Below are 230,686 nucleotides of genomic sequence, written 5' to 3'. Positions count from 1 at the left end.
TGTATTGGTCCGCAACCCTTCTTACGCTCAGAATGGTGATGGTCTTGACCTGGAGAGCTGCAAGAATGCACTCATCGTCAACTCTACTTTCGATGTAGGCGATGATGGTATCTGCATCAAGAGTGGTAAGGATGCTGACGGAAGAAAGCGCGGCATTCCTTGCGAGAATGTCATCGTAAACGGCTGTACCGTATTCAAGGGTCATGGCGGTTTCGTTGTTGGCAGTGAGATGAGCGGTGGCGTAAAGAATATCAAGGTGAGCGACTGCCAGTTCCTCGGCACCGATGTAGGTCTCCGTTTCAAGAGTACCCGCGGTCGTGGTGGTGTAGTAGAGAATATCTACATCGACAACATGTCAATGTTTGATATTCAGACAGATGTCATCACCTTCGACCTTTACTACGGTGGCAAGTCTGCCGTTGAGGTTCTCAACGATGGCGATGAGGCTAAGAGCCAGAAGGTACAGAAGTTCAAGGTAGACGAGACAACACCTTGCTTCCGCAATATCGACATCAACCATGTCATCTGCCGCACAGCCCGTCGTGCTGCTTACTTCAACGGTCTCCCAGAGATGCCGGTAAGCAACATCCACATCAGGGATATGGAGGTAAACAATGCTGAGTATGGTATCGTCATCAACCGTACTGACGGCGTGAAGCTCGAAAACATCAAGGTTAGTGCAAAGAATCACACCTTCGATGCAAAGAACTCGAAGAATGTGACTGTCAACGACAAGACATACAAGAAGATTGATGAAAAGGGCATCACTCTCGACTTCTAATCAAAATTAAAAGCCGCTCAACAGGCAAATCTGTTGAGCGGCTTTTTTATATGGAAATCATAGCACTACAGCTATGATGCCTAGTCTTTAAAATCAAGTGAGAGTTCACCTGTGCCTAGAAGATTGTAACTCATGCGATGATATGGAGTGACTCCAAATTCCCTGATGGCAGCACGATGCTTCTTGGTAGGATAACCCTTGTTGCTTTTCCAGTCGTACTGCGGATATTCTTCTGCCAGCGCATCCATGTAATCATCACGATAGGTCTTGGCAAGGATGCTGGCAGCTGCAATAGACAGATACTTGCCGTCACCCTTTACGATGGTTGTATAAGGCAAATCCTTGTAGGGTTTGAAGCGGTTACCATCCACGATAACTGCTTCCGGACGAACCTTAAGCTGGTCCAGGGCACGGTGCATAGCCAGAAAACTGGCGTTGAGGATATTGATTTTATCGATTTCTTCGGGAGTAACAATGCCCACAGCCCAAGCTACAGCATCACGCTCTATCTGCTCGCGGAGCGCCTTGCGCTTCTTATCTGTGAGCTTCTTACTGTCGTTCAATTCGGCATTCTGATAACCGGGCGGAAGGATAACAGCTGCTGCATATACGCTGCCTGCCAGACATCCTCTGCCAGCCTCATCGCAGCCAGCCTCTACCATATCCTTATAATAATGACTTTCTAACATAATTATGATGAATTTTACGTTTATCTCTTCACTCTTCACCTCTATTTTGTAACCGCCTCATTATAGGGCAGTTACAAAGACAAGAGCATTTCAACTCTTCACCAACTCTTCACCCACTCTTCACCTACTCTTCACCCTCATAGCACCAGGCGGTGAAGAGAGGGTGAAGAGTGGGTGAAGAGTCAGAGCGCCTCTTCAGCGCGTAAGTATCAGTATAACAATACGTTACGACAAAAGGGTGAAGAGTGAAGAGTATTTGGGCGTTCCAACCTCAACTTTCTGATAACTGCCAAACGCAAACAGCCAACTGTCCGCAGTAGCGCCAGTTGGCTGTTCTTTGCTTGCCAGTGGGTTGTCTTTCGCTCGCCAGTTGGCTAAATAAGGCTTTTACGTGCGCTGTATGCGGCTAAAAAGTCTTTATCTTTAGAACATCATAGCCACGCGTTTTACGCCCGCTACAAGCGCATCTATTTCTTCCTTTGTATTATAAAGGGCAAAGCTGGCACGAACGGTGCCGAGAATGCCGTAGCGGTCCATCAAAGGCTGAGCGCAATGATGACCGGTACGTACAGCGATGCCCAGACGGTCGAGCAAGGTGCCCATATCCATGTGATGAATATCACCAACCAAGAAGCTGACAACGGCATCCTTGCCCTCCTGTTCACCAAAAAGTCTGATTCCATCGATGGTTCGCATCTGCTCCATACAGTAGCGGGTGAGTTTCTGCTCGTGCTTGGCAATGTTATCCATGCCGAGCGCAGAAACATAATCGATGGCTTTTGCCAGACCGTGGGTAGCTACATAATCAGGAGTACCAGCCTCGAACTTGAAAGGTAACTTCTCGAAAGTAGTCTTCTCGAAACTTACGCTCTCAATCATTTCGCCACCGCCCTGATAAGGAGGCAACTTGTCGAGCCATTCTTCCTTGCCGTAAAGCACACCGATACCGGTAGGACCATAAATCTTATGTCCGCTGAAAGCGAAGAAATCGCAATCCATATCCTGTACATCCACAGCAAAATGAGGAGTACTCTGAGCGCCATCCACCATGACAGGCACATTGTGCTCATGAGCTATCTTAATCATTTCTTTTACCGGATTCACCGTACCGAGCACGTTGCTCACCTGGGCAATGCTCACGATTTTGGTGCGTTCGGTAAATAAATTGGCGAATTCATCGAGGTTAATCTCACCTTTATCGTTAATAGGGATTACACGAATAGCGATTCCCTTCTTGGCAGCCTGCAACTGCCAAGGCACGATATTGGAGTGATGCTCCATGGTAGAGATAATCACCTCGTCGCCCTCGCTCATAAAGGCATCGCAGAACGATGAAACCACGAGATTCAGACTCTCTGTAGTGCCACGGGTAAAGACGACTTCCTCAACCTTAGGCGCATTGATAAACTTGCGCACGGTTTCGCGGGCTGCCTCATGAAGGTCGGTAGCCTGCTGAGAGAGATAGTGAACGCCACGATGCACATTGGCATTTACGTTGAGATACTCATCGCGCATGGCATCGAGCACGCACAATGGCTTCTGCGTGGTTGCCGCATTATCCAGATACACCAATGGCTTATCGTATACCGTTCTCGATAAAATCGGGAAATCTGCTCTTACTTGATTGATATCATACATAGCAAAATAGTTTATTTACAGAGTTTACAGCCCTCGCACTTATTGAGTTCACCACGGAATCGCTTCTCTACGAGATGATGCAGGCGATCGCGCAATGGCTCCAGCTCCATCTTGTCGATGACTTCGTTGATAAATGCAAACTGAAGGAGCAACTTAGCCTCCTCGCGGCTCACACCACGCTGCTGCATATAGAACAATGCGGCATCGTTGAGCTGACCTACAGTACTTCCATGCGCACACTTCACATCATCGGCATAAATCTCCAGCATCGGCTGGGTGAACATGCGGGCTGTCTTCGTAGCACAGAGGTTCTGGTTGGTTTCCTGAGAAATAGTCTTCTGGGCACCATGACGAACCAGTACTCTGCCGGCAAAAGCACCACGTGCCTCACCATCGAGTACATACTTATAAAGTTCGTTGCTGGTACAATGACCTACCTGATGATCGATGAGCGTATTGTTGTCAACCACCTGGTTCTTGTCGGCAATCACACAACCATTGCAGAAGCACTCAGCTCCCTCGCCCTTGAATACGAGGTCAAGACGGTTGCGGGTGATACCGTTATGAAGAGTGATGACGTTATGGTTCACACGGCTGTTTGCCTGCTGCTCGATATACACGTTGCTGACACGGCGGTTCTTGTAATGAGTCTCCTCCAGGCAATAGAGGTCGAGACTGGCATTCTCGCCAACATAAGCCTCGATTACCTGAGTAGCGAGGAAGTTCTTGTCATCGGCTGCATGGTCGCAGAAGAGGAACTTAGCCTCAGCACCCTGTTCCATCACGATGAGTACACGCCGGTTCACCATCAAATCTACATCCGAACGGAGAATATTGATGACCTGAATGGTTCGCTCTACCTTTACATTCTTTGGAACATAAATCAGCAAGCCATCCTGTGCCAGGAATGTATTCAATGCGGTGATGCCATCTTCGTCGGTTTTGGCAATCTTAGCGTAGTATTTCCCGATGAATTCAGGGTTTTCTGCAGCAATCTTGTTCAAAGAGTCCACAATTACGCCCTCCGGAAGCTCTACTTTAGGCAATGCTTTGTTATAAAAAGCATCGTTTACAACGAAGTAGAGCGAAGTGCTCAGGTTAGGCACATCGCAGCGGAAAGCTTCGTATGGATCTACCGGAATTTCCAGACGGTTCAAGTTCAAGCCATAGTCTGGCTCGAAGATGGCGCTCATATCTGTGTACTTGTATCTTTCTACCTTTCGGGAAGGGAAGCCCAGACGATGGAAGTCCTCAAACGCAGCATCGCGCACCGCATTGAGCACCTCAGCACTGTTCTTCTTGATTATTCTCGAAGAAGACTGATACAAGTCTAAATATTGTTTTTCTGAATGCATAGCCATCCTCCCTATTATTTCTCATCTACTTCTGCCTTGATCCAGTCATAGCCACGAGCCTCAATCTCCTTGGCAAGTTCAGGACCGGCTGTCTTCACGATTCTACCCTTATAGAGTACGTGAACCACACTTGGCTTAATCATATCAAGCAGACGCTCGTAGTGAGTGATGACGATGGCAGATGTCTTGTCAGTATGCATCTTGTTCACACCGTCAGCCACGATACGCATCGCATCCACATCGAGCCCAGAGTCGGTTTCATCGAGGATAGAGAGCTTTGGCTCCAGCATAGCCATCTGGAAAATCTCGTTGCGCTTCTTCTCACCACCCGAGAAACCTTCGTTTACAGAACGGCGAGCCAACTTGCTGTCCAATTCCACCAACTCGCGTTTCTCACGCATCAGCTTCATGAATTCACTTGTGTTCAATGGTTCCAAACCCTGATACTCACGCTTGGCATTGATAGCCGCACGCATGAAGTTGGTCATGGATACACCAGGAATCTCTACCGGATACTGGAAAGAGAGGAACAAGCCTTCACGGGCACGGTCCTCTGGCTTCATATCCAGGAGGTTCTTGCCGTTGAAGATAGCCTCACCCTCGGTTACGGTATAGAGAGGGTTACCCGTGAGCACAGCGCTCAAGGTTGACTTACCGGAACCGTTAGGTCCCATGATAGCATGTATCTCACCATCGTTGATAGTCAGGTTGATACCTTTCAATATTTCTTTGCCTGCAATAGTAGCATGCAGATTCTTTACCTCTAACATAATTTTAGTCAATTTTTATCGATTTCATCGAGAATTATGATAACTATCCTACGGTTCCTTCGAGTGAAACACTCAGGAGTTTCTGTGCCTCTACGGCAAACTCCATAGGCAACTTGTTGAGCACATCCTTGGCATAACCGTTTACGATCAAGCCGACAGCCTCCTCGGTAGGAATGCCTCGCTGATTGCAATAGAAGAGCTGGTCTTCTGAAATCTTCGAGGTAGTTGCCTCATGCTCGAACACGGCTGTGTCGTTATGGGCATCCATATATGGGAAGGTATGCGCTCCACAATCGCTGCCCAGCAACAAGGAGTCGCAGGAACTGTAGTTGCGGGCATTATCGGCATTGGATGTGGCACGAACCAGACCTCGATAGGAGTTCTGGCTATGACCTGCCGAGATACCTTTAGAGATGATGGTACTCTTGGTGTTCTTACCCATGTGAATCATCTTGGTACCTGTATCGGCCTCCTGATAGTTGTTGGTAACAGCTACGCTGTAGAACTCAGCTACAGAGTTGTCGCCACGCAAGATACAGGAAGGATACTTCCAGGTAATCGCAGAACCCGTCTCTACCTGAGTCCAGCTCAACTTAGAGTTCACACCACGCAAATCGCCTCGCTTGGTTACCAGGTTCAGCACACCACCCATACCATGCTCATCACCAGGATACCAGTTCTGAACGGTAGAGTATTTCACCTCAGCATTATCCTTGACGATAATCTCTACGATAGCCGCATGGAGCTGGTTCTCATCACGCATTGGCGCTGTACATCCCTCCAGGTAAGAAACGTAAGCATCATCATCAGCGATAATCAATGTACGCTCAAACTGACCGGTGTTACGGGCATTGATGCGGAAGTAACTGCTCAACTCCATCGGACAGCGGACGCCCTTAGGAATATAAACGAATGAGCCATCACTGAATACGCAACTGTTCAAGGCTGCATAAAAGTTATCACGATAAGGAACTACGGTTCCCAGATACTCTCTTACCAGATCAGGATGCTCCTTCACAGCCTCACCAATACTGCAGAAGATGACGCCCTTCTCACGGAGTTTCTCCTTGAAAGTAGTCTTTACCGACACAGAGTCCATGATGGCATCTACGGCGGTACCGCTCAAAGCCAGACGTTCCTCCAGAGGAATACCGAGTTTGTCGAATGTTTTCTCCAACTCAGGATCAATCTCCTTGTTTTTTGGCTTCTTTGCCAAAGGGTCGGCATAGTATGAAATCTCCTGGTAGTCAATAGGTGGCACGTGAACGTGTCCCCACTTTGGCTCCTTGAGCGTCTTCCAGTAATTGTAGGCTTTCAGACGAAATTCGAGCATCCAGTCTGGCTCTCCCTTCTTCTGCGAGATCAGGCGCACAACATCCTCGTTGAGACCCTTTTCTATGATTTCAGTATGTACATCAGTGGTAAAGCCGAATTCATACTTCTGCTCAGCCACCAGCTTGACAAACTGATTCTTTTCTTGTTCTTTCTCTGCCATTTTATTTAGAATAACCTTTCGTTATTTTAACCCTAAATAGGGATAAGCCGCTGAGGACTCATCCCTACCTTATTATATATAATATATGCTATATTACAATTTCTGCTCTACCTCGATCTCAGTGAAGGTCTCGATAACGTCGCCCTCCTGGATATCGTTGTAGTTGACGAGGCTCAAACCGCATTCCATACCGGTAACCACCTCCTTAACATCGTCCTTGTAACGCTTCAAGGCACCGATTTCTGCAGTACGGATCACTATACCGTCACGGATGACGCGAGCCTTATCCTTAGCGTGTACCTTACCCTCGGTAACGAGACCACCGGCAATAGTACCCACCTTAGAAATCTTGAAGGTCTGCTTAACCTCAACCTGACCGGTAACGATTTCCTTCTTCACCTTGTCGAGCATACCTACCATCGCGCTCTTGATATCGTCGATAGCATCGTAGATGATAGAGTATGTGTTGATTTCAACACCCTCACGGTCGGCAGCCTTACGAGCATCGGCAGATGGACGAACCTGGAAACCAACGATGACTGCATCTGAAGCAGATGCCAGCATCACGTCGTTCTCTGAAATCTGACCCACAGCCTTGTTCACCACGTTCACCTGAACCTTCTCGGTAGAAAGCTTGATGAATGAGTCGCTCAAAGCCTCAACAGAACCGTCGGTATCACCCTTCACGATGACGTTCAACTCATGGAACTCACCACGTGCGATACGGTGAGAGATATCACCCAGGGTCAAGCGCTTCTGAGTACGCAAGCCCTGCTCACGCTGCAGTTGCTCACGCTTGTTGGCGATTTCGCGAGCCTCCTGCTCTGTCTCGATTACGTGGAACTGGTCACCTGCAGTAGGAGCACCATTCAAACCGAGGATGATAGCTGGCTCTGCAGGAGCAGCTGACTTGATGTTGGCATTACGCTCATTGAACATCGCCTTGACACGACCCCAAGAAGTACCGGCGAGTACGATGTCGCCTACCTTCAAGGTACCATTGGCAACCAATACGGTAGAAACATATCCACGACCCTTGTCGAGAGAAGACTCGATGATAGTACCTGTAGCACGGCGGTTAGGGTTAGCCTTCAAGTCGAGCATGTCAGCCTCGAGGAGCACCTTGTCGAGCAGATCGTGAACACCGATACCCTTCTTGGCACTGATTTCCTGGCACTGATACTTACCACCCCACTCCTCAACTAGCAGGTTCATGTTAGCCAAGTCCTCACGGATACGGTCTGGGTTAGCACCTGGCTTATCAATCTTGTTGATTGCGAATACCATAGGCACACCGGCAGCCTGAGCATGAGCGATAGCCTCCTTGGTAGTAGGCATCACAGAGTCATCGGCTGCGATGATGATGATGGCGATATCGGTAGCCTGGGCACCACGGGCACGCATGGCGGTAAACGCCTCGTGACCTGGAGTATCAAGGAAGGTTACCTTGCGACCGCTTTTCAGGGTCACACTATAGGCACCGATATGCTGGGTAATACCACCTGCCTCACCGGCAATCACATTGGTATTGCGAATATAGTCGAGCAAAGAGGTCTTACCGTGGTCAACGTGACCCATGACGGTTACGATTGGAGCACGTGGAACCAAGTCGTTCTCATCATCCACTTCCTCGCTCACGGCCTCCTGAACCTCGGCACTCACGTATTCGGTCTTGAAACCGAACTCCTCAGCTACCATGTTGATGGTCTCTGCATCCAGGCGCTGGTTGATAGAAACCATGATACCTACACCCATCAGGGTAGAGATAACCTGAGTAACGCTGATATCCATCATCGTAGCCAACTCGCTAACGGTAACGAACTCAGTAAGTTTCAGGGTCTTGCTTTCCTTCTGCTCCTGACGAGCCTGATCCTGCAACTTCTCCTGAACAGCCTCACGCTTCTCCTTACGGTACTTAGCACCCTTCTTGTTCTGACTCTTGCTGGTCAAACGTGCAAGAGTCTCCTTAACCTGGCGTGCTACAGCCTCGTCATCAACCTCAATCTGGCGCTGGTTGCCGCGGTTGTTGTTATTGCCGCGATTATTATTGTTATTATTTCTGTTGCGGTTTTTGTTCTTCTTGTTATTACCGCCGTTGTTGCCATTACCTCCGCCATTATTCTTAGCTTCGGCATTGATGTCAACACGTTCTTTGTTGATACGAACACGCTTTTTGCGCTCATTGTGCTGTTGAGCCATTTTCTCCTCACGTTCCTTGCGGCGCTCCTCCTTGGTTTTCTTCTTAGGACGAGTGCTCTGGTTGAGGGAAGACAAATCTATCTTGCCCAACACCTTAGGCTCATTAGCAGTAAACTTCTTCTCACTCTTGAGAGTAAACACGCTGTTGTCTGCTGCGCCAGCAGAATGCTGTGCAGTTTCATTCTTAGCATGATGATGCTCTTTCTTTCCCTGAGGAGCATTCTGCTTATTCATCTGAGCGTTTGACTGCTGTGATTTCTGATGATTTTCCTGTTTCATTTGCTGTTTATGCTGAGAAGCCTGTTGTGGCTTCTGTTCCTTCTTTTGCTCAGCCTTAGGAGCGTCTTTTTTCTGCTCAGGACTGACGGCAGCAGTCTCAGGCTTTTCCGCAACAGACTCTGCAGCAGGCTTCTTACCGATATTGTCCAAGTCAATCTTTCCCAGCGGCTTATACTGCTGCTGTCCATTAGACTCCAACAAGCTTTCAGCGCGATTGTCCTTCTGCTCTGGCGCACGCTTCTTATCTTTTGCTTTTTTGGTAAAGAGTTTCTCAGCCTGATCACGAACCTCTCTGTCCTGACTGAAGGCATCATTCAATGCCTTGTATTGCTGGTCGGTGAGTTTGAAGCTCGGTTCTGCCTTGACATCTCCCAGGTCTTTTCTTTTCTCTAGGAATTCAACTGCCGTCTGAAGTCCTATATTTAATTCACGTAGTGCTTTATTTAATCTGATGCTCATAAATTATTTATTCTCCTATTTTTAAAGTTAGATTCCCTGCAAGCACTCGCTGGCAAGGGAATTATTGTTCGAATTCGGCGCGCAACACGCTGAGTACATGATCAACGGTCTCCTCTTCGAGGTCGGCCTTCTCAATCAGCAAGTTGCGAGGTGCATTGAGTACCTGCTTGGCAGTATCAAGACCGATGCCCTTGATAGCATCGATAACCCACTGGTCAATCTCATCAGAGAACTCATCCAAGTAGATATCCTCATCGGCCTCATTCTCGTCTACCTCACGGAATACGTCGATGGTATATTCTGTAAGCATAGAAGCCAGTTTGATGTTCATACCGCCACGGCCGATAGCCAAACTAACTTCCTCAGGCTGCAAGTAAACCTCTGCTTTCTTGTTCTCATCATCAACATTGATTGAAGAAACCTTGGCTGGAGCCAACGCACGCTGAATGAAGAGTTTGGTATTGCTTGAGTAGTTGATGACATCGAGATTCTCGTTGCAAAGTTCGCGAACGATACCGTGAACGCGGCTACCCTTAACACCTACACATGCGCCAACCGGGTCGATACGCTCATCGAATGTTTCAACAGCAATCTTAGCACGCTCTCCCGGAAGACGGGCGATACGGCGGATTGCAATCAGACCGTCTGCAATCTCAGGAACCTCAGCCTCCAACAGACGCTGCAGGAAGATTGGAGCAGTACGGCTCAAGATAATCTTTGGATTATTGTTCTCGTTGTCTACACGAAGGATGACCGCACGAACAGTTTCACCCTTGCGGTAAGTATCACCAGGAATCTGCTCAGTCTTAGGCAACATGAGCTCGTTGTTCTCATCATCTACAATCAGAACCTCGCGCTTCCAAACCTGATAAACCTCACCAGAGATAACCTGACCTACACGATCCTTGTATTTGTTGTAGAGTGAATCATGCTCCAACTCAAGAATCTTGGAAGCCAAAGTCTGACGAAGAGTCAAGATGGCACGACGACCAAACTTATTGAAGTCAACCGTCTCACTTACATCCTCACCAACCTCGTAATCCGGCTCAATCTTACGAGCCTCAGAAAGTGTAATTTCCTTATTTTCATCTTCAACTTCGCCATCAGCAACAACTATACGGTTGCGATAAATTTCGAAGTCACCCTTGTCAGGGTTCACGATGACATCAAAGTTTTCGTCACTACCAAAAATCTTGGCAAGTACATTACGGAAGCTCTCCTCCAATACACTTACCAATGTAGTACGGTCGATATTCTTTGTTTCTTTAAACTCGCGGAATGTATCAATCATACTCGCTGTCAATTCTTGCTCTTTTTTAGCCATAACTTAATTGAAACTAATTATGTATTTTGTATATTTTACTTTATCCATCTGGTAAACGTGATCAACCTCCTGCTTAACCGGACGTTTTTTACCTTCAACCTTTACCTTTTCTTCAACGCCAACTGTGAAGTCATTTCCTTCAACAGCTTTCAAGATACCCTTCACCTTCTTGCCGTCGGCATCAAGCACCTCTACCTCCTTGCCAATGAAATTGATATACTGCTGCGGAACTTTGAACGGTTGACCCAAGCCTGCAGAGCCAACTTCGAGCTCATAGTCTTCCTCGTCACGGTTCAAATGATCCTCAATATACTTACTCAAGGCAACACAATCCTCAATCCATACTCCATCGGCATGGTCAATCTCAACAACGATTCTATCGTCGGGACTGATTTCAATGCTTACCAAGAAATATTCCTTATCTTGGAGCCATTCTTCAACTAATTTTTTTACGACGTTTTTATCAATCATATATACCTTATTAAAATAAAATGAGGAACTCTTGTGAGCCCCTCATTCCACTGAACGTTGCAAAATTACAAATATTTTTGTGATTAGCCAAAAAAAATGCAACTTTTTATTCGCAACGTGCACATTTTTAATCGATTGTGCACGTTTTTGTACTTATTTCTTCACAGGATGCAGTATTTTTTCGTATTCTGATGGAGAATTCAGCAATTTTACTGCTTCCTTAATCTGCTTGTCATAGCGCATGGAATTCTGGATGGCACCGCGCTGGAAATAATAGGCAGAAACGATGTCATTTTCCAACAGATGCTTGATGTAATCCTTGTTATAATCCAGATCCTTTGCCACATTATGGCTCAGCTTTTTCTTCAAAGCCTCAAACTCTGCCTTGGCATCATCGTAGTAGCCTTCAAACTTAGCGAGTTTTTCCAAGTCCTTGAGATACTTTTCTGTTTCACGGTCGTACTGGAAGTTAGCCTTCAACACGCGTGTCTTGAATTCATCATAGTCGGCATCGGTCAGCGAGAATTCCTTCGCAGGAGCAATAGCAGGATGCTTGGCGATATAATCAACCTCATAATTAAGCATCACCTCATTACTGTCGCGGGCACCAGCCAGATAGAAGGCGATGTTTGGCAAAGAATCAGGCTTTACTTCTACATCCGGCTTCACGCCACCTCCATCTCTCACTTCTCTGCTACCTGCGGTATAGAACACCTTGGTAAGAGAGTCGGGAACATGCTCCACATAACCACCCTTATCGTGCTTATAGTTGAGTGCCTGAACGCACCGACCGCTAGGAATGAAATATTTAGCAGTAGTAAGTTTCACCTGTCCGTTATAAGGCAAATCCATGGTAGTCTGCACCAATCCCTTTCCATACGTGCGCGTACCTAATATTACAGCACGGTCATAATCCTGCAGACTGCCGCTCATGATTTCACTGGCACTGGCAGAATTCTCGTTCACCAATACCACCATCGGCATAACGGAATCTATCGGTTCAACCGTGGTCTTATAAACATGATTAGAACGCTGCAACTTTCCCTTCATCTCCAAGACTGTCTTACCTTTAGGCAAGAACATATTGATGATGCTGACCGCTTCGGTAACAGAACCACCACCATTATTACGCAGATCGAAGACAAGACTCTTGGCTCCTTGCTTTCTCAAATCGATGAAAGCACGACGCACTTCCTTGGCTGACTGCTCGGTAAAGGAATTGAAGTTGATGTAACCGATGCTACCCTCCAACATACCATAATAAGGCAAGAACGGCAACTGGATGGTACGGCGTGTTACCTTCACCTTCATCGTCTTGCCTGTACTTGGACGCTTAACTTTCAGCATGAAAGAAGAACCCGGGTCACCACGAAGATGATCGCTGACATAGCTCACCTCCTTATTGGTCATATCCTCATCATCAATACTCAGGATGATGTCACCCTTCTTCAGTCCCACTTCTGCAGCAGGCATATTCTCGTAAGGCTCGCTGATACAGACGCGCTGCAACTGAAAATTGTAGCGTATCACCGCACCTACACCCGCATACTTGCCGGTGAGCAGGTTCTTGAGTTCCTTCATCTTCTGCTCAGGATAATAGGTAGTATAAGGGTCGAGACTACGCAACATGGCATTGATACCATTTCCGACCACAACTTCAGCATCGAGCGTATCAACATACATCAAATCGAGATTTTTGTAGATGGCATTGAATATTTCCATATTCTTTGCGGCTTTGAAGTCATGATCTTTGTCAACCTGGGCAAAAGTAGGAACTGCCAGGAGCACCATAAGCAAGGAGAACAGTATTCTTTTCATTGTTACCTTATTTAATTGTATATGATTCAACTTATTGGTTATTTCCTCCCCCTCTTCACGGCATTCGCCCTCGGGAGAAGATTTCGACCACAAAAGTACTCATTTCTTTGCGAAAAACACCATAAAATAGGCAAAAAGTGGCACAAAGATAAGAAAAAATACACTTTTTTAGGGAAAAAGCGAAAAAAGTCAGCAAAAAATTTGGCAGAATGAAGAAAAGTTAGTACTTTTGCACACGCAAATAAGGAACGTCATGTTCTTTACAGAAAAAATGCTTCAATAGCTCAGTTGGTTAGAGCACCTGACTGTTAATCAGGGGGTCGTTGGTTCAAGCCCATCTTGAAGCGCAAGAGAGTTTCAGGTTAGCCTCGTAACTCATCTTCTTTCATAGCAAATTGCTTCAATAGCTCAGTTGGTTAGAGCACCTGACTGTTAATCAGGGGGTCGTTGGTTCAAGCCCATCTTGAAGCGCAGAAAAGAGTCACAAGTTTTACTTGTGACTCTTTTTGTTTATCCACATTTTATCCCACTTTGCATTCTCCATTCCCATTTACAAATACTACATCCGGCAATAACCAGAGAAAGCAATATCAAAAAAGGCACATTCCTATGCGGAATGTGCCTTTATATATAATAATGTGTCTAATACGCAGATTATTCTACATCATTGTTGTGATCCAAAGAGTCGTTGAACTCCTTAGGAGCCTGCTCATCATTACGATGCTCGTAACGACGTGGCTGACGAGCTGGACGCTCACCACGACCTTCATGACGATCATCACGACGACCGCGACGCTCACCGCGCTCAGGACGTGGACGACGCTCACGCTCTACATAACCCTCTGGCTTCTCCATCAATACACGATGAGAAAGTTTGTACTTGCCAGTCTTAGGATCAATCTCCATCAACTTCACCTTGATCTTGTCGCCTTCCTTGATGCCAGCCTCTTCAACTGTCTCAAGACGCTTCCAATCAATCTCAGAGATGTGGAGCAAACCATCTTTACCAGGGAGAATCTCTACGAAGCAACCGTAAGGCATGATAGAGCGAACAGTACCCTCGTAAACCTCACCAACCTCAGGAACAGCTACGATAGCCTTGATCTTAGCCAAAGCTGCATCGATAGAATCCTTGTTAGGAGCAGATACCTGGACGTGACCCTTACCATCAGTCTCCTCGATAGTGATAGTAGCACCAGTATCCTCCTGCATCTGCTGGATAATCTTACCACCAGGGCCGATAACAGCACCGATGAACTCCTTAGGGATATCGAATGCTACGATACGTGGAACCTGTGGCTTCATCTCAGCACGTGGCTCAGAGATTGTCTCCATCATGCAGTTGAGGATGTGCTCACGACCAGCCTTAGCCTGCATCAAAGCCTCCTCAAGAATCTCGAAGCTCAAACCGTCGCACTTGATATCCATCTGTGTAGCAGTCAAGCCATCGCGGGTACCAGTGGTCTTGAAGTCCATATCACCCAAGTGGTCCTCATCACCAAGGATATCACTGAGGATAGCGTACTTGTCCTCACCTGGGTTCTTGATAAGACCCATAGCGATACCAGAAACTGGCTTCTTCATAGGAACACCTGCATCCATCAGGGCGAGAGTACCGGCACAAACAGTAGCCATAGAAGAAGAACCGTTAGACTCCAAGATCTGGCTTACCAAACGTACTGTGTAAGGGAAGTCTGTAGGAATCTGGCCCTTCAAACCACGCCATGCCAAGTGACCGTGACCAATCTCACGACGGCCTACGCCGCGCTGAGCCTTAGCCTCACCTGTTGAGAATGGAGGGAAGTTATAGTGAAGGAGGAAGCGCTGGTAGCTCTTCTCGAGCACACCGTCGATAAGCTTCTCGTCCATCTTGGTACCGAGCGTACATGTAGAGAGAGACATTGTCTCACCACGCTGGAAGATAGCGCTTCCGTGAGGCATTGGGAGTGGAGATACCTCGCACCAGATAGGGCGGATTTCTGTAGTAGCACGGCCATCAAGGCGCAAGCCCTCATCGAGGATGCAACGGCGCATAGCATCGCGCATTACGTCATCATAGTAACGGGTAGCCTCAGCGTGCTTCTCCTCCAAGTCCTCCTCAGAAAGATCGGTATGAGCAGCGTCATACTTCTCGAGGAAATCAGCCAAAACCTTGTCGAAAGCATCCTGACGTGCATGCTTCTCCAAAGCCTGGTGGTTGATATCATAAGCTGGCTTGTAAAGCTCAGACTTAATCTGCTCACGGAGTTCCTCATCGTTGATCTCATGGTCGTACTCACGCTTCACGTCAGTACCCTTCTCCTTAGCCAACTCATACTGGAGCTCGCACATAGGCTTGATAGCCTCGGCAGCCACCTTGAGGGCACCAATGAGATCCTGCTCAGAAACTTCCTTCATCTCACCTTCTACCATCATGATATTGTCCTTGGTAGCACCAACCATGATATCCATGTCTGCCTCTTCCATCTGCTGGAATGTAGGGTTAACAACATACTCACCATTGATACGAGCTACACGAACCTCAGAGATATAGTACTCGAAAGGAATATCTGAACAAGCCATGGCAGCTGAAGCAGCGAAACCTGCGAGGGCATCTGGCTGGTCAACACCATCGGCTGAGAGCAACATTACCTGTACGTAAACTTCTGCATGGTAGTTAGAAGGGAAAAGTGGACGCAAAGCACGGTCCACAAGACGAGAGGTAAGGATTTCCTCATCGCTGGCTTTGCCTTCGCGCTTGGTGAAACCACCAGGGAAACGACCTGCAGCACTGTACTGCTCACGATAATCTACTTGCAAAGGCATGAAATCTGTACCCGGAACTGCATCCTTTGCTGCACAAACAGTTGCGAGAAGCACTGTGTTACCCATGCGGAGAACCGCAGCACCATCAGCCTGTTTTGCAACTTTTCCGGTCTCAATTGTGATGGTTCTTCCATCAGGCAACTGAACACTTTTTGTAATTACGTTCATCTAAATTAAAAAACTTATTGTTTTGTCTAACATCTAAAATATCTAAAACGCTGCAAAGATACCTCTTTAATTATTAATAAACAAATAAATCAGCAATTATTTTCCACTTTTTTAAATAATTTATCTATAGAAGGTGCATTATTCGCAATTTTATTACTATCTTTGCACTCGATAATTTTGCAAAATAATAAAATTCATGAAGATAACTAGACTCTTTTCAGTGGCAGCGATTATGGTAGCTGCACTGGCTTTGACTTCTTGTAACAACAAGAAATTCCACATCAACGGCAATATCACAGAGGCTCAGGACTCTATGCTCTATCTGGAGAACATCAGCCTGAACGGTCCTGTGAAAATCGACTCTGTGAAACTGGGCGAGGATGGCGCCTTTGCCTTCGACGAGGCTGCCATGGACTCTGTTACCCCAGAGTTCTACCGCTTACGCATCGCCAACCAAACCATCAATCTTTCCATCGATTCTACAGAAACCGTCAAGGTAAAGGCGGCTTATCCGCAGATGAGCTTCAAATACGAAGTGGAAGGTTCTGAAAACTGCAACAAGATCAAGGAGTTGTCTCTTAAGCAGATGACTCTCCAGAGCAATATCAACGGGCTCGTGAAAGATCCTAACATCGGCAACGATTCTATCGAATCCATCGTAGGCCGCATGCTCCAGGCTTACAAACAGGACATCAAGACCAACTACATCTTCAAGGAGCCAATGAAGGCATACGCTTACTATGCGCTCTTCCAAACGGTACAGTTGGGCAATGTGAATACACTTATCTTCAACCCTCGCAACAACAAAGACGACGTGAAGGTATTTGCTGCCGTAGCAACCAGTTGGGATACCTACTATCCTGGCGCTGAGCGTGGCAAGAACCTCCACAATATCGCCATCGAGGGAATGAAAGACATCCGCATCATCGAGAACCAGATGGCACAGCAGCAGATTGAGGCCAGCAAGGTGAGCGTAAACGGATGCATCGAACTTGCACTTCAGGACAACAAGGGGCAGGTACGCCGTCTCTCCGACCTCAAGGGCAAGGTGGTACTGCTCGACTTCCATCTCTTCGCCAGCAAAGAGAGCACCAAGCGCATCATGATGTTGCGTGAACTCTACAACAAGTATCATGCTGCCGGACTGGAGATTTATCAGGTATCAGTAGACCCTGACGAGCACTTCTGGAAGACCTCTACCGCTGCCATCCCTTGGATTTGCGTACGCGATGAAGATGGCATTCAGGGCAAGAGTCTGGCTCTCTACAATGTCCAGAGCATTCCTACCTTCTTCCTGATCGACCGCACCAACACCCTGCAGGCACGTGATGCACAGATTAAGGACATAGAGGCAGCCATCAAGAACCTTCTTTAAGATAACCAGAAGATAACCAGGAGTTAGAAGTTTGGAGAGAACAGTTTCGGCTTTTCATCTTCCAGCTTCTAACTCTTATTCTTTAACGTCAGTTCTGTATCTGCTTTCATGATAACATAGATGGCAATATCAGAATACGAACCATACAAGGAACTTAAGAACAAAAAAACAATAAACTTTTAAACCCTAAAAAATGAATAAGAAATTTTTAGCAATGGCAGCCTTGGCGCTTATCACAACTGGAGCACAGGCTAAAGTAAAGTTGCCACACATCTTGGGTGACAACATGATTTTACAGCAAAACACAGAGGCTAGCCTCTGGGGATGGGACAAACCAGGAACCACAATAGAGGTAACCACCTCATGGTCTGGGCAGAAATATTCTGCCAAGACCGGAAAGGATGGCAAATGGGCTATCAAAGTACAAACCCCGAAGGCGAGCTACACCCCACTCTCCATCACTTTCGATGATGGCGAAAAGACCACTCTCAACAATGTGCTGGCAGGAGAAGTATGGGTTTGTGCAGGTCAGAGCAACATGGAGATGCCTGTAAAAGGATTCGGCAACTGCCCTGTAGAAGGTTACAACAAGGCGGTGCTCGAAGCAAACCAGTACAAAGGCGTACATTACGTAAAGATTCCTAGCGTAATGAGCAGTAAGCCGTTAGATGATGCCAACTGCGAATGGAAGGAGGTTAACCCGGAAACCGTAGGCGATGCATCTGCTACAGGATACTTCTTTGCACAGGTAATAAACAAGACTCTTGATATTCCGGTAGGTCTGGTCATGGCAAACAAGGGTGGAAGCCGTGTAGAAAGCTGGCTCGACCGCGACTACCTGAAGAAGAACACCAAGGAAGATCTCGACTCTGTAAAGATGACCAAGAACCCTAAGTTTAAGTGGGATTTCCTCTACCCTCTTCTCTGGGGTAACGGAACTTTCCACCCTATCCTCAACTATAGCGTAAAGGGTATTCTCTTCTATCAGGGATGTTCTAACGTGGGCGACCCGGACGGCCAGTATACCAAACGTCTTGCCGACCTCGTTGCCCAGTGGCGCAGAGACTTCAAGCAGGGCGAACTGCCATTCTATTTCGTACAGATTGCACCTTATCATAATGGCGACGTAAATGGCGATTGGGGACCTAAGCTCCGTGAACAGCAGTTCAATGCAGCCAAGGTGATTCCAAACAGCGGCATCGTCTGTACCGAAGACCTGGTTTACCCATACGAGGTTGAGCAGATTCATCCATGTCAGAAACAGCCTGTAGGCGAACGACTTGCACTCCAGGCACTCAGCAAGACCTATGGCATGAAGGGACTCTTCAGCGAGAGCATGACCTTCAAGGAGATGAAGATTGTAGGTGATACTGTAAAGGTACATTTCGACAACACCTACGGAGCCTACAACCGCTTTGAAGGTATCGAAGGTTTCGAAGTTGCAGGCGAAGATAAGGTATTCCATAAGGCTACAGCCAAGCACTTCTGGCAGGAAGGCAACGATCCTTGGAATGAGTGCGTCATCGTAACCAGTCCTGAGGTAAAGAAACCAGTAGCCCTTCGCTACTGTTTCCGCAACTTCCAGCTCGGCAATATGGCAAATGCAGGCAACCTGCCTCTCTTCCCATTCCGTACAGATAATTGGTAAATATCAGATAACCAGCGGCCGATCTTTGTTCAGCAGTCAAAGACCGGCCGCTTTTCGATTATAACATGATGATAAATCCTTTTCCATTAAACATCAATCATTATACATTAATCATAATATGAGTCACGTATTAGATAAATTTCAGTTTTGCCCGGTTTGCGGCTCTAACCATTTCGAAATCAACAACATCAAGAGCAAGAAGTGTAAGGACTGCGGATTCTCTTATTACCTCAATCCAAGCAGTGCTACGGTAGCTCTCATACTCAACAGTAAGGAAGAGCTTCTGGCAGTAAGGCGCAAGAAAGACCCAGCCAAGGGGGCACTCGATTTGCCAGGCGGTTTTGTTGACATGGATGAAACAGGTGAAGAAGGTATGGCAAGAGAGGTAAAAGAGGAAACCGGACTGGATGCAACTGAGGTTAAGTATCAGTTCAGCTACCCAAATCTCTACCTTTACTCAGGTTTCATGGTTCATACCCTCGATATGTTCTATGAAGTGAAGGTGAAAGACGACACTCATATAGAAGCAATGGACGATGCAGAAGAATCATTCTGGATACCATTGAGCAGACTCAATCCTGATGAGTTTGCATTCGATTCCATACGCAAGGGGCTCCATCGTTATTTGGAAACAAAATTGGGGTAAAAAGGGTTCAATACAGCCAAATATGGCTCCCAAACATTAAAAAAAACAAAAAAAACACCATATAATAAGGTATAAGCAAAAAGTTTACTTACTTTTGCCAACCGAAAAAAATTGTGTATAAGCTTATGCAAGAGAATTTAGTAATCGTCGAGAGCCCTGCGAAGGCTAAAAAGATCGAAGAGTTTTTAGGTAAGGACTATAAGGTTATGTCTTCTTACGGTCATATCCGTGACCTGAAGAAGAAGGAACTTAGTATAAACGAGAAAACCATGGAACCTGATTATGAGATTCCAGAGGAAAAGAAAAAACTCGTTACAGAATTGAAAACGAATGCGAAGAAAGCCAAAAAAATCTGGTTAGCATCCGATGAGGACCGCGAGGGAGAAGCCATCAGCTGGCACCTTTGCGAAGTACTGGGATTGGATGAGGAGAAGACAAACCGTATTGTCTTCCACGAGATTACCAAACAGGCTATTCTTGACGCAATCAAGAACCCACGCCATCTGGACATGAACCTGGTGAATGCCCAGCAGGCACGTCGTGTACTCGACCGACTGGTAGGTTTCAAGCTTTCTCCTATCTTGTGGAGAAAGGTTAAGCCAGCCCTTTCTGCAGGTCGTGTACAGAGTGTTGCTGTCCGTCTGATAGTAGAACGTGAGCGTGAAATCCAGAAGTTCCAGAGTGTTCCATACTATCGCGTTACCGCTATTTTCGCCCTGATCAGCGACAGCGGCAATGCAACAGAGGTAAAGGCAGAACTGGACCAGCGTTTCAATACCCACGAAGAGGTTGAAGCTTTCCTTGAGAAGTGTAAAGACGCTAAGTTTATGGTTGAATCTGTAACCAAAAAGCCTTTAAAGCGTTCTCCTGCACCACCTTTCACTACTTCTACTCTGCAACAGGAGGCAGCACGCAAGCTTGGTTTCACCGTTGTACAGACCATGATGATAGCCCAGAAACTTTACGAAAGCGGACGCATCACTTACATGCGAACCGATAGCGTAAACCTCTCTACGCTCTGTTCCAATGCCAGCAAAGATGAGATTATCAGAGAATATGGCAAGGAATACAGCCAGACTCGTGCCTACCACACCAGTTCAAAGGGTGCACAGGAAGCGCACGAGGCTATCCGTCCTACATATATGAATGAACCAACCATCGAAGGAACCGCTCAGGAGAAGCGCCTTTACGAACTCATCTGGAAGCGTACCATCGCATCTCAGATGGCTGACGCACAACTTGAAAAGACAACCATCAACATCAATATCGGCAACACAAGCGAAAAGTTTGTTGCTACCGGCGAGGTTGTTTCATTCGATGGTTTCCTCAAGGTTTATCTTGAGTCAACCGACGATGAAGAGCATGCTGAGGATTCTTCCCACATTCTTCCTGCCCTGAAAGAAGGCGATGAATTGCAGCGCAGAGAAATCCTTGCTACAGAGAAGTATTCTCTGGCTCCTGCAAGATACACAGAGGCCAGTCTGGTGAAGAAACTGGAAGATCTCGGCATCGGCCGTCCATCTACCTATGCTCCAACCATCAGTACCATCCAGCAGCGTCAATACGTGGTAAAGGGTGACAAGACGGGTGAAGAGCGCACATTTACCATAGATTCCCTGAAGGGCATCAAGATAACCCAGAAGTTGAAGAAAGAGATGGCAGGCTCTGAAAAGGGCAAGCTTCTGCCTACTGATATTGGCATCGTAGTAAACGATTTCCTGATGGAGAACTTCCCGAACATCATGAACTACAACTTTACGGCAGACGTAGAGAAGAAGTTTGATGATATTGCAGAAGGAAAGACCGAATGGACCAACTGGATGAAGGATTTCGACAAGGGCTTTGAGCCTGAAGTGAAGGAAGTCCTGGAAGCCCGCAACCAGCACAAAGCCGGCGAGCGCAATCTCGGAAATGATCCAAAGACAGGAAAGCCAGTATTCGTCAAGATTGGCCGTTTTGGACCAGTGGTACAAATTGGTTCTGCTGAGGATAAGGACAAGCCTCAGTTTGCCCAGTTGCCATCAGACAAGAGCATAGAAACCATCACCCTGGAAGAGGCTTTGGAACTCTTCAAGCTGCCAAGAGAACTCGGTGATTATGAAGGCATTACTGTAACAGTTGGCTCTGGTCGCTACGGCCCTTACATTCTCCATAACCGCAAGTATGTTTCTATTCCTAAGGAGGATGATCCGCTGACCATCACCCTGGATAGAGCCATCGAACTGATCAAGGAAAAGCGCGAAGCTGAAGAGAAGCGCCATCTCAAAGTTTTCGATGAGGACGATAAGATGGAAATTCTCAATGGCAAGTATGGTCCATACATTGCTTACGACGGCAAAAATTACCGCATTCCAAAGGCAAAACATGAGAGTGCAGAGGAGCTTACATACGAGGAGTGTATGGAAATTATCAAAGCTGCTCCAGAACCAAAGGCTAGAGGCAGAAAGAAATCATAAACATGCCTCATTGACATAGAAACAGAAGAAAATGAAGTCAATCATCATCATAGGATACATGGGCGCCGGCAAGACAACGGTCGGCAAAGCCCTCGCCAAAGACCTTGGCGTTATGTTCTACGATCTCGACTGGTATATCGAGAGCCGAATGCGCAAGACCGTTAAACAGATCTTCGACGAAGTTGGAGAAGAGGGATTTCGCAAGATAGAGCACAATATGCTACACGAAGTGGCAGAGTTTGAAAATGTAGTGGTAAGTTGCGGAGGAGGAACACCATGTTTCTTCGACAACATGGACTACATGAACCAACTTGGCGAAACGTTTTACCTGAAGGCATCTCCAGAAACCCTTCACGCTCATCTGAAGATGGGCAAAGGCGTACGCCCTCTGCTGCTCAACAAAACACCGGAAGAGGTAGACAAGTTTATCCATGAGCAGCTGAAACTTCGCGAGCCTTACTACGAGAAGGCAAAACACATCATCGATATCAACGTGATGGACAATTATGATAAAATCAACGCTATTGTTCAGCAGATCAGAGACCTGCTGAACATATAGCCGTATCTAATAAAATAATAAAGGTAACAAACAAAACTGATTTCCAGCAAGCAAGATTAGAAAATGAAGAAATGGACTATTGAAGACTCGAAGGAGCTCTACAACATCTGTGGTTGGGGTACTTCTTACTTTGGCATCAACGACAAGGGTGATGTCTATGTAACTCCATGCAAGGACAACACACAGATAGACCTGCGCGACATCATGGACGAGTTGGCATTACGCGACATCAACGCTCCCGTACTGCTCCGTTTCCCAGACATCCTCGACAACCGCATCGAGAAGACAGCCAGCTGTTTTCAAAAGGCAAAGGAAGAGTATGGATACAAGGGAGAAAACTTTGTCATCTATCCTATTAAGGTGAACCAGATGCAGCCGGTCGTTGAGGAGATTATCTCTCACGGCAAGAAGTTCAACCTCGGACTGGAGGCTGGCTCTAAGCCTGAACTCCACGCCGTTATCGCCGTACAGGCACAGAGCGACTCGCTCATCATCTGTAACGGCTACAAGGACGAGAGCTACATCGAACTTGCCTTGCTGGCTCAGAAGATGGGCAAGCGCATCTTTATCGTAGTAGAAAAGCTCAATGAGCTGGATATCATCGAAAAGGTAGCCAAAAAGCTCAACGTAAAGCCAAACATCGGTATCCGCATCAAACTGGCTTCTTCAGGTTCAGGCAAATGGGCTGAAAGCGGCGGCGATGCATCTAAGTTCGGCTTGACCAGCGCAGAACTGCTCACAGCCCTCAAGAAGATAGACGAGATGGGATTCCACGACTGTCTGCGCCTTATCCACTTCCATATCGGAAGTCAGATTACCAAGATTCGCCGCATTCAGACTGCTCTCCGTGAGGCAGCCCAGTTCTATATTAGCCTCCACAAGATGGGCTACAATGTAGATTTCGTAGATTGCGGCGGCGGACTCGGTGTAGATTACGACGGCACCCGCTCTTCAAGCAGCGAGAGCTCCGTAAACTACTCTATCCAGGAGTATGTAAACGACTGTGTCTATACATTCGTAGATGCGGCCAACAAGAGCAATATCGAGCACCCTAACCTCATCACCGAGAGCGGCCGTTCGCTCTCTGCCCATCACTCAGTCTTGGTTATCGATGTCTTGGAGACAGCTTCCCTGCCAGAGATGCCTGAGGAGTTTGAGGCGAAGGAGACTGACCACCAGCTGGTGAAGGATCTTTATGAGATATGGGACAATCTGAATCCTCGCAACATGCTGGAAGACTGGCATGATGCCGAGCAGATTCGCGAAGAGGCCTTGCAGCTCTTCTCTCACGGCATCGTAGATCTGAAGACCCGTGCAGAGATTGAGGCAATGTACTGGAGCGTGTGCCACGAGATCAACAATCTTGCAAAGCACATGAAGCATGTACCTGAGGAGCTCAGAGGATTGGATAAGATTCTTGCCGACAAGTATTTCTGCAACTTCTCTCTGTTCCAGAGCCTGCCAGACAGTTGGGCTATCGACCAGCTCTTCCCTATCATGCCTATCCAGCGTCTGAACGAGCGTCCTACCCGCAACGCCACCTTGCAGGACATCACCTGCGACAGCGATGGAAAGATTGCCAACTTCGTTACCGACGGACATATCGGCAACGTTCTTCCTCTTCATCCATTGAAGAAGAACGAGCCATATTATCTCGGTGTATTCCTCGTTGGTGCCTACCAGGAGATTCTGGGCGACATGCACAATCTCTTCGGCGACACTAATGCTGCCCACATCTCAGTAAAGGACGGCAAATATTGCATCGACCAGATATTCGATGGCGAGACCGTAGAGGAGGTATTGGATTACGTACAGTACAATCCGAAGAAGCTCGTCCGCCAGTTGGAGCAGTGGGTAACCAAGAGTGTGAAGGAAGGTAAGATTTCGCTCGATGAGGGCAAGGAATTCCTGGGCACCTATAGAAATGGTCTCTTCGGATACACATATCTTCAGTAAGAATTAACAGTTGATAGTTAATAGTTTACAGCAAGATTGCCCTATAAACTATTAACTATTAACTATAAACTAAACTTAAAGATGGAAAAAGTAACAGTAGTAAAGGTAGGCGGTGCCATCGTTGAAGACAGCGAGCAGCTGGCACAGCTCTTGAAGGATTTTGCAGCCATTCCCGGCAAGAAAGTATTGGTACATGGCGGTGGCCGCCGTGCCACTAAAGTAGCCTCAGCCCTCGGCATAGAGAGCAAGATGGTAAACGGTCGCCGCATCACTGATGCAGACATGCTGGAAGTGGTAACAATGGTTTATGGCGGTCTGGTCAACAAGAGCCTGGTTGCCAAGCTCCAGGCTAACGGCGTGAATGCTCTCGGTCTGACCGGTGCTGATATGGACGTAATCCACAGTCACAAGCGTCCGTTGAAGGACGGTATCGACTTCGGATTCGTGGGCGATGTAGAGCGTGCCAACGGCAAGATGCTCCAAACCCTGATTAATGAAGGTATTACTCCAGTGATGGCTCCATTGACCCATGACGGCAAGGGCAATATTCTCAACACCAATGCCGACACCATAGCCAGCGAGACTGCCAAGGCTTTGGCGCCTTACTACGATGTGACATTGATATATAGTTTTGAAAAGAAAGGCGTGCTCAGTAATCCTGAGGATGACGACAGCGTGATTCCAGTGATCACCCATGCCGATTTTGAGAGATATAAAGCAGATGGTACCGTGGCAGGCGGCATGATTCCTAAGTTGGAGAATGCCCTTGCAGCCATAGATGCTGGTGTGAAAGAGGTGATTATCACCCTTGCTACCGCCATCGACGGAAAGCACGGAACGGTGATTAAGTGAAGAACGAAGAGTGAAGAATCCATCACCTTTTTTCTTAACAAGAGTTAAAAATAGAAATAAATCAAGATTGGTTGTAACTTTCTTATAACATAGTCGTCATTAATTATAGAGGGATGAAAGAAATCAGTTTCCAAAACGATGTTTTGCCGCTGAAGAACAAACTCTTCAGGCTGGCCCTTCGCATTACTCTCAACCGGGAGGAAGCGGAAGACGTTGTGCAGGATACGCTGATTAAAGTCTGGAACGCCCGCGACAGATGGCAGGAACTTGACTCCATCGAGGCATACAGCCTCACCATCGCCCGCAACCTCTCGCTCGACCGCATCAAGAAGATGGAAAATCAGAATGATTCGCTGGAAGAGCAGAATACAGAAAGGTTAGACGAAAACACTTCTACCCCCTCCGAAAGGATGATTCAGAAAGACAAACTGGACATCGTAAGGAATATTATCGACGAGTTGCCTGAAAAGCAGCGCAGCTGTCTGCAACTTCGAGACATCGAAGGAAAATCCTACAAGGAAATAGCAGACATCCTCTGCATCACGGAAGACCAGGTCAAGGTGAACATCTTCAGGGCTCGTCAAACAGTCAAACAAAGATTTCAACAATTCGACAGATATGGATTATAAGTACATCAACCAACTTTTGGATCGCTACTGGAAGGGCGAGACTTCTCTCGAAGAAGAGGAGATTCTCCGCGCATTCTTCAGCCAGGACGAGTTGCCTGCCGAGCTGAAGCCATACCAAGCGCTCTTCTCTTACGAGATGGGCGAGGCTAAGCAAGAGGCGCTGGGTGATGACTTCGACCAGAAGATGATGGCGATGATTGAGGACGAATACACCAAGAAGCCTAACAAGGCAAAGGTGATTTCTTTGACAGAGCGCCTGAAGCCTCTCTTCAAGGCTGCTGCCGTGGTAGCAATCATCCTGACATTGGGCAATGCAGTTCAGGTTCCTTTCCAGAGCAATGACATTGATTCTGTTGAAAACGTAGGATACATCAAGAGTGGCAAGGGCGTGTCCGTAGCCATGGGAGATTCTGCTTCGGTTGATTCTATGCAACGCACAGGCATCGATCAGGTAAGCACTCCAACAACGTCTCCAACGTTATTAAAGTAGATTATTTCTATGCTTTCTCTATAAAAAAATCATGTTTAGTAAAACAATTCTGAAGCTGTGAAGTTTCAATTCTCTCAAATTTTTCATAACATACTAACGTAATAGGGCTGCCAGGATGTACTGGCAGCCCTTACTTATTTAATATATTTTGCACGCAAGCGTATGATAAAGGATACACAAGTGGCTCAATTTATCGCCACTGCGAGGCTTCATTTAAGCCTCCTTCCGGTCATCATTGATGACACTTGCCTGCCTTCATATAAGGCTCCTGGCTAGCTTAAGAAGGAGGACTTGAAAGGGTGGTTTTCCTGATGGGGGTTAACAGAGTTAACAGTTAACAGCCCAAAATGCCTACTTTCCCCCCACTCACATATAATAATAAGTATATATATTTATATATAATATTAAGGTATAGGAGAGGGGGAGGATGCAAAAAACAGCTGTTAACTGTTAACCTGTTAACCCTTTGCCCCTTTTGTTAAAAAAACTAACTCGCTCTAAATTGGACTTTGATTGAAAATCAAGAAGTTGGGCGTTTGCCTATATTATTTAGGTAACAATATGGAAACGAGCGGACTTCTGCTCGTTTCTGTATTTTGCAATATGCAAAGAACGCTTCAATTCGGGGACAAAGATACGATATTTTTCTTAATATCCCATTATTTGCAAGAAGAGAAACATAGAAATTAGGACTTTTTTACATGAAATCTCAAATTTGTAAACATAACCCCATCATAAAAAATGAATAGCAAGTATTCCTGCTGATTTTATCACATCAGGGGTCAGTGTTGTTGATGACGACTCTACCATCAGCTCATATATACCTTTCCGACACAAGCATATCTTGTTTTCATTTGTACTCCGAGTGTGTACAGTTTCAAACCATGATTTACATTCTTATTATAAGAAAGTGAAGCCGTGACCATTTGTGTATTTTTGCCAAACTAACTCCAGTACATACAACAGATGTAAAAGATTTCTGCAAAATCGACCAAAATCATAAGAAAAAAACACCAAATCAGCAAATTTCTTAAAGATTATATCCGTTTATTAAGATTATTTTTTGTATATTTGCAGCATTAGTTTGGTGGTAAAGCCTATTGGCCTGCCACGTGACAATAGGACTTTACGGAGCAAGCCTATATCACAATTCTTCTCCGTAGTAACAGTCCGTTCTCTCTCACTGGTCTCTCCCTGCGCGGCAGAGGCATACGTTTTTATATTTTTCAAACACTCCAAATTGACAGCGCATGATAGATCAAAGTCGCCAACTTAAAATCTCTGGAGCTGAAAAAATCACCGATAAGGTAATAGAAGAAAAGGACTCTAAAAATAATAATACAAAAGATAATAAATAATGGATACGATACCTCTATGGTGCATAATATTTATTAATTGCATAACGCTCTTGAGTAGTGTATGGATACTTATATATTTATACAGAAATAGGAGTAAAAAAAGTTTTTCCACATATATATATGGAATAGCTTCATTGATAGGACTGTTCTTAGGTGTGATAAGTTTTTTTTATTACATCTGTCATGCATTTTGTGCAATATTATTTGGTATAGAAATATTTATTGATACATATATGGAACAGAAAAAGAGTCCTGTTAATAGGACTTATTTCAAAATAACAATTCCTCATCCTTCAGTTCTTAAGGGATACTATGGCGGTATTGGTTTTATGTTCTATGGGATAATGGTGATATTATATTACATGATATAATGCATGTTTTAAAGTAAACAGTTGAGCAGAAGGGAATACAGAAATTACAGGTATCTTCCTTCTGCTCTATAAATAAAAGACTCGTTTATCACATAAATACGATTCAAAAATCTGATGTTTTTTAGCATAATGCTATAAAAAGGAATCGTTTGAGTTGTTATAAGATAGCAAACCTGATTATGAAATATTGAAAGTCTTACGGCTATGACTACGTGAACCGTATCGGCTATGACAAATTCGAGCAGCGCACCAACCTGAAGTACTGCAACGGTGCAGAGACTTTCTACACCTACGAACCCGCACACTGCAGGCTGCAGAACCTGACGGTCAACGCAGGCGGCAAGTCCATCATGGACAATGCCTATGCCTACGATGCCGTAAGCAACGTGCTCAGCGTTGCCAACAAGGCCGCACTTCCCGAAAGCGGAAAGGCGGGCGGACAGATGAGATTTGTATGAAACCCTGTTATAGACACCTCAAATTGGGCGGTTTCACAATTGGTGAATACCGCCCAATATAAAAAATGTCTTAACAAACAAGTTTAACAAGAATGGTCAAGATTTGGCTATTCACAATAGATTTTGAGAATGAAATATATAATAGAAATTTTCATGTGTTTATTTTTGATTTGTTCATGTGACAATCATGATGTAGAATTCAATGAAAAGGAACAGACTTTTTATATTTACAATCTGTTGCATTTTTCTATTGAGCCATTAGATAGCTTTAGCAAATCTTATACATATGACTTCTTTTTGCGGACAAAGGGAACATGTAGAGAGGTGGATACTATTTGTTTAAAAAAAAGAATATCAAAGAAATTTAAAGCGATAGAATCGTCTTCTTATAAGCAAGAATTTCGGTATAATCCTTCCTATATAAGGCTATTACCAAACACTCAATATGTAATAAGACATAACGGGATGGGAGCTAAAGTAAATATAATAAAGTATTTTTATACAGATTCTTCTGGAAATTTACATTATAAGTGTGATGAAAAGTCTAGTAGGAAATTACAAGAGCCTTAATTATAAAGATTTTTATTAAAAAGAATATATAATTAGTTAGGAGAAAATATCAATAAAATCCGTGAGTGAGACACAACAACCCACGGGTTTTATTTTTATTATTTTTTCTTCAGTACACCGGTCTTTGCGCTTCTTGGCTCATTCCCAAATGAATCTATTAGATAATGCAACTATCATTCTTTACCTTGTAAAATATATTATAACCACTTGACAAATGTTCTAACATCAGAATACTGCCGTCAAGCAATTTGAAGATTCCGTTCAACACTTCACAGCTATCCGATTCGTTTAGATATTTCTTCTTCAAACTATAGGTACCATCAGCATTTAATATGAGTGTTGTTTCCACATTCGGCGGTAATACACCGCAATAAGTTCCCGCAATAGAATCCAAATCAATCTTGTTGCTTAAAGCAGCCGTATATTCTTCTATTTTAATTGAGTCAATCCATGTATCATTTTTGTCAGTACCGCAGAATATATAAGATGTAACCAAAGCGATAACCAAAACAGTTATTATTATCAATTTCTTTTTCACAACCGTCATAAAAGAAAATGTGACCGCAATGTCAAACGAGTGGCATCACGGACACGGATGAATAGTTGAGAGTTGAATGAAAGTTAGTATGCTGAAACATTGTTGATGCACGGACAAGCCCTTGCGCTATCGAATACGATGCGAAGACCGTTAGTCTTAATCTTGTCGAAACGAAGGATGCGCTACCAGATGGTCGTTGTCTATTATTTCAGATTAATTTCCTGTTTAATTTCATTCGCCTCTTTAAATAGGCTATTAGCAATGCTATCTTTAATTGCTGCCATCTGTATCATTTCGTTATGGTAGCGAATTGAGTCCTCGTAAATATTTACACGAGTTCTCACTTTCTCAATAACTTCTTTATTTGGGCATACAGAAAAATTCTTTTCGATGTATCGAACATTGGGGTCATCGGATGGAAGCACCATCTTCAAAGCCCGATACTTCAAATCTGCCTCCTCCCAATCTTGATGCTCTCGCCATTGGGTGAGATTGCCCCAAATGGAGAGAACAAGAGATAGAGCCAAGCCACCAATGAAAAGAAGAACAGACTTTGAAGTTGGCTCGAAGCGATGAGTCACTACTTTCTTCAGAGGTGTGTTATCCATTGCGTGAAGTTTGTCCTGCACAATTTTTGATGTGGCATTCTGCTCTTGTTTCACCTGATTAACAGTATCAAACAAGAGTTTACTTCGCTGTTCATCTTTGCTTGCTTCTTTTTTGGTAAGGTCGGTAAAAGTGCAGATAGCTTCTCTTAATCTTACCAATTTGTCAATAGCTTCCCCTTCTTTTACAGCCATAGCAAGAATAGCTTTTTCAAGTTTGCTAGTATCAACACTTACAGAGGCCGGAGTGCTTTCCGCCTCTGTATTCTTTGGTGAGGCAGAAAGTTCATCGACTTTTTGCTCCAATCTCTCAACTGTGCCGTAGATGGCTTCTAACATTTCTTCTTTCATCTTTCTTATGTTGTTTGAATGGTTTGTAACTTGCATCAAAGGCTAAAGCCTCTTCTGCATTTCTTCTTTTTCTTCTTGACTGATTCATCCCCTGGGAATGGCTCAAAGGTCTGAGCATTGGCAGGAGCAAAAAGCCCAATGGAAGAAATGCCGTTCCAAGGGTCTTGACTGCTCTCCGATATGGATGGCTCCTGGTTGTTCTTGTTATTGCCTTGCTCGTATTGCTGAGCAGATTTGGCTCTTGCTGATAAAAGGTTCTCCGTTCCCTCTAATCTCGCATTCAGTTTGCCAAAGCTGCATTCTCTGCAAATCTGCGTACCCTTGAAACTATATCCGTCCTTGCAGAATCGGATGCCTTGTACCTTGGTTCTCTCCTTGTCCTTATAGACAAGCTCCAAGCGAACACCTCGTTTTGCAAGTTCGCTTCTGAGCTTTTCCCAACTATCTGCCATTTTCAATGCGTCCTTAACAGCATTGTGAATCTCATATTTGGCACGCTCAGCATTGCGTAACTTGCGAGTATTAGTATTGCTCTTGTCCGTTCCGTAGGTAAATCCATACTTGGATTTAAGAGCCTTGGTCACTTGCTCATTACGCCTGTAATCATTCCTGTCTGATATGAGCTTGCCCTCATTATTGATGCGGTTGTACACAATATGGCAATGTGGATTGTGCGTATTGTGATGCCTTACGATGATGAATTGAGTATCTTTTATCCCCATCATCTGCATGTATTCAAGGGCTATCTTAGCCATGAATTCATCCGTCAAACGTAGCTTGTCCTCGGGCTTGAAGCTCAAAGCTATGTGCCCCACAGGCTTCTTAATCCTTGGATTTAGTTGCCTTTGTAGCTCGAAACTTTGCGTCATCTCGGCATTCGTGCCGAGTAACACACCATCAGAGGCAAGGATTTTCGCCTCGTCCTTGCCTGTCACATAGCGGATGCAACCACCAAATGAGCTGCCCTTCTTTAGCTTGCCTATCATGTGGTATCCTCCTTTCTGCCCATACTGCTTGGCTTCGGTTTATAACTTGCTTGGCGATACTCGCCAAGGATTGCTTTCAATCTTCTCAACAAGTCCACCACATACACATGAGTTTCATGGAAACCTCTCTGATGCGACAGCTTGGTAAGTTGGTTGAGATTGTTCGCCATGCCAATGAGATTCTTGGCGATGGCTATCGTCTCAGTGTTGTGTCCACTGACCACCTCGCCGTTCAAGGCGGACTCACGAATGTACTCCGCCAACTTGCGGTTAGCTTTTCTTGCCCTCAGTTTCAATGCCTTATAGCTTGGCTTTGAGAACTTCACCGTGACAGACTTCGACAGCTTGCGAACCCTGCCTGTGGGTGGTCTTCCGCCCTTTCTCTTGTCTTGTTCCTGTATGTTTGTCATTCTATATACTGATTACAGTTGGTACACTCACTTTCTGCGACCGTTGGGAGCAAAATCCCTCCGCCCTCATGGTGGAGCGAGGCGTTTTGGGATTCCCAAAACATAACCTCGCTCCCTCTCAGAACACGTTAGTTGGAACTACAGCCTTTCAGCTATCCACGTCCAAGGTCGCAGACCTTAATTCTCACAATTTGCGCCAAGCCTCGAAGTCCTCTTCATAAAGGCTTAGGTGGTGGCGCACGATGTTCTCGATGATGCCCGATACGCTCATGCGTCTCCCTCCGAGGATGCGGACGACACGATCAAGACGGTCTCGTACATCGGAACTGACGAAGACTGGCTTGCGGTCGTCAATCCTTGGAACTTGGAGGAAGGTCTGCTGATATTCCTCTAATGTCGCCTTGCGCTGCTTGCCGCTGATGCGCTTCTGCGGATTCGGTGGCGATTGAGCCTCATTCGTTGATGTTTCCTCTCTATAGGGAGTTGTTGCAGCAACTTTCTCAACAATTGCTCTCAACTCTGGGTTCTCTACATCATCATAGAGAGAATTACAACTATTTCCTGACTTTGACAAAATGTGTACCTATAAAATAACATATCCTAATTTTCAGGCATTTAGCAAAAATAATCTCTGTAAATGGGTGACGCAACGACTATTTTTTGTATCTTTGCACCATGTTTGTACGTAAGAAGAAGCACCGCAGTGGGCATATCGGAGTGCTTGTGGTGGACAAGAGCAATGGCAAGTTCCGTGAAATCAAGAGTTTCGGTGTTGCGAAGACAGATGCCGAAGCGGATGCTCTGTGCCTAGAAGCGAACAAATGGATAAGAACTTATGGTGGACAGCAAGAGATTAACTTCACAGAACCAGACATCAAGCAAAACGAAGAGGAAGAGACAGAACGAGTACTGTCTAACATAGACTCCCTGCTTCTAAATGGACACCAAATTATCCTAAACCAAGTATATGACAGCATAGGTTTCAACCAAATTCAAGATTCCATACTTCGCCATTTGGTTATCGCTCGCATCTCTCAACCCATGAGCAAACACGCAACAGTAGATTACCTGAAGTCATACTTTGATGAAGATGTCGAGTTGTATAAGCTTTATCGCTACATGGACAAGTTGTACTATACCCAAAAAGAAGAGGTACAACGCATCAGTGTAGAGCACACCAAGCGCATACTCGGTGGACATGTAGGTCTGATGTTCTATGATGTGACCACACTGTATTTTGAGACCAGTAGAACAGATGTGCTGCGAGAGTCTGGTTTTTCAAAGGATGGCAAGACATCAGAGTCGCAGATAGTGCTAGGCCTCTTGGTCAGCCGTGATGGCTATCCTCTGTCGTATTGTATTTTCAATGGAAGCCAATACGAGGGATACACCATGCTACCTATCATAGATGATTTCATACAACGCTTCTTTCTGGACGATTTTGTAGTGGTGGCTGATGCAGGGCTCATGAGTAAGCGCAATGTAAAGTTACTGGAGGATGCAGGATACAAATATATAATAGGTGCTCGTATTCATACAGAGTCTGAGCAGATAAAAGAATGGATCTTGCAGCAAGACAAGATGCCTGGAAAATTTCACGAATACAGATATGGTGACAATGCAAGATTGATCCTCGGCTATTCCGAAGAACGAGCAAAGAAGGATGCACATAATCGTGATAAGGGAGTGGCAAGGCTCAAGAAGGCATATGCAAATGGAAAAATCACAAAAGCCTCCGTAAATAAGCGTGGCTATAATAAATTCTTGGAAATCAGCAAAGACATAGATGTAGTTATCAGCGAAGACAAAATCAAGGAAGATTCACAGTGGGATGGCTTGAAAGGTTATATAACCAATACTTCCATCACACCAAAGGAAGTTGTCGAACAATACCACGGTCTATGGGTCGTGGAACGAGCCTTTCGTGTAACCAAAGGGAACTTGGAGGCACGCCCCATCTTTCATTTCACAGAGAAAAGAATAGAGGCACATATCTGCATATGCTTCATTGCATACAAGGTGTATAAAGAACTGGAGCGTATCTTAAAAATTGCCAAGATAAACAAAAGTGTAGATTCAGTTTTGAAAATTGCTAAGACCATAGCTACTATCAGAATCAACATGCCGAATAATGGGAAGGTCAGGCAAGAAACATTGCTGCTGACTCCTGCCCAACACTCTATCAAGCCCTTGTTTGATGTTCAAAAGATACTAGACGGGGGCAAAAGTGACGATTCTGCCCCCGAAAAATAGAAAAATCCAAGATGGGTGACGCATAGTCAAAGTCAGGTCATTCGTTGATGGGAGTTGTTGCAGCAACTTTCTCAACAATTGCTCTCAACTCTGGGTTCTCTACATCATCATAGAGAGAATTACAACTATTTGGATTGGCTTTGTTGCCATACGTAGATGGTTTAACATAATCCAAATACTCTTTTTCCATCAGCTCCTTTTGCCCAGGAGTCAAGACTGCATCTTTTGTTTTTGCTATAACTTACATTGTTTAAATTGTTGGTATAGTGGTCACGGTTTGCACCATTGACCGATTGTCGGGTGCAAAGTAAGTGTACTGAGTGCAGCCATGCAACTGATTGGGTGTAACGTGGCAATTTAGTTGTGGCTTGCTTATTTGCATACCGAGATAGTTGTGAGAACTTCAACGTATTTCTCAACTCATCATTGTTCATGTATTCGTTGCAGTCGTGCAAGTTTTTCTTGTTGTTTTTGGCGTTGAAGTCGGCAAACCCCGGCAACATACTGCCACAGAAATTGAAAACGCTTGTTTTTAGATTGCCGTGCCTTATCTTTGCACTCACAAACGTGGAGCACTGCATATGCGTGGAGCTTTGCGACATACAACATAGTATTAACTTAGAAAAAAGAAAAGTATGGGATTCATCGTATTCGAGGAAGAGGCATTCAACTATCTTGATGCCCAGTTGGAGAACTTCGTGAAGCGCATGGACAGAATCCGTGAGCGCAGTGAGGACAAGACCATGAACAAGTGGCTCGACACGCAGGACGTGTGTCAGACGCTCAACATCTGCCCACGGACAGTGCAGACGCTTCGGGACAACGGAACTTTGGCTTATACGCAAATCAGCCACAAGACCTACTACAAGCCGGAGGACGTGATGGCTATCGTAGCAGTAGTGGAGGACAAGAAAAAGGACATGCGCTTTCGCAAGCGCACAGGTTAGGCTGTCAATATACAACAGCCACTTAATCCAAAGCAGCAAGTAAACCGAGTAACGTAAGTATCAACAATAAAACGAGACAACTATGAGCAATGAAGTAATGACAAGAAACAGCGAGTGGATGAACCACATCGTGAACCACCTCAACCGAATGGTTGACAATTTTGAACGTGCCGTGATGAACTACCGCCCCATGCTTGGCGGTGAGCGGTTCATGACGGACAAGGAGCTTTGCGCCAGGCTGCAACTGAGCCGAAGAACCCTGCAGGACTACCGAAACAACGGTGTCATCCCGTATATCCAGCTTGGCGGAAAGATACTCTACCGCGAGTCCGACATTCAGAAGATTCTGATGGCTAACTATCGTGAAGCGTACAGAATGAAAGGTGTGTAGGAGAATGTCCTTGATGAGTGTGTGAAATGAACAAGGCGACAACGTATAACTTACCGAGCGTGGTTGTTATAGGTTGTCGCCTCGTTTTATTGGCTATACCGAGTTGGTCGTGTTTGCCCGGGTATCATTTGTGTTACCTGTATAAATCTAATACCATGCTAAAACACACTGCGGAGGTTCGCCCAAGTGGCTGGAGGCGCAAAGCCTCCAAGGAACGTTGCTTTATGGCAGGTCTATGCCATTGTATTCTCTGTAAAGATACAGACCAGTTTAGTGCGGCTTGTCTGTCTGCCGATGACGGACTGCATGATGAACTCCCGAAAGGCTCTGCTCTCAATGCTGTCAATACGGAAGGCTACCGCAATGACGAGTTCAAGGCTATACACATCATAGCTGATGCGGTCGTTCTTCCTGACATGACGGCGTACACCCTGCTCTTTCAGAATGCCATCCTTGAATACAGCCTTGACAGCCTTGCGCACATAGCAGCCGAATACATTATACATGTCGGCAATCTCCTGCATGGTCATCCATACAGTATCGGTCGGCATGGATACCTTTCCGTTCTCGCTGATAGTTATAACTCCTCTGTTCATTTTCCAATAGTTTTTTCGTTCGATAATCTGTTCCTTTCTCGCTTGGCAATAAGATTATCCATGTCATTTGAAATCTTCTGCTCCGTCACCTGCGCATAGACCTGTGTGCTTGTAATGTCTGCGTGTCCCATCATCTTGGCTATGCTGCCGATGGGAATGTCCTCGTTGAGCATCAAGACTCCGAATGTATGGCGGCTGGCGTGGAATCCCAACTTATTACTTATGCCAAGCACCATTCCAAGGGTATGCACATCAAGATAGATGTCTTTCTTCTCACCCAGTGGAAAAACAGGCTTGCTGTCGTCCGTGGTATTGTAGAGCGAAAGAATCTTCTCGGCTATCGGATGGAGCGGCACGAAGAACTCCACGCCTGTCTTCTCTCTTTCCTTGCGGATGAACTTCCTGCCATCGGAGTTCTCACTGATATGGTGAGGGTACAGTTTCTTTACATCTATATAGGATAAGGAGGTGAGCGAGGCAAAAATGAAACATCTGCGTGCAAGCTCCGTTCGCTCGTCAGCCATCGGGGTAGAGAGCATCTTGATGAAGTCTGCCTTGCTGATATGGGTCATCTTCGGGGCTGCCTTCTTCTCATACCCTATCTTGGCTATGGGATTGAAGCGGATAATGCTCCTGTCCACTGCCTTGTACATCAACATGTTCAGCCAGAGAAGGCAATGGTTCACGTAGCTGTCGATACGTCCCTGGTCTCGCTTCAAGAACAGTTTGTATCCCTCCCCGAAGTTCTCGTCAATGTCCTCGAAGGCTATGTCTTCCTTATCCAAAGTATGAACAAAGTCCCTCAGGTTCTTCTGCCATGTTCGCTTGTGCAGAAAGGTTTGTCTGGCTTTTGAAGTTCGATACCATTCCACGATGGTATCACCAAAGTTCAGCAAGAACCTTCCTGTCGTGTCCTTGTCCTTCAACACAGCCTTCAGCATTTCCACGGTGATGATGCCATTGGCGGTAAGAAGTGAGTTGTATTTATCCTTGACCTCAGCAAGGAAACTTGCCAATCGTCCGTTGTCCCTTGCGTTCCGTACCTCTCCCTTCTTGGCGTTCCACTCCTGTGGGGTACAGGATATGCCTGTGGAAATGGCTGCACTTTTGCCGTCAACGGTGATGCGGCAAAGTATGTTGGCTGTTCCATCTGCCTTCACCTTCTGTCTGTTGATGTAAGGCAAAATTGAAAATGTACTTCTGCTCATAGTTGTTGTCCTTATAATATAATAATGTAGTTGAAACTGTAAAAAGAAAAGTTGAAAGCCTTGTTCATAATGCGAGAACGAAGTCCTTCTCGGTTGCAGCGATGAACTTGTCCATGTCCTCAAACAGCTTCTTTTGGGTTACTCTCGCATACCGCTGCGTCATCTTCACATCCTTGTGACCGAGCATCTTGCAGATGGTCTCCATCGGCACACCAGCCTCCAGCGTAATGAGGCTGGCGAACGAGTGTCGTCCCGAATGGTAGGAATAGGTCTTGCTCGTTTCCGCCAACTTGCAGATGGTGATGAGATCGATACGAACACGATTCGTGCTCAGCAATGGGAAAAGGGTATCTCTTGCCCCATCCTCGTATTTCGCCATCAGCTCCAACGCCTCGGGCAGGAGTTTCACCCTGGCAAGTGTTCCGGTCTTCTTGCGGTTATAGACGAGCCATTTGTCGCCATCCTCCAACACCTTGACATTGGCTTTCGTGATGGAAACGGTGTCTATGAAGGCTGTTCCTGCATAGCAGGCGAAAAGAAACAGGTCACGGCTAACGGATAGTCTCGGCTTGTCTTCGGGCAGTTCCACATCACGGATTTTTATGAAATCAGACATGCTGAGAGACTTGGGTGTCGTAACCCTTGGAGTGCCAACCCGATAATGGGCGAACAGCAGGTTCTTGCACAAGCCTCGCTCAAAGGCAATGCGGCACATCTTCTTGAAGAGCGACACATAGATGGTGATGGTTCCTGATGAAAAGCCTTTCTCGTCAAGCAAGTAATGGTGAAAGTCACTGATGAAAGGCTCGGTCAGCTGTCCGAAAGCCAAATCAGTCAACCTATACTTCTCCCCGATGAACTCAGCGAGATTCTTGCGAATCTTTCTGTAAGTCCAGACACTGCTCTTCGACATATCGATGCCCTCATGGGTGCTGAGTTCGCTGATATGCTCGTCCACGAAGGAGAGAAGGGTGGTCTGTGTCTTGACGCTGCCCTGCAAAGCCTCCTTGACATCCTTAGCCTCGAAGTCCGTTCTCTTTTCCACAAGCACATCGAAAGCCTTTTGGATGGAAAGCAACAACTGCTCGATGTCCTTGTTGGTCTCCACGGCTTCCTTGCTCTTGCCCTCCAATCGGCTGGCACGAGGATTCCAAAGCGATGGAGTGCAAGACAACTTGCAGGAGAACTGCGCCATAGTCCTGTTCACCGTGATGCGTCCCATGACGGGAGCTTTTCCATTCTTGTCCATTCCGCTCTTTTTTAGGTAGAGCAACACCTTGAATTTTTCGATTTTCATAACGCTTACATTTTGAGTGTGCAAATATAATCATTTTGTAAGCGTTCCTTGATACGCAAATCATTGAGAATCAGTGCAATAAAATCCGTTGATGCACAAAGTTGCCTTTCCGCATTGTTACCTGCTTTGCATAGGTAACTGTGGCTCACGATTTAGTAACTGAACTACTTCAATATTCCTCACTCGCTTGCTTTATGCCGATTTGGCAACTTTGTGCAAATCTGCTCATTCCCAACTGTTTACGTTCCAACCTCTCTTATTCTCCTTTGACTGCTTTAGAGCTTTATGTTAAAAATACTAACTCATAGTTTTCTCCTCCAGAACTCACCGTTTCTCGGGGCAGAAGTCATCGTTTTCTTCTTGGGAATACATCGCCTACCGGATGGAAATCCTTGCTTTTCTTTACAAATTCATGCTAAAAAAATAACACGGACAAATTGAATTTGTCCGGACAAATTGTCCGAAGGCTTATAAAGATTTGATTATTTGATAGTTACAAGCCGCCAGACAAGCGAGCCGGACAAATTCAATTTGTCCGTGTTTTATTTTTCTGGCGAAAATCGGATATAAGTTCTATCATCAAAGCTTTTATTGCCCTCTACGATGCCCTTGGTGGCGATAAAGGAATGGATGTTCTGAGGGTCGTTGGCAATCTGCTCTGCCAATGCCGCCTCGCTCGCTGCCAAGGTTGGCTTCAGGAACGGATAGCCATCGCTCGCCAAGACTATCTCGGAGGAAGAAGATGGAATTGTATCTGATGCAGAAGCGGAGTCAGAGCAAGGGACAGAATCTGATGCTGGAACAGAATCTTGAACAGAACAAGAATCTGAAACAGAGACAACCTTCACTCCCTCCCGATAGATAGGAAATCCATCAATAACCGTATAGGTCTGGTTCTGACCCGAAAGCATCGCCTTGATCAATAATGGCTCTATCTGCTTTCTAGCCTCAGCAGGCGAAAGACCCTGCTCTATCAACTCTACCCTTTTTCTGGCAATCTCCTGCTCATAAGGCTTGCCGTTCTCATAGAGCTTTCCGGCGATGATTGCCTGGCAATCGCCCACCATCCATACTTCATTCCTTATCCGGCTATAAAGGATAGCCGAGGCGGTAAGCCGCTCTTCGGGATGTTCCTTCAACCGCTCTTCCACCCCAAGCTTTTCATACACCTTATTATATATATACGCCGTTACGCCTTGGCAGAATTCATCTACCGAGGCATCCGCCTTCAGTTTCTCCCGGATATATTCCGAGATAAGCATCATGGCGTATCTTCCGTTCTTCATATCAGGATTGAGATGCTTCGGCGTCTTGCTCGTACTGCCATCAATCACTGCAATGAAATCATCGGTAACTACCATTCCATCCTCACAAGCCTCCTGGCTCTTCTTTCCTATGATACTGCTTTCTATAATCTTCATAAAATCTACTTATCTATCCGGTTATATATCTGAAAAAAGGCTACCCATCCAGGTAACCTTTTTACTCGTTTATTTATCTCTTAAGCCTTCACCTTCTTTAATCTGATAACCAGCTGTATGAAACTTGGAATCATGATGCAGAGAGAGAAGCCTACGGCATAATACATGGTCTTCTCATCGCCATGGAAGAGGTCGATGAGTTTGCCATCGCTCTGAGGCATGATATTGGACAGGACATACGCCATCGTATTATTCACCCAATGGAGCAGGATGCCCGGAACAAGACTCTTGGTGCGATAATACATCCAACCCAGGAGTAAGCCCAGCAGGAGAGCATTGACAAACTGCGCTACGTTGGCGTGAGCCAGACCGAAGATGGCAGCCGAAATCATGATGGCTACCCAATGGTTCTTCTTGCTCATAAGACCCAGCAGGGTGCGGAGAATGGCTCCACGGAACACAACCTCCTCAGCAAAAGGCGCCAGAACGCCGATAGCCACATAACCCCAAGGCTCCTTCATGAGCGATGCGAGTATCTGCTCGGCATTCTCGTCCATCTCGATGCCTATCTGCTCATATATGAACTCCAGAGGAATGATGGTTCCCAGGGCGAACAATGCCACCCAGAGAAGCGTTGCCCAAGGCTTGGAAAGCAGATAATCGCGGGTCAGAGGTGTCCACTTCGTCTTCAGGAAGATGACGAGGGTGATAACGTTGCTGAACGCTGAGGTAAGCGCCATCAGGATAGGATTGCTGCCCGAACTGATAGCCAGGAGCGTTGCCTGGTAACCTTCGCCCTTAATGCCCGCCCAGATTCCTGCACCAGCATACATCACGATAATCTGTACTACTATAAATATAATCAGGTAGAGGACGATATCCGTCAAACCTCTCTTTAAATTAATCTTTGCCATTGCTTTTACTGTTTATAATTAATCGTTTATAGTTAATAGCATTCTCGCTATCATTCCGCTTCCTTTTCAAAGAGATCCAGCACAGTCTGCTCATCCTCTTTCAGCTGCGCTGCCAACTCCTCGGGACTGTCAAACTTCTGTTCGCCCCTTATTCGCTTCACGAAGCTTACGAGCAAGAGCTGGTCATAAATATCCCCGTCGAAATTGAAGATGTGCGTCTCTAGCGTCAGTTGTCTGCCATTGAAGGTTGGGCGATTGCCCACATTCATCATTCCCCGTTTCCATACCACCGTATTCTCCAGTCTTACCCTTACGGCATAGACACCAGGGGCAGGAATCAACTGTCCGAAGTGAGAGATGTCGAGATTGGCTGTAGGGAAACCGAGTTTTCTGCCTTCGTGGAATCCATTCACCACCTTTCCGATGAGGGTATAAGGGAAACCGAGGCACCGGGCTGCCATCTCCACTTCTCCCTCTTTCAGGAAAGAGCGGATTACAGAAGAAGAGATGTTGATGCCATCTATCTGGAAGGCTTCGTTCCTGATTACCTCGATGCCCATCTCCCTGCCGTAGCGCACGTAATCTTCGAAAGTCTCCTCGCGGTTGTGACCGAAGCGATGGTCGTAGCCGATGAAGAGCTTCCTTACGTTGAGATGGTCGTGGAGCACCTGCTGCATAAACTCTCTTGCCGACATGGCAGCCATCGCCTTGTCGAAATGCAGCACCACAGCATTATCCACTTCCGTCTTCGAAAGCAGCAGCAGCTTGGAATCGAGCGTGCTCAGCATCTCTGGCTGATAATCTGCCTGCAATACCTTGCGGGGATGCGCATCGAAGGTGATGACGGTAGATTGCAAGCCATCCTTTCGTGCCGTCTCTACGAGATGATGAATCAGGAACTGATGTCCCCGATGCACCCCGTCGAAGAAACCGATGGTTGCCACACAAGGCGGCAACTGCACGATATCATTATAATGTATTGTATTCATAAGGACTGTCTTTAACATTCATATCAGAAGAAGAACTCCGATGGATTATCTTCTCTTTGCTATCATTCTCTTAAAAGTTCTCCACAGCTCGCCCGCCCAAAGTACAACGGAGGTTGAGCCGATGATGAGCAGCCACTCGTGGAGCGACAATGGTGTGGTGCGGAACATTTCGCCACCAAAGGTTACAATAATCCACTGACCCACCAATACCAGTACAAGCACCAGCATCATTCCCTTATCCTTCAGGAAATGGCGGAAAGCAGTATGATGGCTCATCAGCGCCTTGGCATTGAAGAGGTTCCAGAACTGGATCATCACGAAGGTGGTGAAGAACATGGTCAGTTCATGTACATCTACTCCCCCCTTGCCTCTGCGCTCGCAGTAAACCAGCAGGGCAAACATCACGAGGAAGAAGACGATGCCGCAGAACAGAATGCCGAAACCGATGCTCTTGTTGATGATGAAATCGGATGCCTTGCGTGGTTTATCCTTCATCACCTCGTGAGATGGAGGCAATGAGGCAAGTGCCAAGGCTGCAAAGGTATCCATGATAAGGTTCACCCAGAGAATCTGAGTAACCGTCAGAGGCATCTCGGTTCCGATAACTGAGCCGCCAAGCACCAGCAGGAGGGCTGCCACGTTTACTACCAACTGGAAGAAGAGGAAGCGCTGCAGGTTGCGATAGAGCGAGCGTCCCCACATCACGGCGTTGGCGATAGACTTGAAGGAATCATCGAGCAGGGTCATATCCGAAGCCTCCTTAGCCACGGAAGTTCCCGAACCCAGCGACAAGCCCACGTGAGCATAGTGAAGCGCCGGAGCATCGTTGGTACCGTCGCCTGTTACGGCAACCACCTCGCCACGCTTCTGGAGCATGGCCACCAGTCGCTGCTTATCGGTAGGACGGGCACGGCTCATCACACGGATATCCTTTGCCCGTTCGTAAGCCTCTTCATCAGAAAGAGCCTCCCACTGTTCACCCGTAATCATCTGCTGGTCGAGCGAGGTCAGAGAGCCATCTGCTCCGATATTCTCAGGCTCATCTTCGAAGACACCTATCTGCTTACCTATCTCCAAGGCGGTGGCAGCCGTATCACCCGTAACCACCTTCACCTCGATACCCGCATGGCGGCACTCCTGCACGGCGGCAGGAACATCCGGACGGATAGGATCGGCAATGGCTGCAATGGCCTGCAACTGAAGATCGTTGGCATCGAGAAGTGCTACCACTTCGGCAGTAGAGGTTCTGGAAGTTCTCATGATAGAAGCTTCTATCTTCTTATAGGCGAACGCCAGGGTTCTCATCGCCTTATGCTGCCACTCATCGAGTTCTTCGGCTGACTGTCTCAGCATTCTATCTTCGATGATGCATTTCTTCATCACGATTTCAGGCGCACCCTTCACGAAGAGATAGGTCTCGCCATCAACTTCTGCCAAGGTTGCCATCATCTTTCTCTCGGTAGAGAAAGGCAACTGCTTGAGCACGTTCACCTGCTTGCGGAGTTCTTCATAATCCTTGCCCTGGGCATCGAGCCAGAGCAGGAGAGCCGACTCGGTAGGGTTTCCGATAGGTTTGCCGTCATTCAACTCGGCTGTAGAGTTGAGGGCAATGGCAGTATCAAGCAGCGCCTCATCGCCCTGCTTGAGTTCCAAGGCACTCACCTGCATCTTGTTCTGGGTAAGCGTACCGGTTTTATCGGTACAGATTACGGTAACGGCACCCATGGTTTCGCAGGCATGGAGCTTGCGCACCAGATTGTTCGACTTCAGCATTCTTCGCATGTTGAGCGCCAGAGAAAGGGTAATCGCCATCGGCAATCCCTCCGGCACCGCCATCACAATCAGGGTAACAGCCATCATGAAGTATTTCAACACGATTTCTGCCAGATAAAAATAATCCTTGCCGCCCCATGCCGGATTGGTGAGGATATCGTGAATCAGGAAGATGAAGAAGGCTGCCACAGATACTACAGAGCCTACCTTGGAAATCATCTTAGCCAACTTGTCGAGCTGCATGTGAAGCGGTGTCTCCACCGAAGTCTGCTCGGTAGATTTCTTCGCCACCTTACCAATCTCGGTAGCATCGCCCACGGCAGTAACCACGAACTCGCCCCTGCCATTCATCACCATGGTAGAACGGAGGATGACGTTGCGAGGATAGGCACCATCGCCACCGCCTTCCAGAGATTTCTCGGCAACAGGTTCGCCCGTAAGGGCAGATTCGTTAATCTGCAGGTCGTTGCAGACGATGAGTTCTCCATCGGCAGGCACCTCGTCGCCCACTTCTACGAGCACTACATCTCCCACCACCACATCGTGGCGCGGAATCTCCATCACCTTACCATTGCGGCGCACCTTAACCGGCTGCTCTTCGCTGAGCGCCGTAAGCAGATTAAACTTCTTGGCAGCATCGCGCTCAAAGTAGAAGCCCACGGTAGTAGCAAGGAAAACTGCCACGAAGATACCGATGGTCTCCATGAAATTCTTTTCGATAAAAGCAAGGATGAGGGATACGAAAGCCGCCACAAGAAGTATCTGGATAATCGGGTCGCGATATTTATCCAAATACAGTTTCCATAATGAAGTACGTTGAGGAGGGGTAAGCACGTTCTTGCCATGCTGTTCCCTACTCTGTTTAACTTGTTCATCGGTAAGACCGATTCTTTTATTTTTGTCTATGTCCATTTCTGAATAGAAATTCTTTTTCTTTTTTGTACGATTAATAAGTACATACGCACGTGTGCGCACATAATTTGGTGCAAAGATACGCTATTTTTCTGATTCTAAGAAAATTTTTAAGATTTTATTTGGTTATTTGCCCAAAATCTAGTATCTTTGCACTCGAATTTGATAAAAATTCAACGGACTTGTAGCTCAGTTGGTTAGAGCAACAGACTCATAATCTGGAGGTCCTAGGTTCAAGCCCTAGCTGGTCCACGCTTCTATTACAGCGACTTACGAGCAATCGTAGGCCGCTGTTTTTCTTTTTTCACAAAACGTATCCGACAGAAAAAAAAGAGGCCAACTGGAGCTTTTGCAACCAAGTTGCAGAAACCTTTTCGTAATTTTGCAACCGAAATAGAAAAAGGAACTGAATGTTCCTGGTTATATAGAACTAAAAGTATTGCAAAATTATGGAAGAAATGAAACTTTCTCACGAACATCATCATGAATGCCATTGTGAACATTCTCACGAACATCATCATGACTGCTCATGCGGCACAGAAGAACATGAGCACCAGGGGTGCGGTTGCCACCACCATCATCACCATGAAGAAGGCGGTTTGAAATCCAAACTCTTTCTGATAGGAGCAACCATCATCCTCCTGATTATCGCTGTTTTCATCGAAAAGGAATACAGTCTGGCTACCTGGCAGTTGCTCCTCGTCTATCTCATTCCTTATTTATTGATAGGACATGAGACGCTGGGCGAAGCTGCAGAAGGTATTGCCAAGGGCGATATGTTTAACGAAAACTTTCTGATGGCTATTGCAACCATCGGAGCCCTTTGCATCGGATTCTTCCCAGGATCAGATACAGAATTCCCAGAGGCAGTCTTTGTGATGCTCTTCTTTCAGGTGGGCGAACTCTTCGAAGGATATGCGGAAGGAAAGAGTCGCGACAGTATTTCGCATCTGATGAATATCCGACCGGATGTAGCGAATGTTGAAAGAAACGGAAAGGTAGAGTCGGTTTCGCCGGAAGACGTCAAGATAGGAGAAACTATCGTAATCCGTCCGGGAGAGAAAGTGCCTTTGGATGGTGTTGTTGTAGAGGGCAATTCAGCCTTGAATACTATTGCCCTGACAGGTGAGAGTATGCCACGGGATTTGAATGAAGGCGATACTATCATGTCCGGTTGCATCAACCTTTCAGGAGTAGTTCGTGTACGCACCACCAAGAGTTTTGGCGAGAGTACCGTATCCAAGATTATCTCTCTGGTAGAGAGTGCAGACAAGCACAAGTCGAAGAGCGAGGCTTTCATCACCCGTTTCGCCCGAGTCTATACTCCTATCGTTGTTTTCGCAGCCATTGCCCTGACGGTTATTCCTCCATTTCTGGCAGCTACGGGAATCGTCGGCGAAGGAACCTTTGGCGAGAACTTCCCATTATGGCTCAACCGCGCCTTGATATTCCTGGTAGTTTCCTGTCCATGCGCCCTGGTCATCAGCGTGCCCCTCACCTTCTTTGGCGGCATCGGCGGAGCATCCCGGAATGGTATTCTCATCAAGGGCAGCAACTATATGGATGCTTTGGCCAAGGTGGGAACCGTTGTGTTCGACAAGACCGGAACTCTGACCCATGGAGAGTTTGCCGTGGCAGCTGTTCATGCTGATGATTCCTGCCCAGACCATTCATCCCACGATGCAGATAATGTGCATATTGGCGAATATTCTGACAAGGAGAAAATCCTGCTTCATCTGGCAGCTCATGCTGAACATTTCACTACCCACCCTATCGGCGCAGCCCTGCGGACTGCCTTCCCGCAAGAAGCAACGGATGGCTGTGAGGTGACCGATGTAGAGGAAATTGCAGGACAGGGTATCCGTGCCAAAGTGAACGGCAAGGTGGTTTGCGTGGGCAACAAGAAGATGATGGAAAGCATCGGTGCAAAATGGCACGACTGCAACCAGGTGGGAACCATCATCCACGTCGCCATTGATGGCAAGTATGCGGGACATATTGTGATCAACGACACCCTTAAGGGAGGAAGCGCCCATGCCATCAGAGAGCTGAAAGAACTGGGAGTAGAGAAAACGGTAATGCTGACGGGCGACCGCAGAGAAGTGGGAGAAGATGTTGCCCACAAACTGGGACTGGACGAGTGCCGCGCAGAACTGCTGCCAACCGACAAGGTTTCGCATGTAGAACAACTGCTGAAGACAAAACCGGCAGGCAAGACGCTCGCTTATGTAGGCGATGGCATCAACGATGCCCCTGTATTGAAGCGTGCCGATGTGGGCATTGCCATGGGTGGACTGGGTAGCGATGCAGCCATCGAAGCTGCCGATGTAGTACTGATGGATGATGACCCTAGAAAGATTGCCCTTGCCGTGAAGATAGCCAGGAGAACCATTCATATCGCTCACGAGAACGTGGTATTTGCCATCGGAGTGAAGGTTGCCGTACTGATTCTCGCCACCATTGGTCTCGGCACCATGTGGATGGCTGTCTTTGCCGATGTAGGTGTTACGGTACTGGCTGTATTGAACGCCATGAGAAGTTTGGGTAAAAATCGTCTTTTTTATCGTTAAATACCAAAATAAGTTGTATCTTTGCAACCGAATAGCAATATACAATACTGAATGGTTATGTATAAAAAAGACATTTTGACTATGAATAAGATTATCAAACTCATCTTCGTGCTCTGCTGCTTCTGCGGCATTGCACAGGCTCAGCCTCAACGCCCTAAGCTCGTTGTAGGCATCGTTATCGACCAGATGCGATGGGATTATCTCTATCGCTACTACGCCCGCTACGGCGAAGGCGGATTTAAGAGAATGCTCGGAGAAGGATTCAGCGTAGAAAATTGCAAGATTCCTTATATCCCTTCGGTTACAGCCATCGGGCACTCTTCTATCTGGACCGGTTCCGTTCCTTCCATCCACGGAATTGCAGGAAACAACTTCGTGAAAGATGGAAAGGTAGTGTATTGTACTGCCGACGATACCGTCAACCCGGTAGGTTCAGACAGCAAGGCTGGCAAGATGTCGCCTCGCAATCTGTGGGTAACCACCATCGGTGATGAACTCCGTCTGGCTACCAACAACCGCTCTAAGGTGATTGGTGTAGCCTTGAAAGACAGAGCATCCATCCTCCCTGCGGGCCATCACGCCAATGGCGCTTTCTGGTTTGATGACAAGTCGGGCAAGTTCATCACCAGTACTTTCTATATGGATAAGTTGCCTGAGTGGGTGAACAAGTTCAACAAGCAGAAACTCCCTAACAAGTATCTTTCCAAGAAATGGGAGACGCTCTACCCTATCGATTCCTACAAGGAGAGCACCAGCGATGACAACAACTACGAGAATGGAATTGTTGAAGGCGAAAAGGCAGTATTGCCACTCGATCTGCCTACCTTATATAAGAAGCATGGTTACAAGATTCTCCGCAGTACCCCATTCGGCTGCAACCTGACTTTCGATATTGCCAAGGCTGCCATTGAGGGAGAAAATCTGGGTAGAAACACAGATACTGACCTGCTGACCATCAGCTGCTCCAGCACCGATTACATCGGTCATCAGGTGGGCGTAAACGCTATCGAAACAGAGGATTGCTATCTTAGATTAGATAAGGCTCTGGCAGATTTCTTCGCTTATCTCGACCAAACCGTGGGCAAGGGAAATTATCTCACCTTCCTCACCGCCGACCATGGAGGCGTAAACAACGCCACCTTCCTGCAAGACCAGCGAATCCCTGCCGGCATCTGGAACAAGAAGGGACTGGTAGATGAATTGAACAAGAGTCTGAAGACAAAGTTCAACACCGACAAGGACCTCGTGAAGACCATTATGAACTATCAGGTATTCTTCAATACAGACATCATCGAGGAACTCGGTCTGGATTACGCAGCCATCAAGCAGGTGGTAGTAGACAGACTGAAGAAAGACAAGGACGTGCACTATGCCTTCGACATGGAGAAGACCTCTATCGAGAGCATCCCTGAAGAGCTGAAGTTCCGCGCCATTAACGGTTATAACCGCGAGCGCAGCGGAGGTGTTCAGATTGTACTGAAACCAGGTCACTACGATTATTACAGCAGCAAGGGAACTACCCACGGAGCATGGAATCCATACGATATCCATATTCCTTGCCTGTTTATGGGTTGGGGCATCCAGCACGGCGAGAGTGCCCAGCCTCACTATATGACAGATATTGCCGCTACCGTTTGTGCGATGCTGCATATTCAGGCACCTAACGGCTGCATCGGCACACCGATATTCTAATAAAAAGCAAAAAGCCAGATAATAACAAAGGCTAGGTTCACGATTCTGGGAACCTAGCCTTTATTTTTTATTCAAAAGAAGATGTTCTTCTATTCCGAGAAGAACATCTCTTATTCTTCGTTCATAATCTTCATATATTCCTCGTAAGAAATATATCTGCCACCCATCGATTTGAGATGAGGAGTCTCCAACTGACAATCTATCATCTTGCCACCGTGCTCCTGCAAGTATCTGGCAAGGAAGATGAGGGCAATCTTAGAAGCTGACGGAACCCTGGAGAACATGCTTTCTCCTATAAAAACCTTGCCGATGGTGACACCATAAAGTCCACCCACCAGTTCATCAGTTTCATTATCCCATACCTCTACGCTCGCCGCAAAGCCCTGCTTATGGAGGGCAGTAAATGCCTGGATGATGTTCTCGCCCAGCCATGCGCCATCTTCCCAATACCGTCCGTTGGTCTTGCTGCATCCCCGTATTACGCCATCGAAATCTTCGTTGATTCCTACGCTGTATCGGTTCTTTCTCATCAGGGTACGCATAGAATGACTGATGTGGATTTCATCAGGGAAGATGACGAAACGCTTCATCGGACAGAACCAGAGTATTTCAGGCTGGTCACGGAAACTATACCAGGGGAAAATGCCATTGCTATAAGCCAGCAACAGGCGGTCGATACTCAAATCGCCACCAATCGCAAAGCATCCATCCTCATCGCCATAATGCGGATCGGGAAAGTAAATCTCGTCCGCAGTATCATCTATCTGTAATATCATACGCTTATCTTTTATCAAGAATATTCTTGACTAGACTTTCATTCTAATAATTAATCACCAGTTCCTTTCCGTCAAAGTCGACATGCGCCTTGCCACTCTTCTTGAGTTTGCCGAAGAGCAGCGCCTTCATCAGGATCGGTTTCAGGCGGTTACCGATGACACGGTCCATCTCGCGGGCACCATATTCCTTGGTAAAGCCCCATTTCAGCAACTGTTCACGCGCAGCATCGGTTAACGTTACGGTAACTCCCTTTGCTGCCAGTTTCGCATCGAGTTGACGAAGTTTCTTGGCAAGAATCAGCTCTGCCATGTGCTTATCCATATCGTTGAACACCACCATGTCGGAAAGTCGGTTGATAAACTCAGGCTTGAAAGTCTTCTTCACCTGTGCCAGCATCGCTTCGCCACGACTTACGTTTCCATTGAAACCTACGCTAGCCCGTGAAGCATATTGTGCTCCGGCATTTGAGGTCATGATGAGAATCACGTTACGGAAATCAGCCTTCTGGCCCTTGTTATCAGTCAGACGGGCATAGTCCATTACCTGGAGCAGGATGTTATAGATATCGCTATGCGCCTTCTCTATCTCATCGAGCAGGAGTACACAGTTTGGCGTCTTGCGGATGGCATCGGTCAGAAGTCCTCCATCCTCATAACCCACGTATCCGGCTGGCGAACCGATGAGTTTTGCCACGGTATGCTTCTCGGTATATTCACTCATATCGAAGCGTACCAGTTCGATGCCGAGTTCCTTGGCCAACTGCCGTGCCACCTCGGTTTTTCCTACTCCGGTAGGTCCCACGAAGAGGAGCGAAGCCAATGGTTTGTCATCATCTGTCAATCCCGCCTTTGCCATCATCACAGCCTCAACCACCTTGTCTACAGCCTTGTCCTGACCGTAAATCTTGTCGAGTATGCGCTGGCGGAGCGTAGCCAAAGCATCGTTATTCTCATCTTTCATCGCAGCTGCATCAATCTTGCAGACTTTAATCAGAATCTGCTGGATGATAGACTTGGTAACATAAGAGCGCTGGCGAGATTCTACCGGATGCACCTCCAGATAAGCACCCGCCTCATCCATCAGGTCGATGGCCTTGTCTGGCAGACAGCGGTTGCTGATATATTTGGCGCTGGCACGGACGGCATATTCCAGGGCGTCCTTGCGATAGGTTACATTGTGGAACTTGTTGTATTTATACTGCAAGCCCTCCAATATTTTGATAGCCTCCTCCTCGGTAGGTTCCTTGATATCTATCTGCTGGAACCGGCGCACGATGCCCTTACTCTGAGCCATGTAACGGTTATATTCCTCGTAGGTGGTAGAGCCGATGAAACGGATATCGCCTGCCTCCAGATATTGCTTCAGCATATTGGATGCATCAGGTCCGCCATCTGAGCCACGACCGGCACCTATCATATTATGGATCTCATCGATGTAGATAATGGTATTGCCTTCCTTCACGGCTCCCTCCATCACCATCTTGATGCGTTTCTCGAAGTCGCCGCGATATTGGGCACCGGCAAGCATCTGTCCCATATCCATGCCGTAGATGCGAGCCCCCTTGAGGCGTTCAGGAACCTGGTTTTCGTTGATGAGTTTGGCGAGACCATAGACCAGAGCTGTCTTGCCGACTCCGGCTTCTCCGATGTGGAGCGGATTGTTCTTCTCGGCACGGCAGAGCACCTGGATGGTTCTGTCCAGTTCCTGTTCTCTTCCGATGAGCGGATTGTGCTCTTCTACCTTGTCAGAAATACAGGTAACCAGCTGATGCCAATCCTGTACAACCTGTCTTCTGCCTTCTTCCTCGTCGTCATCATACTCGTTGGCATAATCGTCATCATCAAAGTCTGCTCCCATGCCCATGCCAGCCTCTCCAGTATCATCTCCAATAGGATAATAACTGTCAACGCTCGCCAGGAACTCGCCCTGCCGGTCGCCCACATTCTTGCACAGCAGGAAGGCGGCTTCTGAATTCTGCAAGCCAAACATCGCCTGCACAAAATGAGGTACATTCACCAGCTGTCTGTCGGCAGCAGCAGCCAGGGCGCACGCCGTTCCAAACATGGTTTTGAAGAGCGATGACGGCTCTGGCAGATACTTGATGGTTTCAGGCACACGCTCCTGCTTGGCGAGCCATTCCACCAAGTCTTCGTGCATCTTGAGGCTGTCTACACCTTCTTCCTGCAGCGCCTGACAGAATGCATACTGCCTGAGCAACGCCAGCAGCATGTGCTCGGGCATCACGAACTCGTGGTCGAAGAACCGGGCTTGCTTCATGGCATCGTCCATCAGAACACTCATATATCGGGTCAATCCCATACTGTCCATTCTATTTTTTCCTTTCTTTTTCTTAGCATATATTGGGGATATTTCCCCGAAATCAACGCCTATTCCGGCATATAAGTGAGTTTAAGCGGAAACTTCTGCGTACGGGCTTTCTCCATCGCTTTCTCCACTTTACTCTTGGCGATGTCGTAGCTGTAGGTGCCCACCACGGCTTTCTCTTCGTGATGAACCTTGAGCATGATTGCTTCAGCCTCAGCCTGCGACTTGAAGAAGATGGATTCGAGGATTTCTACCACGAAGTCCATCGGTGTGAAGTCGTCGTTGAACATCATTACCACGTAACGCCCCGGCTCCTTGAGCCTGGTTTTCTGGCGTTCACGAATTGCTGTTTGTTCTTGAGCCATATTTTAATTCTTACTTTTTATACGCATTGGTAATCTCCACAACATAAACATCGTGGAATCCGCCCTTGGCACCATACCACTGGAGCAGGTCCTTGTCAAGGAACTTCTCGGCGGTCATACTGTCTTTATAAAGTTTGCGGCATTCCAGGGTGAGTCGTGACTGCTCGAAGCCAATGCAGCCGTTATCAGTTTCTACAGGAATCAGTCCTGTTTCCTTCGCCTTATCCAAATCGCGTCCGCTCTTAGAGCCGCAGAAGTTATAAATCTTACGAGCCTCCTCGCTGTTGCCGAGGAAAGAGAGAGTCATGAATTCATTCTCCTCGATGATGCCGTGGGTGAAACGCTCCGGACGGATAAAGACCACAGCCACCGGCTTGTTCCAAAGCCATCCCAAACAGCCCCAAGAGGCGGTCATCATATTGAAATGATCCTTGTTGCCGGCACATACCAGCATCCACTCCTTACCAATAGTCTCGAAGACGTTGTCATTCAGTTCTTTTACGTTGATCTTTTCCATCTTATCTGTTCCTTTCTTTTTAATTTCTAATTACCATAAAATTGCGACAGCAGTATTCTGATTGCAGAATGCTGCCCATATCAACTGCAAAGATACAAGAATAATCTGAAAAAGCGAATGTTTCTTTAAGAAAATCGCATCACCCTATTGAGGATTATGCCTAATTAATACTTTTTTATGCCACAAGAAGGCTGAATTGAATACGATTTGTGAGGTAGGAAACCGACCTTGATTTACATTAACTTTGCATCGGCAGTTGAAAAAATAATTCACATTTTATTTTGTCAGTTGCCCAAAAGGCAGTACCTTTGCACCCCGAATGCCGAAAGCCGGGAAGGCGGAAGGCTTCGATTTATTATTCATTTATAAACATTTAATTTAATGTACAAAACAATTTTCAACAAGCGCAACAGCTTGAAGTTCAACCGATTCTCTAACAAGAACTACTCACTCTTCGCAGTTTTGGGAAGAGAGGTACTTGTTGGTGCACTCAGCGTTGCTACCCTGAGCCATGCTAAGGCAGCAGGCGTAAGCACAGAGGGAGCCAAGGTTGATTCTACCCTCTACAAGGGCGGAAAGGCTTACGAGCTGGATGCGGTGAGCGTTACCGGATCTCGTGCGCCGATGACTGTAGAGCAGTCACCTAAGATTGTGTCTGTCATTACCCGCGACGATATTCATCGTGCGGCTGCGCAGACTATCAACGATGTATTGAAATTAGCTACCGGCGTGGATGTCCGTCAGCGTGGTGGCTTTGGTGTTCAGACGGATATCTCCATCAATGGTGGAACCTTTGACCAGATTACCATTCTCTTGAATGGCGTCAACATTTCCAATCCTCAGACTGGTCACAATGCTTCTGATTTTCCTGTAGCTCTTGCTGACATCGACCACATCGAAGTGCTCGAGGGGGCAGCATCGCGCTTATTCGGAACTTCAGCCTTCAATGGTGCCATCAACATCGTAACCAAGAAGGCTAAGAGTGAGGGGGTATCTGCAAGTGTAGAAGGCGGAAGCTTTGGAAGCTTCGGAGCACAGGGACGCATTCAAACAGCTTTTGAAACGGGCAAGTGGACCCAGGCTTATTCCGTAAGCGGAGGCTACAAGCGCTCGGATGGCGGCACAGACAACAGCGACTTCGAGAAAGGACAGGGCTACGGCAATCTCTCTTTCTCTTACGACCAGCGTTTCGACATCATCGCCCAGTTGGGTATTGCTACCCAGAGCTATGGTGCCAATACTTTCTACAGCGCCAAAAACAACAACCAATATGAGAAGACAGACCACGGTATGGCTTCTCTCAACCTGAGTCTGCATAACCAGGAGAAGACCTGGGAGATTGCGCCTCAATTCTATTATAACAAATTCAAGGATCACTACCAGCTGAAACGCGGTATAGCTGGAGCTGCAGCAGGCGAGAACTATCACGACCTAGATGTTTATGGTGGTGGACTGAATGCCAACGTGGCTTGGGCTTTGGGTAAGACCGCAGTAGGTTTCGACATCAGTAAGGAGTGCATCTACTCTACTGCATTGGGCGAGGAACTCGCAGAGAAAGACTATAAAGATATCTCGGGTTCTGATCGTCAATATACCCGAAAGGGCGAGCGCACCAATACCAACATCATGCTGGAGCACAACTTCATCTTCGGCGGCTTCACCTTGTCGGCTGGTGTCTTGGCTAACAAGAACACCGGTTTGGACAACGACTTCCGCTTCTACCCTGGTGTGGATATGAGTTATCGTCCTAACGACAACTGGAAGTTCTACGCTTCCTGGAACAAGGCATTGAGAATGCCTACCTATACCGACTTATACATGAGTAATGCGGTGCAGCAGGGCGACCTCACCCTGAACCCGGAGAAGAACTCAACCTTCAAGGTAGGAACACAATATCGCCAGACAGGATTTGCAGCAACCGTTAGCGGATTCTACGCACACGGCACCAGCATGATTGACTGGGTTCAGACATCCGTGACCGAGCAGAAAGACAGCAAGTATCACGTGATGAACATCGGAAAGCTCAACAACATGGGCTACAACGTAGATGCTACCATCTACATGAGAGAGTTGGTACCAAACAGTTTCATTACCCGCATCAAGTTGGGTTATGCTTACATCTATCAGGATCATAAGACCGAGACAAACATTCTGAAATCACTCTATGCATTGGAGTATCTGAAGCACAAGGCTGTATTCGGTCTGGATCATCAGATTTGGAACAAGCTTTCAGCTTCGTGGAGCGTAAGATGGCAGCAGAGAATGAATGGCTATCATCCATATACCAAGGTAGATTGCAAACTGATGTGGGACGAGAAGAAATACAATATCTTCGTGAAAGCCGACAACATCACTTGCCACCGCTACTACGACCTCACAGCTGTTAAGCAGCCAGGTTTGTGGATTATGGCAGGAGCCAGCGTAAATCTCGGCCGATAATATAATCAGATAATAATCATCCCAAAAGATGATAAATATCCGAAACACGATTCGGATATCAAATAAAAAACGAGCCTTGATGGAGGTTTCTTCCTTCCGTCAAGGCTCGTTTCCTTTTATTCCGGCTATTTCCTTTTATTTCAATTATTCCGGTTTCTGATATTTTCCGTTCACTTTTATCGGTTCGAGATGGATTCCCACATGGGTATCTGCACCGAAGTGCTGCTTCAGTTTTGTTTCTATATGAGTAGCATGCTCATGCGCCTCATAAAGCGAAAGAGAACCCGGCATGCGGACATGCATTTCTATCGCAATCTTGTTTCCGATGCGACGGGTACGCAGGTTATGAATCTCTCCCACTCCCTCTTCTTCATTTGCAATCTTCAGGATTTCATCTTCCTCCATTTCTGGAAGACTGGCATCCGTCAGTTCTTTCACAGACTGCATCACCAGTCCCCAGGCGGCCTTGATGATGAAGACACTCACGATGATGGCAGCCAGCGGATCGAGCACCGCCCACTTTTCTCCCAGGATGATGGCGCCACCAATACCGAACATCGTTCCGATACTCGATAAAGCATCGCTGCGATGATGCCAGGCATTCGCCACTACAGCCTCGGAATGATATTTCTTTCCGGCTTTAACCGTAAACTGATAAGCCCATTCCTTCATCACGATACTTACGATGGCAGCAATCAAGGCTACAACGCCCGGCTGCTGCAATGTCTCGCCGCAGATGGCACGATAAGTCTTGGTTACGCCAGAATAACAGATCATCACACCCACCACGAAGAGCGAAATACCGATGATGGCTGTGGCAAGCGTCTCGTATTTGCCATGCCCATAATCATGGTCCTTGTCCTTCGGCTTATTGCCCAGTTTAACGAATACCAGTACCACCACATCGGTGGCGAAATCGGTAAGCGAATGGATAGCATCAGCTATCATGGCCGCAGAATGTCCGAGGATACCTGCAGCAAACTTCAGTACGAGCAGCACCACATTGATGATGCTTCCCGCTATCGTCACCTTATATACTTCCTTTACTCTATCCGCATCAGCGGAATGATTCTTTTTCGTTTCTGTGGGCATCTCTTGCTCGTTATTTATTCTCTCATTCTTGTCCATACTATAAAATATTACAGAAGTCCTTTGCTTCCTTAATAATGTTTTTGTATAACCAAATTCCTGTCTTTCATGAATTGAGCGGCAAAAGTACATTTTTTTTCTGAAATCGGATAAAAAGAGAGATTAAAAAAGTATAACGAATAGGGAATAATGTGATAGCGAAGAGAGAAAAGCATGGAATTTTGTGATAAAACGACTTAAAACAATAGGAATTTTGTGATTTTCAGTCCGAATTCCTTTGGAATTTTGTGATAAAGTTGTATCTTTGCACTCGAATAAGAACTATAAACATATTGATTATGAAGCTTTTGCGCAGAAAGATTGATAATTATCTCAAGGAATGGAAAAGCGATAAGGAGAGAATGCCCCTCATCGTGAAGGGAGCCCGACAAGTAGGAAAGACCGCTTCCATCCTACAATTCGCCCATGACAACTATCAAAATGTGGTTGCCATCAACTTCGTATTGCAACAAAAATACAAGGCAATCTTCGAAGAAGGTTACGAGGTAGACAGCATTATCCGGAACCTCACCCTCATCAATCCTTCTCTCAAGATAGAAGCAGGTAACACACTCATCTTCTTCGACGAGATGCAGGATTGTCCTGCCTGCGCCACCAGTCTGAAAGCCTTCAAGATAGATGGCAGGTACGATGTTATCTGCTCTGGTTCGCTTATGGGTATCAATTATCGCGAGATAGAATCGAACAGCGTGGGATATAAGGAAGACTACACGATGCACTCAATGGATTTCGAGGAATTCCTATGGGCAAAAGGTTATGATTCTGCCTTTATAGAACGCCTTTACGAAAAGATGGTCTCCATCACACCACTTTCTAATATGGAAATGGATATTTTAGAGAGGCTATTCCGTGAATACATGACCATCGGAGGAATGCCTGCCGTAGTCAATATGTTCGTGAGCAACGGAAACTTCAGCGGCACGCTCAAGATACAGCGCCAGCTTCTTCTTGACTATGAGGAAGACATTACGAAATATGCGCAAGGACTCGACAAAGGAAAAATCAAGAACGTGTACGACCATATTTCTGTCTTCCTGGGACAAGACAACAAGAAATTTCAGATAAGCAAGATTGCCCATGGAGCAAGAAACAGAGAATACGTTGGCACCATCGAATGGCTTCGTGATGCAGGTATCATCAACGTTTGCTATTGTCTCGCCCAAGTATCCTTACCTCTGAAAGGCAACTACGACCCGAAATCGTACAAACTCTATTATAAGGACACGGGCTTGCTGGTTGCCTCGCTAGATGAGGAATCGCAAGAAGACATCAGAGTGAACAAGAACTATGGTACCTACAAGGGCGCCATCTACGAAAACATCGTTGGAGACATGCTGGTAAAGCAAGGCTATAATCTTTACTTCTATCGCAACGAGAAATCTACCCTAGAGATGGATTTCTTCATTCGTGATGCCCAGTCGCTCATCCCCGTTGAAGTAAAAGCCACGGATAATGCCACCAAGTCGCTCGCCAAGCTAACAGCACAAGATGGTAAATATCCCGACATCAGATACGGCATCAAGCTCTGCAATAAGAACATCGGTTTCAATGGTAAGTTTTACACCTTCCCCTACTTCCTCACCTTCCTGCTCAAACGATTTGTGAGAAGAGAAAGATAGAAATGCAGAAAAATCCCTCAGAGAGGGATGATTCTGTATTTACCATTATAAGTTAACGAACTTAAAATATCAAGCCGTAATCGTTAATTCTGCGAAAGAAAACTGCGGAAATCCGCAAAAATTCCACATAGAATTAATAAAAGTATTATTTTTGCAAAAGAAAAATGCGGAAATCCGCAAAAATCTTTCCTGTTATGATTGTAAATAGAGACAAATATCTACAAGAGTTGGTTAGTTCACGCCATAATGGACTGGTAAAAATCATTACCGGTATGCGCCGTTGCGGAAAATCCTTTCTGCTGTTTCGTCTCTTCAAGCGTTTCCTTGAAGACGATGGAGTCATGCCCGACCACATCATAGAAATGGCATTCGATGACTATGCATTCAAGGAGTTTCGCAATCCTGACAAGTTTTATAAGTATGTAAAAGAGAAGATTGCTGACGACCAACCTTATTACATTCTGCTTGATGAGGTACAGATGCTTGGCGAGTTTGAAGATGTACTAAATGGATTATTGCATATTCCCAATGCTGATGTTTATGTGACGGGAAGCAATGCACGCTTCCTATCCAAGGATATAATAACCGAATTTCGTGGACGAGGATACCAAATACACGTTTCACCACTCAGCTTTGCTGAATTTATGACCGTATATGATGGCGACAAGCAGGATGGTTGGAACGAATATTTGCTTTATGGTGGTCTTCCGCCTGTTGTTCTACAAAAGACAGAAGAAGAAAAAGTGAGACTTCTGAACAGCCTCTTGACTGAGACTTACATGATAGATGTCATCAACAGAAACAAGATAAAGAACGATGCAGAACTCAACGATTTATTCAAGATTCTCGCATCGGGAATTGGCGGACTTACCAATCCACAACGACTTGCCAATACTTTCCAATCTGTAAAGAATGTCTCTATAAGCTCTGCAACCATCAAGAAATACATCGAATATCTTGCAGATGCGTTCTTGCTTGAGCCATGCAATCGCTATGACGTAAAAGGTCGTAAGTATATCGGAACGCCATTGAAATATTATTTTTCTGACTTAGGCATTCGCAATGCACTTCTCGGCTTTCGCCAACAAGAGAAAACCCATCTGATGGAGAATGCCATCTATAATGAACTTCGCTACCGTGGATATAGTGTGGACATTGGCAACGTAGAAATCAACGGCGTGGACGAAAAAGGAACCAAAGTGAGACGGATGCTTGAAGTTGACTTTGTTTGCAACCAAGGCTACAAACGCTGCTACATCCAGTCGGCTCTCAGTTTGCCAGACAAGGAGAAGACGAAACAAGAACTTGCTTCTTTGCTACGTATAGACGATAGTTTTATGAAGTATGTGATAACAGGCGACCTCATCAAGAAATACCAAAACGATGACGGCATCGTATTTATGGACGTATTTGATTTCTTGTTGGATAAAGATTCTATATGATAATTTATAAGGAAAAGGCTAATGGCAATCTTGGATATTTCCCCTCCAAGATTGCCATTTATCCCTAAGTAAATCGAGAGTTATAAACTCGAATATTTTATGAAAGTCCAAAGACTATCGGGATAGTATATTTCACCCTAACACAGTTTCCCTTAAGCTTCCCTGGTTTCCATTTAGGCATAGCCTTGACTATTCGCATAGCCTCTTTATCCAAAGTAGGATCAACACTTCTTGTAATCTCAACATCTGTAATTCTTCCATCTTTTTCGACAACAAATTTTACTATCACCCTACCTTGGATTCCATTTTCTTGTAAAACTACAGGATATTTGAGATTAGCCGCAATGAAGGATAATAAGGCATTAGAGCCACCAGGGAATGAAGGCATTTCTTCTACTTGTTCGTAAATTTTATCTGTATCAACCAATTCCGAATTGCCATCTATAGGCATCATAATCGACTTGACATGTTCCTCTTTTTTAAAGACATAGACATAATTTGTAAGATACTTGTTTTTTATCCCCAAATCATTAAATTTTACGACCAAAGGCTTGGCATCTTTATACGTTACCTTTGCCGTATCTGCATTTATGAAAAAATCTTCATTTATCTCACCATAATACCCATCATAGCTATGACGCCAAATCCAATAAGGCTTTCGATTTACAAGTATCGAGGTCGGGCATATCATATTCTGAACATAAACGAATTTGTCAAAACGACGCAGTAGCTTTGCTGTCTGATATCCCCTATTAAAATCCTCTTGAAATTGTGGAGCTTCCGCTATAGGCACAGATACATATATGGTAGCTCTTATTTCATTAAAATTACATGTAATAGGAAAATATTCTTTGTCGGCATTATACTTTTCCAAATCCAAGCTCCAATTTTCCCCCATTCTATCCTTAATTGCGTCATAGCAAATGGAGTCAAACACAAACTTTGAAGATTGCTGTAAACGCAGTTCGTAAGCTGTAGTCTTCTCGAATTCTCTTATCTCATTCCATGCACTAAATTTTTCCTTCACATTTTTCATGACTCGTCCTCTGTCGGTCATTTCATATCGTTCCCGTTCTGAATTTTTTGCTGCATTCTCAATAAGTCTTTGCCAAAACAGTGTATTTGAATCCACCGACTTTTTATTTCTTGCACCTCTATTGTTCTTACCCATAGAAGTGGTCTTACCCTTAACCGTTTGAGACGTTTGCCCCATTTTTCTCATTTGAGGCTTTCTCGTTTGAGCATTGCTACCAACCATACATAGCAAAGCTACTATAAGTAAAATAATATGTTTCATAATTTTCCTTTTTTATAGAAAAGCATTAGTACTATTTATTTCCATCTTTATCCCATCATTTTCTCCTTGCGAAAATCTTACGAACCTTTGTCCATCCCACTCTTGAGATTTTCTGACGCAATAAGTTTGGAAGCCATATCCCTTATCTACGATTCTTACCTGAAAAGGATTCCAATCGTAATATGCTTTGTTTATCACTTCTGTTATATCCACGCCATCCAATTCCTTCCGTTCTTTCATCGGGAGTTCCATCACGCAGCTTCCATATTGGTTAAAAGCATCAACGGTATGACGTTCACACTCTGCAGAATGCCAAAACGTTTTACTAGGATACTTCATCTCCATTATCAGAAGCAATCTTCTTTTCAACTCGCCTGATACAATTGCAGGAAAGACAAAATCCTCGTATGATGTTTCATCGTCATAAACGTACACATTATCACCTCCATCCGTCAAATACCAGAAATAGTCATCACCCTCTTTCAGCATTTTAAATGCATATACTTCTTGTGCTTCGTCAGATAAAGTATCACCTTTTGTAGTTTGTGCTTTTGCTGCTTCTTTCACAAGCTCTCTGCCCCCTTCTTTCAGTCCTACTTTTATCCCAACAAACAGAATTACCACAAGTATAGCAAAAAGCACCTTCCAAGACTTTCGCCAGAAAGATGTTTTCTCCTCACGATCAACAGTGGTGCTTGCCTCTTCAGGCTCTATACTATCTACTTTTTGAGTCATAGACTTTTCTGTGTCAGCATCAAGCCATTCACCGCAATATCTACATTTTTTTGCCACGGCAAGGATTTCCTCCCCACAATAGGGGCAACGTTTATGCTTTGTATCCATACATTTCTATTTGTCAAACAAATCTTGATAAACCTTAGCCCATTCTCGCCAAGAATATCCACGAGAAGGATGACGCTGGCGAATCATAAGAGCCTTATCTTCGCCGCCAGTGCTAAACCAACGAGTATTAACCTCATCACCATTAGCCAGAAACAGTTTCTCACCATCTTTCTCGCCAAGAGGATAAAGTCTATTGAAGAGACCATAACCCCAAGTTATGATAACATCAGGTTTCAACTCTTCAAGAATTTCCTTGAATGCCGAAACAGAGCTATTAAACTCGTCAGAAGTATCCTTTACACCTGGTCTTGCTATATTGAACTGAATAAAATTGTAAAAAGCAAGTTGATTCCAAACGCATTCTCTATCATCTACAGATATTTCCCTGTTCAACAAAGCCTTTGTTTGGCTAGTATAGCCTCTATAGAAAGAGGCATCTTCACCACTTACAAAACCGTCCACAATTTCTTGAGTAAATGTATGGTGACAAGGAGCACCAGCATTTTCTTCATTATAATGGCTATGCCCTAATATCAAGACTTTCTTACCACTATTCAAGAATCCTTTCTCGTAATCCTTACCAACAAAAGGATAAGCATTTACATGTTTCATACGCTATTCTATTTTAAAGTTATTAAATGTCGGGGACAAAGATAGTGTTTCTACTTGACACTATCAAGTCCATAATGGTTCATAAGCGAAATTTCTTGATTTCGGCTTAACAAAAGTAGTAAAAATCATTCTGTTTCATTGGTATATTATCATTTTGCCAGGTGTTCCCGAGACTTGGCGGGTTAAGATTTCGGTTTCGGCAAAATAAAAAAGCGTGGGAACTTACCTGTCACTCGTCCCACTCTCTGAGGCCTTCGCATTGCCCTGCATTGTTGAACGAGCAACGTCGAAGCCCACGCCGATATGTATACACTTTTCCCCATACGGATATAGACCTATCGCCTTGACGCAATAAGCCATACCAGTAAAGGGATGTGAATTAACACATCCCGAGAGCACCTACCGTTGCTATGTTCTGACAATGCATGAAGTTTGCGAAGTTTCAATCCGTCAAGAACAAAGCGCTAAGTATGCGCCTTTTCCATTATGTCGTGATTCTTACTCAGAATCATCGGCAAATATACGAATAATGTTTGAAAGAACAAAAGTTTTTTGCAAAAAATCCTCATTGAGGGATAAAATTCATCAAAATCCTCCCTCTCTGAGGGATTTTTCTGTATTTAACCACGCTATGCGAAATTTTTATTGTACTTTTGCACCCGTGCTTGGAAAAGCAACAAATAAAACAGAAGAGTAAACGATATGACAGAAAAGAATAGCATACCCCAATTCGTGAATAGTGAATCTATTATGTCGGATAGCAACTATGTGAAGTGGCTCTCCGATTTGAAAGAGCAATCCGCAAAGAATTCCACTAGCAATAACAACGATTAAGAAAGCATAAACAGAATATGGTTTTAAATTACATTTGGATAGCATTTTTCGTGATTGCGTTCATCTTCGCACTCATCGGATTGGCAATGGGAGATACGACTATCTTCCAGAAGATTGTAGATTCCACCTTCGATTCTTCCAAGAATGCCTTCGAGATTTCTCTCGGACTGACGGGCGTGCTCGCCCTCTGGCTTGGCATCATGAAGATTGGAGAGAAGGCGGGAGTTGTGAATGTGTTGGCAAGAGCACTCAGCCCGGTCTTCACCCGTCTCTTCCCCGATATTCCGAAAAACCATCCGGTGATGGGAAGCATCTTCATGAACATCGCTTCGAATATGCTGGGACTCGATAATGCGGCAACGCCTACCGGATTGAAGGCGATGCAGCAGATGCAGGAACTCAACACGAAGAAGGATACGGCAACGAACCCGATGATTATGTTCCTGGTTCTGAACACCTCAGGACTCACCATCATCCCTACCACCATCCTCGCCTTCCGTGCTTCCTATGGTGCAGCCCAGCCTACGGATGTCTTCATCCCTATTCTGATGGCTACGCTCGTGGCTACGCTTGCCGGAATCATCATCACTTCGCTCTGGCAGCGCATCAACATCCTGCAGCCGGTATTGCTCGCTACTCTGTTGGGAATGTGCGCCTTCGTAGGCATCATCATTTGGGGATTCGGACAGATGGACAAGGATACGATGAACACGGTTACCACCTTGGCTTCTAACATGATTCTCCTGGGCATCATCCTCAGCTTCATCCTGGCTGGTTTCTGGAAGAAGGTGAATGTTTATGATGCATTTATCGAGGGAGCGAAGGAAGGTTTTACTACGGCGGTGAAGATTATCCCTTATCTCGTAGCTATCCTTGTGGGCATCGGCGTGTTCCGTGCTTCGGGAGCGATGGATATGGTGATTCAGGGCATTTCGTGGTCGGTAGAACAATGCGGCTTGAATGCCGATTTCGTAGGCGCCCTACCTACCGCCATCATGAAACCGCTGTCTGGAAGTGGTGCACGAGGCATGATGCTGGAGGCGATGAAGAACTATGGTCCTGATTCGTTTGTGGGCAGATTGAGCTGCATCTTCCAGGGTTCCACCGATACCACCTTCTATATATTGGCAGTATATTTCGGAAGCGTAAGTATCAGGAATACCCGCCACGCCGTGGCTTGCGGCTTGCTTGCCGATTTGGCAGGAGTCATCGCAGCAATCGCTATAGCATATTTATTCTTCGGATAAGAGTCTCCCACAGATTTCACAGATTTACACAGATAATCTTTGAATGACGGCGCAAGCCCAATTTAACATTTAATACTTAACATTCAACATTAAGAAAGATAATGGCAAGTTTAAAATCACTCGCAAAGGATACCGCCATCTATGGTTTGAGCAGTATCATCGGCAGATTCCTCAACTATCTGCTTGTACCACTCTATACGGCAAAGATCAGCGCCGCAAGTGGTGGTTATGGTGTCATCACCAACATGTACGCCTATACGGCGTTACTCCTCGTTATCCTGACCTACGGAATGGAGACCACCTTCTTCCGTTTTGTCAACAAGGAGGGAGAAAACTCGGAAAAGGTTTATCACACGGTATTGAGCATGGTGGGCTTCACTTCCCTACTCTTCATCGCCCTGGTATTCCTCTTCATCACGCCTTTGAGCGATGCGATGGGCTACGCCGACCATCCGGCTTATGTATGGACCATGTTCGTAACCGTGGCTATTGATGCCTTCCAGTGCATTCCATTCGCTTACCTCAGATACAAGAAGCGCCCATTGAAGTTTGCTGCCTTCAAGTTGCTCTTCATCGGTCTGAACATTGCGCTCAACCTGGTTTACTACGTCATCATGGATGGTCACGATGTGGGTTATGCTTTCTACATCAACCTGGTTTGTACCGCCTCCATCACCTTCTGTTTCTACAAGGAACTGAAGGAAGGATTCATGGGCGAGAAATGCTCCTGGAGCGAGTGCAAGGTACTCGTCAGGAAGATGATGGGCTACAGCTGGCCTATTCTCGTACTCGGTATTGCCGGTATTCTGAACCAGACAGCCGACAAGATTCTCTTCCCTTACATCTATGAGAAGGGCGATGCGCATGCGCAGCTCGGAATCTACGGAGCAGCCAGCAAGATTGCGATGATCATGGCGATGATTACCCAGGCTTTCCGCTATGCTTACGAGCCGTTCGTTTTCGGCAAGGCGAAGGATAAGGACAACCGACAGACTTACGCTTCGGCGATGAAATATTTCGTCATCTTCACCCTGCTCGCCTTCCTGGTGGTAGTAGGTTATCTGGATGTATTGCGCCACATCATCGGTCGCGACTACTGGGATGGTTTGAAGGTAGTGCCTATCGTAATGGCTGCCGAAATCATGATGGGAGTTTACTTCAACCTCAGTTTCTGGTACAAGCTCATCGACAAGACCATCTGGGGTGCTTACTTCTCAGGCATCGGTTGTGCGGTATTGATTGCCATCAACGTTATCTTCGTACCTGTTTATGGTTACATCGCCTGTGCCTGGGCTGGTTTTGCTGGATATGGAACAGCCATGCTTCTCTCCTACTTTGTGGGTCAGAAGAAGTATCCAATCAACTATCCGGTGAAGGAGATTATGATTTATGTGGTTCTCGCCCTCATCCTCTTCGCAGGAATGACCGAGGCTAACAGATACTTCTCCAGTGGAATTGCCTGCCTCATCAACACGGTGCTCATCCTCATCTTCGCCGCTTATCTCGTGAAGAAGGATTTCCCATTGAAGAGTCTGCCAGTGGTGGGAAAATACTTTAGAAAGTAAGAGATTCCAATCATTGAGATTATATTCCAAGAAGTCCGTGGACAATGTGTAAGTCCACGGACTTCTTTTGTTTATATTATACAGAACCTTCACATGCGGTTCAAGAATAGACAAAAGGACCCAATGTTCCTGGTCCCGAGCAATACTCAGGATATAATAGCAGCCAGCAAGGCGCCCTATAAGAGCTAAAGCAAACGGCTGAGTGAACGAAACGAGACGACTGAGTATTTTGAAGGATACGGCTCCGTTAACCGAAGGATACGGCTCCGTAAGCTGAAGAATATGACTGCGCAAGTGAAAGAAGACGTCTGATCAGGTTCAAAGAGATAGAATATGGAGTTCAAGGAGACTGCTTCTGGAAAGTTGCCACTAGGCTCAGCAGCTCTGCTGAGCCTAGTCAGCAGGTCTGCTCACTGCAGTCAGCAGGTCTGCCGAGCCTAGTGACAACACCTTTTAATCGTACAACAATACCCCCTTTAGTTGTACGACTGTACACCTTTTAGTTGTACAACTACACACCCTTCAGTTGTACAACTATAAACCTTTAGACGTACAACAATGAATCCATCGATTGTTCAACTTGACTTTTTCTCCCATTCTATACCTCAAAAACAAGAAATAGTCCGAGAATTCTCAAAAAAAGTAATCTTCCTTTTCGTTATTCCCTCATAAAAGTATATCTTTGCAACGATTATTCCCTCATAAAAAATAAAGAGCATGAGAAAGATACTACAAGACAAGATCAATATGAACGATATCAACAAGATATGCATCATGACACAAGGTAAGGAGAACGACCACCGGAAGGAAGAGCTTTACCAACTCACCTTCGATGAAAACGACCGCGTATCGTTCAATGCGCTTTGGGCTTTAAGCCATTTCGATGAAGCCAACAACCCTTGGCTCTTTCAGAAATATGACGAACTGATAGATAGGGTTCTCGTAGAGAAGAATGAGACCAAGCGCCGCCTGATGCTCAATCTTCTTCTCCGTCAGCCTTTCGAGGAAGAATCACTCCGTTCTGATTTCATCGATTTCTGCATCGCCAAGATTACCGCCTGTTCCCAGCCCTACGCCATCCGCTGCTACTGCATGAAGCTCGCCTACGAGCAGATGAAATACTATCCCGAACTCCTCGAAGAGTTAAGAATGGCTCTGGATATGCTGGAACAGGAGGTTCTATCACCAGGAATGTTATCGGCAAAAAGGCAAATTATGAAGAAAATCAAGCGAAGCCTTGGAAAATTCGGGAAATAGTCGTAACTTTGCAAACGTAATATTCTAACAATATAATACATAAATGGATGGAGATACAACTGAACGATTATCACAAGAAAGTCAATGCCCAGAAGATGGCTTCCATGGCTTATTGGCGAGAGCATCCGCTTTCGCTGGAGGAGTGCTTAGCTCAATTCAAGCGCTTGCGGGAACAACGGCTTGCAAGGGAGTCCAAATTGCAAGGTTAAAAGACTGGGCTAAGGAGAATGATTGCTGGATTGAAAATCCGGAGTCATTAGGTGTGTTCTCTGACCGAGGTTCAGAGAACGAGGTTTATATGGCCTATGATGGAATACACGTTTATAAACTTAACGACTTCCGTTATTCTGACGACAACCTTACTCCATTCTTTGAACGAATTCCTGCCCATAACCAATACTTTCCAGATTGCGCCTACGATTTCATCGGTTTCTCACAGAATCGAGATGGAAAAGTTTGTGCTGTCCTTCGCCAACAGCTTGTTGTTAATGCGAGGGAAGCTACTCCCGAAGAAATCAAGGCTGAGTTTGAGCGCATCGGTTTTCACGCAGAAGACAATGGAGAATATTTCACCAATGGCATTCACGACATCTTCGATGCCGTACCAAACAATGTTTTGGTTGGTGATGATTGCAACTTCTACTTCATCGACACCATCATCTTCAAATCAGATACGGATGGATTAGATACCTACAAGAAATACTCTCCGAACTATTCAAAAAAAGAGTGAAGCTCATGCCTCACTCATTGTCTCTTCTACGTAAGTTATCAAAACTTTGCTCAACTAATTGCAGAGCAAGTTATTCGGGAACTAATGCAGATGTTGGAATTATCATATTAAAAGCTTCACCCTCTATATGAACAACAGCATTTCCCCGTATAATTTTAATAAATCTTGCCCGACGTCCAGCAGGAATCATTTTTGCCCTACCATCAAGTAACATCTGGGTAACGCCCATATCATTCTGATCCACAGAATATTGTGTTAAAAGCGCATTGTTTTCCTTATCATAAGTAGCTATTGTGTTCTGTTGTATGACATATTCTTTGTTGGGAATTAATTCATCCATACAACCTATTGCATCAAGACTCGGTTTACTTGAAAACTTTATCAACAGTCCCAAGACAATACATAGTAAAACTATCACATAAAACTTTTTATTGTTACTTTTGCTTTTACCTTTTGTTGAGTTTTCGTTATCAACTATAGGCTTTATTAATTCTCCTTTTTCTCTATCATTTAACACAAAATCATCCGACGCAGGAGTCTTAACCAGATTTGCTTCCACCAATATAGCTAGTGCTGGAGATTGCACACCACCAACATAAGGCTTGAGAGTCGTTGTATTGATAATAGGTAAATCTATATAGGCATTATATAGTTTTGCCAATTTAATTTGAAAAGAGGTTCCGATTCCTCTTTTGCCGCATATCAAATTATCAATGACATGAATATCATAATATTTCTGACCAGTCACACTTGTCGCACTAGTAACCTTAGATAATGTGCAGACAAATTCGTTATAAGATAAATACATTATTACCAACTATTTTGCCAACTGTTTCCCAGAAGTATAGCGGTTAATAAATAGGAAAAGCGTGGGAACTATTGCTTATATGCCAGGACTGAGGTTGTGGAAGGACCTGCTTGTTGGCAATGAAACAATAGCCCACGCTAGAAGATATATCATGCCCTTTAGAAAAGGGTATAATTATCCTATGCGTGAGCTGAATTGCCATTATCCAAACAAGTATTGAAACTTCCACATTTCAGTCCTTGGATAATATCAAAACGCTCTATATTAAATTGAGTCTTCATCACAACAAGTCTTTTCATGCCGCTCCAACTCGAATGCAAAGGTAGTTATTATTTCTGAAAATCGTATCATTTTAAATAAGTTTTTTCTAAGAAAAATAATGTTTAGGCACACAAGTAAGCTATAAATGGGCAATTCTTTAATATTTTACCCTAAATCATTGGTAATCTCGGGAAATAGTCGTAACTTTGCAAAGTTAAATATCAAGCATTACATCTATGAATAAAGATAATATCAACGAGTTCGCATCCTTCGATGAGTATCTTCGACAAGGAGAGCCTTCGCAGAAGGAAAGCGCAGAGAACTGGAAGACGGCTATCGGATTGCAGGCTGTAGATGGGCTGCAACCATCGGCGTATCTCATAGATGTGGCTAAACGAAACATCGAAGGGGAAATCTCTCTGGATGAAACCAGGAAACTGATTGACTCTTACTATCAGAGCAAGACGGTCCGTACACCTAAGGATGAAGACGAGGAAGAGGCAGATAAGGTTTCGGTCAACATCGCGAAGATTCTCGCCAGCAAGACCTTTGCCTTCAATACCAACGGATATGTTTCCCTGCACCGAAGAATTTTCGAGGGAGTATTCAAGCACGCAGGAGAAATCCGCCAATACGATATTTCCAAGAAAGAATGGGTGCTCGAAGGAGATTCCGTAAACTACCTGAATTGGGAAGACTTGCGAAGAGCCTTGGATTGGGATATTGAACAGGAGAAGAACTTCTCATATAAAGGTCTGACGGATGATGAGAAGATTGAGCATATTGCCAAATTCATTTCAGGCATCTGGCAAATCCATGCTTTCAGAGAGGGAAACACCCGAACCACGGCAATTTTCACCATCCAATACCTCCGCTCGTTAGGATATGAAGTGAACAATGAAATGTTTGCCAAACACTCCTGGTATTTCCGCAATGCCCTGGTTCGTGCCAACTATCGAAACATTCAGAAAGGCATAGATTATTCTCCTATCTACCTGGTTCGTTTCTTCAGGAACTTACTCCTAAAAGATAGTTGGGTTCTCAAGAACAGATATTTGCATATCCGGCCGACTGATGAATGGAAAGAGCAGCCAAGAATAGGTACCCCACAAGTACCCCGCAAGCTATCCTCAAGTACCCCACAAGTACCCCACAAGTTCAGTCAACATGTGGAGACTCTTATTCTATCCTTTAACGATGAATATATGACATCTGCGGAAATTATGGGTGCAATCGGACTAAAGGACAGAAAAAGTTTTAGTGAACTATATTTAAACGCTGCCCTCTTAGAAAAAGCTATTGAAAGGAAATATCCAAACACCCCAAGACATCCACGCCAGCAATATCGAATGACAGAACAGGCAAAGACTTGGAAAGAATGGTATGAGAAAAAGAATAAATAACATCATAATAAAAATAGAAAACAAAAACAAGTAATGAAGAAAAAAGCAACGGTCCTTATCGCCTCTATCATGGCGTTCTGCGGAATCAATACCGCTCACGCTGACGAGGGAATGTGGACGATTTACAACTTGCCTAACGCTGTGTATGAGATGATGCAGCGCGAAGGCTTCAGTATGACTTACGACCAGCTCTACAACGGCGAGAACGCCTTGAAGAATGCTGTGGTTAACTTCTCGGGCTATTGCTCGGGCGTAGTCGTTTCTCCAGACGGTTTGGTCTTTACCAACCACCATTGCGGTTTCGAGGCTATCAGAAGCCACTCTACCGTGGAGCACGACTATATGCTCAACGGTTTCTTTGCTAAATCTTACGCAGAGGAATTGCCTAACGAGAATATGTTCGTCAGCTTTATGGTTGAACAGAAGGATGTAACCGATAAGGTGATGAGCCTCGGATACGAGAAACTCGACAACAAGAAGCGCGATGAACTCATCGATTCTCTGGAGAACGAGATGACTAAGGAGGTGAAGAAGAACGATTCTACCCTCCATATCACCGTTCAGCCTTTCTACGAGGGCAACAAATGGTACGCTACTACTTACCGCGACTTCACCGACCTACGTCTGGTTTTCACCGTACCAAAGTCTATGGGTAAGTTTGGTGGCGATACAGACAACTGGATGTGGCCTCGCCAGACCTGCGACTTCTCTGTATTCCGCATCTATGCCGACCCTAAGACCAATGGTCCTGCTGCCTACAGCAAGGATAATGTGCCTTATCATCCAAAGCGTTGGGCACAGGTTTCTCTCCAGGGTTACAAGGATGGCGACTATGCGATGACCATGGGTTACCCAGGCAGCACAGAGCGCTATCTCTCAAGCTACGGAATCCAGACCATGCGCGATGCTGAGAATGCGCCTCGTGCCCAGGTTCGTGGCGTAAAGCAGGAGGTGATGCAGAAGCACATGCGTGCCGACGAGGCTGTGCGCATCAAGTATGACAGCAAGTACGCCCAGAGCTCCAACTACTGGAAGAATGCCATCGGTATGAACAAGTGTATCGACTCTATCGGCATCGTGAATCTGAAGCGTGAGTACGAAACCCGTCTCCGTGCTTGGCAGGATACAGCCAAGGCAGCCAACGACCTCGCCCACAAGGTAGATTTCGACAAGCTCGCCAAGCTCTACAAGGAGAGCGCAGACGTGAAGTATGCCTGGACCAACTTCGCTGAATCTTTCACAAGAAGAAGCAACATCGAGTTCTCTACCCGTGCCATCAAGCTCCAGACCAACATGGAGGTGAAGGGTCCTGAGAAGAACAAGAAGAAGCAGTATCATGAGTTTGAAGATAACTCTGCAGAATGGGATATGGCGCTCGATAAGGAGGTGCTCGCTACCCTCTTGAAGAATTACAAGGAGCACGTAGACAGCAAGTGGTTGCCTAAGTTCTACAAGACCATCGACGCTGAGTTTGGCGGTAACTACGCCAAATATGTGGATTATCTCTGGGAGAAGTCGCTCATCATGAAGAAGGGTGCCAAGCTCTATTTCAACAAGAAGGGATATGAGAAGGATCCAGGCGTAAGCTTCGGTATGGATTTGAACGATGTATTTGCAGATTTCGCTGCTCAGATGGGCAGCATCAACGATAGCATCGCCGAGCAGGAGAAGTATCTCTGTGCTGCCAAGCTCCGTATGGAGGAGGACATGCCTCACTACAGCGACGCCAACTTCACCATGCGATTGAGCTACGGTCAGGTAGGCGGTTTCGACCTCGGTGGCAAGCCATCAGGCTATTATACCACAGCCGAGAGCCTCGTTGAGAAGATGAAGCAGGGCGATAAGTTCATCGATTACTACGCTGAGCCTATCATGCACGAGCTCCTCTCTGAGAAGGATTTCGGCAAGTATCAGGATAAGACGACTGGCAAGATGCAGCTCTGCTTCCTCACCAACAACGATATTACCGGTGGTAACTCTGGTAGCCCTATGTTCAACGGCAAGGGAGAGTTGATTGGTCTTGCCTTCGATGGCAACTGGGACAGCCTCAGCTCTGACATCAACTTCGACAAGCGCCTGGCTCGCTGCATTGGTGTGGACATCCGCTATGTGCTCTACCTGATGGATAAGTGGGGACACGCAGACCGCCTCTTGAAGGAGATCAATGCAAAGTAAATTCTATCTCTGAATCAACAGAGATGATATAAAAAGAGCGGAAAATCAGCTGTTAACTGTTAACCTGTTAACTTCTGGCTTTCCGCTCTTGTTTTATTTTGTTTTTCTATTCTTGCTATCTTACTGATTTTCAACTTGTTTTATCTAAAAGATTCGCAACTTACAGGTTTCCGATTAATATTGCGAGATATTATTCAGCTCCTTCAATGAAACCTGACGAGGCTTTTCGGCAAGTTTCTTTTTCAATTCATCCACCGTTATTTCTGCAGATGGATTGAAATCGGCAGAGCGCATATAGTTCAGTACACTCTGATAGAAAGCCTTGCCTTCCGGGTATTTGGCAGCCTTCTCCAAATCGCTCATGCAGACGAGGAGCTTTCCGGCTCCCACCTTCCATTCCATCACCAAACCCAACTTATGATTTCGCTCGATATTATCTATCACCTGAACAATCGGGCGATAATCCTTGGCGAAGTTGTCAAGCACCAGTGGATGCGATTCCTTGATAACCGGGAACCATTGCCAGTTGGTGTGCATTTCCGTAGGGAAACTCTTGAATATCGGATGATTTGGATTCGTAAGAATGCCCAGAGTTCCTGGAGAAACCTTCTTTTTGTTGTTCTCGCAGATGGTCTTGAACATACGATAGTTCCAGTAATCGGTCTGGAAGAGTCCGCCCACTGTATAAGGAGTAGCATTACCTGCCTGCGAAAGCGTATCATCGGCAGCCACGAAATGGCTGGAAGCCGTAGGCATCCAAAGCACCTTTCCGCCCTTTTCCAAGACTTTCACCACTTCATCATTCAAATCCTTGGCTATGATAACACCCTTCTTTTCCAAAGCCTTCTTCGGATAAATCCAAAGTTCGTAGGAGTTTCTCGCCTCTGTTCCTTCAATGTTTAATGTAAGAAGCAGCTTGGTAGGTTTCTGCACGTGGAAAACACCATTCAGTTCACCCACATCCACCAAACCTTCATCGTATGAAAAGATGTTCAATACTCCCTCATCCTCAGCCATCAAGTCGCTCACATTCTTTCTCACTTCACCATCCTTGGTGCTGAAAGTTCCATCATCCATACAGAACAATCCGTTCTCGGCAGCCAGATGCCATTTCAGTTTCTTGCCCTTCAGCGAAGAACCGCCATAATTGGCTACCTTTACCTTAGCCTGAATCTTCTCGCCATCCACGAAGCAGAACTTCTTCATTTCCAGCAGAGGAACCACAGGCGAACACCACTGGCGCCATTCCTCGGGCGTAGTGATTCCCTTGCTCTCCATAAACGCATCCAGGATGCCTACGAAAGCACTTCCCTGACCGGGATAATCCTGAATATCGAGCAGTTGGAAGCCCGCCATATTCCGGGTTCTCAAATCCATCTCTATATCGGCTTTATAGAGTTTCACGCTCCATAAGCCCGAAGCCTTGTGGAAATCATCAGCCTGCGAAAGCATTCCGGCAGCAGCCAGCCTGCGGCGGAACACTTCAAAGTTATAAGGATGAAGCACTCCGGTGTATTTCTTCATCTCCCGATAATCAGGATAGGTCTGAAACTGGCCTGTTTCGTGAGAGATGATTGGGATTCCTGCCTTATCGCAAGCCTCATCAAAATTCATCGTAGAATTAGGATGGAAATGATTGATCATTCCTCCATCGTAGGCATCGGCAAACGAGAAAGAACCACGGGTATGAGTATTGTATTTGCCCCATCCCTCGCCTCCGATGCGGCAAGTGGTGAAGTAATCCATTCCCTCTTTTATCCCCTGATAACCGAGATAGTAATTGCTGCCGAAGGTATAGTATTTATCTGGCGCAATCTTGCGGAAATCATCCACAAACTCCTTCATCTTGTCAATGTCGCCCCAGAGTTCATTACCCAGCGCCATCATTCTGAAAGATGGATGATGACCGTATTCTCTGAGGATGTTCTCGCCTTCCTGATACAGGAACGCCATCAGCCTTTCATCCTTCTTGTCAAAAGAACCCCAGAAAGGAAGCTCCGGCTGGAGATAGATTCCCAGACTGTCCGCTGCCACGAAAGCTGCCTCCGGTGGGCACCAGGAATGAAAGCGCACATGGTTGATTCCATACTCCTTGCAGGTTCCGAGATACTTCATCCAGCCTTCCACGCTCATCTCTACATGTCCCGTCAGCGGCCAGACAGCCGCATCGTGCTTGCCACGGAGGAATATCCTATGACCATTGGCGTAAAAGTGAGCGCCCTCAATATGGAAATTCTTAGCGAAATCGGGCATCTGAAGGGCGGTAGGAGAAGCTACAGAACGGCTAGGGATTGCTCCTGTTAGAGTTTCTGCAGATTTGCTCTCTACAGAGCTGGCTAGCTGGAGTTCTATCCTTCCGATAATTCCATTCCAGTTGGTTTGCGTATCTTCTGTATAAGCATGGCTGGAGCCGTAAACCTGCTCTGGCACACCTCTTCCATTATCCACGACGATTTCCAGGAGATGCTTGCCCGGCTTCACCTTCTTTGGCAGAAGATAGCGCTGGGGAGTAGAAATGAAGTTGCAGGAATCCACCAGTTCTCCATCCACATACACCCATGTCGGTCGGGTACGCTCCAGGAAGAGTTCTACCGGCTTCTTCCAGTCCTTCGGGATATTGATGGTTCTGGAATATCTTGCTGCTCCTTTATAGGCATAGAGTCTCGTAAGATGCGTAGTCTCCATCGTATCTTTCGGAGCGAATCCCAGATGGTTCGTATCGATGGTACCGGGAAGAATGGCACGCTTCACCTCACCCTGCGAGGCACGCTTACTCTTGGCGAAAGCGCTACCGCTCTTTCCCAACTCCACATTCCATTCACCCGCGAGCGAAATGCTCTGTGCTTGCAAGCCCAGACTTACCAGTCCCAGACAAGCGATAAGAATAGTTTTCTTCATTAACTTATTACAGAATATCTTTTAGGGTTAAAATTGCGTATAAAGATACAATAAATTTGATGTTTACGGCTGCAAATATACAAAAATTGCGGTAAAAACACCGCAATTTACCAAAGAAATTGCTGTATTTTTACCGCAAAATATGGATATTGCATCAAAACATCCCCTTTGATGCAGGCTTTCATCTTATTAAAATCGCTGCCGAAACTACTTTTTCTTAGGTCTGCGACGAGCCCAGCCTTCTTCCTCGAAGTTTGGTTCCTCACCCTTGAACTTCACGTTGTCGTTGTTCTGGAAGAACTGGCGCCAATCGCCTGTATCCTCCTGAGGGCGAGACTTTCTGCCGCCACGAGATTCACCACGGCTTCCACGTCCTCCCTTTCCACGAGCATCTCGAGAGTCTCTTGCATCATCAGAAGAACCTCTGCGGCCACGACCTTCCGAACCGCGACCTCCTCTTTCTGAAGAACGACCGCCTCTGCCCTCAGAACTGCGGCCGCCACGGGCTGCTCTGCCATGACCTTCCTCATCAGCATCGTTACATCTTACGGTTCTGCCCTTGTACTCAGTACCGTTCAATGCCTTCATCACGCGCTTCGCATCCTCCTCAGGCACCTCGATGTAGGCAAACTTACTCAGCAGGTCGATGTGACCCACCTCCTGGCGACCCTTCACGTGCTTGTTCAGATACTGCATGATTTCGCCCGGATAGAAACCATCAGCCTTACCCAGGTTGATGAACAGTCTCTTGAAACCTGCCTCAGTCTCATGCTTTCTGCGGCCGTTAGAAACCTTGCCACGGCCCTCGCCACGGCTTCCACGACCTTCGCCGCCACGGGAGCCCTTGCCTGTTTCTGGCTTGATAATCTCAGGAGCATTCTTATAGTAATCGAGGAACTTACCGAAGGTGATGGTTACCATCTTCTTGATGATGTCCTCCTTGTCGATGTACTCAAACTGGCGGTTGATTTCAGCCATGTATGGTTCAATCTGATCCTCATCCACATCCGTCTTCATGATATCGTCCATGGTCTTAAAGAGCTGCTTCTTGCAGATTTCCTCTGGAGTTGGCAAAACGCCGTCCACGAACTCCTTGCCAATCTGCTTCTCAATCTGGCGAACCTTGAACTTCTCTCTGGTATGGATGATAGAGATGGATGTTCCCTTCTTTCCGGCACGACCCGTACGGCCGCTTCGGTGGGTGTAACTTGCCACATCATCAGGCAAACCATAGTTGATAACGTGAGTCAGATCATCTACGTCCAGACCACGGGCAGCCACATCGGTAGCCACCAGGAACTGAACGGTATGGTTGCGGAACTTCTGCATGGTGAGGTCACGCTGCTGCTGACTCAAGTCGCCGTGCAGCGCCTCAGCATTATAACCATCCTTAATCAGCTTATCTGCAATATCCTGAGTCTCCAGCTTGGTGCGGCAGAAGATAATCGCAAAGATGCGTGGATAGAAATCCACCACGCGCTTCAGGGCGAGATACTTGTCCTTGGCATTTACCAGATAGTAGATGTGGTTTACATGCTCAGCACCCTCGTTGCGCGAACCCACTACGATTTCCTTGTGGTCGTGCAGGTAGTTGAGGGCAATCTTCTCGATGTCCTTGCTCATGGTAGCCGAGAAGAGCAGAGTGTTTCTATCTTCCGGAACGTTCTCGAAGATGGCATTGATGCTCTCAGAGAAGCCCATGTTCAGCATCTCGTCAGCCTCATCAAGCACCACGTTGTTCACGTTCTCCAACTGAGCCACGCCACGATTAATCAAATCGAGCAGACGGCCAGGGGTAGCCACGATAATCTGCACACCATGTTTCAGGGTGCGAATCTGGCTTCCGATGTCAGTACCGCCATAAACAGCGGCAATATGCAAACCGTCGATGTACTTGGCAAAACTGTTCAAATCGTCTGCTATTTGGAGGCAGAGCTCACGTGTAGGACTGAGGATGATAGCCTGTGTCTGCTTGCTGCTGGCATCAGTTTTCTGGATAACCGGAATACCGTAAGATGCAGTCTTACCCGTACCGGTCTGCGCCAACGCAATTACGTCGTTCTTATTACCAAGCAAATATGGGATTACTTCTTCCTGAACTGGCATTGGATTCTCAAATCCAAGCTCTTCGATGGCACGGCGAATCTCCTCGCTCACGCCTAATTCTTCAAATGTCTTCAAATCTTTTTAACCTTAATTCATTATAATCAAAATGGAAGGCCGAATTCACCCTCCCAGCCATGAATTAGGGTGCAAAATCCTTCCGAAACGCTTGCGGCAATCCCACGCATTTATTAAGATTGCCTAAATTCGGGTGCAAAGATACGAAAAAAATGTGAGTTTCTTGCAGATTTCTGCAATATTTTATTACCTTTGCATGAAAGTTACAACAAGCAGATAACCAAGAAAACTTGAAATATATGAAAAAAGTTATTTTCACCCAAGAATGGATTGCTTTGCATCCATACGAAAAAGCAGACGAAACAGATCTGTATTATACAGAACTCGCCAACGAAATATACCACGCTCTTGACGAGGCGTGCTACACCCATAACTTCAAGAATATGGATGACACCAAGCAGCTAGCACTCAGCATTGCCGGTTATTTCGAAGATGTGATTTCGGGCACAGGCATTTGGAAGACTTTCACGGAAGAATGCAAGCAGCGCTACGGCACCTACATTCCTTTCTATGAGAAAGAAAGCGAATTCATCAAGAGTACGCTCAACGAAGATGACCCGGCTTACGACCCTGAGGAAATCAACATCGCTGATGTCAAGTTCCTGCTCTGGCACCATTACCAGCAGAGCAGTTTCGTACAGGAAGCCGTTCCTTTCCTCTTCGGAACCCTGGAACTGGCTGCCAAACTTGCCTACAACATTCTCGACAGAGAGTATGAAACGGCTCCGGAAAACGAGCGTCTTCTGACTTATCTCAGCGAAATGCCTGAGATAGAGGGCAACGCTGAAACGACCGAAGAGGAAATCGAGAAGAACAAGGAGTTGGATGAGATTCACCGTCGCGACACCTTGGCATGGTTCCATTATGGCTGCTATTTCAACGTGGGCAACCAAAAGCGCCTGCAGTTTACCCTCCAGCAAATAGCAAACTCGCCTCAGGGTCTCACCGAACCGCTCGCTTATTCTGTGCAGATGGAAATGACCATCGCCGGCAGAAACAATCTCTTGGCGTTCACTTCTTACGAATGGCTCCGCAAGATTTGCAGGAACATGCCTACCCACAAGCTCTGGGAGGATGAGGAGTTCAGGAAGAAGGCTATAGAGCTACATGAAAAGGTGGATCATGAGAAGGCGATTCACGACTACAATCTGCTCAAGGCGAAGGGATACGAAGACAAGTTCATCTTCCTGGAAGATGTGAAGACGCTGAAGGAATTCCTCAAGGAGATTGAATTCGAGTTGCCAAAGGACATCCGATTCCCTCAGAAATACGAGAAAGGCATCATCTTAAGCGGAAGTCCATATACAGGCATCAACATCAGTTTCGGCCTGGCTCATTGCATCGCATCTCCTGAGAACCCATACTATGTTCAGGAGCGTGCAGAGACCGACAGCTTTGGCATTATCAGCGGCAATGGTCTCCCATTCCCTTACGAAATTGTCTGCAAACTGATAGAAAACAACCTGATTCCTGACGCAAACATCTTTACGAGCCAGTATGTAAAGGAAGAAGGCTTGAAGATTACGCAGGCAAACCTCCAGTTCCTTGCCGATTACTACTTGATGGGCAGAAAGGACAAAGACCTGTCGCCTAAGGAGTTGTGGTAAAGACGCATTCAGCATACTCAAAAAGTTCACTACGCTAACTCCATTTTTTAGGGGGTTAGCGTAGTAGACTTTTAAAGATTTATAAAAGAAAGAGCGGAAAATCAGCTGTTAACTCTGTTAACCTCAAGCTGTTCTTCCGCTCTTTATTTATTTCTTATTTCAAATTCTTATCCAGAAACTCCAGCATTTTCTCCTGTGCCTTCAAACCGCAGGAATGAGGGATTTCCCAAAGCTTCGTATCCAGCAGATTATCTGCTCCCTGACTCTTCCAAACCTTGTGCATTTCGGCGAAAGCATCTTTTACACCGGGCACAGGGAAGAGCTTGTCTTTTGTGCCGTTGATGAAGAGCATCGGCTTCGGACAGGCGAGAGAGGCGATGTGTGGATAATCGAGATATTGGCGAAGACCGGGGATGCAATTCGCAAAACCGCCATTCTCCTTTCTTCCAAATCTCCGGGTAAGCTGCGCATCTGTGGTAATCATCCAGCAGATGGAAGCACCCGCCTTGATTCTATCCGATAATGCAGAGAGCATCCACGAGCGATAGGCTCCCATCGAACAACCCACGCATCCTATACGCTTCGCATCTACCATCGGCAGCGAAGCCAGGAACTCGGTGCTGGCGATATCATCGTAAGTCATGAAGGCAGAGAGGTCTCTACCCAGCATCATCATGTTGCCGGCAATGAGATCGTATTTGTTTCTATCCACGCCCTCCTTTCGTCCTCGCTCTCCCCACATCGGAGCATCTGCCGAAAAGACCACGTAACCATGTTTCGCCAGATAATCGCCCACGTATTGATTATCGTAAAGTTGCCTTACCCACGCATCCGCATCATCCAGAATCTCCTGACAGAGCGCCTGCTTCGTAGGGGAATCTTTTTCTTCCGGAGTAAAGAAAGGACGAATCATCTTCTCCTTTCCGATAAAGAGATGGGCACCATGATCATGAAGCGCATTGACTGTTGGGAATGGTCCCTTGCCATCCGGAATCAGGAGATAAGCCGTAATTCGGGAATAGGCGTTGATATTAAAGGCGATTTTCTGCGCCTTATATCCGTCTCTCTGCTCCTCACCGAGCACTTCCATATCCCAAGCCGCAGCCGCTTTCGGAGGCGTCATCATGCATTCAAACACCTTCGCCCTTGCCGCCTTCTTCCACTTCTTGAAATTCTTAATCGGACTGTTTCCCCAAGCCATCGGATAGGTCAGTTCCTTCTTCAGCGTTTCTACATAGGTAGGAATCTCTCCCTGCCATTCATACTTCTCCCGCTTCTGAAGCTTCGGCTTCGGAGAGGTCTGAGCAAGCACCACCGACGCCTGCAACAATGCGATGATACTATATGTGATAATCCTTTTCATTCTGTTGTATCGTTTATAAGATTAGTTATTGTTTGCAAAATTAAGAAATTATCCGCAAAAAGAGCCCAATTATCTCGATATTTTTGCGTACCTTTGCCTAAAACATTCATAAACAACAGATAAACATCAATCAAATAGAAGATAAAGACATGAAAATAGCAGTTTTTTGTTCGGCAAATAAGAATATCGACCCCGACTTCTTCACTTTGACTGAAGAGATGGGAAAGTGGATGGCAGAGAACGGCCACGACCTGGTTTTCGGCGGCTGCAACTCCGGTCTGATGGATTGCATCGGCAAGGCAGTGAAGGCGAATGGCGGCAGAACCATCGGTGTGGTTCCTACGCTTGTAGAGCGAGGCGGCAGAACCTTCCCTGACCTCGACATCGAGATTCCGTGTGATAATCTCAGCGACCGCAAGGACCTGATGCTTACCCAGAGCGACCTCTTCGTAGCCCTTCCTGGCGGCATCGGCACCCTGGATGAAATCTTCACCATCGCTGCAGCCCACACCATCGGCTACCATCACAAAATGGTGATTCTCTACAACATGAAAGGCTTCTGGAACTCCACCATCGCCCTATTGGATGACATGGCAGAGAAAAGCATGATTCGTGGCGATTGGCGAGATGTAATTGAAGTGGCAGATAACCTGGAAGAGTTAAAGGCGATAGTTGAAAATTCCCATTAATATGATTTTTCGGCAAACTTGCACATTTCTCATATCAAAAAGTGGCAAACTTGCACATTTTTGATATTAAGGAAGGAATAGAAACCTATAAACGAAATACTCAGAAACAAAAGAAAGAGCGGAAAAACAACTGTTAACTGTTAACTCTGTTAACCCCAGTTGCCATTCCGCTCTTTTATAATAATCTCTAACAAGAAATCTTTTATTCTGCCAGCAGCTTCTCTGCCATAGCCTTACCTAGAGCCTCGCACTGCGCCTTTACCTCTGGAGTAATCGCCTGCTTCATATCTACAGGCTCGCCTACAGCCTCGTAGTGGAGCTTGGTTTCGTTCCACTCCTGAATCTTTGCTACTGCCTTGCTTGCCCAGCAATGAGAACCATACCAACCGAGGAGGTGGTTCTTGACGTCCTTATTGGCAAGCTCGGAGAGGAGAACCTCCATCTCGTGATAAAGACCGGCATTGTAGGTTGGAGCACCCACGATAAGGCCCTTGTAGCGGAAGATGTCGCGCAGGATGTAGCTGTGGTGAGTCTTCGAGATGTTGTACATTACGATGTTCTTCACGCCAGCCTTGCTTGCTGCACGGGCGATGATTTCTGCCATACGCTCGGTGTTGCCGTACATGGTGCCGTAGCAGATAACCAAACCCGGCTCCGTCTCGTACTTCGACATCTTATCATACATGCCGATCACCTTCTCAATATGCTCGTGCCAAACCGGGCCATGGGTTGAGCAGATGTAATCCAGCTCCACGCCAGCCAACTTCTTCAAGGCATTCTGAACAGGGATTCCATACTTACCCACAATGTTTGAGTAGTAGCGAACCATCTCCAGCCAGAAAGTCTCGCAGTTGATTTCCGTATCGATGATTCCGCCGTTCAGCGCACCGAAGCAACCGAACGCATCACCTGAGAAGAGCACCTTGTTCTTTGCATCGAGCGTTACCATGGTCTCTGGCCAGTGAACCATAGGGATGAGAACAAAGCTCAGCTCGTGGTTGCCCAATGAAAGGGTTTCGCCATTCTTCACCTCTACCACGTCATCTGTTACGCCGTAGAAGCCTTCGAGCATTCCCAGGGTCTTCTTGTTGCCCACAATCTTGATGTTAGGGTAATATTTCTTGATGAGGGCGATGGAGCCGCTGTGGTCAGGTTCCATGTGGTTGATGATAAGATAATCGATTTCTCGGTCGCCAATCACCTCGTGGATATTCTCGAGGAACTGGGTGAAGAAATCAACCTCTACAGTATCTACCAGCGCTACCTTCTCATCGTCAATGATATAAGAGTTGTAGCTCACTCCGTTAGGCAAAGGCCAGAGGCCCTCAAAACGATGCTTGTTGCGGTCGTTTACGCCTACGTAATAAATCTTGTCTGTAATTTCTGTCATATCTTTTCTTTATTTTACAATGTTCTATAATAATATTTAAAGCTTTTGCCCTTACAGGGCGACAGGGTGAAATGCTATTTATACCCAGGGTGTTGCCCTGGGCTAGGAGCTTCTGCCCTTTCAGGGCGTATTGCTAGAATTACAATTCCTTCTTCTTTTCTTCTCCGAATTTCTTGGAAACATAATTGTAGATGTCCTTGCAGCATTCGGTGGAGAATTCTTGAGCCGAAACAAGGAGACTGTCCCATTGCGCCTCAGATAAGCCGCGGTCGATGTCCTCGCGGGTGATTCCATCCTTGATCAGTCCGAACACGAAGCCTGCGTTGAAATTATCGCCGGCTCCGATAGTGCTCACCGGTTTCATCTTCTCCGAAGGATAACTCTTGGCAAAGCCGTTCTCGGCACGAACCTCTACAGGCTCAGCGCCCTGGGTGCAGATAAACTTCTTGCAGTAGAAACTGATTTCGGCATTATAAACCTTATCCGCCTCCGGTTTCTTGTAGAGGATTCCGAAGTCCTCGTGGCTTCCGCGTACGAAATCAGCCATCTCCAGGTTCTCTATCAGATTAGGTGTAATCTTCATGATTTCGTTCTGATGAGAAGCACGGAAGTTGATGTCGTAATAAAGAATGGCGCCGTGCTCCTTCGCATACTCCAGGAAGCCGGCAACCTGAGGACGGACCACAGGATTCAGAGCGAAGAACGAACCGAAGAGCACGATGTCGCCAGGATTGATTTCCGGTGTGGCAAACTCCAGCTGGTCGTGAGGATGATCCTTGTAGAAGATGTAGTCGGCATTGTTGTTCTCGTCGAGGAAAGCCAGCGAGAGCGGCGACTTCGATTCCGGGAAGATGCTCACATTGTCAGCATTCACCCCATTATCTCTCAAAAACTGAATCACATACTCTCCTATGCGGTCGTTGCCCGCCTCGCTGATAAACGAAGCATTTACGCCCGCACGGCCCAACGAGATGACTGCATTGAATGATGAGCCACCCGGTACTGCCTCTATTGGCTTGCCGCCCTTGAAGATGATGTCAAGCACGGTTTCTCCTATTCCTATTACTTTGCGCATTGTTTTTTGATGTCTATATTTATTTTTTGGGAGCAAAGATAAGTCTTTTTGGCGATAATGCAAAATAAATGACTATTTTTTTGGATAAATTACATTTTCAGTGTAACTTTGCACCTTGAAATGAAATACAATACTTATACACTCGATAATGGACTCCGCATCATCCACCTGCCTTCAGACAGCAAGGTGGTGTATTGCGGTTACCAGATTAACGCCGGCACCCGAAACGAGGAGCCGGGCGAAGAAGGACTTGCCCACTTCTGCGAGCACGTTACTTTCAAGGGCACAGAGCGCCGCAAGGCGTGGCACATTCTCAACTGTCTGGAGAGCGTGGGAGGCGACCTGAACGCCTACACCAACAAGGAGGGCACGGTTTATTACTCCGCCATCCTCAAGGAGCACATCGCAAGAGCCGTAGATCTGCTCACCGACATCGTTTTCCATTCGGTTTATCCGCAAGCGGAAATCGACAAGGAGGTAGAGGTAATCTGCGATGAGATAGAGAGTTACAACGATTCTCCTGCCGAACTGATTTATGATGAATTCGAAAACATCATCTTCAAGGGTTCGCCGCTGGGCCACAATATTCTGGGCACAGCCGAGCAGGTTCGCTCGTTCAAGACAGAAGATGCGCTGCGCTTTACAAGAAAGCTTTACCGGCCGGATAATGCGATATTCTTCGCTTACGGAGACATTGACTTCAAGAAGCTGGTGAAGCTTATCAGGAAGGCGCTCGCAGATGATGATTCGGGCAAGGTTGCTGAAAATGCAGCGAATTCAGTGGGCAAGCTTGCTGAGGAAAAGCTCCCACAGATTTCACAGATTACACAGATTTCAGGGGATGAGAATTCTATTACTACAGAAAAATCTGTGTCATCTGTGAAATCTGTGGGACCTGAAAAATATCCATCTGTGGGACCTGAAAATTATCCATCTGTGGGGAAAGAGATTGCCGGGCAGACGATTGTGATGCAGAAGAATACGCATCAGGCTCATGTGATGATTGGAACCCGCGCCTACGATGTGAACGACAGCCGCAGAATGCCGCTCTATCTGCTCAACAATATGCTGGGCGGACCGGGAATGAACGCCAAGCTGAACCTAGCCCTGCGCGAGCACAACGGACTGGTTTACACCGTAGAGAGCACAATGGTGGCTTATGGCGATACGGGCATTTGGAGCATTTATTTCGGCTGCGATGAGCACGACGTGAAGCGCTGCCTCCGCCTGGTTCGCAAGGAACTGGATAAGTTCATGCAGAAACCGCTGAGCGAGGCGCAGCTCAAGGCCGCCAAGAAGCAGATAAAGGGACAGGTAGGCGTGGCTTGCGACAACCGCGAGAACTTTGCCCTCGACTTCGGCAAGAGCTTCCTTCACTATGGCTGGGAGAAAAATGTAGACCGACTCTACGAGCAGGTGGATGAAATTACTGCCGAACAGATACAGGCCGTGGCTCAGGAGTTGTTTGATAAAGACAGGCTCACCACGCTGATTTTCAGATAATGTTGATTTTCAGACAAATAGCTCAAATAATAAGAAAATAAAGAAGGCAACAACTTGGGTCGTCATGCGACTTCCCTCGTTGTTGCCTTCGTAATTTAATGAATTAAAAACTGCTTTTTTCTTAAAAACAACTAACAATTAACCTAAAAACTTAAACCTAAAAACCTAAAATGAAAATCTATAAAACCTAAAACGAATTCTTAACAATCTATATATGAAATCCCCAATCAGAATTTATCACGAAAACTCTCAGGGGACAGTATGAATTTCAAATGAAAAGGAGTTTTTACTCTCCTCTCTGATTTCGGAAGCCCTTTTGGCTCCCTACTGTTTTTTACTCAGCTGTGCATTGCTGCCAGCCATTTTTTAATCTCGGCTCTTTTGGAGCCCTTCGCATGGCTAATCTCCGATTAAGCCAACTTGTTGCTAATAGCACCAACTTCAGCTACACATGCAACAACTACTGCGAAAATCATTCCTAATACTAACATAATCTTTTCCTTTCTTAAATTTGTTATCTTAAATATACAATCTTGTTGTTTTACCTAACAAAATCTTAACTCTCTTTATTTCTTACCTCCCGAAGGAGGATTTCTATGCTCTCTTAGCTTCGTAGCTTATTTGCCGCAGTTCATTCCGAGGTTCATACCTGCGCAAGCAACTACTGCGAATGCTACTACTGCTACTGTCATTATCCCGAACATTGCCATAATCTTTTTCCTTTCTTTTAACCTCTTAATCAGTCTCTTCGAGATTTTCCAGAAGTCTTCGTCCGAATCTCAGAACCTGGTTCCGAACCGGCCTCAAACTTGTCTCGAATCGATTTCATAAGTTATCCTTACTGAATCAATCTTTTATCCTTTTTTCTTTTTCTGGTGCAAAGGTACAACTTTTTGTGTGCGCACACAAATATTTTAGGAGAAATGTTTCAAAAAGCCCTTTTTTCTTGATTAAGGTCAAGAACATTTACATTCTCATTACAAAAACGGGCTATTTTAAAGCTTTTGCCCTTTCAGGGCGACAGGCGTGCTGCTAAAACGTGAGGGGCGTGGCATTTCACCACGCCCACTCCATTATCACCGCTACGCAGCCACTCCTGGCGTTCCATAGTGCCCATACTTGGCGATGAAACGGGCGGTCTTGGTGAAGGTGCCGTCCTCGTTCTTCATGATGAAGCCACGCTTCTTCCAGTTGCACAGCAGGATGGCAAGCTTCGTCTTGGTGCCATGAACCTGACAGATGTTCTGAATCTCAGTCTTGCCAAAGGTGTCATGAACGTAGAGAAGAAGATTGCTCACACCGGGAGTATGGCACACAGAGCGGCTGTCTGCATCTATCGCCTCCTGCATCTGATTGCCGAAGAAACGCATCTTGCACCACAAATCATACTTCACGCTCCATACGATGAAATCCTCTATCGTCTTCTCCCACTTCTCGCCATTCGCCAGATAAAGCACCATCGCGCGGCGGAAACCATTCGCCAGGCCACGCTTGGCAAACTCGGCGTAAGGCTTGTTGTAAGCCAGCTGAGCCATCTCCATAATCTCATTCTCCAGGCGCTCGATAAGCTGGCGAGCCTTACGGCACTCCTTGAAACCGCTGGCTGCGTTCAGCTGCTGGATGTAAGGAGAAAGCTGCGACTTAAACTGCGCATCATAACTGCCCACCTCCGGACGCGGAGCGAAATCGGGACGGATGATGGTGGCGAGCGACAGGCGGCTCACGGCTCCATCAGCCACCTCACGAACCGAGAAGAACTTCTGCGTAACGGCAATGGTGCTCGAAGCATTCCAGTTGAAACGGGTCTTTACGCGGGCTGTAACGCTCTTGGTTCCTACTCGCTCCTGGCCGTCCTCTGAATTGTCCCAGCAGAGGCGAATCAGCTGGCTAGGGTCGTTAAACTTCCTGAGCATGTCTACCTCGTCCATCTTGCAGTAGAGATAAGCATCGCCAGCCTTCTGTACATCGTCGAGACGCTGGATGTAGGCAGCGCGGGTAAGGTCGGGCGAAACGATGCGGATGCAGATGTCTTCCGGGCGCACAGGCTTCTTCTTGTTGTCGCCCATGGTGTTCACCTCGTCCTTCCAGTCCTGCTCCTTCTGGCGGTTCACCTTATCCATCTGAACCAGGTCTTCGATGATGCAGTCGATGGGTCCGTTGACAAGCGATTTGCCTGACGACATGGCTGCAATGAGCAGATTCATCATCGCCGCCTCGTGCACCTGATTATCCGTGTAGCGGAAGGTTACGCCCTTAAGATGAGCGGCAAGCGGAGGCGCTGCAGTTCCTCATCGTCTATCTGCTCCAGCTTATGAAGAATGCGGTTTCTGGCCTGCGTCATTTCGCGGGAATAATCGCTGCGCTGGATTTCGAGGAAACTGCTGAGCCGCTCTCTTGCCTCAGAAAGGCAATCAGAAAGTTCCTCGCGCAGCATCGCCTCAGTTTCTGCATCAAGAGAGCCTTCAGAGAGCGTATTCTGGAGACGGATGATGCTGTTGATGACGCCTTCGAGCATCATGGTGCAGTCGCTGAAGCGGGTGAGTTGTTCGATGGGCAGCACAGGACCGGAATATTGCCAGTCATCATAAATCTTATCATCATATATTTCGCGGCGCGCCTGCTCCATCTCCTCATCAGAAACATCAGAGAGTGCCCTCACCATGAGCTGCAATCCAGCCTTATCGCCCTCGTTCTTGCTGTTGCAGCCTATGCACCGGGTGCGCAGGTTCCGCTCCTTACGGGCGATGATGAGGGCGCGTACGTCCTCGCCTTCCAGGGCTGAAACATAGCCTATGAGCTGCTTTTTGCATGGTCCCCCTCGCGTACCTTATTATATAATAATATATATAAGTAAGTGATCTAAATTATTTATATATATCAGTACTAATATGGTTCATTTTCCGTTTTATAGAAAAAGTAGAATTATGAAACCAATAAAAGTACTTGAATTATCAGAGGTTGATCGCCTCAAATTAGAGAAAGGCTATCATAATGGCCCTACTCATAGTTTTCGTATCAGATGCAAATCCATATTGCTGAAGTCAGAAGGTAAATCAGCTCCCAAAATAGCAGAAATGCTTGAGGTGACTGTACCTACTGTCTACGCATGGGTAAAACGTTATGAAGAAAATGGCATCAAAGGCTTGGAGACACGTCCTGGTCAGGGTCGAAAGCCTATTATGGATTGTTCTGATGAAGAAGCAGTCCGCAAGGCAATTGAGGAAGACCGTCAAAGCGTGTCTAAAGCACGTGAGGCATGGCAGAATGCGACTGGTAAAGAAGCCAGTGACATTACCTTCAAACGTTTTTTAGAAACATTGGTGCAAGATATAAGCGTATAAGAAAACGCCCAAGGGGCAAACCCTCACCGCAGCTCTACGCATACAAGAAAGAGAAGTTGCAAGAACTTGAAGAACTTGATTCCAAAGGGGAACTTGTGCTATATTATGCCGACGAAAGCCATGTCTGTACAAATGGATATGTTCCATATGGCTGGCAATTCAAGAATGAGGATGTTTACATCCCATCCGAGAAAGCTGCCCGGCTTAATATCTTTGGTATGATTACCAAAAGGAACCAATATAAAGGCTTTACCACAAAAGAGTCCATCAACGCAGACAAGATTGTGGACTATCTTGACAGATTCTCTTTCAATGTCACGAAGAAGACTGTAATTGTCTTGGACAATGCTTCTGTTCATAGAAATCGGAAGGTGAAAGAACTGAGGAAAATTTGGGAGAATAGAGGATTGTTCCTCGTCTATCTTCCACCTTATTCTCCAGAACTTAATCCTGCCGAGATTCTTTGGCGTATACTTAAGGGCAAATGGATAAGACCGATAGATTACGAGACTACGGACTCGCTTTTCTATTGTACGAACAGGGCCTTGGCCTCTGTGGGTACGAACTTATTCGTGAATTATTCATATTTGTAAAATTAATTTTGAACAGTTACTTATATACTTATTTTTATATAAGTGTGTGGATGGAAGTATGCATTTTTGGGGTGTTAACTGTTAACCTGTTAACCTTTTGCTCTCAGAGCGCCCCTCTCCCATTAGAAAATGCGCTCTCTCCCGATGCCTGCTAAAGATGGCTGGCTGAGCCTTGGCAGAAAAAGCTCAAACGTCCTGCTACAGCCCGTTTTACGGCTTATATGATGGCTAGCACGAGGCATAAATGATGACTGATACGAGGCTTAAATGATGGCAGGAAAGGGGGCTAAATGATGCCTCACGAGGGGGATGGATCATGCATCGCGAGGGAAGAAATATTGCATCGCGAGGGAAGAAATGTTGCGTCGCGACGGAACGGGGAATGCATCGCGATGCAGAAAAAAGGGCTTTTTAGAACGGAAAACTATGAGCTTCGGGGCAGAAAGCTATGAGTAAGTTTTGTTAACTAAAGAAAAGCAACAAGGCGATACTCTTCTCTTATAGGAAGAATATCGCCTCGTTGCCTTCATTAAAAAGGAGGTCAAGGATGCTCATATTGGGCTGAAAACCGTATTTCTGCTCGTAAACCTGGTAATAGCGCTTCGACTCGAATTCGGGGTCAGGGAGCGGTTTCTTGGGGCGAATTGCATCGCGGAAATCACTTATCTGAGTGTTGAATGTTGAGTGTTGAATGTTGAATTGGGCTTGCGCCTCAGGGCTATCGAATTGGCTTTCCCTTCGGTCGCCGAACGTTGTTTCTTCACTCTTCACTCTTCGTTCTTCACTTTCTATGCTCTTCACTTTTCGTTCTTCACTTAAAACGTATTCGTCAGTAACGCTTATCTTCGGACGGATGTCGAGGAGCTCTATCATCTTCGCGGTTGTCTCCATGTTGAAATCGAAGAGGAACTCGTATTTCTTCTCGTAGAAGGGGCGGATGTCGTCCTGATAATACTCGAAGAAAGGGCTCTCGCCATAGGCGGAAAGGAGCGCATTCCAGTGGACGTGGCGCCAGTTGGCGTGGTCGGAGATGCGGATGTCCTTCATCGACAGGGAGATGTCGTGATTGGTGGGGATAGTGAGCGAGAGGGGGCCGTTGGTGGTAGGGATGAGCATGCGGTTACGATAGGTTTGCTTGATAAAGCTCTCGTGGCGCTCTATCAGGCATTCATCGTAGCGGTTCAGCTTCTGGTACCACTGGATGGGGCCGAAATATGTGGAAGAAAGAAGGGCTTTCAATTTCTGCTTTGTTATGAAGGGTTAATGATGAAGAGGGGGACGAGCGATGGAATCGCTCGGAACGGGGGCAGATGGGGGACAAGCTTCCGGCGGGGCTCCAGGATGCGCAAGCTGAAGCGAGGGGCAGCGGGGCTCTAAGCAGCGGCGAGGAGCACGAGAGAGCGAGGAGCGGCAGCGCGAGGGAGCTAGAACAGCTTATGGGCTTTGCCTATCATCTGGTGCTTATGAACGAGCTGCTGGCCGGTTGGCGTCTTCAAGAGATAGAAGCGGCAATCCTTGCAGCCGCAGCGCTTGCAGCATACGGTAGGAATGACGAACTGCACGGTGTCGATGCGCAGCGTATCGCCCGGAAGCTTCTCTATCCTGCCTATGAAATGAGACTCGAAGACGCGCTTGCGGCGCTGGTTCTTGGGCTGGTAAACCACCGTATCGGTGAAAACAACCACATCGCCACGCCCGAAATTTTCGCAGTCAATCCTGTTCACTATCACCCGGTTGCCTGCCTTCAGCTGGGGCGGAAGCCCACCCTGAGGCACCGAGAAGATAGTGAAAACATAGGTGCGCACTGCCCAAGCCAGGAGCAGCGACAACACCAATGCTATTAGGAATTTGACGGCAGTCTTCAATTCTTATTTCTTTTTTCTTACTTAATATTGTCTACAAAAGTGAAGAGGCGGTTCCAACGGATGCCTGAGAAGCCCGGATGATCTGGGCTGTGGCTCCACCAGATGAAGATAGGCTTGCCCACAATGTGGTCCTCAGGCACGAAACCCCAGTAGCGGCTGTCGGCTGAGTTGTGGCGGTTGTCACCCATCATCCAGTAGTAGTCGAGCTTGAAGGTGTAGCTCTTCGCCTGCTTGCCGTTGATGAAGATGCGGCCAGCGTTGTCTACCTTCAGGTCGTTGCCCTCGTAAACCTTGATGCAGCGCTCGTATACAGGCAGATTCTTCAGCGTAAGAGCGATGCTCTCGCCCTTCTTCGGAATCCAAACCGGGCCGTAATTATCTCTTGTCCAGCCGGTATAGGCGTTGAGCGGATAGAGGTCGCCATAGGTTGCATCCGTATTGATAGAGATGCTCTCTACGAGGTTTCTGTTCGCCTTCAGCGCCAGATAAGCCTTCTTGGTGAGCGGAATCACGCCACTCTGATTATACATCAGCAGGTCTTCGTTGGTGATTCCCAACTCATCGGCAAGGTCGATAGGGAACTCGCCCTTGAGCTTCATCTTATAAGTATACTGCACGTTATCAGGCTCCTTATTCGCCTTTCCGTTCAGATAAACGATGCGGTTCTTGATCTGCAGGGTCTGTCCAGGCAAGCCCACACAGCGCTTTACATAGTTCTCGCGGCGGTCGGTAGGACGGCTGATGATGTCGCCATATTCGCCCGGCATACTGCTGATGTAGTTGCGGCCTGTAGCATAAACCTGCTCGAAATAGTGGCGCTGCTGCAATGGGTTCATCGCACGCACATCCTTTTCCTGTCCGTTCTGCTGCATCAGCTGGTCGCCGATGCTGTAAACCATCTGATAGTAATCATTCGCCTGATAGCGCTCCTCATTGACGAGCGTATCGCCTGCAGGATAATTGAACACCACGATGTCGTTGAGCTTCACGTTGCCCAAACCCTTTACGCGGCGGTAATCCCAGTGAGGCCACTCTATGTAGCTCTTCACGTTGACCAGCGGCATGGTGTGCTGGGTGAGCGGCATGGTGAGCGGAGTTTCAGGAATGCGAGGTCCGTAGCTTACCTTGCTCACGAAGAGATAATCGCCCGTAAGGAGACTCTTTTCGAGAGAGGAAGACGGAATGACGTAGTTCTGGAAGAAGAAGAGGTTGATGAAATAAACCGCTACGAGTGCGAACACGAGCGCATCTACCCAGCTCATGATGAAACGGATAGGACCTTCCTCATCCTTCCACCACTGCCAGTGAATCTTCTTGGTGATGTAAACATCGAAGATGAACGGAACCACGATGAGTCCCAGCCAGCTTTCTACCCAAACCAGAAAGAGAAGATAGAGGGCGAGAACCACTGCGAACTTCGCCCACTGTACCTTCATATTGAGTTTTTGTTTCTGCTTGTCTATCATAACTTCTGCTTAGAACTTAAATAAATCTGATGTGGTGAGCAAGCCGGAATGGTTGGCTGTGAACTCAGCTGCGAGAACGGCTCCCAGGGCGAAGCCCTTGCGTGAGTGGGCACTGTGCTCGATGGTAATCATATCAGCATCGCTGTCGTACATTACGGCGTGGATTCCAGGAACCTCACCATCGCGTACGCAGTTAATAACCAAATCCTCATCGGTGATGTTTGCATCGCCCTCATCGTGATGACCATCCTCAGTCCAGTAAGTAACGCCACGCTTCCAGTCCTTCTTTCTGTCGATATTGTCGATGATTTCCTCGGCAAGGGTGATGGCTGTGCCTGATGGCGCATCGAGCTTATGCACGTGGTGGGTTTCCTGCATGCATACAGAGTACTGTGGGAAACCATTCATGATCTTAGCCAGATAGCGGTTTACGGCAGAGAAGATAGCCACACCGATGCTGAAGTTAGACGCCCAGAAGAGGGTCTGCTTACCGTCGGCGCAGAGTTTCTCCACGTCTTCCTTATGGTCTTTCATCCAACCTGTAGAACCTGAAACCACCTTCACGTTGTGAGAGAAAGCCTTCAGATAGTTGCCGTAGGCGGCAGTAGGGTTGGTAAACTCAATGGCAACATCGGCAGAGCAGAACTCCGGGCTGTCGATGTCTTGAGGGTTATTCACGTCAATCTTACAAACGATTTCGTGGCCACGCTGCAGGGCGATCTCCTCGATCATGTGTCCCATCTTTCCGTAGCCGATCAAAGCAATTTTCATCTTTATCTATTTTTTATTTGTTCTTACTTTTTGTTCTATTCGGCAAAAATACACATTTTTCTTCGAAAAACCTTGAAAAATCCTTGTTATTATAATAATAAATAGAAAATTTTGGTTATTTTTGCAGTGATTTAAGGCTTTTAGCCTCATTTAGTAACTAAAAAAGAGAAAATTATGAGCAGATATATTTTTGAGACGAAGATGGAAGTAAGAGATTATGAGTGCGATATTGAGGGCATCGTGAACAATGCCAACTATCTGCACTACATGGAACATACCCGCCATCTCTTTCTGAAGGAATGCGGCCTCAGCTTTGCCGAAATGCACAACAAAGGCGTGGATGCTGTGGTGGCGAGAATGAACCTGCAGTACAAGGTTCCGCTGCAATGCGATGATGAATTCTTCTCGCGTCTGTGGCTGGAGAAGCAGGGCGTGAGATATGTTTTCCATCAGGACATCTTCCGTGCCAAGGACGAGAAACTCTGCCTCAAAGCAACCGTAGAACTCGTCTGCCTCATCAACGGAAAGCTGGGCAACAGCGAGGACTACGACAAGGCATTCGAGAAATACTTCTCTCCTCAGAGTTAACAGGTTAACAGTTAACAGCTGATTTTTCAATACCCCTTCCGCACACGAGCGAAGAACTTGCGTTCCGAAAGAGGCAATCCTATAAACCATAAAAGCCGAAACAATATGGAGCAACTTCTTCATTATGTGTGGAAGCACAAGCTCTTCCCACTCTCTCCACTCACCACCACCTGGCACCAGGCTGTGGAAGTAATTGACCCCGGACTGCACAACCGCAATGCAGGGCCCGATTTCTTCAATGCCAAAATCAAACTCAACGGAACCCTATGGGTGGGAAACGTGGAGATTCATGACAAGGCAAGCGACTGGTATGTGCACGGACATGATAAGGATGAACGCTACGACAACGTTATCCTGCACGTTTGCGGAACCATCGATGTAGAGGCAAAGAACTCGAAAGGCGAGCCCCTCGTGCAGTTACAGCTCGACATCCCCGAAAACGTATCGAAACATTATCAGGAGCTGCTGAACATCGACCAGTATCCTCCCTGCTACCAGATTATCCCATCGCTCACCCGCCTCACCGTGCACAGTTGGATGAGCGCCCTGCAAACCGAGCGCTTATCGCAGAAAACCGATGCGATAGAGGCGCGCGTAAAGCAATGTAACGGCGATTGGGAAAACGCCTACTTCGTGACCCTGGCGCGCAACTACGGGTTCGGAATCAACGGCGACGCCTTCGAGCAGTGGGCTTACCATCTGCCACTGAGGGCCGTAGACCATCACCGCGACGACCTCTTCCAGATAGAAGCCATCTTCCTGGGGCAAGCCGGACTGCTGGAACTGAACACCATTCCCGAAAGATATCAGAAAGACGCGCTGAACGACGGCTATTTCTCCCGATTGAGGAACGAATATATCTATCTCTCGCATAAATTCTCGCTGCAGCCGATGGATTACAAGCAGTGGCGCTTCCTGCGCCTGCGTCCGCAGAACTTCCCTCACATCCGCATCTCGCAGTTAGCCAATCTTTATTATAACCGCCGTGCGGGGCTGAGCCAGCTGCTCGAGGCAAGCACGGTGAAGGAGGCGAAGCAGGTGCTCTCAACCAGCGTTACGGAGTATTGGGAAACCCATTATACCTTCGGCAGCACGAGCATCCGGAACGAGAAGCACCTCTCCCCTTTCTCGCTCAATCTGCTCATCATCAACACCGTAGTTCCCATCCTCTTTGCCTACGGCAGGCACCGGGGCGAGGAGAAATACTGCGACCGCGCCTTCGACTTTCTGGAGGAGCTGAAGGCCGAGAATAACCACATAGTAAGGATGTGGAAGGAATGCGGTCTGCCGGTAGAGAACGCCGGGGATAGCCAGGCGCTCATACAGCTGAAGAAGGAATACTGCGACAGGAAGGAATGCCTGAGGTGCAGGATAGGTTACGAATACTTGAAGAGATAAAAGATAAAGATTATGGCTGATCAACAGGAAATACTGAACACCATCCTCCTGACAAGGCTCAATTACTTCAGCCTGGCAGGAATGCTGGAGCTATACAGAAAGGTAGGCTCCGCCACGCTCATCCTGGAGCATAAGAACAACCTCAGAGACATCCTCCCCGATGCCTCGGATAAACTCGTGAGCGCTATCCAGAACTGCGAAGAAGCCCGAAAACGCGCTGAGGAAGAACTGGAGTACGACATACGCTACGGAATAGAACCCATTCCGATGAACGACGACCGCTATCCGCAACGCCTCAAAGATTGCGATGACGCACCCCTCATCCTCTTCTATAAAGGCAACGCCAACCTCAACCAGCAGCGCGTCATCAACATCGTGGGAACCCGCCACTGCACGCCTTACGGCGAAGACCTCATCCGCCGCTTCATCACCGACCTGAAGCAGCTCTCGCCCAACGTGCTCATCATAAGCGGACTTGCCTACGGAGTGGACATCGTGGCGCACCGCCAGGCACTCGCCAGCGGCTACGAAACCATAGGCGTGCTGGCTCACGGTCTCGATGATCTCTATCCCCGTCAGCACCGGGAAACGGCGGCAAGAATGATAGAACAGGGCGGACTGCTCACCGAATTCCTTACCCGTACAAACGCTGATAAGATAAACTTCGTGCGCCGCAACCGCATCGTAGCGGGAATGTCGGATGCCTGCATTCTGATAGAGAGCGCAGCTCATGGCGGCGGCCTCATCACCTGCGATATTTCGCAATCCTACGGCAGAGACGTCTTCACCTTCCCGGGCAGGATAGGCGACCACTACAGCGAGGGCTGCAACAACCTGATACGCAACAACGGCGCCACGCTCATCACCAGTGCCGAGGACTTTGTGAAGGACATGCGCTGGCAGGATGACGCCACCCTGATGCGAGCCAAGCAGCAAGGCATCGAGCGCAGCCTCTTCCCCGAATTATCGCCCGAGGAGCAACTCATCGTAGAAGTCCTCTCCAAGACCAACGACCTGCAAGTGAATCTCATCTCCGTAAAGACGAATATCGACATTTCTCGCCTCACTTCCCTCCTCTTCACATTGGAGATGAAGGGAGTCATCAAGACCTTTGCAGGGGGAATGTATCATCTTTTGAAGTAGTATTTTCTTTATTTTCAGAAAAAAGCAGTAACTTTGCAGCCGCAAAAAAGAAGATATACATCATAGGAATAAGAAGATTTCACTCGAAACTCATGAAAATAGGTAATATAGAATTTGGGCCACAGCCCCTCTTCCTCGCTCCGATGGAAGACGTAACAGATATTGGTTTTCGCATGCTCTGCAAGCGATTCGGAGCCGCCATGGTTTATACTGAGTTCGTATCGGCGGAAGCCTTGGTGAGAAGCATCAAGAGCACCGTCAGCAAACTTACGATAAGCGATGAAGAGCGCCCTGTAGGCATTCAGATTTATGGTCGCACCACCGAGGATATGGTGGAAGCTGCCAAAATCGTAGAACAGGCGAAGCCGGATGTGATTGATATTAACTTCGGTTGCCCGGTAAAGAAGGTTGCCGGAAAAGGTGCAGGAGCCGGAATGCTCCGAAATATCCCATTGATGCTGGATATTACAAGAGAAGTGGTAAAGGCGGTAAACGTGCCCGTAACCGTGAAGACCCGACTGGGTTGGGATTGCGAGAACCTCATCATCACCGACCTTGCCGAACAGCTACAGGATTGCGGAATCCAGGCGCTCACCATCCACGGAAGAACCCGTAGCCAGATGTACACCGGAGAAGCCGACTGGAGCCTCATCGGAGAGGTGAAGAACAATCCCCGCATCCATATTCCTATCATCGGCAACGGCGATATTACGACCCCAGAGGAAGCCAAGCTTGCCTTCGAAAGATACGGCGTAGATGCGGTGATGATTGGCCGCGCCACCTTCGGCAGACCATGGATTTTCAAGGAAATACGTGATTACCTGGATAATACGGGCGCTGCCCCATTAACCGTAGATGAGAAAATTGACCTCCTGGAGGAGCAGCTCCGCATCAACGTAGAGCGCATCGACGAGTACAGAGGCATTCTCCACACCCGTCGCCACCTTGCCGCCTCCCCTATCTTCAAGGGCATTCCCGATTTTCGCCAGACGAGAATCGCCATGCTGAGAGCCACGACCGTGGAGGAACTGAAAGAGATATTGAAAGAATGCCGCGAGAGAATCAAGGCAATAGAATAAAGCAAACCGCCCTGTAGGAGCAAAAGCCTCGTATATGAAAGCTTTTGCCCTTACAGGGCGAATCCTTTATATCTTCCTTATACCCAGGGTGTTGCCATGGGCTAAGAGCTTGCTGGGCTTTCAGCCCGCTACATTAACCACATTAAGGAGTTAACTGTTCATCTTAACTGCCAAGAGTTAACAGGTTAACAGTTAACAGCTGGTTTTCTATACTTCGACCGAGAAATTCGAAGGGAATCGCTTCTCTTAATATCGAAAACTTAATTCCAATATCGAAGAATTTACTCCTTCAATATCGAAGCACCTTCGAGCAGGGCGAGTGCCTTGTTCTCGTTCTCCTCCATGATTTCACGCTCTCCCGGACCCTTGTCGTTGATTCCGCAGAGGTGCAGGATGCCATGGATGATGACGCGATGGAGCTCATCATCGTAGGTCTTGCCAAACTGCTCGGCATTGGTGCGGACTGTATCGAGCGAAATCACGATGTCGCCGTTAATCACATCATCCTCATCATAATCGAAGGTGATGACATCGGTATAGTAATCATGACCCAGATACTCGTTGTTCACTTCGAGAATCTTCTCGTCATCCACAAACATATAGCCAATCTCACCCACCTTGCGGCCATGAGTGGCAGCTACCTTGCGAATCCAGGCACTCGTATCACGCTTCTTGATCTTTGGCATTTTCACGCCGTCTACATTGTATGTTATCATACGCTTCTTCCTCCTATTTTTATTTTATTTTTGGTAAAAATTCATCTACTTCTCTTCCGAAGAATCTCAGTTCCCTGACCAGCGTTGAGCTGATGCTGCTGTATCTTGGGTCAGAAAACAGCAGGATGGTTTCTACGCCGCCCAACTGCTTATTGATGTCAGCCTGCTCTCTTTCGTACTCGAAATCCTTGGCAGAACGGACGCCACGAACCAGGAACCTGGCTCCCATACGATGCGCCAAATCGATGGTGAGATCATCGTAAGAAACCACCTCCAGGCGATAACCCTTAGATGCATCCTCCGCATCCACCAGTTCCGAACATTCCTTCGGGAAAACAGCCTTGATATCCTCCACACGCTTCGAGATTTCCTCGCTGGCGTGCTTCAGCTTGCTCACCGCCACTGCAATCACGAGCTTGTCGAACATCGGCAAGGCACGCTCGGCAATGTTCTGATGTCCTATCGTAAATGGGTCGAATGTACCCGTAAAAATCCCAATCTTCATAAATGTTTATCCTTTTACGGCGCTAGCCCTAATTCAACATTCAACATTTAACATTCAACATTACTCAAACAAGTCTCCCTGCATAATATTGCTTGTATACGGATTTCTGCCGAGATGCTCGTAGGCAAGCGGCGTTGCCATTCTTCCTCGCGGCGTACGCTTGATGAAACCCTCCATGATAAGGAACGGCTCGTAAACCTCCTCTACGGTGCCGCCATCCTCGCCTATTGCCGTGGCAATGGTGCTTACGCCTACCGGACCGCCACGGAACTTGTCGATGATGGTGGTGAGAATCTTATTATCAATCTCATCCAAGCCATACTGGTCGATGTTGAGCGCCTTGAGCGCCATTTGGGCAATATCGTAAGTGATGGTTCCGTTGCCCTTTACCTGGGCAAAATCACGCACTCTTCTGAGCAGAGAATTGGCGATACGAGGGGTTCCGCGCGAACGGCGGGAGATTTCCACTGCCGCCTCATCCTCTATCGGCACCTTCAGGAGCATCGCACTTCGCTTGATAATCTTCTGAAGCGTAGCCGGGTCGTAATATTCCAGATGCAGATTGATTCCGAAACGGGCACGCAATGGGGCTGTAAGCAGACCGCTTCTCGTTGTCGCTCCCACGAGGGTAAACGGATTCAGATCTATCTGTATGCTGCGAGCCGAAGGACCCTTATCTATCATGATGTCGATGCGGTAATCCTCCATCGCCGAATAGAGATACTCCTCTACGACAGGCGAAAGACGGTGGATTTCATCGATGAAGAGCACATCGTTGGGCTCCAGCGAGGTAAGGATTCCCGCCAGATCGCCCGGCTTATCAAGCACAGGACCCGATGTAATCTTGAATCCTACGCCCAGTTCGTTGGCGATGATGTTGCTCAGCGTGGTCTTACCCAATCCCGGCGGACCGTGGAGGAGCGTATGGTCGAGCGGTTCGCCACGATATTTGGCAGCCTCAACAAAGACCTCGAGATTTTCTACCACGCCATTCTGTCCGCTGAAATCAGAAAACTTCAACGGGCGCAGCGCCTTCTCGAATTCCTTTTCGGCAGGCGAAACCATTTCTTGTCTTATATCAAAATCTTCGTTCATTCTATGACTATTATCGATAATATGGGTGCAAAGTTACACATTTGTTGCGGAATTAAAGAAGAAAAGCCGAATTATTTTGCCCATGATTTTGCACAATCCCAAAAGATTCGTGCAGATTTGCAAGCGCTACCCTATAAAAATGTTATAATTTATCATTTTCTTGCGGAATAATTTGTTTATCCGATAGAAAAGACGTACTTTTGCACTCGATATTGAAAGCGAGGAAAGAAATAAATAAGAGAGAAATATCAGGATTTTAAAAGAAATAGAATTATGCTTAAGTTATTCCAAGGGCTCAGCAAGCTGCTGGCCAATTACACATCTATCTTCGTGATAGGTGTTGCAGTGTTCACATTCTTCTTCCCACATACCTTCGACTGGGTGCGCGGAACTACTCAAACCGTCATTCTCGGCATCATCATGCTCACCATGGGTCTGACCTTGACCACCAACGACTTCAAGATTCTGGCCCAACGCCCGCTGGATGTCTTTATCGGAGCCTGTGCCCAGTTTATCATCATGCCGGGTGTGGCTTATACCCTGGTTCATGTGTGGCATCTTGACCCAGCCCTGGCACTCGGAATCCTGCTGGTAGGTTGCTGTCCGGGCGGCGTTTCGAGCAACATCATGAGTTATCTGTGTCATGGCGACGTAGCTTTCTCCGTAGGAATGACCTGCGCCTCTACCATTCTTGCACCAGTGATGACTCCGCTGCTGATGAAGATTACGGCAGGCGAGATTATCCATGTAGATGCTGTGGGAATGTTCATCAACATCCTCATCGTAACGATTATTCCTGTGGCCATCGGCTGCGCCCTCAACTATATTTACGGCAAGAAAGACTGCTTCCCTACCATACAGAGTCTGATGCCGGGCATCAGCGTTACGTGTCTGGCAATCATCGTAGGCGGCGTGATTTCTACGGTTCATGATGATCTCGTAGCCCGCGGCTTATCGCTCTTCCTCTGGACTTTCGCCGTGGTTTTCTGCCACAATACGCTGGGTTATCTTCTCGGTTGGCTTGCCGGCAAATGTGCCGGATTCAATACAGCCAAGAAGCGTACCATCAGTATTGAGGTAGGAATGCAGAACGCCGGTCTTGCCACGGTCCTTGCCGGCAACTTCTTCGCAGCCCAGCCTCTCGCCGTATTGCCTTGCGCCATCAGCTGCGCCTGGCACAGCATTTCGGGCACCATCCTTGCCGGAATCTATCTGAAATGGGACCATCTGCATGAGAAGAAGTAAATGAATTCGGAAAAGGATTTATGAATTCTAACAGAAGCAAAGATTGAGCAGCACGCCCTGAAAGGGCAGAAGCTCCTAGCCCAGGGTAACACCCTGGGTATAATGGGGATATAACGAAGTCGCCCTGTAAGGGCAAAAGCTTTCAAATACGAAGCTTTTGCCCTTACAGGGCGTTTTGTTGGTTGTATGTTTAACCCAGGGTGTTACCCTGGGCTAGGAGCTTCTGCCCTTTCAGGGCGTATTGCTTAAAACTCACCTCACGGGGTTAACAGGTTAACAGTTAACAGCCGATTTTTGGATAATTACTTCCCCGTAGTCAGCAGCTGCACGGCGCGCTGAACTATCTCATTGGTCTCGTTCCAAACCTGGAAGTATTGGCTCATATCCCAGATATCTCGCGCTACAAGGGCTTTCAGCTGCAGGGCGAGGTATTTCTTCGTCTGAATTAATTCAGCCTCATCCTTCGGCTCTATCTTCTCCTTCTTGCCCTCAGCGATAATGCCATCTATCAGCGAAGAAGGAACCTCGTAGGTGGCGAGGAACTTATCGAAATCCTTATACTGGCTCTTCAGCTCCTTACGATGCGCATCGATGAACTTCAGACTCTGGTTGATGACGATACTCTTGGCTGCCAACTGACGGTGCATCTTGGTGTACTTGGTTGTATCCAGCGGAACGAAATAATCTGGCATGATTCCACCACCACCATAAACTACACGATGCTTGCGCAAGGTGTAATACTTCAGACTGTCTGAAAGATGGATGCTGTCCTGATTGGTGAACTCGCCATGCTTGTAACGCTTGTCCAGATCCATCGCATAATCCAACCTGTCACCTTTCTTATAAGGCTTCTGGATGCATCTGCCGCTAGGCGTATAGTAATGGGCGATGGTGAGACGAATCTCGCTGCCATCATCGAAGGTCAGCGGACGCTGCACCAATCCCTTGCCGAAGGTTCTGCGACCAACCACTACGCCACGGTCCTGATCCTGGATGGCTCCGGAAACAATCTCGGCGGCAGAAGCGGTAAACTCATTGGTGAGCACCACCACCTTGCCCTTGCGCCATCTGCCGTTAGCCTGCGCCTTGTATTCCTGACGAGGCGCTGCACGACCGCTGGTATAAACGATGAGATCGCCCTTCTGCAGGAACTCGTTGGCAATCTGAGCCGCAGCCTGAAGATAGCCTCCACCATTATCCTCAAGGTCGAAGATAAGGTCCTTCATACCCTTCTTTTTCAGCGAATCCATCGCTATTGTTACCTCTTTATGACTGGTAAGACCGAAGCTTCCCAATCGGATGTACCCGATGCCCGGACGAATCATATAAGCCGCATCCATCGTAGTTACCGGAATTTTATCGCGCTTTACCTTGAAGATGAGTTTATCCTTGATGCCACGGCGCACGATGGTAAGGTTCACCGTTGTTCCCTTAGGACCACGAAGGCGCTTCATGATTTCCTCCTTGCTCATCTTGACGCCCGAAATGGCAGTATCGTTTACAGCCACAATGCGGTCGCCGGCAATGATTCCCACCTTCTCAGAAGGTCCGTTCGTAACCGGCTGGATAACGAGCAGCGTATCATCTACCATGTTAAACTGCACGCCAATGCCATCAAAACTGCCGTTCAGCGGCTCGTTCATCGCCTTGGTTTCCTTGGCTGTAGCGTAAGAAGAATGAGGGTCGAGCTTTTCGAGCATGCCTCGGATGGCGTCCTCTACGAGCTTATTCTCATCCACACTATCCACATAAAGGTTAGTAATGGCGATTTCAGCCCTTCCCAACTTCTCTATCGGGCTGTTCTTGCCCATCTTGATACGCAACTGGGCACTGGCAGAAGTTACTGCCAGGAATGCTACCAGTGCTATGAATAGATATTTCTTCATTTTTTTAAACTTCGTTCTTCACTCTTCACTTCATTTAATCCAGCGGTGCTGAGTCTTCCTCCGGAATATCCTCTTCTATCACCAGATTTTCGATGATGAAGTTTTGGCGCTCCATCGTGTTCTTACCCATATAATATTCCAGCAGCTTCTGCACCTGATCGGTTTTATGCAGCGTAACCTGCTCCAACCGCATGTCGGGACCGATGAAATGGGCGAATTCATCAGGCGAAATCTCTCCCAATCCTTTGAATCGGGTGATTTCAGGATCAGGGCCCAAATCGCGAATCGCCTGCTGGCGCTCCTCATCGCTGTAACAGTAATGCGTGATGAAATCGCTCTTTTTCTCCTTGCTTCCCAGTTTTGCATCCGCATCAGCCACTGCCTGCTTGTTCTTGATCTTGGTTCGCTTGTTGCGCACTCGGAACAATGGGGTTTGAAGCACGTAGACGTGACCCTTCTTGATGAGATCAGGGAAGAACTGTAGGAAGAAGGTAATGATGAGCAGTCGGATATGCATTCCGTCGACATCCGCATCGGTTGCCACAATCACCTTGTTGTAACGCAATGAATCCAAGCCGTCCTCTATATCGAGAGCCGCCTGAAGCAGATTGAACTCCTCGTTCTCATAAACCACCTTCTTGGTAAGACCGAAGCTGTTGAGCGGTTTACCACGCAGAGAGAACACCGCCTGGGTATTCACATCGCGGCTCTTGGTGATGCTTCCGCTGGCAGAATCGCCCTCGGTGATGAAGATGGAACTCTCCTCCTTGCGCTCGTTCTTGGCGTCGCTGAAATGGATGCGGCAGTCGCGGAGCTTGCGGTTGTGGAGATTCGCCTTCTTGGCACGCTCACGGGCGAGTTTGGTAACGCCCGCCATCGCCTTGCGCTCGCGCTCGCTCTCCTTAATCTTATTCTCCAGAATCTCAGCCACATCCTTGTGGATATGGAGATAGTTGTCTACTTCCTTCTTCAGGAAATCGCCCACATACTTATTGATGGTTTCGCCACCATTCGGCGTCATCGTAGTACTTCCGAGCTTAATCTTGGTCTGACTCTCGAAGACCGGTTCTTCTACGTTGATGGCAATGGCAGCCACCAGTCCGTTTCGGATGTCAGCATACTCATACTTGCCGTAGAACTCCTTGATAGTCTTGGCAATATGCTCCTTGAAGGCACTCTGATGCGTACCTCCCTGGGTGGTGTGCTGACCGTTGACGAAGGAATAATACTCCTCGCCATACTGGTTGGTATGGGTGAAGGCAATCTCGATGTCCTCGCCCTTCATGTGGACGATGTCGTAGAGACCTTCGTTGGTCATATTATCGCTCAGCAAATCCTGCAGACCATGGCGGCTCAAGATGCGGCGGCCATTGTGCATGATGGTGAGTCCGGTGTTCAGATAAGTATAGTTGCGGAGCATCGTTTCCACGAAATCATCGTGGAAGGAATAGTTCTTGAAGAGTGTATTATCCGGCTCGAAGAAGATAAAGGTACCGTTCTCGTCCTCAGTATCTTCCATCGTGTCGCTCTTCAGAATACCTTTCTCAAACTTCAGATGGCGCACCTTTCCGTCGCGGTACGACTTTACTTCGAAGTGGGAACTGAGGGCATTGACCGCCTTCACACCCACACCGTTCAGACCTACGCTCTTCTTGAACGCCTTGCTGTCGTACTTACCGCCGGTATTCAGCACACTTACAGCCTCAACGAGCTTGCCCTGAGGAATACCACGGCCATAGTCGCGCACGCTGACACGCAGATTGTCCTCGATATCGATTTCCAGACGGGCACCTGCACCCATCTTGAATTCATCGATAGAGTTGTCTACCACCTCCTTCAAGAGTACATAAATACCATCTTCCGGCAGATTTCCATCTCCCAAACGGCCAATGTACATACCCGGACGGGTACGTACATGCTCCATATCGCTCAAGTGGCGGATGTTATCATCGGTATATTCTACCGGCTGCTGCTCCTGAGGGGCATTGGTAAGCTCATCAGCGGCATTCAATTCGCTGTTACCTAAGTTTTTATCTTCAGACATGATTTCCTCCTTAGTTATTCTTATTTATTTTCTTATAACATAGCAAATGATGTTGCAATATTCTGTTTATCAGATCATTGCCAACACAACAATTACTATTTACCTGATACTCTTAATATAGCAGTTGCGACGCTTGTGAAGGACTGGATCCAAGACGCCCCATTGTCCCTGCACGGCAGCATTATCTTCCATTTCCACCTGTGTTTCTCCCCACTCGATTCCATACTTCTGATAGATAGGAATCAGGTCGGCAAAGAGCAGCGCATTGGCACCCTTAGCACGGTATTCCGGCTGGATACCGATGAGCAGAAGGTCGACAATCTTGGTTTTATGGAACTTGATGGCGCGCAGCAGATGCCACCAGCCAAAAGGAAGCAGCCTGCCCCTATGACACTTCTGGAGAGCTCTGGAAAGGGAAGGCATCGTAATACCGATACCTATCATCTTATGATCCTCAGTAGTCCAGTCTTCTATGGCTGTTACAAAGTTCAGGTCGAGCAAAGACAGATACATCTTGATGTACTGGTCTATCTGCTTCTGTGAAAGTTCGGAATAACCATAGAGATGCTTGTATGTATCATTGATGAGATCGAAAATCTTCTGTCCGTATCCGCCCTGATAAACATCCTTACGGGTAAGTTTACGGACATGGAGATTGTATCTTTTCTCTATCATCGCCGCTATCTTGGAATATTTCTCCGGGATGGTATCTGGCACCATCAGTTTATACTCTACATACTTATTATCTACGGCAAAACCCTCCAGAGCCTCAATGTGCTCCGGATAATATGAATAATTATAAATGGTAGGCATGGTGCCTAGCTGGTCAAAGCCCCAGGTAAGCATGCCTTCTGGATCCATATCGGTAAAACCCAGCGGACCTACAATATCTTCCATTCCCTTCTCCTTACCGTATTTCTCTACAGCATCGAGAAGAGCCTTGGAAACCTCGCGGTCGTCAATGAAATCAATCCAGCCGAAACGGACCGATTTCCTGCCCCATTTATTGTTTGCCTTATGATTGATAATGGCAGCGACGCGACCTGCCAGCTTGCCGTCCTTATAGGCAAGAAAATACTCTGCCTCGCAGAACTCGAACGCTGCGTTCTTGTCCTTGCTCAGAGTATTCATGTCGTCGCTGAAAAGATTAGGCACATCATATTCGTTGCCTTCGTAGAGGTCGTAATGGAAGTCGATGAACGTCTTCAAGTCCTTCTTTGTTTCGACCTTTTTAATTTCTATTAATGACATGATTTTCAAACTAGTTTGCAATATTATAAATGCAAAAGTAGCAATATTTTGGCAAATTACCAAATATTGCTACTTTTTTTGCAGTTTTTTAGGGGTTAAAATTTAATTACAGCCCTCAAACTAGCCTATATCACCCATTTAGTGGTGGTTTTGGCGGAATATCTTTACCTGATAATTTTAAGCACTGGCGGAAAACTAACACTCTCCAAGGAATCACAATAAGAAAAAGCTCGATCATCTATTCTCCCCAACACTGGCGAGAAGTGCGAAGTGTCGGATGAAGCGAAAGATGGTTCATCCAATGAGTAGTGAAATTATGAGGGTGGAGTCGATTACAGAAGACAATATGGAGTCAAATTGCTCCATGACCCGAAAATATTCCTCCAAAAGGAGTGAATTTCTCAGATTTAATTTGTATCTTTGCCATGTCATATCAGAGTTTTGCTTGTTTTCTTTTCGCAACATTAAGATAAGTGAAAATTCTGACATAGCAAAATCCAGAGTAACTTTTTGTTGCTCAGGCGCTTAAAATATTTAATTGATAATAGTGTTGCGGAATTAATGGAATAACCAGAAATGAAATTGAAAAGACATCTACTGACAGCTGCCCTGACACTCTTTTGCCTATCGGCAGCTAACGCCCAACTGCTAAGAACAACAGTGGAGCAAGGGGAAATTGAAGGTGTGGAACATGAAGGATTCGCCCTATACAAGGGAATCCCATACGCTGAAGCACCAGTGGGCAACCTCAGATGGAAAGCCCCAGTGAGCAAGAAGCCTTGGAAGGGAGTATTCAAAGCAGATAAATGGGGAGACCGTCCACCACAGCCCATTGACCCTAACCAAAATGGTGGAGAGCTGGGCATGAGCGAGGACTGCCTATACCTCAGTGTGGAAACGCCAGCCAAGAGTAAGAATGACAAACTCCCTGTTTTTGTGATGATTCATGGAGGAGCCTTTCTTACTGGCTCCTACAGTGGAACTCAGGAAAGCTTTGTCAAGGAAGGCATCATCTATTGCAGCATAGAATACCGCTTAGGAGCCTTGGGATTCATGGCACATCCAAAGCTGAGTAAGGAATCAGGCAAGAACATATCTGGTAACTATGGCATCCTTGATCAAGTGATGGCCTTAAAATGGATTCACGACAATATCGCTGCCTTCGGTGGAGACCCAGACAAGATTACCATTGCTGGAGAATCTGCCGGTGGTATCTCGGTAAGTATACTATGCGCCTCTCCCCTTGCCAAGGGACTCTTCCGAGGAGCCATCAGCGAAAGTGGTAGCTCCTTCTGGCCTGTGGGTGAAAGCAGAAATGGTAACACAGCCATGCTCACCTCCAAAGCGGCAGAAGCAGGTGGACTTCTCCTTCAAAAGAAACTCAAGGCTAAGAACTTGAAGCAGCTAAGAAAAGTTCCGGCTATGGACATCGTGAAGAATACCGCCTTTGAGTCTTTTTGGCCGAACGTTGACGGCTACTCCATCACCGATGACCAGTATAAGCTCTATGAAAAGGGAAGCTACAATGATGTAAATGTCATCATAGGAACCAACAGCGACGAAGGAAGTATGTTTAGCCGCCCTGTCAGTGTAAGTGACTATGAGAAAAGAATCCATGAGATATATGGAAGTTGGGCAGACCAGGTTCTCAGTCTCTATCCTGCCAAGACAGAGGAAGAAACCTACTTCGCTCAATCCGACATTTTCCGTGATGGCTCCTTTGCATGGGGAACGTATGCCTGGGCTAACCTGCAGAGCAAGACCGGCAAGGGCAAGGTGTATATGTATTACTTTGACCAAGACTCTGAGAACACCATCGTGAAAAGCCGCAAGGGAGGAGCGAGCCATGTGGCAGAGATGCCATTCATCTATGGCTATAAGTTTGGCTCTGGAAAGATGACCGAGACGGAGCAGCACATGGAACAAATCATGTCACGCTACTGGATCAACTTTACCAAGACTGGCAATCCAAATGGGGATAGCCTTCCTTTCTGGACTAGCTACCAGGAAGGTAAACCAACGGTGATGATTATGAAGGAAGGACTGCATTTGGGTCCTGTTCAAAATCAAAAGCAAATGGACTTCTTCGAGAAGTTCTTCAAGGAAAAAAGAAAATAATACGTCAAGTTCCAAGTGGCATTTCTCCCACTTGGAACTTTTTCATTAAAGAGATAAAACGCCCCTGTGGCAGCACACCTCACCTATTTTTTCTCTATCAAGCTGTTGCTGATATATTTTTCTTTTCAGACCTTTACATTTTACACATTTTCGAGGTTTTCTAAGCTTTCTCCGTTATCATCAGCACATGACTTTCGTCGCTCAATGTGGTGGCGAAGATATAGGTTTCGCCACCATCCTTCAGCTTCAATCGCTTGCGCAATTCTGCTACGGAGAGAGGGAAGTTGCGGGTAGCGATGTTTGCCTTAGTGATTCCTGACAGATGACGCTTCAACTCCTTCTTATTAAAGGAAGAGATGGCGATGATGCGGAAACTTCTGCCGGGGAAGGCTTCGATAGGCGCCTGGCTCACGAAGAGATGGCTGTTCTTGGAAAGCATCCTTGCATCATAGCGCTCGGAAAGAACACCGAAACAGCCGGCTTTCATCAACGAGGCATTCGGCTCGTAAAGATACTGCATCTCTTCAAGCGTGGATGGGGCTATCTTCACCGAAGAAGCCTCCATATCCGACTCTTCGCAGACGAAGGACTGGGCATCATTGACACAATAAATGCGGAGATTGCCCATATTTCGAGCAGAGAGCACTAAAAGGAGTTCCTTGCACTCATTGTTCACGGAGATAACATGAACCTCTTGTACGCAGTTTAATTCGCTTACCGCACGGTGCCAATCGAGCATCGGAGAGAGTTTGATGATGACGTAATCTGCCTTCGAAAGCATTTCTTCCTGCAAAAGGGTTACATCGGGCGTGCAATCTTTCAAAGATACAACCTTGTTGCCAGCATCGTCTCTACGGGCAGGATCTATGAAGATCAGCTTAAGACCAAGGTTGGTCTTAAGTAATGACTGAGACTGGTCTTCAGTTATGCCTAAAGAATCTGATGCAGCAGCCTCTTTCTTTGAAGCAAAAGAATGCAGAACCTCTATTCCGTCTCCATTCTTCACGATGGCATTCTTCAAACCCAACCGCCCAAAGTTTTCCTTTGCTACTTCACAGAGATGAGCCTGACGCTCCACATACATCGACTTTACACCCAATCGGGAAGCGATGTAAGAGAAGTCTACTCCGAAGCCGCCGGTCAGGTCAACAAACCCGGTTTCTTCAGAAAAATCTCCTTTATGAGGTTCTTCTTTTATTTCATTAACATTCTCTGCTGATTCTGTTAATATCTGTTGCTTTTTGCAAGTGGCTTCATTTTTGGCGAATTCTGAATCAACTGCCCCTTTGCCCGCAAATTCGCAAATTTCAGAAAGATGAAGATTTGAGGCGTTTTCGCTCTCCATCTCCTTTTCTTCTCCGTTTTCGGATGATGAAGGAGACAAACCGAGCAGTCGAGCAGCGAGTTCAGCCTTATAAAGTGCAGTTTGCTCTGACGAACATTGCTCCATCGAAATATGAGGGGGATAGATGATGCCATCGATGCTTGCCCAACGGGGCAGTTTCACACGAGCCATCTTTCGCCCACGAATCTGGTCGAGAGCGAAAGGCATATCTACCTCAGGATACTTGCTGCCGAGGAAAGCCAGCTGGCGAACGTCATCGTCCTGATGCTGGCGGATAAAATCGAGCGTTGCTTGGTTCATTATTTCTGTTGAGTGATTCGTCATTACATTACTTATTCTTAATAACCGCAAATTTACGATATTCTGATGAGATTACAAAATATTTCTCAGAATATCTGATAATTTACTCAAATTTCGCATGTAAACTCCCACGCCCTGAACCAACGGTCACCGGTGCGTAGCGGAAAGGTAAAGGGCAAAAGCTTTAAAAGACCGGGCAATATACAAAGCTTTTGCCCTTACAGGGCGCCTTGCTGATTGCCATTATACCCAGGGCGATGCCCTGGGAGGGCACTGAAAAAGTCCCTTCATGGGTTATGTTAGTTTAACATTCGATCTTTGAAATAGTGTACCCAAAAGTTGCATATGTGCAATATTTTTTGTATCTTTGTAGAAAAATACAAGGATTATGCTAGAGCAACAACAGACCATATCATTCAGTGATTATTCAAGTTTGTATGACTTGATTATCCCAAAAGACAACCTGCTCCGCCAGATTACTGACCTGGTGGACTTTAGTTTCGTATACCAGGAATTGCAGGACAAGTATTGTCATGACAATGGTCGTACAGCAGAGAGTCCTATCCGTATGTTTAAGTATCTTCTTTTAAAGGTAATCTATGACATATCGGATGTTGATGTTGTTGAACGTACTCGCTATGATATGTCGTTTAAGTACTTCTTGGGATTAACTCCTGAGGAGACTAATCTGATTAATCCTAGTTCCTTGACCAAATTCCGTCGACTTCGCCTGAAGAATATGGACCTGTTGGATCTTCTTATCAAGAAGACTGTTTCTATTGCTATAGAAGCAGGTGTCCTCAAGTCTAGAACCATCATTGTTGATGCAACCCATACGCATTCTCGTTCCAACCCTATCAGTGCAGCAAAGAGTTTGGAGTATTATTGCAAGGCCGTAATCAAGGTCGTTAATTCTGTAGATGACAGCATGGAATTGCCTGAGCTTCCAAAAGAAAAGAAGTATTCTTCTATCATGACTGCAGCCAAAACGATAGTTGCTACGGTGGAAGCTGATGCTGCAACTGCCAATATGCCTGCAGTCAAGGAGCGTCTCAATATGCTGAAAGAAACCATTTCAGACGCAGAGACCCGAGGCGTAATATCAAAGGATGAGGATGCCCGTACAGGACATAAAACAGCGCATTCTTCATTCTTTGGCTATAAGACGCATATAGCTATGAGCGATGAGAGAATTATCACCGCAGCTACCGTCACCTCCGGCGAGAAGGGTGATGGACAGCAATTGCCAGAATTGATAAAAAAGACAGAGGAAGCAGGAATGGAAGTTGATTCCATAGTAGCAGATAAGGCATATTCCAGCAAGGAGAATCTCAAAATGGCAAAGGAAAACAATATGCGCCTCTCTGCTCGTTTAAGCTCTGTAATTGACGGTAATCGAACAAACAAACTCCCTTTTGAATACAACAAGGATGCAGATCTGTACGTCTGCCCAGCAGGGCATCTGGCGAAATGGAAAGAGATGAATTATCGCAAAAATGACAAGCGTCACAGAAACTCCAGCATTACCTATTATTTTGATGTGGACAAATGCAAGGTCTGTCCATTACGTGAAGGTTGCTACAAGGAAGGAGCCAAGACAAAAACATATGCGATTACCATCAAATCGGATGAACAGTTGGAGCAAATCGAATATCAAAAAACAGAAGAGTTTATAAATCTTCAGAGGAAACGATACAAGATAGAAGCCAAAAACTCCGAACTTAAGAATGTCTTAGGATATGACAGAGCCCTGTCATACGGTTTGTCGTGCATGGAAATGCAGGGAGCTTTGACTATTTTCGCTGCAAATGTGAAGAGAATCATCAAATTGATGCAAAATGCATAAGGGGGGAAGTAGATTTCTCTATATATTGCCGAATTAAACGCCAGAAACGCTATAGAAAGCTATTTGGGGCTATATTCCTGTCCAAAAAAGTATTCCACTTTTAAAAGATGAAATGCTTCTTGGACAAGAATTAAAGTTCAAAAACAAGCTATGCAACTTAAAATTGGGTACCTTTTTCAGTGCCCTCCCTGGGCTAGGAGCTTCTGCCCTTACAGGGCGTATGGGGCAAAACTTGCGAAAGCTCAGTACATAACTATCGGAGATAGAACAACTGACTAGGAAAAACAGAAGGCTGGCAGAAGAAAAACAGCATACTGGCAAAAGGCAAACAGCCGACTAGCGCAACAGAGGCTAGTCGGCTGTTCCTGTATAACAGTTTGCCAAACATCCTTTCTCTTATTTCAAGAGAAGCATGGTTGGCAGGAATATCGCAATCAGCTCTTCACTCTTCACCTTTCCAACATAAAGAACTGAAACACAACACATTACATAGGTGAAGAGTTTTTCGGCACTCTTCACCCACTCTTCACCACTCTTCACCTTTTACGATTTTAGGAAAGGTATAAACGCAGAGCCGCTTAGCTGTCAACAGCCTAAAAAGGTGAAGGGCGGGTGAAGAGTAAAAAAACACTCTTCACCCGCCCAACTTCCTATCCTTCAACCACTTACACCCAAAAGGTGAAGAGTGAAGAGTTGTTGGGAAAATTCTCTCGCATCCGTAAAGATGCAGAGAGAAAATTCCGGTGTCTCAAAAGAAACGATGGATTAGTCAGCCAACTTAGCCTTCAAGAACTCACGGTTCAAGCGGGCGATGTTAGCGATAGACTCGTTCTTAGGACAAACAGCCTCGCAAGCACGAGTGTTTGTACAGTTACCGAATCCGAGCTCATCCATGCGTGCAATCATCTTCTTAGCACGGGTAGCAGCCTCTACACGACCCTGTGGGAGAAGTGCCAGCTGGCTAACCTTTGAGCTAACGAAGAGCATAGCAGAACCATTCTTACATGCAGCAACACAAGCACCGCAACCGATACATGTAGCGCAATCCATTGCCTCGTCTGCATTCTCCTTAGGAATCAGAATAGCGTTGGCATCCTGAGCCTGACCTGTACGAATGCTGGTGTAACCACCTGCCTGGATGATCTTGTCGAATGCTGAACGGTCTACCATACAGTCCTTGATGATAGGGAAACCAGCAGAACGCCAAGGCTCAACGGTGATAACATCGCCATCGTTGAAACGACGCATGTAGAGCTGACATGTTGTAGCACCACGCTCAGTCTTACCGTGAGGTGTACCATTAATATAGAGAGAGCACATACCGCAGATACCCTCGCGGCAGTCGTGGTCGAAGACGAAAGGCTCCTGACCTGACTCGATGAGCTCCTCGTTCAAGATGTCGAGCATCTCGAGGAATGAAGTATCATCTGGGATGTTCTTCATCTCATGTGTATCGAAGTGACCCTGTGCTGTAGGACCGTCCTGCTTCCAATACTTAACTGTGAAACTTATATTTCTTGCCATTGTCTTGTTCGCTTTTTAATTCTTGTAATTTCTTGTCTGTACCTTAATTGCCTCATACTCGAGAGGTTCCTTGTTGAGCACTGGAGCAGTTGTATCATTGCCCTGATACTCCCAGCAGCCTACGTAGAAGAAGTGCTCATCATCACGCTTAGCCTCGCCTTCCTCTGTCTGGTACTCCTCACGGAAGTGACCACCACAGCTCTCGTTGCGGTGCAATGCATCGTAAGCGATCAACTCGCCCATCAAGATGAAGTCACGCAAGTGGATAGCCTTATCCAACTCTACGTTCAAGCCTTCCTTCTTGCCAGGGATGAAGAGGTTCTTATTGAATTCCTCGCGGAGAGCCTTCATCTTCTTCAAGCCTTCCTCAAGACCTTCCTTGGTACGACCCATACCTACGTGCTCCCAAAGGATGTGACCCAACTCCTTGTGGATAGAATCTACAGAGCGCTTGCCCTGGATACCCATCAGGCGGTCGATTTCCTTCTGAACACCTGCCTCTGCCTCTGCGAACTCTGGGAGATCGGTAGAGAGCTTTGGCCACAATGCCTGGTCGGCCAAGTAGTTCTGGATGGTGTATGGCAATACGAAATAACCGTCAGCCAAACCCTGCATCAAAGCAGATGCACCAAGACGGTTAGCACCGTGGTCAGAGAAGTTACACTCACCAATAGCGAAGAGACCTGGGATAGTGGTCATCAACTCGTAGTCAACCCAGATACCACCCATTGTATAGTGGATAGCAGGGAAGATCATCATTGGATTGTAGTACTTCACGCCGTTAATCTCGTTAGCCAACTCACCTGGGTTAACATCAGTAATCTCCTCATACATATCGAAGAGGTTGCCATAACGCTGCAGGATAACGTCGATACCGAGACGGTTGATAGACTCAGAGAAGTCGAGGAATACGGCAAGACCTGTGTTGTTGACACCGAAGCCCTTGTCGCAACGCTCCTTAGCTGCACGAGAAGCCACGTCACGAGGAACCAGGTTACCGAATGCTGGGTAACGGCGCTCCAAGTAGTAGTCGCGGTCTTCCTCAGGAATATCAGAACCCTTCTTTGTACCAGCCTGCAATGCCTTAGCATCCTCAATCTTCTTAGGAACCCAGATACGACCATCGTTACGGAGTGACTCTGACATCAAAGTCAACTTACTCTGGTTTGTACCGTGAACAGGGATACATGTAGGGTGAATCTGAACGTAAGATGGGTTAGCGAAGTCAGCACCCTTGCGGTAGCACTGGATAGCTGCTGTACAGTTACAACCCATAGCGTTTGTAGAGAGGAAGTAAGCGTTACCATAACCACCGGTAGCGATAACTACGGCGTTGGCAGAGAAACGCTCCAACTTACCTGTAATCAAATTCTTAGCGATGATACCACGAGCGTGACCGTCAACGATCACAAGATCCTCCATCTCGTAACGGGTGAAGAGCTTAACCTTACCTGCCTCAATCATGCGGCTCAAAGAAGAGTAAGCACCGAGGAGGAGCTGCTGACCTGTCTGACCCTTAGCATAGAATGTACGAGATACCTGAGCACCACCGAAAGAACGGTTAGCCAGCATACCACCATACTCACGAGCGAAAGGAACGCCCTGAGCTACGCACTGGTCGATGATGTCGTTGCTCACCTCAGCCAAACGGTAAACGTTAGCCTCACGAGCACGGTAGTCACCACCCTTTACAGTATCGTAGAACAGACGGTAAACAGAGTCACCATCATTCTGATAATTCTTAGCTGCATTGATACCACCCTGTGCTGCGATAGAGTGAGCACGACGTGGAGAGTCCTGGATGCAGAAGTTCAAGATATTGAAGCCCATCTCGCCGAGAGATGCAGCAGCAGAAGCACCTGCCAAACCTGTACCTACAACGATAACGTCGAGCTTTAACTTATTCTTTGGGTTAACCAAACGCTGGTGAGCCTTATAGTTGGTCCACTTCTCAGCAACTGGTCCTTCAGGTATTCTAGAATTTAATGTTTTTGCCATAATCTTTTTTAATACTTAAATGATTACACGAATTATGCGCAGCACAAAGATGGAGCGCAACCGAAAGCGAATGCCAATACAACTACGATGAAGAGGAGAAGCAGGATGGTAGAGTAAATCATACCGATCATCTTCCAACGGCAGAACCAAGTCTTACCGCTCCAACCGAGAGTCTGAATAGCACTCCAGAAACCGTGAGTGAGGTGGAACCAAAGAGCTACCAACCAGATGATGTAGAGAACTACGAACACTGGGTTAGCGAAGGTGTCCTGAATGAATGCGAAGCCGTCTGATGGGCAGTGGCCGAAGCTTGTACCCAAAAGCTCTGCAAACATCATGTTGTACCAGAAATTAAAGAGGTGAAGCAACAAACCGAGAACGATGATGATACCGAGCACCAACATGTTCTGACTAGCCCACTCTACTTTCTCTGGCTTTGCTGTTACCTCGTAACGCTGGTTACCGCGAGCACGACGGTTCTGTGCTGTCAGGATGAAAGCGTAAACGATGTGACAAACTGCCAAAGCTGCCAAACCCAAAGTTGCAACTACGGCGTACCAGTTAGCACCCAACAACTCGCAAATCATGTTGTAAGCATCTCCTGAGAAGAGAGCAACAACATTCATGCAACCGTGGAATGTCAAGAATAGAATAAGAGCGATACCAGTTACTGACATCACTACCTTTCTACCAATAGATGAATTGATTAACCACATAAATGATTGAAATTTAATTATTTAACTGTTTGAAACTAATTTATATTCCACACTTTTCGTCCCTGCAATACCTATTTTTTGGCATTCTGCAATCCTCATTTCTAGGTATATTTTCGCAAGTCTGCTGCAAAATTACTATATTTTAATGATTTATCAAAGTATTTTTGCTAAAATTTCGATTTTATTTCTTACTTTTGCCGAAAATTAGAAAAAATATAGATTAAACGAAGTATGAAATTCAATTATGACGTGCTCGTTATCGGTGGAGGACATGCCGGATGCGAGGCTGCTGCAGCCTCTGCAAACATGGGTGCCAAAACCTGTTTGATAACGATGGATATGAACAAGATTGGTCAGATGAGTTGCAACCCCGCCATCGGAGGTATTGCCAAGGGACAGATTGTGCGCGAAATCGATGCTTTGGGCGGACAGATGGGTATCGTAACGGATAAAACCGCCATCCAGTTCCGAATGCTCAACATCGGCAAGGGTCCTGCCGTATGGAGCCCCCGTGCCCAATGCGACAGAGGAAAGTTTATCTGGGAATGGAGAACCATCCTCGACCATACCGACAACCTCGACATCTGGCAAGACCAGGCTGACGAACTGCTCGTAGCTAACGGAGAAGCCATCGGCGTAAAAACCATCTGGGGAGCCGAATTCTATGCCAAGAGCATCATCATCACCGCTGGAACATTCCTCAACGGACTGATGCATATAGGAAGAAAGATGGTAGAAGGCGGAAGATGCGCCGAACCTGCCGTACACAACTTTACGGAGAGCATCACCCGATGGGGTATCACTACAGCCAGAATGAAAACCGGAACTCCGGTCAGAATTGACAAGAGAAGTGTTCATTTCGAAGATATGGAAGAACAGCCGGGTGACAGCGATTTCCACCAGTTCTCTTACATGGGAGAACATCGGGTTCTGAAACAATTGCCTTGCTGGACTTGCTACACCAACAAGAAGGTACACGAAACTTTAAAAAGCGGTCTCGCTGATTCACCTTTATATAATGGACAGATTCAGAGTACCGGTCCACGTTACTGTCCAAGCATCGAAACCAAGCTCGTTACCTTCCCCGACAAGGATCAGCATCCGCTCTTCCTGGAACCGGAAGGCGAAGATACGAACGAGATGTATCTGAACGGTTTTTCTTCGAGCATGCCGATGGATATCCAGCTGAATGCACTTCACGAGATTCCTGCTTTGAGAGATGCCAAGATTTACAGACCGGGATACGCCATTGAATACGATTACTTCGACCCTACCCAACTCAAACATTCACTGGAGTCGAAAATCATCAAAGGTCTCTTCTTTGCCGGACAGGTGAACGGAACCACCGGTTATGAGGAAGCAGGAGGACAGGGAACCGTGGCCGGAATCAACGCAGCCTTGCATTGCGTTGGCGACAAAACATTCGAGATGAACCGCGATGAGAGTTATATCGGCGTACTCATCGATGATCTCACCACAAAGGGAGTTGACGAGCCATACCGTATGTTTACCTCCAGAGCCGAATACCGCATCCTGCTCCGTCAGGACGATGCCGATGCCCGACTCACCGAAAAAGCATACGAACTCGGAATTGCCAAGCGCGACCGTTACGACTGGTGGATAGAGAAAAAAGAAGCCATCGGAAGAATCATCGAATTTTGCGCCAACTATCCTATCAAGAAGGATGAGATAAATCCAAAACTGGAGGCGCTCGGCACTACTCCACTTCGCGCCGGCTGCAAGCTCATCGACCTCATCGCTCGTCCGCATCTGAATCTCACGAATCTTTCGGAGATTATTCCGGACTTGAAGGCTGCGCTGGATGCACCAGCTAACCGAAAGGAAGAGATAGCGGAAGCTGCAGAAATCAAGATGAAGTACAAAGGTTACATCGAACGAGAGCGTCTCATTGCCGACAAGATGCACCGTTTGGAAGATATCAAAATCAAGGGCCGTTTCAACTATTCCGAGCTCCACGAAATCTCCACAGAAGGACGCCAGAAACTCGAGCGCATCGACCCGGAAACTTTGGCACAGGCAAGCCGAATTCCGGGCGTATCACCAAGCGATATCAACGTGATGCTTGTATTACTCGGAAGATAAGCCGTTTCACAGCGAGACACAAGGGAATTCCTAATGTTTCACGTGAAACAGACTATCAACAAAACATTTGATGCTCAACCGCTTAAGAAAGGTTGCATCAAGTGTTTTGCGGTTAAAGTAAAACTTCAGCAATTCGTGAAACAAAAGCGGATAAAATCGAGCAAAAGGCAAAAATAAACGGGCAAAAAGCCCATAAAAAGGAACAAGAAAAAAGAACAAAATAAGTATCAATTTAAAGCATAAAAAGTAATGAACAATCAGCTATTATTAGACAATCTGCGTTGCATTCCAGATTGGCCAATCAAGGGTGTAAACTTCCGCGACGTTTCAACCCTTTTCAAGAATCCTGCATCTTTAAAAGAGATCAGCGATGAGATGTATGAACTCTACAAAGACAAAGGAATCACCAAGATTGTAGGCATCGAATCACGCGGTTTCGTAATGTCTTCTGCCCTTGCTATTCGTCTCGGAGCCGGCGTAGTTTTATGCCGCAAACCGGGCAAACTTCCATGCAAAACCGTACAGGAAAGTTATGCTAAGGAATATGGCATGGATACCATCGAAATCCACGAAGATGCCATCAATGAGAACGACATCGTACTCCTCCACGACGACCTCCTTGCCACCGGTGGAACCATGAAAGCAGCATGCGACCTGGTAAAGAAATTCCATCCGAAAAAGGTATATGCCAACTTCATCATCGAACTCGTAAACGAGAATTTCGAAGGCAGAAACTCCTTTGATCCAGACGTTGAAGTAACTACTTTATTACAGTTATAAGCAGCAAAAATACTGCGAGAAATACTGCGAGAATGCAGCAAGAAAGCAGCAAGGAAGCAGTAAAAGACACTAGAGCGTTGCCGTTTCACGTGAAACAGTAACGCTCATTTTCCCTTTAAAAACAAGTAAAAATATGACGAAACAAGAGAATGAGGAGCGCTTGGCAAGGCTTAAAAACATCGTTTTAAGTATGCCGGAAAAGCCAGGAAGCTACCAATATTACGACGAAAATCATACGATTATATATGTGGGAAAGGCAAAAAATCTGAAGAGAAGAGTATCTTCCTACTTCCATAAAGAGGTAGACAGATACAAGACAAAGGTGCTTGTTTCTAAGATCCACGACATATCTTATACGGTCGTAAACACAGAAGAAGACGCACTTTTGCTCGAAAACAGCCTGATCAAAAAGTATAATCCAAGATACAATGTCCTGCTGAAAGACGGCAAGACATACCCCTCTATATGCGTAACAAACGAGTATTTTCCACGCATTTTCAAGACTCGTCATATCAATAAAAAAGTGGGAACCTTCTTCGGTCCTTACCCTCATATCGGCAGCATGTATGCCGTTTTAGAGGTCATCAAGAAGCTTTATAAGCCCCGCACCTGCAGAATGCCTATCACCAGAGAAGGCGTTGCTGAAGGCAGATACAAGCCGTGTCTGGAGTATCATATCCACAACTGCGGAGCACCCTGCATCAACAAGCAGAGCTATGAAGAATATCAGGAAAACATGCGCCAGGCACGTGAAATTCTGAAGGGAAACACGCGGGAAGTAAGCAAATATCTCTACGATTTGATGATGAAAAATGCCGAACTTCTACGTTTTGAAATAGCCGAAGAATATAAGAAAAAGTACCAATTACTGGATGAATTTGAGGCAAAAAGCGAGGTGGTAAGCCATACAATTACGGATGTAGATGTCTTCACCATCGTAAATGATGATGCCAACAAAAACGCCTTCATCAACTATATTCACGTAAAAAACGGCACCATCAACCAGAGCTTCACCTACGAATATAAACGTAAACTGGAGGAGAGCGACGAGGAACTTCTGATTACTGCCATTCCGGAAATCAGAGAGCGTTTCCACTCCACATCGAAGGAAATAATCGTGCCCTTCGAAATGGAATGGAAGCTGAAAGATGCCACCTTCTTCGTACCCCAGAGAGGTGACAAAAAGCACCTTCTGGAGCTGTCGGAAATGAACTGCAAGCAGTATAAATTCGACCGTCTGAAGCAGGCAGAAAAGCTCAATCCGGAGCAGAAACAGACCCGATTGATGAAGGAATTACAAGCAAAACTGAAGCTTCAAAAGCTGCCTTATCAGATAGAATGTTTCGATAATTCCAACATATCCGGTACTGATGCCGTGGCAGGTTGCATCGTATATAAAGGTATGAAACCATCCAGAAAAGACTATAGGAAATACAACATTAAGACGGTAGAAGGGCCGGATGATTACGCATCCATGCAAGAGGTGGTAAGACGCCGGTACAGTCGCATGATAGAGGAAGAAACTGCACTTCCAGACCTCATTATTACCGATGGCGGAAAGGGGCAGATGGACGTAGTAAGAGAGGTTATTGTTGACGAATTACACCTGGATATTCCTATCGCAGGACTGGCCAAAGACGACCGGCACAGAACCAACGAACTCCTCTTCGGATTCCCTCCTCAAACCATCGCCCTACCACCAGAAAGTGAGCTGTTCAAGGTTCTGACGCAGATACAGGATGAGGTGCACAGATACGCCATCACCTTCCATCGCGACAAGCGCAGCAAGCATGCTCTTCACTCAGAATTAGACGATATCAAAGGCATCGGTCCGAAGGCTAAAGAAGCCCTGCTGAGCAAGTTTAAGAGCGTGAAAAAGATGAAAGAAGCATCCTTGGAACAACTTTCAGAAGTATTAGGTCCTCATAAGGCAGAAATTCTTTCAAAATATTTCGGAGAAAAAGGCGAGAATATGAAATAAAAGTTGTATATTTGCAGTTCAAACTATACTATATATATTAATAATAAGAAGAAGAACAGAACCGAAGCAAGCATTCCACAAATGCTAATCATAAAGTTCAATGTTCAACATTCAAAGTTCAAAGTAGTAATATGAGAATCGTAATACAGCGTGTCTCTCACGCCTCAGTTACCATCGAAGGAGAGGTTAAATCTGCCATCAGGCAAGGCTACCTGATCCTTCTGGGAATAGAGGAAAGCGACACTTCAGAAGATGTAGACTGGCTGGTCAGAAAGGTAATCGGACTCCGTGTTTTCGACGACGAAAACCATGTTATGAACCGCTCTATCATGGATATAAATGGTGAGATTCTGGTCATCAGCCAGTTCACCCTATTCGCCAGCTACAAGAAAGGAAACCGCCCAAGCTGGCTCAGAGCAGCCAAGCACGAAATCAGCGTTCCACTCTATGAGGAGTTCTGCAAAAAGCTATCCGATGCACTCGGAAAGCCAGTAGGAACAGGCGAATTTGGTGCCGATATGAAGGTAGATTTACGGAACGATGGACCGGTAACCATCATGATGGATACTCACAACAAGGAATAATGCCCTACCCTGAAAGAAAGGCATCTTTCCCCATAAAAGAATTAGGAAGATGACAATAAAAGAAGCACAAGAAGCTGTAGATCAGTGGATTAAAGAATATGGCGTACGCTATTTCAGCGAACTTACCAATATGGCTTGCCTCACAGAAGAAGTGGGCGAACTGGCACGCGTCATTGCCCGAACATACGGCGAACAGAGTTTTAAGAAAGGCGAGAAACCTAACTTAGGCGAAGAAATGGCCGATGTTCTTTGGGTGCTTATCTGCCTGGCAAATCAGACAGGGGTTGACTTGACAGAAGAACTCCAGAAGAGTTTTGACAAGAAGACCAAAAGGGATTCTGAAAGGCATAAAAACAATCCGAAACTATCTGAGCATCAGGAAGATAAAGAACAAGATAATAAGAATTAAAATTGCTATTCATATAAAAACTTAACTTTAATAATTATATAAATAACATTAAGTATGAGCAGTATTAAAGAACAGGTTCTTGCACAGCAGGGACAGTATAAAGAGTCAGACGACAAGTATTTATCAGTTTTGAAGCAGTACAACTGCGACCTCAATGACGAGGAAGTAGCTGCTGCAGTAAAGAAGATTCTCGATGAAAAGGTAGCAGAGAATGAGACCATGGAGGTCAAGAAGTTCCTCTTCGGTAGCATCGAGTTGACTTCTCTCCATACAGAAGATACAGAAGAAAGCATCCTGAAGATGATTGAAAAGGTGAACCAGTTTGCCAAGGATTATCCTCAGCTTCCTCACGTAGCAACCGTATGTACCTACCCTAACTTTGCCGGCCTTATCAGCCAGAGTCTGGAGGTTGACGGCGTAGAAATCGCTGTAGTAAGTGGCAATTTCCCATCCTCTCAGACCTTTATCGAGGTAAAGATTGCAGAAACCGCTATGGCTATCAAGGATGGTGCTACAGAGGTGGATATCGTAATGCCTGTTGGCAAGTTCTTCAGCGAAGATTACGAGGGTCTCTGCGATGATATTCAGGAACTTAAGGAGACATGCGGTGAGCATAAGATGAAGTGCATTCTGGAGACAGGCGACCTGAAGAATTGCAGCAACATCATGAAGGCTTCTATCCTCGCAATGTACTCAGGTTCTGACTATATCAAAACCTCAACAGGCAAGGAGAAGGTCTCAGCTACCCCTGAGGCAGCATACGTTATGTGCCAGGCTATCAAGGCATATTACGAAAAGACTGGCATTCAGATTGGTTTCAAGCCTGCAGGTGGTATCAATACCGTTCATGATGCCGTGGTTTACTACACCATCGTGAAGGAAGTTTTGGGCGAGAAATGGCTGACCAACCAGTGGTTGCGCCTCGGCACATCACGCCTGGCTAACCTCCTCTTGAGCGAAATTCTTGGCAAGGAGATTAAATACTTCTAAAGAAAAGTAACTGATTATCAACAGAATACAAAAAATGCAAAGGGTTGATTCTCTCTGAGAACCAACCCTTTTTATATTATGTTTTCTCTTCAATTTTTATATTAAGCTTTTCTTTCAATCACAAAATCCAAGTAAGCCTTCAAGGCATTGTAAATATCCTTATCCTCCACATAAGTATCGAGGAAATTCATGGCTTCGGCATGGAAATCCCACATGCGCTTATCCGCATATTCAATACCTCCGTTTTCCTTTGTAAATGCCACTAACTGAGCTATTTCATCAGCCGTCACAGTATGAGCCTTTACCTTTCTGGCAAGCTTCATCATCTCCTCATCACCGGTAGACTTCAAAGCATATATTACAGGCAAAGTCAGTTTTCCTTCAACCATATCATTACCAGTAGGTTTACCTATCTCCTTGGAATCATAATAATCAAAGATATCATCACGGATCTGGAAGATGATGCCCAAGTTCTGTCCGAAACGCTTCGCCTCTTCAATCTGCAGTTCTGAAGCATTGGCAGAGATCGCTCCGATACCGGCGCAAGCCTCAAAGAGAGCAGCCGTTTTCTGCTTAATCACCTGATAATAAATATCTTCCGATATCTCTTCATTACTGATACTATTGAGCTGAAGAATCTCACCATTAGACAGGATACGTCCCAACTCAGCAAGATAACGCACGATTTCCTCTGAATGCGAATAAGATACATGAAGCAAGGCGGTGGAAAGAATGAAATCGCCCACAAGCACAGCCACCTTATTATTATAAGTAGCATTCACGCTAGCCTGTCCGCGGCGCTCTCCACTCTCATCAACCACATCATCATGTACCAGCGAAGCGGTATGAAGAAGCTCCAGACCTACCGCAGAATGCTGGGTAACACTGGAAACCTTTCCAAAATTACGTGCCATCAACAAGATGAGTATAGGGCGCATACGTTTTCCAGCGCGCTGACGGATGTGGTCGAGCACCTGGGAAAGGAGGCCATCGCTATGCATAAGAGACTTGTTGAACAAATCTATAAAATCTGCTAATTCTGCCTCTATAGGCAGCTTAATAAGTGATAAATAGTCCATTATATGTGAGTAAATCTACTTAATTTCTGAAATTTGTTACAAAATTAATCAATTCTTCTTGAAATATCGCATTTTTTTAGTAATTTTACACCACAAAAATGAATATTATGGATAAATTGTTCCTTTTAGACGCGTATGCGCTCATTTATAGGTCGTATTACGCCTTTATGAAAGCCCCTCGAATCAATTCGAAGGGACTCAATACTTCGTGTGTAATGGGTTTCTGCAATACCCTCAACGAGATACTTACCAAGGAGAAACCTACCCATATTGCGGTGGCTTTCGACCATGGCAAGACCTTCCGTCATGAGGCTTTCCCTGCATATAAAGCTCAACGAGAAGAGACACCGGAAGACATCAAACTCTCTGTGCCTATCATCAAAAATATCCTGGAGGCATATCATATCCCTATCCTTCAGGTAGATGGTTTCGAGGCGGATGATATCATTGGAACAGTTGCCTTGAAGGCAGGTGAAAAGGGGATGGAAACCTACATGCTCACACCCGACAAGGATTACGCACAACTGGTTCGTAACAATGTTTTCATGTTCCGTCCTCGTCATGGCGGTGGATACGAAAAGTTGGGCGTACAGGAAATTGAAGAGAAATACAGCATCACTTCCCCACTCCAGGTTATCGACCTCCTTGCTCTGATGGGCGACTCAGCTGATAACTTCCCAGGCTGTCCGGGCGTGGGAGAAAAGACAGCCATCAAACTTATCAACGAGTTCGGTAGTGTAGAAGGTCTTATCGAGAACTCTTCTCAAGTGAAAGGCAAGCTCCGCGAAAAAGTGGAGGGTGCTGTAGAAGATATCAGGATGTCAAAGTTCCTGGCAACCATACGAACCGATGTTCCGGTAGAGATCAAGATGGAAGATTTGAAACGGGTAGAGCCAGACAATACAAAATTGGATGAAATCTTCACCGAGTTGGAGTTTAAGTCGTTTGCCAACCGAGTTCTTAACAAACCTAAAAAGGTGCAAACAAAACCTACAGGAGAACTCGATTTATTTGGCGCACAGCAAGCCGACGGGCAGGAAGAGTCAAAAAACGCGAGTTTTGAGACCCTTAAAACGACACCTCATTCATATAAACTCATTGATACAGAAGGAGTTGCAAAGAAACTTTGTGACTATTTATTGACATTCAATATTCTCAGTCTAGACACAGAGACCACATCTACCGCTGCTATTGATGCAGAATTGGTGGGTTTGAGCTTTGCCGTAAAGGAAAAAGAGGCTTTCTACGTAGCAATTCCGGCAAATCGTGAAGAAGCCTTAAAAATCGTAAACATCTTCAAACCTCTCTACGAGAACCCGGAAATCCTGAAAGTGGGGCAGAACATCAAATACGATTACGAGGTGTTGATGAACTACGGCATAGAAATTCAGGGCAAGATGTTCGATACGATGCTCGCCCACTATCTCATCCAGCCAGAACTTTACCACAACATGGATTACTTGGCAGAAGTATTCCTCAACTATCAGACCATTCACATCGAAGAACTGATTGGTCCGAAGGGAAAGAACCAGAAATCGATGCGCGATCTCGCCCCATCAGACATTTACGAATATGCTGCCGAAGATGCCGACATCACCTTGAGATTGAAAAATGTGCTCGAACCAAAACTCAAAGAGATAGATTGTGAAGATCTGTTCTGGAATGTAGAAATGCCGCTTGTACCTGTTTTAGCCCACATGGAGATGACGGGAGTATGCATCGACACCGATACCCTGAAGGAAACATCCGAGAAACTCACCAACCGCCTCAATGAGATAGAACATCATATCTATGAGTTGGCAGGCGAATCGTTCAATATCGCTTCCCCACGCCAGGTTGGAGAAATACTCTTCGGAAAGATGAAGATTGTGGAGAAGCCTAAGAAGACGAAGACGGGCCAGTACGTAACAAGCGAAGAAGTTCTTCAGCAGCTGCGCAGCAAGAGTCCAATCATCGATGAGATACTGAACTACAGAGGTTTAAAGAAACTTTTGGGAACCTATATAGATGCCCTTCCAAAGCTTATCAACTCTCGCACCGGTCACATTCATGCCTCTTTCAACCAAGCCATCACAGCCACAGGACGTCTTTCTTCAAGTGATCCAAACCTGCAGAATATTCCTGTACGCGATGACGATGGCAAGGAGATACGCAGATGCTTCATCCCAGAACCAGGCTGCCTGTTCTTCTCTGCCGACTATTCACAGATAGAACTTCGCATCATGGCACACCTGAGCCAGGATCCAAACATGGTAGAAGCATTCCGTGAAGGCTCTGATATTCATGCAGCTACAGCTGCCAAGATTTGGCACGAAGACATCAAAGAAGTAACAGATGCACAGCGCAAGAAGGCAAAAACTGCCAACTTCGGCATCATCTACGGCATCACGACCTTCGGTCTTGCCCAACGCATGAACATCGAAAACCGAGAGGCAAAGCAGATCATAGAAGACTACTTCCGCACCTTCCCTGGTGTTCAGGCTTACATGGAGAAGGCAAAGGAAATGGCAAGAGAGAAAGGCTATGCCGAAACCCTCTTCCACCGCCGTCGCTACCTGCCAGACATCAACAGCAAGAATGGTACTGTAAGAGGATTTGCCGAGCGCAATGCCATCAATGCCCCTATCCAGGGCTCTGAGGCAGACATCATCAAAGTGGCTATGATCCGCATCTTCAACCGATTCAGAGCAGAAGGCATCAGGAGCAAGATGATTATCCAGGTGCATGACGAACTCAATTTCTCCGTATATCCGGAAGAGAAGGAAAAGGTAGAGAAGATTGTGGTAGAAGAGATGCAGAACGCCTACCAGCTCAGTGTGCCTCTGGTTGCTGATGCCGGATGGGGAAACAACTGGCTAGAAGCACATTAGAAAAACCAGAAAGCGGCCGCAGAAACCGCAAGGCAACTTAAATAAAAAGAAGCTCGCAAGATACCAAACAATCATCTTGCGAGCTTTTCTTTTTCGAGATGTTTCACATGAAACAATCAAATCTTCTATCAAAACACCACTAAAAAGACAAATAACTCCTTTATTCACAAGTACATCTAGAAATCTTTGTTTATTTAGATTAAAAAGGATAATAAAATTATAATATTTTCAAATTTATTTGGTTCTTACAGAAATAAAGTGTATATTTGCATTATAAATCAGAAAGATATGCAAACGCACCTGTCTGATTAAAAGTGAATAGATAACACTAATCAATCAAATTAAGAAAGAAAGGAACATTATGAAGAAATATGTTTGCGACGTGTGTGGTTGGATTTATGATCCAGAAGTAGGTGATCCAGAGGGCGGCATCGCTCCAGGTACAGCATTCGAAGACATCCCAGATGATTGGGTTTGCCCTCTTTGCGGAGTAGGCAAGGAAGATTTCAGCCCTGTAGAGGAATAAGGCTCTTTTGGAGGAATCACCCGAAGGAAATCCTCACAAAGGAATCATCTGAATGAAATGCCTGATATTCAGGCAACACATTCATAAAATAATAGGAGGAACCATTATGACAAAAGTTAGAGAAATCTACCGCTGCCAGATTTGTGGCAATGTAGTAGAAGTTGTAAACCCAGGAGCCGTGCTCAGTTGCTGTGGCGAGCCGATGAAGCTGATGAAGGAAAACACCAGTGATGGCGCAAAAGAGAAGCACGTGCCTGTGATAGAACCTATTGAGGGCGGCTATCGCGTAACAGTAGGAAGTGTGGAGCATCCGATGCTTCCAGAGCATTACATCCAATGGATAGAATTGCTCACCCCTACCGATGTGCTTCGTCACGAGTTGAAGCCAGGCGAAAAGCCTGAAGCTATCTTCCTGACCAACGCAGAAGCCAAGGATGTTACGGCTCGAGAATACTGCAATCTCCACGGATTGTGGAAGGGGGTAATTGAAGGATAAAAACCATCATACCAACAAAAGGTCTCATGTTGTTTTCCCAATGTAGGGAATATGACATGAGACCTTTTTAACTTTATTTGCATCTTGTTTCTACCACAGTAACTACTCATGCCCATAGGGGTGCTGAGCAAAATGATCACCATAATTCTAAGAAATTCATCGCACAACAACTGAACTACGCCCGCACATCAGCTGTTATGCATGCGCACAACAGGTGATGTGCGGTTGCAGAAGGTATCTTTTCCAGCAACTTATCCTATCTCTTCCAGCATCTTATCCTATATATCCCAAAGACTTATGTAATATTTTCCAAACACCTCTCCCGTATATTCCAGCGTCTTCACCTATATCGTTGCACTTCCTCAAGCGTTTCTGTCGGTTTACCATCGTTGATTCTTCCCTCATCTATGATTTTTAGTTAATTTCCCACGATTTCTTCGTATCTTTCATTTATAATGTGTAACTTTGCATCAAATATATTTAAACGTTTTAAATAAAGCAACATAACAATGGCAAAGAACAATAAGCAGACAGTTGGTCAAAACGGCAACAGCGCCAAGAAGACCACCAGGAAAAAAAAGAAGAGATTTCCATCCAGCAGCAAACGAATTCATCTTCGAACAGAGAATCCGTCACTAATCGCTCAAATCAGCCAAAGGATTTGGTAGCCCAAGGAATATCTTTCCTCTCAGGCTTAGCAGAGACCTTGAAGTCGCCAGAAGCCACTGCCCAACTGGTTGATTCCATCGTTGAGAAAGACGAGCAGACAGGCGAAACCTCCATCAAGATTCCTATAGAGAGCAAAGAGACTGTCTCTAATCTCTTGAATCTCATCGGCAAGTTGTTTGCAAAATAAGTCATGGGTAAAAAGAAACATAAGCATCAAGGACATTATTGCAAGATGTGTGGAGAGTATAAATCCAACGAGTCGTTCAGTGGTAAAGGACACAGACTGCACATCTGCAAGAAATGTATATCAATAAGAAATAAGGCTAAAAAAGAAAAGAAACGTTTAGAACATGATAGAATTAACGAAGTCTCAGAAGAAAACAGCTCGCAAGCTCATTAATTTGGGCTTGCAGCGAGAGTGTGCCAAGTTCATGCAATCCACCAAAAATTTCATGAACAAGAACGCATCAGCAGAGGATGCACACGATGCATACCTCAAACTATATGATAAGGTATACCAATTCGACAAGCATATCGCTCGCCGATACGATGGGATGTCAGGAGGTAGATATTACATCACCGTATGTTACCTATACTATGACGGAGTATTGACTGACGAAGACATCCGAGAGTTTGACGATGAGCTATATAACAGTTTGAAAGAAGCCAAGAAGTCTTTTCAAAATTAAACGATATGAGTTACACAGAATATTCTTGTAGCAGACTAACTTTTAAAGCTTGCATAATAGAATCCTTAAAAGAAAACGACGTTTTCTGTATAAAGACACCTGTTGGGAGTTTTCAAATGACGAAAGGAGATTTTTACAAATCTTTTCCAAATGTTATCCAAACAAAAAGTTACAGAGAACAAGGAGTGTATAGTTACACGAAGACTCCCCAAAAAGCCAATAAATACTTGTTTGAACGAAATGAGACGAAAAACATTGGTTTAAAATCAAAACAAACAACTCCAGATTTGGTCGGTGATAATATACGAAGAAAAATCAAGGAAATTGGTCAACTATGGCGTTCTTCAGAATTCAACCCTAAAATATCAAAAGAAACATTAGATTATTGGAACAAAATCATTAATGACTGGGTGGATGCCAAAGACATGCCATTAATTGTTCGAAAAGACATTAAATTCCGAGGTCAATCTTTCATACATCCTACAGGAAGAGAAATTATAGTTTCTGACAATACATTTGCAATCTGGGTATATGGTCAAGTTATGAAACAACATACCCCAACATTGAAAGAAATTAAAGAAATGCTTCAAAACAATATGATTCCTATGCTGTTTATGCAAACTAAAGATAGCAAACAAAAAGCAAAGTATTCCAAGCCTTTAGGAACAGATGCTTTACAAGGATGGAAGCTATGTCACATTGAACCTATCGGTTTTAACAGTTCAAAAAGCATAAATGAAATAGATATACATTCTATAGAAGAGCATTTCCGTAAATATGCGAACCCATACAATATGTTTGTTCTACCAAAAGAAATTGGAGATTTAGGAGAGATACAAGTATTTATTGATGAGCAAAGAAGGAAATAAATAACCTTTTCCTTGCTACAACCAAATAAAAAGCGTAACTTTACCGAAATATCATAAAAATAAGCAATTATGAAGGAAGAAGATATCAAAGAATTGTTCGAGCAATTCGAAGCTATCGCCAACGAATACGAAGGCGTAGAGTGTTGGAGTGCAAGAGAACTTGCACAAGTGTTGGGTTATAGCCAATGGCGTAATTTCGAAGGAATTATCGAAAAAGCAAAAGCATCATGTACCAATGCAGGGCAAGAGGTATCATACCATTTTGCTGATGTCAGCAAAATGGTCACCCTTGGTTCTGGATCTCAGCGTGAAGTCAAAGACTACATGCTGACTCGTTATGCTTGCTATCTCATTGCCCAAAACGGTGATCCACGCAAGCCACAAATCTCTTTTGCCCAAAACTACTTTGCCGTACAAACTCGCCGAGCAGAATTGGTGCAAAAGCGTTTGCTGGAATACGAACGTGTACAAGCACGTGCAAAACTTGCAGAAACAGAGAAGCGTCTCTCTGGTGTGCTGTATGAAAGAGGGGTGGACAGCAAAGGCTTTGCCATCATTCGCTCACTAGGTGACAAGGCGTTGTTTAATCTCGACACGGCTCTTCTCAAACGTAAATTGGGTGCTCCTAACAGCCGACCTCTCGCCGATTTCCTTCCAACACTAAATATTAAAGCTAAAGATTTTGCTGCAGAAATGACTTCTGTCAACGTTCAGCAAAAGGATTTACATGGTCAGCAATCTATCTGTCAAGAGCATGTCGATAATAATAAGGCTGTTCGTAATATGATGCTCCAACGTGGCATTGTGCCAGAAAATCTTCCTGCAGGTGAAGACGTCAAGAAAGTAGAACGCAGATTAAAATCTGACGAAAAGACATTGACCAAAAAGAATAGCAAAAAGAAATAATATCTATCATAATTCTATAACTAGAGAAGATGTAAGGATTTCACTCGTCATCTATGATTTTTAGTTAATTTTCCACGATTTCTTCGTATCTTTCATTTATAATGTGTAACTTTGCACCGGAAATTTAAACGTTTAAAGATAAAATGGCATTAAAATGTGGTATTGTAGGCCTCCCTAACGTGGGTAAGTCTACACTGTTCAACTGTCTGTCTAGTGCAAAGGCACAGGCAGCTAACTTCCCTTTCTGTACTATCGAACCAAACTTAGGCGTCATCACCGTACCAGATGAGCGACTCAACAAATTGGCAGAGATTGTTCACCCAGGACGCATCGTCCCAGCTACTTGCGAAATCGTGGATATCGCAGGTCTCGTAAAGGGTGCCAGCAAGGGCGAAGGTCTTGGTAATAAATTCTTGGGAAATATCCGTGAGTGCGATGCTATCATCCACGTAATCCGCTGTTTCGACGATGACAACATCGTTCGCGAGGGTGGCGCTAAGGTTGATCCTTTGGAGGATAAGAGCGTCATCGATACAGAGTTGCAGCTCAAGGACCTGGAAACTATCGAATCTCAGCTCACCAAGCAGAAGAAGACTGCTGCAGCAGGCAACAAGGATGCTAAGACGATGGTTACCGTTCTGGAGGCTTACAAGGCTGTTCTGGAGCAGGGAAAGAATGCTCGTGGCGTTACTTTCGAAACCAAGGAAGAGCAGAAGGTGGCTCACGACCTCTTCCTCCTCACTACCAAGCCTGTGCTCTACGTAGCCAATGTTGACGAAGCTTCTGCCAAGACCGGCAACGAGTATAGCAAGAAGGTAGAGGAAATCGCCAAGGAAGAAGGTGCTGAGTGCATGGTCATCGCTGCTAAAACAGAGGAAGACATAGCATCGCTCGAAACCTACGAGGACAAACTGATGTTCCTTGAAGAACTCGGACTGGAAGAGAGCGGCGTAAACCGACTCATCAAAAAGGCATACGCCCTGTTGAACCTCGAAACATTCATCACCGCAGGTGAGATGGAGGTCAAGGCATGGACCTATCACAAGGGCTGGAAGGCTCCTCAGTGTGCCGGCGTCATCCACACCGACTTCGAGAAAGGATTCATCCGTGCAGAGGTTATCAAGTATGATGACTATATCAAGTATGGCTCTGAGGCAGCTGTACGCGAGGCTGGCAAGCTCGGCATCGAGGGCAAGGAGTACGTCGTACAGGATGGTGACATCATGCACTTCCGGTTCAATGTATAATCCTATTCTTCTACGGTTATGATAGCAAATCTGCTTAACTATATCGTATGGGACCCAGATCCTATTCTGGCTCATCTGGGTCCTATGACCATCCGCTACTACTCCACCTGCTGGATGATTGGTCTGCTGCTGGGCTATCTGCTCATGAGCAAGCTTTACAAGCAGCAGGGGCTCTCAGATGAGAAGTTCTCCCCACTGTTTCTCTACATCTTCTTAGGTGTACTGATAGGTGGCCGTTTGGGACATTGCATCTTCTATCAGCCGGAATATTTCCTCACCCAGTGGGATCACTTCATCGAGATGCTGATACCTGTTCATCACATGCCAGACGGCAGTTGGAAGTTTACGGGTTATGAGGGACTGGCGAGCCACGGAGGCGTATTCGGCATGTTCGTCGGCATCTGGCTCTATTGCCGCAACATGAAGGTGAGTGGCTGGGTAGTGCTCGACAATATGGGTATCTGCTCAGGCATTACAGCCACTTTCATCCGTTTGGGCAATCTGATGAATTCAGAGATTATCGGCAAGGTTACCGATGTGCCTTGGGCATTTATCTTCGTTCGCGAAGACCAGTATCCACGCCATCCGGGTCAGCTCTACGAGGCTTTGGCATACTTCTGCTTTTTCCTCCTCATCCTCTTCATCTACAAGAAGAGAGGACCTAAGAGCGTAGGCACCGGTTTCTATTTCGGTCTTTGCCTTACTCTCATCTTCACCTTCCGTTTCTTCATCGAATATACCAAGGAGATTCAGGTAGCATTCGAGGCAGGTCTGCCTATGGATATGGGACAGATATTGAGCATTCCGCTCATCATCGCCGGTGTATGGAGCATCGCTTCCAGCACAAAGAGAGCGAAAGAAAAGAACGTAGAGGCAAAATAATATTAGACGACTTATTTTCAGATTATAAAAATCCCTCCTCGTGCAACAGCATCTGCTGCCACGGGGAGGGATTTATATTTTTATCTTCCCAGTAGAATCTTCTTGATGTCATTGAGCTTGTTCAATGCCTCTACCGGAGTGAGATTGTTCACATCCAGCCCGAGTATTTCATCACGTATCTGCGTCAATACAGGATCATCGAGCTGGAAGAAACTGAGCTGCACACCATCCTTAGGTTCATCGATGTGCTGTACGTTCGGTTTACCGGCACCGCCTACCCCGGCATTGTCATCCTCCAACTGTTTGAGAATCACATTGGCACGGTTCACGATGCTGCGGGGCATACCGGCAATCTCTGCCACATGGATACCGAAAGAGTGCTCACTGCCTCCCGGTTCCAGTTTGCGCAGGAAGATTACCTTTCCGTCCACCTCTCTCACACTCACATTGAAGTTCTTGATGCGAGGGAAGTTCTTCTCCATCTCGTTGAGCTCATGATAGTGGGTAGCAAAGAGCGTACGTGCCTGTGCCTTCTTATGTTCGTGCAGATATTCCACGATAGCCCAGGCAATGGAAATACCATCGTAGGTAGAAGTACCTCTTCCCAGCTCATCAAAGAGCACCAGCGAGCGCGGAGAAACGTTGTTCAGGATGTTTGCTGCCTCGGTCATCTCTACCATGAAGGTCGATTCGCCGAGCGATATATTGTCGCTTGCACCTACACGTGTAAAGATTTTATCCACCAGTCCCACTCGGGCGCTCTCTGCGGGCACAAAACAGCCTACCTGTGCCAGCAGCACGATAAGGGCAGTCTGGCGCAGCAGAGCCGATTTACCAGCCATGTTAGGACCGGTAATCATCATGATCTGCTGTTTCTCGGTATCGAGCTGCACATCGTTAGGTACATAGCGTTCGCCCAGCGGCAGTTGGGTTTCAATCACCGGATGCCTGCCCTGCTTGATGTCGAGCACCTCAGAATCATCGACGATAGGGCGCACGTAGCGGTTCTCGTCAGATGTCTTTGCAAATGACAAAAGACAGTCCATACGGGCGATAAGGTTGGCATTGATCTGTATCTGCGGAATATACTCCTGCATGGCAGCTATCAGTTCGTTGAAGAGCTGTGCTTCCAATACCAGAATCTTCTCATCAGCACCGAGAATCTTTTCCTCATATTCCTTCAGTTCCTGGGTGATATAACGCTCTGCCTGAGCCAGCGTCTGCTTGCGTATCCACTCCTCAGGCACCTTATCCTTAAAGGTATTTCTCACCTCCAGATAGTATCCGAAAACATTATTGTAACCTACCTTCAGACTCGAAATTCCTGTCTTTTCTATCTCCCTTTCCTGTATCTTGAGCAGATAATCCTTGCCGTGGCGGCTGATGGCACGAAGGTCGTCGAGTTCGGCATTGAATCCGTCGGCTATCACGTCACCCTTGTTGACTAGCTGTGGCGGATCGGGCTGTATTTCCCTGGCTATGCGGTCTTTCAGGGTCTCGCATACGTTCAGCTGCTCGCCTACCCGCTTCAGAGCCTCGTTCGTAGCATGCTGACATGCCACCTTGATAGGCTTGATGGCTTCAAGTGCATTCTTCAGCTGAACCACTTCGCGAGGCGAAACTCTACCCACGGCTACTTTGGAAATGATACGCTCCAGGTCGCTGATGCGATGCAGCTGGTCATCGAGAAGCTGTCGGAATTCCGGTTCCTTGAAGAAATATTCCACGATGTCGAGACGCTCGTTGATTGGTTTAACGTCCTTCAACGGGAAGACCAGCCAGCGTCTGAGCATACGTCCGCCCATCGCCGTTACCGTACGGTCGATGACATTCAGGAGAGAAGAACCGTCTTCCTGCATAGGGGCAACCAGCTCCAGACTGCGGATGGTAAACCTATCCATACGTACGAACTTATCTTCTTCGATACGTGAAAGGGCGGTGATATGATTAATCTGTGTATGCTGGGTAATCTCGAGATACTGCATGATGGCACCACTGGCTATCACGCCGTTCTTGAGATGCTCTACACCGAAACCTTTCAGAGATTTTGTCTTGAAATGTCCCAGGAGTTTCTGCAGGGCTGTCTGTTCGGTGAAAACCCAGTCATCCAGTTCGAAGGTACAGTATTTGCTGCCGAAATATTTCTCAAAGTCATTCTTTCGGGCGCGGTCGTAGAGCACCTCTTTCGGCATGAAGTTGCCCATCAGTTTTTCTACATAGTCGTAGGTTCCCTCGCCGGTAAGAAACTCTCCGGTCGAGATATCCAGAAAGCTCACACCGCAGGCGGTCTTGCCGAAATGTACGGCTGCCAGGAAGTTGTTTTCCTTGTAGTTCAGCACGTTATCTCCCATCGCCACACCCGGTGTAACGAGTTCAGTAATACCTCGCTTCACCATCTTGTCCATCTGGCTCAGTCCCTTCTTACCTTTTATTTCGAGTCGTTTCTTCTTCGGGTCTTCCAGCTGGTCGCATACCGCTACGCGCTTACCCGCCCTGATGAGTTTAGGCAGATAGGTATCCAGAGCATGATGAGGGAATCCTGCCATCTCGGTCGTGCCCGTAGAACCGCCATTGTTGCGTCGTGTCAGCGTAATGCCGAGTATACGGGATGCCTCCACCGCATCTTCGCAGTAAGTTTCGTAGAAGTCACCGCAACGGAAGAGCAGCAGCGCTTCGGGATGTTTCGATTTCATCTCGAAAAACTGTCTCATCATCGGTGTAAGACCTTTATTATCGTTTGCCATTATCTTTCTTCTCCTTATATTATTTCTTTAAATTTACATAGTTTCTATCTACAATACTCCTCCTTAAACCACAGCCGGTATATCGGGTCAACAAAGACAAAAGCATCGTTTTGCTTTTCGATAATATCTTTGTTCTGGAGCGTTTTCCTGTTCTTGACAATCGTATTCGGATTACCAAGATTATAGATTTGTTTCACGGCTTGCGAAGAGAAATGCTGTTCGCCATTGGCTATAGCCTTAAGCATCTCTATCTGGGTAGAACTGAGATTCTCCGTATCATTCTGAAACATCGGGGTATTGATGTTGAGTACCTGTTTCAATCCCAGATGATATATATCTTCCGTCACTTCCGAAACCGTGAAACTCCAGATAAAATAGCACAACTGCTGGAGATACCAGGAATGGCAAGCCACGGCATCACAGATCCGCTCTGCCATCTCTGCAGAGATTGACTTTCCTGTCTTCTCGAAAGATGACAGAATGAATGGAATCCAATGCTCCTTAGCTATCTTCTGCATGAAAATCACTTGTCCGAAGCGATAAAAAGGACTATTGGAATTGTTGAAGATATTGAGCATCATGTTTCGCTTGCTGCCGTAGAGACAGTAAGAGGTAAGCTGCTGTTGCTGCCATACCGAACGCATCTTTCCCTCCATATCCTTATACTCAGGAAGATTAGCCAACTGCTGGAACTCGTCGATGCAGACGATAATCCTGATGCCCTTTTCCTTTGCCAGCAACTCAGGCAGTTGGAGAATCGTCATCTTATCACGCTCTTGTGGCACAAACTTCAGGTCGAAAGCCATGAAGTCGGTCACCTGGTCGTTGATTACAACCTGCGGTATCACACCTGTCAGGAATTTCTTTGCATCCTCTATCCATCGTTCCATTTTAGAGGAAGCACAAGCTATAACCTGACTGGCAAAAGTGCGATAAAATTCAGATTCAGAGCCGATGCTGAAGGCATCAATATAACAGATTCTTACGTTATTATCCTCACCAGCCAATTCGCTCATCGCCCTTTTCACCAGCGATGATTTACCCCATCGGCGTGGTGAAATCAGCATCACGTTGATATGGGAGGACAGTAATTGCTTGAGCAAAGCCCTGTCTTCCTGTCTGTCGATAAAATTCTCATTGGTGGCTAATGTACCAAATTGAAATGGTGATAGATATTTTGCCATATTCCTAGTAATTTGGTACAAAGTTACGAAATATTACCCTAAGGTAAGTTACCCTAAGGTAATATTTAGAGTTTTTTAAATGAATATATGCTGCATTACCATAATAAAGCCGTACTTTTGTACTCATGAAAAAGAAACAATTATACATAGGGGTTCTGTCGGTTGCTTGCTGCGCGCTCGTAGCAATAGGCATCACCTTGCACCTGCTCTACCCCAAGAAACAGATACAGAACCTGGTGAAAACCCCACCGGTTCTCCGGCTCAAGCCACAGCCTGCAGATACACTGAAGAAGAAACCTGTGAAGAAGATGGATTTCAATATCTCCGGAACTTTAAGAGATAAGGAGGGAAAGGGAGTGGCTGGCGTCATCGTGAGCGATGGATTCAACTGTGTAAAAACCGATGCACAGGGCAGATATAAGATGAAGCGAGACAGCCTGGCAAGATTCATATACTATTCTGTTCCAGCCGATTGCGAGGTTCCTACCCATTCTAAGACCGATCGCACGGCTTTCTTCTACCAGAAGGTTTCCAAAGGGAAGAAAACCTATAACTTCACCCTCACCCGACTGCCGGGCGGCAAGGAGATTCACTATAAGATGATTGTCATCGGCGACCCGCAGGTTACCAATGCCTACAGCCCTTACTATACTTCTCCGGATGATAATCCCATCAAGAAGAGCGATGTAGAAAGATTCACTACCCAGACGATGGCGGACATCAGGCAGACCATCCAGAGTCTTCCAGCCGGAACACCGGTCTACGGACTCAGCATGGGCGATGATGTACAGTATTATGGCGGTTACAACGCCAAACTGGAGCGTCAGATACGCCAGGCATTGGGCTCTTCAGAGATGCGTCTCTTCTCCGTCATCGGCAATCACGACCAGGATGGTAAAGCGCTCTACCGCAGGAAATGGGAGGAGAATTTCGGTCCTACCGATTTTTCCTTCAACCGTGGCGATGTGCATTATGTCTGCATCAACAACTGCTTCTTCCACCGCGGCATGTCCTATTATTCGCCGGGCGAACTGCGTGAACGCCAGGTGCGCTGGCTGAAGCAGGATCTCGCCCTTACGCCAAAGGATATGAAGGTGGTACTCTGCTATCATATCCCTTTTACCTTTGGTAATGCGCCTTTCAGCAAGGCGAAGCCGCTGACCAATGCCAATGAGGAGGGACATTATTCTTCTTCCCGTCTCTCGCTCCTGCTTTCTTTGCTGAAACAGTTTAAGGGCGGTTACGAACTCTTCTGCGGACATACTCATTTTGCCTGCAACCACGAGATCAATTATCAGGGCGAGGATGTGATGGAGCATTGTCATGCTGCCGCCTGTGGCAATATCTGGCAGTCGAACATCAACATCTGCGGCACCCCGAACGGATATTATGTCTATAGCTTTGTGGGTACCAGCATCAGCAACTGCTATTACAAGGGAACCTTCTGGGATAAGAGCAAGCAGATGACCTTGTTCCGTGCGCAGACCGATTTCAACGGCGAGAAATACTCTAGGGATTGGCAGTTGGCAAACAACAGGAATATCCTGGTAGCCAATGTCTTCAATGCTACCAGTCATTGGCGTGTTGTAGCCGTAGAGGATGGCAAAGAATATCTGATGGGACGCCTCAGCGGAAAGGGGCAGGATGCCTTTGCCGCAGGCTATCATCATAAATATAGCGAGAGTGTATCTTACCGGTTCGTGAGCAAGGGCAACGGTTATCTCATCATGAACCACCTTTATTATTATACTCCTAGGAATCCGAATGCCAGAATCATCATCAAGGCATCCGATCCATACGGAAATACCTATACGGCATCGAGCGATGAGGTAACGACAGAGCCTTTCGCCAACTTTGCCCATTATTACGAAAAAGAGTATAAGGAATATAAGAATAAGAAAGACAAGATGTTGCGGGATTCTATATCTGGCAGACAGAAAGATTCACTTGCTGCAAGGAAGAAAGATTCTGCAGCAGTACAAAAATAAAAAGAGAGGGTGCGTCATAAGTTGATGATGCACCCTCTTTTTAAATATTACTTGTTCAGTTTCCAGGTAACACCATCTTTGGTGTCCTTTACCTCGAAGCCGGCTTCAGCCAGGGCATCGCGAATCTGGTCGCTGGTAGCCCAGTCCTTATCAGCCTTTGCCTTGGCACGCAGGTTGAGAACCATATCTACTACCTTGCCGTAAGCCTCTTCACGGGCATCATTGTTGGCACCCTTCTCGCTCTTCAGACCGAGCAGGTCGAAGGTAAAGAGATGCATGGTGTCTGAAAGCTCCTTCAGGTCTTCGGCAGAGATGTTTGCCTTGTGGTCGAGGGCTGTGTTGATTACGTGGCAAGCCTCGAAGAGATAGCTGATAACGAGCTGAGTCTGGAAGTCATCGTTCATCGCATCGTAGCAGCGCTGGCGCAATTCGCTTACGAACTTCTTCACCTGATCATCGCTCTGCTTAGCCACAGGCACACGCTCCAGATCGTTCAAACCATTCATCAGGCGCTCCAATCCCTTCTGGCTAGCCTTCAAGGCATCGTTAGAGAAATCTACGGTGCTGCGGTAGTGAGCGGAGAGGATGAAGAAGCGGATGGTCATTGGCGAATAAGCCTGCTCCAAACTGTCGTGATTGCCAGTGAAGAACTGCTCCAGGGTAATGAAGTTACCCAAGCTCTTACCCATCTTCTGACCGTTGATGGTAATCATATTGTTGTGCATCCAGTAATGAACCATCTGGTCGCCCTGAGAAGCCACGGCCTGAGCAATCTCGCACTCGTGGTGAGGGAAAATCAAATCCATGCCGCCACCGTGAATATCGAAGTGGCTGCCCAAGTACTTGCGTCCCATCGCAGTACACTCGCAGTGCCAGCCAGGGAAACCATCACTCCAAGGACTAGGCCAGCGCATGATATGCTCTGGTGAAGCCTTCTTCCAGAGAGCAAAGTCAGCCTGGTTCTTCTTCTCGCCGATACCAGCCAGCTCGCGGCTCTCGTTGATAACGTTCTTCAGGTTACGTCCGGAGAGGATACCGTACTTATGATCCTTGTTATACTTCTCGATGTCGAAGTAGATAGAGCCGTTGCTCTCGTAGGCATAGCCATTGTCCAGGATTTCCTGAACCAGTTTCTCCTGTTCGATGATATGGCCTGTGGCATGAGGCTCAATGCTAGGAGGAAGTACGTTCAGCGCCTCCATGGCATCGTGGTAGCGGTTGGTGTAGTACTGCGCAATCTCCATTGGCTCCAACTGCTCCAGGCGAGCCTTCTTCTCAATCTTGTCATCGCCTTCATCTGCATCGTGCTCCAGGTGGCCCACGTCGGTAATGTTTCTAACGTAGCGAACCTTATAGCCCAGGTGCTTGAGATAGCGGAAGAGTATATCGAATGTGATGGCTGGTCGTGCATGACCGAGATGCGGATCGCCATACACGGTAGGGCCACAAACATACATGCCCACGTTAGGAGCGTGGAGCGGAGTGAATCTCTCTTTCGTACGTGTGAGAGTGTTGTAAATCAGTAATTTCTGTTCCATCTTGTATGAACCTTTCTTTTATATTATTTATATTTTGAGTGCAAAGTTAACTCATTTTTCTGATATATCCGACAAATCATTCGCAAAATGTTATTAAAATCCTCGAAAATATCAATGGAACAGATCTTCCATGGTCAATTCTCTCTGTATGATGCTGCTTGTTTTGGCTACAAATATATAAAAAATACCACTTAAAGCCAAACGAATGGGTAAGAAAGTGGCTCTAAGTGGTAATTTTAACATACTTAAAGCCAAAAAGGTATTGCAAGAGTACAACTTTTATTCGAAAGTAGAGCCATTTAAGATGATATTTTTTAGGTAGGCTTACACTTTTAGGCAAGAATGTTTGGAGATAAAAAATAAAAGGTGTATATTTGCAGCGTGATTACTATTTAAAAAGAGGAGGTAAATATGGATAGATTTCAAATTATACGTATAATTCATGACTATATGTCAAGGAAGCCTGTGTTGAAGGCATGGATCTTTGGGTCTTTTGCTCGTGGTGAAGAAAAGGCTCAGAGCGATATAGATATTCTCTTTGTCCCCGATTTTGAGCATGGTTCGTTTACTTTGCTTACCCATGGAGGAATGTATGAGGATTTGAAGCAACTGCTAGGTCGTGAAGTTGACTTGGTAGTTGATGGCTCTTTGCGTCCGTATGCTCAGGAGAGTGTGGAACGAGATAAAATCTTGGTATATGAGAGAGCTAGTTAGGGATAAAGGAAGATTGGAAGACATTGTGGAGTATTCTTCCAACGTACTCAAAATCATTGATGGGATAGATTTTGAGGAGTTTTCCTCAAATATTTTAGTCTATTTTGCAACGATGAAAAATGTAGAGATAGTAGGCGAGGCTGCTTATATGCTGACCAAGGAATTCAAGGCAAGTCACCCAGAGATTCCTTGGAAACAGGTGGAAGGTATGCGCCATGTTTTGGTGCATGGTTATTCGCAGGTGTTGCCTCGTATTCTTTGGGCAACAGCAAAGGAGAATATTCCCGAAATCAAGGCTCAAGTGGAGAAATACCTGAACGAGATAGATTGGGAACATTATTGTGGGGAATGATGAACTTGTTCTTCTATACTCTTGGGGCCTTAATCGCAACAAGGGCATTTGCAGATTATGTCGGCAAATGCCCTTGTTGGCTTATATTGCAAATTCTTTATTCAACCATTTCCGCATACCTTTTGAACAGCTCAGCTACGCACTCGCTCTCCGTCATCTTGGTGGAGAAGCCGTAGGCTGCCATCACGGCTCGGTCGTTCTGGCGATGGGCTTGTAAAAGCTCCTTCGGCATGAGCGTAGGGTCGTAGAGGTCGGCGAGCGAGGAGTCGGGGTATAGGGCGCGGGCATCGAGTATAGCCTGGGCACTCTGCTCTATCTTTTCCTTTTGCCCGGCAGTGGGCGATGGCCAAGGGAAGCTGTTATACACCACGTCCTTGCTGTAGCGATAGTCGCTCTTCAGGCGACCGCACACCGCTCGCATCCATGCCATGTGGACGTTCGACTCCAAGATGCCGAAGTGGTAGAGGGTGGCGGAAGGGATGAGAAGTACAATCAGGCTTTTTGATTCGGCTATCTTTTTGCATAAAATAAGTAGTTTTTGTATATCTATTCACTATTTGTAAGTTTTTTGCCTAATATATGCATAAAATTATCAAAACATTAGCGTATATCGAAAATAATGTGTAACTTTGCAGCCGCAAACTGTTATCAATTATCAAGAAGGCGGCTATAAGTTCCGCTAATGAGTATTAAGTTAGAAGAAAATGGCATATACAAGATTGAGTGCTGCCGAAGCGGCAGCGATGATTAACGATCAAGATACAATCGGATTGAGTGGTTTCACACCAAACGGCGTGCCTAAGGCAACCTTCCGCGAACTCTCCAAGAGAGCCGTGGCTGAGCACGAGGCGGGCAGACCTTTCCAGGTGGGCATCCTCACGGGTGCTTCTACCTCGCAGAGTATCGAAGGTGACATGGCAGCAGCCCATGCCATCAAGTTCCGTGCGCCATTTTCTACCAACAAGGACTTTAGAACTCATACCAACCTGGGCGAGATTGATTATGAGGATATGCACCTCGGCCACATGGCTGAGCGCCTGCGCCGTGGCTTCTATGGCGAAATAGACCTTGCCATCATCGAAGTTTCTGATTTGGAAGAAGGCGAAACTACCTGCAAGGCATTCCTAACCTCTGCCGGCGGCATTGTTCCTACCATCGTCCGCCTTGCCAAGAAGGTGCTCATCGAGAAGAATACCTTCCACAGTCCAGCTTCCCGTTATCTTCACGATGTATACGAGATAGCCAAATGCCCATTCCGCACACCTATCCCTATCATGAACGTAGGCGATAGAATAGGTAAGGAGTATGTGGAGATTGATGCACATAAGATTGTGGGTGTGATAGAATGCAACATTCCGGAGGAGGCGCGTGCCTTCAAACCGCTCGACCCTGTGACCGAACAGATGGGACATAATGTGGCTGATTTTCTGGTCAGCGACTTGAAGAAGGGACATATTCCTCCTCAGTTCCTGCCTTTGCAGAGCGGAGTGGGCGTAACTTCCAATGCCGTTCTTGAGGCATTGGGACAGAACCCTAACGTGCCGGTATTCAGCGTTTATACCGAGGTGGTTCAGGATGCCGTGGTGAAATACATGCGCGAGGGAAGAATCAAGGATGCTTCCTGCTCTTCGCTCACCGTAACCAATGATACATTGAAAGAGGTGTATGATGATATTGATTACTTCAAGAAGCATCTCACCATCCGCCAGAGTGAGATTTCAAACTCTCCTGAGGTCATCCGCCGTCTGGGTGTCATCGCCATGAACACCGCCATTGAGTGCGATATCTACGGCAATGAGAACTCCAGCCATATCTGCGGCAGCAAGCTGATGAATGGTATAGGCGGTTCCTGCGATTACGAGCGCAATGGTTACATCTCTATCTTCACCACGCAGAGTACCACCAAGAACGGTTGCATCTCTGCCATCGTTCCGATGTGCAGTCATGTGGACAGCACCGAGCACGATGTGGATGTGATTGTTACCGAACAGGGAGTTGCCGATCTCCGTGGCAAAGGCCCATTGCGCCGTGCCAAAGAGATTATCGAAAACTGTGCCCATCCGGATTACCGCCCTATGCTCCGTGAGTATCTGAAGTTTGCCGAGAAGGGCCACGAGCCACAGAGCATGCGTGCTGCCCTCGCCATGCACGATACCTTCCTGAAGAAGGGCGATATGAGATTGACAGATTTCGGAGAATATCTGAAATAAGAGAAGGCCGAAAGATTGTGAAAACCGAGAAGACAAATCTTTCATAGATGACTCAGAAAAATATTGAATTATATGATAAGCGGCATTCATATCCAAGGAATGCCGCTTATTATATGTTATCAGTATAAGTCAATCTATCGCAAGTGCTTCAACAATGATATGCAGTATCTGGTAATGTGTAGTAAGAATATCGTGAGTGATAACCCCAAATCGTGATGGATGATAGATGATTACATAAAACTTATTCACGAATACGGCTGCATCGGGTTACAAATATGGCTGCATCGGGTTACGAATATGACTGCATCGGGTCACGAATATGACTGCATCGGGTTACGAATATGACTGCGTAGGCTAACGGAGACGTATCTGTAAGCTTATCGAGACGTCTGCATCAGCTAACAGAGACGTCTGCATCAGCTAACAGAGACGTCTGAACTCGCTGACTGAACTACTTGAGTAGCTTGATTGAACCACTTGAGTATTCTTCTTCATGTGCTTGCATGCAACCATAAAACTTTTTCAGCAACTTTTCCCGGAAATCTCTTGCGGGTTTGAAAATAAAACCGTAACTTTGCGGCATGGATTTTTAATACAGTTGATTATGAAGCAGGTAGAAGAAAGATATATCAGCTTGCTGACCGACTTCGGTTTCAAGCGAATTTTTGGAACAGCAATAAACAAGGATTTGCTCATTTGCTTCCTTAACAGCTTGTTTAATGGCAGACAGGTTGTGAAGGACGTGAAGTATCTGAATCCAGAGCACGTCGGAGATGTCTATACCGACCGCAGAGCCATCTTTGATGTATATTGCGAAGGCGAAAACGGCGAGAAGTTCATCGTAGAAATGCAGAATGCGTACCAGACGTATTTCAAGGATCGCGCCCTTTTCTACTCTACTTTCCCGATTCGCGAACAGGCACCCAAGGGAAATGAATGGGATTTCAAACTCAATCATATCTATACCGTTGCCCTGCTCAACTTCAACATGAACGAGGATGCTTTCGACAAGGAGAAAATCCGCCATCATGTGCAGTTATGCGACACAGCTACCCACAAAGTATTTTACGACAAACTCGAATATATCTATGTAGAGATTTCTAAGTTCAACAAACCCCTGGAAGAACTGGATACGCTCTACGAGAAGTGGCTCTATGCACTGAAGAACCTCTATAAGCTTACCCAGCGTCCTAAAGAGCTGTGCGACAAAGTCTTCGACCGTCTCTTCGAGGAAGCCGAGATAGCCAAGTTCACTCCGCAGGAAATGAGGGAGTACGAGACCAGCAAGATGGCATATCGCGACATCAAGAATTCCGTAGACACCGCTAAGCGTGAAGGCATAGCTGAGGGTAAGGAAATTGGTATGAAGGAAGGTATGGAAAAAGGTCTTGCGGAAGGTATGGAAAAAGGTATGGAGAAAGGCAGAGCAGAAGGCAAACATGAGGCCAACACAGAAACAGCACAACGTTTGCTGGCAATGGGACTTTCTGCCGAACAGGTTGCCAAAGCTACCCAGCTACCTTTGGAAATCATTAAGAATCTGAGCAATTCATAAACGGAGACGTAGATTACGAATATCTCCATATAATCAAGGGTCTATACGCCACCTGTTCTTCGTGGCATATAGACCCTTGTATTTTGCCGTTAGGCGTTATAATGACTGTTACTCACCCCAATAATAGCCGCCTTCCATATCTGGTTTATCATCGCCATTGCTTCCTTGCCCCATAGTAGATGCTGCAAGGAGGGTGCAAGAGGTGATATTTACCACCTGCATCTCTGGCTTTTTATATTCTTTCTTTTTCATATCCTTTTGATTTTAAAATTCTTTACTTAACCATGATTTTATAAGTCTTGCTGCCACGCTTCACGATGTTCAGACCCTTCTGCAGACCATTGGTACGACGACCATTCGCGTCATAGTATTCTGCATTGGCATCGTTGCTGATGGCGTTGAGGTTGTCAATGGCAGTAGTGCCATCACCCTTTCCGATGCTCAGCATGGCTGCTCTTGCCTGAGATGCTGTGGCAGGATGGATATATGCACGCATCGGTTTGATGCCCACGCCATTGCCATCATTCAAGTCAAAGACACGCCAGAATTTATTCTTACCAATGATGTAGTCGTTTTTGTCAAGACCCTGATTGCCATTGCCGCCAATCTTGGTGAATGAACCTACGAGGTTGACATCTGTGTTTGTTCCAGCTACTGGCTCTTTAACGAGGTCTGCATCTTGTGCAGAAATTTCAAGCTTCTTCACACCCTCATTCATCTTGAAGAGCACCGGAGTACCAGCAGGGATTTCTGCTCCATCTTCATAACTCTCAAGAGTGATGCAATCTTTGTCAATACCTGTGAGACGATAGAACTTACATCCTGTTTCTTTGCTCTGGTCAATGGCGAAAGGCAAGCAGAGCGTTCCCCAGGTAGAACCTTCAGGGATATCTCGGTTGTAAGATGCTTCCTTGGCTGCGAACGGCTCATAAGCCACGAAGTCCTTGCCGTCGTCAAGAACAAGATTCTCCGTAGCAAGAGTTTTTCCCGTTGCACCTATCTTCTCTTCACCATTCTTACCTACCAGCTTGGTGAAGTAGCCAGTCTTGTAGTTGGCGTATCGGTGGTCGGTATCGAGCAAGGAATACTTTTGAAAACCTTTGAGTTTTGTACAATTTTTGAACATTTTCTCACCATTTTGTACATTGGTCGTTACAAAATTATCGCTGACGTAGATGGTTGTGAGAGCGGTGGATGATTTATCTAACATATAGAACATACGGTTCATATCCCTCACCTCCGCTGTATTGAAGTTTGTGAGATCGAGCGAGGTGAGAGCGGAGCAACCCTTGAACATAAAGTGCATATCCGTCACCTTCGCTGTGTTGAAGTTTGTGAGGTCGAGCGAGGTGAGATTGGAGCAACCAAGGAACATATTGCCCATATTCGTCACTTTCGCTGTGTTGAAGTTTGTGAGGTCGAGCGAGGTGAGATTGGAGCAGTCACAGAACATACCGTTCATATTCTTCACATTCTGAGTATTGAAGATAGAGACGTCGAGCGAAGTAAGCGCATAGCAGCAAGTGAACATATCTCTCATGTCCGTCACATTCTGGGTATTCAGATTCTCAATACCTTCAATTTCGGTCAGATAAAAGCAATTTCCGAACCACCAACAACAGCTCGTTGGTCTTGCATTGGCAAACGAAGCATCGAAGACCACCTTATAGATATTTTCTTTTTGCGTAAGCCACCCCGGCTCGTTATTTTCTTCATTCAAATCATAAGCACCTTCGGGCTTGGAAAGGCCGCGTCTGAATGTAAGCGTTCCAGTAGCATTGTCAAACTCGGCATAATCAAATACTGGAGTAAAATAACCATCCGGGCCGTAGTTGGCATAGTTGTGGTCGGTCTTGCTATCGCTATAATCTTTGAGACTTTTGCAACCAGTGAACATATCTAAACCGTGCTTAACATTGTCCGTATCAAACTTGTCGCTGGCGTAGATGGTTGTGAGAGCGGAGCAGCCTTCGAACATATTGTTCATATACGTCACCTTCGCTGTGTTGAAGTTAGTGAGGTCGAGAGAGGTGAGAGCGGAGCAGCCATTGAACATATAGTCCATAAACTTCACATTCGCTGTGTTGAAGTTAGTGAGGTCGAGAGAAGTGAGAGCGGAGCAGCCATTGAACATATTGCCCATTTCCGTCACCTTCGCTGTATTGAAGTTAGTGAGGTCGAGAGATTTGAGAGCGGAGCAGCCATTGAACATATTGCCCATTTCCGTCACCTTCGCTGTATTGAAGTTAGTGAGGCCGAGAGAGGTGAGAGCGGAGCAGCCTTTGAACATATTGCTCATATTCGTCACATTCGCTGTGTTGAAGTTAGTGAGGTCGAGAGATTTGAGAGCGGAGCAGCCCTTGAACATAAAGCTCATATCCGTCACATTCGCTGTGTTGAATTTAGTGAGGTCGAGAGAGGTGAGAGCGGAGCAGCCCTCGAACATATTGCCCATATTCGTCACCTTCGCTGTATTGAAGTTAGTGAGGTCGAGAGATTTGAGAGCGGAGCAGCCATTGAACATATAGCTCATATTCGTCACCTTCGCTGTGTTGAAGTTAGTGAGGTCGAGAGAAGTGAGAGCGGAGCAGCCATTGAACATATTGTCCATAATCTCCACATTCGCTGTATTCAAATATTCAAGGCCTGAAATTGTTTCCAAGGTTTCGCAGCCTACAAAGAATCCACTCAACGATGTAGGAGCGTAAGTTTTGAAACTCTCATCGAAAACGATATTCTTGATACTACTGTAATTAGTGCACACAATTGCCACCATATCGATGTTATGCACCACAGCCATACGGCTTAAATCAAGACCTTCCAGATTGTCTGAAGTGATTTTTTTGAAAGTCAATGTAGAGTTCGTAGCAACGTAGTCTGCAACATATTCAGAAAAAGTGGTTGCTGTTTTCAGATCGTATATGCATGTGCGGTCGGCATTTTCATTAACTGAGCCGTCTTTTTTGTAAGACAACTTCAAAGAATGCTTGCCAACAGATAATAATTCTTTAATCTCTATTTGATCTATTTCGCTAATCGTCCAAGACTTTTTGTTATCTAAAGTAATAGTGGCTTCATCAAATTCTTCTGAAGAAACGAGATACTTAAACATCAATAACATAGGCTTTTCTACTGTGAAATTGACTACAGTCTCTGAAGAACTTCCGTCCACATTATAATTACTTGACATCAGTCCTTTGCTACCATCAGGAATAGTGAAGCCAAGATCCTTCATTCCATCTGCGTTCAAGTCCAGCATCTTCCAAGGATAACTGCCGTCATCAGTAATGGTAACATCGGTTATACCATCCAAGCCATTAAACAAAGCATAGCGTGGGTCTTCTGTTGGGGTCTGCGCCACCATACGTGTAGGCACAAACAACAACATCAACAACATCAATGGGAACAGGGCAAATCTATAGAACTTTGCCCCCCCCATAGTTCATACGGTCGACATGCGACACATTGAATTGATTGGTAATTTTTTTCATAATCCTTAATTCCGCAACACTATAATTTAATATTTTTTATAAGCACCTGAGCAACAAAAAGTTGCTCAGGATTTTGCCATGTCAGAAATTTCACTTATCTTAGTGTTGCAAATAAAAAACAAATAAAACTCTGAATGACATGGCAAAAGTACAAATAAAATCTGAGAAACTCACTCCTTTTGGAGGAATTTTTTCTATTATGGAGCAATTTGATGCTCTTTTAGCTCAAACCATAGATTCCACCTTGGGATTGAGATGCACTATGTTTGGTTATCAATATAGCGAAATTCTACGCTCTCTGATGTGCGTATATCTTTGTGGCGGCTCATGTATTGAGGATGTTACAACTCACTTGATGAAACATTTGTCTCTTCATCCAACTCTTCGCACTTGCAGCGCAGACACCATATTGCGTGCTATCGAAGAACTGACTTGTAAGAACATCACCTATAAATCTGCTTCTGGCAACTCCTATGATTTCAATACTGCAGACAAGATGAACTGCTTATTGATCAAAGCCCTGCTTGCTACTGGTCAATTGAAATCCGGTCAAGAGTATGATTTTGACTTTGACCATCAGTTCATTGAAACAGAGAAGCATGATGCAAAACCAACCTACAAGAAGTTCCTGGGCTATAGTCCAGGTGTGGCAGTCATTAACGACATGATTGTCGGTATTGAAAATAGAGACGGCAACACAAACGTGCGCTTCAACCAAAGAGAGACTTTGGAAAGAATCTTCAAGCGACTGGAGGCATCAGAAGTATATATATCCCGTGCCCGCATGGATTGCGGCTCATGCTCGGAGGAAATCGTAGATATGGTAGAGGCCCATTGCAGGCATTTTTATATTCGTGCCAACAGATGCTCTTCCTTCTACGATTCCATGTTTGCCTTGACTGGATGGAAAACTGTTGAAATCAACGGTATTGAATTTGAGCTGAATTCCATCCTTGTTGAGAAATGGAAAGGAAAACCGTATCGTCTTGTCATACAGAGACAAAGGCGAATAGAGGGAGACCTTGACATTTGGGAAGGCGAATATACCTACAGATGTATACTGACTAACGATTACAAGTCGAGTGCAAGAGACATTGTGGAATTCTACAATCTTCGTGGTGGCAAGGAACGCATCTTCGATGACATGAACAATGGCTTTGGCTGGAATCGGTTGCCAAAATCGTTCATGGCACAGAATACTGTATTCCTGCTTATGACAGCTTTCATCAGAAACTTCTACAAAGCTATTATGCAGAGATTGAAAACCCATGAATTTGGATTGCGTGCCACCAGCAGAATCAAGACCTTTGTGTTCAAGTTCATCTCTGTTCCTGCAAAATGGATTAAGACGTCACGTAGGCATGTATTGAACATTTATTCAGACAACTATGCTTATGCCAACCTGTTCAAGACAGACTTTGGTTAAAGGCCATGCTTTTCTGGTTAAACCGGCGTATTACCTCAAGTCGCTTTATGGGGTAAGGGAATTTTGTGTTTACGACGTTTCTGTTATGCCCAAGGAATATGTACAATAAAAGAATTTTTGTCGTTTTACAAGTAAATTCCCACGAAACCCTATAGGTTGCGGATTTGAGGATAATTTAATTTTATATTTGTTATTTATATTTGTCTGCTTATTGCCGAAATTCACTCCAGGAAATACAGGAGGTTTAACGACATGATGAATATCGATACCAGAAATAGAAAGATATAAAACTGTTCCTGCTTGAAGAAATCACGAAAGGTGATGCGAGCCTTCCGATGTTCCTCAAGATACATCCTGTACTCATGTATCATAGCATATACGAAGATGATGCCTAACATGAGTGCCGCCGTCCCGATGATGATCAGGGCTAATTCTATCCTTGGCATGGTTTCTAATATTTCTTTCATGGTGCAAATATAGTGTTTTTTTTTCAAAAAAGGTGTCGCATTCCTATGTTTAGGTGTCGCATTCCTATGAATGCGACACCTTTTTTAACGTATTTTTTCATTTTGCGATGTGTTTTCCTGTTATTTATCGAAAAATGGTTAATCCTGCTTTTTATCCTCTGCGGCTACATTTTCAGCCATTTTCTCCCGCCATTCGGTAGGAGTACAACCTTCCTTTAACTTGAAAATGCGGTACAGATAGGTGCAGGCAGAGAAGCCACAAAACGTACCTCGGCAAGCCAGAGGCGGAAGGTGGAGTCTAGGCATGAAGTGAAGTAGCGTGCCAACTCGTTCTTGTAAATATCCAGCGAGCGTGACAGGATAACCATGATTCAATATGGTATCCCCCGCCGGCTCACCAGTCTTCCTGCTTCTCGAAATTCTCTTTCCGAAAGCCAGGGGTGTAAAGTTTCTTTATTCTGAAGTTTCGCAAGTTCACGACTCTAATAATTCATGCCGAAATACCAGAGAGGGATGATGATTCCATGCCCCGTCTCTATATCGTCTTTTACGATACGTCCGTTTTTTACATCCTCTATCTGCTTTTTGCCTTTCTTCCTTCCGCCAATCTCAAAGGTATAATCACCAATGGTAAAGTCGGAAACCCTGGAGGAAGTAACGTCTTGCTTTTCTCTCATCTGATTGTAGAAGAAAGTTTCCCTTATGTTTCCTATGTTGGGATTAGAGGTGAGTACTGACATCAGACTTGGGTTATCTACATAAACTTTTTCCACCTTCCCCAGATTGCGCATACCCGAAGTATCATCTCTGAGCAGACCTATCATTCCTGCACGCTCCAAATAGACGAGATAATCAGGCACGTTGTTCTTACTTACCCCGATTTCCGTGGCGAGGTTCTCTACGCTTGGCTTGTAGGGAGCCAACCCGGAAAGAATGACGAGCATACGCTTCAGTTTGCGTGCTGTTGAAGCTTTCATATCAGCATATTGCGGAATGTCAACTTCTACCGTCTGGTCTATCACCTGCAGCATTCTTTGCGTAAAATCTCCCTCTATGGCAAATGGGTAATAGCCATGGTCGAGGTACGCTCTGAAAACAGGCAATGGATGATCCAACCCCGGAATCTCTACCTGGTGATTGAGTATTTCGTCGAGACTGAAAACTCTGGTCTTGATGCCTTCAAAAAGTTGCAGGTATTCCCTGAACGACAAGCCTTGCATCATATACATCAGCGCCCGACGACTCAGATCAGCTTCGCCCTTCTTGATATCCAAGACCGATGAACCGGTAAAGATAAGGTTCAGGGATGGGTGCATGTCGTAAATTTGCTTCAGTTCTCTGCTCCATCCGGCATACTTGTGAATTTCATCTATATAAAGATGTGTACCACCCTCCTTGATAAACTCGTCAGCAAAGTCGATTAAGGAATGATTTGAAAAATAGATGTTGTCGGCAGACACATACAGATGATGGCCTTCCTTAGATAGCTTAATGCGCTGAAGTATCATGGTGGATTTTCCAACACCTCGCGGACCAACGATACCTACTAATCGTCCATTCCAGTTGATTTCATCATATTTATATCTGATGAAATCAAGCGGAGTACGTTTCAACAACTCCGCCATATATTCATATAGTTTATTGTCTATCATATCTTGCTCTTTTAGATGAATATCGTTTAAAACTGCAGCAAAGATACAAATAATCCCTCAATAAGGGATGAATTCTTTCGAAAAGTTCCCTCAATGAGGGATGAATTTAATCATTTTTATCCCTCATTGAGGGATTTTTGCACATTGTTATTAACAAATGAGTTCATGCCAAACTTCGCAAAAAACGCAAGTTTGGCATGAACTCAACTTATAGCTTCAAAAGTTTGGCAAACTCCCAGACTACAATACCGGCGGTGACGCTGACATTTAAGGAATGCTTAGTGCCGAACTGAGGAATCTCCAGGCAGCCATCGCTCATATCCACGATGTTCTGCTTGACTCCCTTCACCTCGTTGCCGAAAATAACGGCGTAGCCTTTGGAGAGGGAAGGGTGAGCCTCAGGCAGGTTCTGGAGCTTGGTGGAGCCTTCTACCTGCTCGATGCTATATACAAAGTAGCCTTTCTGCTTCAACTTCTCTACCGCCTCTTCGGTAGTCTTGAAGTATTCCCAATCCACGCTGTCTTCGCCACCCAATGCCGTCTTATGAATCTCGACATTGGGAGGGGTGGCGGTGATTCCGCAGAGATACACCGCCTCTACACGGAAGGCATCGCAGGAACGGAAAACACTTCCTACATTATATAATGAACGCACATCATCCAGGACCACTATCAGGGGCAGCTTTTCGGCTTCCTTGAATTCCTCCAGGGTGAGGCGGTTCATCTCTATCGTTCTTAATTTGCGCATTATAATATACCTTATTATATATAATATAATCAGAGGCGGTTAAGCCTCTGCCTCTTTGGTCTTGTAGGCAAGGGCGTACATGCGAATCTGCTTGATCATCGCCAGAAGACCATTGCTGCGGGTTGGACTCAAATGGTCTTTCAGACCAATTTTCTCTACGAAATAGAGGTCGGCATCCATAATCTCGGTTGGGGTATGACCGCTCAATACACGGATGAGGAGGGCGATGATACCCTTTACGATGAGCGCATCGCTATCGGCAGTGAATACGAGCTTGCCATCTACATAATCGCATTGCAGCCATACGCGGCTCTGGCAGCCGTCGATAAGGTTCTGCTCGTTCTTGTATTTCTCATCGAGAGGAGCCAACTCGTTGCCCAAGTCAATAAGCATCTGATACTTGTCCATCCAGTCGGTGAAATCCTGGAACTCCTCTACTACTTCATCCTGCAATTCATTAATTGTTGCCATTATTTTATTTCTTTAATTTCGTTTACTGTAATCAACTTATAGAGCTTGTCGTTAGGGCGTACCTTATCTGGTACAGGGATGGAAACTCTCCAGCCCTGCTGCGCTGTTTCTACCGGTTTCAGGTCGTAGCGGATTTCATCGGCATGGAGATACATCACACCGGTGGTGTTACCCGTAATCAGCAGTTTCTCGCCCTTGTCGAAGGTAGATGCCTCTACGGCTACTTCTGCCACACCCAACTTAGAGAAATATTTCATCACCTTGCCCACTAGCACCTTCTTCTCGGTAGCTACGGAACCGTAATGCTTGTTCCATTCACCGAGAGTCTGCCCCTGGTAATAACCATCCCAGAAACCACGGTTGAAGACGGTGGCGAGTTTCTCATCCCACTCATCCTTCTTCTCCTCGGTAAAGGTTCCGTCGAGCACGGCAGCTATCGCCTCCTTATAACATTTCACTACGGTATATACGTATTCTGGACCACGGGCACGGCCTTCAATCTTGAAGACGCGCACACCGGCATCCATCATGCGGTCGATGAAGCGGATGGTCTTCAGGTCCTTCGGACTCATCACATACTTATTGTCGATTTCAAGCTGGTTGCCAGTTTCGTTATCTGTAACAGTATAGCTGCGGCGGCAGATCTGCACACACTCGCCACGGTTGGCAGAGCGGTTGGCATTAGCGAGACTCATGTAGCACTTGCCCGATACAGCCATGCACAGAGCACCATGACAGAACATTTCGATGCGGATCTGCTTGCCCATAGGTCCGCAGATGTTCTGCTGCTCTATCTGCTCATGGATGTGCTTCACCTGGTCCATGTTCAATTCACGTGCCAGTACGGAAACATCAGCAAAGCGTGCATAAAACTTCAAAGCCTCTGTGTTTGAGATATTTAACTGTGTGGATAAATGAACCTCCTCGCCCACTTCATTGCAATAGCTCATTACAGCCACATCGCTGGCAATGACGGCAGAGATGCCTGCCTCCTTGGCAGCATCGATGATTTCCTTCATCGTTGGGATGTCGTTATCGTAGATGACAGTATTGACGGTGAGATAGGTCTTGATACCATGCTCGTTGCAGGTGGCAGCAATCTCACGCAAATCATCGATAGTAAAATGGTTGGCTGAATGGGAACGCATGTTCAACTTGCCGATACCAAAGTATACGGAGTCGGCACCAGCCTGTATGGCAGCAGCCAGTGACTCGCGTGAGCCCACTGGTGCCATCACTTCAAATTCGTTTATCTTTGTATTCATGAATGCAATTATCTTTTTTCGGGTACAAAGTTACACCAAAATGAAGACAAAACACAGAAAAATGGAGAAAAAATGACATAAATTCGATTATATTGACAAATCAATCATGATTATTTGTCTATATTTGCCAATAAATAAGAATATATCCCTAGGATATTCTTCTTTTTTATGAATACAATCCAGTCTTACGGCTGGTATTATTAATTAAAATAAAAGCGTATGAAGAAAGCTTTTATATCAGGAATGATTCTGTTCCTGGCAATGACCACAACGGTTAGTTGCACACAAGAAAACGTGATGCTTGAAACAACACCACAAGTCAAGAACCAAGAAGTAAGATTCTGCTTCTTCGAAAAATCCATTGTGCCTATCGGTCAGGATGAAGAGAGCAATCTTGCCAGAACGAGAGCCGACGGGAGCAAGCAATCGCTCAAGGATGCAAACCTCTACACAGATCTGCAAGTATGTCTCATTCCGAAAGGAGATGAAACTACTGCCGGCTATACCGTAAGACAGGAAAACTGGGATGACAAATTCGGAAACGTCAGCCTGCAGGTGCCGGCAGGAGAATACACGCTCGTTGCCGTAGCAGCAAAAACTGATTTGCAGCAGGAAGAACGAATCGAAGTAAAATCAAGGTATGAAATGACTTTTGCCAACAACATCGTACGCGATATGGCGTATACCCTGCAGGATATCAAGGTGGAATCGGGCAGCAAAGCCGTAACACAGAATGTTTCGCTGAAACGTGCCGTCAGCTGTTTTAAACTGCAAGCTACCGACCCGATGCCTCTTACTACCAATACGCAGGATATCACGATAAGCGGAAGCTGCGGTACGGTGTTCAATCCTTCTACCGGATTCTGCAAAGAAAAGGCTACCATCACCCGAAGTTGGACTTTCGACCCCAAAGAATACCAGAACCCATACATCAAATTCACCCTCTACACCCTTCTGACCGACAATGATGTAACCGACATTCATATAACAACTGCTGGAAAGGACAAGGAAGGAAAAGCAGTAAAGACCGTCAACTTTGACAACGTACACCTGGTCATCGGAAAGAAGACTACCTATACCGGTCCGCTCTACACCTACCCTAACAATATGTCGTTCACGATAAACCAGCCGGAGATTCCTGCATCAGGCTATGACAAGAAATTTTAATAACCCATGGCGTTTTAAGAAAGATTAATGCCACAGATTAAAATCTTTTTTGTATTTTTGCGGCATGGAAAGAAAGAACATTATAACCATAGGACTCGCTCTGCTTGTATTCGCCGGTTGCGGATACAGACAGCAGCGAGGCGGTATCCCAGAGACAGGTGGAGGCGAGGATTATCTTCCGGAGCATATCCACCTGATCAGTACTACGCCCGTCAAGGACCAGGGCAACAGCGAACTCTGCTGGGCATACGGCATGCTTGCCACCATCGAAAGCGAGCACATCATGAAGGGGGATTCCGTGAATCTCTCCATCGCCTACATAGCCCGCATGATGCTGGAAGAACAGGCACTGGAATATTACTTTGCACAGGGAAAGAAGAACATCAGCCTGCGCGGTACTGCCCCGATGCTGATACATTATATAGATAAGTATGGTGCACAACCTTACGACAGCTATGAAGATCCGAAGCACGTGAACTACAAGGTGCTCTGCCGCAAGGTGCAGAAACTGTGCGATGGCGCCATCTCGAAGAAAGCGGGCATCAGCCAGCTCAAAGAGGAACTGAACGACCTGTTTGACGCAGAAATAGGCTACATGCCTGCCAAGGCCGTACACATGCTGGGTGCCGAATATACCCCTCAAGAGTTTGCCCACAGCGTATGCTATCCCGAGGAGTATGTATCGCTCACCAGTTTCTCGCATCATCCTTACAGAGAATACTTTGCACTCGAGATTCCCGATAACCGGATGCACGATGCCTATCTGAACCTTCCGCTCGACGAGCTGATGCTCCACATCAGGAAGGCGGTAGAAAAAGGACACCCGGTATGCTGGGAAGGTGACATCAGCGAACCTGGCTTCAAGGAACCAAAGAAGAACTGTGTAGACATACAGCCGATGGAACGCCCCGTGACCCAGGCATCGCGACAGAAGGAGTTTGAACAGCTTCGCACCACCGATGATCATGTGATGGAAATCATAGGTACCTTCATGAAAGGCAAGCAGAGATTCTACGTCTGCCGCAACTCATGGGGCAAGAACTGGGGCAACAAGGGACTCATCTACCTATCGGAAGACTATCTGCGCCTCAAGACCATCGCCGTGTTCATGAGCGAAGATGCATATATAATGAAGATGCATATATAATAAGGTATAAGCTCCCAAACAGGCTTCAGACATAAGAAATGTGTTAAAATGGTTGACATACATCAAATAGCTGTTAAATAGCACGTGTGTGCGCACACACATAGTTGATTTATATCAAAAAAGAGGCTTTTTTATGTGATTTTCTCTTAAAACATTTGGTGGGTTCGGAAAATCGTCGTACCTTTGCATCGTCAATAAGACAAAAAGGTTATTAGGTTTTTAGGTTAAGATTGTTAGTTGTTTTAGGTTATTAGTTAGTTTAAAGGTAAATTTAAGATTGTTTATTCAGTGAAACGGTATTAGTTAAGGTAAAGAAAAGATTGTTTATTCAAGGACGACAAAAAGTTTAGGTTATTAGGTTTTTAGGTTTAAGATTGTTAGTTGTTTTTTTATTAGGTTTTAGTTTAAAGGTAAATTTAAAGATTGTTTATTCAAGGACAACAGGATAATTCAACAGGTAAGTTGAAGGTAAAAAGATCAAATGTATGGGATAACCAAAGATGACGCCTGAGCAGAATTGCTGCTTCGGGCTTCGTAATGGAAAGGGTAACAAAAAGCCCTTGAGTTATGAGAAATTTGGGAATATCGTATTAAAAGAGCGCAATTTCGAAATCATTCGAAGTTGCGCTCTTTATTTTTTCTGAAAATAACCGCCAAATTATTTTGTTTTACCAACGAAAAATCGTAATTTTGCAGAAGATATATAAAGATAGGAAATTATGGCAAGACATCCTCTTTGGAACGAAGAATACTGGCTCCTGCTGTTGCAGCTGTACCAGAAGAAGCCCATGGGCGTGAAACCTCTCTATTCGAAAGGGATGGTCGACTTGAGCCTGGAACTGCATATTCCACCTGAGTTTCTGCACGAACAGATGTTTAAACTCAGAATGGTGACTCCGAGAATCAAGCGACTATGGGAGAAGTATGCCGATAAGCCACAGAAACTGAAGCGCGATATACAGCGCATCAGGCAGATGAACGGCTGCGGAAACGCCATACAGTTCTTCGAGGGAGTGGAAGTGAAGGAAACATTCGAGAAAAACTGGGAACCACTGGAAAGTGAGCCATCGCTCACCCCCGTGAAACTCATCATCATCCTCGATCTCTACTTCCAGCTCACACCAATCACCATGGTGCCGGAAACACCGGAAATCATCGACCTGGGAAAACTCATCAGGACATCACCGAAGGTCATTGCCGAGGCGATGGGCGTATTCATGTACTGCGACCCCTATCTCAACCGCGAAGATGTGCTGATACACCCGCTGCTAGAAGCATGCAGCGACATCTGGCACCAATACGGAAACGGAAATCCAGACAGGCTTTACCAGCTTGCCAACGAACTAAAAGAATACTTTAAGTAATTATGGCTCAAAAACTCATACAGACACAGGCACAGAAGTTACAGCAACTTCAAAGACTTTCAGCCCAGCAAATGCTGCAGGTGAAACTGTTGGAAATGCCGCTCACGGAACTGGAAGACAGTATCAATGCAGAACTGGACGATAATCCCGCTCTGGAAAGCGAGAACCCAGACGACATGCTCAACGAGAATGTCGCCAATGATGATTCGCCCGCAGATGATGAGTACGACAACAGCAGCGATGAGGATGCCTACGAGGCTGAATCTGAAAAAGAAGAAAGAAAAGACGAACTGGACCAGGCACTGGAAAGCATCGGAAAAGACGACCAGATGCCTGACTACAATACAGACAGATACAACAACCAGGACAGCGCTGACTACGAAGAAATGGTTTACGGCGACACCACCTCTTTCTATGATAAGCTGAAGGAACAGATGGACATGCAGCCGCTCAGCAACAAGGAGAAGGAAGTAATGGAATATCTCATAGGTTCACTGGATGACGACGGACTGCTCCGCAAGGACCTGGACAGCATCTGCGATGAACTCGCTATCTATCACAACATCGATGTTACGGAAAAAGACATCGAGCACGTGCTCCACATTCTACAGACCTTCGACCCAGCCGGTGTAGGAGGAAGAAGTCTGCAGGAATGCCTCCTGCTGCAGGTTAAGAGACTGCCGAGAGGTGTGCTCCGCAAGACGATGGAAGAGGTGTTTACCGACTATTTTGATGAGTTTACCAAGAAACATTGGGACAAGATCAAGGCAGGACTGGAACTGAACGATACACAGGTAGAAACCCTGCAGGCAGAAATCAGAAAGCTGAACCCGAAACCGGGCGCATCGATGGGCGAAACAGAGGGAAGAAACATGCAGCAGATTACCCCCGACTTCATCATCGACACCAATGACGACGGAACGATTACATTCTCGCTGAATCGTGGCAACATTCCGCAACTGACGGTTTCGCCATCATTCACCGACATGATTGACACCTACAGGAAGCATAAAGACAAGATGAGCCGGAGCGACAAGGAAGCCCTGCTCTACGCCAAGGAAAAGGTGGACAAGGCACAGGGATTCATCGAAGCCATCAAGCAGAGAAGACATACCCTCATCGTCACCATGAAGGCAATTATCGACATACAGCGGCAGTTTTTCCTGGATGGAGACGAGGCTGACCTGAAACCGATGATCCTGAAGGATGTAGCAGAACGCACGGGACTGGACATCAGTACCATCTCAAGAGTGAGCAACGTGAAGTATGCCCAGACTAAATGGGGCACCTTCCCGCTGAAGTTCTTCTTCACAGACAGCTACACCACTGAAGACGGCGAAGAGATGTCTACCCGCAAAATCAAGATTGCCCTGCACGACATCATCGAGAAAGAAGACAAGAAAAAGCCGATCAGCGATGATGCACTCGCCAAACTGCTGAAGGAGAAGGGATTCCCTATCGCACGACGTACGGTGGCAAAATATAGGGAGCAACTGGGCATACCGGTGGCACGACTCAGGAAATAAGATAGTGGTATGAGTCAGGAAGAAACCGGGGCCCACCACAAAATATTTGAGAGATAAAAAGAATATATACGTTATTAGTGTTATGAAAGAGAAGAATATCATATTGACAGCACGCATCATGAGCATGATCTTCACGCCCTTCTATCTGCCGATGGTAGGACTGATTGCTCTGTTCATCTTCAGTTATATGTCGCTGTTACCGATAGGATACAAACTGGTGATGCTGGGCATGGTCTACCTCCTGACCGTCGTAGCTCCATCGCTACTCATCCACCTCTACCGCATGGTTCAAGGCTGGACCTCGCGTGAACTGGGCAAGAAGGAGCGTCGTATTGTGCCTTACATCCTCTCTATCGTATGTTACTTCGGCTGTTTTTTCTGGATGGAATACCGCAATACGCCTCGCGTCATCAGTATCATCGTAGTGGTAGCGCTGGCGATACAGATGATTTGCGCCTTCATCAATGTATGGTGGAAGATCAGCACCCATACGGCAGCCATCGGAGGTGTGGCAGGAGCTCTGGTGTCTTATTCTGTAGCCTTCAATTTCAATCCGCTGTGGTGGCTCTGCCTTGTGCTGATGATGGCAGGCGCAGTAGGAAGTGCCCGCATGATACTCCGACAACATACGCTGTCACAGGTAGTTGCAGGATTCCTGATAGGCACCGCCTGTGCTATATTGGTAATATAAAGTTTATAATAAAATATAAGAAGAAATGAAACCATTAGTAAGCATTATTATGGGCAGTACAAGCGATCTGCCTGTTATGGAAAAAGCATGTAAGTGGTTGAACGACAACCAGATTCCTTTCGAGGTTAATGCCCTCTCTGCTCACCGCACTCCAGATGCAGTAGAGTCATTCGCCAAGGGAGCCAAGGAGCGTGGCGTGAAGGTTATCATCGCCGCTGCCGGTATGGCTGCCGCCCTTCCTGGTGTTATCGCAGCATCTACTCCTCTGCCAGTAATCGGCGTGCCTATCAAGGGTATGCTCGATGGTCTTGATGCCATGCTCAGCATCATCCAGATGCCTCCTGGCATTCCTGTAGCTACTGTTGGTGTGAATGCGGCTCAGAACGCTGCCATCCTCGCTGCTGAAATGATTGCCCTTGCCGATGAGGAAGTGGCTCAGAAGGTAGAGGCTTGGAAGGCGGGTCTCGGTGCCAAGATCGAGAAGGCCAACAAGGACCTGGCTGAGGTGAAATACGACTTCAAGTGTAATTAATCTAATATGTGATATGCCCCATTCTTTTGGGGCATATCTTATCTTATATATTATGGTAGATTTATTCAATTATACCCGCCGTGCCTCTTCTGTGGCACATATCGGAGCCATCGACCTGGGTGGCGATAATCCTATCCGCATCCAGTCGATGACCACCACCAACACCAATGATACCGAGGCTTGCGTGCGACAAGCTGAGGAGATTATCAAGGCTGGTGGCGAGCTGGTGCGCTTCACCACTCAGGGTTCCCGCGAGGCAGAGAACATGAAAAACATCAATGCCGGCATCCGTGCCGACGGCTATCAGACTCCGCTCGTAGCCGATGTTCACTTCAATCCTAACGTTGCCGATGTGGCTGCTCTCTATTGTGAGAAAGTGCGCGTCAATCCTGGCAACTACGTGGATCCTGCCCGCAAGTTCATCAAGCAGGAATATACCGACGAGGAGTATGCCCACGAACTTCAGAAGATTGAGGATCGTTTCGTACCTTTCCTCAACATCTGCAAGGAGAACCATACTGCCATCCGCATCGGTGTGAATCATGGTTCACTCTCCGACCGCATCCGTAACCGCTACGGCGATACGCCAGAGGGCATCGTAGAGAGCTGTCTCGAGTTCCTGCGCATCTGCAAGAAGGAGAATTTCCACGATGTGGTTATCAGCATCAAGTCATCCAATACCGTTGTGATGGTTCGCTCCATGCGCCTCCTGGTAGAAGAAATGGAGAAGGAAGGCATGAACTACCCACTCCACCTCGGCGTAACCGAAGCCGGCGAAGGCGAAGATGGCAGAATCAAGAGTGCCGTAGGTATCGGTGCCCTCCTGGCTGATGGCATCGGCGATACCGTTCGTGTAAGCCTGAGCGAGGAACCGGCTGCAGAGATTCCTGTGGCACGCCATCTGGTAGATTACATCGGCAAGAAGAAGGGGCATCTGATGATTCCTGCCACAGCTTGTCCTTCATTCGACTGGCTGCGCCCTACCCGCCGCGAAACCGTGGCTGTAGGCAATATCGGCGGCAGCAACGTTCCGGTGGTTATCAGCAACCGAATCAACGGCGAGAGCACCGCTTGTGAGAACAAGGATGCTACTCCAGACTATATCTACATCGGTGGCAAGATGCCTAAGCAGTTTGTGGCTGGCCAGAGCTACATCGTAGATTACAACGTTTACGAGACGCTGAACAGCAAGCCAGAGACGACTGGTGCCAAACTCTACCCTATCTTCCCTGCCATGGCGATGCCGCTCATCGCCAGCATCAAGGCAGACGTGAAGTTCCTCACCCTGCAGTTTGGTACACCTGCCGAGGAATATATCGCCTGTCTGAAGGCTCATCCTGAGGTAGTGGTTATCTGCGTAAGCAATCATCAGAACCGTCTGGGCGACCAGCGTGCATTGGTTCACGAGATGATGAATGCCGGCTTGAAGAACCCTGTGGTTTTCGCCGAGATGTACCAGCACAGCAAGGAGGAAAAGAGCGACTTCCAGCTGGAGGCTGCTGCTGATATGGGAGCCTTGATGATTGATGGTCTGACCGATGGTATCTGGCTGATGAACAATGGAGACATCCCTGCCCAGACAATAGATGAAACCGCTTTCGGTATTCTCCAGGCAGCCCGTCTGCGCACCAGCAAGACCGAGTATATCAGTTGTCCGGGATGCGGCAGAACCCTCTACGATCTTCGTGAAACCATCGCCAAGATCAAGGAGGCAACCAAGCATCTCAAGGGGCTGAAGATAGGTATCATGGGCTGTATCGTGAATGGTCCAGGCGAAATGGCGGATGCCGATTACGGCTACGTAGGTGCCGGTCCTAACCGAGTAAGCCTCTACCGCAAGCAGGTTTGCGTAGAAAAGAATATTCCGCAGGAGGTGGCAGTAGAGCATCTGCTCGCCCTCATCGACTCGGACAAGTAATAATTATTTAGGCACGGATCCGCGTAATCCGTGCCTAATTTATACCCCCCTAATCACTCCCCGTTCCTAATCCATAGTGCCTTCAAAAGTTCAGGAATGAATGTTATCTTTAAGTTAATCTCCACCTCTTTATATGGCTCTTTCACAAAAAAAATGTATCTTTGCAACAGTAATCATCAAAAACTGAAAAGATTATGGCAAATACTAAACTGCTCCTGGTAGAGGATGATGAAAACCTCGCCTATATGGAGAAAAGTTGCTTCGAAGATATCATCGGAGGATATGAGGTGAAAACTGCCGTAAACGGCAAGGAAGGACTGAAGGTGTGGCAAGACTTTCAGCCCGATGTTATCGTATCTGATATTGACATGCCCATCATGGACGGAATAGAAATGGTGAAGAAAATACGCGAGGTTGACGGAAAAACCATAATTCTGTTTACCACCGGACTCACCTCGCCGAAAGACCTGAAGGCAGGTTATGCCGCCGGGGCCAACAACTATGTGAAGAAGCCGTTTATTCCGGAAGAGCTTGATGCTCATATACATAGCCTGCTCCAACTGAAAGCCGGAGCCCGCAGCGAAAACGCCAGCAACCAGATAAAACTGGGTAAATACATTCTAGATGCCGACCATGCCACTCTGAAAGATACGCAGGATGGTAAACAGAAAATGCTCACCGCACGAGAGGCAAAGATTCTGGAACTGCTGGCAGTAAACAAAAACGAGGTGGTGCGCCGCGAAGCCGTATTGAGCCGGTTCTGGGGCGTGGAAGACAAAGACTATTTTGCTTCCAGAAGCCTCGATGTTTTCATCAAGAAAATCCGTACGGCGCTGGAAGACGAACCGGGCGTAGAACTGAAAACCATCAGAGGTGTGGGATTCAAACTCATCGCAGAATAGACGCATCTCAAGCCTCAGAAAATCAGTAAAACGAATCATCTCTATACGGAATGATAGAAAAGAAAACAGATTATTAAAGACAAACATATATGTTAAAAGCGATACTATACTTCTTTCTCCTGATAGCTGAATTTTTCATCACTATCCTGATAAGCGGTTTCTGCTTTGGCCTGTATTATGCCTATATAGGTAGTGATCACATGCCAGGCAACAGCAAGGGAGATATGACTACAACAGAAATGTTTCCTTTCATCATAGCTTTCGCCCTGATAGCTACACTCATCATCTGGTTTACCTTTCATAAAGGCAAGTTTTCGAGTTTTACGCTTGGCAAGGTAAAGCCAGAGAGCAAATGGCAACTCATGCTCTACGGCTCTATGCCGATGCTGGGCTTTATCATCGCCTATTATGCCCTGATGAGCTACTTAGGCATTCATTTTATGCCTAAAGAAATGAGCCAGTTCGGCTTTTTCCAGATTCTCCCACTGATGCTGGTAGGCACATTTATCTCAGCCTACGTTTTCTATGGTGCCATTCTGGAAGAACTTCTGAAAAGCGGAAAGAAGAAATGGGTCGTTCTGCTTGTATACTTGCTCATGATTATGCCAACTACGCTGACAGCAGGTTCGGGCGAGGGAATGGCACTCTGGATATTTTACGTCCTGGCAGCCCTCCCATGCACCTTATACGGTTTCTGGCTTTACTGCAAAACCCGAAGTTCCATCGTTATATTCGCGGTTTATCTCATATCCAATATGGTTCCGTTCAACCTGGGCAGCAACTGGGTTACCATCCTAGTATGCATCCTGGGACTGGGCATGATGGGCTATGGATTCTATCTTCTCAAGAAGAATATAGAACCATTGCTGATACAAGAGGATGAAGAAGAAAAAGAATACTAAAACCACCTGATTATGAAGGCAAACAGAACCAAAATGCTAGGTACGATAGCGCTGGTAGCCGTACTATGCATGCAACTTTTCTGGATATATAACTCATTCCAGATGAGCGTTCACCAGATGGGCTACGATAATCCCTGGAGTCTGGCAGCCGATGTGAGGGCACATGCCTTTTTCTCGGCACTCTACCAGAGTCGCATCACCCTGCTCACTTCTCTACTCACCACGGTGGTCATCATTCTGAGCCTTATCGACCAAATCAACTATATCGATGAGCAGGAAAGGGTTCGCCTGCTGCGCGAGGATTTCTCCTATGCAATGGTTCACGACATGAAGTCGCCGCTCACCTCTATCATCATGGGAACCAAATATCTGCACAGCGGCGTACTGGAGAAGAAGCCGGAAATGAAGGAGAAATATTTCTGTATCGTAGAAGACGAGGCACAGCATCTGCTTGCTCTCATCAACCGCCTGCTTACCATCTCAAAACTGGAACATGGTAAACTGAGCATCCAGAAGGCTGAAATAGATCTGGAGGCAATGATAGAGGATGTGGTAGATAAATACAAGGCGAAATCGGCGAAACCGATTCATATCACCACCCTATTCGGAGCCACTTCAGCACTGGCAGATGAGGAATATCTGAAGGAGGCTATCAGTAATATAGTAGATAACGCCACTAAATACTCGAAGGAAGAAATCAACATTCAGATTTCCACCTTCGAGAATGACAGAAATGTATATATCAAGATATACGATGAGGGTATCGGCATAGCCAGAAGTGAGATGAAAACAATCTTCAACCGCTTTGAGCGTGCTGCTGAGCACGAAAGAGACGCCCGGAAGACCCGTGGCGGCTTCGGTATCGGCCTAAACTACGTGCTGCAGGTAATCAATGCCCATGGCGGCAAAGTAAGCGTAAAGAGCGAAAAAGGCAAATGGTCGGTGTTCACCATATCGCTGCCGAAATAATCAGCTTGCACAGCCATATTAATAACAAAGCTCCCGATGCATCATGCACCGAGAGCTTTGTTTTATCTTATTTCACGATTGAAGAAACCGGATTTCTCACACCCTTCATTCCTACGAGGAATGCCTTGGCAGCACCAAACTTGAGGAACATATCCAAACGGATAGGAATATGATTCTCATCATCGGTTACATAGAAATCTACGATTCTCTTATACTTGCGATTCTCATACTCCATATAGGCAAGGCGCAGGCAACGGTACTTCACACCATTATCTGCTTTGATGGTAACCTTACCATCAAACTTTATCTGAGCTGGAGTGCGGTTCTTTCCATCAGCAATAGGGAATTTTACGGTATAACCCTTCTTCCAGTTGGCAGGATCGAAACTGCGGGCACGCAGGAAGATGTTCATCATATCAAAAACACAATCATCGTAGGTGGCATTCTTCCATACATGCTTACCATCATGCTGCTGACGGTGCTGTTTGAGATGACACCTACCGCCAGAATAGCTGTAGAATACCTCATCTACCGTATAGCGCTTGCCCTCGTGAGCTCCCTTACGGAAATACATAGGCGCCATATCGGTGCCGCTGTAGCAGAGCAGAGTGTCGCGAAGCACAAAGATATCATCTACACGCTTATTGCCTCTTGTAACAAGAGAACCGCGATAAGCAGGCTTACCATGACGGGTGGTTTGAACGATAGACATACTGGCATTACCAGCTTTTACCCAAACAAACTTCCAATTGTAATACAGATTGTAAGTAAGGAACTCACCCGACTTGAAGGCTGTATTACGGAAGGTACACTGGGCAGACACCGTAGTGCTGACCAGAAGTAGCAATAATGCAATCCCGAATGATTTGATCGTTTTCATAACTCTTTATAATTTAGGAATGTACTCGATGCCAAGTTTCTTGGCACGTTGCGCATTCTGGTTCTTAACTTTCTTTTCTTTATCAGGCTTCTGCTTGGTAATGGCACCAGGCTTCTGACGGGAAAGTTCACGGGCCGTAGGATCCCAACTCTCGGTTAAATCCCATTTAGCCTTGCATTCTATCACGTCTGGATAGTAATACACCTCTTCTGCCTGTTCATCCTTATCATAGCAGCCTGTATCCCACTTGCCGTTGCCGTTGCGGTCTACTATCAGACGCATGTAATACTTCTCCGGCTTGAGATAATAGAATTCGGCTACACCGTTCACTGCCTTCACTTCTTTCACCACCTGATCCTGCGCATTGAGTAGCTGAACGAGGAGCGGATGATTGTCGAAATCGTAAGTTACATTAATGAGCAGCGTGCCGTAAGTATCCAGGGAATTGACCTTGAAACCCTGTTTCACAGGTTTAGATACAAGTCCGTAGATGTCCTGGAATGCGGCAGAATCAACCTCCAGACTATATTCTATGTCCGGACGCCACTCGCCTCTCAGAATATACTTGCGGTTGCCCAGCGGCTTAAACTCCATCGGCGCCCTATACCATAGCGTATCATGCTTGGCATAGAGATGAATGCCTGCCGTATCGGCCTTGGCAAGCGGTGTATTGAAGGTGAAGATAACATTCTTGTCAGGATCGAGCTGAGAAGAGACACTCATCTGAACATCAAGCGGTTTTACAGCCATCACGCTATCATAAGGTTCACCCTTCTTCTTCAGTTTTTCCTGCTTCTTGGTCCATTTCTCCAGTTCCTTAGCCTGCGCCTTCATACGCTTTTCGTAAGGTTCCTTCGAAAGAATTTCGAGCGTATCAGTCTGGTTGCGGAGCACGCCCGTACTGTCTGTCATACGGTAAGTAAGCTCTATATTCAGCGTATCCTGGTTGACCAGCGCCGTATCCTTGAGCCAATAGGTAAGCGTATCGTTCTTCTCCGATTTTTCCAGAATAAAGGCATCTTTCTCATTAAAATTCAAGCCCTTGATCTGTGGCAGGATAGAATCACCATAACTGTAATAGAGCGAGAAGCAGTTGGCCTTCTGACGCTCTGCCTTGAGGAAGAAGCGGTCGGAAACCAGTTCGGTAAAGGCACGGAGCACTACATTATCCGGTAGAAAATGAGTATAATTAACCTGATCTATCGACTTGATATGCAAGGAATCAATCCATGTAGTATCCTGTCGTACATCCGGCTTGCTTGACGGCACGATAATATCATGAGAAAAAGCGAGTTTTTCGCTTTTCTGGCTGAACATATAGTTGCCATCCATATCCTGCAGGGCATAGATGCGGTAAGAGCCCGGAGCCACACCTTTTATGACGAAGCGACCACGGCTGTCGGTACGGCTTACACGCAGCATAGGCTTGGTCTTGAAGGCTGAATCGGCATGATCAGCGTAAAGACCTACCAGAATACCCTTGATAGGCTCCAGATTCTCTGATTCGAGCACATATCCCGACACCTCCATCGTATCGATGACCTCGCCGGTAGAGAAACTGTAGGTATAGTTTCCCATCGGATTGCCCTCGTTATTATCGCTGATGGCATCGGAAAAGTCGATGGTATAGGTAGTATTCGGCTTGAGCGAATCTACCAGAGAAATCTGAATATGCTTGCCCGAAGCCTTGATTTCAGGCACTTCGAGCTGCGGAGGCGAAACAACCACTTTCTCGGTAGGATTATCTACCTTGATATATTCGTCGAAATAGATATTCACCTTCTTCTGCTTCACATTTACGCCCTTATCGGCTGGCGAAGCTCCAATCACCTTAGGAGGAGTTTCGTCGAACCAACCACCATCCGGCTGTCCCATCTTGGCACAGGATGCCAACATGAGGAAAGCTAAGACGTAGAAAGGCAGAAACAGTGAATTTGCCTTCAACTTGCTCTTTATGTCGTTCAATTGAATCATTCTTTATATCTTCTTAATATCGCAGCATCACTTCAACTTCAGGCGGAAGAAGCATGCAGCTTGTTTTATTTGTTCATCATGAGCATCTCATCAATGTTCTTGCGGCTGTTGCTCAAGCGTGGAATCTTATGCTGTCCACCTAACTTGCCCTTGCTCTTCAGCCATTCATTGAAGAGTCCCGGCTTGGCCTTCACTATCTCCAGATGCTGGAGGGTAACGTCGTGAAAGCGCTTGGCCTCGTAATCGCTGTTGATTTCCTGCAGCTTCTGGTCTAACAGACTGGCAAATTCATCGAGGCTGGCTGGCTCCTGAGAGAACTCTATGAGCCACTGGTGACGGCACTTGGCATTACTGTCCATATAAACCGGCGCAGCGGTATAATCAGAAACCTGAGCACCCGTCTTCTCGCAGGCATAAGCCAATCCCTTCTCGGCATTATCCATGATCAGTTCCTCGCCAAATGCATTAATAAAGTACTTGGTACGGCCGGTAATGACAAACTTATAAGGATTCTTGCTGGTAAACTGAACCGTATCGCCGATGAGATAGCGCCACAAACCACAGGAAGTGGTGATAATCATAGCGTAGTTCTTGCCTACCTCAATACCCCAGAGAGGCACAACGGTAGGATTCTCGCTGCCGAATTCGTCCATAGGGATAAACTCGTAGAATACATCATAATCTATCATAAGCGACATGGCTGGGTCTGCCGGATCATCCTGCAGTCCGAAGAATCCCTCGCTGGCATTATAAGTCTCCATATAATGCATGTTAGGCGAAGTGATGAGCTGTTCATACTGCTTGCGGTAAGGAGTAAAGGCAATACCGCCATGGAAGAATACCTCCAGATTAGGCCATACCTCTTCCAGATGCTTCTTGCCGGAAAGTTCCATGACACGCACCAGCACACTAAGCATCCAGCTAGGAACACCCGAGATATTGGTTACGTTCTTATTCATCGTTTCGCGGGCAATAAGGTCGCGTTTCACTTCGAAATCGCTCAGGAGAGCGGTTGACTTCTTAGGAACACGCACCAAATTGGCAAGCGGATTGATATTTTCGATGAGGATAGCGCTCAGGTCACCCACCAGACTATCCGACACATTATAGTTAGGCGAATGGCTTCCACCTAAGATAAGGCTCTTGCCATCAAAGAGTCTGCTCTTCGGATTATTGCGCAGATAATAGGCTACGGCATCAAAGCCTCCGGCATAATGAATGCCATGCAAGCCATCATGAGAAACCGGGATAAACTTACTCTTATCGTTGGTGGTGCCAGATGACTTGGCATACCATTTTACCAGTCCCGGCCATAGAATATCCTTTTCGCCATGACGCATACGGTCGATATCCCCCTTCAACTCCTCGTAGGTATTGACAGGAATATTCTGTGCAAATTTATCATAACTATTGGTGGTATTTAATAAATGCTTGACACCATATTCAGTATTTTTTCCTTTATTTATAAGGTGCATAAGCACTTTATGCTGCAAATGTTCTGCATCATAGACATACTTCTCCAACTCCTTCTGCCGAGGTTTGAAGACGTTACTTACTATCGTTGTTAAACTCATATCTAGATATATATCATTTAAGTAGATGCAAAAGTAAATCAAACTTTTGATATAGAGAAAGTTTTTACTATTTTTTAATACAAAAGGGTAAGATAAAGTATACAAAAAGGAAATATACAACACAAAAGACTCCCATAAGTGGCGATATTTACCATCTTATGGGAGTATTCTGCTAAATCGTATTTCCTATCCGGAAAGAGATACAGTTTACTCATCGTTACCGAAAGCAGCCGCTTCGGCAGCGGCAATAATCTCTTCTCTTGATAATTCCTTAGGCTGAGCCGTGATGTCGCTCAAATCGAACTCATCACTCTCCTTCTTTTCATCCTTCACCTCGACCTGCACTTCAGTTTCCTGGGCAGTTTCGGCAGATTTCTCTGTGAAAACCTCCTCTTTGAAAACATTGATGTGCTTCTCCTCTACCGGTGCGTTTTGTGCATCAGCATCCTGCGAGATGATGAAATCGTCTTTCACTTCTGTGTTAGGCACGTTTTCAACAGGTTCCTCTTCCATCTTGGTGCGGTTAGCCTTAGCTGTGAACACAGCATCAATATACTGTGGTTCTTTGCGCAGTTTTTCCAAGCTAGTCTTAGAAGCCACCTGCTGGCTTTCCTTCTTGGAATAGCCCTTTCCTACTCCACCTTCAACACCTTCGAGTACAACCTGATAGGTGAAAATCGGGCTACCATTCTTGTCTTTTTGCTGGTCTAGCATAACGAAATCCAGCTTCACGCGGTTTTTCTGGCTCCATTCGATGAGTTTGCTCTTGAAGTTAACCTCCTTATAAGCCACCTTATCGATGTTTATCATTTGTGCCAAAATACGTTTCTGCATAAAATACATGCAGGCATCGTAACCACGGTCCAGATAAATGGCACCTACCAAAGCTTCGAACGCATTTCCTCCCATATAACTGTTATGAGAAGAACTGTGGCCATTAGAAAGAATCAGCTGGTTGATGCCCATTTCCTGTGCCAGTTTATTCAGCGTATCACGCTGCACTAGCTTGCTTCGGGTATTAGTAAGGAATCCCTCACGCTTGCCAGGGAAATGCTGGTACACGATATCTCCTACTACAGCATCCAAAACCGCATCACCCAAGAACTCCAACCGCTCGTTGTTCACTGGTTTTCCCTTAGAATTGCGGTGCATGATGCTCTTGTGCAACAGCGCCATCTTGTAGTAGCTGATGTCGTGAGGATAAAAACCGAGGATTTCATATAAAGACAAATAAAGCTCTTTATCCTTGCGGAAAGAGAGCTTTATCCTATCTATAAAATTATTCAGCATACTTCTTGAATACTACACAGCAGTTGTGACCGCCGAATCCGAAAGTATTACTCAATGCAGCACGAACCTCACGCTTCTGAGCTTTGTTGAAGGTAAAGTTCAAGTTGTAATCGAGCTCTGGATCATCATCACCCTCTTCGTGGTTGATAGTAGGAGGAACAATATCGTTCTTCACACTAAGAACACAAGCCATAGCCTCTACTGCACCAGCAGCACCAAGGAGGTGACCAGTCATTGACTTGGTAGAACTGATGTTGAGCTTGTAAGCTGCATCACCGAAGACAGCCTTGATAGCCTTAGCCTCTGAAATATCACCTACGTGGGTAGATGTACCGTGAACATTGATATAGTCAATGTCCTCTGGCTTCAGATTGGCATCAGCAAGTGCACGCTCCATAACGAGCTTAGCACCAAGACCCTCAGGATGAGATGCTGTGATGTGATAAGCATCGGCACTCTCGCCCTCACCTACCATCTCAGCATAAATCTTCGCACCACGAGCCTTAGCGTGCTCAAGTTCCTCGAGAATCAAGCAACCTGCACCCTCGCCCATGATAAATCCATCACGGCTTGCGCTGAACGGACGTGAAGCATGCTCTGGGTCATCATTACGTGTTGACAATGCATGCATAGCATTGAAACCACCTACGCCACAAGCGCAGATAGCAGCCTCTGCACCACCGCTAACGATGATGTTTGCCTTACCCAAACGAATCAGGTTGAAGGCATCAGCCAATGCATTGCTTGAAGAAGCACATGCAGATGTAGTAGTGTAGTTTGGTCCGTGGAATCCAAAGTGGATGGAAATCTGACCTGAAGCGATATCTGCAATCATCTTAGGGATGAAGAATGGGTTAAACTTAGGACCATTCTCCTCGTGAGTACCATAGTACTTCACCTCATCCTCGAAAGTCTTGATACCACCGATACCTACACCGAATACAACGCCAACGTTGTTCAAGTCTTCCTTCTCAAGATCGATATTAGCATCCTTTACACCCTGCATGGCAGCAATCATAGCCAACTGGGTATAACGGTCAAGCTTGCGAGCTTCCTTACGATCAATCCAATCATTGATGTTCAGGTCTTTAACCTCGCAAGCGAACTTGGTCTTGAAAAGGGTTGTATCAAAATGAGTAATAGGCGCAGCACCGCTCTTACCAGCAAGGAGGCTCTCCCAAGTTTCCTCAGGAGTATTACCAACTGGAGTCACAGCACCGAGACCTGTTACAACAACTCTCTTTAATTCCATTTAGTATAATTTAGCTGCTAAATTACTTAGCGTTCTCCTCAATGTAAGAGATAGCGTCACCTACAGTAGCAATCTTCTCAGCCTTATCGTCTGGGATAGAGATAGAGAACTCCTTCTCGAACTCCATGATCAACTCTACAGTATCCAAAGAATCTGCACCAAGATCATTTGTGAAGCTTGCCTCTGGCTTAACTTCAGCCTCATCAACACCGAGTTTATCAACGATAATTGCCTTTACTTTGCTTTCAATTTCTGACATAATTGTAACTTTTAAAATGTTTATAAATCAATTTCTAATTAAAAATCTGGGTGCAAAGGAACACTTTTTTTTTGAGATAAACAAATATTTTGGCGAAAAAAGTGCATTATTGTGCACAAACACCCCCTAATTGTGCATATTTTTGGCATTTTTTTTCCTTTTTTGTTGGTCGTTTCAGATTATTTTGTTACTTTTGTACGGTATTAATTAAACATTTAAATCCATTATGACATTTACAGAAAAAGCCAATAAGATATTTAATCAGGCGATAGCCGATTATCATATCAAAGACAACATTGATACACCAATCAATAATCCATACCAGGAAGGTAGCATCGAGAACTGCCTTTATCTGAAGTGTTGGATTGACACAGTACAGTGGCATTTCGAGGATATTATCCGTGATCCTCAGATAGACCCGGCTGAAGCACTCGTATTGAAACGCAGAATCGACAAGAGCAACCAGGACAGAACTGACCTCGTTGAGCAAATCGATACTTACTTCCGCGAAACATACAAAGACGTGAAGGTTCAGGATGATGCACGCATCAACACTGAGAGTCCTGCATGGGCTGTTGACCGCTTGAGTATTCTTGCCCTCAAGATTTATCACATGAAGGAGCAGGTGGAACGCCCGGAAGCTTCGGCTGAGCACAAAGCGAAATGCCAAGCCAAACTGGATGTACTCCTGGAACAGCAGGTAGACCTTTCTACAGCTATCGACCAACTCTTGGAAGATATCGAGGCTGGACGCAAATACATGAAGGTTTACCGACAGATGAAGATGTACAACGATCCTTCAACCAATCCTGTACTCTACAAGAAATAAAAAACAGAATAGGAGAGCGCATATACCTTATTATATAATAAGAGATATGGCTCTCTTTTTTCACCTTATATTATATATAGAAGAAAAAAACGATGAAAACTGAGCATATCCTGGTAATTAGATTTTCAGCCATGGGCGATGTAGCCATGACCGTACCTGTAATTCAATCTTTGGCCAAACAATACCCGAAAGTTAGAATTACTGTGCTCAGTCGTCCCTTTGCCCGTCCTTTCTTTGAAGACTTGGCTCCTAACGTTGGCTTTATGGAAGCTGATATCAAGGAGGAATACAAAGGGGTGAAAGGACTCAACGCACTCTATCGCCGATTGATAGCCAAACAGTTTACAGCTATTGCCGATTTACATAGCGTGCTGCGTTCCGATTATCTGCGTATGCGCTTCAACCTGGATAACTTCAAGGTTGCACATATTGACAAACATCGCAAGGGAAAACGCAAGCTGGTAGCTTCTAATGGTAAAAAACTTGTGCAGCAACCTACATCGTTCCAAAACTATGCTGATGTTTTTGCACAACTTGGATATCCTATCCACATGGATTTCACATCTATCTATGGGGATGGAAAACAAGGAGATTTAAGTATCTTACCACAGGAGGTATTCGGAGTAGGAGAGAATGCTATCTCACTAGAAGACAAGCACATAACAGAGCCGTGGATTGGTATTGCTCCCTTCGCTGCACACGAGGGAAAAATATATCCGATACAACTGATGGAAAAAGTTATCCAGCGACTTATCCACAATCATCCACACGCTCATATCTTCCTTTTCGGTGGAGGCAAAGACGAAACACCAGTGATGAACGACTGGGCTGAGAAGTATCCACAGCTCATTAACGCTTCTTCTCATCTTAACGGATTGAAACAGGAACTCATCCTGATGAGTCATCTGCACGTTATGGTGAGCATGGATAGTGCCAATATGCACTTGGCATCGCTTGTTAACACTCCTGTAGTAAGCATCTGGGGAGCTACCCATCCATACGCAGGTTTCATGGGCTGGCATCAGGATTCTGCCAATGCCGTACAGCTTGACTTACCTTGCCGCCCTTGCAGTATCTATGGTAACAAGCCTTGCGCTAGGGGAGACTTCGCATGTATGAAGAATATCTCTCCTGAACTGGTAACAGAAAAAATTGATTCTGTTTTGAACAAAAGATAGGGAATCAGAACTTCTATATATAATAAAATATCAGAAACCTATATATAAATAGGTATAGAATAGAAAGAAACAGATGAAAATCCTATAACCAAAACCAATCATATAAATAACTCAGACCAGAGAGCAGAATATCCTGATGGATTTCTGCTCTTTTTTGTTTTCCACAAAAGCGTGGATAAGTGTACGGAAAACCCCAATAATAACTTTTTAATAAGTTTGTAAATATCCACACATACCTATCTCAAACCAACGAAAAGAGGATATCCACATAGATATTATTAAGTTTTTAGAAACTTTTTCGCAGTTTTTGACCGAAAAAAGATATAAACTTATTAACTTTGCACCGAATTGGGGAAATGTTGATAAACCGGTTAATGCATTAAGAGACAAGAAAAAGATTTCAAAGGCCTCTGCGGATAAACTGGAATAAGACTTGGATAACGAAATACGCAAGTTTTTATGCAGAATGTTATCCACTTATCCACGGCATATCATCATCTCCATATTCTCTTTTAAAAAAATAAAAAATAAGAAATATAATATGAATGTTATGGTGAAAAAAGAATGGATTGAGAAAGGATACGTTGACGAACCCGTTGACGAAGCCTTGGACTTGAAAGCTGAAATCAGAAAGCTTTGCAAGGAGAAAGATGCTATTATCCTCGCCCACTACTATACGGTAGGTGAGATTCAGGACATCGCCGACTTTGTTGGCGACTCTCTGGCTTTGGCTCGTAAAGCTGCAGAAACCGATGCCCAGGTAATGGTTATGTGTGGCGTGCACTTCATGGCTGAGACATGCAAACTCTTGAGTCCTGACAAAACCGTGATCTGTCCTGACTTGAATGCTGGTTGCTCGCTTGCTGACAGCTGTAAGGCTGAGGATTTGAAAAAGTACAAGGAAGAGCATCCAGGATATAAGGTTGTGAGTTATGTAAACACCACGGCAGCAGTGAAGGCGCTGACTGATTGTGTAGTGACAAGCGGTAATGCCAAGAAGGTGATTGACAGTTTCCCACAGGACGAAAAAATCATCTTTGGTCCAGACTATAATCTCGGTAACTATATAAACAGCGTTACAGGCCGCAATATGTTGCTTTGGAACGGTGGTTGCCATGTACATGAGAAATTCTCTGTAGAGGCTATCGTTAAACTGAAGCAGAAGCATCCTGAGGCTGTTGTGATGGCTCACCTGGAGTGTAAGGCACCAGTACTTGCTGTAGCCGATGTAAAGGGCTCTACAGCCACCATGTTGCATTATGCCCAAGAGCATCCTGAAATCAAGGAGTATATTATCGCTACAGAGGCTGGTATCCTGCATGAACTGGAGCGTAATTGTCCTAACGTTATTTTCTATCCTGTACCTCCAGAGGTAAGCGAGGGTGGAATAGGCTGCAGCTGCAACGAGTGTGAGTATATGAAGATGAATACACTCAAGAAGATATACAATGCATTGAAATTTGGTTGGCCAACAGTGGAAGTGGCAGAGGATATTGCCAAGGATGCTGTGAAGCCTATCGAAAAGATGCTTTCTCTTTCATAAAAAAGACCGGGAAGTTCCTCAAGTAAAGCTCCACACGCCCTGAAAGGGCAGAAACTCTTAGCCCAGGGTAACACCCTGGGTTATTATGGGCGCAAACCTGTCGCCATGTAAGGGCAAAAGCTTTTATACCTGGGTTAGGGGCTTTGTGGCTTTCAGCTCGTTCTTGAATGGAACTCTTGCTTGTTTAATAACCATTAGATAAACCAAAAAACTTAGTTATGAATACAAAATTAATCACTCCCATCCTGGCTTTATGCTGCCTGCCATTGTCGGCAAAAGTGTATACTGTTAAATCCTTGTTGGGTAATCTGGTTGTTAACATCGATGTGGATAAGTCGATAACCTGGGAAATAACCAAGGGTAAAACTCAGATATTAAAACCTTCTGTTATCTCCTTACAGACTGATAAACAGACTTTTGGCGTGAATCCAAAAGTGCGTAAAGCATTTATAGCCAACTTGAAAAACGATGATAATGGTGGCTATCAGCAATTGCTCCTTTCCTGCAATGGATATGATGTAGTATTTCGGGTTTTTCAGAATGCTGCTGCTTATCGCATTATTCCTAAAAAGATGATTAATAAGGTTATTAATGAAACTTCTGAATATCGCTTTGCCGGTGACTATCAGAGTTTTGTACCCTATGTAAATGATAATCGGGGAGGAGAGCGCTGGTGTTATTCTTTCGAGTCATATTATGACGAGGCTCCATTGTCTAAGATGTATAAGGATTCGCTTGCCATCACTCCTCTTGCCGTTTGCCTGCCTGAGGGAAAGAAGGCTGTTGTGATGGAAGCTGATGTGGAAAATTATCCCGGCATGTATCTCCTGAAGGGTACGTTTTCTTCAACTGCTTCATCTTCTGCAGTCTCTGATTATTCTATATATGCAGCCTTTCCTCCTTATCCATTAAAAGAGATGGTGGGTGGATTCAATCAGTTGAATCTGGTTCCCACAGAGCGTGCTAATTATATTGCAGAAAAAGTTACCAAGCTGCCTTGGCGTATTGTATTGGTAACTGATGAAGACAAACAATTGGTTGGTAACGATATAGCCAAATTGCTAGGTCCTCAGTGCAGAATCAAGGATACATCGTGGATAAAACCGGGAAAAGTGGCTTGGGATTGGTGGAACAACACTAATATCACAGGTGTGGATTTCCGTGCTGGCATCAATACCGAGACTTATAAGTATTATGTAGATTTTGCTAAGAAGAACGGACTTGAATATATCATCATCGACGAAGGGTGGAGTGATCCGGAAAATTTGCTCATATTCTCAGATAAGATGGATATGACGGATATCATCAATTACGCCAAGCAGAATGGTGTGGGAGTGATTCTCTGGTCTTCATGGCGCAATTTGATTCAGCGTGGTCATGAAAAGATGGAGAAAATCATGAAGCATTACGGAGATATGGGCGTGAAGGGATTCAAAGTGGATTTCTTTGATAGAGACGACCAGAAGGCCATCAATTCAGTATATGAGGTGGCTGAATGTGCTGCAAAGCATCATCTTTTGCTCGATCTTCATGGCATGCGTCCGTTTGGCGTGCAGTTTGCTTATCCTAATATTGTGAATTTTGAGGGTGTAAAAGGCTTGGAGAATTCTAAATGGGAGCCTCGTGTTGGTGATGGACCTATGCACGATCAGCCTCGCTATGATGTGACGATTCCTTATCTCCGCGCCTTGCCAGGAAGTTTCGACTATACTCCTGGAGCTATGGTGAATGCCGTTCGCTCGCAGTTCTTCGGCAATAACGACCATCCGATGAGCCAGGGTACCAGAGTACACCAGATGGCAATGTATACAATCTTTGATGCTCCTTTGCAGATGCTTGCCGACAGTCCTACTAAGTATATGCAGAATCAGGAGTGTACTGATTTCATAGCTCAGATACCAACTGTTTATGATCAGGTGGTTCCATTGGATGGTAAATTGGGTGAATATGTGGTAGTAGCCAAGAGAAAGGGCGCTAAGTGGTATATTGCTGCGATGAACAATTGGCAGGCTCGTGATCTTACTGTTGATCTTTCCCGATTAGTGAAATGGAATACTCAAACTAATAAATTGGAAAAACTCAATGGCAAGGCTAATATCTTTGCCGATGGTATCAATGCAGATCGTGAGGCTACAGATTATAAGCATACTTATCAGCAGATAAACGCTGGTGATAAACTTCTGATACATCTTGCACCAGGTGGGGGATGGACAGCTATTATAGAATAATATCTCGATCTACGAACCAGAAAGAATATTATAACTATTGTAGGATGATGTGGTAAAAAATATAAGATTAGGGGTAAAAATTGTTTTTTATGGGTAAAAAATCATATTTCACTACCATAAAATGCATAATTTACGACTTTATAGACAAAAAACGTCGTATCTTTGCATCAGTTAAAACAAACGGACGTTGTGAAACGTCATTTCATCATCTTTTACTTATACAAATAATATTAGAAAATTTAATCTAATTATAAAGATAGAGCGTTCAAGTGATTTGAATGCTCTATTTTTGTTTATATAGGATTTTCTCTAATCTCTCTGCATACTAATCCGGATAGGAGAAATCTTTATGCCTTCATTCATTTATTTCTTGATAAGAAAGAGAAGTGCAATTCGTCCTACGTATGTACCTATCATCTTTCTGAACATCATATATTTCTTGGTATATTCTTTGTTCGGAAGAGGATATAACCCATGTTTCCTTAATTTTCTGATGGCATGATTCAAGGATATCAACGAATGTTTCAAGCGGATATTGTTAACCAGATAATCCATCGAGAGCTGGGCAATACGGCGGTTGAGTGCCTGGCGCTCTGCTACAGGAACCGTATCGAGCAACTTCTGAAGATGTAGAATTACCTCCAGTTTATTGTCCATGTGGATATCTATCTTATTCTTATTTTCTAATTCACCAGGTGCGTATTTGTCCACTCTATTATAATAAGGTGAGGTCTGAGTCTTGAATATTCGTTCTGCCCGTAAGAAGAGTTGTGGTGTGAATTCCTCGTCCTCGCCGAAACTGATGTTTGGTGAGAATAACAGGCTACCCACAATGGCGCGGCGGAATATATAGGAACAGGCTGAGCCTAAAAGGGTATTGTTGTTGAGATATTCTGTACCGCTGATAGGGGTAGGGAGTTCGTAAGATGGTTCTCCTGTATCATCCTTGCTGAAACAGAATGTAACGATATCTGGTTCGTGGAATCTCACGATGTCAAGGCAATGTTCATAGGTTGGCTGAAGAAGATAATCATCTCCTTCTATAAACTGGATGTATTTTCCTTTGGCTAAGTATATGCCATAGTTGCGTGCCATACTGCTGCCTAAGCCTGGTAATCTTAAATAGAGCAGGTTATCCAGCAACTCTTTTATCTGGCTGGCTACCAATTCTTCGCTATCATCATCAACGAGAATTATTTCCCTCTCTTTGGCATTGAGCGAAAGCTGAAGGATACTATTGATGCATTCTACAAGATGTTCCTTCTGATGGTTGCTTGTAGTAATGATGAAACTCACCAATGGTGAAGATATCTCTGATATTAATTCTTTCTGCATAAGTTATTCTTTTTTATGACTGCAAAGATAATAAAAAGATTTAATTTACGTATTAATAGTAGTACAAAAAACATAAAAATGGAAATAGTTTGTTCTACTGATAGTAAATATATCATGCCGACCGGTATCATGTTGACCTCTTTGTTTGAGAGCAACAGAGGAGAAGTTGTCAATGTACATCTCTTGCATGATCAGGATTCTGCTGCATTATTGGATTCTATCAGAACCATAGCTGCCCGTTATCAGCAAAATATTCATTTCTATCTAATTAATGATGATATCTTCAAACATTTTCCAGTTGGTCTGGATTTTCAAGTAGATCATGTAGGAACTTCGTTTGCTACTTATTATCGTTTATATCTTACGGAAATTCTGCCTGCTGATATTGATAAGGTTATCTATCTAGATGGCGATATTCTGGTTGTGGATAAACTTGTTAAATTGTGGAATACTTCTGTTGAAAACTATGCAATTGCTGCTGTTCCAGATAGTTATAATAATAAGATAGAACACTATAATCGCCTGCGTTATCCCCAAACTTTGGGATATTTTAATGCAGGTATGTTAGTTGTCAATCTGAAATATTGGCGTGAAAAGCAGGTTCTTTCCAAATTCTTTGATTATGTGAAATCTAATACGGAAAGGTTGAGATGTCATGATCAGGATGTACTGAACTATCTGTTTAAGAATTCTAAGTTGGTATTACCTATCAGATATAATGTACTGAATGAGTATTGGTTTGATTTGCGTTATTCTCTTATCTCCTGGGAATTTGATGAACAGATATTGGAAGCTCAGGCTCATCCGGCCATCATCCATTTTACGGGTATTCCTAAACCATGGTATAAGAACTGCAAGCATCCATGGAAAAAGGAATTTGATAAGTATAAAGCGATGAGTCCTTGGCGTGATGAAAAAGAAAAGCGCTGGATGCCATTGAAGTTCTGCCTGGAGAAAATGGCCATAAAACTGGTGGTAAGCATGGGACTGCGCAAATCTGATTATATTGTAGAAAATAGGTATATTGAATTGTCTTAAGTTTCTGATATTCAAGTATCTTATAAATAAGTATCATATAAAGTTATGAAGATTCTGTTGGTAGGTGAGTCTAGTTTGCTACATAATACTCTCAAGAAGGGATTAGTAGAACTTGGACATCAGGTAACGCTGATGTCCGACGGCAATGATTGGCACAACTCTCCTCGTGACATCGACTTGCGCCGTAATATGGTGCGTTATGGAAGATGGAGCGGGCTTATGGTGTTGTGGAAAATAGTCTGCAATCTTCATAAGATATGTGGAAATGATATTGTTCAGGTGCATAACTATCAGTTTGTGCCTTTGATGGGTTGGTGGAACATGCTGATATTCTGGTTTCTCAAGTTTACCAATAAGCGAATCATTAAAGGCTGTTTTGCCGATGACCCACATCTGTTCAGGCAACAGACCAAGGGTATTCCAGCTTATTCTGATACTTTTTGGAATGGTAAATTACAGAATATCGAGGAGAATAAAGAGCGTATGGCTTTTCATTTCATGCCTCAGTTTGATAAGTGCTGGCATACTGTATCTTATCATTCTGATGCTTTGATAGCCTGTCTTTATGAGTATTATCTCGGCTACGATGTTTCTGAATTTCATAAAAAACTCTACTATATTCCTCTCCCGATGATAATTCCTGCTATAGATGAAAACAGGCAGAAAGGGAATGGTGAGGTTATCAAAGTGCTTGTAGGTTTACAACCCAAGCGCGAGTATCTGAAAGGTGCTTTAAAGATAGCTCATTTTGTAGAAATCTTGGCAAAGAAATATCCTGGTAAGATAGAACTCAAATATGTAGAAGGAGTAGACTATGATGAATATTGCCGGATGCTGGATGAAGCAGATGTTCTGGTAGATCAGTTTTACAGTTATACTCCATCCATGAATTCGTTGGCAGCCATGGCACGTGGTACGGTGGTTATCGGTGGAGGAGAGGAAGAATATTATGAGTTCATTGGCGAAACAGAATTACGTCCTATTATCAATGTGAGTCCTGAGTATTCAGAATCTCAGAATGTGGCAATCATCGAGCAGGCGTTCTTCGTCAAGGATAATCTTGCTAAGCTGTCTTCTCAAAGTGTAGATTTTGTAAAGAAATATCATAATTATACTTCTGTGGCTAGCACTTATGTGAAACTTTATGAAAAGCTTCTGGCCAGTTCCAACTAAGTTACTCTCTTTTGTCCCGTGATAAATGGTAAATATCTATATATAAACCATGTAACGAGTGTAGTACATAAATATACAATCAAGAATACGCCTACTACTGATAAGTAGTTTCCTGAATAAGAAAGGTGTAGGTGATTGCATATTTTTCCAATACAGAAAGGAATGCCTCCACATAGGAAATAGTATACGATACAATGTCTTCCAGTCCACTCTAACCATTTACAAGATGGAATCTTTTTAAAGAGAGTTGTGGTGGCAAGAGTACCTATCAAAATATTTAAGATAAATAGGGGATAATTAGTTATGTTAATACGCCATATAGTCATCATAACATATGTTCTATCCACATATATCTTAATCGTTATCCACAGTATTAATAACAGAATAATTTGTGATATCTTTATTTTTTTATAAATGCTTTGCTCATGTTTGTGGATTATATATCCTATACAACAGAAAAACATGGCTTGCAATGAGTTATCTAATTGCCAAAAGTAACAGTCTGTAGTTTGCGGTAACCATCCAGATATGCCAAAAGCGATAGTGCAGATAGGTAGAATATACCTATCTTTCTCATGAGTTATCCATAGTGATATTGAAAAAAGAATTTCAGCTACTATCAGTGCTGCAACAAACCAAGAAGCTTTCCCCATGATAATGGATTGAAATATATTCAAAATATCTATACTCGCTCCATGAACAATTGCTTTTGGAAGTGCTAGAAGTGATGTAAAAATAAAGTATGGCATTAGCAAACTTCTCCCTATAGATTTCATTTTATGAGCTATACAGAATTGCTGTTGTGGCTTATACATTAAATAACCCGATAAAATGAAAAAAAAGACCAATGCATCCGTCAAATACAGATTTTGGTTAATGATATGATAATCTAGATAATAAGATTCTGTATGGTCTAGCAAAATAGCTAACATACAGAATCCTCGCAAATTATCTATCCATCCTATTCTTTTTAAAGAATTAATTGATGTTGTATTGTTGTTAATATATCTTCCCATTTTTTTAAAATGTTTGATTTGTCATATTTATTTCCTGTTTCTAAGGCATGTATCCCTAACTCTTTTCTAAGATGAGAGTTGCTAATCAGTTTGGTGATAGCCTCTGTGAAAGCATTCTGATTATCTTGAGTTACGATAAGTCCGTTATATTCGTTTTGAATAATATCACTTGCTCCATATTTGAAGTTAAAGGTTACAGATGGTAGTCCGCATGCTTGAGCTTCTAACATTACAATACCTTGACCTTCATAATGTGAAGACATTATGTGTAGACTATAGTTGGGATATATTTCCATCATATTTTCTCCTCTGCCACACAATTTTACCTGTTTTTCCAATCCTAAACTTGTAATTTGCTCTTGTAATATATGGTAAAGTGAGCCGGTTCCATAAATATCAAGTTGCCAGTCGGGATATAGTTTGGCTACGTCTTTCCAACAGGTAATCAATCTGTCAAAACCTTTCTGTTGTTCTAATCTTCCTACAGCAATAGCTTTTTTGCAACTGTAGTCTTTTACCTTTTGATGAGGTATGTTGATAAAGTTGGGGATAACGTATACATTCTTTGCTAATTGAAATTCTTTAGCATCGTCATGAGTCAGACAAACTACGGCATCAGCTTTTCTTTCCATTAATCCGAATAGTGCGTGAAAAGGATTGAATGAACGTGCCAAATGTGATTCGTATATTCGTTTTGCCTTGGTATGACAAAGAGGTAATAACAACGCTCCCAATGTAGTTGTAAAGAAAACTACGTCGGGATTAATCTGTTTTATTGTTTTATTTAATCTGTAAGCTGCTAATAATAGTGTAATTATTCTGCTTAATAGCTTATATACTTTATTTCTTGTCTTCTTGGCAAAAGGAACATGAAGATGAATCAGCCGGATACCTTCATTTAAGATGTACTGTTGTTTCCGTTTATCTTCATATACAGAAATAACAGTAACCTGATGATGATATTCTTGATAGAATGTATTAGCCTTCATGGAAACGATTCTTTCAACGCCTCCATTCTCAGAATAATCTTCTATAACATAAACTATGTTCATTTTCTTTTCCATAGAAACGAGTTTTTTCCTATTTTATTTTTTAAAATGTTTTTAATGATGTTCCATCTAAACCTAATCTGCTGCCATTTGCTGAATTTGCTCCCTTTTCCATTGCAGGAATTGGTAGCTGGATGGCGACGGAACGAGATAAGTCTGTCATCTATGAATTTTACAGAATATGTAAATGCTGCCACATTTCCTATCCAGATATCGTACATGGGAATATCTTTAGGAAAAGGTAATGCAGCATCTTTTACGCATCTTGTAAATGCCATACAACAACCTGTATATCCGTTTTTCCACAATGCGTTATATATTTTGTTTTTACTTACATGCAGGAGCTTGAACAGCGACGGAAAAAGAATATTCAGATGTTCATCTGTTACTTCTGCATTGCTGATTACACAATCATATTTCTGTAGCCATTTCATACAAGTAGCTACTTTATTAGTCTTCCATACGTCATCTTGGTCTGAAAGAAATATGTAGTCTCCTTGTGCATGATGCAGTACATTTTCAAAATTTAGGGTAGGAGAATGCTTTTGTGGACCAGGTATGACCCTTATTCTTGGATCTTGGAATGTCTTGATAATGGATAGGGTTGCATCGGTGGAGCCATCATCAGAGATAATAACTTCATCGTTGGCATTTAGTTGCTTCAATATAGAAGCAATCTGTTCGCCAATATACTTTTCACCATTATATGTAGCAATACACACAGAAATCATTTTCTTGTTATAGTTAATATCTATTTAATGAAAATATCATATTTTTTATCAATATAAGGAGTCGTGATGTCTCCTGCGTCTAAGATGGAGTGGAATAGAAATGCAGAATTATATTTTTTATTCTTGTTATTTTGCAGAGCTTTCCATTTGTTAGGATAGTTAGCTTTGTATTTGTTTGACATCCATATCCAACAGCCAGGATAATGCAATGCTTCTGCTTCTTCTCCGTGTCCGAAGATTCCTTTTTCTCCCAAACTTTCTGCATGATCAGAAAGATAGATAATAATGGCATTCCGATTTCGGAACCTGTTTCTCACTTCATTCCAAAAGAAGTCGGAATAGAGTACGGAATTGTCATAGGAGTTAAAGAATTCTTCTTTGGTGTTGGCAGATAGTACTCTGCTTTTAAGTTCTGGTTTCCAACGGGCATATTGGTGTGTATAATGTATGTTATACCACCAGTGGGAACCTATTGTATGTAAAATAAATAAGTTTCTTCTACCGAAGTTCTTATTCAGAATTTGCTTGTCTAGTAATGGTAGGATATCTTCGTCCAGCCATTGGTCGAAGATATAAACCGATTTTCCGTTATTTACGTAAATAAGCGAATCTGTTTCTTTCATGAAATAAACGTAAGTATCAATACTTTCTTGGTTGGCAATCCATGTAGTATGGAAGCCTGCTTTTTTGAAAATATCAATAAAAGATCTTTCTTTATAGGCTGCATCCAGATTCTTTGGGCATGCTCTGGTAAGCAAATATGGTACACTGGTATGCGTAAATCCATATTCTGAATAAATATGAGGCATGGATACAATGTTGCTGTCTGTCATCAGAAAAGGAGTTGTTGCTCTGTGATAGCCGTTGATTTGCATGTTTTTAGAGCGTAGGGTTTCACCTATGATGAAGACAACATCTATAGAGTCACTTTTACAGATTCCTTTCTGCTTGAAAGCCGGTCTGTTTTCTTCTATGATATTTCTGTTATCTAAATAATCATTGATGGAGAAATAGATAACGAAAGGAATGCGGCTCTTGATAGGTAAGGATATTCTTGGAATACTGATGTATAGCGTAAGCCCAATGAAGGCTAGTATAAACTGAAGCCAAGAATGGGAAAATCTGATGTATTTAATACGAATATAAATGATACCTATACATATCAATTCTGTCACAATAACAAACAGTATCAACGGAATGGTAACAACGTCCATGGTTGTTCTGAAATCGTTGGTTATAGATAAATCTATAGTTGCTGCTGTAAGTGAGATTTGAGCAGTATATCTAAAGTATGTAGCTACAGAGCAAGCTAGGGTATATATAGGATAAAGTATGGCAAAGACGTATTTATTGCTAGCTATACACCACATAAATAGGAATATAGCTATTTCTATTACCAGAAATTGTGCGATAAGGATAAATAAATCTTTCATGCCTCTGAAAGGCATATTGTAGAAGTCACCCATGGTGTATAATACTCCTGAAAGAAGAGTCAGCCCTATGAGGAATAGGACTGACTTATAAAGTTGTTTCTGTTTCATTTTCTTGTTATTTGATAATGGCTATTTTACAAACCACTCCTCTTTCTCCTTCGGAAGTAGCAGTTTCTACCATATATATGCCACTAGATACTTTTCTGCCTTTTAAGTCGCACTGGTTCCATGTGTAAGTACCTCCGATGCTTCTACCTTGGTTTACCAGAACTCCATTGCTTGTTACAATCTTTACATCAGCGTCAAATGTTAATCCTACGATTTTCACGAGTCCAGTATAATCCGGTTTTACAGGATTTGGATAGGCATAAACATCATTTTTGTTCATTTCATTGCTTGGTAGAGTAACATCACTCATATATGAACAAAGTCCTTTAGGAGTTGCAAAATATACTTTTCCGGAAGGCTCTATCAGAATGTCAAGTATTGTATTGGATAGCAGCGGAGAATTCTCAGATGTAAAGTGCTGTATCTGCGTATTGCAATCAGAACTGATGAGATATACACCATTTGATTTGGTTCCAAGCCATTTTCTGTTTCCTCCATCTATGGCTATACTTCTTGTATCTATTCCGTCTAGCAGATAATCGGCATAATTGGTACCATCGTTTCTTGGTACCTTATGCTGGGTTACTTCTTGTGCTCCCAAACGTATGTTGTCTGCCGACAAGTAAAGAGGGCCACTGCTAGTGCACATCCATATATTTCCTTCTCTATCTTCTTTTATCTTGTAAAAAAAGTTTGGAGTAATTTGAACACCATCTTCATTTATGTAAGTAGGGCCGTAAGTATGCAACGTATTTTTTATATAGTCGTATGCATATAATTGGCTTGTTTGCCAATAGTTGGATAAAAACCACATTTTATTGTTTGTTCTACTGATGAATAGACATCTTAAATCATCATTGTATTTAATCTGTGAACAGACATCTAGGGACTTCCATTGTTGATTTTTATCAAGGGTCCAAAAACAGTTTTCTACAGAAGAATTGAATACCCATAGTGTACCTTCTTTATCATACATGAGATCTGAGACCAGAATATAGTTATCATCGTTGACACATGATAGGAATGGACTATTGTTTCTATTGTAACATTTTATGAATTCTCCATCTTGAAATTCATAAAGTCCACTCTTGGCAGCTACCATCACGTGTCCTTCTTTTGTTGGATCAAAATCCATGCTTAGCCAGTCTACGTTGCGATGACCAAGAACATCATTAGATGGTTGTTCAAATTCAGACCAGTTTTCTCCATCCCATACATGAACTTCTCCTGGGTAACTTCCATCATTCTCTTGTGAATAGAAACCACCAGTAGCATAGAGTTTTCCGTTGTGAAAGAAAAGATTGTAGAAATTGTTAGAAGCAGGTCCTTTAGGAAGTATTCCTTCTGTCTTATAAACAGGTTCATTATTCGAATCTACTGTATAATAAGTAAGTTTTCCTTCTTTGGTAGTTGTCCACCAAAAGCCTGTTCCTTTATCATATACAAGTTTCTTGTTTTCAGAAAGCTGTTTGTAACTTCCAATTTTTGTCCATTCTTTAGAATTCAGTAAATTACCAGTTAGTTTTCCTTTATATAAGCCAGCTTCTTTCGAAGCTGCATAAAGGCAGTTGTCTTCTATATAACTATAGTTAACATTAAAGCCCAATTTGTATGTATCGAGTATTTTTCCTTCTTTTGTATCTAGCTTAATAATTCCAAAAGAGAGAGATAAATAAACATTTGCCCCACTTATATTTATATGGTTTATCTGTTTATTATCTGTCATACTTTTCAGATACAAATCAGGCACATTAACTACATTTCCATTGGCATCCAACAGGTCAATATTGCCATTGGTATATGTAATTACCAATTTTTTGGTAGTCTTATTCCAAGCTATATGATTAATATCAAAGTCGGAAAGAGTGTTTGCTTTATCGTATGTCGTAACTGAACCTTCTTTTATATGATAAGAAAAAAGTCCGTTAGATGCTAAGGCAAACACTAGGTTTCCTGCTGGCTCGATTTCTGTTATATCATTATAACTGGTGTATATTTCCCAACTTTCCTTATCTGTGGCCGATAAGGGAAGTACCATGAATAGTATTGTAATTAATAATGTTATTGTCTTCATTGTCTGTTATTTTAAAGCCTAATACTATATTAACTGCAAATATAACTATTTATTGTTTTTATAAACAGATACTTATAGATATTTTTGAAGTTGATGTTGGATGGGTAAAACGATGGCTTTTTTTGCTATCCATGCTGTGAGGATAATAAAAGCGAGGGATAGGATGAATTGGAATTCTTGATGTGGATTTCCTTCTCCATATCGTTTAAGAAATATACTCTGTATGATGCGAAAGCAGAGATTATGACAGAGAAATATTTCAAAACTGATGCTGCCTAGCCATAGCAAGAGTTTATTATGGAATATCCTAATAAAACAACCTTTACCTTGATCTCTTGCTGTAAAATAGAATACGGTTATGGCTGATGGTATCCAATAAATAACGGCACAGCGAATGTTCGGATTGCAATGGATTGATAGGAAATACATTGCGATAAACAGCAATACCACTCCCATATCCGATAGGTTTACTTGCCAGAAAGAAGTTGAGTTTGTTATCTTATCGGCTATTTTTTTACCTTTTTCTGATCTGCATACTTTATATAAAAGGATACCTATCATGAAATCTATCATTCTGAATAATGGGTGGGCATAAATGTAGCCGGCTGAATAATCTGCTTGTGCACAGAGCGAGATACTGATATAAACTGCCATATATATACTTATTGTTGCTAATAAGTATAACCAGGAATGTCGCATAATCCAAGCGTATAAATACTTGAATATAAGATAGAAGAAGATAAGATCAGAAATAAACCATGTAGCTGCATTGAGATGAGCCATAAAGTCATGTGCCGGATACCAGGTTTGTATCAACAGCGAATGGGATAGAATCTGATACCATGGTAATATACGCCCTAATCGCCAATCCATTAATATGAGAATGGCGAGAATCAGAATATGCAGAGGATAGAGTTTGATGATACGGGAAAGGAAAAAATTTCTGTTTCCCAATACTTCTTTCTGTAGTTTTTCTCCTTTGCTTAAAGAGAGTACAAAACCACTGATAACAAAGAAAATGGCAACAGGAAACTCGCCCAAGTAATTGATTAAATCTTGGGATATGGGTAGGGTGGAATGCGAAATCACAATCATTAGGATAAGAATGAATCGCAGGGAATTGAGTGTCCTGATCATGATGCCTTTTCTTTGTTATAATGTTATTCTATTCTGTATTGAACAAGAATAAATCTTATTTCTTTTTCAAATACTCTACCAATTTAGCCACGGCTCTGGCTCTGTGGCTGATGCCGTTCTTGATTTCCTCACCTAGCTCAGCAAAACTCTGGTCATAGTCTTCTGGCACGAAGACTGGGTCGTAGCCGAAGCCTTCGGTACCATGTTTCTCGGTGGCGATATGGCCGTTTACGATACCCTCGAACTGGTGGATTTTCTTGATGCTGGTGCAGCCGCAAGGACATACATCCTGCTTCTCGATGTAGCAGATAACGGTGCGGAAGCGGGCCTGGCGGTTTTTCTTGCCGTTCAGTTCTCTCAACAGCTTAGCCATGTTAGCCTCACTGTCGTGGTCGGTACCCTCAGCATAGCGGGCACTGTGAACGCCAGGGGCACCATCAAGTGCCTCTACCTCCAGACCGGTATCATCGGCAAAGCAACTTACGTGGTAATGGTCATAAACATACTGCGCCTTCTGCAAGGCGTTCTCTTCCAATGTGTTGCCTGTTTCAGGAATATCCACATCGCATCCTATTTCCTTCAGCGATACTACCTCGTAGCCGCTGCCCAGGATGTCGCGAATCTCCTGGAGTTTATGCTGGTTATTTGTTGCAAAAACTATCCTTTTCATAAGTTTATAATTTATAGTTAATAGTTTATAGGGCATTCTTGCAATAGTGCTTCTTGCTATACGGCAAAGCCGCTATAAACTTTAACTTTTAATTGTTTTAATGTCTTTATCTTTGATTTTCACCTTCATCTCATCAAATCCCTCGCCATACACACCGATTACGGAACTCTGACTTACAAAGGCATTTGGGTCGATGATCTTGACGATACGGAAGATGGTGACGCTCTCGTTCTTCTTTGCCAGAATACAGAGCACCTTCATCTTGTTGCCCGTGTACCAGCCATGGCCATCGAGAATGGTTACGCCATGATCCATCTGCATACCGATGGCATTGGCTATCTCCTGATATTTCTTGCTGAATATCATAAACTGTACACTCTCTCGCTTGGCATTCATCACATAGTCGAGTACCAGGTTTTCTATCACCATCGTACAGAGACCGAATACTACCTTTCTAACGGCGTCTATCGCGGTAAACTCTGGTTTTGCATTGAAGACGAAGAATGAACTGCCCACGATGAGGAGATCCACGAAGATAAGCACACGGCCCAGCGAGATGTTGTGATATTTGTTGACGATGGCAGCAATGATATCCGTTCCACCTGTACTTCCATTATGCAGAAAGACGATGGCGAGTGATAAACCCGTAAACAGACAGCCGATGATGAGCGACATGAAGTCCTGTCCCTCTCCCAATATCTGCACCATCTTGCCATCTTCACCTATCATCCAGTCTTGCGCCAGCGCCAGGAATAGGGAGAGCATGATGATGGCATAGACGGTCTTCACCATGAATTTGAATCCCAGAATCTTCAGCGCGGCAAGCAGCAAGGCGGCATTAATGAGAAAATAAGACAAATAGATAGGTATCCCCGTGCCGTAGTAAATCACGGCTGCGATACCCGTTACGCCACCCGTTACTATCTGGTATGGAAGCAGGAAAATGGTCCATCCAAATGTGTAAAGCAAGAGTCCAAGGGTGATGTAGAAATAATCCTTGCACTCATTCTTAATTGTTTGACTGATTGCTATTTGCATAATATTTTCCTCGTATTTTAAAAGTAGTTAAGGAGTTAAAGGGAGTCAAGAAGTTAAGACAACAGTTTTTGTTTTCGTATATCTTCTATTGACAGGATATACAATTGTCTTAACTCCTTTTACTCCTTAACTCCTTAACTTCCTGTTATCTATAAATTACTTTTTCAACACAACGTTGACGATCTTCTTTGGTACGATGATCACCTTCAACACGTTGAATCCTTCCAAGTACTTCTGGCTCTTCTCGTCTGCCAATACCTGCTTCTGGATTTCCTCGTTAGGAGTATCCACAGGGAAAGTCATCTGGAAACGAGCTTTACCGTTGAAGGAAATGGTGAGCTGCATGTCGTTCTCCTTCAGATACTGCTCATCATACTTTGGCCATGCTGCATCGCAAACGCTGCCCTGCTCGCCAAGTGCTGCCCACAACTCTTCTGCGATGTGTGGAGCGAATGGAGCGATGAGGATGACGAGATCCTTCAGAAGTTCCTTGTTGCGGCACTTCTGCTGACCGAGTTCGTTCACGGCAATCATGAAGGCTGAGATAGAAGTGTTGTAAGAGAACTTCTCGATATCCTCGCTTACCTTCTTGATGAGCTTGTGAACGCTCTTCAGGCTCTCTGGCTTCGCTGCCTCGCCGGCTGAAGGAAGGAAGTTGTCGGTACGGTTCTCGTAGAACAGACCCCAGAACTTCTTCAGGAAGCGGTGGCAACCGTCGATACCATTGGTATCCCAAGGCTTGCTTGCCTCTACAGGACCCAGGAACATTTCGTAGAGACGCAGGGTATCAGCACCATACTTCTCGACAATCATATCTGGATTCACCACGTTGAACATACTCTTAGACATCTTCTCGATGGCCCATCCGCAGATGTACTTGCCATCTTCCAGGATGAACTCAGCGTTCTGATACTCAGGGCGCCAAGCCTTGAATGCCTCGATATCCAATACATCGTTGCTTACGATGTTTACATCTACGTGGATAGGAGTTACGTCGTAATCCTTCTTCAGATTCAAGCTTACGAATACAGGAGCCTTGTCGTGATCATCGCTGTTGATGCGGTAAACGAAGTTAGAACGGCCCTGAATCATACCCTGGTTCACCAGCTTCTGGAATGGCTCTTCCTTGCAGCTTACGCCGAGGTCGAAGAGGAACTTGTTCCAGAAACGGGAGTAAATCAAGTGACCGGTAGCATGTTCGCAACCACCTACGTAGAGGTCAACATTCTGCCAGTACTCATCTGCCTTCTTGCCTACGAGTGCCTCATCGTTGTGAGGATCCATGTAGCGCAGGTAGTAAGCAGATGAACCTGCGAAACCTGGCATGGTGTTGAGTTCCAGTGGGAATACGGTCTTGTTATCTACGAGGCTCTTGTCAACCACCTCTTTCTTCTCTGTATCCCAAGCCCACTTCTTGGCTCTGCCCAATGGTGGCTCGCCAGTCTCTGTTGGCTTATAGGTCTCAATCTCTGGCAATTCGAGTGGCAGGCACTCCTCTGGAACCATCTGTGGCATTCCGTCCTTGTAATATACTGGGAATGGCTCACCCCAGTAGCGCTGACGTGAGAAGATGGCATCGCGGAGACGATAGTTTACCTTTACTCGGCCGATGCCCTTCTCGGTAACAAACTTCTTGGTAGCTGCGATAGCCTCCTTCACGGTGAGTCCATTCAGAGAGAAGCCATCCATGCTGCTCTTGCCTGCTACAGGTGAGTTGGTTACTATACCTTCCTTGGCATCGAAGCTCTCCTCTGAAACATCAGCACCCTCGATAAGAGGAATGATAGGCAGGTTGAAGTGCTTGGCGAAGGCGTAGTCACGGCTATCGTGAGCTGGTACAGCCATGATGGCACCTGTACCATATCCAGCCAATACATATTCTGAAATCCATACTGGGATTGCCTCGCCGGTGAATGGATTGATGGCATAACTTCCTGAGAATACACCGGTTACGCTGTGGTTAGCCATACGGTCAAGCTCGGTACGCTTCTTCACGTAGTCGAGATATTTCTCCACCTCTTCCTTCTGCTCGGCAGTAGTTACCTGCTGAACATATTCGCTCTCTGGAGCCAGAACCATGAAGGTTACGCCAAACATGGTATCGGCACGGGTGGTGAAGATGGTGAACTTCACGTCGCTGTCCTTTACAGAGAATACTACCTCTGTACCCTCAGAACGGCCAATCCAGTTTTTCTGGGTTTCTTTGATACTGTCGCTCCACTGGATGGTCTCCAAACCGTCGAGCAGACGCTGAGAGTAGGCTGATGTTCTCAGGCACCACTGCTGCATCTTCTTCTGGATGACAGGATAACCGCCACGCTCACTTACGCCGTTTACTACCTCGTCGTTGGCAAGCACAGTACCCAAGCCTGGGCACCAGTTAACCATTGTTTCACCGAGGTAAGCGATGCGGTAGTTCATCAGGATCTGCTGCTTCTTCACGTCGTCGTAGCTGTTCCACTCCTCGGCTGTGAAGTCAATCTGCTCGTTCTGAGCCACGTTCAAGTCAGCAGAACCCTTCTCCTCGAAACGCTTAATGAGCTTCTCGATAGGCTGAGCCTTCTGGCAGCTGTTGCAGAAGAATGAGTTGAACATCTTCTGGAAAGCCCACTGAGTCCAATGGTAATACTTAGGGTCGCAGGTACGAACCTCACGGTCCCAATCGAAGCAGAAGCCAATCTTGTCGAGCTGCTCGCGGTAGCGGTTGATGTTGGCTACGGTAGTAACCTCTGGGTGCTGACCGGTCTGGATAGCATACTGCTCTGCAGGCAATCCGTAAGCATCGTAACCCATAGGGTTCAGTACGTTAAATCCGTTCAAACGCTTGTAGCGTGCATAGATATCGCTAGCGATATAACCAAGTGGGTGACCTACGTGCAAACCAGCTCCTGATGGATAAGGGAACATGTTGAGCACATAGAATTTCTTCTTGTTTTCATCCTCTGTCACCTTGTAGGTCTTGTTCTCGACCCATTTCTGGTGCCATTTCTTCTCGATTTCTCTGAAGTTGTATTCCATTGTTTTATCTAATAATTATGTTTCTTTTCTTAAATATAATAAGGTGTAACCCTATTCAAGGTGCAAAATTACATTTATTTTGGCACATAACAAAATAAAATGCAAGTTTTTTATGAATTTAATGTCTTAGCATGCACACACTTCATGTTCTTTTCCAGTTGGGCGGTAGAGCTGGCTCCTACCAATACGCTGGTTACACCTTTCTGCTGCAATATCCAGGCAAGTGCCATTTCGGCGAGTGTTTCGTCTCTTTCTCCTGCTTCTGCGTTCCATTTCTTGAGCTGTTCCAGCAGTTCTGGAGTTAGAGCAGAGTGTTTCAGAAAATGCTCTTTTGCCATACGGCTGTCTGCCGGTATTCCGTTGAGATATCGGTCGGTGAGAAGTCCCTGTGCCAGAGGTGAGAACGAGATGAAACCGATGCCGTTTTCTGCGCAATAATCTAAGGTTCCATTCTCTTGTGGCGCATGGTCGAGCATGTTGAGTCTGTCCTGGAAAATGAGCAGCGGACAGTCGCGCTCCTTCAGATATTGGTCAGCAAACTTCAGGGCTTCCAGTGGCCAGCGGCTGATGCCGAGATAAAGAGCCTTGCCTTGCTTCACGATGTCTACCATGGCTTGAAGGGTTTCTTCGAGTGGTGTGGTCGGATCGTAGCGGTGGCTGTAGAAGAGGTCAACATACTCGAGATTCATTCTCTTGAGACTCTGATTCAGACTGGCCATCAGATACTTACGGGAGCCCCAGTTGCCGTAAGGACCTTCCCACATATCATAACCTGCTTTGGTTGAGATAAAGAGTTCATCGCGATAGGGCTTGAAATCATCTTTCATCAGTCTGCCCATCGTTTCCTCTGCACTACCGTATGGAGGTCCATAGTTGTTAGCCAGGTCGAAGTGGGTGATACCATGGTCGAAGGCATAGTGAGTGATGGCACGACTTCTTTCGTAAGAATCTACCTCTCCGAAGTTGTGCCAGAATCCCAAACTTATTTTAGGCAGCAAGATACCACTCTTGCCGCATCTCTTGTAGAGCGCTTCTGCATCGCTATAGCGATTGGCGTCAGCATGATAAATACCTTTAATGTCCATTATTCCTTATATTTTTATTACAGCGAAGAGCCAGAAACTCTTCACTCTTCACCTTTCCTTTGTAAATGCCTATAAACAAGGCATTTGGCGTGGTGAAGAGTTTTTGTTCACTCTTCACCCACTCTTCACCACTCTTCACCGGTATGTGGTTAGGGGCCTGCCGGCTCTTCCTTTTCTACATCGCAAAGGTAATAAAAATATTCAATATAATCGTTGTATTGAATAAAAATTATATTTTTTTCGATATAGATAAGTGGGGATGTAGTAAAGGTCGATTGGTTATGGAAAAACATTCATTGGCTTGCCAATTAAATAAACAATTCATCCATCGTAATCTGTTTCTGTACGATGTCGCTATGTTTGTTCTGCTTCAATCCGAAAGAAGTAATCAATGTGAGGAGAAGCGATTTGGAAGTCTTTGTCTCTTCTGTGAAGATACGCAGTTTCTCCAGCAACTTCTCCTCATATTCCTTGCTGATTTCGAATTCGCTCTTGTAGAATTTCATCTCACAGATATTGATGGTTTCATCTTTCCGGTCTATCAGCAAGTCTATTTGAGTTCCCTTTTCTGTATTGCTGCTTCGCCATGAGCAAACCAAGGTCTGTACTCCCGAAATTCCCAGGGCGTGCTTGATTTTGTCTATATGGTTTAGACAAAGCATCTCGAAAGACAAGCCAGCCCAAGTATGGTATAGCTGACTGTTCTGGGAGGATGACCAGAAACTGGAATCCTGATACTTGTTGTGCTTGATGAAACGGAAGTAGAAGAGCGTATAGAAATCTACTAACTGGAATAAGGTGTTTCGCTTTTGGCGAATGTCGGAAGTCATCTTATTGGCTGTACTGAATGGTTCATACAGACGGATGAATCCGCATTGTTCCAATTCTTCCAGTACAGTAGAGAAGGCTCCATTATCTTTTCCTCCCGATGCCTTGACCAGTTCCTGTCGGGTCATACCCATTCCTTTGGTAGCAAGGGCAGTAACCACGGCGATATGGTCGGCTGATTTCTTAAACAAAGCTCTGTATAAGTCGTTGAACTCATCTTTCAGTTCTGCATTGTCTGCGAAAAACAGCTGGTCGATGTTCTGTGCCAGACTTTTCGATTTATCCATCATTGACAGATAATAAGGTATTCCTCCCATAACCATATAGCATTCTGCTATCTGTTTTCGGCTGTAGCCGAAGTGGTAAGCCTTGAAGTATTCTTCGCATTCGTGCAGGGTGAATGGTTTTACAATCAGATGATGGGTCAGTCGGTTGTGCAAGCCACCACGGTTGCGAATCAGGTTGTTGATCATCCAGGAGGTGGCGGATCCGCAAACGATGAGTTTGATGTCGTTGCGCAGTACAGCCCAGCTGTTCCAGAAGTTTTCCAGTGCAGGTATGAATCCCGATTTGGCGGTATCCATCCATGGCAATTCATCGATGAATATAACTTTCTTGCCTTCTGGAAGTGTTTCTATGTATTGTGATAGGGCATAGAATGCCAGCAGCCAGCTCTTGAATGTCTGCAGAGTGGTGGAGTGGGTATATTTTTGTAGGGCAATGCTGAAGTTGACAAGCTGTTCGCCTTTGGCAACTCCGTTCATTCCTGTCATAAAGAAGGCAAAATGGTCTTCTACGGCTTTTCTGATGAGAAAAGTCTTGCCTACACGTCGTCTTCCATAGACGGCGATAAACTCTGATCTATCGGAGTTTATATATTCATTGAGCAGTTTGAGTTCTGCTTCTCTTCCTATCAGTCTCTGTTCCATATCTTTCGTTATTTTCTGCGCAAAGATATAAAAAAATCCCCATTAGCGCAAATTATTCGTGGATAATCTGCGCTAATGGTATGAAAAAAGCACATTAGCGCAGATTATCCCGTTAAGCGTTCGGCATTTCAAATCCGCCGGGACGCCTGGCGGGAGACTTTCTATTGACACCTGTCGGGAGACTTTCTTTTAAACAAATCGTTCATCGTAATCTGTTTCTGTACGATGTCGCTATGTTTGTTCTGCTTCAATCAGAAAGAAGTAATTCTCCAGTTTGTCCGCTTTGATTTTGTTAGATGTATGATACAAATACATTTTTAAGGACGACTTTTTGTGACTTTCTACACTTTTAAGGACGACTTTTTGTAGTTTTATACATTTTTAAGGACGACTTTTTGTGCTCTTTGAAATAAAAAATGTATCTTTGCATTCAGAAATATCAAATAATCAGATAGTTATGAAGAGAAATGCCATCAAATACCTATATCAATGGAAAGCAAGCAACGACCGAAAGCCGTTGATTATGCTTGGAGCCCGCCAGGTTGGCAAAACCTGGCTGATGCAGGAATTTGCCAAAGAGGCCTATACCCGTAGTGCGTATGTAAACTTCGAAGACAATGAAATGCTCCGGGAAGTTTTTGCACATGACTTTGATATTCCCCGTATTATCAATAGCATACAATGGAGTACAGGAGTTTCTATTGATGAAAATACGCTTATTATCCTTGATGAGATACAAGAAGCACCCAGGGGTATCACCGCATTAAAGTATTTTGCAGAAAAAGCACCTCAATATCATGTCGTAGCTGCAGGTTCATTGCTCGGAATTGCGATGCATCAGAATGACTCTTTTCCTGTAGGTAAGGTAGATTTCATGCATTTATATCCCCTCACATTCTTTGAATTTCTAGATGCAATCGGTGAAAGCCGTATGGTAGAACTGCTGATGTCAAAGGATTGGAATATGATAACCATGTTCCGGAATAAATTTGAGGAATGCCTGCGACAGTATTATCTGGTCGGGGGAATGCCGGCTGTAGTACAGTCTTTTGCCAGCGAGGGAAATCTGTCTGAAGTCAGAAGCATTCAAAAAGGAATCCTTGAAGCGTATGAGCGTGATTTTTCCAAACATGCTCCGGCCATAGAAGTTCCACGTATCCGAATGGTATGGAAATCCATCCCATCCCAGCTTGCCAAGGAAAACAAGAAATTTATCTATGGTGCCGTAAAGGAAGGAGCCAGAGCAAAGGATTTTGAGCTCGCTATCGAATGGCTGAAAGATGCAGGGTTGATCTATAAGATAAACCGTTGTAAGAAAGCCCTGTTGCCATTGGCTGCATATGAGGATTTTTCTGCTTTCAAGTTATTCCTGTCTGATGTGGGACTGATGGGAGCCATGAGCAATATTCCTGCCCAAAGCTTGCTGGAAGGAAATGTGCTGTTTTCAGATTTTAAGGGGGCGCTGACAGAGCAGTATGTCCTGCAGCAGCTTAAGGAGAAATCTTCCTTGTCTATCTATTATTGGTCGGCAGAAAATTCACGTGGTGAAATAGATTTTCTAGTGCAGGATGAAGAAAGAATCATTCCGATAGAAGTAAAGGCTGAGGAGAATTTGCAGGCTAAGAGTTTGAGGGTGTTTGTAGAGCGCAATCAGGGATTGAAAGGTATGCGCCTATCCATGTCACCTTATAGAGAGCAGGATTGGCTTGCCAATTATCCATTATATTCCGTATCTGCAATATTCGGATAAAAATAAAGTTCACAAGGTTGTGGTCCACAAACTTGTGAACTTTTAATATTATTTTGTAAATCAGGTATTTAAAAGCTGTTTTTTATGCATAAAACAAGCCTGAATCAGAGGCTTTTCTTATCAAACACACCATTCATCGTGATGCAGAGATGCTGGAACTTGCTGAGGAGCTTGTCTGACCATTTCGTCATGTTGTAAAGGTCCTTGATTTCCTTAAACTTCTTTTCATCCCATTGCGGATAATCTATCTCTGAGAAATAACGGCGGTAGTCGCGGAGATTGTCGCCCGAGAAATGGAGATAATCGTCGATGCCGCCAAACCATTCGGGAGTCATCATCTGGGTGGCAAAGGCTTCGAAGTTCTGGTTGTCCTGAAGCATGCAGTTGTGATTCAATACACACCATACGCAGAACCAATGGTTCTTGCGGGTAACAAATTTCAACATATTGGCTATCTGAGCCTTCAGATTCTGCATGTCGATGTATTTGCCGTCTTTTACTTTGTAGAAAACCTCGTTGGGAAGGGTTTCCGGAATGCCTTCGGGATGTTCCAAATCGTAGATTTCCTGCTCGATGATGTGCCATTTTACGGTGGCTGATACCAGCTTGAGATATTCTTGTGCTGTAAAATTTACGTGGGCAAGCTGGGCGCCCAGCAGTTGGGTGTCTCTTATATATTTCATAAAGTCGAGGCGCAGATTTTCCGGTACCTCGTCTTTTAGCGTTTTTCTTACTTCCAGCAATTGGCTGACGGAGAGCTGCTTTCCGTTGTTATCATATTCCAGGGTTGTAAAGTATCGGTCTATGTCGCTGATGCCCTTTGGTTCTTCCTGATATTCCTGTAGCGACATTTCGAAGAGGCGGGTGGTCTGCTCTTCGCTCATGGCGAGGTTGGTGAAATGGCTCAGCTGGCGGAAGTGGAGCATCAGATAACATGCCATGCTGTATAGCTGGAAGAGATTCCAGAGGCGCTCTACGGGTTTTACGCCGGGGATATGAGTGGGTTTTACCTGGCGTAACAGTTCTTTCTGGAGTTTGGTTACTTCGTTTACATCGATAGTACTTCCTTTGCCCAGTTCATCGGTTTCGAAAAATTCGTTGAGTTTCGGCAAGATGCGGGTCATATCCAGCGGTGCCACTTTCATCCGTTTTCCTTCTATCTGTTTTCCCTTTTTCATGTCTTCCATGATATGCGCCATCAGGGGTGTAAACTTCTGCATTACGATGATGCTGATGCTTACTTCGTGGGTTTCGTTCTGCTCCTTTCGCTGCTTGGCTATGTCGTTGTGCTGCAGCACCATATCTTTCTCTGCCATATAGCAGAGCCGGGTGGCTTTGGTGCAGAGCGAACGGATATCGAAGGTAAGTTCCTGCGGACTGTAATCTTCCCATGCATCTACCAGAATGCTGAGCATTCGGCAGAAGTTGTCGAGCTGTCGGTCGAAGACTTCGTAGCTGAATTCTATTTCATCTTTATCTTCATTCATTGTCAGTCTGTTTTAAGAAAATAAGTTTTGCCGCAACACTATAATTTAATATTTTTATAAGCACCTGAGCAACAATAAGTTGCTCTGGATTTTGGCATGTCAGAAATTTCACTTATCTTAGTGTTGCTTTTTAAAACAAATAAAACTCTGAATGACATGGCAAAAATACAAATAAAATCTGAGAAACTCACTCCTTTTGGAGGAATTTTTTCTATTATGGAGCAATTTGATGCTCTTTTAGCTCAAACCATAGATTCCACCTTGGGATTGAGATGCACTATGTTTGGTTATCAATATAGCGAGATTCTACGTTCTCTGATGTGCGTATATCTTTGTGGTGGCTCATGTTCGGAGGAAATTCGATTTCTCTCTGGAGTTTCTATTTTGCAGTTGTCATTTAAAGAGTCTATATTCACAGGCTTTGCTCTACAACTCCTTTACCATAAAAATGGTGGTGGCGGTATGTCCCGAGTCACCAAGGCGCTGAGGAATATGCCTGAAGCCATGACGCTCATACATGGCTACTGCATCTGAGAATTGTGGGAATGACTCAATATACAGATGACTATAACCAGCCCTTCGGGCTCCTTCAATGGCCTGCGAGAACAAAACAGATCCATTGCCTTGACCACGAACTAAAGGAGACAGGTAGAACTTTACCAGTTCTGCATATCCATCCGGCAATCCCTCCGTGGGATAATAGCCGCAGCCTCCCTGAACGCCCCCATCATCAGCTACAACCAAATAGCCGGCATTCTTCCCAGCCATTGCATCAAAGATATGCTCCGTCCTTGGGTCATCATACACGGTGTTGACCAGCGGAGCGCCATATTCCTCAAAAACAGAACGGATGACATGAGCCAACTGTTGCTGGTCCTTCTCTTCAATATGTCTAATCTCAATCATATCAATTTTCTAAATCCTTATTTCCGCAACACTATAATTTAATATTTTTTATAAGCACCTGAGCAACAAAAAGTTGCTCAGGATTTTGCCATGTCAGAAATTTCACTTATCTTAGTGTTGCAAAATAAAAACAAACAAAATTCTGAATGACATGGCAAAACTACAAATAAAATCTGAGAAACTCACTCCTTTTGGGGGATTTTTTTCGATTATGGAGCAATTTGATGCTCTTTTAGCTCAAACCATAGATTCCACCTTGGGATTGAGATGCACTATGTTTGGTTATCAATATAGCGAGATTCTACGCTCTCTGTTCCAGCAAAATGGATTAAGACATCACGTAGGCATGTATTGAACATTTACTCAGACAACTATGCTTATGCCAACCTGTTCAAGACAGACTTTGGTTAAAGACCATGCTTTTCTGGTTAAACCAGCGTATTACCTCAAGTCGCTTTATGGGGTAAGGGGATTTTGTGTCTGCGACATTTCTGTTATGCAAGAAATATGTACAATAAAATGAATTTTGTCGTTTTACAAGCAAAATCCCACGAAACCCAATAGGTTGCGGATTTGAGGATCTATATATTGTATCACGATTGTTTTCCTAATCTGTCATGCTTGAATACTTATTTTTTCGCTATGCCATATTTTCTGAAAAATAATCTTAAATTTGATGCTGAAAAACTGTATATTTCATCTTTTCTTTGTATTTTTGCAAAAGAATTACGAATTTTAGCACGAAAGATATGGTATTACAATTTAAAGTAAAGAATTTCCTTTCTATAAGAGAAGAGCAGACGCTGGATTTTACGGCTTCTGCTGACAAAACGTATGAAGACTACGCTGTTGTTAAAATAAAAGGTGTTCGCATTTCCAAATTGGGTGTTGTTTACGGACCAAACGCATCTGGCAAGAGCAACATCCTCAAAGCTTTGGCTTGGTTCATTTTTTATTTGGTTGCAAGTCGTTCCAAGAAACCTGGTACAGGCACAGGACTGACACCATTCATGATGGATGAGGATAGCCGAAACCAAAACTCATCATTTGAATTGATTTTCTATATTGGTGATGTCAGATATGAATATTCCGTTGTCTTGAACAACCAAAAGATTTATAAGGAAGAACTGTACTTCTATCCCAATAACCGCCGTGCGCTCTTTTATGAGCGTACCTGGAATGAGGACAAGAGCAACTCTTCAATTTCTTTCGGACCATTGCTGAAGTTGTCTGCAACACAGAAACTGTTCATAGAGTCAAATTGCATTTCCAATGCTACGGTACTCACAACCTATAAGAATGCAAACGTTGAAAAGAATGTTGAACTTGACAAAGTCTTCAATTATTTTGAAAGCGAGTTCATGCCTTTACTCAGCAAGAATGATAATCTTGGACAGTTGGCTAACGATGTGGTAAGATTGGATGCTGACAGCAAGAAGTTTATCTGCGAGATGCTTGAAAAGGCTGATTTCAACATTTCCGACATATACATCAAGGAAGAAAAAGGTGAGGTTTCTGAGGAAGCTATGGAGAAGTTCAGAAAGATAGCAAAAATCTTACATATCTCGGAACCACAGGACAAAATCATATCTACAGAAGAATTGTTCTTCACCCACAAGACTCCTTTCTACACGGGAAGTCTTTCTAACATGGTGGAATCGGAAGGTACCAACCGTATGTACGGTTTGTCGGCATTGTTATTTACACTTATCAAAAACAATCAGACATTGCTGTGTGACGAGTTGGAGAACTCGCTGCATTACGACCTGTTCACCCATATTATCAAGACCTTCCTTGTAAATTCAGACCGGGCACAATTGATATTCTCTACTCATAGTCTTATGCTTCTTGACGAGGATTTTATCCGCAGGGATATGGTGTATTTTGCCAGCAAAAACGAATCGGGAGCGACAGAGATTTATCGTGCCAAAGATTTCGGTCTCCATAAGGAAGTGTCAATCCTCAATGCTTACAGAGCAGGAAAGTTGGGAGCGAAGCCTCAGTTGGGCAGTATATTTATTGACGAATAAGAAAGGAGGTTAACATGGAACAGAGACCGCTTGAATATACCGTCAAAATCTATTGTGAGGGTTTTACTGAATGGTACTACTTTGAATGGTTGCGCACCAACAACCGTTTCAAGTTCTCTATGGAGCCGGACATTCCCAAGAACAGCCGTAGTTCATATAAGCAGAACTTGAAACTCATAGACAAGGAACTTCGCAAGAACCCACAAGAACGTGCCGATGCGATATTTCTCGTCATCGACACCGATACCTTGGTCAAGAACAAAGCGCAATACGCCATTTATCAAGAAGCAAAGGAGAAATACAAAAAGCAAGGAGTTATTTTCATCGAGAGTCACCCTTGCATCGAAATTTGGTTTCTTTATCACCTCATGGATAAGTTTGCCCGAACCAACTTCGAGACATATGAGGCTTTGCGTCCTGCCGTTGAAAATGTCCTGCCAAAATACGAGAAGACGGCTCGCTATTATCAGAAAAATAGCCTATTCCGTGAGAGCATATTGAAAAGCCAAACAAACAGGGAAAAGGCAATAGACTTCTCTATCAAGGCATGTAAATACGAGCCTATTGAGAATGAGATTGCCAATTACACAGAAGTGTTCAAGGCTATCCATTTCTTCCGCTTGCTACAGAAGTTTGCAGAAATAAGGTTGCTATTGGCTGAAAAACTACGTACCAATGTTGCCATTCAACCAACTGTCGCGAACCATAAAGCATTGTCTGTCATGCAAAATGAGTATATCATTTGTACCTTGAAATATTCAGGTACAAAACTAAGATGTTTCTTCGCTGATGGACAATCGTTTGATATTGACGATACTAAGCCCTTAAATATAACGGACACTTTAATCGGATATCTTGCAGAACTTTTTAAACGAAATATTTAGGTCTTCGATGTTTAAGCCCTTTCCCGGCTTTCTCTTCCAGGAACACCTTTGGTGATCCTGGAAGAGAAAGCCGGGAAACTGCACTGATGTGAAGCAAGCGTCACATTAGAGCAGCTTAGGGAGAGTGGTTAAGCCTTTATGCGGGGCACCGCCTTCACAACCAACATTATAGGCAAGTGTTACCTATAGCAGGGAATCAAGCTGAAGCCAAGAAACATGACGCAGAGTTTTCTGAGGTCTGAGCGAAAAAAGAGTAATTTAAGCCAGTATTTCCTGTTTCAGGAGAGTGTAAATTAAACTGTGTCAAGCTACAATAAAAGTAGTTTAACACAGTTTTTATATTATGGACAACTTAGAAATTGATTACAAGAAAGCAGCTCAGCAGTTGCGTAGTGGTGAAGCCTTATTTGGCAAGGACGGAGCATTAGCTCCATTGTTAGAGCGTATTCTCAACTCAGCTCTCGAAGGTGAGATGGATGCTCATTTAAGTGAAGAGGAACGCTCTTCCGGCAACCGTCGTAATGGTAAGATGAGTAAGAAGGTTCAAACAAAATATGGTGAGGTCACTATAGAGACTCCTCGTGACCGAGACGGAACTTTCCAACCTGAGACCGTAAAGAAGCGTGAGACTATTCTTGCCAATGGCATGGCAGACCAGATTATTGAGATGTACGCCATGGGCACCAGCACACGTGACATCAGCAGCTACTTTGAGCGTGAGTTCAACACAACTCTATCAGCCGATACTATCAGCTCTATAACAGACCGTGTATTACCCGAAATCACCGCCTGGAAGTCTCGCATGCTCGATCCTGTATATGCCATTTGCTGGCTTGATGCTATCCATTATAAGGTAAAGGATGAGAATGGCAGAGCTGTCACACGAGCCATTTACAACATTCTTGGTATCAACAAGGAAGGCCAAAAAGAACTGTTAGGTATGTATGTGTCTAAGAGTGAAGGAGCTAACTTCTGGCTAGAAGTTCTTACGGATCTTCAGAACCGTGGTGTTCGAGACATCTTGATTTGTTGTATTGATGGTCTCAAAGGCTTCCCAGATGCCATCCAAAGCGTATTTCCTGAGAGTTCTGTGCAGCTCTGTATTGTCCATCAGATACGCAATTCTATCAAGTATGTTGGCAGTAAGCATCAAAAGGAGTTTATCAAGGATTTAAGAACAGTATATGGTGCAGTAAACAAAGACTCCGCTGCTGCTAATTTAGACCTGTTAGAGTCTAAGTGGGGAGAGATGTACCCAATTGTCATCAAGTCATGGCGTGACAATTGGGAACGTCTGACAGAGTATTTCCAATATACTCCAGCCATCCGTAAACTCATTTATACGACCAATACGGTTGAGGGGTATCACAGACAGGTAAGAAAGGTCACAAAGACTAAAGGGGTCTTTCCTACGGATAATTCTTTGGAGAAGCTTGTATACTTAGCTTACCGCAACATCCGTAAGAAATGGACTATGCCACTGGCAAATTGGGGACAACTTTCTCAACAATTGGCAATAAAATTTGGAGATAGATTTAAAATTATGTAACTTTGCAGCCGAAAAGACTTCCCTGCTGGGGGCATGCCCCCAGCAGGGAGTGGGAATGAAAGTTAAGAACAAGCCTTGACACAGTTTAATTTACACCCCCTGTTTCAGTGCTTTTATTCGTTTTTCTATAATACAGTCCCATAATTTTGAACCGCCCAACTCTGAGGCAGGGATATATTCACCATACTTTTCGAGAAATTCCTCATTGTAGGTAATAGAATCGTCACCATATCGATCTATTATGTATGCCCAATTCCATCTGTCAGCATACTTGTTTAAAAGTTCGTGGGTCATGTCGATACAAGACTTGTCTGATAGCACTTTCCAATCCCAATAATCCTTAAATGTCTCTATGTTGTCTTCTGTAAACAATAGTGTACTACTGTTTGATGTCAATTCGTGCCAGTCAAGTCTGTGCTTGAATTTTTCAAGTAGGCTTTTGGTCCACACTACATCGTAGTTTCTTGAAATTTCTTTCCAGTCCACATAGTTCATATACTTCTCAAGCAACTGTTCTGTCCATGGAAAGTCTTTGGAGAGTACTTTCCATGCAGCATCGTCCATCATACGAGAAACCAACTCTTTGTTTAACTTATCATTTGCCATATCTTTGAAAATTTAATTACGCTATTGGGTGCAAAGGTATGGCTATGGTGCCCCATTATTTATGACAGGTTAGAACTAAATTAAAATTCCTTGAAAGTTTTATTGTTGATTCAATATGTTGATGACTCTCATTGCACCGTGCCTGTCTTGCCATATTTTTCCTTCAAACTGTAATTGTCTTTGATGGTATTCTGTATTCAGAACACCATCAAAGTCAAGAAAAATTATTTTAGAAAGTTTCTTTGCCATAAACGCTCTTTGGAATTTTATGTTTCTTCATTTCAGTGTTATTGTCCACCATATTATATAAGCACATGGCTGCATAGTAGGCATTTGGATGTTGTGGAAGCATCATGAATGGCAAACGATTGTCCCATGCTTTTACTGGTGTTCCAAGAATCATGCTCCAAGGGCGTTCATACAAATAGAACTCTTCTTCGGAAGTCTCACATTCTACTATTTGACCCGTTCTTTTGGTTTTAAACTTATGTGCAATAACGACCCATGTTCCTGACGCCCACATAAAACCATTTTTGTATGGGCACGGAGTGACGTGACGATATGCTTTAAGTAAGACATAGACGCTGTGCAATACCGTGAAGTTATTATTTTCCTTTGAATCTTCGTTTTCCTGTTGCAAGCATGCCAAGACATCTTCCCAAGTGCTGTTCTTTATATAAAACAGCAACGTAGGCAAAAGCGGCTCTGTCAATTGGTTAACAAAGCCCTCACTCAATAATCGACCTGCATTCAAACGAACGATTTCATGAAATCTCCTTTTTGCTTTAGTTCCCAGCCTTGTTTTTCTTATGCACATTAAACTGAATGGAGGATGCTTCACTGCTTCTATCTTTTGCAACGGATTGTTAGAACAATCAACGATTGTAAGCAACGGATTCTTTCTGAGGTTGATTCTTTGCAGCCTATTTCCATGTACATCAAGCACAGAGAGATATTCAGTCTTGCTTAAAGACATTTGTTTCAACATTTGATTTGGACACAATAGATGCGTCAATCCCTTACAGCCGGAAACATCTATTGAGCATATTGCCTTGTGAGAAACAATATGGAATCCAGTCAATACGTTCTCCTCGTCTGTTTTTATTGTAATACAGTAATAGCCTGGCGATTGATATGAATGTCTTACCTGTCCCCAGTCATCCACTTTCCATTTTACTGATTCAGTTTCACCATCACCCCATTCAATTGTGACTATTGCATTCATCATGACCTTCAACTGAAGAACCATGTCGTTACATTTTTGGCAAGTCGCAAGTGTCAGACAGTCAACTATAGGGTTGAGCTTCTTCTTCATCTGTCTAAAAGCAATCTCCAATCGAAGTGGAAACAAGTCTTTCGGCTTATCTCTCCTGTAGAAGCTGTACTTGCCATACTCGCGGCTATCAATATTTTTCCTATAGTACCACATCGCTTCTATATAGTTATGCCTTTTCTCTGCCATTCTTCCCAACTGGTATTGGGCTCTGTTTCCCCAGTTGTAGCCATTTTCAAGCTCTTTGTAGTATTGAGCCCCTTTGTCGAGATTTTGCTCTACACCTTCTCCATAGGTATATAGATGAGCGAGTTTGTAGGTGATTTCTTGCTTAATCGTCCAATCATACCATTCGGTTGTCTGCATTTTCTCATGCAATGCTTTAAATAAAAGAAATGCCTTGGAAAATTGGCATTTATCGAAGTAGTAAAGTGACACACGTTCCATGGAAGGAATGTCGCCTTTTGTCGCAAGATAATCCAATACTTCCAAAGCCAAACTGTTACCTTCCTGAAGATGGTAGAACAGAGGAAAATGGAAATTGCGCCAATAGAAAGCGTCATTGCGAACAAATGGAGAAAGCGGATTGTAGGGTTCGGTTTGTGCAGGATGATTCATCAAGTGTTCAAACCAAGGATGGCGCATCATGTCGGCAAACGTAGGATGCTTGCCAAAAGCATCTTCACAAATGGTCTTCGAACATTCCGTGCATCCCTTTCCTATCACAAAGTCCAGCAGAATCTCCTCCACCAGATAACTATCAGGCTCTCCTGTCAATTCGAGAAGATAGGACAACAGCTGTCTCACTTCGCTTGAATCCTTTGAAAAGTTCAACTGACTGACGGTGTTGTAGAACAGTTCATCTTGGAGGAGAATTTCATCGCTAAGGCTTTTGTCTCCGTAAGCATTAACAACAAGAATCTGACGAAGTATCATATTGAATGTAGGAATACGCAAAGTAGATTTATCCAACTCTTTGTTTGATTTATCATTAGTCATATCTTTGAAACTTTAATTGTTTAACTGAGTGCAAAGATATGGCGATGGTGTCCCACAAATTATGACACGTCGAGACTAAGATTAAATTATTTTGCTTTTTATTGCCGATTCAGAATACCAATGGCTCTCATTGCCAATTCTTCTATAAGACCATCGTAGGGATTGGTTAAAATGAAATGAGGAAGTTGAGATTCCAATATAACATACTCATCATCAATAATGACATACGGAACCTCTTGCATATTATTCTCATGAAGCCACGAAGCTATTTCCGCCCCTTTACAATGAAGCATAGAAGAATCTAACACATCCAAGTCTGTCGAGAGCAAAATGTTATCACTGATAGCAGACGGAGTTATACCTATTACTTTTCCTGGCAATTGTCTGTCTTTCCACATGTCTTGCATTGCCTCCAAACCGAGATATTTCCATGAGGATTCTATTACGATGTCCGCATGGGTCATATCTACTATGGTTTGCAGTTGTTTCACGGCTTCTGGGTCAAAACAAGTTCCATATTTGTCTTGCCACGCTTTCCTTTCATACAGTAATTGTCTTTGATGGTGTTCTGTATTCAAAACACCATCAAAATCGAGAAATATAATCTTAGAATGATTCATCTATTTATTGTTGAAAATATCATCGAGATGCTCCTTCATATCATCAAAGATGGCATGATAGTATTGCCATTTTTCTGCGTCTTTTATGCCTCTATCTCCATCCTTGGTTGCTGTAGGATGGTAAGTCTTGTAAGCAAGGCTGACGCCTTCAATGTCAAGTTTTGCCACTGCGTCAATATCATTTCCTACCAAAGGCATTGGCGAACCCTTTACGTTGAAGTTATCTTGGATGTAGCTGTAATAGGTGTTTTGGCCAGGACCAGTCAAGAAAATGAGAACATCAGGCTTCAATATCTCTATCTCCTGAGGGATGACATGGAAGTATTCTTTCTCCAAATCATGAATGCCAGAATCAACACCCTTGCGTCCTCCTACAGACAACTTTGAAATGTTGTTCCAAAGGTATGCTACTTTCTTGTCGGAATACTGTTCGCCAAGAACGAAGTCTTTGATACCCGACATGATACCATTGAATCCCATGCTGAAGAACTTATTCTTAGCCAAGTGATTGTCAGAATCAGTAAGGAAATATTGCCCTTTATAATTGTCAGAATAGAAACGTTGGTATAGTTCTACGAAATCATCAGACTGTACTTGGGAGCCATCATCCAATATTGGCATAGGCCAATTGAGAGGTTCCTGCCCGAACACCATGACTTTCAAGTCGGCATCAGTCCACCAACTTTCGTCAACATAACCTCCTTGGTTGTTATGTTCCAATGCTACACCCAGCATAAAAGGTGATTGCACCTTGATGCCTTTAGCATCCAACTTTTGTTTCAATTCCTTCCACTTTGGCTCATATAAGTTAGCCAGTTGTTTTGTTAAATTGTTCATAATTAATATGTTTTATAATTAAACTTTTGGTTCGTACAAGTATAGAACCTCTACAATATTGTCTGTAGAGTTTTGGATAGACCACTGCAAACCAATATCTTCACCCATTTCGTCTAAATTTTCATTAAACGTATTCATGTAAGAATCTGCAAATTCACAATTCAGTTCGAAGCATAGACCATAATATATAGCTTTTGCGTTAGAATCAATTGTGACTTTCTTCCCGATTTCAGTAGAGACAGCTCTCACAAGTGGATATGGAACGCTGTATTCTCTGAAATCTTGTATGAAGAAAGTTATCCTACTTGGATTCACCAAGTGATGATGTATAAAATTAAGAAGTACTCCTACAGATTCCTTGTCTGTCATGATATAATTGTCCCATAGTTTCTGTAAATGCTTGTAATTGGCACATGGATGCAAATTTATCACAAAGCAAGTCTTGGGATGCTTCATTTTTGTGACTATCGCATTTATTTCATTGAGATAAGCTTCTGCGTCATCAGTCAGAATTACAACCCAATCTGTTCTTGAATCCATGGTTTCTAATGGTATTGTTTTCCAGTTTTCTGAATTGACAGTATTAGCCTGGTCACCGAACTTGAAGATAACTTCTTTTCGGGTATAGTCATCTGTAGAGTATAAAGCGTACAGGAATTTCCAAACAAGGTTTTCTTCTGAAACACGTAGCTCCAGGGATTCGGAATCACCTCCCATTTTTCTGACAAGTTCTTTTACGGGCTTCAGGCTACCTTCCAATATAGTAAAATAGATATACCATTCTCCTTCTATACATGAGAAGTTGATATACGTGGTAATCCCATCGTAGCTAACTTGATATCCGTAATTGTCCACGTAGGGTATTCTGCCATCGAAGTCTGCTTTAATCTTCGAATTGATCTCATCGATGAATTTCTTTCGGCAAGAACGCTCGTATTCTTCCAAAATCTCATTTTTGGCATTACTGATATCTGATATGGCTTCTCTTAGCGTACAGCATAGGTCATCCAATGCAGAGCATTTGGCTCTGACAGATAGTCCTTCTAAGTTTTTGAGTTCTTTGTTAATATCAAATTTTTCCATAATCTACATTCTTTTCAGTCGTTTTCATATAACTCCCACAAGTCACTTACCCAACCTTTCATGGTCTGTCGTAGGGACTGTGGTTCCAATACCTCTATCATATTTCCAAAATGTAACAGTTCCATGATGAAATCATAGGTAGGACGCAATGTCAGCTCAAAGTCTGCGTAGTCCTTACAGGTGAATATCTCTTTCTGGGTAGGATGTAATGGTAGGGAACGAAGATAATGCTGATGTTGTCTATTTGCCCGAACCACAATGCGTTGCATAGGGATGTTCTCGTCTGTTACTATTCCATAGAAAGAGGAAAAATAGGTGTTTGCATCAAAATTCTTGGGCATCGTGAAATGCTCTTTGCTTTCCTCCATATCTTCCATACGGTCAAGTCCGTAGATACGCAGACAGTTATCATCCAGGTTTCTTGCCAGCAGATACCATCTTTTCTGAAACATCTTCAGGCAGTAAGGCTCAGCGGAAAACGTATGTAAGGTGCCGTGTATAAAACTTCTGTATGTCAACGTTACCACATGGTTGTTCTTCATTGCCTCAATGATGCTTGTCAAGTAGTTACGGTTGGATGGTATTTCATCAACAAGTATTCTGTCTTTCAACTGAGTGCTTTGCGACAGGGTATTTGCTGTAGAATACGTATCCAATAGCCAACGTATGAGACCGCCTTTACTCAAACATTCTGGGTTAGAGATGTAATACCGGTAACCGCCTTTCAGCCGGCATTCTATGTTCACGCCGAATGTCATCAAAATGTTTCCTTTCCACCGGTCGAAGGTTTGCCGTGGCAAAGGCTCTCCATTGCTGATGTTCTCGTCAAGTATCCATTTGTCGTTGAGTTCTTTCAGCGACAACCCTCTGTCTCCTTTGTTATAGAGTGTTCTTACTATCCAAATATATTTCTCCAATGCAGTCATATTTTGAAACTTTTTATTTGAAAACGTTCTATACGCTTCTATATTGTTTGAAGTTACTTTTTTATTCGTAATAAGCCACATCTATTCTTATTTCTTCTCCGAGAGAATTATCTACTCTGGGGCAAAACATTTTAGGAAGCAGATCCACAAAAAAATGCTGTATTTCCAGCATCTCATGAAGAGGATGTGCAGAAGAAAAACTCACACAGATAATACAGTTGGCATATCGGGTAATATCATTCATTGCGCCATACTTTTCAACGAGTTCCTTGATATAGTCAAAACGTTTAGAAGCATCAAAGGCATAGCTTTCAAGTCGCAGGATGTTAATATGGTTGGCTCTATAAAGCATTCCATATCTGTAGGCATCATTTCTTTCCTTTGATATATATTCAATGAAAGGAGAACAGTACTTGATACGCCTGTCATATTCATGATTGATAAGAACACGTTTCCAGAAACGCCAGAGTCTTTTTCTTTTGAACCCGAACAATTTTCTTTTTTCCCCATTCCTTTTGGGATGATTCTTACGCACACTTTTCATATCGCTCCTTATCTTGTTGCGGAAAGAAGGAATCTGCATCATTTCCCGTTTTGAGGGGATAATCTCAGAAAACTTGTTCTTATAAAATTTTGCTGTGCGTATTAATCTCAGATCAGTTTCTTCACGCTGGTAGGGCAAGTAGCCCCAAAATGACGTATGCCACAAGCAACAGGCTGCGATTTCAGCGAGGCTTGCCTTCACATCTTTGTCCAAGACAATTTCTTTTGCTAAGCTATCCTCCCAATCATCACCTTCCAAAGGGTAAGCTTTCAGTTGGTCCTTGCCCATGGATATTTGAGCTATTTTGTTTTCTATAAGCTCCTGACTGGTGGGCGTAAGACTGCGAAGATAATCGAAATGCTGTTTATATGGTACCAAATCTCCTGGCGCATAATCGTATGTATAATGCCTTATGAGGAAAGGTGCAATTTCGTCAAACGAAAGCGAGTCTAGTAATTCTTTTAATGTCATAATACAATTATTTTTTATTTCGGCTGCAAAATTACGACTAAGGTGTCTCAATTCGTGTAACACGTTTGATAAAAGTTCTATTCTTTAAATAGTTTTTCAATCCTTGATCTCTTAGAAAACTTTGTTGTGTACTTTTTTATTGGTTTCAATTTAGACTATTAGCTAAATTGAAGTCGAAAGTAAGTTATACACCCAAATTACAAAATATTAATTGTTGTCACTATTTAGGCAAATTATCCTCTACACAAATGAGCGAATTCGAAGTAAATTATCCCGATTAAGACAAGGATTTTGAAGAAATTCCCCATACTTTTCCCCGTAGCCCCCTTGTTTCTTCCCTGATTTCAGAAATGTAGCGGGAAGGTGGCGGGGAAAATTTGGAATCGGTGAAGGGAAGTATTAACTTTGCAATCGAAAACGAAAGAGCGGCGAAATGCTGAGCCATGAATGAGCTGAAACTCTTCACTCTTCACCTGAAGCCCGGAAATGCCCATAAACAGAGGGGTTTCGGGGGGTGAAGAGATAGAGACCACTCTTCACCCACTCTTCACCACTCTTCACCTTATTATATATAAGGGCTAAAAGGATGATTATTATTAATCTTAAAATTTACACATAATGGAAAATTTAAAAACCTTATCGTCATCAGATAAGATGACAAACGAAATTTCTGCACTCTCTCTTGTTGAGAGTTTTCTCGATGAGTATTATCTCTTCCGTAGAAATGTGCTAAGTGGTAAAACCGAGTATTTCTCTCTCTCAAAGAATGAGGACGAAGCCGAGGAGACCGTAGAAGAGGAACCGGAAACCGGTGGGGAAGAGGAGGAATCTTCTGACTCAACCTGGAAGGTGCTGACTCCGGAGGCTTTCAATTCCATCGTCCGTCACGCCAAACGGTTGGGTGTGGGAGGCAAGAAGTCGCCCCGACAGGATATTGAGGAGTTCGTACGTTCTGAAGAGGTTCCGGAGTTTGACCCTATCAGGGAGTATCTCGAGAACCTGCCGGAATGGGATGGTAAGAACCATGTGGCTGAACTCTTTGGCAGAATTCCGGGGCTTACAAGTGAACAGTTGGGATGGTGCGCCACCTGGCTCCGTTCGGCTGTCGCCCACTGGTTGCAGATGGATATGTTTCATGGCAACGAAACCACTCCTGTGCTTATCGGCAAGCAGGGTTGCGGCAAGAGTACCTTTGCCTATCGCCTGCTGCCGGATCATCTGCGCCAGTATTTCCTCGACCACATCAACTTTGCCAATAAGTTTGACTCCGAGATGGCGCTCACTCATAATCTCTTTGTCAACATAGATGAGTTTGCGAATATGGGACCATCGCAGCAGGGCAAGCTGAAGCAGATGCTTTCGAAGGTGAAGGTGAACGGGCGCCCTATCTTCGGCAAGTGTCAGGATGACCGTCCGCGTTACGCTTCCTTCCTGGCAACTACCAATGATGAGCATCCGCTCTGCGACCCTACGGGTAGCCGCCGCTTCGTCTGTCTGCACATTCCGGCAGGTGAATATATCGACAACGGTTCACCCATCATTTATGACCAGCTCTATGCACAAGTTATGTATGAGCTTTGCCATAAGAAGACGCCTTATTGGTTTACCAATGCTGAGGTAGACCGCATCCAGAAGTGCAATCTTCCTTTCTTCAAGGTAGATGATTTTGAGTCGATGCTGAAGAGCTGCTTCCGTGTTCCTGAAGATAATGAAACGGGCGAATGGCTCATCTGTTCGGATGTTTTCGAGGTTCTGCACGAAAGATTTCCGATGCTGATCAGCAATCTGAGTACCAAGATTCGCATCGGCCAGTCGCTCAAACTCCTGGGTTGCAAGATGAAGCATACCAAGAAGGGTCAGGCCTATCTGCTTGTAAGAATCTGAAAATATAGCTAAGCGGCAGATGGGTGAAGAGTGGGTGAAGAGTGAGAAACAACTCTTCACCCCTCGAATCCCCTCTGTTTATCGGCATTTCCGAGGGTAAGGTGAAGAGTGAAGAGTTTTTCGCAGTTCCTTTCTTAAAATTCTTTCTCAGGCTTTTCCGATAGCTGTCTGACTAGAACAGCCCACTGTTCTCATAGCGGCTAGTTGGCTGTCTGTGGTTCGCCAGTTGGCTATTTGCCGATAACAGCCTCTCAATCTTTCGAAGAAAAAATTATTTATCCAACTAAAAAAGTAATGAGTATGAACAATATTTCAATCCATTCCATTGATACGGTATGTCTCAAGGAGGCGTGTCCGGTACATCACCTTTGTGCTCGTTTTGAGCGTTATCAGAAGTTGCGTAAGTCGGAGAAGGTATTCAGTATTCTGAACCCGGACCGTATAGCCTGCAGCGAGCAGGGCTGCGCCTATCGTCTTCAGAAGAAGATTATACGCATGGCACGCGGATTCCGCCGCATGTTCGGCACGATACCTTCTGCCAATACGCCTCATTTCTGGCACTTTTCGCCCTATATCAGCGAAAGCACCTATTGCAAGGCGAAGCGCGGCGCCATCCTCATCGCACCCGATATGCAGCAGAAATTACTGCGTCTCTTCGAGCAGAATGGCGCCGATATCAGTATCGGTTTTGATGAATATGTAGAGCAGGAGGGCTATGAAGAAGTAGATACCGCAAACTGTAAAAAAATATAATTTTTTTCATCTTTTAGCGGTAATGAAACAGATTTTTATTATTTTTGTTTCCTGAATTATACAACTAAACAATAAGAAATAGATTATGCGTGTTATTATCGAAAAAGATTATGAGAAGCTGTCAAAGTGGGCAGCTGATCATGTAGTTGAAACAATTAACAGATTTCAACCAACAGCTGAACGTCCTTTTGTTCTGGGTTTGCCAACCGGTTCTTCACCTCAGGGCATGTATGCCAACCTGGTAAAGGCGGTAAAAGAAGGCAAGGTTTCGTTCAAGCATGTCATCACCTTCAATATGGATGAATATGTAGGTTTGCCGGAATCTCATCCTGAGAGCTATCACTCTTTCATGGCTACCAATCTCTTCAATCATATCGACTGCCCTAAGGAGAATATTCATATTCTGAACGGTAATGCCGAGAACCTGGAAGAGGAGTGCCGTCATTATGAGCAGATGATAGAAGAAGCGGGTGGCATCGACCTCTTTATCGGTGGTATCGGTCCTGATGGTCATATCGCTTTCAACGAGCCATTCTCTTCTCTAACCTCCCGCACACGAGTAAAGACGCTCACTACAGATACAAAGATTGCCAACTCCCGTTTCTTCGATAATGATCCTGAGAAGGTACCTAGTCTGGCTCTGACCGTAGGTGTGGGTACCGTGATGGCTGCCCGAGAGGTAATGATTCTCTGCAACGGTCATAACAAGGCCCGCGCCCTGCAGGCTGCCATCGAAGGTCCTGTTACCCAGGCTTGGACCATCAGCGCTCTGCAGCAGCACCAGCATGGCATCATCGTTTGTGATGAGATTGCCTGCGATGAACTGAAGGTGGGTACTTACCGCTACTTCAAGGATATCGAAAAGGATAACATCTAAGTTATCTGATGCCTATAAAAAAGAATAAGGATGATGACTATTCGTCATCATCCTTATTTTCTGCTATTACCTGAGGACCGCGAACCTTGTCCTTGAGTCCCAGACCTTTCTTGATTTCTATATTTACTCCATCGCTCAAACCGGTGGTTACCTGTTTGCGCTCATAAGTCTTCTTCTCGCCGCTACCTTTTATGATATATACAAAGGTAGAATCGCCGCTAAACTCAATGGCACTCTCCGGAACGGTGAGTACATGGGTAGCCTTGGCCAGTACAATCTCGGCATTGGCGCTGTAACCAGAACGAATCTTGCCGCCCTTGGTAGAACGGATGGCTGCCTTTACCTCAAACTGGTTGGCACCATTGTTTTCTACAGCCTTAGGAGAGATATACTCCAGGTTTGCCTCGAAGTTGAGGTTCTGCAAGGCTCCGATGGTAATCTTCATCGGCATTCCTGTAACGAGACTTCCCACTTCGGTTTCATCTATATTGCCACGGAAGATGAGGTCGTTCATGTTGGCCACACTGGCGATGGTAGTACCATCGTTGAAAGTATTGGCAAGAATCACCGAGTTACCCACCTTGACCGGAATATCGAGGATAATGCCCGAGATGGTAGAACGGATGAGGGTGGAAGAAGCGCTGGCATTGCTCTTGCTTACACCATCGCGTACCACCTGGAGAGCATCTTCGGCAGCGGTAACCTCCTCGCGTGCCTGTTTCATCGCCTGCTTTACCTTATCAAACTCATCGGCGCTGACCAGCTGTTTCTTGAAGAGCTGTTCCTCGCGGCCATAATCCACCTGTGCCTGTTTCAGGTTGATTTCTGCAAGGCGCACGCGTGCCTGAGCCGAACTGAGCTGTCCCATATCCGGAATCACCTTTACCTTGGCGATAACCTCGCCCGCCTGAACATAATCACCTGCTTCTTTGCAAATCTCGGTGATGATACCGCTAATCTGAGGCTTTACGCTCACCTCGTTGCGAGGCTCAATCTTGCCCGTGATGACGGTAGTTTTCAAAACATCAGCCATCTTGGGAGTAAACTCAGTATACTCCACAGGCTTAGGCTGCGATTTCTCATAAAGGAACACGAAGGTTCCGATGAAGATCAAGGCGACAATCGCCGCAACAATCAACTTTGAATACTTCTTATACATTGAACTTTGAATTTTGAACGTTGAACTTTATGATTACCTGATGAACTCTGAGATATTGACTTGAAGCATTTCATAAAGTTCAATGTTCAAATCTCAAAGTTCAAAGTTATTTATTCGTCTCTCATCGCATCTACCGGTTTGATGCTCATGGCTCGCCATGCAGGGGCGAGTCCGGCTAGGCCGCCGAGAATGCAGATGAGGATGGCAGAAGAGATGGCCGTCCAGAAATCTACCTGAAAGTGGGCGGTAAGAATGCCATCCGTGGTACTTCCTACTTCCAGCATCTGCAGGATGGCAACACCGAAGAGGATGCCGCTCATGCCGGCTACCAGGGTGAGGAGAATACTCTCGGAGATGATTTGCGAAAGTATCATCTTAGGCGTGGCTCCGATGGCTCGGCGAATGCCTATCTCGGTGGTTCGCTCCTTTACCGTTACCATCATGATGTTGGAAACTCCGATGGCGCCGGCGAGAAGGGTGCCGATACCCACCAGCCAGATGAGGAAGTTGACGCCCTTGAACAGGTTGTCGAGCATCTGGAAGAGTACTTCGGTATTGAACACCATAATGCCCTTTTCGTCGGTAGGGTCTATGCTGTGGGCTCTTGCTACGGTTTCTCTCATCCGCTGGGCAATGCTGCTCATCACTACGCCCGGTTTGCCGGTGGTGGCTATGATGTCTACCGCCTTACCCCGGTTATAAGCGCTGCGCAAAACCGATTGGGGCAGGGTGATGGTTTCATCGGCACGACCGCCGAAATTGATGCCGTTGCCCGAACGGTAATCTACGCCTATCACCATATAATAGGTAGAATCAACTCTTACGCTCTTACCGCACGGATCACCTCCGCCAGGAAAGAGATTCTTGTAAATCTGTTTGCCGATGACGCAAACCTTGCGCTGCTGGCGCACATCCATCTCGTTGATGTATCTGCCGTAAAACATCTGTGGCGCAGAAACCTGGGCGTAATCGGGATTCACGCCCTGTGTGCTGCCGCTGAATTTTTTGTCTCCAAATACCACCGACTTGTTGCCGCCGAAGAGCAGCGGGGTAATGACATCGAGTTCGGGCACCTGGTGGCGCAATCTGTCCAGGTCTTTCTCTTCCATCTGCCAGGAGCGCCCCTTGTTGAATCCCTTGTAGGGTTTGGTGGTGTTCTGCGCCCAGATGATAGCGGTGTTGGTGGCAAAGCCTGTGAAGTTGTTTTGCAGCATCTCCTTCAGTCCCTGTCCGCCACCCATCAGGGCGATGAGCATAAACACGCCCCAGAACACGCCGAAGCCCGTAAGCAGACTGCGGCTCTTGTTCCTCGTGATGGTGTCGAGAATCTCTTTATATGTATCTAAATCTAATCGCATAGCCTATTCTATATATATAATAAGGTGTAAGCAAGAATGAATTCAACATTCAACACTTAGCATTCAACATTTTGCATTACTCCGCTCTCAGCGCCTCTATCGGACGGATTCTTGCAGCCTTGATGGCTGGGATGACTCCGGCGATGGTGCCTGCGATGACGATGGTGATGGTGGCGCCGATACAGGTGCCGATGCCCACCGTAGGGTTCACAAACATGGCGGCTTTAAACAGTCCGGTATCTACGGTGGTGTGGCCGATGGTTGCATCCATGATTTCGTTTGCCGCCACGCCGCAGACCATTCCGATGTAGCCGAAGAATGAGGTAATGATGATGCTCTCGGTGATGATGAGCTTCAGTATCGACCAAGGCTTGGCGCCGATGGCTTTTCTTACGCCAAACTCTCGGGTTCGCTCCTTCACGGTGATGAGCATGATGTTGCTTACGCCCACGATTCCGCTCAGCAGGGTGAACAGACCCACAATCCAGAGAGCCGTCTGCATGATGGCGATTCCCTGGTTCATCTGGATGTTGTCCATGTATCGGTTCCAGAGCCAGATGGTGCGGTCGTCATCAGGTGCTGCCTGATGGTTATTGTTGATGCTGGCACGATAGTTCTTCTCAAACTGCTCGTTATCCTCCTGGGTCTTCAGGTTCTTGATGGTAAACTCCAGACTTCCTGCATCATCGCCCTTGGCGTAGATGGTCTTGATGGTGGAGTAGGCGATGAAGGCTTCGGTATTATTGCGCGATTCATCATCCTTGTAGATTCCCACCACCTGGAAGTTGAGGTTGCTGATCTTTACGTTCCTGCCCACCAACGAACGATAGTCTTTGCAGAGTTCTTTGGCCTGGCTTCGGCTCAGCACCACATTCTTGCGCTGCTCCTTCATATCGATTTCGTTGATGAATCGTCCGGCAATCAGCTCCGTCTTGTCGATTTTGGGATGCGTAGGAGCCACACCCACCAATGACTGGCTTGCCACGTAATTATCACCATAGTTGATGTTCACGTTATACTGTTCCAGTCTTCCACCCACATCATCCACGTACTGGCCGTAGGTCTTGTTGCTGATGAGGATATCCTTGTCGTTGAGCGTGATGCTTCTGCCTTCCTTCAGTCCCTTGTAAGCCTTGGAGGTTTCGCCCGGGAATACTCGCATGGAGTTGGCTAGGAATCGGGTGCTTTGCTGCAACTGGGCATTAATCAGTCCGTTGCCGGCGCCCAACAGGAATATCAGCATGAAGATACCCCAGGCAACGGCAAATCCCGTGAGCGAAGTGCGGAGCTTGTTGCGCTTCGACGTGCTCCATATTTCTTTGATTAATTCTCTCATGTTCCAAGTTCAAAGTTATTTCACGTAGTCTTTCGATACGAGATGATGGTCTCTGTTGTCTTCGATGCTTCCGATGAGTCCGTCCTTGATATGGATAACCTTATCGGTCTCGTTGGCAACACCGCTTTCGTGGGTTACCACCACGATGGTCATTCCCTCTTTCTGGTGCAGTTCCTTCAGCAGGTCCATCACTTCCACGCTCGTTTTGGAGTCGAGGGCTCCGGTAGGCTCATCGGCAAGGATGATTTCGGGTTTGGTGATGAGGGCACGGGCGATGGCTACACGCTGCTTCTGTCCTCCCGACATCTCGTTAGGATAATGGTTGGCCCATTGCTTCAAGCCCAGTTTTTCGAGATATTCCATCGCCAGTTCGTGGCGCTTCTTACGGCTCACGCCCTGGTAGAAGAGTGGAAGCTCCACGTTTTCCACCGCTGTCTTGAACGAGATGAGGTTGAACGACTGGAAGATGAAGCCGATCATCTTGTTGCGGTATTCGGCAGCACGGGTTTCCGAGAGGTCTTTGATGAGCACATCATTGAGTCGGTATTCGCCCGTATCGTAGTTGTCGAGAATACCCAGTATATTTAATAAGGTGGATTTTCCTGAGCCGGAAGCACCCATGATGCTGACGAACTCGCCACGCTCGATGTCGAGGTCGATGCCCTTCAGTACATGGAGTGGCTGAGCACCCTGGTAGGTCTTGTTGACGTCTTTTAGATGAATTAATGACATATTACTTTCGTTTTATGGATATCAATTTAAACCATTAGACGCTTGCAACTTTCAGAAAGTTGCAAGCGTAACTCTTTTTTAAAAACGTTATTACATACACCTTATTATATATAAGGCAAAGACAGAAGCTATAAATATATATTTGAGGATGAATAGTGTCGTCATATCTTTATCTTTTTGAGGTTCTTCTCCAATTCTTCCTTCACTTCATCGATGGAGATGTCGAGAAGCTGCATCTGTCGGGCGAGTTCCGGGAGTCTTTCTTTCATAAACTCCTTCTTGCGGGTTTTCTTAATCTGCTTCTTGGCTCCTGCGGAAACAAAGTAGCCTAGGCCTCGCTTGTTGTAGATAATCTCGTCGGTGGCAAGCAGGTCGTATGCCTTCACGGCTGTGTTGGCGTTCACCTCCAGCAACACGGCGTATTCCCTGACGCTCGGTATTCGCTCGTCTTCCTTGTACTTGCCCGCCAGAATCTCATCGCTCAATCGTTCGGCTATCTGTACGTATATTGCTTTATCATTACTGAAATTCATAATCTTCAAATTTTAATTCTTAGATGTTAATCCACTTGTTGCAGATAACCTGCATGCGGGTGAAGAGCTTGTAAGATGCCCAATAGTTGAAAGCAGCCAAAGCCAGGAAAACAAAGAATGCTGTAATTGTTATACAATAGTCAGCTGTGGAACCATTGCTGAAGTTAATATGACTGAAGAAATCAAAAACTCCAGCTTCTCCTAATTTGTTGATTATGTATCCCAAAATCATACTAAGAAGAATGCCCGTGCAAGCTGTTAGCAATACTGGCAACTTGCGATAGAATGTTCCGCCAAGTGTTGCGAAAGAATGGGAAAATAGTATGAATGAATAGAGGGTAATCCATTTCAGCCAGTCGTTGTCGAAAGGGTGAATTGTGGAAATAATATGGCTGAGCACAGTCCAGGTGATGCTGATATGAAAATCTGGAGTGATGATGAAACTAAAGATGAACAGTATAACATCGGACAAGATTACTGCTACAAAAAGTTGAACCAAAACACCGATACTCGTCATGAGTAATCGGGCCACAAACTTCTCTAGATTACAAGCAGGAAGCATCAGGAAACTCTCTCTTTGCAATTTAGTCTTCATGTTATTGAATATACAACTTGCCAAGATGTAGAACGCGATGAATGCTATTATAGAAAAGAACATGCAAACACTTACCTGGTATTGATGACCAGCCAGTTCTACTTCGGTTGAGTTAAGCCAATATCTCATGCTAAAAAGTCGCAATACACAATAGATGGAAATGCTGAGGGTGAGACCTGCTGTAGCTCCAAGATGACGCTGCCAGTTGGTGAGAATATCCCAACGAAGTACCATGCTTAATCTATGTAAATCGAAATTCTTTTTCATAATCGTCTAATCATTTAATCGTTTAATTTTTTATTAATCACTGCATTGAAGAGCAATTCCAGGTTCATCTGTGTTTCCTGCTCACCCTCCTGTCGCTTGCAGATGGCGGCATTGCCCTGCAGGGTTGGCTCGGCGTAGAGCACGGTGTCGTCCATCTCCTGTGGGTTGCGATATTCGAAGGTGTATTTCCCGCAGATGTCTGAAACCGAAGCGTCGAGCAGAAGCTGGCTCTGGTTCATGATGATGATGTGGTCGAGTAACGACTCTACATCGTGCACCTGATGGGTAGAGATGATGAGGGTGCGGTCTTCCGTCATGTTATTGGCGATGACCTTACGGAACTGGCTCTTCGATGGGATATCGAGACCATTGGTTGGCTCGTCCATCAGAAGAAAGCGGGTACCTGTGGCGAGTGCGAAACTCATGAATACCTTCTTCTTCTGTCCCATCGAGAGTTCGTTCAACTTGAGAGAGAGTGGTAAATCAAAATCCTTGAGGCAACGGTCCAGCACTTCCTGCGAGAAGTTAGGATAGAACTCCTGGTTCATCTTCACGTAGGTGGCGAGGGAAACGTTGGGCAGTTCAAACTCTTCAGGCACCATGAAGATGTCCTTCAGCATCTCGGCTTTGCGATCTTGTGCCGAAATGCCATCCACGAGAATGGTACCTTGTTGCTGGCGGAGCAATCCGCTGATGAGGTAGAGCAGGGTGCTCTTGCCTGTACCGTTCTTGCCAAGCAAGCCATAAATGTTGTTCTCCTTGAGTTCCAAAGAGAAATCTCTAAATACAAGGTGCTTGCTACCTGGGTATCTGAAATCAATGTCTTTAATCTGTATCATAATCTTTAATGTTTTAGTGTACTACTTCAACAGGACACTGCAAAGGTATGCTTTTCTGCGATAAGTTCCAAACTTTTGGGCAATTATTTTCATACTTTAACGTATTGTTAACAATTCCACCTTATTATATTATAAGAAGAGTATGATATGGATGAATGTCTTGTAATATAGAACTTTATAAAAAAACAAAGGCATCGGAAAGCAAAAACTTCCCGATGCCTTGATGCTTTTTATTAAGTCGTTTAGATATATTTCATGAGAATATCCCAAACTGCAATGATGTGGCAGATACTACCGGCTAAAACGAAGAAATGGAACACGGAATGCATGTATTTCTTCTTGTTGATACTGTAGAATACGGCGCCCGTAATGTAGCAGACGCCTTCGGCAATAATCCACCAGACTGTGGCGGTGGATACGGAGTCTATCAAAGGTTTAAAGGCAACCAGTACCGATAATCCCATGCCTACAAAGCAGATGGTCTCCAGGTTGCTGTGATCCTTGAGTCTGGCAAAACTCATGATGGTTCCGGCAATGGCGCAAGCCCAGATAAAGATAAAAAGACTCCATCCCCAATATCCCTGGTCTCGCATCGCAATGAGCGTGATTGGCGAGTAAGAACCGGCAATATGCCAGTAGATGGCGGCATGGTCCCATTTGCGCAGTCGCTCCTTCCATTTACTCCAGGCAGAAACGGCATGGTAAACCGTTGAGGCGATGTAAGACATCAGCATACCGAACAGATAGAGGATAACTCCCGCCGTAGCCCATCCGTTATGCATCGTAAAACACCAATATAAGAAGATGGCTCCCACGACAAAGCCCATCAGGATACCTCCTGCATGCGACCATGAGTTCCAAAGTTCTTCTTTATGACTGAAATGTATCTTTAGTTTCATATCTCTATATATCTTTTCGTTACACATTCTGCTGATTTTGAGAAATAGGGCATTCAAGCCACTATACCTAAATCGTTATCAGCTATAACATTGCAAAGATACTAAGAATTTCTTAAAGTGGACTATCTTTTAGGAATTCTTTCGATTTCTAAAGTGTTTTCTTTGCTTTATTTGCTGATTGTTTGTCCTTTTCTGCTTTCTTCGAAAAATAAATCAAAAAAGTATTGGAGTGTATTGGATTTTTTTATAATTTTGCGATGTGAAAATGAGAAATCATCTCTCACAAAATAGAAACTATAAAAGCAACTAATAACTTAGAAAGGTAATATGAAGTTAAAATCAATTGCACTTATATTGATGACTGTCGCACTTCCGGCGATGGCAGAAAAAGTATCTGTAAATACAAAGGGTATGTCGCTCATTCTCGATGTTGAGAATGGAAAGCCTGCCCAGTATCTCTATTTCGGTACTAAGTTGAATCCTAACGATTTGCAGAATCTGAAGGTCGCTACTGATGGCCGTATGGATGCTTATCCGGCTTATGGACTGAACACTCCAGCTGAAGCAGCGCTTGCCATGCGTCATAGTGATGGCAATCTTTCAACTGCACTCGTGGCTACGGGTTGTGATGTGAAGAACGAAGGAAAAGCTTCTGTTACGACCGTTCATCTGAAAGATCCTGTATATAATATAAAGGTAGATTTGAAGTATCGTGCATACAATGATGTTGATATGATTGAGGCATGGACCGAGATTCTGAATGGTGAAAAGGGTACTGTTACCCTGACTACCTTCGCATCGGCTATGCTTCCTATCCGTCGTGGAGATGTCTGGATGAGTCATCTTTCCGGTACTTGGGCTGCTGAGGGGCAGTTGAGTCATGAAAAACTGCAGCCTGGAGAATTTGTAATTCGAAACAATGATGGTACCCGCAATTCGCATACCGATCATGCAGAAGTCATGTTCTCGCTCGATGGTAAAGGACAGGAAAATGCAGGTAATGTTATTGGTGCAGCCTTGGTTTATAGTGGTAACTATAAGCTGAAGACGGTTACTGATGATACCGAATATCATTATTTCTTTGCCGGTATTAATGAACAGAACTCTGAATATCATCTTAAGAAAGGTGAGACTTTCAAAACTCCTGCACTCGCTTTGACCTATTCAACACAGGGCTTGAGCGGTGCAAGTAGAAACTTCCATAAATGGGGACGCAAATATATCTTAGCACATGGAGATAAGGAGCGTGATATCTTGCTCAACTCTTGGGAAGGTGTTTATTTCGACATCAACCAAAAGGGAATGGACCAGATGATGGCTGATATCCATAGTATGGGTGGTGAACTCTTCGTGATGGATGATGGATGGTTCGGAACCAAATATCCTCGTGTTACTGATAACTGTGCACTCGGCGACTGGGTGGTTGATACCAAGAAACTTCCTAATGGCATTGAAGGCTTGCTGAACGATGCCAGGAAAAACCAGGTAAAGTTTGGTATCTGGATCGAACCGGAAATGACCAATACTACCAGTATGCTCTATGAGAAGCATCCTGATTGGGTTGTCAAGGCTCCTAAGCGAGATGCTGTTCTGGGCCGTGGCGGTACCCAGCTGGTGCTCGATCTCTCAAATCCAAAAGTACAAGACTTTGTTTTCGGTGTAGTAGACAATTTACTTACTAAATATCCAGATATAGCCTACATCAAGTGGGATGCCAATATGGCCATTATGAATCATGGCAGCCAATACTTGTCTGCAGCCGATCAGAGCCATCTCTACATCGCTTATCATCAGGGATTTGCGAAGGTTATCGACCGTATTCGTGCTAAGTATAAGGATGTGGTGATTCAATGTTGCGCAAGTGGCGGTGGCCGTGCCAATTGGGGCATGCTCCGTGGTTTTGATGAGTTTTGGGTAAGTGATAATACGGATGCCATGCAGCGTATTTATATGCAGTATGGAACCAGCTATTTCTTCCCGGCCATCGCCATGGCAAGTCATATCTCTGCTGTGCCAAACCATACCGTATTCCGCACTACTTCTTTGAAGTATCGTATTGATGTGGCTATGAGCGGACGACTTGGAATGGAAATCCAGCCAAAGAATATGACGGATGAGGAGAAGACTCTCTGCCGAAAGGCTATCTCTGAATACAAGGAGATTCGTCCTGTTGTTCAGTTTGGCGACCTTTATCGTTTGGTTTCTCCGTACGATAATCAGGGCTTGTCTTCTATTATGTATGTTAGTGAAGCAAAAGACAAGGCTGTCTTCTATTGGTGGAAATTGGCAAACTTCTATAATGTTCATTTGCCAAGAGTTAAAATGGCTGGTCTGGATGAGAATAAGATGTATAAGGTAAAAGAACTTGATGTAATTGATAACAAGCCTCTTGATTGTGAGGGAAAATCTTACTCTGGTAAGTATCTTATGGAACATGGCTTGGAAATGCCGTATGTTCATGAGGTAGACTGGGGTAAGAAGAACGACTGGTCGTCTCGTGTTCTCTATCTGGAGGCAGAATAGTTTTCTGGTACTATTTATATATATGCGCATGCTTGTGTGCCCACACGCAGATATGAGCGCGTGTATGTATATAATAAAGTGTTTGGTATCAAAATAAGTGCAAAATAAGACGAAAGTGTTAAAATACTGTTAATTCCGAAACTTTTTCTTGGAAATATTTGGCGGTTTCGGAAAATGTTTGTACTTTTGCACTCGCTTTTGAGAAATACAACTTCTCTTAGCAACTAAAGAAAGAGTTCTTTGAAAGATTTTACATAAACAGACAAGTAGTACAAGAAGCGGTTTTGGATTACACCTTATATTATATAGGGAGTATAAAGAAACTGGGTAAAAGAAACGAACCGTCAAGCAATTGACAAGTCAGGTTTACTAAGCTTCAATAAACGAAAAGGATATTCGTCCTAAGTACAGACAACAAACACCGATTGCTTCAGCAATGAGGCAAGAAGTAAAAATGATATTTTACAATGGAGAGTTTGATCCTGGCTCAGGATGAACGCTAGCTACAGGCTTAACACATGCAAGTCGAGGGGAAACGACATCGAAAGCTTGCTTTTGATGGGCGTCGACCGGCGCACGGGTGAGTAACGCGTATCCAACCTGCCCACCACTTGGGGATAACCTTGCGAAAGTAAGACTAATACCCAATGACGTCTCTAGAAGACATCTGAAGGAGATTAAAGATTTATCGGTGATGGATGGGGATGCGTCTGATTAGCTTGTTGGCGGGGTAACGGCCCACCAAGGCGACGATCAGTAGGGGTTCTGAGAGGAAGGTCCCCCACATTGGAACTGAGACACGGTCCAAACTCCTACGGGAGGCAGCAGTGAGGAATATTGGTCAATGGGCGAGAGCCTGAACCAGCCAAGTAGCGTGCAGGATGACGGCCCTATGGGTTGTAAACTGCTTTTATAAGGGAATAAAGTTAGTCTCGTGAGACTTTTTGCATGTACCTTATGAATAAGGACCGGCTAATTCCGTGCCAGCAGCCGCGGTAATACGGAAGGTCCGGGCGTTATCCGGATTTATTGGGTTTAAAGGGAGCGTAGGCCGGAGATTAAGCGTGTTGTGAAATGTAGACGCTCAACGTCTGCACTGCAGCGCGAACTGGTTTCCTTGAGTACGCACAAAGTGGGCGGAATTCGTGGTGTAGCGGTGAAATGCTTAGATATCACGAAGAACTCCGATTGCGAAGGCAGCTCACTGGAGCGCAACTGACGCTGAAGCTCGAAAGTGCGGGTATCGAACAGGATTAGATACCCTGGTAGTCCGCACGGTAAACGATGGATGCCCGCTGTTGGTCTGAATAGGTCAGCGGCCAAGCGAAAGCATTAAGCATCCCACCTGGGGAGTACGCCGGCAACGGTGAAACTCAAAGGAATTGACGGGGGCCCGCACAAGCGGAGGAACATGTGGTTTAATTCGATGATACGCGAGGAACCTTACCCGGGCTTGAATTGCAGAGGAAGGATTTGGAGACAATGACGCCCTTCGGGGTCTCTGTGAAGGTGCTGCATGGTTGTCGTCAGCTCGTGCCGTGAGGTGTCGGCTTAAGTGCCATAACGAGCGCAACCCCTCTCCTTAGTTGCCATCAGGTCAAGCTGGGCACTCTGGGGACACTGCCACCGTAAGGTGTGAGGAAGGTGGGGATGACGTCAAATCAGCACGGCCCTTACGTCCGGGGCTACACACGTGTTACAATGGCAGGTACAGAGAGATGGTCCTTTGCAAAACGGATCAAATCCTTAAAGCCTGTCTCAGTTCGGACTGGGGTCTGCAACCCGACCCCACGAAGCTGGATTCGCTAGTAATCGCGCATCAGCCATGGCGCGGTGAATACGTTCCCGGGCCTTGTACACACCGCCCGTCAAGCCATGAAAGCCGGGGGCGCCTAAAGTCCGTGACCGTAAGGAGCGGCCTAGGGCGAAACTGGTAATTGGGGCTAAGTCGTAACAAGGTAGCCGTACCGGAAGGTGCGGCTGGAACACCTCCTTTCTGGAGAGACGAATTTCCTATGAAGATTTAGGAACAAGACTTAAAAGTTCGCTTCTCTTCTTGTACGCACCATCTGTTTAATTAAATAAGAGATAGAGAATGTTCGGCAGAGATGCTACTCTTTACCAACACAGTCCTATAGCTCAGTTGGTTAGAGCGCCACACTGATAATGTGGAGGTCGGCAGTTCAAATCTGCCTGGGACTACATTCTTATATAATATCTCGATTTGGGGGATTAGCTCAGTTGGCTAGAGCACCTGCTTTGCAAGCAGGGGGTCAACGGTTCGAATCCGTTATTCTCCACCATGCCTTTTAAGGCAAGAAGATCTTTGACATATTGACACAAGCAAAACTGTAAGTAATGAACTTTAGTTCAGACTAAAGTGAATCAAATCGCAAGATGAGATTTCACAAGTTAGAATACAGCTGAAAGTATGAGCTACTTATTCGTTATCAGTTAAACTGATAGCAAATACAGTCGTAAAGAAAGTAAGAAAGGGCGTATGGCGGATGCCTAGGCTCACGGAGGCGATGAAGGACGTGATAAGCTGCGATAAGCTTCGGGTAGGTGCAAATAACCCTTGATCCGAAGATTTCCGAATGGGACAACCTAGCCGTCTG

184 protein-coding genes, 5 tRNA genes, 2 rRNA genes and 6 pseudogenes (2 of these 197 cut by a window edge) are annotated in these 230,686 nt (G+C 45.2%); 93 read left to right on the top strand and 104 right to left on the bottom strand.

The annotated features are described in order from the left end of the window. A protein-coding gene (locus tag KUA46_RS13655) for a glycoside hydrolase family 28 protein (RefSeq protein ID WP_218487308.1) crosses the window boundary here: on the top strand, nucleotides 1-781 show its final stretch. Its footprint begins 794 nt before the window's first position; the window shows 781 of its 1,575 coding nt (coding positions 795-1,575); its start codon lies off the left edge, out of view; the stop codon is at nucleotides 779-781. 80 nt (nucleotides 782-861) lie between these two features. Here KUA46_RS13655 and KUA46_RS13650 read toward each other — a convergent pair whose 3' ends face one another. The 9 genes from KUA46_RS13650 to KUA46_RS13610 all read right to left on the bottom strand — a co-directional run bounded on the left by KUA46_RS13650 (nucleotide 862) and on the right by KUA46_RS13610 (nucleotide 13,278). Beyond that, the gene (locus tag KUA46_RS13650; RefSeq protein WP_118063516.1) at nucleotides 862-1,470 is read right to left on the bottom strand and encodes a ribonuclease HII; all 609 of its coding nucleotides are present in this window, start codon (nucleotides 1,468-1,470) and stop codon (nucleotides 862-864) included. A gap of 423 nt (nucleotides 1,471-1,893) precedes the next feature. Then, the gene (locus KUA46_RS13645) at nucleotides 1,894-3,108 is read right to left on the bottom strand and encodes an aminotransferase class V-fold PLP-dependent enzyme (RefSeq protein ID WP_218487307.1); all 1,215 of its coding nucleotides are present in this window, start codon (nucleotides 3,106-3,108) and stop codon (nucleotides 1,894-1,896) included. An 11-nt stretch (nucleotides 3,109-3,119) separates the two neighbouring features. Further along, entirely contained in the window at nucleotides 3,120-4,463 is a 1,344-nt protein-coding gene (gene sufD / locus KUA46_RS13640; RefSeq protein ID WP_153083533.1) for a Fe-S cluster assembly protein SufD, read from the bottom strand. A 14-nt stretch (nucleotides 4,464-4,477) separates the two neighbouring features. Further along, the gene (gene sufC / locus KUA46_RS13635; protein WP_022120772.1) at nucleotides 4,478-5,233 is read right to left on the bottom strand and encodes a Fe-S cluster assembly ATPase SufC; all 756 of its coding nucleotides are present in this window, start codon (nucleotides 5,231-5,233) and stop codon (nucleotides 4,478-4,480) included. 43 nt (nucleotides 5,234-5,276) lie between these two features. Continuing rightward, nucleotides 5,277-6,728, bottom strand: a complete 1,452-nt coding sequence (sufB, locus tag KUA46_RS13630; protein ID WP_217326479.1) for a Fe-S cluster assembly protein SufB — start codon at nucleotides 6,726-6,728, stop codon at nucleotides 5,277-5,279. Nucleotides 6,729-6,821: 93 nt separating this feature from the next. After that, nucleotides 6,822-9,665, bottom strand: coding sequence for a translation initiation factor IF-2 (infB, locus tag KUA46_RS13625; protein WP_022120774.1), 2,844 nt, complete (start codon nucleotides 9,663-9,665; stop codon nucleotides 6,822-6,824). A 61-nt stretch (nucleotides 9,666-9,726) separates the two neighbouring features. Beyond that, entirely contained in the window at nucleotides 9,727-10,989 is a 1,263-nt protein-coding gene (gene nusA / locus KUA46_RS13620; protein WP_022120775.1) for a transcription termination factor NusA, read from the bottom strand. A 3-nt stretch (nucleotides 10,990-10,992) separates the two neighbouring features. Beyond that, nucleotides 10,993-11,460 (bottom strand): ribosome assembly cofactor RimP, encoded by a 468-nt coding sequence (gene rimP / locus KUA46_RS13615; protein WP_006849190.1) that lies wholly within the window; start codon nucleotides 11,458-11,460, stop codon nucleotides 10,993-10,995. Nucleotides 11,461-11,613: 153 nt separating this feature from the next. Next, nucleotides 11,614-13,278, bottom strand: a complete 1,665-nt coding sequence (locus KUA46_RS13610) for a S41 family peptidase (protein WP_218487306.1) — start codon at nucleotides 13,276-13,278, stop codon at nucleotides 11,614-11,616. 273 nt (nucleotides 13,279-13,551) lie between these two features. On the opposite strand from KUA46_RS13610, the gene KUA46_RS13605 reads away from it, so the two are divergent. Together KUA46_RS13605 and KUA46_RS13600 are read left to right on the top strand one after the other, a co-directional pair. Then, a tRNA-Asn gene (locus tag KUA46_RS13605) sits at nucleotides 13,552-13,625 on the top strand. Between the two features lie 50 nt (nucleotides 13,626-13,675). Beyond that, a tRNA-Asn gene (locus KUA46_RS13600) sits at nucleotides 13,676-13,749 on the top strand. Nucleotides 13,750-13,932: 183 nt separating this feature from the next. Here the strand turns inward: KUA46_RS13600 and pnp are convergent. Then, on the bottom strand, nucleotides 13,933-16,251 hold the full coding sequence (gene pnp / locus KUA46_RS13595) for a polyribonucleotide nucleotidyltransferase (RefSeq protein ID WP_022120777.1): 2,319 nt from the start codon (nucleotides 16,249-16,251) through the stop codon (nucleotides 13,933-13,935). A gap of 196 nt (nucleotides 16,252-16,447) precedes the next feature. Here pnp and KUA46_RS13590 point away from each other — a divergent pair, with 196 nt between their 5' ends. The 11 genes and pseudogenes from KUA46_RS13590 (at nucleotide 16,448) to KUA46_RS13540 (ending at nucleotide 29,619) form a co-directional block, all read left to right on the top strand. After that, nucleotides 16,448-17,626 carry a TlpA disulfide reductase family protein gene (locus KUA46_RS13590; RefSeq protein ID WP_022120778.1) on the top strand — a complete coding sequence of 393 codons (1,179 nt, stop codon included), beginning with the start codon at nucleotides 16,448-16,450 and terminating at the stop codon, nucleotides 17,624-17,626. A gap of 193 nt (nucleotides 17,627-17,819) precedes the next feature. Beyond that, the gene (locus tag KUA46_RS13585; protein WP_218487305.1) at nucleotides 17,820-19,274 is read left to right on the top strand and encodes a sialate O-acetylesterase; all 1,455 of its coding nucleotides are present in this window, start codon (nucleotides 17,820-17,822) and stop codon (nucleotides 19,272-19,274) included. A 118-nt stretch (nucleotides 19,275-19,392) separates the two neighbouring features. After that, nucleotides 19,393-19,920 carry an NUDIX hydrolase gene (locus tag KUA46_RS13580; protein ID WP_006849196.1) on the top strand — a complete coding sequence of 176 codons (528 nt, stop codon included), beginning with the start codon at nucleotides 19,393-19,395 and terminating at the stop codon, nucleotides 19,918-19,920. Between the two features lie 125 nt (nucleotides 19,921-20,045). Further along, on the top strand, nucleotides 20,046-22,376 hold the full coding sequence (gene topA / locus KUA46_RS13575; RefSeq protein ID WP_117695295.1) for a type I DNA topoisomerase: 2,331 nt from the start codon (nucleotides 20,046-20,048) through the stop codon (nucleotides 22,374-22,376). Nucleotides 22,377-22,407: 31 nt separating this feature from the next. Then, entirely contained in the window at nucleotides 22,408-22,935 is a 528-nt protein-coding gene (locus KUA46_RS13570) for a shikimate kinase (RefSeq protein WP_006849199.1), read from the top strand. 63 nt (nucleotides 22,936-22,998) lie between these two features. Next, on the top strand, nucleotides 22,999-24,891 hold the full coding sequence (gene speA / locus KUA46_RS13565) for a biosynthetic arginine decarboxylase (RefSeq protein WP_117695298.1): 1,893 nt from the start codon (nucleotides 22,999-23,001) through the stop codon (nucleotides 24,889-24,891). Between the two features lie 81 nt (nucleotides 24,892-24,972). Then, on the top strand, nucleotides 24,973-25,743 hold the full coding sequence (gene argB / locus KUA46_RS13560; protein ID WP_218487304.1) for an acetylglutamate kinase: 771 nt from the start codon (nucleotides 24,973-24,975) through the stop codon (nucleotides 25,741-25,743). Between the two features lie 113 nt (nucleotides 25,744-25,856). Beyond that, a complete protein-coding gene (locus KUA46_RS13555) occupies nucleotides 25,857-26,372 on the top strand; it encodes an RNA polymerase sigma factor (RefSeq protein ID WP_117587637.1) in 516 nt (171 codons plus the stop codon). Beyond that, complete coding sequence (locus KUA46_RS13550) at nucleotides 26,362-26,862, top strand: hypothetical protein (RefSeq protein WP_022120786.1); 501 nt, start codon at nucleotides 26,362-26,364, stop codon at nucleotides 26,860-26,862. Before KUA46_RS13555 ends, KUA46_RS13550 begins: the two co-directional genes overlap by 11 nt. 1,983 nt (nucleotides 26,863-28,845) lie before the next feature. Then, a pseudogene (locus KUA46_RS13545) lies at nucleotides 28,846-29,037 on the top strand (hypothetical protein); the annotation flags it as partial. A 141-nt stretch (nucleotides 29,038-29,178) separates the two neighbouring features. Beyond that, nucleotides 29,179-29,619, top strand: a complete 441-nt coding sequence (locus KUA46_RS13540; protein ID WP_118082132.1) for a hypothetical protein — start codon at nucleotides 29,179-29,181, stop codon at nucleotides 29,617-29,619. Between the two features lie 157 nt (nucleotides 29,620-29,776). On the opposite strand, the gene KUA46_RS13535 is transcribed toward KUA46_RS13540, so the two are convergent. The 5 genes from KUA46_RS13535 to KUA46_RS13515 all read right to left on the bottom strand — a co-directional run bounded on the left by KUA46_RS13535 (nucleotide 29,777) and on the right by KUA46_RS13515 (nucleotide 33,083). Continuing rightward, complete coding sequence (locus KUA46_RS13535; RefSeq protein ID WP_334650065.1) at nucleotides 29,777-30,157, bottom strand: copper resistance protein NlpE N-terminal domain-containing protein; 381 nt, start codon at nucleotides 30,155-30,157, stop codon at nucleotides 29,777-29,779. Between the two features lie 203 nt (nucleotides 30,158-30,360). Further along, on the bottom strand, nucleotides 30,361-31,113 hold the full coding sequence (locus tag KUA46_RS13530) for a hypothetical protein (RefSeq protein WP_218487303.1): 753 nt from the start codon (nucleotides 31,111-31,113) through the stop codon (nucleotides 30,361-30,363). A 35-nt stretch (nucleotides 31,114-31,148) separates the two neighbouring features. Further along, nucleotides 31,149-32,099 (bottom strand): relaxase/mobilization nuclease domain-containing protein, encoded by a 951-nt coding sequence (locus tag KUA46_RS13525; protein ID WP_218487302.1) that lies wholly within the window; start codon nucleotides 32,097-32,099, stop codon nucleotides 31,149-31,151. Then, nucleotides 32,096-32,509 carry a plasmid mobilization protein gene (locus KUA46_RS13520; protein WP_218487301.1) on the bottom strand — a complete coding sequence of 138 codons (414 nt, stop codon included), beginning with the start codon at nucleotides 32,507-32,509 and terminating at the stop codon, nucleotides 32,096-32,098. The genes KUA46_RS13525 and KUA46_RS13520 overlap by 4 nt, the downstream gene beginning before the upstream one ends. 184 nt (nucleotides 32,510-32,693) lie before the next feature. Then, nucleotides 32,694-33,083 carry a DUF3408 domain-containing protein gene (locus KUA46_RS13515; protein ID WP_334650066.1) on the bottom strand — a complete coding sequence of 130 codons (390 nt, stop codon included), beginning with the start codon at nucleotides 33,081-33,083 and terminating at the stop codon, nucleotides 32,694-32,696. Between the two features lie 101 nt (nucleotides 33,084-33,184). On the opposite strand from KUA46_RS13515, the gene KUA46_RS13510 reads away from it, so the two are divergent. Then, entirely contained in the window at nucleotides 33,185-34,762 is a 1,578-nt protein-coding gene (locus tag KUA46_RS13510) for an IS1634 family transposase (protein ID WP_218487981.1), read from the top strand. A gap of 40 nt (nucleotides 34,763-34,802) precedes the next feature. Here the strand turns inward: KUA46_RS13510 and KUA46_RS13505 are convergent. Then, nucleotides 34,803-35,000: pseudogene (locus KUA46_RS13505) on the bottom strand (DUF3408 domain-containing protein); the annotation flags it as partial. Between the two features lie 397 nt (nucleotides 35,001-35,397). On the opposite strand from KUA46_RS13505, the gene KUA46_RS13500 reads away from it, so the two are divergent. Together KUA46_RS13500 and KUA46_RS13495 are read left to right on the top strand one after the other, a co-directional pair. Continuing rightward, on the top strand, nucleotides 35,398-35,709 hold the full coding sequence (locus tag KUA46_RS13500) for a helix-turn-helix domain-containing protein (protein ID WP_008656559.1): 312 nt from the start codon (nucleotides 35,398-35,400) through the stop codon (nucleotides 35,707-35,709). Between the two features lie 82 nt (nucleotides 35,710-35,791). Beyond that, entirely contained in the window at nucleotides 35,792-36,100 is a 309-nt protein-coding gene (locus tag KUA46_RS13495; RefSeq protein ID WP_008628594.1) for a helix-turn-helix domain-containing protein, read from the top strand. Between the two features lie 233 nt (nucleotides 36,101-36,333). Here the strand turns inward: KUA46_RS13495 and KUA46_RS13490 are convergent, their stop codons facing one another. The 7 genes from KUA46_RS13490 to KUA46_RS13460 form a co-directional block, all read right to left on the bottom strand. Beyond that, nucleotides 36,334-36,696, bottom strand: coding sequence for a hypothetical protein (locus KUA46_RS13490; protein ID WP_434725799.1), 363 nt, complete (start codon nucleotides 36,694-36,696; stop codon nucleotides 36,334-36,336). After that, complete coding sequence (locus KUA46_RS13485) at nucleotides 36,693-37,904, bottom strand: site-specific integrase (RefSeq protein WP_218487550.1); 1,212 nt, start codon at nucleotides 37,902-37,904, stop codon at nucleotides 36,693-36,695. Before KUA46_RS13485 ends, KUA46_RS13490 begins: the two co-directional genes overlap by 4 nt. 64 nt (nucleotides 37,905-37,968) lie before the next feature. Beyond that, on the bottom strand, nucleotides 37,969-39,201 hold the full coding sequence (locus KUA46_RS13480) for a phage integrase SAM-like domain-containing protein (protein ID WP_218487549.1): 1,233 nt from the start codon (nucleotides 39,199-39,201) through the stop codon (nucleotides 37,969-37,971). Between the two features lie 542 nt (nucleotides 39,202-39,743). After that, a complete protein-coding gene (locus KUA46_RS13475; RefSeq protein WP_218487548.1) occupies nucleotides 39,744-40,622 on the bottom strand; it encodes a hypothetical protein in 879 nt (292 codons plus the stop codon). 80 nt (nucleotides 40,623-40,702) lie between these two features. Then, nucleotides 40,703-41,536 carry a CPBP family intramembrane glutamic endopeptidase gene (locus KUA46_RS13470; protein WP_218487547.1) on the bottom strand — a complete coding sequence of 278 codons (834 nt, stop codon included), beginning with the start codon at nucleotides 41,534-41,536 and terminating at the stop codon, nucleotides 40,703-40,705. 50 nt (nucleotides 41,537-41,586) lie between these two features. Continuing rightward, nucleotides 41,587-42,525 (bottom strand): bifunctional riboflavin kinase/FAD synthetase, encoded by a 939-nt coding sequence (locus tag KUA46_RS13465; RefSeq protein WP_218487546.1) that lies wholly within the window; start codon nucleotides 42,523-42,525, stop codon nucleotides 41,587-41,589. A 45-nt stretch (nucleotides 42,526-42,570) separates the two neighbouring features. Then, nucleotides 42,571-45,210 carry a calcium-translocating P-type ATPase, PMCA-type gene (locus KUA46_RS13460; protein WP_218487545.1) on the bottom strand — a complete coding sequence of 880 codons (2,640 nt, stop codon included), beginning with the start codon at nucleotides 45,208-45,210 and terminating at the stop codon, nucleotides 42,571-42,573. 178 nt (nucleotides 45,211-45,388) lie between these two features. On the opposite strand from KUA46_RS13460, the gene KUA46_RS13455 reads away from it, so the two are divergent. From KUA46_RS13455 to pafA, 3 genes are all read left to right on the top strand, one after another. Further along, nucleotides 45,389-45,462, top strand: a tRNA-Ile gene (locus KUA46_RS13455). 347 nt (nucleotides 45,463-45,809) lie between these two features. Beyond that, entirely contained in the window at nucleotides 45,810-47,780 is a 1,971-nt protein-coding gene (locus KUA46_RS13450; RefSeq protein ID WP_218487554.1) for a heavy metal translocating P-type ATPase, read from the top strand. Between the two features lie 81 nt (nucleotides 47,781-47,861). Further along, nucleotides 47,862-49,472 (top strand): alkaline phosphatase PafA, encoded by a 1,611-nt coding sequence (gene pafA, locus KUA46_RS13445; RefSeq protein WP_218487544.1) that lies wholly within the window; start codon nucleotides 47,862-47,864, stop codon nucleotides 49,470-49,472. A gap of 110 nt (nucleotides 49,473-49,582) precedes the next feature. Here pafA and aat read toward each other — a convergent pair whose 3' ends face one another. From aat to KUA46_RS13425, 4 genes are all read right to left on the bottom strand, one after another. Continuing rightward, nucleotides 49,583-50,248 (bottom strand): leucyl/phenylalanyl-tRNA--protein transferase, encoded by a 666-nt coding sequence (aat, locus tag KUA46_RS13440; RefSeq protein WP_117694924.1) that lies wholly within the window; start codon nucleotides 50,246-50,248, stop codon nucleotides 49,583-49,585. Between the two features lie 43 nt (nucleotides 50,249-50,291). Continuing rightward, nucleotides 50,292-52,526 carry an AAA family ATPase gene (locus KUA46_RS13435; RefSeq protein WP_373121544.1) on the bottom strand — a complete coding sequence of 745 codons (2,235 nt, stop codon included), beginning with the start codon at nucleotides 52,524-52,526 and terminating at the stop codon, nucleotides 50,292-50,294. Nucleotides 52,527-52,636: 110 nt separating this feature from the next. Next, nucleotides 52,637-52,939 (bottom strand): ATP-dependent Clp protease adaptor ClpS, encoded by a 303-nt coding sequence (locus KUA46_RS13430; RefSeq protein ID WP_006849241.1) that lies wholly within the window; start codon nucleotides 52,937-52,939, stop codon nucleotides 52,637-52,639. Between the two features lie 10 nt (nucleotides 52,940-52,949). Next, on the bottom strand, nucleotides 52,950-53,456 hold the full coding sequence (locus tag KUA46_RS13425) for a flavin reductase (RefSeq protein ID WP_218487542.1): 507 nt from the start codon (nucleotides 53,454-53,456) through the stop codon (nucleotides 52,950-52,952). A gap of 381 nt (nucleotides 53,457-53,837) precedes the next feature. Here KUA46_RS13425 and KUA46_RS13420 point away from each other — a divergent pair, with 381 nt between their 5' ends. Continuing rightward, nucleotides 53,838-55,895, top strand: coding sequence for a TonB-dependent receptor plug domain-containing protein (locus tag KUA46_RS13420; protein ID WP_218487541.1), 2,058 nt, complete (start codon nucleotides 53,838-53,840; stop codon nucleotides 55,893-55,895). A 144-nt stretch (nucleotides 55,896-56,039) separates the two neighbouring features. Here KUA46_RS13420 and KUA46_RS13415 read toward each other — a convergent pair whose 3' ends face one another. After that, nucleotides 56,040-57,023 carry a cation diffusion facilitator family transporter gene (locus KUA46_RS13415; protein WP_420377701.1) on the bottom strand — a complete coding sequence of 328 codons (984 nt, stop codon included), beginning with the start codon at nucleotides 57,021-57,023 and terminating at the stop codon, nucleotides 56,040-56,042. Between the two features lie 299 nt (nucleotides 57,024-57,322). Here KUA46_RS13415 and KUA46_RS13410 point away from each other — a divergent pair, with 299 nt between their 5' ends. Beyond that, nucleotides 57,323-58,663 (top strand): ATP-binding protein, encoded by a 1,341-nt coding sequence (locus KUA46_RS13410; protein ID WP_153083700.1) that lies wholly within the window; start codon nucleotides 57,323-57,325, stop codon nucleotides 58,661-58,663. Between the two features lie 194 nt (nucleotides 58,664-58,857). Beyond that, nucleotides 58,858-60,105, top strand: a complete 1,248-nt coding sequence (locus KUA46_RS13405; RefSeq protein WP_256625072.1) for an ATP-binding protein — start codon at nucleotides 58,858-58,860, stop codon at nucleotides 60,103-60,105. Between the two features lie 97 nt (nucleotides 60,106-60,202). Here the strand turns inward: KUA46_RS13405 and KUA46_RS13400 are convergent. The 3 genes and pseudogenes from KUA46_RS13400 to KUA46_RS13390 form a co-directional block, all read right to left on the bottom strand. Continuing rightward, nucleotides 60,203-60,517 (bottom strand): annotated as a pseudogene (locus tag KUA46_RS13400) (energy transducer TonB); the annotation flags it as partial. A gap of 897 nt (nucleotides 60,518-61,414) precedes the next feature. After that, entirely contained in the window at nucleotides 61,415-62,245 is an 831-nt protein-coding gene (locus KUA46_RS13395) for a zinc ribbon domain-containing protein (RefSeq protein WP_153118409.1), read from the bottom strand. Between the two features lie 6 nt (nucleotides 62,246-62,251). After that, nucleotides 62,252-62,857, bottom strand: coding sequence for a hypothetical protein (locus KUA46_RS13390; protein WP_153118410.1), 606 nt, complete (start codon nucleotides 62,855-62,857; stop codon nucleotides 62,252-62,254). An 851-nt stretch (nucleotides 62,858-63,708) separates the two neighbouring features. Between KUA46_RS13390 and KUA46_RS13385 the strand changes: the two genes are divergently transcribed. From KUA46_RS13385 to KUA46_RS13370, 4 genes are all read left to right on the top strand, one after another. Then, entirely contained in the window at nucleotides 63,709-64,938 is a 1,230-nt protein-coding gene (locus KUA46_RS13385) for a nucleoside recognition domain-containing protein (RefSeq protein WP_119227406.1), read from the top strand. Nucleotides 64,939-65,039: 101 nt separating this feature from the next. Then, the gene (locus KUA46_RS13380; protein WP_022121361.1) at nucleotides 65,040-66,503 is read left to right on the top strand and encodes an oligosaccharide flippase family protein; all 1,464 of its coding nucleotides are present in this window, start codon (nucleotides 65,040-65,042) and stop codon (nucleotides 66,501-66,503) included. A gap of 717 nt (nucleotides 66,504-67,220) precedes the next feature. Then, complete coding sequence (locus KUA46_RS13375) at nucleotides 67,221-67,760, top strand: hypothetical protein (protein WP_022121362.1); 540 nt, start codon at nucleotides 67,221-67,223, stop codon at nucleotides 67,758-67,760. 142 nt (nucleotides 67,761-67,902) lie between these two features. Continuing rightward, nucleotides 67,903-68,490 carry a hypothetical protein gene (locus KUA46_RS13370; protein WP_264913769.1) on the top strand — a complete coding sequence of 196 codons (588 nt, stop codon included), beginning with the start codon at nucleotides 67,903-67,905 and terminating at the stop codon, nucleotides 68,488-68,490. Between the two features lie 70 nt (nucleotides 68,491-68,560). On the opposite strand, the gene KUA46_RS13365 is transcribed toward KUA46_RS13370, so the two are convergent. After that, on the bottom strand, nucleotides 68,561-69,298 hold the full coding sequence (locus KUA46_RS13365; RefSeq protein ID WP_194252939.1) for a hypothetical protein: 738 nt from the start codon (nucleotides 69,296-69,298) through the stop codon (nucleotides 68,561-68,563). 497 nt (nucleotides 69,299-69,795) lie between these two features. Between KUA46_RS13365 and KUA46_RS13360 the strand changes: the two genes are divergently transcribed. Continuing rightward, a complete protein-coding gene (locus KUA46_RS13360; protein WP_218487538.1) occupies nucleotides 69,796-70,962 on the top strand; it encodes a Fic family protein in 1,167 nt (388 codons plus the stop codon). 33 nt (nucleotides 70,963-70,995) lie between these two features. Continuing rightward, nucleotides 70,996-73,137, top strand: coding sequence for a S46 family peptidase (locus KUA46_RS13355; RefSeq protein WP_218487537.1), 2,142 nt, complete (start codon nucleotides 70,996-70,998; stop codon nucleotides 73,135-73,137). A 174-nt stretch (nucleotides 73,138-73,311) separates the two neighbouring features. Here the strand turns inward: KUA46_RS13355 and KUA46_RS13350 are convergent, their stop codons facing one another. Continuing rightward, a complete protein-coding gene (locus KUA46_RS13350) occupies nucleotides 73,312-76,035 on the bottom strand; it encodes a beta-glycosidase (RefSeq protein WP_153139079.1) in 2,724 nt (907 codons plus the stop codon). Nucleotides 76,036-76,242: 207 nt separating this feature from the next. Next, nucleotides 76,243-78,216 (bottom strand): DEAD/DEAH box helicase, encoded by a 1,974-nt coding sequence (locus KUA46_RS13345; protein ID WP_153139077.1) that lies wholly within the window; start codon nucleotides 78,214-78,216, stop codon nucleotides 76,243-76,245. A gap of 239 nt (nucleotides 78,217-78,455) precedes the next feature. On the opposite strand from KUA46_RS13345, the gene KUA46_RS13340 reads away from it, so the two are divergent. Further along, nucleotides 78,456-79,823, top strand: coding sequence for a DUF3843 family protein (locus KUA46_RS13340; protein ID WP_218487536.1), 1,368 nt, complete (start codon nucleotides 78,456-78,458; stop codon nucleotides 79,821-79,823). A 154-nt stretch (nucleotides 79,824-79,977) separates the two neighbouring features. On the opposite strand, the gene KUA46_RS13335 is transcribed toward KUA46_RS13340, so the two are convergent. Next, a complete protein-coding gene (locus KUA46_RS13335) occupies nucleotides 79,978-81,186 on the bottom strand; it encodes an alpha/beta hydrolase family protein (protein ID WP_217746210.1) in 1,209 nt (402 codons plus the stop codon). Between the two features lie 149 nt (nucleotides 81,187-81,335). On the opposite strand from KUA46_RS13335, the gene KUA46_RS13330 reads away from it, so the two are divergent. Beyond that, entirely contained in the window at nucleotides 81,336-81,875 is a 540-nt protein-coding gene (locus tag KUA46_RS13330) for a TIGR00730 family Rossman fold protein (RefSeq protein ID WP_153092333.1), read from the top strand. Between the two features lie 202 nt (nucleotides 81,876-82,077). Here KUA46_RS13330 and KUA46_RS13325 read toward each other — a convergent pair whose 3' ends face one another. Both KUA46_RS13325 and KUA46_RS13320 read right to left on the bottom strand, forming a co-directional pair. Then, the gene (locus KUA46_RS13325) at nucleotides 82,078-83,265 is read right to left on the bottom strand and encodes an FprA family A-type flavoprotein (protein ID WP_153092331.1); all 1,188 of its coding nucleotides are present in this window, start codon (nucleotides 83,263-83,265) and stop codon (nucleotides 82,078-82,080) included. A gap of 139 nt (nucleotides 83,266-83,404) precedes the next feature. Further along, nucleotides 83,405-84,340, bottom strand: a complete 936-nt coding sequence (locus KUA46_RS13320; protein ID WP_022122017.1) for a PfkB family carbohydrate kinase — start codon at nucleotides 84,338-84,340, stop codon at nucleotides 83,405-83,407. 120 nt (nucleotides 84,341-84,460) lie between these two features. Between KUA46_RS13320 and KUA46_RS13315 the strand changes: the two genes are divergently transcribed. Further along, entirely contained in the window at nucleotides 84,461-85,843 is a 1,383-nt protein-coding gene (locus tag KUA46_RS13315; protein ID WP_022122016.1) for a M16 family metallopeptidase, read from the top strand. 1,082 nt (nucleotides 85,844-86,925) lie between these two features. Here KUA46_RS13315 and KUA46_RS13310 read toward each other — a convergent pair. Both KUA46_RS13310 and KUA46_RS13305 read right to left on the bottom strand, forming a co-directional pair. Then, on the bottom strand, nucleotides 86,926-88,050 hold the full coding sequence (locus tag KUA46_RS13310; protein ID WP_022122014.1) for a hypothetical protein: 1,125 nt from the start codon (nucleotides 88,048-88,050) through the stop codon (nucleotides 86,926-86,928). Between the two features lie 38 nt (nucleotides 88,051-88,088). Next, nucleotides 88,089-88,505 carry a hypothetical protein gene (locus KUA46_RS13305; RefSeq protein ID WP_022122013.1) on the bottom strand — a complete coding sequence of 139 codons (417 nt, stop codon included), beginning with the start codon at nucleotides 88,503-88,505 and terminating at the stop codon, nucleotides 88,089-88,091. A gap of 262 nt (nucleotides 88,506-88,767) precedes the next feature. Here KUA46_RS13305 and KUA46_RS13300 point away from each other — a divergent pair, with 262 nt between their 5' ends. Beyond that, complete coding sequence (locus KUA46_RS13300; RefSeq protein ID WP_106812837.1) at nucleotides 88,768-89,184, top strand: helix-turn-helix domain-containing protein; 417 nt, start codon at nucleotides 88,768-88,770, stop codon at nucleotides 89,182-89,184. After that, complete coding sequence (locus tag KUA46_RS13295) at nucleotides 89,160-89,777, top strand: IS630 family transposase (protein WP_106812727.1); 618 nt, start codon at nucleotides 89,160-89,162, stop codon at nucleotides 89,775-89,777. Before KUA46_RS13300 ends, KUA46_RS13295 begins: the two co-directional genes overlap by 25 nt. Nucleotides 89,778-90,275: 498 nt before the next feature. Here the strand turns inward: KUA46_RS13295 and KUA46_RS13290 are convergent, their stop codons facing one another. From KUA46_RS13290 to dapB, 4 genes are all read right to left on the bottom strand, one after another. Further along, the gene (locus KUA46_RS13290) at nucleotides 90,276-91,016 is read right to left on the bottom strand and encodes a WbqC family protein (protein WP_218487878.1); all 741 of its coding nucleotides are present in this window, start codon (nucleotides 91,014-91,016) and stop codon (nucleotides 90,276-90,278) included. Between the two features lie 185 nt (nucleotides 91,017-91,201). After that, entirely contained in the window at nucleotides 91,202-91,642 is a 441-nt protein-coding gene (locus tag KUA46_RS13285; protein ID WP_151201770.1) for a S26 family signal peptidase, read from the bottom strand. A gap of 17 nt (nucleotides 91,643-91,659) precedes the next feature. Continuing rightward, on the bottom strand, nucleotides 91,660-93,108 hold the full coding sequence (gene lepB, locus KUA46_RS13280; protein WP_153093605.1) for a signal peptidase I: 1,449 nt from the start codon (nucleotides 93,106-93,108) through the stop codon (nucleotides 91,660-91,662). Between the two features lie 9 nt (nucleotides 93,109-93,117). Continuing rightward, nucleotides 93,118-93,879 (bottom strand): 4-hydroxy-tetrahydrodipicolinate reductase, encoded by a 762-nt coding sequence (gene dapB, locus KUA46_RS13275; protein ID WP_006848940.1) that lies wholly within the window; start codon nucleotides 93,877-93,879, stop codon nucleotides 93,118-93,120. 174 nt (nucleotides 93,880-94,053) lie between these two features. On the opposite strand from dapB, the gene KUA46_RS13270 reads away from it, so the two are divergent. The 4 genes from KUA46_RS13270 (at nucleotide 94,054) to dusB (ending at nucleotide 98,087) form a co-directional block, all read left to right on the top strand. Next, nucleotides 94,054-94,467, top strand: a complete 414-nt coding sequence (locus KUA46_RS13270; protein ID WP_006848938.1) for an acyl-CoA thioesterase — start codon at nucleotides 94,054-94,056, stop codon at nucleotides 94,465-94,467. Nucleotides 94,468-94,572: 105 nt separating this feature from the next. Further along, on the top strand, nucleotides 94,573-95,865 hold the full coding sequence (locus KUA46_RS13265) for a DUF2851 family protein (RefSeq protein ID WP_218487879.1): 1,293 nt from the start codon (nucleotides 94,573-94,575) through the stop codon (nucleotides 95,863-95,865). A gap of 12 nt (nucleotides 95,866-95,877) precedes the next feature. Continuing rightward, complete coding sequence (gene dprA, locus KUA46_RS13260) at nucleotides 95,878-97,008, top strand: DNA-processing protein DprA (RefSeq protein WP_218487880.1); 1,131 nt, start codon at nucleotides 95,878-95,880, stop codon at nucleotides 97,006-97,008. Between the two features lie 92 nt (nucleotides 97,009-97,100). After that, complete coding sequence (dusB, locus tag KUA46_RS13255; protein ID WP_118152516.1) at nucleotides 97,101-98,087, top strand: tRNA dihydrouridine synthase DusB; 987 nt, start codon at nucleotides 97,101-97,103, stop codon at nucleotides 98,085-98,087. 281 nt (nucleotides 98,088-98,368) lie between these two features. On the opposite strand, the gene ybeY is transcribed toward dusB, so the two are convergent. Genes ybeY through ruvB form a run of 3 tightly spaced genes read right to left on the bottom strand, consistent with a single transcriptional unit; the run spans nucleotide 98,369 to nucleotide 100,403 of the window. Next, on the bottom strand, nucleotides 98,369-98,803 hold the full coding sequence (ybeY, locus tag KUA46_RS13250) for an rRNA maturation RNase YbeY (RefSeq protein WP_218487881.1): 435 nt from the start codon (nucleotides 98,801-98,803) through the stop codon (nucleotides 98,369-98,371). A gap of 19 nt (nucleotides 98,804-98,822) precedes the next feature. Further along, entirely contained in the window at nucleotides 98,823-99,308 is a 486-nt protein-coding gene (coaD, locus tag KUA46_RS13245) for a pantetheine-phosphate adenylyltransferase (RefSeq protein ID WP_153073144.1), read from the bottom strand. Between the two features lie 60 nt (nucleotides 99,309-99,368). Beyond that, nucleotides 99,369-100,403, bottom strand: a complete 1,035-nt coding sequence (gene ruvB, locus KUA46_RS13240; RefSeq protein WP_117587145.1) for a Holliday junction branch migration DNA helicase RuvB — start codon at nucleotides 100,401-100,403, stop codon at nucleotides 99,369-99,371. Between the two features lie 3 nt (nucleotides 100,404-100,406). Here ruvB and KUA46_RS13235 point away from each other — a divergent pair, with 3 nt between their 5' ends. Both KUA46_RS13235 and KUA46_RS13230 read left to right on the top strand, forming a co-directional pair. Continuing rightward, on the top strand, nucleotides 100,407-100,574 hold the full coding sequence (locus KUA46_RS13235; RefSeq protein ID WP_006848930.1) for a hypothetical protein: 168 nt from the start codon (nucleotides 100,407-100,409) through the stop codon (nucleotides 100,572-100,574). Nucleotides 100,575-100,676: 102 nt separating this feature from the next. After that, a complete protein-coding gene (locus tag KUA46_RS13230; protein WP_006848929.1) occupies nucleotides 100,677-101,648 on the top strand; it encodes a bile acid:sodium symporter family protein in 972 nt (323 codons plus the stop codon). Between the two features lie 302 nt (nucleotides 101,649-101,950). On the opposite strand, the gene KUA46_RS13225 is transcribed toward KUA46_RS13230, so the two are convergent. From KUA46_RS13225 to KUA46_RS13210, 4 genes and pseudogenes are all read right to left on the bottom strand, one after another. Continuing rightward, a complete protein-coding gene (locus KUA46_RS13225) occupies nucleotides 101,951-103,534 on the bottom strand; it encodes a S41 family peptidase (protein ID WP_218487882.1) in 1,584 nt (527 codons plus the stop codon). A 34-nt stretch (nucleotides 103,535-103,568) separates the two neighbouring features. Continuing rightward, nucleotides 103,569-105,458, bottom strand: coding sequence for a DNA topoisomerase IV subunit B (locus tag KUA46_RS13220; protein WP_234699126.1), 1,890 nt, complete (start codon nucleotides 105,456-105,458; stop codon nucleotides 103,569-103,571). A gap of 219 nt (nucleotides 105,459-105,677) precedes the next feature. Further along, complete coding sequence (locus KUA46_RS13215; RefSeq protein ID WP_218487883.1) at nucleotides 105,678-106,829, bottom strand: N-acetyltransferase; 1,152 nt, start codon at nucleotides 106,827-106,829, stop codon at nucleotides 105,678-105,680. A 262-nt stretch (nucleotides 106,830-107,091) separates the two neighbouring features. Next, a pseudogene (locus tag KUA46_RS13210) lies at nucleotides 107,092-107,256 on the bottom strand (IS1380 family transposase); the annotation flags it as partial. A 149-nt stretch (nucleotides 107,257-107,405) separates the two neighbouring features. Here KUA46_RS13210 and KUA46_RS13205 point away from each other — a divergent pair. Continuing rightward, a complete protein-coding gene (locus tag KUA46_RS13205) occupies nucleotides 107,406-108,947 on the top strand; it encodes a carboxylesterase/lipase family protein (protein WP_218487884.1) in 1,542 nt (513 codons plus the stop codon). Between the two features lie 160 nt (nucleotides 108,948-109,107). On the opposite strand, the gene KUA46_RS13200 is transcribed toward KUA46_RS13205, so the two are convergent. Continuing rightward, nucleotides 109,108-110,592, bottom strand: a complete 1,485-nt coding sequence (locus KUA46_RS13200) for a class I SAM-dependent methyltransferase (RefSeq protein ID WP_218487885.1) — start codon at nucleotides 110,590-110,592, stop codon at nucleotides 109,108-109,110. Nucleotides 110,593-110,980: 388 nt separating this feature from the next. On the opposite strand from KUA46_RS13200, the gene KUA46_RS13195 reads away from it, so the two are divergent. Beyond that, on the top strand, nucleotides 110,981-112,438 hold the full coding sequence (locus KUA46_RS13195) for an IS1182 family transposase (protein WP_218487978.1): 1,458 nt from the start codon (nucleotides 110,981-110,983) through the stop codon (nucleotides 112,436-112,438). Between the two features lie 396 nt (nucleotides 112,439-112,834). Here the strand turns inward: KUA46_RS13195 and KUA46_RS13190 are convergent, their stop codons facing one another. The 4 genes from KUA46_RS13190 to KUA46_RS13175 all read right to left on the bottom strand — a co-directional run bounded on the left by KUA46_RS13190 (nucleotide 112,835) and on the right by KUA46_RS13175 (nucleotide 116,676). After that, a complete protein-coding gene (locus KUA46_RS13190) occupies nucleotides 112,835-112,978 on the bottom strand; it encodes a hypothetical protein (protein WP_218487624.1) in 144 nt (47 codons plus the stop codon). Nucleotides 112,979-113,203: 225 nt separating this feature from the next. Then, nucleotides 113,204-113,962 carry a succinate dehydrogenase/fumarate reductase iron-sulfur subunit gene (locus KUA46_RS13185; protein ID WP_089543082.1) on the bottom strand — a complete coding sequence of 253 codons (759 nt, stop codon included), beginning with the start codon at nucleotides 113,960-113,962 and terminating at the stop codon, nucleotides 113,204-113,206. Nucleotides 113,963-113,977: 15 nt separating this feature from the next. Next, complete coding sequence (locus KUA46_RS13180; protein ID WP_022120109.1) at nucleotides 113,978-115,960, bottom strand: fumarate reductase/succinate dehydrogenase flavoprotein subunit; 1,983 nt, start codon at nucleotides 115,958-115,960, stop codon at nucleotides 113,978-113,980. Nucleotides 115,961-115,992: 32 nt separating this feature from the next. After that, nucleotides 115,993-116,676, bottom strand: a complete 684-nt coding sequence (locus KUA46_RS13175) for a succinate dehydrogenase/fumarate reductase cytochrome b subunit (protein ID WP_006848916.1) — start codon at nucleotides 116,674-116,676, stop codon at nucleotides 115,993-115,995. Between the two features lie 231 nt (nucleotides 116,677-116,907). Between KUA46_RS13175 and mnmG the strand changes: the two genes are divergently transcribed. From mnmG to deoC, 6 genes are all read left to right on the top strand, one after another. Beyond that, on the top strand, nucleotides 116,908-118,779 hold the full coding sequence (mnmG, locus tag KUA46_RS13170) for a tRNA uridine-5-carboxymethylaminomethyl(34) synthesis enzyme MnmG (protein ID WP_218487623.1): 1,872 nt from the start codon (nucleotides 116,908-116,910) through the stop codon (nucleotides 118,777-118,779). A gap of 249 nt (nucleotides 118,780-119,028) precedes the next feature. Next, entirely contained in the window at nucleotides 119,029-119,559 is a 531-nt protein-coding gene (locus KUA46_RS13165; RefSeq protein ID WP_117695105.1) for an adenine phosphoribosyltransferase, read from the top strand. Between the two features lie 133 nt (nucleotides 119,560-119,692). Further along, the gene (gene uvrC, locus KUA46_RS13160) at nucleotides 119,693-121,540 is read left to right on the top strand and encodes an excinuclease ABC subunit UvrC (protein ID WP_218487622.1); all 1,848 of its coding nucleotides are present in this window, start codon (nucleotides 119,693-119,695) and stop codon (nucleotides 121,538-121,540) included. Nucleotides 121,541-121,671: 131 nt separating this feature from the next. Further along, entirely contained in the window at nucleotides 121,672-122,124 is a 453-nt protein-coding gene (gene dtd / locus KUA46_RS13155; protein WP_218487621.1) for a D-aminoacyl-tRNA deacylase, read from the top strand. A 49-nt stretch (nucleotides 122,125-122,173) separates the two neighbouring features. Next, entirely contained in the window at nucleotides 122,174-122,533 is a 360-nt protein-coding gene (locus tag KUA46_RS13150) for a nucleotide pyrophosphohydrolase (RefSeq protein ID WP_153139043.1), read from the top strand. A 54-nt stretch (nucleotides 122,534-122,587) separates the two neighbouring features. Continuing rightward, the gene (gene deoC / locus KUA46_RS13145; protein WP_022120117.1) at nucleotides 122,588-123,523 is read left to right on the top strand and encodes a deoxyribose-phosphate aldolase; all 936 of its coding nucleotides are present in this window, start codon (nucleotides 122,588-122,590) and stop codon (nucleotides 123,521-123,523) included. A gap of 101 nt (nucleotides 123,524-123,624) precedes the next feature. Here deoC and KUA46_RS13140 read toward each other — a convergent pair whose 3' ends face one another. Beyond that, nucleotides 123,625-124,602 carry a polyprenyl synthetase family protein gene (locus tag KUA46_RS13140; protein WP_022120118.1) on the bottom strand — a complete coding sequence of 326 codons (978 nt, stop codon included), beginning with the start codon at nucleotides 124,600-124,602 and terminating at the stop codon, nucleotides 123,625-123,627. A gap of 107 nt (nucleotides 124,603-124,709) precedes the next feature. Here KUA46_RS13140 and polA point away from each other — a divergent pair, with 107 nt between their 5' ends. The 9 genes from polA (at nucleotide 124,710) to lgt (ending at nucleotide 133,756) form a co-directional block, all read left to right on the top strand. Further along, a complete protein-coding gene (gene polA, locus KUA46_RS13135) occupies nucleotides 124,710-127,472 on the top strand; it encodes a DNA polymerase I (RefSeq protein WP_218487620.1) in 2,763 nt (920 codons plus the stop codon). Between the two features lie 361 nt (nucleotides 127,473-127,833). Then, nucleotides 127,834-127,998, top strand: a complete 165-nt coding sequence (gene rd, locus KUA46_RS13130) for a rubredoxin (RefSeq protein WP_022120120.1) — start codon at nucleotides 127,834-127,836, stop codon at nucleotides 127,996-127,998. 106 nt (nucleotides 127,999-128,104) lie between these two features. After that, the gene (locus KUA46_RS13125; RefSeq protein WP_022120121.1) at nucleotides 128,105-128,494 is read left to right on the top strand and encodes a desulfoferrodoxin; all 390 of its coding nucleotides are present in this window, start codon (nucleotides 128,105-128,107) and stop codon (nucleotides 128,492-128,494) included. 661 nt (nucleotides 128,495-129,155) lie between these two features. Beyond that, nucleotides 129,156-129,350 carry a hypothetical protein gene (locus tag KUA46_RS13120; RefSeq protein ID WP_181976486.1) on the top strand — a complete coding sequence of 65 codons (195 nt, stop codon included), beginning with the start codon at nucleotides 129,156-129,158 and terminating at the stop codon, nucleotides 129,348-129,350. 163 nt (nucleotides 129,351-129,513) lie between these two features. Further along, nucleotides 129,514-129,852 (top strand): hypothetical protein, encoded by a 339-nt coding sequence (locus KUA46_RS13115; RefSeq protein ID WP_218487619.1) that lies wholly within the window; start codon nucleotides 129,514-129,516, stop codon nucleotides 129,850-129,852. Nucleotides 129,853-129,857: 5 nt separating this feature from the next. After that, nucleotides 129,858-130,721, top strand: a complete 864-nt coding sequence (locus KUA46_RS13110) for a hypothetical protein (RefSeq protein ID WP_153093628.1) — start codon at nucleotides 129,858-129,860, stop codon at nucleotides 130,719-130,721. Nucleotides 130,722-130,790: 69 nt separating this feature from the next. After that, nucleotides 130,791-131,627, top strand: coding sequence for a DNA damage-inducible protein D (gene dinD / locus KUA46_RS13105; RefSeq protein WP_153112392.1), 837 nt, complete (start codon nucleotides 130,791-130,793; stop codon nucleotides 131,625-131,627). Between the two features lie 143 nt (nucleotides 131,628-131,770). Beyond that, complete coding sequence (gene ychF / locus KUA46_RS13100; protein WP_022120130.1) at nucleotides 131,771-132,874, top strand: redox-regulated ATPase YchF; 1,104 nt, start codon at nucleotides 131,771-131,773, stop codon at nucleotides 132,872-132,874. A gap of 18 nt (nucleotides 132,875-132,892) precedes the next feature. Then, nucleotides 132,893-133,756, top strand: coding sequence for a prolipoprotein diacylglyceryl transferase (lgt, locus tag KUA46_RS13095; RefSeq protein WP_119237777.1), 864 nt, complete (start codon nucleotides 132,893-132,895; stop codon nucleotides 133,754-133,756). A gap of 80 nt (nucleotides 133,757-133,836) precedes the next feature. Here the strand turns inward: lgt and mutS are convergent, their stop codons facing one another. Together mutS and KUA46_RS13085 are read right to left on the bottom strand one after the other, a co-directional pair. Further along, the gene (mutS, locus tag KUA46_RS13090) at nucleotides 133,837-136,500 is read right to left on the bottom strand and encodes a DNA mismatch repair protein MutS (protein WP_153093631.1); all 2,664 of its coding nucleotides are present in this window, start codon (nucleotides 136,498-136,500) and stop codon (nucleotides 133,837-133,839) included. Between the two features lie 44 nt (nucleotides 136,501-136,544). Continuing rightward, on the bottom strand, nucleotides 136,545-137,684 hold the full coding sequence (locus KUA46_RS13085; protein WP_153093632.1) for an AAA family ATPase: 1,140 nt from the start codon (nucleotides 137,682-137,684) through the stop codon (nucleotides 136,545-136,547). A 125-nt stretch (nucleotides 137,685-137,809) separates the two neighbouring features. Between KUA46_RS13085 and KUA46_RS13080 the strand changes: the two genes are divergently transcribed. Then, on the top strand, nucleotides 137,810-139,672 hold the full coding sequence (locus KUA46_RS13080; RefSeq protein ID WP_218487618.1) for a calcineurin-like phosphoesterase C-terminal domain-containing protein: 1,863 nt from the start codon (nucleotides 137,810-137,812) through the stop codon (nucleotides 139,670-139,672). A gap of 47 nt (nucleotides 139,673-139,719) precedes the next feature. On the opposite strand, the gene cysS is transcribed toward KUA46_RS13080, so the two are convergent. Beyond that, on the bottom strand, nucleotides 139,720-141,210 hold the full coding sequence (gene cysS / locus KUA46_RS13075; RefSeq protein ID WP_218487617.1) for a cysteine--tRNA ligase: 1,491 nt from the start codon (nucleotides 141,208-141,210) through the stop codon (nucleotides 139,720-139,722). A gap of 411 nt (nucleotides 141,211-141,621) precedes the next feature. Here cysS and KUA46_RS13070 point away from each other — a divergent pair, with 411 nt between their 5' ends. Together KUA46_RS13070 and KUA46_RS13065 are read left to right on the top strand one after the other, a co-directional pair. Then, on the top strand, nucleotides 141,622-141,924 hold the full coding sequence (locus KUA46_RS13070) for a nucleotidyltransferase family protein (RefSeq protein ID WP_006848888.1): 303 nt from the start codon (nucleotides 141,622-141,624) through the stop codon (nucleotides 141,922-141,924). Then, a complete protein-coding gene (locus KUA46_RS13065; RefSeq protein WP_006848887.1) occupies nucleotides 141,908-142,276 on the top strand; it encodes a HepT-like ribonuclease domain-containing protein in 369 nt (122 codons plus the stop codon). The genes KUA46_RS13070 and KUA46_RS13065 overlap by 17 nt, the downstream gene beginning before the upstream one ends. 97 nt (nucleotides 142,277-142,373) lie before the next feature. On the opposite strand, the gene KUA46_RS13060 is transcribed toward KUA46_RS13065, so the two are convergent. Beyond that, nucleotides 142,374-142,757 (bottom strand): type IIL restriction-modification enzyme MmeI, encoded by a 384-nt coding sequence (locus KUA46_RS13060; protein WP_334650108.1) that lies wholly within the window; start codon nucleotides 142,755-142,757, stop codon nucleotides 142,374-142,376. Nucleotides 142,758-142,980: 223 nt separating this feature from the next. On the opposite strand from KUA46_RS13060, the gene KUA46_RS13055 reads away from it, so the two are divergent. Beyond that, nucleotides 142,981-144,486 (top strand): acetyl-CoA hydrolase/transferase C-terminal domain-containing protein, encoded by a 1,506-nt coding sequence (locus KUA46_RS13055; RefSeq protein WP_022120556.1) that lies wholly within the window; start codon nucleotides 142,981-142,983, stop codon nucleotides 144,484-144,486. Nucleotides 144,487-145,090: 604 nt separating this feature from the next. Next, nucleotides 145,091-146,041, top strand: coding sequence for an Rpn family recombination-promoting nuclease/putative transposase (locus KUA46_RS13050; RefSeq protein WP_420377702.1), 951 nt, complete (start codon nucleotides 145,091-145,093; stop codon nucleotides 146,039-146,041). 108 nt (nucleotides 146,042-146,149) lie between these two features. Here the strand turns inward: KUA46_RS13050 and KUA46_RS13045 are convergent, their stop codons facing one another. Together KUA46_RS13045 and KUA46_RS13040 are read right to left on the bottom strand one after the other, a co-directional pair. Further along, entirely contained in the window at nucleotides 146,150-146,293 is a 144-nt protein-coding gene (locus tag KUA46_RS13045; protein ID WP_153138298.1) for a hypothetical protein, read from the bottom strand. Between the two features lie 22 nt (nucleotides 146,294-146,315). After that, nucleotides 146,316-149,480, bottom strand: a complete 3,165-nt coding sequence (locus tag KUA46_RS13040; RefSeq protein WP_218487616.1) for a BspA family leucine-rich repeat surface protein — start codon at nucleotides 149,478-149,480, stop codon at nucleotides 146,316-146,318. 191 nt (nucleotides 149,481-149,671) lie between these two features. Here KUA46_RS13040 and KUA46_RS13035 point away from each other — a divergent pair, with 191 nt between their 5' ends. Beyond that, the gene (locus tag KUA46_RS13035) at nucleotides 149,672-150,958 is read left to right on the top strand and encodes an IS1380 family transposase (protein WP_434725798.1); all 1,287 of its coding nucleotides are present in this window, start codon (nucleotides 149,672-149,674) and stop codon (nucleotides 150,956-150,958) included. Between the two features lie 221 nt (nucleotides 150,959-151,179). Here the strand turns inward: KUA46_RS13035 and KUA46_RS13030 are convergent, their stop codons facing one another. From KUA46_RS13030 to KUA46_RS13005, 6 genes are all read right to left on the bottom strand, one after another. After that, nucleotides 151,180-151,425 (bottom strand): hypothetical protein, encoded by a 246-nt coding sequence (locus KUA46_RS13030; protein ID WP_217745752.1) that lies wholly within the window; start codon nucleotides 151,423-151,425, stop codon nucleotides 151,180-151,182. Nucleotides 151,426-151,640: 215 nt separating this feature from the next. Next, nucleotides 151,641-151,793 (bottom strand): hypothetical protein, encoded by a 153-nt coding sequence (locus KUA46_RS13025; protein ID WP_218487480.1) that lies wholly within the window; start codon nucleotides 151,791-151,793, stop codon nucleotides 151,641-151,643. A 114-nt stretch (nucleotides 151,794-151,907) separates the two neighbouring features. Then, on the bottom strand, nucleotides 151,908-153,077 hold the full coding sequence (locus KUA46_RS13020) for an ATP-binding protein (protein WP_022120524.1): 1,170 nt from the start codon (nucleotides 153,075-153,077) through the stop codon (nucleotides 151,908-151,910). Between the two features lie 208 nt (nucleotides 153,078-153,285). Then, nucleotides 153,286-153,825: an RNA methyltransferase gene (locus KUA46_RS13015; RefSeq protein WP_022120523.1), complete on the bottom strand. Its 540-nt coding sequence runs from the start codon at nucleotides 153,823-153,825 to the stop codon at nucleotides 153,286-153,288. 39 nt (nucleotides 153,826-153,864) lie between these two features. Further along, a complete protein-coding gene (locus tag KUA46_RS13010; protein ID WP_006848257.1) occupies nucleotides 153,865-154,296 on the bottom strand; it encodes a SufE family protein in 432 nt (143 codons plus the stop codon). Continuing rightward, the gene (locus KUA46_RS13005) at nucleotides 154,296-155,561 is read right to left on the bottom strand and encodes a peptidase U32 family protein (RefSeq protein WP_006848256.1); all 1,266 of its coding nucleotides are present in this window, start codon (nucleotides 155,559-155,561) and stop codon (nucleotides 154,296-154,298) included. The genes KUA46_RS13010 and KUA46_RS13005 overlap by 1 nt, the downstream gene beginning before the upstream one ends. A gap of 219 nt (nucleotides 155,562-155,780) precedes the next feature. Here KUA46_RS13005 and KUA46_RS13000 point away from each other — a divergent pair, with 219 nt between their 5' ends. The 10 genes from KUA46_RS13000 (at nucleotide 155,781) to KUA46_RS12955 (ending at nucleotide 166,679) form a co-directional block, all read left to right on the top strand. Further along, complete coding sequence (locus KUA46_RS13000) at nucleotides 155,781-156,728, top strand: FimB/Mfa2 family fimbrial subunit (RefSeq protein ID WP_218487479.1); 948 nt, start codon at nucleotides 155,781-155,783, stop codon at nucleotides 156,726-156,728. Nucleotides 156,729-156,792: 64 nt separating this feature from the next. After that, complete coding sequence (locus KUA46_RS12995) at nucleotides 156,793-157,875, top strand: C1 family peptidase (RefSeq protein ID WP_218487478.1); 1,083 nt, start codon at nucleotides 156,793-156,795, stop codon at nucleotides 157,873-157,875. A gap of 719 nt (nucleotides 157,876-158,594) precedes the next feature. After that, nucleotides 158,595-159,239 (top strand): hypothetical protein, encoded by a 645-nt coding sequence (locus KUA46_RS12990; protein WP_022120516.1) that lies wholly within the window; start codon nucleotides 158,595-158,597, stop codon nucleotides 159,237-159,239. 2 nt (nucleotides 159,240-159,241) lie between these two features. Further along, nucleotides 159,242-160,765: an RNA polymerase factor sigma-54 gene (gene rpoN / locus KUA46_RS12985; protein WP_153118845.1), complete on the top strand. Its 1,524-nt coding sequence runs from the start codon at nucleotides 159,242-159,244 to the stop codon at nucleotides 160,763-160,765. Between the two features lie 82 nt (nucleotides 160,766-160,847). Continuing rightward, nucleotides 160,848-161,456, top strand: coding sequence for a phosphatase PAP2 family protein (locus tag KUA46_RS12980; protein WP_006848251.1), 609 nt, complete (start codon nucleotides 160,848-160,850; stop codon nucleotides 161,454-161,456). Between the two features lie 25 nt (nucleotides 161,457-161,481). Continuing rightward, entirely contained in the window at nucleotides 161,482-161,988 is a 507-nt protein-coding gene (gene purE / locus KUA46_RS12975) for a 5-(carboxyamino)imidazole ribonucleotide mutase (protein WP_006848250.1), read from the top strand. Between the two features lie 52 nt (nucleotides 161,989-162,040). Continuing rightward, on the top strand, nucleotides 162,041-163,906 hold the full coding sequence (locus tag KUA46_RS12970) for a 4-hydroxy-3-methylbut-2-en-1-yl diphosphate synthase (RefSeq protein WP_218487477.1): 1,866 nt from the start codon (nucleotides 162,041-162,043) through the stop codon (nucleotides 163,904-163,906). Nucleotides 163,907-164,100: 194 nt separating this feature from the next. Continuing rightward, nucleotides 164,101-164,808, top strand: coding sequence for a response regulator transcription factor (locus KUA46_RS12965; protein ID WP_022120513.1), 708 nt, complete (start codon nucleotides 164,101-164,103; stop codon nucleotides 164,806-164,808). A gap of 89 nt (nucleotides 164,809-164,897) precedes the next feature. Continuing rightward, nucleotides 164,898-165,710, top strand: a complete 813-nt coding sequence (locus KUA46_RS12960) for a hypothetical protein (RefSeq protein ID WP_218487476.1) — start codon at nucleotides 164,898-164,900, stop codon at nucleotides 165,708-165,710. A 12-nt stretch (nucleotides 165,711-165,722) separates the two neighbouring features. Continuing rightward, nucleotides 165,723-166,679 carry a sensor histidine kinase gene (locus KUA46_RS12955; protein ID WP_022120511.1) on the top strand — a complete coding sequence of 319 codons (957 nt, stop codon included), beginning with the start codon at nucleotides 165,723-165,725 and terminating at the stop codon, nucleotides 166,677-166,679. A 67-nt stretch (nucleotides 166,680-166,746) separates the two neighbouring features. On the opposite strand, the gene KUA46_RS12950 is transcribed toward KUA46_RS12955, so the two are convergent. The 6 genes from KUA46_RS12950 to KUA46_RS12925 form a co-directional block, all read right to left on the bottom strand. Then, nucleotides 166,747-167,559 (bottom strand): DUF3108 domain-containing protein, encoded by an 813-nt coding sequence (locus KUA46_RS12950; RefSeq protein ID WP_022120510.1) that lies wholly within the window; start codon nucleotides 167,557-167,559, stop codon nucleotides 166,747-166,749. A gap of 6 nt (nucleotides 167,560-167,565) precedes the next feature. Beyond that, complete coding sequence (locus KUA46_RS12945; protein WP_022120509.1) at nucleotides 167,566-169,533, bottom strand: Ig-like domain-containing domain; 1,968 nt, start codon at nucleotides 169,531-169,533, stop codon at nucleotides 167,566-167,568. 65 nt (nucleotides 169,534-169,598) lie between these two features. Further along, on the bottom strand, nucleotides 169,599-171,107 hold the full coding sequence (locus tag KUA46_RS12940) for a GH3 auxin-responsive promoter family protein (protein WP_119229493.1): 1,509 nt from the start codon (nucleotides 171,105-171,107) through the stop codon (nucleotides 169,599-169,601). Between the two features lie 207 nt (nucleotides 171,108-171,314). Continuing rightward, nucleotides 171,315-172,397, bottom strand: coding sequence for a ribonuclease III (rnc, locus tag KUA46_RS12935; RefSeq protein ID WP_022120507.1), 1,083 nt, complete (start codon nucleotides 172,395-172,397; stop codon nucleotides 171,315-171,317). Continuing rightward, the gene (gene fabF, locus KUA46_RS12930; protein ID WP_022120506.1) at nucleotides 172,387-173,649 is read right to left on the bottom strand and encodes a beta-ketoacyl-ACP synthase II; all 1,263 of its coding nucleotides are present in this window, start codon (nucleotides 173,647-173,649) and stop codon (nucleotides 172,387-172,389) included. Before fabF ends, rnc begins: the two co-directional genes overlap by 11 nt. Before the next feature lie 22 nt (nucleotides 173,650-173,671). After that, nucleotides 173,672-173,908 carry an acyl carrier protein gene (locus KUA46_RS12925; protein WP_006848240.1) on the bottom strand — a complete coding sequence of 79 codons (237 nt, stop codon included), beginning with the start codon at nucleotides 173,906-173,908 and terminating at the stop codon, nucleotides 173,672-173,674. A gap of 226 nt (nucleotides 173,909-174,134) precedes the next feature. On the opposite strand from KUA46_RS12925, the gene KUA46_RS12920 reads away from it, so the two are divergent. The 4 genes from KUA46_RS12920 to KUA46_RS12905 all read left to right on the top strand — a co-directional run bounded on the left by KUA46_RS12920 (nucleotide 174,135) and on the right by KUA46_RS12905 (nucleotide 179,686). Beyond that, the gene (locus KUA46_RS12920) at nucleotides 174,135-174,737 is read left to right on the top strand and encodes a DUF4254 domain-containing protein (protein WP_006848239.1); all 603 of its coding nucleotides are present in this window, start codon (nucleotides 174,135-174,137) and stop codon (nucleotides 174,735-174,737) included. Nucleotides 174,738-174,829: 92 nt separating this feature from the next. Then, a complete protein-coding gene (locus KUA46_RS12915) occupies nucleotides 174,830-175,915 on the top strand; it encodes a glycosyltransferase family 9 protein (protein ID WP_153118847.1) in 1,086 nt (361 codons plus the stop codon). Nucleotides 175,916-176,465: 550 nt separating this feature from the next. Next, complete coding sequence (nadA, locus tag KUA46_RS12910) at nucleotides 176,466-177,458, top strand: quinolinate synthase NadA (RefSeq protein WP_218487475.1); 993 nt, start codon at nucleotides 176,466-176,468, stop codon at nucleotides 177,456-177,458. Between the two features lie 218 nt (nucleotides 177,459-177,676). After that, nucleotides 177,677-179,686, top strand: coding sequence for a glycoside hydrolase family 97 protein (locus KUA46_RS12905; RefSeq protein ID WP_218487474.1), 2,010 nt, complete (start codon nucleotides 177,677-177,679; stop codon nucleotides 179,684-179,686). Nucleotides 179,687-180,049: 363 nt separating this feature from the next. On the opposite strand, the gene KUA46_RS12900 is transcribed toward KUA46_RS12905, so the two are convergent. Continuing rightward, nucleotides 180,050-181,021, bottom strand: coding sequence for a glycosyltransferase family 2 protein (locus tag KUA46_RS12900; protein WP_218487473.1), 972 nt, complete (start codon nucleotides 181,019-181,021; stop codon nucleotides 180,050-180,052). 15 nt (nucleotides 181,022-181,036) lie between these two features. On the opposite strand from KUA46_RS12900, the gene KUA46_RS12895 reads away from it, so the two are divergent. Both KUA46_RS12895 and KUA46_RS12890 read left to right on the top strand, forming a co-directional pair. Continuing rightward, nucleotides 181,037-182,059 (top strand): glycosyltransferase family 8 protein, encoded by a 1,023-nt coding sequence (locus KUA46_RS12895; RefSeq protein ID WP_218487472.1) that lies wholly within the window; start codon nucleotides 181,037-181,039, stop codon nucleotides 182,057-182,059. A gap of 45 nt (nucleotides 182,060-182,104) precedes the next feature. Further along, nucleotides 182,105-183,232: a glycosyltransferase gene (locus KUA46_RS12890; RefSeq protein WP_218487471.1), complete on the top strand. Its 1,128-nt coding sequence runs from the start codon at nucleotides 182,105-182,107 to the stop codon at nucleotides 183,230-183,232. Here the strand turns inward: KUA46_RS12890 and KUA46_RS12885 are convergent. The 11 genes from KUA46_RS12885 to KUA46_RS12835 all read right to left on the bottom strand — a co-directional run bounded on the left by KUA46_RS12885 (nucleotide 183,229) and on the right by KUA46_RS12835 (nucleotide 198,348). Continuing rightward, nucleotides 183,229-184,248, bottom strand: coding sequence for an acyltransferase family protein (locus tag KUA46_RS12885; RefSeq protein WP_118085716.1), 1,020 nt, complete (start codon nucleotides 184,246-184,248; stop codon nucleotides 183,229-183,231). The genes KUA46_RS12890 and KUA46_RS12885 overlap by 4 nt on opposite strands. Then, entirely contained in the window at nucleotides 184,203-185,312 is a 1,110-nt protein-coding gene (locus KUA46_RS12880; RefSeq protein WP_218487470.1) for a glycosyltransferase family 4 protein, read from the bottom strand. Before KUA46_RS12880 ends, KUA46_RS12885 begins: the two co-directional genes overlap by 46 nt. Beyond that, a complete protein-coding gene (locus KUA46_RS12875; RefSeq protein WP_118416268.1) occupies nucleotides 185,297-186,028 on the bottom strand; it encodes a glycosyltransferase family 2 protein in 732 nt (243 codons plus the stop codon). Before KUA46_RS12875 ends, KUA46_RS12880 begins: the two co-directional genes overlap by 16 nt. A 20-nt stretch (nucleotides 186,029-186,048) precedes the next feature. Beyond that, nucleotides 186,049-187,569 carry a phosphoethanolamine transferase gene (locus tag KUA46_RS12870; RefSeq protein ID WP_218487469.1) on the bottom strand — a complete coding sequence of 507 codons (1,521 nt, stop codon included), beginning with the start codon at nucleotides 187,567-187,569 and terminating at the stop codon, nucleotides 186,049-186,051. 7 nt (nucleotides 187,570-187,576) lie between these two features. Beyond that, a complete protein-coding gene (locus KUA46_RS12865) occupies nucleotides 187,577-189,643 on the bottom strand; it encodes a Por secretion system protein (RefSeq protein WP_218487468.1) in 2,067 nt (688 codons plus the stop codon). Between the two features lie 72 nt (nucleotides 189,644-189,715). Then, nucleotides 189,716-190,780, bottom strand: a complete 1,065-nt coding sequence (locus tag KUA46_RS12860) for an acyltransferase family protein (protein ID WP_218487467.1) — start codon at nucleotides 190,778-190,780, stop codon at nucleotides 189,716-189,718. 55 nt (nucleotides 190,781-190,835) lie between these two features. Next, complete coding sequence (locus KUA46_RS12855) at nucleotides 190,836-191,450, bottom strand: non-canonical purine NTP diphosphatase (RefSeq protein WP_256625068.1); 615 nt, start codon at nucleotides 191,448-191,450, stop codon at nucleotides 190,836-190,838. Nucleotides 191,451-191,531: 81 nt separating this feature from the next. Continuing rightward, a complete protein-coding gene (locus KUA46_RS12850) occupies nucleotides 191,532-192,488 on the bottom strand; it encodes a YitT family protein (protein WP_218487465.1) in 957 nt (318 codons plus the stop codon). A 156-nt stretch (nucleotides 192,489-192,644) separates the two neighbouring features. After that, nucleotides 192,645-195,506 (bottom strand): leucine--tRNA ligase, encoded by a 2,862-nt coding sequence (gene leuS / locus KUA46_RS12845; protein WP_218487464.1) that lies wholly within the window; start codon nucleotides 195,504-195,506, stop codon nucleotides 192,645-192,647. 110 nt (nucleotides 195,507-195,616) lie between these two features. Beyond that, nucleotides 195,617-196,591 (bottom strand): aldo/keto reductase, encoded by a 975-nt coding sequence (locus KUA46_RS12840; RefSeq protein ID WP_218487463.1) that lies wholly within the window; start codon nucleotides 196,589-196,591, stop codon nucleotides 195,617-195,619. A 308-nt stretch (nucleotides 196,592-196,899) separates the two neighbouring features. Further along, nucleotides 196,900-198,348 (bottom strand): AAA family ATPase, encoded by a 1,449-nt coding sequence (locus KUA46_RS12835; RefSeq protein WP_153092826.1) that lies wholly within the window; start codon nucleotides 198,346-198,348, stop codon nucleotides 196,900-196,902. A gap of 457 nt (nucleotides 198,349-198,805) precedes the next feature. Here KUA46_RS12835 and KUA46_RS12830 point away from each other — a divergent pair, with 457 nt between their 5' ends. Further along, on the top strand, nucleotides 198,806-200,098 hold the full coding sequence (locus tag KUA46_RS12830) for an ATP-binding protein (RefSeq protein ID WP_153136920.1): 1,293 nt from the start codon (nucleotides 198,806-198,808) through the stop codon (nucleotides 200,096-200,098). A 104-nt stretch (nucleotides 200,099-200,202) separates the two neighbouring features. Here KUA46_RS12830 and KUA46_RS12825 read toward each other — a convergent pair whose 3' ends face one another. Next, entirely contained in the window at nucleotides 200,203-201,585 is a 1,383-nt protein-coding gene (locus KUA46_RS12825; protein ID WP_218487462.1) for a hypothetical protein, read from the bottom strand. A gap of 156 nt (nucleotides 201,586-201,741) precedes the next feature. Here KUA46_RS12825 and KUA46_RS12820 point away from each other — a divergent pair. Further along, nucleotides 201,742-201,945: pseudogene (locus KUA46_RS12820) on the top strand (IS1380 family transposase); the annotation flags it as partial. Nucleotides 201,946-202,011: 66 nt separating this feature from the next. Here the strand turns inward: KUA46_RS12820 and KUA46_RS12815 are convergent. Next, nucleotides 202,012-202,491: a GNAT family N-acetyltransferase gene (locus KUA46_RS12815; protein ID WP_217745322.1), complete on the bottom strand. Its 480-nt coding sequence runs from the start codon at nucleotides 202,489-202,491 to the stop codon at nucleotides 202,012-202,014. Nucleotides 202,492-202,642: 151 nt separating this feature from the next. On the opposite strand from KUA46_RS12815, the pseudogene KUA46_RS12810 reads away from it, so the two are divergent. The 4 genes and pseudogenes from KUA46_RS12810 to KUA46_RS12795 all read left to right on the top strand — a co-directional run. Next, nucleotides 202,643-202,804: pseudogene (locus tag KUA46_RS12810) on the top strand (IS1380 family transposase); the annotation flags it as partial. Nucleotides 202,805-203,240: 436 nt separating this feature from the next. Then, the gene (locus KUA46_RS12805; RefSeq protein ID WP_119237378.1) at nucleotides 203,241-204,521 is read left to right on the top strand and encodes an AAA family ATPase; all 1,281 of its coding nucleotides are present in this window, start codon (nucleotides 203,241-203,243) and stop codon (nucleotides 204,519-204,521) included. Between the two features lie 14 nt (nucleotides 204,522-204,535). Then, nucleotides 204,536-205,405: an RloB family protein gene (locus tag KUA46_RS12800; RefSeq protein ID WP_119237379.1), complete on the top strand. Its 870-nt coding sequence runs from the start codon at nucleotides 204,536-204,538 to the stop codon at nucleotides 205,403-205,405. A gap of 343 nt (nucleotides 205,406-205,748) precedes the next feature. After that, a complete protein-coding gene (locus KUA46_RS12795; RefSeq protein WP_118142106.1) occupies nucleotides 205,749-206,954 on the top strand; it encodes an IS256 family transposase in 1,206 nt (401 codons plus the stop codon). A 90-nt stretch (nucleotides 206,955-207,044) separates the two neighbouring features. On the opposite strand, the gene KUA46_RS12790 is transcribed toward KUA46_RS12795, so the two are convergent. From KUA46_RS12790 to KUA46_RS12755, 8 genes are all read right to left on the bottom strand, one after another. Next, the gene (locus KUA46_RS12790; RefSeq protein WP_218487869.1) at nucleotides 207,045-207,560 is read right to left on the bottom strand and encodes a hypothetical protein; all 516 of its coding nucleotides are present in this window, start codon (nucleotides 207,558-207,560) and stop codon (nucleotides 207,045-207,047) included. A 99-nt stretch (nucleotides 207,561-207,659) separates the two neighbouring features. Further along, nucleotides 207,660-207,809, bottom strand: a complete 150-nt coding sequence (locus KUA46_RS12785; RefSeq protein ID WP_218487870.1) for a hypothetical protein — start codon at nucleotides 207,807-207,809, stop codon at nucleotides 207,660-207,662. Further along, entirely contained in the window at nucleotides 207,790-209,832 is a 2,043-nt protein-coding gene (locus tag KUA46_RS12780) for a hypothetical protein (protein WP_218487871.1), read from the bottom strand. The genes KUA46_RS12785 and KUA46_RS12780 overlap by 20 nt, the downstream gene beginning before the upstream one ends. A 98-nt stretch (nucleotides 209,833-209,930) precedes the next feature. Next, nucleotides 209,931-210,452: an HAD domain-containing protein gene (locus KUA46_RS12775; RefSeq protein WP_119229034.1), complete on the bottom strand. Its 522-nt coding sequence runs from the start codon at nucleotides 210,450-210,452 to the stop codon at nucleotides 209,931-209,933. Beyond that, entirely contained in the window at nucleotides 210,453-211,289 is an 837-nt protein-coding gene (locus KUA46_RS12770; protein ID WP_218487872.1) for a hypothetical protein, read from the bottom strand. It abuts the gene before it with no gap. Between the two features lie 18 nt (nucleotides 211,290-211,307). Next, nucleotides 211,308-212,372 carry a hypothetical protein gene (locus KUA46_RS12765; RefSeq protein ID WP_153079281.1) on the bottom strand — a complete coding sequence of 355 codons (1,065 nt, stop codon included), beginning with the start codon at nucleotides 212,370-212,372 and terminating at the stop codon, nucleotides 211,308-211,310. 14 nt (nucleotides 212,373-212,386) lie between these two features. Next, a complete protein-coding gene (locus tag KUA46_RS12760) occupies nucleotides 212,387-213,298 on the bottom strand; it encodes a helix-turn-helix transcriptional regulator (protein WP_153079282.1) in 912 nt (303 codons plus the stop codon). Nucleotides 213,299-213,359: 61 nt separating this feature from the next. Beyond that, entirely contained in the window at nucleotides 213,360-214,313 is a 954-nt protein-coding gene (locus KUA46_RS12755; RefSeq protein WP_153079283.1) for a hypothetical protein, read from the bottom strand. A 618-nt stretch (nucleotides 214,314-214,931) separates the two neighbouring features. Here KUA46_RS12755 and KUA46_RS12750 point away from each other — a divergent pair. The 3 genes from KUA46_RS12750 to nagB all read left to right on the top strand — a co-directional run bounded on the left by KUA46_RS12750 (nucleotide 214,932) and on the right by nagB (nucleotide 217,827). Then, complete coding sequence (locus KUA46_RS12750; RefSeq protein WP_218487873.1) at nucleotides 214,932-216,197, top strand: VapE domain-containing protein; 1,266 nt, start codon at nucleotides 214,932-214,934, stop codon at nucleotides 216,195-216,197. 300 nt (nucleotides 216,198-216,497) lie between these two features. Continuing rightward, the gene (locus tag KUA46_RS12745) at nucleotides 216,498-216,950 is read left to right on the top strand and encodes a DUF6078 family protein (RefSeq protein WP_118190480.1); all 453 of its coding nucleotides are present in this window, start codon (nucleotides 216,498-216,500) and stop codon (nucleotides 216,948-216,950) included. A gap of 85 nt (nucleotides 216,951-217,035) precedes the next feature. Further along, nucleotides 217,036-217,827 (top strand): glucosamine-6-phosphate deaminase, encoded by a 792-nt coding sequence (nagB, locus tag KUA46_RS12740; RefSeq protein ID WP_118152249.1) that lies wholly within the window; start codon nucleotides 217,036-217,038, stop codon nucleotides 217,825-217,827. 37 nt (nucleotides 217,828-217,864) lie between these two features. Here nagB and KUA46_RS12735 read toward each other — a convergent pair whose 3' ends face one another. The 8 genes from KUA46_RS12735 to trhA all read right to left on the bottom strand — a co-directional run bounded on the left by KUA46_RS12735 (nucleotide 217,865) and on the right by trhA (nucleotide 225,545). After that, nucleotides 217,865-218,986: an efflux RND transporter periplasmic adaptor subunit gene (locus KUA46_RS12735; RefSeq protein ID WP_218487874.1), complete on the bottom strand. Its 1,122-nt coding sequence runs from the start codon at nucleotides 218,984-218,986 to the stop codon at nucleotides 217,865-217,867. Between the two features lie 110 nt (nucleotides 218,987-219,096). Beyond that, the gene (locus tag KUA46_RS12730) at nucleotides 219,097-220,344 is read right to left on the bottom strand and encodes an ABC transporter permease (RefSeq protein ID WP_218433630.1); all 1,248 of its coding nucleotides are present in this window, start codon (nucleotides 220,342-220,344) and stop codon (nucleotides 219,097-219,099) included. A gap of 76 nt (nucleotides 220,345-220,420) precedes the next feature. Then, the gene (locus KUA46_RS12725; RefSeq protein WP_218487875.1) at nucleotides 220,421-221,680 is read right to left on the bottom strand and encodes an ABC transporter permease; all 1,260 of its coding nucleotides are present in this window, start codon (nucleotides 221,678-221,680) and stop codon (nucleotides 220,421-220,423) included. 15 nt (nucleotides 221,681-221,695) lie between these two features. Next, nucleotides 221,696-222,412, bottom strand: a complete 717-nt coding sequence (locus tag KUA46_RS12720) for an ABC transporter ATP-binding protein (RefSeq protein ID WP_006848206.1) — start codon at nucleotides 222,410-222,412, stop codon at nucleotides 221,696-221,698. A 161-nt stretch (nucleotides 222,413-222,573) separates the two neighbouring features. Next, entirely contained in the window at nucleotides 222,574-222,945 is a 372-nt protein-coding gene (locus tag KUA46_RS12715; protein WP_117695648.1) for a GntR family transcriptional regulator, read from the bottom strand. 19 nt (nucleotides 222,946-222,964) lie between these two features. Continuing rightward, entirely contained in the window at nucleotides 222,965-223,807 is an 843-nt protein-coding gene (locus KUA46_RS12710) for a hypothetical protein (RefSeq protein WP_217746363.1), read from the bottom strand. Nucleotides 223,808-223,821: 14 nt separating this feature from the next. Next, entirely contained in the window at nucleotides 223,822-224,646 is an 825-nt protein-coding gene (locus KUA46_RS12705) for an ABC transporter ATP-binding protein (protein ID WP_218487876.1), read from the bottom strand. A gap of 242 nt (nucleotides 224,647-224,888) precedes the next feature. Then, a complete protein-coding gene (gene trhA, locus KUA46_RS12700) occupies nucleotides 224,889-225,545 on the bottom strand; it encodes a PAQR family membrane homeostasis protein TrhA (protein ID WP_117695654.1) in 657 nt (218 codons plus the stop codon). A 327-nt stretch (nucleotides 225,546-225,872) separates the two neighbouring features. Here trhA and KUA46_RS12695 point away from each other — a divergent pair, with 327 nt between their 5' ends. The 5 genes from KUA46_RS12695 to KUA46_RS12675 all read left to right on the top strand — a co-directional run. Beyond that, nucleotides 225,873-228,068 (top strand): alpha-galactosidase, encoded by a 2,196-nt coding sequence (locus KUA46_RS12695; protein ID WP_218487877.1) that lies wholly within the window; start codon nucleotides 225,873-225,875, stop codon nucleotides 228,066-228,068. Between the two features lie 464 nt (nucleotides 228,069-228,532). Further along, a 16S ribosomal RNA gene (locus tag KUA46_RS12690) occupies nucleotides 228,533-230,064 on the top strand. A gap of 132 nt (nucleotides 230,065-230,196) precedes the next feature. After that, nucleotides 230,197-230,270 (top strand) — tRNA-Ile (locus KUA46_RS12685). Between the two features lie 24 nt (nucleotides 230,271-230,294). Then, nucleotides 230,295-230,371 (top strand) — tRNA-Ala (locus KUA46_RS12680). 177 nt (nucleotides 230,372-230,548) lie between these two features. Then, nucleotides 230,549-230,686, top strand: a 23S ribosomal RNA gene (locus KUA46_RS12675) (it continues 2,759 nt past the right edge of the window). The 16S and 23S rRNA genes sit together here with 2 tRNA genes alongside, the layout of an rRNA operon.

The organism is Segatella copri, from assembly GCF_019249765.2.
Classification (GTDB): Bacteria; Bacteroidota; Bacteroidia; order Bacteroidales; family Bacteroidaceae; genus Prevotella; species Prevotella copri_K.
This window is presented reverse-complemented; position numbering and strand designations above follow the sequence as displayed.

Bases quoted from the DNA above. Each gene is read 5' to 3' on its own strand.
- KUA46_RS13650 (WP_118063516.1), bottom strand. From the start codon at position 1,470: ATGTTAGAAAGTCATTATTATAAGGATATGGTAGAGGCTGGCTGCGAT.
- KUA46_RS13645 (WP_218487307.1), bottom strand. From the start codon at position 3,108: ATGTATGATATCAATCAAGTAAGAGCAGATTTCCCGATTTTATCGAGA.
- sufD (WP_153083533.1), bottom strand. From the start codon at position 4,463: ATGCATTCAGAAAAACAATATTTAGACTTGTATCAGTCTTCTTCGAGA.
- sufC (WP_022120772.1), bottom strand. From the start codon at position 5,233: ATGTTAGAGGTAAAGAATCTGCATGCTACTATTGCAGGCAAAGAAATA.
- sufB (WP_217326479.1), bottom strand. From the start codon at position 6,728: ATGGCAGAGAAAGAACAAGAAAAGAATCAGTTTGTCAAGCTGGTGGCT.
- infB (WP_022120774.1), bottom strand. From the start codon at position 9,665: ATGAGCATCAGATTAAATAAAGCACTACGTGAATTAAATATAGGACTT.
- nusA (WP_022120775.1), bottom strand. From the start codon at position 10,989: ATGGCTAAAAAAGAGCAAGAATTGACAGCGAGTATGATTGATACATTC.
- rimP (WP_006849190.1), bottom strand. From the start codon at position 11,460: ATGATTGATAAAAACGTCGTAAAAAAATTAGTTGAAGAATGGCTCCAA.
- KUA46_RS13610 (WP_218487306.1), bottom strand. From the start codon at position 13,278: ATGAAAAGAATACTGTTCTCCTTGCTTATGGTGCTCCTGGCAGTTCCT.
- pnp (WP_022120777.1), bottom strand. From the start codon at position 16,251: ATGAACGTAATTACAAAAAGTGTTCAGTTGCCTGATGGAAGAACCATC.
- KUA46_RS13590 (WP_022120778.1), top strand. From the start codon at position 16,448: ATGAAGATAACTAGACTCTTTTCAGTGGCAGCGATTATGGTAGCTGCA.
- KUA46_RS13585 (WP_218487305.1), top strand. From the start codon at position 17,820: ATGAATAAGAAATTTTTAGCAATGGCAGCCTTGGCGCTTATCACAACT.
- KUA46_RS13580 (WP_006849196.1), top strand. From the start codon at position 19,393: ATGAGTCACGTATTAGATAAATTTCAGTTTTGCCCGGTTTGCGGCTCT.
- topA (WP_117695295.1), top strand. From the start codon at position 20,046: ATGCAAGAGAATTTAGTAATCGTCGAGAGCCCTGCGAAGGCTAAAAAG.
- KUA46_RS13570 (WP_006849199.1), top strand. From the start codon at position 22,408: ATGAAGTCAATCATCATCATAGGATACATGGGCGCCGGCAAGACAACG.
- speA (WP_117695298.1), top strand. From the start codon at position 22,999: ATGAAGAAATGGACTATTGAAGACTCGAAGGAGCTCTACAACATCTGT.
- argB (WP_218487304.1), top strand. From the start codon at position 24,973: ATGGAAAAAGTAACAGTAGTAAAGGTAGGCGGTGCCATCGTTGAAGAC.
- KUA46_RS13555 (WP_117587637.1), top strand. From the start codon at position 25,857: ATGAAAGAAATCAGTTTCCAAAACGATGTTTTGCCGCTGAAGAACAAA.
- KUA46_RS13550 (WP_022120786.1), top strand. From the start codon at position 26,362: ATGGATTATAAGTACATCAACCAACTTTTGGATCGCTACTGGAAGGGC.
- KUA46_RS13540 (WP_118082132.1), top strand. From the start codon at position 29,179: ATGAAATATATAATAGAAATTTTCATGTGTTTATTTTTGATTTGTTCA.
- KUA46_RS13530 (WP_218487303.1), bottom strand. From the start codon at position 31,113: ATGAAAGAAGAAATGTTAGAAGCCATCTACGGCACAGTTGAGAGATTG.
- KUA46_RS13525 (WP_218487302.1), bottom strand. From the start codon at position 32,099: ATGATAGGCAAGCTAAAGAAGGGCAGCTCATTTGGTGGTTGCATCCGC.
- KUA46_RS13520 (WP_218487301.1), bottom strand. From the start codon at position 32,509: ATGACAAACATACAGGAACAAGACAAGAGAAAGGGCGGAAGACCACCC.
- KUA46_RS13510 (WP_218487981.1), top strand. From the start codon at position 33,185: ATGTTTGTACGTAAGAAGAAGCACCGCAGTGGGCATATCGGAGTGCTT.
- KUA46_RS13500 (WP_008656559.1), top strand. From the start codon at position 35,398: ATGGGATTCATCGTATTCGAGGAAGAGGCATTCAACTATCTTGATGCC.
- KUA46_RS13495 (WP_008628594.1), top strand. From the start codon at position 35,792: ATGAGCAATGAAGTAATGACAAGAAACAGCGAGTGGATGAACCACATC.
- KUA46_RS13490 (WP_434725799.1), bottom strand. From the start codon at position 36,696: ATGAACAGAGGAGTTATAACTATCAGCGAGAACGGAAAGGTATCCATG.
- KUA46_RS13485 (WP_218487550.1), bottom strand. From the start codon at position 37,904: ATGAGCAGAAGTACATTTTCAATTTTGCCTTACATCAACAGACAGAAG.
- KUA46_RS13480 (WP_218487549.1), bottom strand. From the start codon at position 39,201: ATGAAAATCGAAAAATTCAAGGTGTTGCTCTACCTAAAAAAGAGCGGA.
- KUA46_RS13475 (WP_218487548.1), bottom strand. From the start codon at position 40,622: ATGAAGATTATAGAAAGCAGTATCATAGGAAAGAAGAGCCAGGAGGCT.
- KUA46_RS13470 (WP_218487547.1), bottom strand. From the start codon at position 41,536: ATGGCAAAGATTAATTTAAAGAGAGGTTTGACGGATATCGTCCTCTAC.
- KUA46_RS13465 (WP_218487546.1), bottom strand. From the start codon at position 42,525: ATGAATACAATACATTATAATGATATCGTGCAGTTGCCGCCTTGTGTG.
- KUA46_RS13460 (WP_218487545.1), bottom strand. From the start codon at position 45,210: ATGGACATAGACAAAAATAAAAGAATCGGTCTTACCGATGAACAAGTT.
- pafA (WP_218487544.1), top strand. From the start codon at position 47,862: ATGAATAAGATTATCAAACTCATCTTCGTGCTCTGCTGCTTCTGCGGC.
- aat (WP_117694924.1), bottom strand. From the start codon at position 50,248: ATGATATTACAGATAGATGATACTGCGGACGAGATTTACTTTCCCGAT.
- KUA46_RS13435 (WP_373121544.1), bottom strand. From the start codon at position 52,526: ATGAAGCAAGCCCGGTTCTTCGACCACGAGTTCGTGATGCCCGAGCAC.
- KUA46_RS13430 (WP_006849241.1), bottom strand. From the start codon at position 52,939: ATGGCTCAAGAACAAACAGCAATTCGTGAACGCCAGAAAACCAGGCTC.
- KUA46_RS13425 (WP_218487542.1), bottom strand. From the start codon at position 53,456: ATGGAAAAGATCAACGTAAAAGAACTGAATGACAACGTCTTCGAGACT.
- KUA46_RS13420 (WP_218487541.1), top strand. From the start codon at position 53,838: ATGTACAAAACAATTTTCAACAAGCGCAACAGCTTGAAGTTCAACCGA.
- KUA46_RS13415 (WP_420377701.1), bottom strand. From the start codon at position 57,023: ATGGACAAGAATGAGAGAATAAATAACGAGCAAGAGATGCCCACAGAA.
- KUA46_RS13410 (WP_153083700.1), top strand. From the start codon at position 57,323: ATGAAGCTTTTGCGCAGAAAGATTGATAATTATCTCAAGGAATGGAAA.
- KUA46_RS13405 (WP_256625072.1), top strand. From the start codon at position 58,858: ATGATTGTAAATAGAGACAAATATCTACAAGAGTTGGTTAGTTCACGC.
- KUA46_RS13395 (WP_153118409.1), bottom strand. From the start codon at position 62,245: ATGGATACAAAGCATAAACGTTGCCCCTATTGTGGGGAGGAAATCCTT.
- KUA46_RS13390 (WP_153118410.1), bottom strand. From the start codon at position 62,857: ATGAAACATGTAAATGCTTATCCTTTTGTTGGTAAGGATTACGAGAAA.
- KUA46_RS13385 (WP_119227406.1), top strand. From the start codon at position 63,709: ATGGTTTTAAATTACATTTGGATAGCATTTTTCGTGATTGCGTTCATC.
- KUA46_RS13380 (WP_022121361.1), top strand. From the start codon at position 65,040: ATGGCAAGTTTAAAATCACTCGCAAAGGATACCGCCATCTATGGTTTG.
- KUA46_RS13375 (WP_022121362.1), top strand. From the start codon at position 67,221: ATGAGAAAGATACTACAAGACAAGATCAATATGAACGATATCAACAAG.
- KUA46_RS13365 (WP_194252939.1), bottom strand. From the start codon at position 69,298: ATGTATTTATCTTATAACGAATTTGTCTGCACATTATCTAAGGTTACT.
- KUA46_RS13360 (WP_218487538.1), top strand. From the start codon at position 69,796: ATGAATAAAGATAATATCAACGAGTTCGCATCCTTCGATGAGTATCTT.
- KUA46_RS13355 (WP_218487537.1), top strand. From the start codon at position 70,996: ATGAAGAAAAAAGCAACGGTCCTTATCGCCTCTATCATGGCGTTCTGC.
- KUA46_RS13350 (WP_153139079.1), bottom strand. From the start codon at position 76,035: ATGAAGAAAACTATTCTTATCGCTTGTCTGGGACTGGTAAGTCTGGGC.
- KUA46_RS13340 (WP_218487536.1), top strand. From the start codon at position 78,456: ATGAAAAAAGTTATTTTCACCCAAGAATGGATTGCTTTGCATCCATAC.
- KUA46_RS13335 (WP_217746210.1), bottom strand. From the start codon at position 81,186: ATGAAAAGGATTATCACATATAGTATCATCGCATTGTTGCAGGCGTCG.
- KUA46_RS13330 (WP_153092333.1), top strand. From the start codon at position 81,336: ATGAAAATAGCAGTTTTTTGTTCGGCAAATAAGAATATCGACCCCGAC.
- KUA46_RS13325 (WP_153092331.1), bottom strand. From the start codon at position 83,265: ATGACAGAAATTACAGACAAGATTTATTACGTAGGCGTAAACGACCGC.
- KUA46_RS13320 (WP_022122017.1), bottom strand. From the start codon at position 84,340: ATGCGCAAAGTAATAGGAATAGGAGAAACCGTGCTTGACATCATCTTC.
- KUA46_RS13315 (WP_022122016.1), top strand. From the start codon at position 84,461: ATGAAATACAATACTTATACACTCGATAATGGACTCCGCATCATCCAC.
- KUA46_RS13310 (WP_022122014.1), bottom strand. From the start codon at position 88,050: ATGATGAATCTGCTCATTGCAGCCATGTCGTCAGGCAAATCGCTTGTC.
- KUA46_RS13305 (WP_022122013.1), bottom strand. From the start codon at position 88,505: ATGGTGAGGGCACTCTCTGATGTTTCTGATGAGGAGATGGAGCAGGCG.
- KUA46_RS13300 (WP_106812837.1), top strand. From the start codon at position 88,768: ATGAAACCAATAAAAGTACTTGAATTATCAGAGGTTGATCGCCTCAAA.
- lepB (WP_153093605.1), bottom strand. From the start codon at position 93,108: ATGATAGACAAGCAGAAACAAAAACTCAATATGAAGGTACAGTGGGCG.
- dapB (WP_006848940.1), bottom strand. From the start codon at position 93,879: ATGAAAATTGCTTTGATCGGCTACGGAAAGATGGGACACATGATCGAG.
- KUA46_RS13270 (WP_006848938.1), top strand. From the start codon at position 94,054: ATGAGCAGATATATTTTTGAGACGAAGATGGAAGTAAGAGATTATGAG.
- KUA46_RS13265 (WP_218487879.1), top strand. From the start codon at position 94,573: ATGGAGCAACTTCTTCATTATGTGTGGAAGCACAAGCTCTTCCCACTC.
- dprA (WP_218487880.1), top strand. From the start codon at position 95,878: ATGGCTGATCAACAGGAAATACTGAACACCATCCTCCTGACAAGGCTC.
- dusB (WP_118152516.1), top strand. From the start codon at position 97,101: ATGAAAATAGGTAATATAGAATTTGGGCCACAGCCCCTCTTCCTCGCT.
- ybeY (WP_218487881.1), bottom strand. From the start codon at position 98,803: ATGATAACATACAATGTAGACGGCGTGAAAATGCCAAAGATCAAGAAG.
- coaD (WP_153073144.1), bottom strand. From the start codon at position 99,308: ATGAAGATTGGGATTTTTACGGGTACATTCGACCCATTTACGATAGGA.
- ruvB (WP_117587145.1), bottom strand. From the start codon at position 100,403: ATGAACGAAGATTTTGATATAAGACAAGAAATGGTTTCGCCTGCCGAA.
- KUA46_RS13235 (WP_006848930.1), top strand. From the start codon at position 100,407: ATGACTATTATCGATAATATGGGTGCAAAGTTACACATTTGTTGCGGA.
- KUA46_RS13230 (WP_006848929.1), top strand. From the start codon at position 100,677: ATGCTTAAGTTATTCCAAGGGCTCAGCAAGCTGCTGGCCAATTACACA.
- KUA46_RS13225 (WP_218487882.1), bottom strand. From the start codon at position 103,534: ATGAAGAAATATCTATTCATAGCACTGGTAGCATTCCTGGCAGTAACT.
- KUA46_RS13220 (WP_234699126.1), bottom strand. From the start codon at position 105,458: ATGGAGCATGTACGTACCCGTCCGGGTATGTACATTGGCCGTTTGGGA.
- KUA46_RS13215 (WP_218487883.1), bottom strand. From the start codon at position 106,829: ATGTCATTAATAGAAATTAAAAAGGTCGAAACAAAGAAGGACTTGAAG.
- KUA46_RS13205 (WP_218487884.1), top strand. From the start codon at position 107,406: ATGAAATTGAAAAGACATCTACTGACAGCTGCCCTGACACTCTTTTGC.
- KUA46_RS13200 (WP_218487885.1), bottom strand. From the start codon at position 110,592: ATGAACCAAGCAACGCTCGATTTTATCCGCCAGCATCAGGACGATGAC.
- KUA46_RS13195 (WP_218487978.1), top strand. From the start codon at position 110,981: ATGCTAGAGCAACAACAGACCATATCATTCAGTGATTATTCAAGTTTG.
- KUA46_RS13185 (WP_089543082.1), bottom strand. From the start codon at position 113,962: ATGGCAAGAAATATAAGTTTCACAGTTAAGTATTGGAAGCAGGACGGT.
- KUA46_RS13180 (WP_022120109.1), bottom strand. From the start codon at position 115,960: ATGGCAAAAACATTAAATTCTAGAATACCTGAAGGACCAGTTGCTGAG.
- KUA46_RS13175 (WP_006848916.1), bottom strand. From the start codon at position 116,676: ATGTGGTTAATCAATTCATCTATTGGTAGAAAGGTAGTGATGTCAGTA.
- mnmG (WP_218487623.1), top strand. From the start codon at position 116,908: ATGAAATTCAATTATGACGTGCTCGTTATCGGTGGAGGACATGCCGGA.
- KUA46_RS13165 (WP_117695105.1), top strand. From the start codon at position 119,029: ATGAACAATCAGCTATTATTAGACAATCTGCGTTGCATTCCAGATTGG.
- uvrC (WP_218487622.1), top strand. From the start codon at position 119,693: ATGACGAAACAAGAGAATGAGGAGCGCTTGGCAAGGCTTAAAAACATC.
- dtd (WP_218487621.1), top strand. From the start codon at position 121,672: ATGAGAATCGTAATACAGCGTGTCTCTCACGCCTCAGTTACCATCGAA.
- KUA46_RS13150 (WP_153139043.1), top strand. From the start codon at position 122,174: ATGACAATAAAAGAAGCACAAGAAGCTGTAGATCAGTGGATTAAAGAA.
- deoC (WP_022120117.1), top strand. From the start codon at position 122,588: ATGAGCAGTATTAAAGAACAGGTTCTTGCACAGCAGGGACAGTATAAA.
- KUA46_RS13140 (WP_022120118.1), bottom strand. From the start codon at position 124,602: ATGGACTATTTATCACTTATTAAGCTGCCTATAGAGGCAGAATTAGCA.
- polA (WP_218487620.1), top strand. From the start codon at position 124,710: ATGGATAAATTGTTCCTTTTAGACGCGTATGCGCTCATTTATAGGTCG.
- rd (WP_022120120.1), top strand. From the start codon at position 127,834: ATGAAGAAATATGTTTGCGACGTGTGTGGTTGGATTTATGATCCAGAA.
- KUA46_RS13125 (WP_022120121.1), top strand. From the start codon at position 128,105: ATGACAAAAGTTAGAGAAATCTACCGCTGCCAGATTTGTGGCAATGTA.
- KUA46_RS13115 (WP_218487619.1), top strand. From the start codon at position 129,514: ATGATAGAATTAACGAAGTCTCAGAAGAAAACAGCTCGCAAGCTCATT.
- KUA46_RS13110 (WP_153093628.1), top strand. From the start codon at position 129,858: ATGAGTTACACAGAATATTCTTGTAGCAGACTAACTTTTAAAGCTTGC.
- dinD (WP_153112392.1), top strand. From the start codon at position 130,791: ATGAAGGAAGAAGATATCAAAGAATTGTTCGAGCAATTCGAAGCTATC.
- ychF (WP_022120130.1), top strand. From the start codon at position 131,771: ATGGCATTAAAATGTGGTATTGTAGGCCTCCCTAACGTGGGTAAGTCT.
- lgt (WP_119237777.1), top strand. From the start codon at position 132,893: ATGATAGCAAATCTGCTTAACTATATCGTATGGGACCCAGATCCTATT.
- mutS (WP_153093631.1), bottom strand. From the start codon at position 136,500: ATGGCAAACGATAATAAAGGTCTTACACCGATGATGAGACAGTTTTTC.
- KUA46_RS13085 (WP_153093632.1), bottom strand. From the start codon at position 137,684: ATGGCAAAATATCTATCACCATTTCAATTTGGTACATTAGCCACCAAT.
- KUA46_RS13080 (WP_218487618.1), top strand. From the start codon at position 137,810: ATGAAAAAGAAACAATTATACATAGGGGTTCTGTCGGTTGCTTGCTGC.
- cysS (WP_218487617.1), bottom strand. From the start codon at position 141,210: ATGGAACAGAAATTACTGATTTACAACACTCTCACACGTACGAAAGAG.
- KUA46_RS13070 (WP_006848888.1), top strand. From the start codon at position 141,622: ATGGATAGATTTCAAATTATACGTATAATTCATGACTATATGTCAAGG.
- KUA46_RS13065 (WP_006848887.1), top strand. From the start codon at position 141,908: ATGAGAGAGCTAGTTAGGGATAAAGGAAGATTGGAAGACATTGTGGAG.
- KUA46_RS13055 (WP_022120556.1), top strand. From the start codon at position 142,981: ATGGCATATACAAGATTGAGTGCTGCCGAAGCGGCAGCGATGATTAAC.
- KUA46_RS13050 (WP_420377702.1), top strand. From the start codon at position 145,091: ATGAAGCAGGTAGAAGAAAGATATATCAGCTTGCTGACCGACTTCGGT.
- KUA46_RS13045 (WP_153138298.1), bottom strand. From the start codon at position 146,293: ATGAAAAAGAAAGAATATAAAAAGCCAGAGATGCAGGTGGTAAATATC.
- KUA46_RS13040 (WP_218487616.1), bottom strand. From the start codon at position 149,480: ATGGGGGGGGCAAAGTTCTATAGATTTGCCCTGTTCCCATTGATGTTG.
- KUA46_RS13035 (WP_434725798.1), top strand. From the start codon at position 149,672: ATGGCAAAAGTACAAATAAAATCTGAGAAACTCACTCCTTTTGGAGGA.
- KUA46_RS13030 (WP_217745752.1), bottom strand. From the start codon at position 151,425: ATGAAAGAAATATTAGAAACCATGCCAAGGATAGAATTAGCCCTGATC.
- KUA46_RS13025 (WP_218487480.1), bottom strand. From the start codon at position 151,793: ATGGTTATCCTGTCACGCTCGCTGGATATTTACAAGAACGAGTTGGCA.
- KUA46_RS13020 (WP_022120524.1), bottom strand. From the start codon at position 153,077: ATGATAGACAATAAACTATATGAATATATGGCGGAGTTGTTGAAACGT.
- KUA46_RS13015 (WP_022120523.1), bottom strand. From the start codon at position 153,825: ATGCGCAAATTAAGAACGATAGAGATGAACCGCCTCACCCTGGAGGAA.
- KUA46_RS13010 (WP_006848257.1), bottom strand. From the start codon at position 154,296: ATGGCAACAATTAATGAATTGCAGGATGAAGTAGTAGAGGAGTTCCAG.
- KUA46_RS13005 (WP_006848256.1), bottom strand. From the start codon at position 155,561: ATGAATACAAAGATAAACGAATTTGAAGTGATGGCACCAGTGGGCTCA.
- KUA46_RS13000 (WP_218487479.1), top strand. From the start codon at position 155,781: ATGAAGAAAGCTTTTATATCAGGAATGATTCTGTTCCTGGCAATGACC.
- KUA46_RS12995 (WP_218487478.1), top strand. From the start codon at position 156,793: ATGGAAAGAAAGAACATTATAACCATAGGACTCGCTCTGCTTGTATTC.
- KUA46_RS12990 (WP_022120516.1), top strand. From the start codon at position 158,595: ATGGCAAGACATCCTCTTTGGAACGAAGAATACTGGCTCCTGCTGTTG.
- rpoN (WP_153118845.1), top strand. From the start codon at position 159,242: ATGGCTCAAAAACTCATACAGACACAGGCACAGAAGTTACAGCAACTT.
- KUA46_RS12980 (WP_006848251.1), top strand. From the start codon at position 160,848: ATGAAAGAGAAGAATATCATATTGACAGCACGCATCATGAGCATGATC.
- purE (WP_006848250.1), top strand. From the start codon at position 161,482: ATGAAACCATTAGTAAGCATTATTATGGGCAGTACAAGCGATCTGCCT.
- KUA46_RS12970 (WP_218487477.1), top strand. From the start codon at position 162,041: ATGGTAGATTTATTCAATTATACCCGCCGTGCCTCTTCTGTGGCACAT.
- KUA46_RS12965 (WP_022120513.1), top strand. From the start codon at position 164,101: ATGGCAAATACTAAACTGCTCCTGGTAGAGGATGATGAAAACCTCGCC.
- KUA46_RS12960 (WP_218487476.1), top strand. From the start codon at position 164,898: ATGTTAAAAGCGATACTATACTTCTTTCTCCTGATAGCTGAATTTTTC.
- KUA46_RS12955 (WP_022120511.1), top strand. From the start codon at position 165,723: ATGAAGGCAAACAGAACCAAAATGCTAGGTACGATAGCGCTGGTAGCC.
- KUA46_RS12950 (WP_022120510.1), bottom strand. From the start codon at position 167,559: ATGAAAACGATCAAATCATTCGGGATTGCATTATTGCTACTTCTGGTC.
- KUA46_RS12945 (WP_022120509.1), bottom strand. From the start codon at position 169,533: ATGATTCAATTGAACGACATAAAGAGCAAGTTGAAGGCAAATTCACTG.
- KUA46_RS12940 (WP_119229493.1), bottom strand. From the start codon at position 171,107: ATGAGTTTAACAACGATAGTAAGTAACGTCTTCAAACCTCGGCAGAAG.
- rnc (WP_022120507.1), bottom strand. From the start codon at position 172,397: ATGCTGAATAATTTTATAGATAGGATAAAGCTCTCTTTCCGCAAGGAT.
- fabF (WP_022120506.1), bottom strand. From the start codon at position 173,649: ATGGAATTAAAGAGAGTTGTTGTAACAGGTCTCGGTGCTGTGACTCCA.
- KUA46_RS12925 (WP_006848240.1), bottom strand. From the start codon at position 173,908: ATGTCAGAAATTGAAAGCAAAGTAAAGGCAATTATCGTTGATAAACTC.
- KUA46_RS12920 (WP_006848239.1), top strand. From the start codon at position 174,135: ATGACATTTACAGAAAAAGCCAATAAGATATTTAATCAGGCGATAGCC.
- KUA46_RS12915 (WP_153118847.1), top strand. From the start codon at position 174,830: ATGAAAACTGAGCATATCCTGGTAATTAGATTTTCAGCCATGGGCGAT.
- nadA (WP_218487475.1), top strand. From the start codon at position 176,466: ATGGTGAAAAAAGAATGGATTGAGAAAGGATACGTTGACGAACCCGTT.
- KUA46_RS12905 (WP_218487474.1), top strand. From the start codon at position 177,677: ATGAATACAAAATTAATCACTCCCATCCTGGCTTTATGCTGCCTGCCA.
- KUA46_RS12900 (WP_218487473.1), bottom strand. From the start codon at position 181,021: ATGCAGAAAGAATTAATATCAGAGATATCTTCACCATTGGTGAGTTTC.
- KUA46_RS12895 (WP_218487472.1), top strand. From the start codon at position 181,037: ATGACTGCAAAGATAATAAAAAGATTTAATTTACGTATTAATAGTAGT.
- KUA46_RS12890 (WP_218487471.1), top strand. From the start codon at position 182,105: ATGAAGATTCTGTTGGTAGGTGAGTCTAGTTTGCTACATAATACTCTC.
- KUA46_RS12885 (WP_118085716.1), bottom strand. From the start codon at position 184,248: ATGGGAAGATATATTAACAACAATACAACATCAATTAATTCTTTAAAA.
- KUA46_RS12880 (WP_218487470.1), bottom strand. From the start codon at position 185,312: ATGGAAAAGAAAATGAACATAGTTTATGTTATAGAAGATTATTCTGAG.
- KUA46_RS12875 (WP_118416268.1), bottom strand. From the start codon at position 186,028: ATGATTTCTGTGTGTATTGCTACATATAATGGTGAAAAGTATATTGGC.
- KUA46_RS12870 (WP_218487469.1), bottom strand. From the start codon at position 187,569: ATGAAACAGAAACAACTTTATAAGTCAGTCCTATTCCTCATAGGGCTG.
- KUA46_RS12865 (WP_218487468.1), bottom strand. From the start codon at position 189,643: ATGAAGACAATAACATTATTAATTACAATACTATTCATGGTACTTCCC.
- KUA46_RS12860 (WP_218487467.1), bottom strand. From the start codon at position 190,780: ATGATCAGGACACTCAATTCCCTGCGATTCATTCTTATCCTAATGATT.
- KUA46_RS12855 (WP_256625068.1), bottom strand. From the start codon at position 191,450: ATGAAAAGGATAGTTTTTGCAACAAATAACCAGCATAAACTCCAGGAG.
- KUA46_RS12850 (WP_218487465.1), bottom strand. From the start codon at position 192,488: ATGCAAATAGCAATCAGTCAAACAATTAAGAATGAGTGCAAGGATTAT.
- leuS (WP_218487464.1), bottom strand. From the start codon at position 195,506: ATGGAATACAACTTCAGAGAAATCGAGAAGAAATGGCACCAGAAATGG.
- KUA46_RS12840 (WP_218487463.1), bottom strand. From the start codon at position 196,591: ATGGACATTAAAGGTATTTATCATGCTGACGCCAATCGCTATAGCGAT.
- KUA46_RS12835 (WP_153092826.1), bottom strand. From the start codon at position 198,348: ATGGAACAGAGACTGATAGGAAGAGAAGCAGAACTCAAACTGCTCAAT.
- KUA46_RS12830 (WP_153136920.1), top strand. From the start codon at position 198,806: ATGAAGAGAAATGCCATCAAATACCTATATCAATGGAAAGCAAGCAAC.
- KUA46_RS12825 (WP_218487462.1), bottom strand. From the start codon at position 201,585: ATGAATGAAGATAAAGATGAAATAGAATTCAGCTACGAAGTCTTCGAC.
- KUA46_RS12815 (WP_217745322.1), bottom strand. From the start codon at position 202,491: ATGATTGAGATTAGACATATTGAAGAGAAGGACCAGCAACAGTTGGCT.
- KUA46_RS12805 (WP_119237378.1), top strand. From the start codon at position 203,241: ATGGTATTACAATTTAAAGTAAAGAATTTCCTTTCTATAAGAGAAGAG.
- KUA46_RS12800 (WP_119237379.1), top strand. From the start codon at position 204,536: ATGGAACAGAGACCGCTTGAATATACCGTCAAAATCTATTGTGAGGGT.
- KUA46_RS12795 (WP_118142106.1), top strand. From the start codon at position 205,749: ATGGACAACTTAGAAATTGATTACAAGAAAGCAGCTCAGCAGTTGCGT.
- KUA46_RS12790 (WP_218487869.1), bottom strand. From the start codon at position 207,560: ATGGCAAATGATAAGTTAAACAAAGAGTTGGTTTCTCGTATGATGGAC.
- KUA46_RS12785 (WP_218487870.1), bottom strand. From the start codon at position 207,809: ATGGCAAAGAAACTTTCTAAAATAATTTTTCTTGACTTTGATGGTGTT.
- KUA46_RS12780 (WP_218487871.1), bottom strand. From the start codon at position 209,832: ATGACTAATGATAAATCAAACAAAGAGTTGGATAAATCTACTTTGCGT.
- KUA46_RS12775 (WP_119229034.1), bottom strand. From the start codon at position 210,452: ATGAATCATTCTAAGATTATATTTCTCGATTTTGATGGTGTTTTGAAT.
- KUA46_RS12770 (WP_218487872.1), bottom strand. From the start codon at position 211,289: ATGAACAATTTAACAAAACAACTGGCTAACTTATATGAGCCAAAGTGG.
- KUA46_RS12765 (WP_153079281.1), bottom strand. From the start codon at position 212,372: ATGGAAAAATTTGATATTAACAAAGAACTCAAAAACTTAGAAGGACTA.
- KUA46_RS12760 (WP_153079282.1), bottom strand. From the start codon at position 213,298: ATGACTGCATTGGAGAAATATATTTGGATAGTAAGAACACTCTATAAC.
- KUA46_RS12755 (WP_153079283.1), bottom strand. From the start codon at position 214,313: ATGACATTAAAAGAATTACTAGACTCGCTTTCGTTTGACGAAATTGCA.
- KUA46_RS12750 (WP_218487873.1), top strand. From the start codon at position 214,932: ATGGAAAATTTAAAAACCTTATCGTCATCAGATAAGATGACAAACGAA.
- KUA46_RS12745 (WP_118190480.1), top strand. From the start codon at position 216,498: ATGAACAATATTTCAATCCATTCCATTGATACGGTATGTCTCAAGGAG.
- nagB (WP_118152249.1), top strand. From the start codon at position 217,036: ATGCGTGTTATTATCGAAAAAGATTATGAGAAGCTGTCAAAGTGGGCA.
- KUA46_RS12735 (WP_218487874.1), bottom strand. From the start codon at position 218,986: ATGTATAAGAAGTATTCAAAGTTGATTGTTGCGGCGATTGTCGCCTTG.
- KUA46_RS12730 (WP_218433630.1), bottom strand. From the start codon at position 220,344: ATGCGATTAGATTTAGATACATATAAAGAGATTCTCGACACCATCACG.
- KUA46_RS12725 (WP_218487875.1), bottom strand. From the start codon at position 221,680: ATGAGAGAATTAATCAAAGAAATATGGAGCACGTCGAAGCGCAACAAG.
- KUA46_RS12720 (WP_006848206.1), bottom strand. From the start codon at position 222,412: ATGTCATTAATTCATCTAAAAGACGTCAACAAGACCTACCAGGGTGCT.
- KUA46_RS12715 (WP_117695648.1), bottom strand. From the start codon at position 222,945: ATGAATTTCAGTAATGATAAAGCAATATACGTACAGATAGCCGAACGA.
- KUA46_RS12710 (WP_217746363.1), bottom strand. From the start codon at position 223,807: ATGAAAAAGAATTTCGATTTACATAGATTAAGCATGGTACTTCGTTGG.
- KUA46_RS12705 (WP_218487876.1), bottom strand. From the start codon at position 224,646: ATGATACAGATTAAAGACATTGATTTCAGATACCCAGGTAGCAAGCAC.
- trhA (WP_117695654.1), bottom strand. From the start codon at position 225,545: ATGAAACTAAAGATACATTTCAGTCATAAAGAAGAACTTTGGAACTCA.
- KUA46_RS12695 (WP_218487877.1), top strand. From the start codon at position 225,873: ATGAAGTTAAAATCAATTGCACTTATATTGATGACTGTCGCACTTCCG.